This window comes from Streptomyces misionensis (assembly GCF_900104815.1).
Taxonomy (GTDB): domain Bacteria; phylum Actinomycetota; class Actinomycetes; order Streptomycetales; family Streptomycetaceae; genus Streptomyces; species Streptomyces misionensis.
In genome coordinates this window covers 7025480-7256165 of sequence record NZ_FNTD01000004.1, presented here as the reverse complement: position 1 = coordinate 7256165, position 230686 = coordinate 7025480, and the positions used below count along the sequence as shown (strand labels likewise).

Sequence of the window (230686 nt, the reverse complement as noted above, 5' to 3'; positions counted from 1 at the left end):
AGCCCGAGGTGAACATGACGTACGCCAGCCGGTCCGGCTGCACGGCCACGTCGGGCGCCGTGGGCTCCTGCCGGGCCAGACGCGGGTCGCTGTCCACGGCCACGGTCCGCCAGGCCTGCCCCGGGCGTGCCGGCCAGCCGGCGGCCCGCGCCGCGTCGGTGAGCAGCACGGTGGCGCCCGCGAGTTCGAGGACGGTCCGCTGCCGCTGCTCGGGGTGGGCGGGGTCCAGCGGCACGTACACCGCGCCGGCCTTCAGCACGGCCAGGAAGGCCACGGCCAGTTCGAAGGACCGGTCGAAGTACAGGCCCACCCGGTCCTCGGGGCGCACCCCGAGGCCGAGCAGCAGCCGGGCCAGCCGGTTGGCCCGTTCGTCCAGTTCCCGCCAGGTCAGCCGCTCGTCCCCGAGGCGCAGTGCCACGGCGTCCGGGGTGCGGGCGGCGAGGTCCGCGATCCGGCCGTGCACCGTGCCCCGGACCGGCGCGCCGTCCGGGAAGGCGGCGGGCAGCGCCGTCCGCGGCCCGGCGTCCGCCGGTCGCCGGGCCGGGGCCACGCGGGCCAGCGGCCGGTCCGGGTCGGCGACGACCGACTCCAGGGTGTGGATCAGGCGTTCGAGCAGTTCGGGGCCGAGCGGGCCGCCGAGCCGGTCGGGCTGGTGGTCGAGGCGCAGGCGCAGTCCCCGGTCGCGCAGCGACGCGACGAGGACCAGCGGGTAGTGCGCCGCGTCCCGGCCGTGCACCGCCGTGGCCCGCAGCCGGGAGCCGGAGTCCCCGGTCTGCTCGGGCAGCGGGTAGTTCTCGTACACGAAGGCCGTGTCGAACAGCGTGCGGTGGCCGGCGATCCGCTGGAGGTCCGCCAGGCCCAGGTGCTGGTGGCCCTGGAGGGCGGCCTGTTCGTCCTGGACCCGGGCGAGGGCGGCGCGCCAGCCCTGCGCGGGGTCGAGCCGCACCCGCACCGGCAGGGTGTTGATGAACAGGCCGATCATGTGCTCCGCGCCCGGCAGCTCCGGGGGCCGCCCGGAGACGGTGGTCCCGAACAGGACGTCGTCGCGGCCGAGGTGCCGGCCCAGCACCAGTGCCCAGGCGGTCTGGAGCACCGTGTTCAGGGTGACGCCGGCGCGTCCCGCGTGCCGCCGCAGCGCCGTGGTGAGGCCGGGCGGCAGCTCCCGCACGGTCTGTTCCGGCAGGGCCGGTGCGGCCGGCGCCCGGCCCGGGGCCAGCAGGGTGGGTTCCGTCACCCCGGCGAGCGCCTCCCGCCAGACCGTCTCGCTCGCCTCGCGGTCCTGCTCGGCCAGCCAGGAGACGTAGGAGCGGAACGGGGCGGGGGCGGGCAGCGCCGAGGTGTCGCCGCCGTTCTCGTACAGGGTCACCAGTTCGCGCAGGAAGAGCGGCATGGACCAGCCGTCGAGCAGGATGTGGTGCTGGGTGACGACGAGCCGGTGCCGCTGCCCGCCCAGGCGCAGCAGCAGGAACCGGACCAGCGGGGGCCGGTCCAGGTCGAAGCGCCGCAGCCGGGCCGCCTCGGTGAGCGCGGTCAGACGCTCCTGCCGGGCGCCGTCGGGCAGCGCGGACAGGTCGGCCTCCTCCCACGGCAGCCGTACGGCGCGCGGGACGATCTGGACCGGCTGTCCGGCGCCCCGGTGGTGGAAGCCCGCCCGCAGGTTGGGGTGGCGCTCCAGCAGGGCCTGGCCGGCGCCGCGCAGGGCCTCGGCGTCCAGCGGGCCCGCCAGGTCGAGGACGGTCTGGACGGTGTACACGTCGGTGCCGGCGTCGGCCTGCAGCGCGTGGAAGAACAGCCCTTCCTGGAGCGGGGTCAGCGCGTACGCGTCCTCCAGGCCCTGCTCGCTCGCCGCCAGTTCGTCGATCTCGGGCTGGGTCAGCCCCGACGACGGCAGGTCGCCCGGGGTGAGCGCGGTGCCCGGACCGTCGTCGCCGGGGTCGGCCAGGGCGCGCAGCGCCTCGAACCACAGGTCCGCGAGTTCCCGCACGGCGCCGCGGTCGAGGAGGCCGCCGGGCCAGGAGTACGTCACGTGCAGGCGTGGTCCGTCGGCCTCTTCCCGGGTGACCGCGTTCATCTCCAGGCTGTGCCCGAAGGGCATGCCGGGGTCGGTGGGCAGCAGCGGGACCCGCAGCCCCGCGGCGCTCGACCAGCCCGAACCGGTGTCGCCGGCGCCGAGTTCACCGGCGCCCGCGCCCACCCGGCCCAGGTAGTTGAAGCAGATCTGCGGGGTGGCCCGGCCGGCCAGCGCGGCGGCCGTGTCGGCGTTGAGGTGGCGCAGCAGGCCGTAGCCGAGGCCGTTGTCGGGCAGGGCGCGCAGCTGCTCCTTGATCCGGCCGAGGGCGACGGCGGTCGCGGCACCCCCGCCGAACGCGTCGTCCAGGTCGACCGGTCCGGGGTCGAGCCGTACCGGGAAGCGGGTGGTGAACCAGCCGACGGTCCGGGACAGGTCGACGGTCGGGTCGAACTCCTCCCGGCCGTGCCCCTCCAGTTCGACCAGGAGCGCCCCCGGGCCGTCCTGGGCCCGGCGCTCGCGCCACCGGGCGGCGGCCAGAGCCAGGCCGGTGAGCAGCACGTCGTTGATCCCCGCTCGGTGGCGGGCGGGGACGGCGGTGAGCAGGGCGGTGGTCAGGTCCGCCGGGAGCGTCGCGGTCAGGTGCTCCGCGGTCGCCCAGGTGTCGGCCTCGGGGTCGAGCGGGCGGGCGCCGAGCGGCGGGTCGGCCTGCTCGGTCTGGGCGCGCCAGAGCGGCAGTTCGGCGATGCGGGCGGGGTTCTGCGCCTCCATGACGAGGGCCTGGGCCCAGCGGCGGAAGGAGGTGCCGACCGGCGCGGGGGCCGGCTCGCGGCCCGCGCGCAGCGCCTGCCAGGCACCGACCAGGTCGGGCAGCAGGATCCGCCAGGACACGCCGTCCACCACGAGGTGGTGGCAGACGACCAGCAGGAGTCCCTGCTGCTCCGGTCCGGCGTCGAACCAGACGACCTGGAGCATCACGCCGCCTCGCGGGTCGAGGCGGCGCCTGGCCGCCTCGCCGTGCTCGGCGACGAACTCCCGGACCGTGTCCTCGGACCCCTCCACGAGCCGGACGCGGGTGACGCGGTCGGCCGCGGCCACGCTGCCGCGCGGGCCGGTCTCCAGGTTCCAGGGCAGCCCCAGGTCGGCGCCGGTCAGCCGGGAGCGCAGCACGTCGTGGTGGTCCAGTACGGACTGGACGGCACCGGTCAGGGTCTCCAGGCCGAGGCCGCCGGGCACGCGCAGCAGCACCGACTGGTTGAACCCCTCGTAGGGGCCGCCCAGTTGGTGCAGCCAGCGCAGCACCGGGGTGCCGGGGACGGCTCCCACGCCGTCCTCCGGCACGGCCGCGGGCGCGGGCTCCTGCGGCCGGATCGCCGATGCCAGCTCCGCGACCGTCTGGTGGCGGAAGATGTCGCGGGGGGTGAGCGGCAGACCGGCCTGGCGGGCGCGGCTGGACACCTGGATGGCGTTGATGCTGTCGCCGCCCAGGTCGAAGAAGTTGGCGTCGGCGGCGACCTCGGCCGCGCCGAGCCCGAGCACCTCGGCCACGATCCGGCACAGCGTCGCCTCGGCCGTCCGGTCCCGCTCCTCGGCCGGCCGTGGCGCGGGTGCGCTCCGCTCGCCGGGCACGGGCGGCTCGCCGGCCACGGGCTCCGGCCGCGCGCGGCCGCCGGTGTCCGGGACGTCCAGTTCCCCGATCCGCCGGTCCGGGTCGGCGATCATGGCCCGCAGCACCGCGACGAACCCGCCGGCCATCGACTCGACGGTCTCCCGGTCGAACAGCTCGGTGGCGTAGGCCGCCGTCGCGGTGATCCCGGCCGGGGTGCCGTCCGGGGCGAACCGTTCGGCGAGCAGCAGCGAGAGGTCGTACTTGGCGTGGCCGGCGCCCTCCGCGGCGGGCTCGGTCACCTCGGCGCCGGACAGGCCGGGCAGCCGTACGTCGGCCCGGGTGACGTTGTCGAGGGACAGCATCACCTGGAACAGCGGGTGGTGGTCGGCCGAGCGGTGCCGGCTGACCGCGTCCACGACGCGCTCGAAGGGGACGTCCTGGTGGGCGTAGGCGTCGAGGTCGGTCTCCCGGACGCGCTCCAGCAGTTCGCGGACGGTGGGGTCGCCGGAGGTGTCGGTGCGCAGCACGAGCATGTTGACGAAGAAGCCCACCAGGTCGTCCAGGGCCTCGTCGCGGCGCCCGGCGACCGGGGTGCCGACCGGGATGTCGGTGCCGGCGCCCAGCCGGGTCAGCAGGGCGGCCAGGGCCGCGTGCAGCACCATGAAGACGGTGGTGCCGCCGGCGCGGGCCAGGGCGAGCAGACCGCGGTGCGTCTCGGTGTCCAGCGTGAACGGCACCCGGCCGCCCCGCTGTCCGGTCTCCGGCGCCCGCGGGCGGTCCGTGGGCAGGGCGAGCCGGTCGGGCAGGCCGGCCAGGGTGGTGCGCCAGTGGTCGAGTTGCCGGGAGAGGGTGCTGTCCGGGTCGGACTCGTCGCCGAGCACCTCGCGCTGCCAGAGGGTGTAGTCGGCGTACTGGACGGGCAGCGGGGTCCACTGCGGGGCCGTGCCCGCGCCGCGGGCGGTGTAGGCCGTCGACAGGTCCCGCACGAGGGGCCGCATCGACCAGGCGTCGCCCGCGATGTGGTGCAGCACCAGGACGAGCACGTGGTCTTCGGGAGCGATCGTCAGCAGCCGTGCGTGCAGCGGCGGTTCGGTGTCCAGCGCGAAGCCGGTGCGGGTGGCCTCGGCCACGGCCCGCTCGATCCCGTCCTCGGCGCACGGGGTGACGTGCAGGCGGATCCGCGCGTCGGCCGGGTCGAGGACCGACTGGCGGGGGCGGCCGTCCGTGGCGGGGAAGACGGTGCGCAGGCTCTCGTGGCGGGCCACGAGGTCCTGGAGCGCGGCCTGGAGCGCGCGCACGTCGAGGGCGCCGCGGAGCCTGCCGACCAGCGGGATGTTGTACGTCCCCGCCGCCACTCCCAGCTGGTCCAGGGCCCACAGCCGGCGTTGCGCGAAGGACAGCGGGATCTCGGCCGGCCGTTCCCGGGCGGTCAGCGCCACCGGGGCGGGCGTGTGCCCGCCGTCGAGGCGCGCGGCCAGCTGGGCGACGGTCGGGGTCTCGAACAGCGCCCGGAGCGGGAGTTCCGCGCCCAGGGCGGCGCGCACCCGGGAGACCAGCCGGGTGGCCAGCAGCGAGTGCCCGCCGAGTTCGAAGAAGCTGTCGTCGGGCCCGGCCGCGTCCACTCCGAGGACCTCGGCGAACAGCCGGCACAGCACGGCTTCCCGTGCCGTGCGCGGCTCGCGGCGCACGCGCGGGGCGAGGCCGGGGGCGGGCAGCGCCTTGCGGTCGGTCTTGCCGCTGGGGGTCAGGGGCAGGGCGTCCAGGACGACCACCGCGGAGGGCACCATGTAGTCGGGCAGCGCCTCGGCCAGCCGGCGGCGCACCGCCCGGGGGTCCACGGTCTCGCCCGGCACCGGGACGACGTAGCCGACCAGCCGGTGGTGGCCGGGGGTGTCCTCCCGTACGGTCGCCACCGCGCGGGCGACATCGGGCGCCTGGGCCAGCGCCGCCTCGACCTCGCCCAGTTCGATGCGGAAGCCGCGCAGCTTCACCTGGTCGTCGGCCCGGCCCAGGTACTCCAGCTCGCCCGCGCCGTTCCAGCGCGCCAGGTCGCCGGTGCGGTACATGCGGCTGCCCGCGGGACCGTACGGGTCGGCGACGAAGCGGGCGGCGGTGAGGGGCGCGCGTCCCAGGTAGCCGGTGGCCAGCTGGACGCCGGAGAGGTACAGCTCGCCGGCGACGCCGGCCGGGCAGGGCCGCAGCCCGGCGTCCAGGACGTGGGCGCGGGTGTTCCACACGGGCCTGCCGATGGGGACGGGACCGGTCGCGTCCGGTGCACAGGCGTGGTGGGTGACGTCGACGGCGGCCTCGGTCGGCCCGTACAGGTTGTGCAGCGCGGCGCCGGGCAGGGCGCGGTGGAACCGGCCGGCGGTCTCCCGGGACAGCGCCTCCCCGCTGCAGAAGACGTACTTCAGGGTGGTCGGCCGGTCCGTCGCGGGCGACTCGGTGAGGAAGATGTCCAGCATCGACGGCACGAAGTGGCAGACGGTGACGCGCGCCTCGTGGATCAGCCGGGCCAGGTAGACCGGGTCCCGGTGGCCGCCGGGCTCGGCCAGCACCAGCGTGGCACCCTCCCGCAGCGTCCAGAAGAACTCCCAGACGGAGACGTCGAAGCTGAACGGGGTCTTCTGCAGCACCCGGTCGCCGGGGCCGATCGGGTAGGTGTGCTGCATCCAGCGCAGCCGGTTGTCGATCGCCTCGTGGGGGACGACGACGCCCTTGGGCAGGCCGGTCGAGCCGGAGGTGTAGATGATGTAGGCGGTGTCGCGCGCGGTCGCCGAGCGGGGCGGGTCGAGCGGGGACCAGGGGGTCAGGTCCAGGGTGCCGAGTTCGACGGTGGGCGCGTCGGTGTCCGCCGGCCGGCCGTGGTCGGTGAGCACGCAGCCGGGTGCCGCGTCCCGCAGCATGTGGGCGAGCCGGTTCGCCGGGTAGTCCGAGTCGAGCGGCAGGTAGGCCCCGCCGGCCTTGAGGACGGCGAGCAGGGCGACCACCAGGTCCGGCGAGCGGGGCAGCGCGACCGCGACGACGGTGCCCGGGCCCACTCCCCGGTCGATGAGGTGGTGGGCGAGCCGGTTGGCGCGGGCGTTCAGCTGCGCGTACGTCATCTCCTGGTCGCCGAGGACGAGCGCGGTGGCCCCCGGGGTACGTGCGGCCTGCTCCTCGAAGGGCTGGACCAGTGTGGTCACCGGGACCGGGACGGCCGTGGCGTTCCACTCGCGCAGGAGGGTGTCCCGCTCGGCGGCGGCCAGGATCTCGAAGGCGCCGATCCGCCGGTCGGGTTCGGCGACCGCCTGTCGCAGCAGCCGCTCCAGGCGGGCGACGATCGCCTCCACGGTCCGGTGGTCGAAGAGGTCGGCGGCGTACTCGGCGATGCCTTCGAGGCCCTCGCCGTCCTGCCGCTCCCCCAGTGCCAGGGAGAGGTCGAACTTCGCCCAGCCGGCCTCGCTCTCCTCGGCCCGCACCGACAGACCGGGCAGCTCGAACGGGGCGGCGGCGGTGTTCTGCACGGTCAGGGCCACCTGGAAGAGCGGATGGCGGGTCAGCGACCGCTCCGGGTTGAGCGCCTCGACCAGCCGCTCGAACGGCAGCTCCTGGTTGGCGTAGGCCGCGAGGTCGGTCTCCCGTGCCCGCGCCAGCAGTTCCCGGAACGTGGGATCGCCCGAGGTGTCGGTGCGCAGCACCAGGGTGTTGAGGAAGAAGCCGACCATGTCGTCCAGGGCGTCGTCGGTGCGGCCCGCGATGGGGGCGCCGATCGGGATGTCGGTGCCGGCGCCGAGCCGGGTGAGGACGGCTGCGAGACCGGCCTGGACCACCATGAACAGGCTGCTGCCGGTGGCGGTGGCCAGGTCCAGCAGCCGGCGGTGCAGGTCCGCGTCGAAGGAGAAGCGGTGCTTCGCCCCGCGCTGGGCGCCGGTCAGCGGCCTCGGCCGGTCGGCGGGCAGCGCCAGCTCCTCGGGCAGCCCGGCCAACGCCTCGGTCCAGTGGGCGAGTTGGCGGGACATCTCACTGTCCGGGTCGTTCTCGTCGCCCAGCAGCTCGCGCTGCCACAGCGCGTAGTCGGCGTACTGCACCGGCAGCGGCGCCCACTGCGGCGCTCCGCCCGCGCGGCGCGCGGTGTAGGCCGCCGCGAGGTCCGCGGCCAGCGGGCGCAGGGACCAGGCGTCACCCGCGATGTGGTGCAGCACGAGGACCAGCACGTGCTCGTCGTCTCCGGTCGCCAGGAGCGCGGCCCGCAGCGGGATCTCCTCGGTCAGGTCGAAGCCGCGGCCGGTGAACTCGGCGATCCACGCCCGGGCCCCTGCCTCGTCCGCCGCGGTGGCCCGGGTCAGGGTGACCGGCTGGGGTGCGCGCACGGCCTGGCGGGGCTCGCCGTCGCTGGCGGGGAAGACGGTGCGCAGGCTTTCGTGGCGGGACACCACGTCACCGAGCGCCTCCTCAAGCGCGGCCACGTCCAGCTCGCCGCGCAGCCTCAGCACCATGGGGATGTTGTAGAGCGGGCTGGCCGCGTCCAGTTGGTTGACGAACCACAGGCGGCGCTGCGCGAAGGACAGCGGGACCGCCTCGGGCCGGACGGCGGGGGCCGGTGCCCGGCGGGCGGTCCCGGCCCGGCCGAGGCGCTCGGCTAGTCCGGCGACGGTGGGGTTCTCGAACAGGGCGCGGATGCCGAGTTCGGCGGAGAGTACCGAGCGGACCCGGCTGAGCAGCCGGGTGGCGAGCAGCGAGTGGCCGCCCAGCTCGAAGAAGTTGTCGTCGATCCCGACCCGGGAAACGCCGAGCACCTGCGCGAACAGGGCGCACAGGACGGCCTCCTGCGGGGTGCGGGGTTCGCGGCCGCGCGGGGGCGCGGTGTACCGCGGTGCGGGCAGGGCCGCGCGGTCGGTCTTCCCGTTCGGCGTGAGCGGCACCGACTCCAGCACCACGACGGCCGACGGCACCATGTACTCCGGCAGCACCTGCGCCACCCGCGCCCGGACCGCCTTCACATCCAGCGCCACACCCGCGTCCGCCACCACATAACCGACCAGCCGACGATCCCCCGCACCCTCCTCACGCACCGCCGCCACCGCACGCACCACACCCGGCACGCCGGCCAACGCCGACTCCACCTCACCCAACTCGATCCGGTACCCCCGCACCTTCACCTGGTCATCCACACGCCCCACGAACTCCAGCACACCCGCATCCGACCAGCGCACCAGATCACCCGTGCGATACATCCGCCCACCAGCCACACCGAACGGATCCGCCACGAACCGCCGCGCCGTCAGACCCGACCGGCCCAGATAACCCCGCGCCAGCCCCTCACCCGCGATGTACAACTCACCCGCCACACCCGGCGGCACCAACCGCAACCGGCCGTCCAGCACATACACCCGCGTGTTGCGCAGCGGCCGGCCGATGGGGACGGCTCCGTGCGGCAGGTCCTCGCCGGGTCCGACACGGTGCTGGACGGCGCTCACCGTGGTCTCGGTGGGGCCGTAGACGTTGAACAGGGTGGTGTCCGGGCGGCGCCAGGGCGTGACGGCGGACGAGGTGAGGGCCTCGCCGGCCACGAGCAGTTCCCCGGCCGTGGTGCCGTCCGCCGGCATGCCGAGGTGGCTGGGCGTCACCTTGAGCAGGTCGAAGCGCCGGCCGGCGTCGTTCGGCGGGAAATCGGTCAGCCGCAGGTGGCCGCCCACGGTGAGCGGCACGTGCAGCGAGGTCACGGTGGTGTCGAAGGAGACCGAGGAGTGCAGCGGGACCTCGCCGCGCACGCCCTGGTAGTCCTCGGCGGCGCCCGCGACGTAGTCGGCGAGGCCGGCGTGCCGTACGACGACGCCCTTCGGGGTGCCGGTGGATCCCGAGGTGTGGATCACATAGGCGGGGTGCTCGGGAAGCAGCGCGGCGGTGCGGTCGCAGTCGGCCGGGTCGGTGTGGTCGTGCCGGTCGAGTTCCGCCACCGTGGCGGCGTCGTCCAGGGCGAGCACGGGGTGCCCGAGGTCCTGCGGCAGGGCGCTCCCGGCGGTGACGAGCACCAGGGCCGGCGCGGCGTCGGCCAGCATGTGGGCGATGCGGTCGGCGGGGTACGCGGTGTCGACGGGCAGATACGCCGCGCCGGACTTCAGCGCCGCGAGGACCGCGACGACCAGCTCCGGGGAGCGCGGCACGGCGACGGCCACGATCGTCTCGGGGCCGATGCGCCGGGCGGCCAGCAGCCGGGCCAGCCGGTTGGCGCGCTCGTTCAGTTCCCGGTACGACAGCGTCGCATCGCCGTCGGACACGGCGGGCGCGTTTGGGGTGCTTCTCACCTGCGCCTCGATCATCGCCGGCACCAGCAGTGCCGGAAGCTCACGCGCCGGGCCGTGCCAGGCGGACAGCATCCGCTCGCGCTCGGCCGGGGTGAGGATCTCCAGGTCGGCCACCCGGCGGTCGGCGTCCGCCGTCACGGTCCGCAGCACCGTGACGAACCGGTCCACCATGGACTGGACGGTCGTCCTCTCGAAGAGGTCCGTGGCGAACTCGGCCAGCGCGTCCAGGCCGGCCGGTGAACCGTCGGCGGCGAGGCGCTCGTTGAGGCCGAGGGAGAGGTCGAACCGGGACACTCCGGCGCCGCCGGGCTCGGCCCGGGCCGTCAGTCCGGGCAGGTCCAGGACGGGCCGCGGGGTGTTCTGGAGCGACAGCATGACCTGGAAGAGCGGGTGGCGGCCGAGCGAGCGGGGCGGGTTGACGGCCTCCACGATGCGCTCGAACGGCACGTCCTGGTGGGCGTAGGCGGCCAGGTCGGTCTCCCGGACCCGGCCCAGCAGTTCCCGGAAGGTGGGATTGCCCGAGGTGTCGGTGCGCAGCACCAGATCGTTGACGAAGAAGCCGACCAGTTCCTCCATCGCGTCGTCGGTGCGGCCCGCGACGGGGGTACCGATCGGGATGTCGGTGCCCGCGCCCAGCCGGGTCAGCAGGGTGGCCAGCGCCGCCTGGAGGACCATGAACAGGCTGGTGCCGGACTCCCGGGCGACGGCGAGCAGCCGCCGGTGCAGTCCGGCGTCGATCTCGAAGCGGATGCGCTCGCCCCGGTGCGAGGCGGCGTCCGGGCGCGGCCGGTCGGCGGGCAGCGCCAGCTCCTCGGGCAGCCCGGCCAACGCCTCGGTCCAGTGGGCGAGTTGGCGGGACATCTCGCTGTCCGGGTCGTTCTCGTCGCCCAGCAGTTCGCGCTGCCACAGCGCGTAGTCGGCGTACTGCACCGGCAGCGGCGCCCACTGCGGCGCCCCGCCCGCGCGGCGCGCGGTGTAGGCCGCCGCGAGGTCCGCGGCCAGCGGCCGCAGGGACCAGGCGTCACCCGCGATGTGGTGCAGCACCAGCACCAGCACGTGTTCCCGCTCCCCCACGGTGAGCAGGGCCGCGCGCAGCGGGATCTCCTCGGTCAGGTCGAAGCCGCGGCGCACGGTGCCGGCGATCCAGTCGGCGACGTCGGTCCCGTCCGTCGCGGTGGCCAGGGCGAGGGCGACCGGCTGGGGTGCGCGCACGGCCTGGCGGGGCTCGCCGTCGCCGGCGGGGAAGACGGTGCGCAGGCTTTCGTGGCGGGACACCACGTCACCGAGCGCCTCCTCAAGCGCGGCCACGTCCAGCTCGCCGTCCAGCCGCAGGGCCAGGGAGATGTTGTAGAGCGGGCTCGTCGTGTCGAGCTGGTTGACGAACCACTGGCGCCGCTGCGCGAAGGACAACGGCACGGTCTCCGGGCGTGGTCGCGGCACCAGCGCGGTGCGCGCGGCGGCGCCGCCGTCCAGACGGCGGCCCAGGCCCGCCACGGTCGGCGTCTCGAACAGCGCGCGGATCGGCAGCTCCACGCCGAGCACGGAGCGCACCCGCGAGACCAGCCGGGTGGCGAGCAGCGAGTGGCCGCCCAGCTCGAAGAACCCGTCGTCGATCCCGACCCGGGAAACGCCCAGCACCTCGGCGAACAGGGCGCACAGGAGGTCCTCCTGCGCCGTCCGCGGCGCGCGCCGCTCGCTCTCCACGGCGACCGGTGCGGGCAGGGCCGCGCGGTCGGTCTTCCCGTTCGGCGTCAGCGGCACCGACTCCAGCACCACGACGGCCGACGGCACCATGTACTCCGGCAGCACCTGCGCCACCCGCGCCCGGACCGCCTTCACATCCAGCGCCACACCCGCGTCCGCCACCACATAACCGACCAGCCGACGATCCCCCGCACCCTCCTCACGCACCGCCGCCACCGCACGCACCACACCCGGCACGCCGGCCAACGCCGACTCCACCTCACCCAACTCGATCCGGTACCCCCGCACCTTCACCTGGTCATCCACACGCCCCACGAACTCCAGCACACCCGCATCCGACCAGCGCACCAGATCACCCGTGCGATACATCCGCCCACCAGCCACACCGAACGGATCCGCCACGAACCGCCGCGCCGTCAGACCCGACCGGCCCAGATAACCCCGCGCCAGCCCCTCACCCGCGATGTACAACTCACCCGCCACACCCGGCGGCACCAACCGCAACCGGCCGTCCAGCACATACACCCGCGTGTTGGCGATCGGGGCGCCGATCGGGGCGCGTCCGTCGCCCGCCAGCAGGGCGCTGGTGGACCAGATGGTGGTCTCCGTCGGGCCGTACATGTTCCACACCGCCGCGCCCGCGCCGGCCAGCGCGGACGCGAGGGCGCCGTCCAGCGCCTCGCCGCCGACGAGGATCCGCAGGCCCTCGGCCGCGGCCGGGTCGGCCTCCAGAAGCGCGCGCCACAGTCCGGGCGTGGCCTGGAGGACCGAGACGCCCTGCGCGCGGATCAGCCGGCCCAGCCGGGCCGGGTCGCGCACCGCGTCACGGTCGGCGACGACCACCGTGGCCCCCGACACCAGCGGCAGGAACACCTCCAGCAGGGAGATGTCGAACCCGAACGTCGTCACGGCCAGCCACCGGTCGCCCTCGGTCAGGGCGATCTGCGAGCCCATCGACCACAGGAAGTTGCGCAGCGCGCCGTGCGGCACCATCACGCCCTTGGGGCGGCCCGTGGAGCCGGAGGTGTACAGGACGTAGGCGAGGTCGTCGGGCGTCACCTCGCGCACGGCCGACAGTCCGGCGGCCGGTCCCATGTCGTCGAGGAGGGCCACCGGCGCGGCGAGGTCCGAAGGGAGCGCGTCGGCGCCCGCGCGCGTCGCCAGCACGACCGCCGGGGCCGCGTCGGACAGGATGTGCGCGATCCGGTCGGCCGGGAAGTCGAGGTCCAGCGGCAGGAAGGCGCCGCCCGCGAGCGTCACGCCGAGCATGGCCACCACGGCGTCCGCCGAGCGCGGCACCGCCAGCGCGACCACCGAGCCGCGGTCCACGCCGCGCCCGGTCAGCTCGTTCGCCACCCCGGCCGCGCGCGCCCAGAGCCGCGCGTAGGACAGCGACTCGTCCCCGCAGACCACGGCCGTGGCGTCGGGGGTCGTCGCCGCCCGCTGCGCGAACCAGGCCGGCAGCGGGCTCGCCGGTACCTCGGCGCCGGTCGCGTTCCATCCGCCGAGCAGCCGCTCGCGCTCGGCGTCCTCCAGTACGTCGATGGCGCCCACCGGCCGGTCCGGGTCGAGGACGGCGGTGGCCAGCACCCGCTCCCAGCGGCTCAGGACGCGTTCCGCCGCCGCGCGGTCGAACAGGTCCGGGCGGTAGTCGAGGCGCGCGTGCACACCGGCCGCCGTGCGGGAGACGACCAGGGTCAGCGGGTAGTGGGTGGCGTCCCGTCCCCTGGCGCCGGTCAGGCGCAGCCCGGAGGCGGAGCGGGCACCGGCGGCGGACGGGTCCACCGGGTAGTTCTCCACGAGGACGGTGGTGTCGAAGAGTTCGCCGAGGCCCGCGGCCGACTGGATCTCCGCGAGACCGAGGTGCTGGTGCGGGCCCAGGTCGGACTGCTCGTTCTGCACCCGGGCGAGCGCCTTGGACCAGGGCTCCTCGGCGTCGAGGACGACGCGCACGGGCACGGTGTTGATGAACAGGCCGACCATGGTCTCGATCCCGGGCACCTCGGCCGGGCGGCCGGAGACGGTCGTGCCGAAGACCACGTCGTCGCGCCCGGTCAGCCGGCCGAGGACGACCGCCCAGGCGAGCTGGGTGACCGTGTTCAGGGTCACCGATCCGGCCGCGGCCAGCTCGGCGAGGCCGTCGCCCAGCTCGGCCGGGAGCAGCAGCTCGATCCGCTCCGGCAGCAGGGCCGCGGGCCGCGCGTCGGCCGGGGCGAGCCGGGTGGCCTCCGTTACGCCGGACAGCGCGCGCCGCCAGGCGTCCCGGGAGGCGTCGCGGTCCTGCGCGGCCAGCCACCGGAGGTAGTCGCGGTACGGCATGACCGGCGCGAGCGCGCCCTCGCCGTGCTCGTACGCGGTGAACAGTTCGCGCAGCAGGACCGGCATGGACCAGCCGTCGAGCAGGATGTGGTGGTTGGTGACGACCAGCCGGTGCAGGTCCGGTTCGCGGCGGATCAGCAGGCCCCGGATCAGCGGCGGCTGGGCCGGGTCGAAGCGTTCGGCGCGCTCCCGGTCGGCGAGCCGGGCCAGTTCGGCCTCGCGGTCGGCGGGGGCGAGGGCCGTCAGGTCGGCCTCGCGCCAGGGCAGCGTGGTGTGCCGGGGGAGGAACTGCACCGGCTTGCCGGAGCGCACGGACCGGAAACCGGCCCGGAGGTTGGCGTGCCGCCGCAGCAGGCCGGCCATGGCCTCCTTGAGGCGTTCGGCGTCGAGCGGTCCTTCGAGGTCGACGGCGAGCTGCACGGCGTAGACGTCGGGGCCTTCCCCGTCGTCGAGGAGGGAGTGGAAGAACAGGCCTTCCTGCAAGGGGGACAGGGGCAGGACGCCCTCGAGTCCGGACGGCTTCGGCGCCGGTCGCCCGTTTCGTGTCACGTCAGGTCCTCCAGGTCGGCTTCGAGCTCGTCGATCTCGTCCTGGCCGAGGTCCACCAGGAAGAGGTCGGATGTCGTTCGGTCCTCGGCGCCGCCCGGGGCGGCGCGGTGCGCGGCGGCGTACCGCGCGAGGGCGTCCAGGGCCTCGAACCACAGGCCGGTCAGCGCCCCGATGTCCGGCTCCTCGAAGAGGCCTCCGGGCCAGGTCCAGGTCACGCTCAGCTCCGGTCCGCCGGGCCGGTCGTGGGTGACCGCGTTGACCTCCAGGCAGTGCGCGAACGGCAGCCGGGGGTCGGCCGGGGCGATCCGGACGTCCTCGGGTGCGGCGCCCCAGTCGGCGGGGTCGCCGGTCCCGGCGCGGACGCGGCCCAGGTAGTTGAAGCCGATCTGCGGCTGCGCCCCGGCGGCGAGGATGCCGGAGGTGGCGGGGTTGAGGTGGCGCAGCAGGCCGTAGCCGACGCCCTTGCCGGGAATCGCGCGCAGCTGGTCCTGGACGCGGCGCAGCGCGGTGCCGGCGGCCGGTGCGCCGTCGCGGATCTCGTGCCACTTGACGCCCGGGTCCAGGCGCAGCGGGTGCATGGCGGTGAACCAGCCGACCGTGCGGGAGAGTTCGGCGTCGCCGCCGTCGCCGCGGCCGTGGCCCTCCAGGTTCAGCAGGACCGGTCCGCCGCCGCCCGCGCCGCGCCCGCGGGTGCGCCGCCACTCGGCGACGGCGAGCGCGAACGCGGTGAGCAGGATCTCGTCGGGTCCGGCCCCGGTGGCGGCGGGCACGGTGGTCAGCAGTTCGTCCGTGCGCCCGGCCGGCAGGGTGGCGGTGTGCCGCCGGACGGTGGCCCGGGTGTCCACGGCGGGGTCGAGCGGCCGGCTGGCGAGCGGCGCGTCGGCCTCGGCGGTCATCCGCTCCCACAGCGGGAGTTCGGCCTCGGTGGCGGCGGTGACCGCCTGGGCGGCCAGCCGGTCGGCCCAGGTGCGGAAGGAGGTGCGGACCGGTTCGAGGGTGACCGGGCGGCCCGCCTCGGCGGCGGCCCAGCCGTTCATCAGGTCGGGCACCAGGACCCGCCAGGACACGCCGTCGACCACGAGGTGGTGCGCGAGGATCAGCAGCCGGCCCGGGCGGTCGGCGCCCGCGTCGCACCACACCAGCCGGAGCATCACCCCGTCGTCCGGGGCCAGTTCGCGCCGGGCCGTCTCGGCCTGCTCGGTCAGCAGGTCCGTGAGGGCGCCGTCCGGTACGTCGGTGATGTCGACCCGGCGTACGGCGTCGGCGGCGACGGCCTTGCCGGCCGGCGGGACGTGCAGCCGCCACGCGCCGGGGCCGGTCCGGTCGAGGCGGGCCCGCAGCAGGTCGTGACCGTCGAGGACCGCCTGCACGGCGGTGAGCAGCGCCGCCTCGCCCAGGCCCGGCGGGGTGCGCAGGGCGACGGACTGGTTGAAGCCCTCGACGGGGCCGCCGAGTCCGCGCAGCCACTCCATGATCGGGGTGGCCGTGACGGTGCCGGTGCCGTCGTCCGGGGCGGTGTCGCCGTCCGCGTCGGCGGCGCTCGCCACGACGGCGAGGGCCTCGACGGTCTGGCACTGGAAGACGTCGCGGGGGGTCAGTTGCAGACCCGCCTGGCGGGCCCGGCTGACCAGCTGGATGGAGACGATGCTGTCGCCGCCCATGGCGAAGAAGTTGTCGTCGATGGCGACGTCGGTCACCCCGAGCAGATCGGCGAAGAGCGCGCAGAGCAGCTGTTCCCGCTCGTTGCGCGGGGCGCGGCCGCCGCCGCCCGCGTAGTCGGGCGCGGGCAGCGCCCGGCGGTCCAGCTTCCCGGTGCCGGTCAGCGGCAGCGCGTCGAGCGGGACGAAGGCGGCGGGGACCATGTAGTCCGGCAGGCGTTCGGCGACGTGGGCGCGCAGCGCCTCGGGGTCGGCCCCGGCGCCGGGCACGGGCACGACGTAGGCGACCAGGCGGCGGTCCCCCGGCCGGTCCTCGCGCACCACGACCACGGTCTGGGCGGTGTCCGGGTGGGCCGCGACCGCGGACTCGACCTCGCCCAGCTCGATCCGGAAGCCGCGCACCTTCACCTGGGTGTCGGCGCGCCCGGCGAACTCCAGCGTGCCGTCCGCGCGCCACCGGGCCCGGTCGCCGGTGCGGTACATCCGGGAGGCCGCGGGTCCGAAGGGGTCGGCGACGAAGCGTTCCGCGGTCGTCGCGGGCCGGCCGTGGTAGCCGCGGGCCAGGCCCTCGCCCGCGATGTACAGCTCGCCGGTGACCCCGTCCGGGACCGGCCGCATGCGCTCGTCCAGGACGTAGACGCGGGTGTTGTCCATCGGGCGGCCGATCGGGAAGGAGTTGCGGGCGACGTCGCCCGCGCCGATGGCGTGGTGGACCGCGCACAGCGTCGTCTCGGTGGGGCCGTAGCTGTTGGTCAGCCGCAGGCCGGGGGCCTGCTCCAGGACCTTGCGGACCGCGGCCGCCGAGGCGGTGTCGCCGCCGACGTAGACGTCCCGCAGGTCGCGGAAGGCCTCCGGGTGGTTCTCGGCGAGCAGCCGGAAGACGCCCTCGCTGAACAGGCCGACGGTGACCCGGTGCCGGGTCATGGTGGCGGCCAGGGCGGCGATGTCGGTGGCGTCGGCGTTCGAGGCGACGATCCGCGCGCCCGCGAGCAGCGGGCCCCACAGCTCGTACGTCGAGGCGTCGAAGGAGGGCGGCGAGTGCATCAGCACCCGGTCGTCCGGGCCGTGGCCCCAGTAGCCGTCGCGGACCAGGCCGACGACGCCGCGGTGGGTGACCGCGACCCCCTTGGGCTCGCCCGTGGAGCCGGAGGTGTACATGATGTACGCCAGCTGGTCGGGGTGCGGGAGCGTCCAGGTGTGGTCCGGCCGCTCGGCGGGCCCGGCCCATTCCCCGTCCACGAGGACGACGGCGGCCGGTCCCTGCGGCACCCGCTCGGCGGTGGTGCGGTCGGCGAGGACGACGACCGTGCCGGTGTCCTCCAGGACGCGCCGCGTGCGGGCCTCGGGGCTGCGGGTGTCCAGCGGTACGTAGACGGCTCCGGCCTTGGCGACGGCGAGGGTCGCCGGCACGTGGTGGGCGCGGTCGGCGAGCAGCAGGGCCACCCGGTCCTCGGGGCGTACGCCCCGGTCGAGCAGGGCCAGCGCGAGCCGGTCGGAGCGCTCGTCCAGTTCGGCGTAGGTCAGTTCCACCGCGCCGCTCACCAGGGCGACGGCGTCGGGGGTGCGGGCCGCCCGGTGCCGGAACAGTTCGGGCAGCGATGCCTCCGGGCGCGCCACGGCCGTGTCGTTGCGGGTCACCAGGAGTTCGTCCAGTTCGGTGCCGGACAGCACGGGGAGCCGGCTGATCGGGAAGTCCGCGTCGGTCGCGGCGGCCGTCAGCAGGCGTTCCAGGCGGGCCGCGACGGCCTCGGCGGTGGACCGGTCGAACAGGTCGACGGCGTACTCCAGTTGTCCGAGTATCCCGTCCGCCTCGCCGGCCTCGGTGTGCCGCTCCCACAGGCTGACGGAGAGGTCGAACTTGGCGACGGGGGCGTCCGCGCCCTCGGCACTCGCCCGCAGTCCGGGCAGCTCGATCTCGGGGCGGTCGGTGTTGTGCAGGATGAGCATGATCTGGAAGAGCGGGTGCCGGGCGAGCGAGCGCACCGGGTTCAGCTCCTCCACCAGCCGCTCGAAGGGCAGCTCCTGGTGGGTGTAGGCGGCCAGGTCCGTCTCCCGCACCCGGGCGAGCAGTTCCCGGAAGGTGGGGTCGCCCGAGGTGTCGGTGCGCAGCACCAGGGTGTTGACGAAGAACCCGACGAGGTCGTCCAGGGCGGCGTCGGTGCGGCCCGCGATGGGGGTGCCGATCGGGACGTCGGTGCCGGCGCCGAGCCGGGTCAGCAGGGCGGCGAGTCCGGCCTGCAGCACCATGAAGACGCTGACGCCGTTGGCCCTGGCCAGCGCGGCGAGACCGGCGTGCGCCCGCGCGCTCAGCTCCAGCGGCACACGGTCGCCGCGGTAGGTGGCCACCTCGGGCCGCGGCCGGTCGGCGGGCAGGTCCAGTTCCTCGGGCAGCCCGTCCAGGGCCGCCTTCCAGTGGTCGAGCTGCTCGGTCAGCCGGCTGTCCGGGTCGTTCTCGTCGCCCATGACCGTGCGCTGCCACAGGGTGTAGTCGGCGTACTGGACGGGCAGCGGCCGCCAGTCGGGCGCGGCGGCGCCGCGGCGGGCCGTGTACGCCTCGGACAGGTCGCGCAGCAGCGGGCCGAGCGACCAGCCGTCGGCGGCGATGTGGTGCATCACCAGGACCAGAACGGCCTCGTCGGTGGTGCCGGCCGGGGTGAGCAGCCGGGCCCGCAGCGGGGGCTGGCAGGTCAGGTCGAAGCCGCGCAGCACGGTCTCGCTGACGGCGGCCTCCAGGGCGTCGGCGGCGACCTCGCTCTCCTCCAGGGCGGGGGCGCCCTCGACCGGGCCGAGGACGTGCTGGCCGGCCACGCCGCCGGTCTCGGGGAAGACCGTGCGCAGGCTCTCGTGGCGGTCCGCGACGTCGCGCATCGCGGCGCGCAGTGCGGCCCGGTCGAGGTCGCCGGTCAGGCGCAGCACGAGCGGGATGTTATAGGTGGCGTTGGGGCCTTCGAGCCGGTTGAGGAACCACAGCCGGGTCTGGGCGTAGGACAGCGGGACGCGCTCGCCGCGCTCGGCCGGGACCAGCGCGGGGCGGTCGTCGCCGGCGGTGGCGAGCCGGGCGGCGACGCCGGCGACCGTCGGGGCGTCGAAGAGCGCCTTGACGCCCACCCGGGCGCCCAGGGTGCCGGCGATCCGGCTGAGCAGGCGCATCGCGAGCAGCGAGTGGCCGCCCAGCTCGAAGAAGTCGTCGTCCACGCCCACGCGTTCGACGCCGAGCACATCGGCGAACAGCCCGCAGAGGATCTCCTCCTCCGGGGTGCGGGCGGCCCGGGCCGGCGCGGCGCTCGCGGGGGTTTCCGGGGCGGGCAGGGCGGCACGGTCGACCTTGCCGTTGGCCGTCAGCGGGAGTTCGTCCAGGACGACCACGGCGGTGGGGGTCAGGTACTCCGGCAGCGTCCGCGCCACATGGGCGCGCACCTCGTCGGCCGCGACGCTCTCGCCGGGGGCGGGGACGACGTAGGCCGTGAGCCGCTTGTCGTCGCGCCGGTCCTCGCGGACCACGGCCAGCGCCTGGCGCACGCCCGGCGCGGTCAGCAGGGCGGCCTCCACCTCGCCGAGTTCGATCCGGAAGCCGCGCACCTTGACCTGGTGGTCGACGCGGCCCACGTACTCCAGGACCCCGGCGGAGTTCCAGCGGACGCGGTCGCCGGTGCGGTACATCCGGGTGCCGGGCGGCCCGTAGGGGTCGGCCACGAAGCGCTCGGCGGTTCCGCCGGGCCGTCCGAGGTAGCCGCGGGCGAGGCCGGTGCCGGCGAGGTACAGCTCGCCCACGACGCCGTCGGGCACCGGCTGGAGGGCCGCGTCCAGGACGTACACCCGGGTGTTCCACATGGGGCGGCCGAGCGGGACGGGTCCGGCCGCCGGCGTGGTGCCGGCCGCGACCCGGTGGTCGAGGACGCCGACGGTGGCCTCGGTGGGGCCGTAGTGGTTGACCACGGTGGCTCGCGGGTGCCGGGCGCGCCAGGCGGTGAGCTGTTCGGCGTGCAGGGCCTCGCCGCCGGTCATCAGCTCGGCGTCCGGCGCGCAGGCGTCGGGCAGGGTGTCCAGGAGGGGCAGGTGGCTGGGGGTGACCTTGAGGAAGGTCAGTCCGCCGGGCACGTCCAGGTGTTCGTCCAGGTCGGCGACGTACAGGCAGCCGCCGGCCAGCAGGGTGCCGTAGAGGGTGGTCAGGCCGAGGTCGAAGGAGAGCGGCGAGTGCAGCAGGGTGCGTCCGGCGAGGCCGGGGTACTCGGCGGCGCAGCGCACCACGTAGTCCACGAGGGCGCGTTGGTCCACGACGACGCCCTTGGGGGTGCCGGTGGAGCCGGAGGTGTAGACGACGTAGGCGGCGTCGCCCGGCCCGACGGGCGCGCCGCGGTCGGTGTCGCCGGGGTCGGTGTCCGGGCGGGCGGCCAGTTCGGCGGTCACCTCGGGGTCGTCGAGGACCAGCAGCCGGGCCGGCTGGTCGGCCAGATGCGGGGCCCCGCGCAGGGTTTCGGCGGTGGTCAGCAGCAGGCCGGGGCGGGCGTCGGCCAGGAGCTGGGTGACGCGTTCGCCGGGGTGCTCGGGGTCCAGCGGGAGGTAGGCCGCGCCGGACTTGCCGACGGCGAGCATCGCCTCGACGGCCGTCGCGGACCGGGGCAGGGCGAGCGCGATCAGGGTGGTGGGGTCGGCGCCGCGCGCCAGCAGCAGGTGGGCGAGCCGGTTGGCGCGGGCGTTGAGCTGCGCGTAGTCGAGCTCGACCGGGCCGTGGACGAGGGCCGGGGCGTGGGGGGTGCGGGCGGCCTGGGCCTCGAAGAGCTGGGCGAGGGTGGCGTCGGGGGTGGCGTGCCCGGTGTCGTTGCGGGTGACCAGCAGGTCGTGGCGTTCGGTGCCGTCCAGCACGGCGAGGCGGCTGACCGGCCGGTCGGGGTGGGCGAGGGCGGATTCGAGGAGCCGGACGAACCGGGTGGCGAGGGCCTCCACGGTGGAGCGGTCGAACAGGTCGGCCGAGTAGCCGGCTGCCGCCTCGACGCCCTGGGGGCGGCCCTGCTCGTCGTAGCGTTCGGCGACGCTGAACAGCAGGTCGAACTTGGCCATGTCCGGGTCGAGTCGGGCGACCTCGGCGCGCAGCCCGGGGAAGTCGAGCAGCGGGCGGTCCAGGTTCTGCAGGACCAGCTTGATCTGGAACAGCGGGTGGCGGCCCAGCGAGCGGCGCGGGTTGACCGCCTCCACCAGTCGTTCGAACGGCAGGTCCTGGTGGGCGAAGGCGGCGATGTCGGTGGCGCGGGTGCGGGCCAGGAGTTCGCCGAAGGTCGGGTCGCCGCCGGTGTCGGTGCGCAGGACGAGCGAGTTGACGAAGAACCCGACCAGGTCGTCCAGGGATTCGTCGGTGCGGCCCACCACGGAGCCGCCGATGGGGAGGTCGGTGCCGGCGCCGAGCCGGGTCAGCAGGGCCGCGAGGGCGGCGTGCAGCACCATGAAGGTGGTCGCCCCGTGGGCGCGGGCCAGGCGCAGCAGCGCGTCGTGGGTCTCGGGGCCGAGGGCGAAGGGGACGAGTCCGCCCCGGCCGCTGGGCAGCGCGGGCCGCGGCCGGTCCGCGGGCAGCGCCAGCTCCTCGGGGAGATCGGCCAATGTCCGCTTCCAATAGGCGACCTGACGTGCTATCAGGCTGGCCGGGTCGGTCTCCTCGCCGAGCCGTTCGCGCTGCCACAGGGCGTGGTCGGCGTACTGCACCGGCAGCGGTGTCCAGTCGGGTGCCCGGCCGTCGAGGGCCGCGGCGTACGCCTGGCTGAGGTCGCGGGCCAGCGGCGCGGTGGACCAGCCGTCGCCGGCGATGTGGTGGACGACGACGACCAGGACGTGGGTCCGCGGGTCGAGCACCAGCAGCCGGGCGCGCAGCGGCGTCTGGCGGGTGAGGTCGAAGCCGCGCCCGGCCGCCTCGGCGATCAGCGCGTCCGTGTCCCGGCCGGCGGCGTCCACCACGTCCAGTGCGGGGCGGGCCGCGCCGGGGTCGCGGACGACCTGCCGGGGCACGCCGTCGGCCTCGGGGAAGACGGTGCGCAGGATCTCGTGCCGCTCCGCCACCCGGGCCAGCGCCGTCTCGAGCGCGGGGATGTCGAGGGGGCCGGAGAGCCGCAGCACCAGCGGGATGTTGTAGGTGCCGTCGGCCGGGTCCATCCGGTTGAGGAACCACAGGCCGCGCTGGGCGTACGACAGCGGCAGCACCTCGGGCCGCTCCCGGCGTGCGGTCAGGCCCCGGGCCGGCCCCGCGGCGGTGAGCCGGGCGGCCAGGCCCGCGACGGTGGGCGTCTCGAACAGGGCGGCCACGTCCAGGTCCACGGCGAGGACGGCGCGGACGCGGGCCACGACCCGGGTGGCCAGCAGGGAGTGGCCGCCCAGCATGAAGAAGTCGTCGTCGGCGCCGACCCGGTCGAGGCCCAGCAGCTCCGCGAAGATGCCGCAGAGCAGTTCCTCCTCGGGGGTGCGGGGCGCGCGGCTGTCCGTGGGCGCGAAGTCCGGGACGGGCAGGGCCTTGCGGTCGATCTTGCCGTTCGGGGTGAGCGGCAGCGCGGGCAGCGGCACGAGCACGGCGGGGACCAGGTGTTCGGGCAGCGCGGCGGCCAGCGCCTCCCGGACGCCGCGGACGTCCTCGGTGCCGACGAGGTAGCCGACGAGCTGGTGGTGTCCGCCGGGCCCGGGGACCACGGCGGCCACGGCGTCGCTCACCCCGGGCCGGGCGCGCAGATGGGCCTCGACCTCGCCCAGTTCGATGCGCTGGCCGCGGATCTTCACCTGGGCGTCGCGGCGCCCGATGAACTCCAGCTGTCCGTCCGGGCGGTGGCGGACCCGGTCCCCGGTGCGGTACATGAGGCCGCCGTCGGCGGCGAACGGGTCGGGCACGAACGCGGCCGCCGTGCGGCCGGGGTCGCCCAGGTAGCCGCGGCCGACGCCGACGCCCGCCACGTACAGGTCGCCGGCGGTGCCGGGCGGGACCGGCGCGAGTTCGTCACCGAGGACGTACAGCCGGGTGTTCCGGATGGGCCGGCCGATCGGGGCGGTGATCCGGTCCTCGTCCAGGTCGTCCGGTGTGATGACGGCGTGGGTGACGTCGTCGGAGCACTCGGTGGGGCCGTACGCGTTCATCATGGCGATGCCGGGGAAGCGCGCGAACCAGCGCCGGCACAGTTCCGTCGGCAGTTCCTCGCCGGTGACGACCAGCCAGCGCAGGGCGGGCAGCTCGGGCACCTCGGCGCCCTCGTCCCAGGTGTCCAGCGCCGCGCGCAGCAGGGACGGCACGACCTCCAGGACGCCGACCCGCTCGTGGGCGACCAGCCGGAACAGGCCCTCGGGGTCGGCGGCGAGCAGCTGTCCCACGGCGCGGACGCGGCCGCCGGTGAGCAGCGGGGCGATCATCTGCCAGACCGAGACGTCGAAGGTCAGGGGGCGTTCAGGACGACCGTGTCGGCGGCGGTCAGACCGAGGTCGGCGACCTTGGCGAGCAGGTGGTTGTTCATGCCCCGGTGGTGCACCATCGCGCCCTTGGGGCGGCCGGTGGAGCCGGAGGTGAAGATGACGTAGGCGAGCCGGGCCGCGTCCGGGGTGCGGGGCGCGGCGGGCGCGGCGGGGTCGTCGGGGTCGTGCACGGGCAGCGCCTCGGCGTGCGCGCCGCCCGCGGCGGCGATCCGGTCCGCCGCCGCTTCCTGGCCGGGGCCGGCCAGCAGCCAGCCGGCGTGCGCGTCGGCGAGCAGGGCGGCCGAGCGCTCCACGGGGGCCCGGGTGTCGAGCGGGAGGTAGGCGGCGCCGGCCGCCTGGATGCCGAGGAAGCCGGTGACGGCGGCGGCGCCGCGCTCGGCGAGTACGGCGACCACCGCGTCCGGTCCGGCGCCGCGGGCGCGCAGCCGGGCGGCCAGCCGGTCGACGCGGTCCACCAGGTCCCGGTAGGTGAGGTCCCCGTGGTCGTCGGTGACGGCCACCGCGTCGGGGCGTTCGGCGGCGACCTCGCGGACGCGGGCCACGACGTCGGTCAGGGACTCGGGAGCGGCGGTGTCGTTCCACTCGACCAGCAGCCGGTGCGTCTCGTCGGCGGCGAGCAGCGGGGCGCTGCCGATCCGGGTGCCGGGGGCGTTCGCGGCGGTCTCGGCGAGCCGGGCGAAGCGGTCCAGGAACGCCTGCGCGGTGCCGCGCTCGAACAGGTCGGTGCGGTACTCCAGGGCGACGAGGACGCCGTTCTCGTCGCCGGCCGGGGTGCGGTGCTCGCGGATGTTGAAGGACAGGTCGAACTTGGCGGTCCCGGTGGGCACGTCGAGCAGGCCGAGGGTGAGGCCGTCGGCGGCGGGCAGGGCGCGCTGCGAGCTGTCCATGGCGATCATGACCTGGAACAGCGGGTGCCGGGACGTCGAGCGGGCCGGGTTGAGCACCTCGACCAGCCGCTCGAAGGGCAGCTCCTGGTGGGCGTAGGCGCCGAGGTTGCCCGCACGGACGCGGGCGAGCAGCTCGCGGAAGGTGGGGTCGCCCGAGGTGTCGGTGCGCAGCACCAGGGTGTTGGTGAAGAAGCCGACGAGGTCGTCCAGGGCGTCGTCGGGGCGGCCGGTGACGGGGGTGCCGAGGGGGATGTCGGTGCCGGCGCCGAGCCGGGTCAGCAGGGCCGCCACCACGGTCTGGACGACCATGAAGGTGCTGGTGCCGCCGGCGCGGGCCAGCTCGCCGAGCCGGCGGTGGGTGGCCGCGTCGAGGTCGAGGGTGACGAGGTCCGCGGCGGGTGCCGAGTGGGCCGTGCGGGTGCGGTCGGCGGGCAGTTCCAGGTGGTCGGGCAGGCCGGCCAGCCGCTCGGTCCAGAAGGCGATCTGGCGGGCGGCCTGGCTGTCCGGGTCGTTCTCGTCGCCCAGCGCCCGGCGCTGCCAGGCGGCGTAGTCGGCGTACTGCACCGCGAGCGGGGGCAGTTGGGGCGCCGTTCCGGCGCGGCGGGCGTCGTAGGCGGCCGTGAGGTCGCGCAGCAGCGGGCCGAGCGAGCCGGCGTCGGCGGCGATGTGGTGCAGCAGGAGCAGCAGGACGTGGCGCTCGGGGGCGAGGGCGAACAGGGTGGCGCGCAGCGGGGCTTCGGCGGCGAGGTCGAAGGGGCGGGCGATGGCGGCGGACAGCTCGCCGGGGAGGGTGGCGTCGGTCACCGCCCGCACGGGGGCGGGCACGGTGCCGGTGGCGGGCAGGATGTGCTGGGCGGCCACGCCGTCGCGCTGGCGGTAGACGGTGCGCAGGATCTCGTGCCGTGCGGTGAGGTCGCCGAGGGCGGACTCCAGGGCCTGCCGGTCGAGTCGGCCGTCGAGGGTGAGGACGAGCGGGATGTGGTAGGCGGCGCTGGGTCCTTCGAGCTGGTCCAGGAACCACAACCGCTGCTGGGCGTGGGAGAGTTCGAGGTCGCCGGTGCGCGGGACGGGGGCCGGCGCGGGCCGGCCGGCCGCGGGGGCGCCCAGGCGGTCGGCGAGCCGGCGGACCGACGGGGCGGCGAAGACGGCCTCCACGCCGCAGTCGACGCCGAGTTCGGCGCTGATCCGCCGGGCCAGCCGGGCGGCCATCAGGGAGTGGCCGCCGAGCATGAAGAAGTCGTCGTCCGTGCCCACGTCCGCGAGGCCGAGCGCGTCCGCGAACAGCGCGCACAGCGCCTGCTCGCGCGGGGTGGCCGGGGCCCTGCGGGTGCGGGCCCCGGGGGCGCCCGGGTCGGGCAGCGCCCGGTGGTCGACCTTGCCGTTGGGCGTGAGCGGGATCGCGGCGAGGACGGTCAGGGTGGCGGGCACCAGGTAGCCGGGCAGCGCCTCGGCCAGGGCGTCGCGTACGGCGTCGACGTCCAGGCCGTCGCCGGGCTCGGCGGGGACGACGTAGCCGGCCAGGGCGGGCGCCCCGGTGGCGTCGCGGCGCACCGTCACCGCGGCCTGGCCGACGGCCGGCAGCCGCAGCAGGGCGGCCTCCGTCTCGCCGGGCTCGACGCGGTAGCCGCGGATCTTGACCTGGTCGTCGGCGCGGCCGACGAACTCCAGGGTGCGGTCGGGGAGCCGGCGGACCAGGTCGCCGGTGCGGTACATGCGCTCGCCAGGCCGCCCGAAGGGGTTGGCGACGAACCGCTCGCCGGTCAGCGCGGCACGGCCCAGATAGCCGCGGGCGAGGCTCGGCCCGGCGACGTACAGCTCGCCGGTGACGCCGGGCGGCACGGGCAGCAGGGCGCTGTCGAGCACATAGACCCGGGTCTCGGCGAAGGGGTCGCCGATGGGGGGTGTGCGGGTGCCGTCGAGCGCCTCGCTCATCGTGGCGCACACGGTGGTCTCGGTGGGTCCGTAGCCGTTGACCAGGACCCGGCCCGGCGCCCAGCGGGCCACCAGTTCCTCGGAGCTGGCCTCGCCGGCCACCAGGATGGTCATGCCGGGCGGCAGGTCGCCCTCGGGGTTCAGCACGGCGAGCGAGGACGGCGGCAGGATGGCGTGGGTGATGCCGGCCTCACGGGTGAACGCGGCCAGCGGGTCGCCGGGCAGCAGCCGCTCCCGCGGTGCCAGGACGAAGGTGGCGCCGGCGAGCAGGCCCATGCACAGCTCGGGCACCATCGCGTCGAAGCCCATCGACGCGAACTGGAGCACCCTGCTGCCGGGGCGCACGCCCAGGCGTTCGATGAACGTCTGGGCGAGGGCGGGGATGCCGGTGTGGGTGACGAGGACGCCCTTGGGGCGGCCCGTGGAGCCCGAGGTGTAGATGACGTAGGCGGGGTGCCCGGCGGTCAGCGCGGCGGTGCGGTCCTCGTCGGCCGGGTCGGTGTCCGCGGCGGCGGCCAGTTCGGCCAGGACGGCCGGGTCGTCCAGCGCGAGGGTGGCCGAACCCGCCTCACGGGCCGCGGCGGCGGTGGTGGCGTCGGTGAGCACGCACACGGGGTGCGCGTCGCCGAGGATGTGGGCGATCCGGGCCGCGGGGTAGTCCGGGTCGACGGGGACGTAGGCGGCGCCCGCCTTGACCACGGCCAGCAGCGCGACGACGAACTCGGCCGAGCGGGGCAGCAGCAGGGCGACCCGGTCCTCGGGGCCGACGCCGCGGGCGATGAGGAGCCGGGCGAGCCGGTTGGCGCGCCGGTTCAGCTCGGCGTAGTCGAGGACCGTGTCCTCGTACCGGACGGCGGGGGCGTCGGGCGTCCTGCGGACCTGCCGCTCGAAGAGACCGGCCAGGGTGGGGGCGGGCCCGGCCGCCGCGGGGGCGGGCGGGGCGAGGACGTCCGCGAGTTCGTCCGCGCCGAGCAGGCCGAGCCTGCCGAGGGGGGTGCCGGGTTCGGCGAGCGCCTCGGCCAGCCGGCCGATGAAGGCCACGTAGCGGTCCTGGTGGGCCGCGAGTTCGGCGGTGCCGTACAGCTCGGGGTGGATGTCGAAGTCGACCCGGACGGGGGTGCCGTTGCCGCGGTCGTAGACCGAGATGGCCAGGTCCTCGATGAGCCGCAGCGACATGTTGTGGGCGTCCGCCCGGCTGCCCGCGAAGCGCAGGTCGTAGTCGAAGGGCACGACGTTGATCAGCGGCCCGAAGAACCGGCGGTGGTCGTTGGGCAGGCCCAGGTCGCGGCGCAGGTCCTCGCCGCGGTAGCGCTGGTGGGCCGAGACGCCGCGCAGGGCGACGCGGGTGCGCTCCAGCAGTTCGGCGACGGTGGTGGCGTCGTCCACGGCCACGCGCAGCGGCACCACGTTGGCGGCCATGCCCGGGGCGCGGCGCGAGTGCGGGCCCGGCCGCGCGGTCACCGGCAGTCCGAGCACCACGTCGGTGCAGCCGGTCATGCGGTGCAGATAGGCGACGGTGGCCGCGATGACGATCCGGGAGCGCGCGGTGCCGGCCCGCTCCGCCGCCCGCACCAGCGCGTCCTGGACGTCCGCGGGAAGGTGCGCGCTGCGGCGCACGAAGTCCGCGGAGGGCACGAGGGGGCGGGCCGACAGGGCGATCGGTTCCGGCTGGTCGGCGAACCGCCCCTGCCAGAAGGCGCGGTCGGCGGTGAACTCCTCGGAGGCGCGGTAGGCGGCGTCCTCGGCGAGCAGGGTGCGCACGGAGGCGAACGGGCCGGGCTCGGGCTCGGTGCCGGCGACGAGCGCGGAATAGAGGTCCGCGACCCGGCGGACCAGCAGGGCGGCGCCCACCCCGTCCAGCAGGATGTGGTGGTAGGCGTGGTACCAGAACCAGCGGTCCCGGGCGACGCGGAACAGCGCGTAGGTGAACAGTTCGGTGCCGGTCAGGTCGATGCGCCGGCGCAGGTCGCGCCGCATCCACTCCTCGGCCGCGCGCCGCGGGTCGGACTCGCCGGACACGTCCACGATCCGCAGCCGCCAGTCCGGTTCGGCGCCGATGCGCTGGCGCGGGCCGTCCTCGGTGTCCACGAAGGTGATGTGCAGGGCGTCGGCCTCGGCGGTCATCCGGCGCAGTGCCCGCTCGAACAGCTCGGGGTCCACGGGGCCGTGGATCTCCAGGTACTCGGCCGCCCGGAAGATCGGGCTGTCGGGCTCGACGGCCTGTGCGAACCACACCCCTGCCTGTGCGCCCGTCAGCGGAAGCAACTGCTCGCCGTCGGTAAAGGACAGAGACAGATCCATAATTCCTCGCCATTCACCTACGGTTGCGCGGGAGGGGAATTCCTGCTCGCACAAGACACGGAAAAGAATGCGGTTCCCGGCGGACGGGGTCCGCGCGCTCCGAGGAGGTTAGCCCGACCCCGGCACACCGGCCTGGACAGTGGCTATACGTCAAGCTGCCCCTTTCCAGGGCGGCTTGGGTGTGCGAGAAAGGGCAGGTTGAGGTCGGCCCGGCAACAGGAGATCAACCATGTCCACAGCCCTTCCGACGAGCCGTCGAATCACCGGTGACACGGCCCGCGACACCCTCGATTTCCTCTTGGCCCGAGTGGAGCGGCGCATTCAGGAATTCCTCGCCGAAGAGCGCCGCGTCTGGGCGGAGCGCAACCCGGATTCCACGGAACTGATCGACTGCGTGGCCCGCATGGTGGGCAGCGGCGGCAAGCGATTGCGCCCGGCCTTCTGCGTCGCCGGATATCTGGCGGGCGGCGGCGATCCGGGCGACGACGCCGTCGTGGACGTGGCGGCGGCCCTGGAGCTGCTGCACACCTTCGCGCTGCTGCACGACGACGTCATGGACGACTCGGGGCTGCGCCGGGGCGAGCCAACCGCGCACCGGGCGCACTCCGCGCTGCACCGGGAGCGCGGCTGGCGGGGCGAGGCCCGCCGGTACGGCGAGGGCGTCGCCGTCCTCGCCGGCGACCTCGCCCTGGTCTACGCGGAACGACTGCTCGCCGACTGCCCGCCCCGGGCCCGCCGGGTCTGGGGCGAGCTGTGCACGGAGCTGATGGTCGGTCAGTTCCTGGACGTGCGGGCCGCCGCCCGGTTCGTGCCCGATCCGGAACTCGCCCGCTGGATCGCGCTGTTCAAGTCGGGCCGCTACACCGTCTACCGTCCGCTGGCGATGGGCGCCGAACTCGCCGGGGCCGGCGAGCTGCTGGGCCCGTTCGAGGAGTACGGGCTGGCCGTCGGCGAGGCGTTCCAGCTGCGCGACGACCTGCTGGACGCCTTCGGCAGCCCCGAACTGACCGGCAAGCCGGCCCAACTCGACTTCCGGCAGCACAAGATGACGCTGCTGATGTCGTACGCGCTGCGCGACGACGCGGAGATCGCCGCCCTGGTCGGCGACGACCCGGCGGGCGCCGACCCGGACCGCCTGCACGACCTGCTGCTGGCGAACGGCTTCCGGGACACCGTCGAGTCGGCCATCGCCGAGCGGCTGCGCAGTGCCGAGGAGGTCGCCCGGCGGGCCCTCGCCCCCGACTGGTCGGCGCAGCTGTGCGCCATGGCCCGGCAGGCCGTCCACCGGACCGGCTGAGCGGCCGGCGTCCGCTCCCCCGCGCCACCCGTATGCCCCCCACCCCGCCCCCCACAGTCACATCCCCACCCCCGCATCGGAGGAAGAACCGTCATGCGCATCCTGTGCACCGTCACCGGCAAGCCCTCGCACGCGCGCGCCATGCTTCCGCTGGCCCGGGCCTGCGCGGAGGCCGGCCACGAAGTGCTCGTCGTCGTACCGCCGGAGCTGACCCATGTGTTCGCGCACGAGCCGGTCTCGGTCCTCGGCGCCCTGCCCGCCCCCGGCTCCTCGTCCCGGGTCGGCCCCAAGCTCGCCGACACCTTCCGGGCGCTGCTCCCGGTCGCCCGTGACTTCGGACCCGCGCTGATCCTGCGCGACGGCACGGAGTTCGCGGCGTCGTTCGTCGGCGAGGAGCTGGGCGTGCCGCACCTGCCGGTGCCCTCCGGCAGCGGCAACGTGTTCGACCCGGCCCTCGTCCTGGCGCCGCTGAACGAACGGCGCGCGGAGGTGGGGCTGCCCCCCACCGACGACCCGCACGCGATCTTCCGCTACGGCCGGCTGGACTGCATGCCCCCCGACCACAGCTTCATCGCCAACCCGACCCCGCACACCTTCGCCTACCGGCAGCCCGCCACGGTCGACCGGGCCGAGCGCCTGCCCGGGTGGGTGGCCCAGCTGCCCACGGACAAGCCGCTGGTGGTGGCCGCGATCGGCACCGCGCTCCCGCAGTTCAAGGACCTGCGCCCGCAGGACCACAACATCCCGCTGGACCGGTGGGCGAAGTACAACCCGACCACGCTGCTGAACGCCATGGTCGCCGGCCTGTCGCGGGTCGACTGCGTCGCGGTGGTCGCGACCGGCGGCGTCCCGGTGGAGCAGGAGCGCGTCGCCGGCAACGTCCACCTGGTCGAGTCGTTCGCCCAGCCACTGTTGTTGCAGTGCGCGCAGCTGATGCTCACGCACGGCGGGTACAACAGCATCCGCGAGTGCGTCGGGGCCGGAGTGCCGATGGCGGTGCTGCCCGTCTTCGGCGACCAGCCGCAGAACGCGGACCGGGTGGAGGAGCTGGGCCTGGGCACCCGGATCCGGGACGTCGACGCCGCCGAGATCGCCAAGGGCTGCGAACAGGTGCTCCAGGACCCGGAGTTCACCCGGCGGGCGCGGAGTGCGCAGCGCCGGATGCTGGCCCTGCCGAGCGTCGCGGACGCGGTGGCGGAGCTGGAGCGGGTGGCGGCGGAGCGCTCGCCGCTGCGCGGCGCGTAGCTCGCCCCGGCCGCATGACGAAGCCCGCCGGTCGCACCGACCGGCGGGCTTCCTCGAGTGGTGCGCCGCGGCTACGACATGGCCACCAGGATCCGGCGCGCCCCGGTGAACGCCCGGCGGCCGTGCGCCACCGCGACGTTGTCCACGAGCAGCAGATCGCCGGCCTCCCAGGGCACGTCCACCGCCGTGCGCATGCCGGTCTCCTGGATGTGCGTGATGTACGCGGCCGGAATGGGGCTCCCGTCCGCGAAGGAGGCGTTCTGCGGCAGCTCCTCCTCGGGCATGATCGCGGCGAGCGCGGCCGCGTCCTCGCCGAGGCCCGCGATGTGCCACTGGTCGGCCTGGTTGAACCACACCTCGGTGCCGGTGACCGGGTGTTCCAGGGTCGCCCGGCGCAGCTGGGTCACCCGCAGCGTGCCGTCCGGCTGCCAGCTCCACTCGGCCCCGGCTCCCGCCAGGAAGGCCTCGACCGCGGCGCGGTCCTCGGTCTCGAAGGTGGCCTGCCAGCTCTTGCCGAAGCCCACGCCGTCGTGCAGGTTCTGGGTGTAGCGGACACCGCCGGCGAAGGCCTCGCGCACCTCGGGGTCGAGGGAGTCGAGCCAGAGCCGGCCGTCGACCAGGGGGGTGGACCCTCCGGTCTCGGGCGCCACCTCGCAGTAGAAGAGGATCCTGGCGGGCCATGCGTGGGCGTACGACATCTCGTTGTGCATGGAGATGTCGTACTCGGCCGGGTACTCGGTCGACGTGTAGAGGTTGCGGCCGACCTTGGTGCGCGGCGAGTTGCCGTGGACGTACGCCAGCCGCTCGGGCAGCAGCAGGTCGGCCACCGCGTCGTAGCTGTCGGTGCCGATGCCGAACCCGCGGAAGAAGACGGCGCGTTCGGCCGTCAGGAGTCCGGCGATGTCGGCGCCGGCCAGGAACTCCCGCAGTCCTTCGGGGCTCGCGGCCACGCCGAGGTCGGCCGGGCGGACGATCCGGGGCCGCCAGGTGCCGGTGGCGGCGGTGGCGGGTGGGGTGTCGAGTCGGGTCATGGTGCGTCCTTCCGTTGCAGCGGTGCCCGGTTGCCCGCTGGGTTGGCGTGGTCCTGCGCCGCGGGAGCGCCGTCGAAGCGGGGCGGCCGGCGCGAGCGGAACGCCGCCACGGCCTCGCGGACGTCCGGCGAGCGGGCGGCGACCACCTGTGCGGGCGCCTCCCGTTCCAGGGCGACCGCCAGCGAGGGGGCGTCGGTGTTGCTCTGCAGCACCTGCTTGGTGAGGCAGAGCGAGACCGGGCTGTTGACCGCGATCTCCGCGGCCAGGTCCAGGGCTGCCCGCCGTACTCCGCCGGGCTCGGTGACCCGGTTGGCCAGCCCCCGTTCGACGGCCTCGGGCGCCTCGACCCAGCGGCCGGTCAGCATCATCTCGGAGGCGAAGCCCAGGCCGGTGATCCTCGGCAGCAGCCAGGAGGCGCCCATGTCGCCGCCGGACAGGCCCATCTTCACGAAGGCGGCCCGGAACCGGGCCGCCGGGTCCGCCAGCCGGATGTCGGCGGCGAGCGCGAGCGAGAGCCCGGCGCCGACCGCGGTGCCGTCGACCGCGGCGATCACCGTCTGCGGCAGTTCGCGCAGCCCGGTGACCGCCGCCGCCTGGCGGTGCAGCAGGGCGAGCAGTTCCAGGGGCGGCAGGCCGGCGATCCGGTCCACCTCGCCGATGTCGTACCCGGCGCAGAACGTGCCGCCCGCCCCGGCCAGCACGAGGACGCGCGCCGTCGGGTCCGCGCGCAGGTCGGCGCAGAGCGCGGTCAGCCGGGCGAACAGGTCCTCGTCGAGGGCGTTGCGGCGGGCCGGCCGGTTCAGCGTGGCGACCACGATCCCGGGGTCCGGCCGGTCCACCAGCAGGGTGGCCGGTGATTCAGTCGCGGCCATGCCCGACGGCGCCCCTTTCGTCATTCCGCACCGGCAAGACTCCTCTGACACAATTCACCAGACTCCTCGGGCGATGGTCCGGACACCGTCCGTCCGGAAGAAATGACTCAGCGCACGGCGGCGAGCCGTCCGGCGATATCCGCGACGACCTCCGCCTCCCGGTCCACGAGATAGAAGTGCCCGCCGGGAAAGACCCGGACGTCGAATTCGGTGGCCGCCAGGTCGGCCCACGCGGCGGCGTCCGCGACGGGTACGTCGGGGTCCGCGTCGCCGACGCAGGCCGTCACCGGGGCCCGTACCGGCGCCGTCAGCCGCGGCCGGTAGGTCTCGATCAGCCGCAGGTCGGCGCGGAAGGAGGGCAGCAGCAGGGGCAGCAGCTCCGGGTCGGCGAGCACCGCCTCGTCCATGCCGCCCAGTTCCCGCAGGCCGGCCAGCAGCGCGTCGTCGTCCCCGAGGTGGAGATCACGGTCGCGCCGCGGGCGGGTCGGCGAGGTCTGGCCCGAGACGAACAGCCGGCTCGGCACGGCCCGGTGGAGGGTCTCCAGCCGCAGCGTGACCTCGTAGGCGAGGGCCGCGCCCATGCTGTGCCCGAACAGCGCGACCGGCGTGTCGAACAGTGGCAGCAGGGCGCCCGCGAGGGTGTCGGCCAGCTCGCCCATGTCCCGCGGGCAGGGCTCGGCGAACCGGTCCTGCCGGCCCGGGTACTGCACCGCGACCAGCTCCACGTCGTCGGGCAGCGTCGCCGCCCAGCCGTGGAAGGCACCCGCGGTGCCGCCCGCGTGCGGCAGGCAGACCAGCCGCAGCCGGGGGCCGGCCACCGGACGGAACCGGCGCAGCCAGCGCTCGGCGGGGGGCACGGCGCGTACGGAGGGTGCGGGCGTCACGGGTGGCCATCTCCCGGGTCTTTTCGGCGTCACGACATTTCGAGCACCGCACTTTAATCACTTTTCCCCGGCCCGTCACCACCCTTTATGGGAGGCAGTTTTCCCGTACAGAATTCATCAAGCCGGCCCGGCGGAACCGTCCCTAGAGTGGACCGCAATCACTTCCGGAATTCCCCCCATGGTCATGCCGCCGAAAGGGACTTTCACACCATGAGTTCACTGCCCCTGCGGTCGGTCTATCTCGGTGGCCGGTGGACCGCGCCGCGCGCCACCGGGACCATCGCCGTCGAGAACCCGGCGACCGGCGAGACCGTCGGCGAGGTGCCCGACTGCGGGAACGAGGACGTCCGGCACGCGGTCGACGCGGCCCGCTCCGCCCTGCCCGGCTGGTCCACGACCGGCCCGGCGGAACGGATCGCGGCGCTGTCCTCGCTGCGCGACGCCCTGACCAAGCACCACGAGGAGCTGGCCCGCACGGTCACCCGCGAGATGGGGTCGCCGATCGCCTTCTCCCGGCGCGTCCAGGCCGGGCTGCCCCCGAAGGTGCTCGACGGGTTCATCGACGCGCTGGGCGCCGCGCACGCCGAGGAGCGGATCGGGCACTCCCTCGTGGTGCGGGAGCCGGTCGGGGTGGTCGCCGCCATCACGCCCTGGAACTACCCGCTGCACCAGGCCGTCGCCAAGATCGGTGCGGCGCTCGCGGCCGGCTGCACCCTGGTGTTCAAACCGAGCGAACTCGCCCCTCTCTCCGCCTACCTGCTGACCGAACTGATCGACGGCATCGGCCTGCCGCCCGGCGTCTTCAACCTCGTGCCCGGCCGGGGCGCGTCGGCGGGCGCGGCGCTGGCCGCCGACGACGGTGTCGACCTGGTGTCCTTCACCGGCTCGCTCGCGGCGGGCCGGGCGATCGGCGCGGCCGCGGCCGGCACCGTCAAGCGGACCTGCCTGGAGCTGGGCGGCAAGTCCGCCACCCTCGTGCTGTCCGACGCCGACCTCGCGGTCGCGGTCGAGGACGGCGTGCACAGCGCCCTGCACAACGCCGGCCAGACCTGCTCCGCCCGCACCCGGCTGCTCGTCCCGCGCCACCGGCTGGACGAGGCGCTCGACGTGGCCCGCTCGGTCGTCGCCGACTACGTGCCGGGCGATCCGCAGGACCCGGCCTGCCGGCTGGGGCCGCTGGTCTCCGCCGGGCAGCGCGAGCGCGTCCTCGGGCACCTGGCCCGCGCCGCCGCCGACGGCGCGCGCCGGGTGACCGAGCCCGACCCGGCGATCCGCCCGTCACCCGCCGGGCACTTCGTGGCCCCGAGCGTGTGGACCGAGGTGTCCCCCTCCTCCGCCCTGGCCCGGGAGGAGATCTTCGGCCCGGTCCTCGCCGTCCTGCCGTACGACGACGACGCGGACGGCGTCGAGCTGGCCAACCGGTCCGCGTACGGCCTCGCGGCGACCGTCTGGTCCGCCGACGTCGAGCGGGCCGTCTCCGTGGCCCGCCGCCTCCAGGCCGGCCAGGTCGACGTCAACGGGGCCAGGTTCAACGCCGCAGCGCCGTTCGGCGGCTACAAGCAGTCCGGGCACGGCCGGGAGCTGGGACGCCACGGCATCCAGGAGTTCCAGGAGGTCAAGTCCCTCCAGCTGCCCGCGTGACGCCCCCTTCCCAGCCTCCCCCCATCCCCCACCACCAACCTTCCGCCACCGACGACGGGTGACAACGTGCCCCTGCGCATGCCCCACATCCATGTGGAATTCCCTGCCGAACTCAGCCCGTACGCCGACGACGCCGAAGCGGGCACCCGCGCCTTCGTGGCCCGCTACGGCCTGGTGCCCGACGAGGCGGCGCGCCGCCACCACGAACGCTCCCTGCTCGGCACGCTGATGGGCCGCGCCTATCCGCACGCCGGGGCCTTCGAACTCCAGCTGGTCACCGACTGGATCAGCACCATGCTGGTGCTGGACGACCAGTTCGACGAGACCTCGCTCGGCACCGACCCGGAGCGGCTGCGCGAGGTGTGCGCGGAGGTGCTGGGCTGGTTCACCGCCGACGGCTCCGTGGACGAGTCCGTCACCCCCGCCCACTCGATCACCAAGGTGTTCCGGCCGGCCTACGCGGACCTGTGGCGCCGTACCGTCCCCCTCACCTCCCCGGCCTGGCGCACCCGGCTCGCGGGTCATGTCGCGGACTTCTTCGAGACCTGCGCCTGGGAGTCGGAGAACCGGCTCACCGGACGGGTGCCGGAGCTGGACGAGTACATCGCCAGGCGCGGCCGGGCCCTGATGCCCTATCTGGACCTCATCGAGGTCACCACGCACGCCGAGGTGCCCGAGGAGATCTACCGGCTCCCGGAGTTCGCCGAGATGAACGCGGCCCTGTCCGACGCCGACCTGTGGACCAACGACCTCTTCTCCTGCGAGAAGGAGGCACTGCTGGGCGACCCGCACAATCTCGTCCTGGTCCACCAGCACGCGCACGGCACCGATCTGCAGACCTCCGCCGACGCGGTGGGCGCGATGATCCAGGGCCGCTTCGACCGGTTCACCGAGCTGAGCGAGCACTTCGTGGACGGACTCACGCCCGGGCAGCGTGCCCTGTTCCCGGCGGACCGGCTGGCGCGGCACGTCGCCGGGCTGCGCAGCTGGCTCACCGGCCAGCTCAAGTGGCGTTTCGAGACGCTGCGCTTCGACCCCTCCCGGCCCGAGGTGGCCGGCGCCACCGGGTCCACACCGCTGTAGCCGCCCTCCCACCGTGAACGGGGTACGGATGCGAGACCGCTTCGCGACACTCAGACACCTGGAAACCCTCGATCCGAAGGCGGACCACGAGGAGATCCACCGCATATCCTCCGACCGCGAGTTCCCCTGGGACTACGGCCGGGGCCTCGAAGTCGCCATCTGGCGCACCTGCTGCGTGCCCGCCATCTCCGAAGTCCTGGACGGCTCGGGCGAGTTCGCGCTGCGGGCGCAGAAGCGCTACGACGACACCCGCATCCTCCTCGGCGAGCTGGTCCGCGGCGGATACGACTCCGCGCGCGGCCGCCAGGCGCTGCGGCAGATCAACAACGCGCACCGCAGGTTCGACATCGAGAACGAGGACATGCTCTACGTCCTGTCCACGTTCGTGTTCGAACCGGTGCGCTGGATCGACCGCTGGGCCTGGCGCCCGACCAGCGAGACGGAGCGGCTGGCCGCGTTCTACTTCTTCGCCAACGTGGGCAAGCGGATGAACATCCGGGACATCCCCACCGACTATCCGACGTTCGAGGCGTTCAACCGGGAGTACGAGCGGGCGCGCTTCGACCGGGCCCCGAGCAACCACCGCGTGGGCACGGCCATCATCGGCCTCTACGCCTCCTGGTACCGGCGCCCGGTCCGGGACCTGGTCTGCGCCACCCTGCCGTGCCGGCTGGACGACCCCGCGCTCGACGCCCTCGGCCTGGCCCGCCCGCCGCGCTGGGCCCGCGCCCTGCACCACGCCGGGCTGCGCGGCCACGCCCGTGCCGAGCGGCTCGCCCCGCGGCTGATGACCCGGCTGATGACCCGCCCCACCGCCCGCACGTACCCCGGCTACCCGTCGGGCTACGACCTCGCCGACATCGGCCCGCACCGCACCGCCCCACCCGTACGGCAGCGGCCGGCGGCCCGTACCCAGAACACCGAGGACTGAGCATCCATGACGGAACCCACCGCGCTCGCGGTGCCCGCCGGCTCGGTCGGCATCGGCAACACCCCGCTGCGGCCCGTGCGCATCGCGCTCGGCGACCGTACCGTCCGCGTCTGGCTCAAACTGGAGTCGGAGAATCGATTCGGCTCCATCAAGGCCCGCACGGCCGAGGCCCTGCTGGCCGCGCTGGAGGCGTCCGGGACGCTGCGGCCCGGCATGCGCGTGGTCGAGTCGACCTCCGGCAATCTCGGGGTGGCGCTCGCCGGCCTGTGCGCGGAACGCGGCTACCGCTGCACGCTGGTGGTGGAGCCCACCACGCCCCGCGGCAGCGTCGAGCGGATGGCCGCGTTCGGGGCGGACCTGGTGACCGTGCGCGAGGTGCCGGGCGGCCGGACGCTGGGCGCCCGGCTGGCCGCCGTGCGCGAGATCCTGGCGACGGACCCGGACGCCGTGTGGAGCAACCAGTACGCCTCGCCGGCCAACCCCGGCGTGCACGAGTGGCAGACCGGCCCCGAGCTGGTCAAGGGGGCGCCGGACGGGCACTTCGACGCCGTCGCCGTGGCCGTCTCGACCGGCGGCACGCTGGCCGGACTCGCCCGGCACTTCCGGGGCAACGCGCCCCGGACCCGGATCATCGCGGTGGACGCCGTGGGCTCCTCCGCGCTCGGCGGGGTCCCCGCCGAACGGCCCCACAAGTTCATGGGGTTCGGGTCCGGGCAGGTCTCCGGGTTCATCGAGCCGGGCCATGTCGACCACGTCGTCCGGATCGGGGACACGGCGGCCGCGGCGGCCTGCTTGCTGGTGCGGCGGCACACCGGGATCTCGCTCGGCGGCAGCGGCGGCGCCGCGGTGCTCGGCGCGGTCGTCCGGGCCCGGCTGGACCCGGCGCTGCGGGAGATCGCGTGCGTCTGCCCGGACAGCGGGGAGAAGTACCCCCAGCTGCACGGGGCGGCGGGCTCCCGCGCGCCCGAGTCCGACGAGGAGATCCGCGCGGCGCTGGCCGTGCTGAACCACATCCACCCCGAAGAGAAGACGGACCGATGACCGGACACCCGGACGACACCCTCACCTATCTCGACGGCGCCGACGTACGACGGCTCACCGCGGACCTGCCGGTCGTCGACCTCGCCCACCGCACCCTGCTGGCCTACGCCCGCAAGGAGGCGGGGCTCGCCCCCGAGGCCGCGCTGCGCTGGACCACCGGCTCCGGCGCCGCCGCCCGCAGCCTCATCCTGCCGGGCTGGTCCGGGGACAGCTACGGCTGCAAGATCATCAACGCCTCGCTGGGCAACCACCTGCTCGGCCTGCCGCGCGCCGCGGGCCTGATCGTGCTGTACGACCCCGAGACCGCGCGGCCGGTCTGCATCATGGAGGGCGGCCGGATCAGCGCGCTGCGCACCGCCGGGGTCTCGATCGCCGCCGTCCGGGCCGTGCGGGACACGGCCGGGATCAGGCGGGTGGCCTTCCTCGGCTGCGGCCGGCAGGCCGAGGTGCACCGTGAACTGCTCGCCGGCGCCTGCCCGGGCGTCGAGGAGCTGTACCTGTACGACCAGGACCCGGCGCGGGCCGGTGAGGTGGCCGCCGCCTGGCGCGCGGCCGGCCCCGCGGTCACCGTGACCGTGGTGGCCGAGCCCCGCGACGCGGTCGAGCGGGCCGAGCTGACCATCGCGGTGACCACCACCACCGAGCCCTACGTCGAACTCGACTGGGTGCCGGCCGGCGGGACGTTCGTCAACGTGTCGCTGGACGACGCGGCCGAGAGTCTGCTGCTCGGCTGCGATCACCTGTTCGTCGACGACTGGGACCTCGTCGTGGACGACGACCACCGCCTGCTCGGCGTCCTCGCCCGCGCGGGCCGGGTCACCGGCCCCGGGGCGTCCGCGCCGCACGACGGCCGCGCGGTGGACGCCGCCCTGCCCACCCTCCTCTCGGGCGGTTACCACCGCCGCGTCGGGGACCGGGAGCGGGTGGTGATCAACCCCTTCGGCATGGGCGTGCAGGACATCGCGGTGGCCGCCGCGGTGTTCGAGCGCGCGCGGGCCCTGGGCGTCGGGGTGCCGCTCGCCCGCTGACCCCCGCCCGCACGACGACGAGGCCCCGCGGATCGCGGGGCCTCGTCGCGCTGGAGACCGGTGGATCAGTAGGACTTGGGCAGCCCGAGCGTGTGGTGGGAGACGAAGTTGAGGATCATCTCCCGGCTGACCGGGGCGATCCGCGCCACCCGGGAGAGACCCAGCAGCGAGGCGAGCCCGTACTCGGCGGTGAGCCCGTTGCCGCCCAGGGTGTGGATCGCCCGGTCGACGGCGCGGGCGCCCGCCTCGGCGGCGGCGTACTTCGCCATGTTCGCGGCTTCGCCCGCGGCCAGGTCGTCGCCGCCGTCGTAGAGTTCGGCCGCCTTGCGGGTCATCAGCCGGGCGAGTTCCAGTTCGATGTGGACCTCGGCCAGCGGGTGCGCCACCGCCTGGTGCGCGCCGATCGGCGCCGACCACACCTGGCGGGTACGGGCGTAGTCGACCGCCTTGGCCAGGGCGTACCGGCCCATGCCCACCGCGAACGCGGCCATCATGATCCGCTCGGGGTTCAGGCCCGCGAACAGCTGCTCGAGGCCCGCTTCCTCGTCGCCGACGAGCGCGTCGGCCGGCAGCCGCACCTCGTCCAGGAACAGCTGGAACTGCCGTTCAGGCGCGCTGAGTTCCATCTCGATCTCCCGGAACTCGAAGCCCGGGGCCGTGCGCGGGACGACGAACAGGCACGGCTTGAGCCGGCCGGTGCGCTCGTCCGCGCGCCGGGCGACGACCAGGGTCGCGTCGGCCTCGTCCACGCCGGAGACGAACACCTTGCGGCCGGTCAGCAGCCAGTCCGTGCCGTCGCGGCGGGCCGTGGTGGTCAGCCGGTGGGAGTTCGAGCCCGCGTCCGGCTCGGTGATGCCGAACGCCATCCGGGCGGTCCCGGCGGCGAGCCCCGGCAGCAGCCGGCGCTTCTGCCGCTCGGTGCCGAAGCGGCTGATGACCGTTCCGCAGATGGCGGGCGAGACCACCAGCATGAGCAACGGGCTGCCCGCGGCGCCCAGTTCCTCCAGGACGATGGACAGCTCGGTGATGCCCTGTCCCCCGCCGCCGTACTCCTCGGGCAGATTGACCCCGAGGTAGCCCAACTTCCCCGCCTCGTCCCACAGTTGCTCGGAGTCGCGCGGGGCCGCGGCACCGGCGCCCCGGCCCCGGGCGAAGGCGGCGACGGCCTCGCGCAGCGCCCGCCGCTCCGTGGTCTCGGCGAAGCCGCTCGCGGCCCGGTCGCGGACGTCGCTCATCGCTTCGGCTCCTGTTCGCGTTCGCGTTCGCGTTGTTGGTCCAGTTCGCCGAGGATCTCGGCGGTGTGCTCGCCGTGCGCCGGGGCGGCGCGGCGCAGCGAGTCGAGGCCGGCGCCGAAGCGCACCGGGAACCGCACCTGCCGGCGCGGCTCCGCGTGCGGCGAGCCCGGCAGGACGCCCACCAGGTCGCGGGCCACGACGTGCTCGTCCGCGAGGAACTCCCCGGGCGTCTCGTACACCGGCGCCCACGGAAGGTCCAGCGGGGCCAGCCGGGCGCACCACCAGGCGAGGTCCCGGCGGGCGAACACGTCCCGCAGGAGTTCCGCGACCCGGGTGCGGTCCCGGGTGCGGTCGGCGCGGCGGTCGTACCGGTCGTCGTCGAGCTCGGGGAACTCGCCGGCGAACGCCTCGCGGAACACCAGCCAGAACTTGTCCTCGAAGGTCGCCAGGGCGATCCGCCCGCCGTCGGCCACGGTGAACAGGTCGTTGTCACCGGTGACCAACGGGCTGTCGGCGGGGTCGGCCAGCCCCAGCAGGGGCAGGGCGAGCGGTCCCGCCCAGCCGGCCGCCGCCTCGTGCAGCGACACGTCCAGGTGCTGGCCCTCGCCGGACTCCCGGGCCGCGGCGACCGCCACCGTGAGCGACAGCGCCGCGTACATCGCGCCCGCGAGGTCGGCCACCCGCACCCCGACCCGGTCGACGGACCGCCCCGGGCGGTGGGGGACGGCGAAGAAACCGGAAAGCGCCAGGAAGTTGAGGTCGTGGCCGGGCCGGCCGGCGTAGGGGCCGGTCTGCCCGAAGCCGGTGATCGAACAGAGCACCACCCGCGGGTTCGCCGCCCGCAGCCGCTCGTAGCCGAGCCCCATGCCCGACAGCACACCGGGCCGGTGGCTCTCCACGACCGCGTCGCAGCGCTCCACCAGCCGCAGCAGCGTCTCGCGCCCGGCCTCGTCCCGCAGATCGAGGACGACCGACCGCTTGTTGCGGTTCAGCGCCGCGAACGTCTCGGGATCGACCAGCCGCCCGTAGTCACCGCCGTCGGGACTCTCCACCTTGATCACATCGGCGCCGAGGTCGGCCATCAGCACCGTGGCGAACCCGCCCGGCAGCAGCCTCGAAAGATCGAGGATCCGCAGCCCGGCCATCGCGGGCCCCCGGTCCGCCGTCGCGTCCCCGCCCATCGCACCTCCCCTTCGCCGCGCGCCCACCGAGGGCGCACGCGGTGGTGCACGCTACCGGCGCGCCGCGGCCGGTCCCTGGACGGGAACTGGACGTGAACTGGACGCGAGCTGCCTCCGCCCACCGGCTCCCTCCCGGGAGGGAGCCGCTTCCAGCCGCCGGGGGATCCGCTCCCGGCGCACTCCGGCTTGGCTCGGTACGGCACCGACAAGCGCCGTCCACACCCGTCGAGGAGAGCCCCGCCCATGCGCACCATCACCGCACCACCGGCCGACCGCGCGCTCCTCGAGTCGCTCCGGCCGGCGGACACCACCGTCCCGCTCTCCTCCCACACCGTCGGCTCCCTGCTGCGCGAGGTGGCCGCCGAGCGGCCGGACCGCATCGCCCTGGAGTCGGTCCCGCAGGGCGGCGGGACACCTCGCCGCTGGACCTACGCCCAGCTGCTCGCCGAGGCCGAGGGCGTCGCCGCCGGACTGCGCGAACGCGTCGGTCTCGGCGCCCGGGTGGCCCTGTGGGCGCCGAACGTGCCGGAGTGGCCGGTGATCGAGTACGCGGCCGCGCTGGCCGGAGTGACCCTGGTGACCCTCAACCCCGCCCTGCGCGCGGAGGAGTTGGACCACGCCCTGCGCACCTCCGAGGCGCAGCTGCTGCTGCACGCGGACCGCAGCCGCGACTACGACATGGCCGAGGTGGCCCGCACCGTCGCGGCCGGTCTGCCCGGGCTGCGGCACGTCCTGTCGCTGAGCGAGCCGGGAGCGCTGCGCGGGAGCGCGCCGCTGCCCTCCCGGGAGGAAATCGTCGCGGCCGGCGTGCCCGCGCAGATCCAGTTCACCTCGGGTACCACCGGTGCTCCGAAGGCCGTCCTGCTGTCCCACCGGTCGGTGGTGAACGTCGCCCGGCTGACCTTCGAGGGCCTCGGTGTCCGAGACGGCGCGACGGTGGTCTCGCCGCTGCCGATGTTCCACACCGCCGGAGCGGTCATCTCCTGCCTGGGCCCGCTGTGGTGCGGGGGCACCTTCACCCTGCTGGAGCGGTTCGAGCCCGCGGTCCTCCTGGAGGTGCTGCGCCGCTCCCCCGGCGCGGTGCTGACCAGCGTGCCGACCATCCTCACCGCGCTGGGCAACGCCGCGCGGGCCGCCGCCGGCGCACCCGTCCGGCTGTCGGCGGTCCTCACCGGCGCCGCCCCGGTGCGCGCCCAGCTCATCAGGGAGACCGAGGAGCTGTTCTCCACCACCGTCTTCAACCTCTACGGGCAGACGGAGCTCGCCTCCGTGCTCACCCTGACCCGGCCCGGCGACACCGCCGAGGAGAAGACCAGCACCGTCGGTCGGCCGCTGCCGCACGCCTCCTGCAAGATCGTCGACCCGGACACCGGACGCGTCCAGCCGCTCGGCGTCGTGGGCGAGATCTGCGCCCGCGGCTACCAGCAACTCCTTGCCTACTACGGCGATCCCGCAGCCACCGCGCGCAAGGTGGACGCGGACGGCTGGGTGCGCACCGGCGACCTCGGCTCGATGGACGCCACCGGTGCCCTGCGCATCGAGGGCCGGCTCGGCGACCTCGTGATCCGCGGCGGCGAGAACATCGCCCCCGGTCCCGTCGAGACCTTCCTCAGCACGCTGCCCGGGGTGCGCGACGCCGTCGTCGTGGGCGTGCCGGACGACCTGTGGGGCGAGGTCGTCGCCGCCGTGCTGCTGCCCTCGCCGGGCGAACAGGCGCTGCCCGACCCGGATTTCCTCGTCGAACGCTGCCGGGAACGGCTGTCGCCGCACACGGTCCCCACCCAGTGGTTCACCGCGGACGCGCTGCCGCTGACCGCCTCCGGGAAGGTCCGGAAGTTCCGGGTGCGCGAGCTGATCGCCCAGGGCGCCCTGACCCGCCTGGACACCCCGGCCCCCCGCACCCGCTGACCCGCGCCCCTCCTTCCGATCGGAGTCCCTCCCGTGAAGATCTCCATGCAGCTCAAGTACGACGGCGACATCGTGGGCGCCGCGGCGCAGGTCGCCGAACTCGAACGGGCGGGGCTCGATCTCGTCTGGGTGCCCGAGGCGTACGGCTACGACGCGCCCAGCTTCATGGGTTTCCTCGCCGCCCGCACGGAGCGGCTGGAGATCGGCTCCGGCATCCTGTCGGTGTACAGCCGCACCCCGGCGCTGCTGGCCATGACCGCCGCCGGTGTCGACGCGCTTTCGGGCGGCCGCTGCCACCTCGGGCTCGGCTCCTCCGGCCCGCAGGTCGTCGAGGGCCTGCACGGGGTGCCGTTCACCGCCCCGGTCACCCGCACCCGCGAGACGATCGAGGTCATGCGGGCGTTCTGGAAGCGGGACAAGCCCGTGAGCTACGAGGGCGCGTCCGTGCGGCTGCCGCTGCCCGAGGGGCAGGGCAGCGGCCTCGGCATCCCGATGCGGCTGCTCACGCCGCCGGTACGTCCGTCGGTCCCGGTGTGGGTCGCCGCGCTCGGCCCGAAGAACGTCCGGATGGTGGCCGAGACCGCGGACGGCTGGCTGCCGATGTTCTTCGTGCCCGAGTGGTGCGACCAGGTGTGGGGGCCGGCACTCCGGGCCGGCGCGGCCGCCCGCGACCCGCGGCTCGGCCCGCTGCGGGTCTCGGCCGGCGGACTGCTCGCCATCGGCCCGGACGCCGCCCGCGCGCGGGAGCTGGCCCGCGGCCAACTCGCCCTGTTCATAGGGGGCATGGGCGCCCCCGGCCACAACTACTACCACGACCTGGTCGCCCGCTACGGCTACGCGAAGGAGGCGCAGGCCATCCAGCGGCTGTTCCGGGCGGGCGACCGGACGGGGGCCGCGGCCGCCGTCCCGGACGCGCTCCTGGAGGCCACCACGATCTGCGGCCCGGAAGGCTATGTACGGGACCGGCTGGCCGCGTACCGCGAGGCGGGCGTGACCCACCTCCAGATCGTGCCGGTGCCGCAGGACGGCGAGAGCGAGGCGTCCGTGGTGGCCCGGCTGAAGGAGATCACCGGCTGACCGGCCGCTCACCGCGGTTCGATGAACCCGGACTCGTAGGCGATCACCACCGCCTGGGTGCGGTCGCGCGCGCCCAGCTTGGCCAGGGTGCTGCTGACATGGGTCTTCACGGTCTGCACCCCCAGGAACAGTTCCTCCGCGATCTCCGTGTTGGACATGCCCCGCGCCATCAGCCGCAGCACCTGTGCCTCCCGCGCGGTGAGCTGGGCACGGGCCAGGGCGTCGCCGGAGCCGGGCCTGCGGCGCCCGGAGACCAGGGTGCGCAGGGCGGCGGGGAAGAGCACCGAGTCCCCGGTGGCCACGGTGCGCACGGCCTGGACGATCTCGGCCGGCCGGGAGCGTTTGAGCAGGAAACCCGACGCTCCCTCCTTGAGGGCCTCGTAGACGTAGTCGTCGTGCTCGAACGTGGTGATCACCAGGACCCGGGGCGGTTCCGGGACGGCGGCCAGCAGATCGCGGGTCGCCGTGATGCCGTCGACCCGGGGCATCCGGACGTCCATCACGACCACGTCCGGGCGCAGCCGGCGCACCAGGCCGATCACCTCGGAGCCGTCGGAAGCCTCGCCGGCCACGGTGATGTCGGGGCTGTTGCCGAGGATCGCGGCCATGCCGGCCCGGACCAGTTCCTCGTCGTCGACCAGCAGGACGGAGATGGGCATCGTGGTCATGACTCCAGCCGCAGGGGAAGGCGCGCGCTGACGATCCAGCGCCCGGACTCGGACCGTGCCGCGGCCCGGCCGCCCAGCAGCGCGGCGCGCTCCCGCAGGCTGCGCAGCCCCTTGCCGGTGCCGTGCGCCCGCCGGGTGCCGGGCACGAGCGTGTTGGCCACACAGAGGTCGAGGTGCTCGTCGGTCAGGTCGAGGACGACGTCCACGGGCGCGCCGGGCGCGTGCTTCATCGCGTTGGTGAGCGCCTCCTGGAGGATGCGGTAGGCCTCCCGGGAGACGACCCCGGGCACGGCGGTGACGTCCTCGGCGGTACGGGACCGCACGGTCGCCCCGGCCGCCCGGCTGGCCTCCAGCAGCTGGCCGATGTCCGCGAGGGTGGGCCGGGCCGTGCGGGCCGCGGGCCGCTCCGCCTCCTTCAGATGGCCGAGGGTGCGTTCGAGGTCGTCCATGGCGCGGCGCCCGGTCTCCTCGATGGAGGTCAGCGCGCGGACCGCGAAGTCCCGGTTCACGTCGATGAGTTCGCGGGCGGCACCGGCCTGGAGGACGGTCGCCGTCAGGGCGTGCCCGATCGAGTCGTGCAGTTCCGCGGCGAGCCAGTTGCGCGCGAGCAGCTCGTCGGCCAGCCGCTCGGCGTCGGCCAGCCGCTCGGCCGTGGAGGGGCCCAACAGCCTTTTGGCGACGGCGAGCTGGACCTGTCCCGCGCCGATGACGACACCGGCGATCAGCAGCAGGGCCGGCGGTACGAGGGCCAGCACCCAGGTGCGCTCCGGACCGCCCTCGATCCGCACGCCGAGCACGGTGCTGGTGCGTTCGAGGGCGGGCACGGTGGCCAACGTACCGGTGATGGACAGCAGTTGGGCGAGAACGCTGGCGACCAGCAGCCCCCACGAGGCGCGTACGACCAGCCAGACACCGGTGCGCCAGCCCGCCGCCGGCCCCCTGGCCGGGGCGAGCCCGATCTGCCCCTCGCTGGCGGGGACCAGCATCATCCGGGCCTGGAGCCCCTCGGCGTGCCGCACCGCCGGGACCAGGCCGAGGAGGAGCAGCAGGGGCACCGGCACCACGGCGGCCGCGGCCAGGGTCCTCGGCAGCGAGGGGGAGAAGCCCGGGTAGACGAGGACGCACACCGGTCCCACGGCCGCGCCGATGAGCACGTGCAGGGCGCGGGAGTAGGTGGCGCCCCTGGTCAGGGCGGCGTAGAGCTTCAGATGCACGATGCCGTCCCCCGCCGTCTCCCTCTCAGGGGGGACGCCGTTCCCGCCGCGGGGGGATCCGGTGGCGGCGGCGTGCTGGTTCGCTCGGTGGCATGAGCAGCGACAGCACTTCCCCGGCCGGTGCCCAGGACCCACCCGCGATCGACGTCCAGGGCCTGGTCAAGGCGTATGGCGAGCGCACCGTGGTGCGCGGGCTCAGCTTCCAGGTGCGCTCCGGCCTGGTGACCGGCTTCCTCGGTCCGAACGGGGCCGGCAAGTCGACCACCATGCGGATGATCCTCGGTCTCGACCGCCCGCAGGAGGGCCGGGTCCGCGTCCTCGGACACGCCTATCCCGAACTGAAGGAGCCGCTGCGCCACGTCGGCGCCCTCCTGGACGCCGGTGCCGTGCACCCCGCCCGCACCGCCCGCGACCATCTGCTGTGCGTGGCCCGCGCCAACCGCATCGCGGACCACCGCGCGAACGAGGTGCTGGAGCAGGTCGGTCTCGCCCCGGCGGCCAAGCGGCGTGTCGGAGGCTTCTCGCTCGGCATGCGGCAGCGGCTGGGCATCGCCGCGGCCCTCCTCGGCGACCCCCGGGTGCTGATCCTCGACGAGCCGGTCAACGGCCTGGACCCGGAGGGCATCCGCTGGCTGCGGACGTTCCTGAAGGACCTCGCCGCCCAGGGCCGGGCCGTGTTCGTCTCCAGCCATCTGATGGCGGAGACGGCGCTGCTCGCCGACCGCCTCGTCGTCATCGGCAGGGGCCGGCTGCTGGCCGATGTGTCCATGCCCGAGTTCGCCGAGGAGCACGGCCGCGGCCGGGTGCGGGTCCGCACCGCCGACCCCGCACGGCTGCGTCAGGCCCTCGGCCGCAAGGGGCTCCGGGTGGAGGGCACCGCGGGCGACGGCTTCGAGGTGTACGGCGCGAGCACCGACGAGATCGGGCTGATCGCCGCTCACGAGGGCGCCCCCGTACTGGAGTTGACCCGGATCGAGGACTCTCTGGAAGACGCTTTCATGCGCATGACCTCCGACGCGATGGAATACGTGGCCCGACCCCTGGGAGAGGTGGCCTGAGGATGTCGGTCAACGCCGTTCTCCACTCGGAGTGGACGAAGATCCGCTCGGTCCGCTCGACCGTCTGGACACTGCCGCTCGCCGCCCTGCTGCTGATCGGCATCGGCGCGGGCGTGTGCGGCTCGGTCAGCGCCGACGACGCCGGGGCGAGGACCTTCGACCCGGTCCAACTCGGTTACTACGGCATCTTCTTCGCCCATGTCATGGTAATCGCCTTCGCGGTGCTCGTGGTCGGCAACGAGTACAGCACCGCGACCATCCGCACCTCCCTGGCCGTCGTGCCCCGGCGCGGTTTGTTCTACGGCGCCAAGCTGGCCACGGGGGCGGCCCTGTCGCTGGTGGCCGGGGTGGTGGCCTCCGCCGGTACGTTCCTCGTCTCGCAGCGGCTGCTCGCCGGCCACGGCGCGCACCTCGGGGACGCGGGCACCGTGCGCGCCGTCGTGGCGGGCGCGCTGTACTTCCCGGTGCTGGCCGTGATGTGCATGGGCATCACCGCGATGCTGCGCAGCCTGACGCTCGCCATGGGCGTGCTGGTTCCGTTCCTGTTCCTGGTCTCCCCCGTCCTCGCCGAGATCCCGGGGCTGCGCGACCTGGCCTGGTACCTGCCGGACCGGGCGGGCCAGTACCCGCTGCGGCTGCACCTGGACGCGGCGGCGCCCTACGGTCCGGTGACCGGCTTCCTGGTGATGGTCGTCTGGGCCGTGCTGGCCGCGACCGGCGGCTGGCTCGTGCTGCGGCGCCGGGACGCGTGAACGGGCGCCGGACGCGTGCCGGTCGTCAGCGCCCGGCTTCCTCCCGGAGCACGGCCATCTGCGCGCCGCGCAGTTCGTCGCCGGGAGCGATGCCGCTCAGCTCGCGCAGCCGCCGGTCGACGCGGACGTACAGCTCCAGCGCCTCCGCCCGGCGGCCCGACCCGGCCAGCGCGGCGATCAGGCGGGCGTGCAGCCCCTCGTGCAGCGGCTCCTCGCGGGCGATCGGTTCGAGCCGGGCCAGCACCTCCTCGTACTGCCCCCGCGCGAGGGCGAGGTCGGTGAGCCGCAGCGCGGAGGTGACCCGCCGCCGGGACCGCTCGACGGCGACCGGGTGCCGCTGGAGCGCCGAAGGCATCCCCTCCAGCAGCCGTCCGCGCCACAGCCGCAGCGAGTCGCCGAGCAGGGCGAGTTCGGCGGCCGGGTCGGCGGCGGCCCGCGCGGACTCGGCCGCACACGTGAGGCGGTCGAACTCCAGGACGTCGAGGGTGGCGGGGTCGTCGGCCTGGAGTTCGTAACCGGTTCCGCGCCGCACGACCGACATGCGGCCGGCGCCCGGCACATGGTGCGTCTCCAGCAGTCTGCGGATGCGCGAGACGTAGGTGTGGATCAGCTGGCCGAAGGAGTCCGGCAGCCGGTCGCCCCACAGGACGTCGATGATCTCGTCGCGGCCGACGGCCCGGTTGGGCTGAAGGGCCATCAGGCCGAGCAGCAGCTGCTGCTTGGGCGTCCCGGTGGCCAGCTCCCCGCCGCCGTGGGAGGCCGAGAGCCGGCCCAGTATCCGCAGGACCAGCGGCTCGTTCGCGCAGGTGCGGGCGCGGGGACCGTCCTGCGCCTCGCCCACCCGGGCGAGCAGTTCCGGCTCCTGGAGGGCGCGCGCGATACCGCGCAGCGACCCGGTGCGCGGGTCCCGTACCCGCCCGCGCTCGATCTCTCTCAGGGTCCGCAGACCGATCCCCGATCTCCTCGCGAGGTCCTGCTGGCTCACCCCGCGGCTCGTCCGCGCGCTGCGTACGATCTCGGCCACCGCCGGCTGGGCCAGCGCTGTGGAACTGCTGCTCTTCATGATCTCCCCGTTGTGTCCGTCACCGTCGCGCCGGGCCGTCGGAATCCCCCTCCGGCGGTCCACCAGGGCCCCGTCAGCCCCTGCTGTTCCACTCGTCGGGGACCGACGCCTCGGGCTGGTCGGCGCCGTCGGCCCGCACGCTCAGGGAGGATCCGGCGGCCGGCCCGGCGTGCTGGACACCGGCCGTGAGGAGCAGCGCCGACATGGCGGCCGCGGCGGCGAAGGTGGTGCGCACGGCGAAGGAATGGCTGGAAGGCATCGTCACGTCTGCTTTCGCTCGGCTTGCTTGCTCGTGACCGGAACTCTGCCAACCGGTGATCTACACCGGATATGCGCCGGATATAGCCTCGATCCCCACCGCGGCACCGGCATCTACGCGACGTCTATGCGGACGTCTATACGGATCTCTGGACGGATCTCATACGGACCTCTTGCGGGCCTCTTGCGAAGCTCTGTACGCGGCTTGTACAGAACTCCGCGGGGCCCGTCCGGAAGGGCGCGGAGCCGTCGCTCACTCCGGGGTGGAGAGGGACGCCACGAGGTCCGCCGCGTCCTCGGCGTCGGGCAGCCCCAGCCGGGTGAGCACGGACGCCGCCTGCCGGGCACGGGCCAGTGCCTCCTCCCGTTCACCGAGATCGGCCAGCGTGCACCCGAGGACGAGCAGGGCGAGGCCCCGGTCCCGGTCGGCGCCGCGCTGCTCGCTCAGGGTCAGGGCCCGACCGGCCTCCCACAACGCCTCGTCGCCCCGGCCCATGACCCGCAGGGTCTCCGCGAGCCGGAAGCGGGCCTGCGACTCCTGCCCGCGGATCTGCCAGGTGCCGCAGATGTCCAGGCACTCCGTGTGGCTCGCGACCGCGTCGGCGTACCGTCCCAGCTCGTGCAGGGCCATGCCCCGGACGTACAGCGCGTAGGCGATGCCGTAGTGGTCCGCCACCTCGCGCAGCGCCGTCAGCGTCTCGTCGCAGACCCGCAGCGCCTCCTCGGCCCGGCCGCTGCGCAGTGCCGCCTGCGCCGCGTTCAGCGTGGTCACCAGTTCCCCCGAGCGGTGGCCGAGTTCCCGTGCCAGCTCGATCGCCTGCTCGTAGCACCGCTCCGCCTCCGCGTAGCGGTGCTGGAACTGCGCGATGAGTCCCCGGTCGTTCAGCGTCTGGCGCAGGATGACCACGTCGTCGGCGCGCTGGCAGGACTCGGTGGCGAGCCGGGTCATCAGTTCCGCCTGTTCCAGCCGGGCGTTCTGGAGCGCCGCGTTGCCGCAGACGAACCGGGCGCGCCCGGCCGCGTAGTCGTCACCGCGCCGAGCCGCCGTCTCGGCCAACTGCTCGGCGGCCGAGGCGAGTTCGCCGTAGGCGATGTCCTTGCCGAACGGGCTCAGGGCGACCAGGAGGTCCGCGGCCAGCCGCAGCGTCCGGTGCTCCGCGCCCACCGGGCCGTGCGCGGCCAGGGTCACCGCGTTGGTCACGCACTCGAACTCGGTGCTCACCCAGTCCAGTGCGTCGGCCATGTCGGCGAAGGGCGGTGCGGGTTCGGACGCCGCCGTGCGGAAGATGTCGGCGGGGTCGCCCGGCACCATGCACTGGAAGGCCGCGCACGCGCGGCCCACCAGGTGCTCCAGGAGCGGGGCGAGGACCGGGACGCCCGCCTCCGGGCAGCCGTCGGCCGGGGACGTCCCGAGCTGGAGCGCGTAGGCGCGCACCAGGTCGTGGTAGCGGTAGCGGCCGGGCTGGGGGGCCTCCAGCATGGCGGCGTCCACCAGCGACTCCAGGCTCTCCTCCGCGTCGTGCTCGTCCAGCCCGAGGGCCGCGGCCGCCGCCTCCAGTCCGATGCTCGTGCGGGCCACGGGGGCGAGCAGCCGGAAGGCGCACGCCTGGTCCTCGGGCAGCTGGCGGTAGCCGAGTTCGAAGGCCACGGCCACCGCGAGGTCGCCTGCTCGTAATTCGCCGAGCCTGCGCTGCTCGTTGGCCAGCCGGCGGGTCATGGTCGCCAGCTGCCAGCGGGGCCGGCCCGCGAGCCGGGAGGCGACGATGCGCACCGCGAGCGGCAGATTGCCGCACGCCTTCACCAGTTCAGCCGCCGCGTCGGGCTCGGCGGTGACGCGTTCGGGGCCGGCGATCGCGGCGAGCAGCCCGACCGCCTCCTCGGTGTCGAAGACGTCGAGGGCCACGGCGGCGACCGTGGAGATCCCGACGAGCCGGGTGCGGCTGGTGACGAGGACACCGCAGTCGGCGGAGCCCGGCAGCAGCGGCGCGACCTGCGCGGCGTCCCGGGCGTTGTCCAGCAGGAGCAGCACCCGCCGCCCGTCGAGCAGGGTGCGGAAGAGCCGCGCGCGGTCCTCCGTCATGGCCGGCAGGGTGTGGGCGGGCACGCCCAGCGTGGCGAGCAGGCTGCCGAGGACGGCACCCGGGTCGGCCGGCTCCAGCCCGCTGCCGCGCAGGTCGGCGTAGAGCTGTCCGTCGGGGTACTCCTCCTTGACCCGGTGGGCCACCCGCAGCGCCAGCGTCGTCTTGCCCAGCCCGCCCATGCCGCTGACCACCGCGACCGCGAGCGAGGACCGCCCGGCCGCGGTGAGGACCCGGCACAGGTGCTCCACGTGTCCGGCCCGGCCGGTGAAGTCGGATGTGTCGGCGGGCAGTTGGGCGGGGCGCGGAGGAACCTGCGCCGGTGCCGCCCCCACCGCCTGGTCCGCCTCCTCGGCGCCGGCCGCCCGGATCGTCTCGGGTTCGTGTGCCGGGGTGTGCAGCGAGGGGTCTCCGAGCAGCACCTGTTCGTGCAGCGCGGTGAGTTCGGGGCCGGGGTCGACGCCCAGTTGCTCGGCCAGCACGGCACGGGCCCGGGTGTACACGGCGAGCGCGTCGGCCTGGCGTCCGGCGGCGTACAGCGCGCGCATCAGGAAGGCGTACGGCCGTTCCTTCAAGGGGTGTTCCCGGATGAAGGCCGTCAGATCGGGGATGAGCGAGCCGTGCCGGCCGGCGCGCAGCTCGCACTCGAAGAGTTCCTCCTGCAACCCCAGCCGCAGCTCGGTCAGCCGCGACCGCTGCTGCTCGGCGAACGGCCCCGGCACGCCGCTCAGCGGGGAGCCCTGCCAGAGGTCCAGGGCCTCGGTGAGCAGCCGGCCGCAGGCCTCGTCGTCCCCGGCGGCCCGCGCCCGCTGCGCGTGCCCCGCCAGGTGTTCCGCGCGGTCGGCGTCCAGCGCCAGCGGCGGGACGACCAGACGGTAGCCGTCGTGCTGGGAGACGAGGAGTTCGGGCGTGGCCGCGTCCTTCTCCAGGGCCCGTCTCAGCCGCCAGGCGTAGGTGCGCACGCTCGCGAGCGCGGAACTCGGGGCCTCCTCGCCCCAGACGGACGCGAGGAGTTCCTCGGAGGACGTCGCTCTGCCCGAGCGCAGCAACAGGGCGACGAGCAGCGCCTGTTGCTGTGGTGATCCGATGTCCAGTGCCCGCCCGTCCCGGTGCACACGCACCGTTCCGAGCACGGCGAACCCAATGGCTTCCGCCACGAACCGGCCTTCCTATTCACCGGACGCGCCCCCGTAACGCACCGCCACCAGACGACGTCCGAGTATCCGGTGAACAGGCTTACGAATATGCCATGAAGTGACGGGAAGAAGCCAGGCCCTCACACGTCCGCCAAGATCACCTGCACCACGTACGGGAGCACGACCGCGGCCTGCGGATCGTGGTCCAGCAGCACCGCCACCGGCGTCCTGCCCTGGGCGCGCAAGGCCTCGGCGAACCGCGGCCGCCCGGCCGTCCCCCTGGGTTTCGGGAAGAATTCCGCGGGCCGTTCCTGTTCCGGTGTGATCGCCGGTACGGCCCCGGCGGGCAGCCGCTGGGCGAGCAGGGCGCGCTCGGCCGCGGTCCGCATGGCCTCGACCCGGGTGGCGCCGACCGCGAGGGCCGTCCGGGAGCCGAGCCGGACCCCGCAGGCCGGCACGGACAGCAGGGCGGAGAGGTCGTGGGCGACCGGCTCGCCCAGCGCGCGCAGCAGGGACAGCGGATGGGCGGTACCGGGTGCCTCGTCCGCCGGCAGCGGCAGCCGGGGCACGCGCGTCGCGCGGTCGGCGAGCCGTCGCGACAGCAACTCCTCGCAGTGCTGGGCGAGTCCGGCCTCCACGGCGTGCGCCCAGGTCAGACCGGCCGCCGCGCCGACGGGCGGCCGGTACGGCACCTCGCCGTCCGGGGCGGGATGGGCGTCCCGGACGGGGACCCTGCGCAGTGCGCCGGTCACCAGGTCCAGACCCCAGGCGTCGGCGCCGTCGTCCCGCGCACGGGCGGCGCGGCATCCGTAGGCGACGAGCGTTCCGTAGGCGGCGAGCGCGGTGAGCAACGTTTGCACTCGCGCCGTCTCACGGTCCCCGCCATGGCCGGTCACCACGGCGTCGGGCGTTCCGGCGGGCCGGGCCCCGAGGGGGTCGGCGACGGCCGTCCGGCACTCCCAGCGGGAGCCCGCCCCCAGCGTGATCTCCTCGCACCGCGTCGTGCCCAGCAGTCCGGTGCGCGGGTCCGTCACCGCGTCGGCGCGCGCGCACAGCTCGCCGGCGTCGACGGCCTCGCCGCCCTGCCTGCCCAGGAACGCCGCCCGGGCCCGGACCTCGGTGACCCTCGGCGCCGCGGGCAGCGGCAGGATCCGGTGCGGGACGGTGGTGCCGTGCGGCAGCTCCGTGCGCAGCAGGTACGGGGCGCCCGCCGGCCGCGCGGTGCCGGTCGCCCACGCGAACCAGGCGCGCAGCAGCTGTCCGGCGGCGATCTCGGCGGGCCGGCCGCCGTCCGCCACCGGTGTGCGGCGGGGAACGCCGCGCAGCCGCCGCCACGCCGACGCCACGGCGGTTCGCGCGGCGGGGCCCAGCGGTCCGGTCCACAGTTCGTCGTCGCCGATCAGGGCCTGCCCGAGAAACACCCCGGTGGCGGCGCACCGTTCGGCCGTCGCCGCGAGTTCGCGCAGCGAGCCGGACAGGTGCAGGACGACGTCCGCGGCACCCGGCGTCTCCAGATCGAGGTCCGGTCTCGGCCGGACGCGCTGGGCGCCGTCGCGCCGGGCCCGCTCGACCAGCGCGGTGAGGCCGGGGTCGGAGGGGTCGGCGCCCACGACCCCGATGTCCCGGCAGCCGGCCCGCAGGGCGCCGGACAGCAGCGCGGCCGACAGCGGACCCGCCGCTCCGACGAGCAGCAGCCGCCCGTCGCGGTAGCGGCGAAAGCGCGGCTCGGGTGAGCCGGCCGGACCGAGGGAGCCGATCTCGGTCGCGTACTCCCGCAGCTCCTGCGCGGTGAGCGGCGCCCCGCCCCACGACGGCGCGCTCCCCCCGTCCGGCCACGCCTCATCGCTCACCCACGGTTCCATATCCACAGGTAACAGGGATGCGGTAAATGTCGGATCTACATCCGTTATGAAGTTCGCTCTACGTCACCCCTCAAGTGCGGGAGTGCCCCGGCGCACCGGCTCAGAGGAAGATGAAGAAGAGGACCAGGATCACCACCACCGCCACGACGAACCAGATCAGCACGTGCCGGTGCCCGGTGCTCGGCCGGTCCTCCGGACCGCCGCCACGGGGCCGGTCCTCCGCCATCCGGGGATGTTCGGGCCGGTCCTTGGAGTAGAAGTCGTCGCCGCCTGCCATGGGCTCGCCCTCCTTCCGTCGCCGGCGCCCGAGTACCCGTGCGTCTCTGACCTCATGCGACACACGCCGGGCCGGGCGGCCGCCGGGCCCGGGGGCCGCGCCGCCCGCGCGCACGCGCCGCGGGGCGGCCACGACCGTGCGTGGCCGCCCCGCCGGTAGATCCTTTTCCTGTGCCGACCGGGACGCTCGCGTCAGTCCTTGCTCAGCGCGTCCTTCGTCCGGTCGACCATGGCGGCGAAGGGGCCGGTCAGCCACTGGGCCGCGGTGGACCCGGCCACCTTGGGATGGGGGTGGGTGGGCGCCATGCGCTCCACCGACTGCAACCGGCTGCCCATCTTCCGCAGCTGGTCCTCCGGGCACCCGGCGCGCACGGCGGGGAACTCCTGCTGCTCCTCGTTCTCGGCGTGTTCCAGGACCGACCTCTCGAACTCCGCCAGCCGGCTGATGAACTCGGCGCTGTCCACGTCCATCTTCTCCAGCTCGGACAGGACCTTGTTCGCCTCGGCCTCCTCCGCGTTGCGGGCGTCGGCCTCGGCCTTCCCGGCCTTGTCGGCGGAGACCGGCCGCAGGATCATCTGCTCGGCGGTCTCGTGGACGGCGAGCAGGGCGCGCAGCTCGTCGAAGGTCTTCTGCTTCCGCTCACCGCTGGACTGCTTCACCTTGCCGAACAGCTCCCTGATGCGGGCGTGCTGCTCCAGCAGGATCGCCACGACATCGCCCTCCGGCAGCCGCGCGGCCTGGTCGCGGTCCTTCTGTGCGTCACCCATGATCGTTTGCTCCTCGTCGGTCTCGTGTCGGCGTACGTCGTGGATCTGCGGCCGGTCCCCGGTCCGGGCCTCTGGCCAGGTCGTACGAGAGCGCTCACGGCCGCCCCGGACACCGGGGCGGCCGTCCCCCTGAGTACCCGCCTCCGCCGTTCCGATCGCGGTGATTCACCCCGGTGGCGGATCGCGGCCCCGAGGGCGGGGCATGATGACGGGCAGGCGTCGCCCGAGGGAGGGACCGTGAGCACCGTGCCGCACGACGAGACCGGCCCGCGGGAGGAGCCGGTGATCCGGCTCGACCGCTGGAACGCCACCTGGCCGGCCGACGATCCGCACGCCAACTTCAAGTCGGACGTCGTCCTGTACGGCCGGCTCGATCCGCTGGCCACCCTGCGCGGCATGTCGGAGAACCTGGGCATCCCCGTGGGCGCCCTCGCCCGCTATGTGCTGGCGCGGTGGGCCACCGGCGGCAGCGGCGGGCTGCTGGAGATCGGGCCGGTGATGGTTCACCGGCTGTGGGAGCCGATCGCGGAGGCGGAACAGCGGGACAGCGACGGCGAGCGGCTGCGCGCCTACCACCGGCTGCGGGAGATGATCTCCTGGCTCAAGCTGCCGCTGGACGATCCGTCCGTGTATCCGGCCCAGTACGAGGACGACGCCGAGTGACCGGTGGACCGGCGCGGCCGGCGCCCCGCCGGACGGCACGTCGAGGCACGGCATCCGACATAGTGGCCCGCGGGCAGCAGCCCGTCCCCGTCCCTCCCCCGCACCCGTCTCCCCCAGGAGTCCCCCCGTGTCCGTACCCGGCGTCACCCCCGTCTCCAGCCGCAACCGCTCCCCCAAGCCGCCCGTCCCGCACGCCGCCGTCGGTGTGGGGGTGATCGTCCTCGGCGACGAGGGGCTGCTGCTCGGCCGGCACCGGCGCGGCACGCTCGAACTGCCGGGCGGCACCGTGGAGGCCGGGGAGTCGCTGGAGCGGACCGCGGTCCGTGAACTCGCCGAGGAGACCGGGCTCGTCGCACGGACCGAGGACGTCCGGCTGCTGGGCACGCTGGTCGACCACGTCGAGGACGTCGTACGGGTGACGGTCGGCGCCGTCGTCACCGCGTGGCGCGGCCGACCGGCGACGCAGCCGGACGAGCGGGTCGGCGACTGGGCCTGGTACCCCCTGGACCGGCTGCCCGACGGCCTGTTCGTGTGCAGCGCCCAGATCCTCACCGCCTGGCGCCCCGGACTCCCCATCGACCACGCGCCGGCGCACTTCACGCCGTACGCCTAGGGCCCGTTCTGCGTTGACGTCACGTGTCAGGAAAAGGCCTGGGCGGGCTGATGATCAGTCTGGTAGCTTTCAGTTGCCCGTGACGTCGCCCGAGGAGGTGAGACCCATGAACGCTGTATCTCTGTGGGTGCTCCCCCTTCCCGTCACGGTCGGGCGATTGACGTAGGTCTCGCCGGGAGCGCCTCGACAACAAGGCACTCCCGAAAGGCAACACCTATGCACTCTCTGCGGTTCACCGCCGAATCTTCGTCGAACGGCGTGATCGAGCGCGACTTCACCGTGGACGATGTCCCCGGAGTCCTCTGGTCACCGGCCTCTGGCGCCACCGATCGAGCGCCCCTGGTCCTGATGGGACACGGCGGCGGCAACCACAAGAAGCACCCGGCGATGGCGGGCCGCGCCCGCCTCCTGGTGACCGGCTGCGGCTTCCACGTCGCCGTCGTCGACGCGCCCGGTCACGGCGACCGGCCGCGCACGGCGCACGACGAAGCGGAGATCGCCGAGTTGTTCCGGGCGAGGGCGGCGGGCGAGCCGGAAGGCCCGATCGTCGTCCGCTACAACGACCACCTGGCGGAGCTCGCCGTGCCCGAGTACCAGGCGCTCCTGGACGCTCTCCAGGAGCTTCCGGAGATCGGCAGCGACGGGCCGGTCGGCTACTGGGGCATCAACATGGGCACCGCGATCGGCGTGCCGTTCGTGGCCGCCGAACCCCGGATCACGGCCGCCGTCTTCGGCCAGCACTGGCCCGACGTCCTGGCCGAGAAGGCGAAGCAGATCACCATCCCGATCGAGTTCGATCTGCAGTGGGACGACGAGCACATCTCTCGCGAGGAGGGTCTCGCGCTGTTCGACGCCTTCGCCTCGAAGGAGAAGTCGTTGCACGTGAACTCGGGCCGGCACAAGGAGCTGCCCCGGTTCGAGGCCGACAGCGCGGTCCGGTTCTTCGCCCGCCACCTCGGCGGAGCGGTCACCGCGTCGGCCTGACGTGCGCGGTTGCGGCGTCCGGCTTGCCGGCCGGACGCCGCAACCGCGGCCCCGGGTCGAGGCTGCGTCACCAGAGGATGGATCCACTCAGGTGGAGCCCGGCGGCATAGCTCTCGTCAGGAGAACAGGCCCTGGTACGCCTGGACGCTCCCGGGCGGCGCGCCGTCCGACCGGTCGCGGCGCCCGGGGCTCCGGTGTTACAGCGCCCGTTCCAGCCGCTCCGCCATCAGCTTGACGAAGCGGGCCGGTTCCTTCGGCTGGCCGCCCTCGGCGAGGACCGCCAGGCAGTGCAGCAGCTCGGCGGTCTCCGCCAGTTCGGGGGCCTCTCCGCGCTCGGTGTACGCCTGGTTGAGGCCCTTCACCAGCGCGTGGCCGGGGTTCAGCTCCAGGATGCGCTTGGCGGTGGGCACTTCCTGGCCCATGGCCCGGTACATGTTCTCCAGGGCCGGCGTGAGGTCGCCCGCGTCGGAGACGACACAGGCCGGGGAGACAGTGAGCCGGGAGGACAGGCGCACCTCCTTGATGTCGTCCGCCAGGTGCTTGCCCATCCACTCGAGCAGCCCGGCGTACTCCTCGCTCTGCTTCTCCCGCTCGCCGCTCGCGGCCTCCGCGTCCTCGCCGTCGAGGTCGATCTCGCCCTTGGCGACGGACCGCAGTTTCTTGCCCTCGAACTCGCCGACGGCGTCGACCCACACCTCGTCCACCGGGTCGGTCAGCAGCAGCACCTCGATGCCCCGCGCGCGGAACGCCTCCATGTGCGGGGAGTTCTCGATGCTCTGCCGGGACTCGCCGGTCAGGTAGTAGATGTCGTCCTGGCCGTCCTTCATCCGCTCCACGTACTGCTTGAGCGTGGTCGGCTCGGTGTCGTGGTGGGTGCTGGCGAACGAGGAGACGGCGAGGAGGGCGTCGCGGTTCTCCGCGTCGGTGACCAGGCCCTCCTTCAGGACGGTGCCGAACTCCCGCCAGAACGTGGCGTACCGGTCCGACTCCTCGGCCATCAGGTCCTTGACGGTGGACAGGACCTTCTTGGTCAGCCGGCGCCGCATCATCTCGATGTGGCGGTCCTGCTGGAGGATCTCGCGGGACACGTTCAGCGAGAGGTCCGCCGCGTCGACGACGCCCTTGACGAAGCGCAGGTACGGCGGCAGCAGCGCCTCGCAGTCGTCCATGATGAACACGCGCTTGACGTACAGCTGTACGCCGCGCCGGAAGTCCCGGGTGAACAGGTCGTGCGGGGCGTGCGCGGGCAGGAAGAGCAGCGCCTGGTACTCGAAGGTGCCCTCCGCCTGGAGACGGATGGTCTCCAGCGGGTCGCGCCAGTCGTGGCCGATGTGCTTGTACAGCTCGTGGTACTCGTCGTCGGACACCTGGTCGCGCGGCCGGGCCCACAGCGCCTTCATGGAGTTGAGGGTCTCGGGCTCGGGCTCGCCCTCGTCGGTCGCGGCGCCCTCGGGGGTCATCCGGATCGGCCAGGTGATGAAGTCGGAGTACCGCTTGACGATCTCCCTGACCTTCCAGGAAGAGGTGTAGTCGTGGAGCTGGTTCTCCGGGTCGGCCGGCTTGAGGTGGAGGGTGACCGAGGTGCCCTGCGGCGCGTCCTCGACCGTCGTCAGGGTGTACGTGCCCTCGCCGCGCGAGGTCCAGCGGGTGCCCTGCTTCTCGCCCGCGCGCCGGGTCACCAGGGTGACCTCGTCGGCCACCATGAAGCCGGAGTAGAACCCGACGCCGAACTGGCCGATGAGCCCCTCCTCGCCGGCCGCGTCCTTGGACTCGCGCAGCTCCTCGAGGAACGCGGCGGTGCCGGAGTTGGCGATGGTGCCGATGAGCCGGCCGACCTCGTCGTACGACATCCCGATGCCGTTGTCCCGCACGGTGAGGGTGCGGGCGTCCTTGTCGATGTCCAGCTCGATGTGCAGGTCGGACACGTCGGCGTCGAGCGAGTCGTCCTTCAGCTTCTCCAGGCGCAGCTTGTCGAGCGCGTCGGACGCGTTCGAGACGAGCTCGCGCAGAAAGACATCCTTGTTCGAGTACACCGAGTGGATCATCAGCTGGAGCAGCTGACGTGCCTCCACCTGAAACTCAAACGTCTCGGTCGGCATGTTCGCGGATACCTCACAGGTCCTGTCGTCGGAACTGGCGCCAGCCACTGTAAAACACCTCGTCAGAGCGGGGGGCCGGATCAGGTCCAGAGGGCCTGGGCGAGGACGGCGCCGGTGAAGGCCGCGCCGAGTCCGGCGACGACGCTCGCCACCACGTTGGCGGCGGCGAGGAAGCGGGCGCCGTCCTCGGCGAGCCGCAGCGTCTCGTAGGAGAACGTGGAGTACGTGGTCAGCGCCCCGCACAATCCGGTGCCGATCAGCAGCTGTGCGTCGGAGGACATCCCGCCGACCACGACCGCCCCGGTGACCAGGCCGAGGACGAGGCTGCCGACGACGTTCACGGTGAAGGTGCCCCAGGGGAAGACGGTGTCGTGCCGCGACTGCACGGCACGGTCGGTGAGGTAGCGCAGCGGTGCGCCCACGGCGGCCCCGGCGACGACGAGCAGCCAGTTCACGAACTCTCCTTGTCCCGATGGCCGTTGCGGCACACGGTCTCGCGGTGGTCGGCGGCCACCGGGCCCTCGCCGACCGGTTCGGCCGGTCGGGGCGAAAAGGCACGGTGAGCCGTACGGCGGGGGCGGGTCCGGGCCGTCATGAGGCCCTCCACCGGATGACGCGGCGAGTGAGGTGCGCCGTCGTCCACACGGCGGCGAGGGCGCCGAGCAGGGTGGCGGCGAGGTCCAGCAGGCCGGTGGTGGCCCGGCCGGCGCCGGTCAGGCGCTCGATGTCCACGACGTAGGCGGAGAAGGTGGTGAACCCGCCGAGCACTCCGGTGCCGAGGAAGGGCCTGACCAGGCGGTGCCCCACCCGGAGATCGGTGATGACCGCCATGAGGACGCCCATGACGGCGCAGCCGGTCACATTGACCCAGAAGGTGGTCCAGGGGAACGCCGTGGCCCCGGTCGGCCACAGCAGGGCGGCACCGTAGCGGGCGCACGCCCCGAGGGCACCGCCCACGGCCACGGCCGCGAGGACCGGCGGCTGTCCGCGCCACGGCGCGGGCGGCCGGGCGGACACGGGTGCCTCGGTGCCGGCTTCGGCGGCCTCCTCGATCCGGACCTCTCCCACATGGACCTCCTCGGTACCGGCGCCAGGGCATGCCGCGGCGCGCTTCGTCGTCAGGAGGGACCATCGGCGGCGACACTGCCGCGGTTGGGTACGGCGGGACCCACCGCCGTGCGGGGACCGGGGTCGCACCGCCCGTCAAGGATAGCGCGGGCGCGGAACGGCCCGACGACGGGGCGGCGGGGACCCGGGCGGCCGGTGGAGAAGTCGATTGCCGGGGCCCGGCCGTCCGCCCATCATGTCGGGATGCGCTTCTCCGTGAACGTGCCGAACTTCGGTGACTTCGCCGACCCCCGTGCCGTCGCCACCCTGGCCACGGCCGCCGAACAGGCGGGCTGGGACGGGTTGTTCGTCTGGGACCACGTGCTGCACCGGCGGCACCACGGACGCCCCTTCGCCGACCCCTGGATCCTGCTGACCGCCGCCGCGCTCGCGACCTCGCGGATCCGCCTGGGCACGCTGCTGACTCCGGTCCCCCGGTACCGCCCGGAGCAACTGGCCCGCCAGGTCGCCACGTTGGACCGGCTGAGCGGCGGCCGGGTGGTCTTCGCGGCGGGCCTCGGCGGCCCGGTCGAGGACGAGTACGGCAGCTTCGGCGACACCGCCGGGCCACGCGAGCTGGCCGGCCGGCTGGACGAGGGCCTGGAGCTGGTGACCCGTTTCTGGTCCGGTGAACCGGTGGACCACCAGGGCCGGCACTACACGGCCCGGGACGTGACGCTGCTGCCCGCCACCGCGCAGCGGCCGCGCCCGCCGGTCTGGATCGGCGGCTTCTGGCCGCACCGCCGGCCCATGCGCCGCGCGGCCCGCTGGGACGGCGCGGTGCCGCTCTTCGAGACCGCGCGCCACGGGCAGGTCCCGGACCTGGCGCAGGTGCGGGAGCTGGTCGGCTTCGTGCGCGAGCAGCGGGCGGGCGAGGAGGAGCGCCCCTTCGAGTTCGTCCTCGGCGGGGTCACGGATCCCGCCACTGCCCCGGACGTGATCGGCCCGCTGCGCGACGCGGGCGCCACCTGGTGGGACGAACGGCAACTCCAGGGCGGTCCCGACCTGGACCGGCTGGCCCCGGTGCTGCGCCGCGTGGAGGCGGGACCACCGGCCCTCTGACTCGTCCTCCGCCCCTCGGCCCCCACCGGCGGAAGCGGCGCAGCCGCCCCTCGTCGAGGCCGCGCGGCTGCCGGCCGCCGCCGGACGCCCCCCGGAGCTCGCGGCCGTCCCCGCCGACGGCTCCCTGGTCCCGACGGACGAGTGCCTGCACAGCACCGTCCACTGCGATCCGGATTCAGTCACCCGGCGAACGGCCCGTGAGCCCGCGGGTCACCGGCGCCCTTGCGGGCGAGCCGCCGCGGTGCTCGGCGCCGTGCGGCCACACCACCTCGACGTCGACGCCGTGGCTGCGGGCGTAGGCCACCAAGTGGGCGGTCGCGTCCCGGCCGTTGGAGGGTGAGCCGTCCCAGACCGCCAGCAGCCCGCCGCACGAGCGCACCAGGGCCTCGTCGGCGGTGATGCAGGAGGCGCGGTCGGCGGGGTCGTACTCCAGCAGGCGCACCATCTGCGACAGCAGCAGCAGTTCGCCGGCCGCCTTGCGGTCCGGCTCGGCGACGTGGGCGGGCATGCCCCGGCGGGCCGGCAGCACCGTCACCAGGGCCAGACCGGCCGCCCGGGCGGCCCGTCCGAACGCCACGGGCAGGCCCCTGCCGGCCCGGACCAGTCCGGCACGGCCCGCGCGGGCGCGGTCCACGAGCCGCGAGCGCAGTTCCTCCTCCAGCAGGGCCAGCGTCGGCGGGGTGAGATCGTGATGTCCGACGACGGCGATCACTCCTGGCCTTCCCTTCTCCGCATGCGCCGATCATCGTCATCCGCGGCGGGCGGGCACAGGGGCCCGTCGGTCGGGTCTTCAGGGCCGACCGGCCCCTGCGCCGGGGGTGCGCGGTGTGCTTCGGGAGGCCGCTGCGGGGATGCGGCGGGGCCGGCCGGACTGGCCGGCGGCGGTTGCCGGGGCGCTTCCTGCGGCGGCCGCGGGTGGCCGCGGCCTGTCACCGCTGCGGCTCGATCAGGATCTTCCCGGGCCGTCCGGCCGCGGGATTCCGGAGGTGGCCGACGAGGCCGCCGAGGCCCACGCGGGCCGCGACGGCCGTGTGCAGACGGCCGCGGCGCAGGTGCTCGAAGACCGGGGCGAACAGCTCGGGCAGGTGCCGCCCGGCGTCCTGGTGGACGGTGTCGCGCAGCCGGAACAGCTCCACGCGGGCGCCCCCGTGTCCGGTGCGGGACTCCGCCGGGAGCGGGCGTCCCGACAGCAGGCCGTAGTGGACGAACACGCCGCCGTGGGCGGTCAGCGCGCACACGTCACCACCCACGGCGCCACCGACGCAGTCGAAGGCCACCTCGATGCCGTGGGGGCCGGTCACCGCCCGCAGCCGTTCGCGCCAGCCGGGCTCGTCCGTGCGGATCACGGCCCGCCACCGGGCCGGATCGGCGACCGTCCGCCCGGGCGTCCCCCGTACGACCCCGATCGGCGCGACACCGCGCTCGCTCAGGAGTTCCGCGAGGTGCCGGCCGATGGCCGACGTCGCCGCGGTGACCACCACGTGACGCACGCCGGGCCGGCAGAACCGCTCGACCATCGTCACGGCCGTCAGGGGGTTGACGTAGGCGAAGCAGGCGACGTCGTCGGGGATGTCGTCCGGAACGGGGACGCACCAGGAGTGGGCGAGTCGCTTGTACTGCTGCCAGGCCCCGGCGGAGCCCAGCGGCAGCACCCGCCGGCCGAGCACGGCGGCGGGCACCCCGGGACCGACGGCGTCGATCACCCCGACGCCCTCGAAGCCGGGGACCATGGGGAACGACGTCCGGGTCCGGTAGGCGCCCGAGACGGTGACCGCGTCGGAGGGGTTGACGGTCGAGGCGAGCATGCGCACCACGACCTCGCCCGCACCGGGGGCCGGTGGCGGGGGCACTTCGCGTACGGTCAGCACGTCGGCGAGCGGACCGGGCGCGTCGACCACGGCGGCCAGCATCGGCGGCCTCCCTCCCGTACGCGATCAGAACGGTTCATCCTACGAACGGCGGGGATCACGGCCGCGGCCGGCGCCGGCCGCGGCGACGTCTCCCCCGCCGCCCGGCCCTCACGCACCCGTGGTCGACCCCGGGCGGACGATCATCAGGACCGTGACCGTGGCCCACAGCAGGTTGAACAGGCCGGTGAGCATGGCCAGCCGGGCGGGCGCCCGGAGCGCGGGGCCCGGGGTCGCGTCCTTCAGGGCGTCGAGTTCGCCGCTCTGCGCGGGCAGCACCAGGAGGGCCAGGACGGCGGCGGCCGCGGCGGTCAGGACGATGGAGGCGATCAGCCAGGCGCTGCCCATGACACCCATCGTGCCGGCCGTGGCGAACCCGAGGACCGGGACGGCCGCGCCGACGGCGGCGTAGACGCGGCAGATGCGGTGCAGCAGCCGCAGGGTGGCGAGCGCGTCCGGGTCGCCGGGTGCGTGGTGGGCGCGGCGCAGGGCCGGCGGGAACATGCTGGCGGCGACGGTGACCGGGCCGACGGCCACGACGGCGGCCAGGACGTGCAGGCAGAGGAAGAGCTTCGTCATGGTCAGTGCTCCGCGCCCGCCCGTGCGGCACGGCGTACGCCGGTGACCTGGGAGGCCGGGAGGCGGCCTGCCCTGGAGGTGCCGCTGAGGGTGTCGCCGGTGACGGTCACGGCGAAGGTCAGGTTCAGGCGCAGCGGCTTGGTGACGGACTGCCGCCAGGTGAGCCGGTCGCCGTCCGACACGAGATCGGTGAGCGGTACGTCCTGGCCCGCGCCGTGGGCGGTTCCGGAGAGGACACCGTCGTCGTACCGAAACCGTGCGACGGCCTCGATCCTCCCGACGGGGGTGGCGATGGTCAGGTCCCAGGTGCCTTCGGGGGACATGCTGGTGTTCCTTCTGTCGTGGGGTGGGGCGGGTCAGAAGTGGGCGGGCCGCGGGCCCCGGGCGCGCCAGACCGTGCCCCGGCGCTCGTGGGCGAACAGTTCCTCCACGGCGTGTGCGATGCGCGGGCCCACCTCGCGTTCCAGCAGGTACAGACCCAGGTCGAGCCCGGAGGTGACGCCCGCGCCGGTGACCAGGTCGCCGTCGTCGACGACGCGGGCGGTCACCGCGTGCGCGCCGGTCGCGTCGAGCAGGTCGAGGCCGAGGTGGTGGGTCGTGGCGTGGCGGCCCTCCAGCAGGCCGGCCATGGCCAGGACGAGGGAGCCGCCGCACACGGCGCTCACGGTCACCTCGGGGTTCTCCATCGCGGCCGCCAGCAGCGCGGGCAGCTCGGTCTCCAGGGTGCGGCGGAGCAGGACGGGGATGAACTCGTCCTGCCGCCGCCCGTCTCCCCTGTCGTCGGCGGGGACCTCGGCGGGTTCGCCCACGCGGCCGGAGGCGCCGGGGACCAGGACCAGGCCGGGGCGCGCCGGGTCGAGGGCGGCGGTGGCACGCAGCGTCAGACCGCCGGTGCCGCCGACCACCTCGCGCGGCCCCTCGGCGCTGACCAATTCCACGCCGACCGCGCCGGGCGCGGCGATGCCTCCGGCGTGCAGCACCTCGAAGGGGGCGACGACGTCGAGCGGGTCGAAGCCGTCGAACAGGACGATCTGGGCATGCATGAACGGTCCTTCACCAGGGGGGTCCAGGGGACGCCCGGCGAGCACCGGGCCGGCCTCGAACGTAACGGGCCGCCGCCGGACCTCCCAGTGGCAGGAGTGACAGTATTCAACGGAAAAGTGACAAGCCTCCGAGTTGGCCGTTGAACTGCTGCTCCAAGAGACAGGAACGGGATTTTCTCTCCGGCGAGCGGGTATGGTCGCGCCATGCTCACCGTCGCCGTTCTCGCGCTGGACCGGGTGATCCCGTTCGACCTGGGCACCCCGATCGAGGTCTTCAGCCGGACCCGGCTCCCGGACGGCCGCCCCGGCTACCAGGTCCGGGTGTGCGCGCCGCGACCGGAGGTGGACGCCGGGGCCTTCGTACTGCGCGCGCCGTGGGGCCTGGACGGGCTCGCCGGCGCGGACACCGTCGTCGTACCCGGTACGACCGCCCCGGAGGTGCCGCCCGGCCGGGACGTGTGCGACGCGCTGCGCGCCGCCGCCGCGGATGGCACGCGCATCGCGTCCATCTGCACGGGCACCTTCCCGCTGGCCGCCACCGGTCTGCTGGACGGGCTGCGGGCCACCACCCACTGGGCCGCCGCCGGCCTGCTGGCCGCCGCCCACCCCGAGATCGACGTCGACCCGGACGTCCTGTACGTCGACAACGGGCAGTTCCTCACCTCGGCCGGCGCGGCAGCGGGCCTGGACCTGTGTCTGCACATGGTCCGCCGCGACTACGGCTCGGCCGTCGCCGCCGACGCCGCCCGGCTGTCCGTCATGCCGCTGGAACGCGAGGGCGGCCAGGCCCAGTTCATCGCGCACGACCACGCGCCCGCCCCGGGCGGCTCCGCCCTCGAACCGCTGCTCACCTGGCTCCAGGACAACCTCGGCCGCGACCTCGCCCTCGCGGACATCGCCGCCCACGCCGGGACCAGCACCCGGACCCTGATCCGCCGCTTCCGCGAGCAGACCGGCAGCACCCCGCTCCAGTGGCTGCACCGGGCCCGCGTCCGCCAGGCCCAGCACCTGCTGGAGACCACCGAGCACTCCGTGGAGCGCATCGCCGCCCAGGTCGGCTTCGGTTCGCCGACCGCCTTCCGCGACCGTTTCAAGCGCACCACCGGCGTCAGCCCCCACACCTACCGCCGCACCTTCAGCTGACACCGGGAGGGCCGGGCGCCCGGTGCGGCGCGGGGTCCGCCGGCGTCCCGGGCGGGGTGCCGATCGCTCGCTTAAGCTGCCGTTGACCGGGGTGCCGTACGGCCTGCACGGCGTGCGGACGGGTACCGGTGGGTGTGACGGTGGTGCGCGCTGCCGAAGGAGGCACACGGATGCGGGACATCGCGCAGGGCCTCTCCTCCTGGAGTGCGTCGGGCAGACGGTTCGCGGTGGCGACGGTCGTGCGGACCTGGAAGTCGGCGCCGCGCCAGGCCGGCTCGTCGCTGGCGGTCGCCGAGGACGGAGAGGTGATCGGGAGCGTCTCCGGCGGCTGTGTCGAGGGGGCGGTGTACGAGCTGGCGAGCGAGGTCCTGCGAACCGGCGAGCCCGCGCTCGTCACCTACGGGGTGAGTGATGACGACGCGCTGGCGGTCGGCCTGACCTGCGGCGGGATCATCGAGATCCTGGTCCGCCCGGCGGGTGCGGGACGCTTCCCCCGACTGCCCGGCGTGCTGGAGGCGATCGGCGCGGGCCGGCCCGTGGCGGTGGTGTCCCCGCTGCCCGCGCAGGGGGGTGGCGCGGAGCCCGACCCCACGGCCGCCCCGGCCGGGCAGATGATCGTCACCTCCTCCGGCAAGGAGGGCACGCTCGGGGACGCCCGGCTGGACTCGGCGGTGACCGAACGGGCGCAGGGGCTGCTGGCGCAGGGCAGCACCGGTGTGGTGCGTCTGGGGCGGTCGGGTGAGGAGCGGCGCGACGACCTCGCGGTGTTCGTGGAGTCCTTCGCGCCGCCGCCGCGGATGCTGGTGTTCGGCGCCATCGACTTCGCCTCCGCGGTGGCCCGGATCGGCAAGTTCCTCGGCTACCACGTCACCGTGTGCGACGCCCGCCCGGTCTTCGCCACGCGCCGGCGCTTCCCGGACGCGGACGAGCTGGTGGTCGACTGGCCGCACCGGTACCTGGAGTCGGCGGAGGTGGACGAGAACACGGTGATCTGCGTCCTCACCCACGATCCGAAGTTCGACGTGCCCCTGCTCCGGCGGGCGCTGCGCACCCGGGCCCGTTACATCGGCGCGATGGGCAGCCGCCGTACGCACGAGGACCGGCTGCGGCGGCTGCGCGAGGAGGGCATGAGCGAGGCGGAACTCTCCCGGCTGTCCTCGCCCATCGGCCTCGACCTGGGCGCCCGCACCCCGGAGGAGACGGCGGTCGCCATCATGGCGGAGATCATCGCGCTGCGGTGGGGCGGGACGGGGCGCCGGCTGACCGAGACGACGCCGCTGCCCATCCACCGCTGACGCCCGCCACCGGCGGGCGGTCTCCCCGAAAGGCCGCCCGCGGGTGGGACGCGGCTCAGCCGGGGAAGACCATCTCGTCACGGCCGAGGCCCGCGAAGACGCCCGAGACCCGGCGTGCGATGTCCGCCGCCGTCAGGCCGACGCGGGCCAGCACCCGGTCACGCCCCGCGTGGTCGAGGAACTCGACCGGGATGCCGAAGTCCCGTACGGGGACGTCCACTTCGGCGTCCCGCAGGGCCTGTGCGACGGCGGCGCCGACGCCTCCGGCACGCACTCCGTCCTCGACGGTCACCACGAGCCGGTGCCGGGCGGCGATGCCGGGCAGCGCCGCGTTCACCGGCTTGATCCAGCGCGGGTCCAGCACGGTGGCACCGATGCCCTGCTCGGCGAGCCGGTCGGCGACCTCCAGGCACATCGGGGCGAGCGCGCCGACGGAGACGACCAGCACGTCGGAGCCGTCCTCGGCGAAGCCGCGCAGCACGTCCATGCCGGCCACGGAGCCGACGGCGGCCACTTCGGGGCCGACCGTGCCCTTGGAGTAGCGGACCACCGTGGGCCCGTCCGCGACCTCGACGGCCTCGCGCATCTGGGCGCGCAGCTGCCCGGCGTCGCGCGGCGCGGCGATGCGCAGGCCGGGGACCACCTGGAGGACGGCCATGTCCCACATGCCGTTGTGCGCGGCGCCGTCGTCACCGGTGATGCCGGCCCGGTCGAGCATGAAGGTCACCGGGCAGCGGTGCAGGGCCACGTCCATCAGCAGCTGGTCGAAGCACCGGTTGAGGAAGGTCGCGTACACCGCGACCACGGGGTGCAGCCCGGCCGTGGCGAGGCCGGCCGCGGCGGCCGCCGCGTGCTGCTCGGCGATGCCGACGTCGAAGAACCGGTCGGGGAACCGCTCGGCGAAGGGCCCGAGGCCGGTGGAGCGCTGCATGGCCGCCGTGATCGCCACGATGTCGTCGCGCTCGGCGCCGAGCCGGACCATCTCCTCGCCGAAGACGGTGGTCCAGTCCTTGCCGGAGACGGAGACCGGCTTGCCGGTGTCGGGGTCGATCACCTTGACCTGGTGGAAGCGCTCCTCGGACTCCTCGGCGAAGCTGTAGCCGCGGCCCTTCTCGGTGATGCAGTGCACGATCACCGGCCCGCCGAACCGCTTGGCGCGGGCCAGCGCCGACTCCAGGGCCTCGGTGTCGTGGCCGTCGATCGGGCCGACGTACTTCAGGCCCAGGTCCTCGAACATGCCCTGCGGGGCGATGAAGTCCTTCAGGCCCTTCTTCGCGCCGTGCAGCGCGTCGTAGACCGAGCGGCCGACGATCGGGGTGCGGTCGAGGACGGCCTTGGTGCGCTCCAGGAACTGCTCGTAGCCGTCGGTCGTGCGCAGGGCGGCCAGATGGGTGGCGAGTCCGCCGATGGTGGGGTTGTACGAGTGGCCGTTGTCGTTGACCACGATGACCAGCGGGAGCGTCTTGTCGGCGGCGATGTTGTTCAGCGCCTCCCAGGTCATCCCGCCGGTGAGGGCCCCATCGCCGACCACCGCGACGACCGAGCGGTCCCGGCGGCCGGCCAGCCGGTCGGCCTTGGCGATGCCGTCGGCCCAGCTCAGGGCGGCGGAGGCGTGCTGGTTCTCCACGATGTCGTGGGGCGACTCGGCGCGGCTCGGGTAGCCGGAGAGGCCGCCCTCCTTGCGGAGCCGGGAGAAGTCCTGGCGGCCGGTCAGCAGCTTGTGCACATAGGTCTGGTGGCCGACGTCGAAGACGATGCGGTCCCTGGGCGAGTCGAAGACCCGGTGCAGCGCGATGGTCAGTTCCACCACGCCCAGGTTCGGCCCCAGGTGACCGCCGGTGCGGGAGACGGCGTCGACGAGGAACGCGCGGATCTCCTCGGCCAGCGTCCCCAGCTCGCCGGCATCGAGCTTCCTGAGGTCCTGCGGGCCGTGGATCGTCTCCAGAATGCCCATGCGTCATTCTCCTTCGGCGCTGCTGGTAGCGGGATCGCACCACCCTGTCACGACCGGGGCCGGCAGGCTGTCAATTCGGCCGAATTCGGGCGGTGGGCGACGACCGGAGAGGTAGTGGAATATTGAACTACCTGGCTCGGTTGTGAGCGGCGAAGGAGGTCACCAGTGGACACCAAGTACTACGACCACGGCACGCCGGCCGAGCGCTGGGAGCGAGCGCAGGCGTTCTTCGACGCGAAGGACTACGCGGGAGCGGCGCGGGTGCTGGCCGGGCTGGTCGAGGAGGTGCCGGAGCAGACCGCGCCCCGGCTGCTGCTGGCGCGCGCCTACTACCACTCGGCCCAGCTGCGCCGCGCGGAGGCCGAGCTGCGGACCATCGTGGACCGCGACCCGGTGGAGCACTACGCCCGGCTGATGCTGGGCCGCACGCTCGAAAGGCAGTCCCGGCACGAGGAGGCGCGGCAGCACCTGCGGATCGCCTCGGCGCTCGCCGGCGACTTCGCGGAGCGCTGAGCCGGGCGCCTCGTGCGCCCCGGGCCGCCGTGGCATCCTGGCGCGATGGCACCCGACCGTGATCACGCGCCGCTCGCCGAACGGGTCGAGGCACTCCTCGCCGCCGGCGGCCCCCTGCCCCTCGTCGCCGCCGGCCGGCCGGTGCTGCGCCGGGTCACCGAGCCGTACGACGGCCAGCTCGGCCCCGCCCTGCTGGCCCGCTTCGTCGAGGCCCTGCGCCTGACCATGCACGCCGCGCCGGGCGTGGGCCTCGCCGCGCCGCAGGTCGGCGTGGAGCTGCGGATCGCGGTCCTGGAGGACCCGGCGCCGGTGCCGGAGGAGATCGCCGCGGCCCGGGGCCGCCGCCCGCAGCCCTTCCGGGTGCTGGTCAACCCCTCCTACGAGCCGGTCGGCACCGCGCGGGCCGCGTTCTTCGAGGGCTGCCTCAGCGTGCCGGGCTGGCAGGCGGTGGTCGCGCGGCACGCCGAGGTACGGCTGCGTGCCGAGGACGAACACGGCAACCCGCTGGACGAGGTCTTCACCGGCTGGCCCGCCCGGATCGTCCAGCACGAGACGGACCACCTCGACGGGGTCCTCTACGTCGACCGCGCCGACCTGCGCTCGCTGTCCACCAACGAGGCGGTCGCGGCCCTGTGGTCCCAGCCGTCCCCGGAAGCGGCCGCCGAGGCCCTCGGTTTCCGGCTGCCGTGACCGCCCGCCGCCCGCACCCCGGGGAGCGGACGCGCCGCCGCGCTCAGTCCGCGTAGGCGCGGGCCTGGAGGGCCCAGAGGCGGGCGTAGGCACCGCCGGCGGCGATCAGTTCCTCGTGGGTGCCGTGTTCGGCCACGCGCCCCGCGTCGAGGACGACGATGCGGTCGGCGAGCCGGACCGTGGACATGCGGTGGGTGACGAAGAGGGTGACGCCGCCGACGGTCGCGGCGACCTCCTTCGCCGTTGCCTGGTAGGCGTCCGTGAGCCGCTGCTCGGCGAGGGCGTCGAGGGCCGACGCGGGTTCGTCCAGGACGAGCAGCAGCGGATCGGGCCGCATCAGCGCGCGGGCGAAGCCGACGGTCTGCCACTGGCCGCCGGACAGGTCCCGGCCGTCCGCGTAGCCGAGGCCGAGGATGCCGTCGAGGCCGACGCTCTCGGCCAGGGCCCGGGCACCGGCGCGGTCGACGGCCCTGCCGACCGCCGCCGCGTCCGCCACGTCCGCGAGCCGGCCGATGCCGACGCTGTGCCGCAGGGACAGTTCGACCCGGGCGAAGTCCTGGTACAGCGCGGCCGTGCGCTCGCGCCACGCCTCGGGCGACACCCGCGCGAGGTCGGCGCCGCCGGACCGGACGCGTCCGCCGGTCGGACGGTACAGACCGGTGAGGACCTTGATCAGGGTGCTCTTGCCCGCGCCGTTCTCGCCGACGAGCGCGACCGAGGAGCCGCTCGGCAGGTCGAGGTCGATGCCGCACAGGACGTCCGTGCGGGCGTCGGGATAGCGGAAGCGCACGCCTTCCAGGCGCAGCCCGCCGCGCGCGTCGGCGGGCAGCGGGGCGTCCGGGACCGAGGCGCCGTGGTCGTCCTGCTCGGCGCGGTAGGCGGTGAAGCGGCGCAGTCCGGCGGCGGCCCGGTGGACCGTGCCGAGGAGTTGCACGCCCGTGGCCATCTGGGTGCTGAGCTGGGTGGCGAGGACGATGGTGAGGACGATGTCGCCGACGCCCGTCCGGCCCTGGCGGACGAGTTCGAAGGTCCACAGCACGGCGGCGACGTACCCGAGGGCGAAGGTCAGCTGGCCGAGGCCGCGCAGCAGTGCGTGCCTAAGGTCGGCCCGGGCCAGGGCCCCGTGGTAGCGGTCCAGCAGGGCCCGCTGGCGGTCGAGCAGGTGGTCGCCCCCGCCGCAGAGGCGGATCTCCTTCTGCGAGGCCGGGCTCGTGGCCAGGCGGCGCAGATGGCGGATGCCGCGGGTGGTGGGGGCCTGCTGCTCCACGACCTTCTGCAGGCCGGCCTCGGCGCGCCTGCCGACGGCGACGGGGACGGCGGCGGCCGCCACGAGCGCCAGCAGCCAGGGGGAGACGGTGGCGAGGACGGCTCCGGTGCAGACGGTCTGGACGGCGGTGGCGCCGAGCTGGAGGCCGAGCTGCGTGGTCTCGCGCATCCGCATGACGTCCTGGCGCAGCAGATCGACGCGGTCGGCGTGCGCGGGGTCGTCGGTCCGGTCGAGGTAGGGGCCGCCGTTGACGAGGTGGAGGAGGTCGCGGTTGAACCGCTCCTCGACCAGCTCCGCGACCTCGAAGTAGTAGAGGAACGCGAAGTGGCCGAGCATGAGTTCGGCGCCGAGGGCGGCGGCGCCCGCGGCGGCCCACCCGACGGCGTCGTCCCGGTGGGAGGCGGCGAGGCCCTCGACGAGACCGCTCGCGCAGAGGCCGACGAGGGGCGTGGCGACCGCGCCGAGCAGCAGGAGGCCCGCGCCGATGCCCAGGCGGCGCCGGTCCAGGCGCCAGGCGAGGGCGAACAGGCGCCCGAGGCAGAAGAACACGTCTCTCACGGGGACACCTCCCGGGTGTGCCGCGCGGGGTCCTGCCCGGCGAGGCCGAAGCGGCGTGCCTGCACCTCGAACATCCGCCGGTACCGCCCGTCGCGCCGGACGAGTTCGTCGTGGGTCCCGGCCTCGGTGACCCGGCCGCCGTCGAGGACGACGATCTGGTCCGCCTTGCGGACGCTGGAGAAGCGGTGCGAGATGACGAGGCTGGTGACACCGCGGGTGAGGTCGAGGAAGGTGTCGTAGAACTCCGCCTCGCCGCGCGCGTCGAGCTGGGCGGTCGGTTCGTCCAGGACCAGGACGCGGGCACCGTGCCGCACCGCGAACAGGGCCCGGGCGAGGGCGATGCGCTGCCACTGCCCGCCGGACAGCTCCCGCCCGCCGGGCAGGGAGCGGGTCAGCGGGGTGTCGAGTCCGCCGGGCAGGGCGTCGAGCAGGTCGCCGAGGCCGACCCGCCGCAGTTCGTGGGTGATCCCCTCGTCGTCGCCGCGGTGGGCGACGGCGCCCATGGCCACGTTGTCGCGCAGCGACAGCTCGTAGCGCAGGAAGTCCTGGAAGGTGACGGCGAACCCGCGCTGCCAGGAGTCCGGGTCCAGCTCGCGCAGGTCCGTGCCGTCGACGCGGACGGCGCCGGTGTCCGGTGTGTAGATGCCGGCGAGGAGTTTGACGAGCGTCGTCTTGCCGGCCCCGTTGACGCCGATCAGGGCCGTGGAGGTGCCCACGGGCAGCGTCAGGTCGAGGCCGTCCAGGACCGGGGCGCCGGGCCGGTAGCCGAAGCCGACCCCCTCGAAGGTGATGGCGTCGGCGGGGGCGGGCGCCGGCCGGCGCTCCCCGGTCGCGGGACCCGCCGTCTCCCGCACGATCCGTTCGAAACCGCCGAGCGCCTCCCAGGCGCCGCGGCCGAAGACCAGCTTGATGTCCGACTCGGGGAACATCACCCCGAACCGGCCGCACAGCACCACGGCCTGCACCGCCATGCCGGCCTCCGCGGGCCGCCAGCCGTGGCCGGCCGAGCCGGTGCCGCCGGCGTGGGCGATCACGAGCAGCGCCACCGCCAGCCCGGCGAGGGCCACCGCCGTGTACGCGAGGAACGGGGGGCCGTAGATGCGCCGGCGCCGGGCCCACAGGGGGTCCAGGTAGGCGCGGGTCTCGGCGTGGAACCGCGCGTCGAGCCACCCGAGCAGGCCCAGCGAACGGATCTCCTTGGCCGCCCGGGTGCCGGTCGCCAGGTCGCGGATGTACGCCACCCGCCGCCGCATGGGCTGGGTGGCGTGGAACGCGGCGCCGAAGTGGTGGAAGGCCTCGGCGTGCCCGGTCCGCGCGACGAGCGCCACCAGCGCCCCCGCCACCGCCGCCCAGGGGCCCATGGCCCAGGCCAGGACCCCGGTGGCGCCGACGAGTTGGGTGTAGCGGGCCGTCAGCGCGAGTCCGCCCTCCACGGCCGCTCCCGGTGTCAGCACCCACTGCTCGAACGCCTCGTCCACCTCGTTGAGCCGGTCCGCCACCTCCGGGCGCTCCAGGCCCGCGAGCGTCGCGTCGTGCAACGCGAACCGGGTCAGCCGGGTGACGCAGGCCGCGTCGATCCGGCGGGCGACCTCGCGCGACAACACCAACTGCACCGGCGCCAGCGCCTGTTGGAGCAGGAAGGCGCCCGCGGCGAGCCACAGCCCCCATGACGCCCGCCCGGCCACCGCCTCCGGCAGGGCCGTGCCGCTGCCGACCACGAAGGTGACCGGAGCCGCACCCGCGAGGACGTGCGCGAGGACCGTCCCGAGGATCAGCGGCGCCCCGGCGTACGGCATCAGCGCGAAGAGCTGTGCCGCGGAGCGCCGACGGCGGCGCAGTCGTTCGGCCACGGCGTCCGCCGGGCCCCTCCGGGCCGGCGCGGTCGCCGCGTCCGCCGTTTCCTCCCCTTCCGCGGCCGGGCCGGCGAGGGCTGTCATGGCCGCGGCTCGCCCGCGGGGCGCAGCGGCCGGACGCTCACCGGCACGGTGAGCACCCGGTCGGCTCCCACGACGCGCTCCGGGCCGTCGAGCCGGAAGGACCCGCGCAGCGGCAGGTCGGCACTGGACGGACCGGCCTCCACGTGGATCACCCCGGGTTCCACGACGCGCCGCAGGTCCCGTCCGGTGAAGGAGACGCGGTCGGCGTGGACGGTGAACTCGACGCGGGCGGCGCGGCCCGGTTCGAGCCGCACCTTGGCCCAGCCGGCGAGCCAGCGGGACGGACGCACGACCGAGGCCACCAAGTCGGAGAGGTAGAGCTGGACCAGCTCGGTCCCGGCCCGGCGCCCGGTGTTGCGGACGGTGACGCCGATCCGCACGGTGCCGTCGGTCGCGATCACGTCGTGGTCCGTGGCGAGGTCCGTGTAGGCGAAGGTGGTCCAGGTGAGCCCGTGCCCGAACGGGTACAGGGGCGTGGGGTCGACCGAGCTGACCCGGGAAGGGCCGCCCATCGCCGGGTGCAGATAGGTTCCGAGCTGGCCGCCCGCGTGGCGGGGCATGCTCACCGGCAGCCGTCCGGACGGCTCGACCCGGCCGGACAGGATTCCGGCGATCGCGCCCGCCCCTTCCTCGCCGGGGAAGAACGCCTGGACGACGGCGGCGGCCCGCTCGGCGAGGCCGCCCAGGGCGTAGGGGCGGCCGGAGATCAGCACGAGGACCGTGGGGGTCCCGGTGTCCAGGACCGCCCGCGCGAGTTCGGCCTGCCGGCCGGGCAGGGCCACCGTCTCCGCGTCGCTGCCCTCTCCGGAGGTCCGTCCGCCGGTGCCGAAGAGACCGGAGCGGTCGCCGAGCGTCAGCACGCACACATCGGCGTCGCGTGCCGCGGCCACGGCGGCGGCGATGTCCGCGTCCCGGCTCATCGCGGTGTCGTCCGCGGCCGTCACCCGGATCTTCGCGTCCGGCAGCTCCGCGGCCAGAGCGGCGCCCAGGGACGGGATCTCCACCCCCGGCTCCATGCCCACACGCGCGGCCATCTCCTCCAGGAAGTCGAGGGAGTTGTGGTTGGCGAACGCGTAGCAGCCCAGCAGGGCCGACGGATCGTCCGCCAGCGGGCCGACCAGTGCGACGGCGCCGTCGCGCAGCGGCAGCGTGCCGTCGTTGGCCAGCAGGACCACCGACGCCTCGGCGAGCCTGCGGGCCAGGGCCCGGTGTCCGGGCGGGTCCAGGTCCCCGGGCTCAAGGGCGGGGAGGGCGGCCAGGTCGGCCTTCCACGTCTCGTCCAGCATGCCCAGCTCGCACTTGAGCGTGAGCACCCGGGCGGCCGCCCGGTCCACCAGTTCCTCGGCGACGGCGCCCTGCCGCACCGTCTCGGCCAGCGGCGCCCCGAAGCAGTGCGTGGTGGGCAGCTCCATGTCGACGCCGGCCCGCAGCGCCAGCGCGGCGGCCTCCTCGCGCGAGGTGGCCATGCCGTGGATGTGCTTGAGGTTCCAGATCCCGAAGTAGTCGCCCAGGACGACGCCGTCGAAGCCCAGCTCGCCGCGCAGCACGTCGGTGAGCAGGTGCGGGTCGCCGGTGGCCGGTATGCCGTCGACGTCGTTCTGGGAGACCATCACGGCACGCGCCCCGCCCAGCCGCAGGCCGGCGACGAACGGCTCCAGCAGGACGTCGGCGAACTCGCGGGGGCCGCACGCCACCGGCGCCATGTTCCGCCCGGCGGCGGACGCCGAGTACCCGGCGAAGTGCTTGAGGGTGGCGACGATGCCGGAGCGCTCCAGACCGCGGACGTAGGCGGCGCCGACGGTCGCGACGAGGTGGGGGTCGTCGCCGATCGTCTCCTCCGTGCAGCCCCAGCGGTAGTCCCGCGTCACGTCGAGCACGGGCGCCAGGCCCACCTGGACGCCCAGCTCGCGCAGGCTGCCCCCGATGGCCGTGGCCATCTCCTCCACCAGCGCGGGGTCGAACGCCGCGCCCCAGGCGAGCGGCGTGGGGAACACGGTGGCGGTCCAGGACAGCACGCCGGTGAGGCATTCCTCGTGCACGAGCGCGGGTATCCCGAACCGGTTCGCCGACATCACCGTGTCCTGGAGGAACCGGAGCCGTTCCTGGCCCGCCGCGGGGAGCACGGGTTCGGTGCCGTAGACCCGGGTGAGCTGGCCGAGGCCGACGGCCGCCGCCTCCCCGAGGGGCGGGGGCAGCGGGTCGGTGGCCCCCTCCGGCACCGCGAGCACGGGCTCACCGGGACGCAGGGGCGCCACCCAGTAGGCGCCGAGCTGCCCGACCTTCTCCTCGAGGGTCATCCGGCTCAGCAGGTCGGCCACCCGGTCGCGCACCGGCAACGAGGCGTCCCGCCACGGCTGCCGGTCCGCATCGGGTGCCGCCGTGTCCTCGCGTGGTTCGGGCATCGGGTCTCTCGTCCTCTCGCTCGGCGGAACACGGTGGGGTCGTTGTCTCGGGGTGGGGCCGCCCCGCGGCGGCATGGCGGACCTCGCCCGGTGCGCGGCGGTCCGGACGGGAGGCCCGGGGAGGTGCGCGTGCTCCCCCGGCGTCACGACGCGGACACGTCGGCGGGATCAGGCGTCAAGTCCGTGAGGTGTACGGGGTGTTCAGGCGTCGGGCCAGGAGCGCGTACGCGAGGTGTCCGGGCGTCGGAGCCAGGGGCACGTACGCGAGGTGTGCGGGCGTCGGGTCCGGCACGGGTTGTCCGGGTGTCGGGACGCGGGCGGGTACGCGAGGTGTTCGGGCACCGGGCCCGGACGGGCGGGCGTCAGGCCCGGGTCGGGTCCGTGAGCGAGCCCAGGAACGCGCGGCTGTCCGCGAGCGCCGCGAAGAGGTCCTCGTCGGACGTCTGGAGTTCCACGATGCGCAGGGCGCCGGCCGGAGCCGCGGCCAGGATCCGCTCGGTCGGCATCTCGCCGCGCCCGAGCGCGGTGTGCGGGACGCCCTTGGCGATCGGCCCGTCCTTCAGGTGCAGGGCCAGTACCCGGTCGCCGAGCCGGGTCAGGACGTCCGGTACGTCGGCGCCGCCCAGGGCGGCCCAGTAGGTGTCGATCTCGAAGAAGACCTCGGGGGCGAGGAGTTCGGCGAGGGACTCGAGGGCGGGCCGGCCGCCGACCTCGGACTCGAACTCCCACCAGTAGTTGTGGTAGCCGAGCCTGATGCCGTGTCCGGCCGCCTGCTCGGCGAGGCCGTTGATCGTGTCGGCGGTGCGTTTCAGCGCGTCGTGACCGGCGAAGGCGTCCTCGGCGAGGCCGGAGGGCAGGACCAGCAGGTCGGTGCCCAGCGTGGCCACCGCCTCGAAGATCGGGCCGGGTTCGCTGTCCAGGAGTCGGTGCGAGTGGGCGCTGCACACGGTGAGGCCGAGGTCGTCCGTGATCGCCCGGAGGCCGGCCGGGTCCTCGGTGGCCTCGAAGGGCTCGACGGCGCCGTAGCCGAGGCCGGCCAGGCGGCGCAGCGTGGCGCGCCGGTCGGCGGCCAGGTGGTCGCGCAGGGTCCACAGCTGGACCGCGGGGGACGTCGACATCGTCTCTGCCTTTCACGGATCGAACGCTTCGGGCGTCCCGGGCGCCGTCGGGGCCCCGGACCGGTCGCCGGGGACGGCGGGTGCCGTCCCCTCGTGCCCTCCCGGTCCGGGAAGCCCCCGGCCCGGCCGGAGGTCAGCGGCTGCCGAGCATGTGCTCGACCGCCAGCTGGTTGAGACGGGAGTAGTGGTAGCCGCGGTCGCGGGCGGCCTCGGCGTCGAACTCCTCGGCGCGCAGGTCCTCGTGGCTCTCGCCCGCCGCGATGGTGGGCACGGCCAGCTCCTCGATCCGGCAGGCCCGCATGGCCTCCTGGACCTCGGGGTCGGCGCGGAACGCCTTGGCGCGCTCCTTGAGGATCAGGTAGGTGCGCATGTTGGCCTCGGCCGAGACCCACACGTCCTCGGCGTCCTCGGTGCGGCCGGGCTTGTAGTCGAAGTGCCGCGGGCCTTCCCAGCCGCTGCTCTCCAGCAGGTCGACGAGGAAGAACGCGCTCTTGGTGTCACCGTGGCCGAACACCAGGTCCTGGTCGTAGCGCGGGCCGTGCTGGCCGTTGAGGTCGATGTGGAAGAGCTTGTCCTGCCACAGGGCCTGCGCGATGCCGTGGACGAAGTTGAGCCCGGCCATCTGCTCGTGCCCCACCTCGGGGTTGAGGCCGACCATCTCGTGGTGCTCCAGGGTGGAGATGAAGCCGAGGGCGTGGCCGATGGTCGGCAGCAGGATGTCGCCGCGGGGCTCGTTCGGCTTGGGCTCCAGGGCGAAGCGCATGCCGTAGTTCTGCTCCTTGACGTATCCGGCGAGGTAGTCGATCGCCTCGCGGAAGCGATCGAGCGCCACGCGCACGTCCTTGGCCGCGTCGCTCTCCGCGCCCTCCCGGCCGCCCCAGAACACATAGGTCTTGGCGCCGAGTTCGGCCGCCAGGTCCAGGTTGCGCATCACCTTGCGGATCGCGTGACGGCGTACGTCGCGGTCGTTGGAGGTGAAGGCGCCGTCCTTGAACACCGGGTGCTTGAACAGGTCCGTGGTGGCGGCGGGCACCACCAGGCCGGTCTCGTCGAGGGCCTTGCGGAACGCGGCGATCGCGGCGTCCCGGTTCGGCTCGACGGCCAGCAGGTCGTCGTCGTGGAAGGTCACGCCCCAGGCGCCGAGCTCGGCCAGCTTGTGCACCGTGCGCACCGGGTCCAGCGGCGCGCGGGTGGCCTCGCCGAACTGGTCGCGCTCCTGCCAGCCGACGGTCCACAGCCCGAAGCAGAACCGGTCTTCGGGGGTGGGCTGGAAGCTCGTCATGCTCGCTCCTGATCAATTCGTCAACGATGTGGACCAAAGCTAAGCACTGCCGGGCCCGGCTGCCAAGACCCCTGCACGCGATGACACTCGAAGGGCGTCACCACGGGCACGGCCGGGACGGGAGCAGCGCCGTAGACGCCCCCTCGAAGGCCGGGACCAGCGCGCATATAACGGGACGACACGACCCGCCGAGACCCGACCACGATCCCGCTCCGCACGCCCATTGCATATTTAGAAAACCACGTGGATTAATGTCCGCCATGTCCATGACCCCCGACCCGATCGGGTCGTCCACCACCGCTCACACCAGGGGAACCGCCAGGGTCGCGGTCATCGGCGCCGGCCCGGTGGGCGTGGGCCTGGTCGAACGACTGCTGGCCAACGCCCCGCTCCTGACACCGGGCCGGCCGGTCGAGATCGTCCTGGTGGACCCGTACCCCGCCGGCCCCGGGCGGATCTGGCGCGAAGGGCAGTCGCCGCTGATGCGCATGAACTCCTTCGCCAAGGACGTCACCCTCTTCCCCGGCGAAGCCGTGCGCTGCGACGGCCCGGCGCACCCCGGACCGTCGCTGGCCGCCTGGGCGGCGGCCACGGCCACCGGGCTCCTCCCGCCCGTCGATCCCCGCCTCCGGGCAGACGTGCGCGAGACCGGGCCCGACTCGTTCGCCACCAGGCGCCTCCAGGGCGCCTATCTGTCCTGGTTCCTCGGCGAGGTGACCCGCGCGGCACCGCCCGAGGTACGGGTGACCGTGCGCGAGGGGCGGGCCGTGGCACTCACCGGCGGCCCACACGGCGTCCAACGGGTGCGCCTGGCCGACGGATCGTCGCTCGACGCCCACACCGTGGTGCTCGCGCTCGGCCACCTCGACGCGAGGCCGCGCGGCGAGGAGGCGGCCGCCGCCGAGTTCGCGGCGGAGCACGGCCTGACCTATCTGCCGCCGGGCTTCGTCGCCGAGACCGACCTGTCGGCGGTACCGCCCGGCGCCGATGTGCTGGTGCGGGGCATGGGGCTGGCCTTCTTCGATCTGATGGCCCTGCTCACACAGGGCCGTGGCGGCCGCTTCACCCGCGACGGCGGCGGCGACCTGCGCTACGTGCCCTCGGGCCGCGAGCCCCGGCTGCTCGTCGGCTCCCGCCGGGGGCTGCCCTACCGGTGCAAGCCGACCCACCGGCTGGCGCTGGAGCCCGAGCCGAAGCTGCGCTACTTCACCGAAGCGGCCGCGGAGTTGCTCGCGGGGCCCGAGACGCTCGACTTCCAGCGGGACGTCTGGCCGATCATCCGCAAGGACCTGAGCCACGCCTACTACCGCGAGCTGTTCGCGGCCGATCCGCACAACACCACCGTCTCGTGGCGGGAGTTCGAGGAACGCCATGCCGTCGCGACCCCGGAGGAGGTGGACCGGCTCGTCGCGGCGGCCGTCCCCGACCCGGCCCGGCGGTTCGATCTCGACGCCCTCCGCGCCCCGTTGCGGCACGCCGTCTTCCCTTCCGCGGACGCCTTCCGCGCGCACTTCTCCGCGCTGCTGGAACACGAACTCCGGCGCTGCGCCGATCCGGCCCGGTCCGCCGACACCGCCGTCTACCGTGCGCTGCTGCTCTTCTTCGAGCAACTCCCCCGGCTCCGCGCCCGTCTCGACGCCCGGTCCCGGGCCGAGGAACTCGACGGCGCCTGGCTCTCCCTGTTCAACCTGGTCGCGAGCGGTCCGCCCGCGTTCCGCGTGGAGGAACTGCTGGCGCTGTGCCGCGCGGGCGTGGTCCGGCCGCTCGGCTCCGGAATGCGCGTGCGGCTCGACCGTACGGCGGGGCGGTACCGGGCCGGCGGCGCCAACCACCCGGGCGAGGCCGCGGCCGCGGTGCTCATCGACGCCCGGGTGCCCGATCCGACCGTCACGGGCACCGCCGATCCGCTCCTGGCCTCGCTGCACGCCACCGGGGCCGCGACGGAGGAGACCCTGAGCGATCCCGCCACCGGATACCGGACCTCCACCGGACGGATCGCGGTCGACGGGCTCGGGCGCCTGGTCGGCGCCGACGGCAGGGCGCACCCGGCGCTCTTCGCACTGGGCTGGAACACCTCGCTGCGCGGCGCCCGGGCGTTCGCCATACCCGGCACGAACGCGGCCGCCTTCCGGCACGGCGACCTGGTGGCGCGGGCCGTGCTGACGGGACTGCCCGCGAACTGAGCGGCAATTCGCCGGGCCAAACAAGTCCGAATCGTTGACACGCCCATGACCGCGTGCTGTATTAATCCACCATCTGGATCAATCCTTCTCGACTGACCCAGCGCGCGGCTTCACGCAGAGCACGACGATCCCCTCGGCTTCGACCGGAATCCCTCCTGCCCTGCTCCGTTCCTTCCGCAGGACCCGCCATGCCGACCGGGGCGTCCGCCATCTGTCGCGATCTCCGCGGGCCCTGACGCCCGTTCTTCCACCACCCGCTGAACTCATGAGGTGCCCTGATGCGTGACCTCGAACTTGCGCGGCTGTTGCACCGCGAGGACCGGCACTACCTGGAGAGCATCGACCTCATCGCCGCGTCCAACGCGCCGATCGCGGCGGTGCGCGACAACCACACCTGGGGAGTGGCCCAGTTCCGCTCCGCCGAGGGGCACGTCGGGCGCAAGCCCTACGCCGGCACCTCGATCTTCGACGAGGTCGAAAGGATCACGGCGCAACGCGCACGCGCCGTGTTCGGCGGCGAGCACGCCAATGTGCAGCCCGCCTCCGGCTCCCTGGCGAACCTCGCCGCCTACCGCGCCTTGCTGCGGCCCGGCGACACCCTGCTGTCCATGGCCGTGACCTCCGGGGGCCACCTCTCGCACGGCCACCCCAAGCACATCGTCTCGGAGCTCTACCGGGTCGTCCCGTACTCGGTGGACCCCGAGACCGGTCTGCTGCCCTACGACGACATCCGGGAGATCGCCGAGCGGGAACGCCCGCGCGTCATCGTCGCCGGGTACTCCGCCTATCCCAGGGCGGTCGACTTCGCGCTGTTCGGCGAGGTGGCGCGCGACGTCGGGGCGACCCTCGTCGCGGACATCTCGCACATCGCCGGCCTGGTCGCCGCCGGGCTGCACGCCAACCCGTGCGCCCAGCCGGAGACCGTGGTGACCACCTCCGTGGAGAAGACGCTGCGCGGCACGCGCGGCGGAATCGTCCTGTGCCCCGAATCCCTGCGCACGCGCATCGACTCGGCGATCTTCCCCGGGCTCCAGTCCTCCGTCGGGATGGCCGGCCTCGTCTCGCTCGCGGCCACCCTCCAGGACGCGGCGACCCCCGCCTTCCGCGTCTACCAGGAACGCGTGGTCGCCAACGCGCGGCTGCTCGCCGGCCTGCTGCTCGACGGCGGACTCGACCTGGTGACCGGCGGCACCGACACCCACCTGCTGGTCGTCGACCTCACCCGTACCGCGCTGACCGGCCGCGAGGCCGAGGGCCGCCTCCAGGACCTGGGAATCCTGTCCAACCGCAACATGCTGCCCGCCGACCCGAGGCCCCCCTTCGTCGCCAGCGGGCTGCGCCTGGGCACTCCGACGATCACCTCCCGCGGCTTCGACGAGGACGACGTGCGCGAACTCGCCGACATCGTGCTGGTGGCACTGCGCGCCCGGGACTGGGACGCACCGCAGATCACCCTGCTGCGCAAGCGCGCGGACGCGCTGCGCACCCGGCCGCGCCCCGACGACGCGCTCGGCGATCTGGCCGCGAGCACCGCGGCCGCGGGCGATGAACTCTGAGCCGGGGCCGGAACCGACAGCAGCGAAAGGCGGCACTCTCATGGGACATGCCCTGGTCACCGGCTTCCACCGCTTCCACAGCTACGCCGGCCACCCCGGCAAGGACGGCGCGAACTTCGCCTACACGGAGATCGGCCGGCTGCTGGACGAAAGCTCCGAGGTGCGGGCCAGACCCCACGACATGGTCGAACTCTTCCGCAGCGACGAGGCCGCGCGCGAGGCCCTGACGGGCTGCGACGTCGTCGTCGCGACGGTGGGACCGCACGCCTACCTGTACTTCCATCTGCGCGAACGGCTCGGGCTCGACTTCAGGATCGTCCGGGACGCGCGCACCGCGCTGTGGAACGGCTACCTCCAGCAAGAAGCCCTCTCGGCGCCCTACGTGCGTCCGGGCGACGTGCTCTACCACTCGTCGCGCTACTCGCTCGCCCTGTACAGCCTGCTGTTCCCCGGCCTCGCGGCCTCCACGCAGGCCGTCTGCTACCCCCTGACCCGCTGGTTCCCCGGGGAGCTGGCCGGGTCCTGGACCGGCTCGGGAGGCAAGGGCCCCACCCGTGTCGGCTTCGTCGGACGGCTCACCGACGACAAGAACCACGCGCAGGCGGTCAGCCTCCAGCGCGAACTGCACCGGCGCGCTCCGGGGGCCTTCGAGCTGGTGGCGATCGGCGAGGGCCCACGGCGCGCGGGGCGGGCCCAGGCGGAACCCCCGGTCCCCGGCTACACCTGGCTCCCGCCGGTGGACCGGGCCCGGCTGTGGCGGGAGTACCGGGAGATGGACGTGCTGTTCTTCCCCAGCACCTCCTCCCTGGAGACCTTCGGACGGGTGCTGGTGGAGGCCTCGTTCATCGGCACACCGGTCATGGCGTCCACCCACGCGGCCACCTCCGAGCTGCTGCCGGCCGAGTCGCTGCTGCCCACCGCCCTGCGCACGGACACCGAATTCACCACCCACCTCGCGGCGCGCCTCGGTGACGTCGACGTCGCCCACGCGGCCGACCTGCTCGTCGCCAAGGCGGTACCGCCCGCCGGGCGCGGCCACCGGTACTACGCCGACCACGACGACCTGCTGCTGTCGCTGATCCGTGGAGAGGCCAAGGAACGGTCGGCCTTCGACCTCGAACCGACCCCCGTCCAGCGGGCGTTCCTCGGGCGGCTCGGGATGCGCGGCCTGGACATCCCCGACCGGGACGGCGCGGACCGGATGATCGACGCGCTGCGCCGGTCCTTCACCGCACTGCACCAGCGGGGCACCCCCCGCCACCTGGCCACGCTCGCCCTCCTGCTGGCCCGCTCCGGGTACCGGCGCAAGACCGCCGAGTTCATCCGCAAGAACGTCTTCCACGGCGAGGACTTCAGCAACATCGGCGGCGTCGACCTGCAGCTGAGTCACCTCATCGGCTTCGAGCCCCGCTTCACGATCGCTCCCGTCGCCCCGGGGGAGGACGCATGCTCGGCAAACTGATCGTCCCGTACGACACCCGGCGGTTCGACTTCGCCGGCGCGACGCGCGCGGCCACCGGCGTGCCGGACCTGGCCCGGTGGCACCGGCGGTACGCGCCCGAGGGCGAGGAGCAGCCGGGCTTCGGGGACCAGTCCTCCGCGATGCACCGCCGGCTCTACGACGTCGAGCCGTTCGCCGCGCTGTACCGGGAGTTCGTCCGGACGGTGATCACCGAACTGGTCGGCGAGGACGTCCGCTACCAGCACGTGCCGAACTGGCGCATCCAGTTGCCGGGCCGTCATGGCGTCGGCAGTTACCACCGCGACCGCAGCGGCGGCCACAACCCGTGCGAGATCACCTGCTGGGTGCCGCTCACGCGGACGACCCCCGAGAACAGCCTGTGGATCGAGTCGAGCGAGGGCGCCGAGGACTTCCGGCCGCACCCCATGCGCTACGGGCAGATGCTCGTGTTCGACAGCGCGAACCTCATGCACGGCAACCAGCGCAACGCCTCCGAGCGGACCCGGGTCAGTTTCGACTTCCGGGTGATCCCCGAATCCCTCTTCCACGAAGGGCTCGCGACGCCGCACCACACCGGCATCGACGGCCCGATCCGCTGGCTGCGCGCACGCGAGGACGGCGCGGCATGACCGCGCGTACCGGTGACCGCGTCCGCGGCCGACACGCGACCGCCACAGACCCGACGCACGCGGCGACGCGCTGCCCGACACCGACTGGAGCGGCACGACGGTGAACGACATCGAGACGGAACAGGCGGGCCCGGCGTACGACGCCATCGTGGTCGGTTCCGGGTTCGCGGGCTCCTGGGCCGCGAAGGAGCTGACCGAGGCCGGGTTCGACGCCCTGATGCTGGAGGCCGGCCCCGCGCGCGAGCCCGCCCAGATCCCGGACCGGGCCGCGTCGTACACCGCGCCCGACCGCGAGGACGCCGACGCCTGGCCGCGGCAGCCGGTCCAGCGCAGCCACTTCAACTTCGCGCCCCGGGGCCCGCACCTCTTCGTGGACGACCTGGAACACCCCTACGAGACCCCGCCCGCGCTGCCCTACACCTGGATCCGGGGCATGCAGGTCGGCGGCCGCTCGCTGATCTGGGGCGGATCGGCGCTGCGGCTGTCGCCGTTCGAGACGCAGGCGGCCGACCTGGACGGCCACTCGCTGCGCTGGCCGATCGGTTACGAGGATCTCGCCGACGCCTACGAGGCCGTCGAGGGACTCCTCGGTCTGCGGGGAACCGCCGAGGATCTCGCGCAGCTCCCCCATGGCCGCTTCCGGGGCGAGCCGCCCGCGCTCACTCCCGCCGAGGCGGACTTCCGGCGGGCCTACCGGCGCCCGGGCACACGCCCGGTCCCGGTGCGCTTCGTACCGGCCGACGCGGGCGCCGGCGGCTGGCCGGGGTTCACGGTGCAGGCCACCGCCCTCACCGCGGCCGAACGCACCGGGCGGCTGACGCTGCGGCCGGGCGCCCGCGTCACCTCGGTGACCACCGACCCGGTGAACGGCCGGGCGACCGGGGTCGATTACGTGGACGTCACCACCGGGCGGCGGCACCACGCCCGGGCCCGCGTCGTCTTCCTGTGCGGCGGCACCATCGAGACCGCCCGGCTGATGCTGAACTCGCACAGTCCACGCCACCCACGGGGTCTCGGCAACAGCAGCGGCTGGCTGGGCCGCGGCCTCATGGACCATCCGCTGGTGACGTCCTCGGGTGTCCTCCCCGGATACTCGGCCGGCTCGGTGCTCCCGGCGGCCGGACGCCAGTGCGGGCTGCTCGTACCCCCCGCCCAGCCGGGAAAGGGCGACGTCCGTCCCTTCGCCCTGTGGGTGACCCTGCAACGGGGCACCGGCGACGGCGCGGTGCTGGGCGGCATCGACGCACAGGGGGAGATGCTGCCGTACTGGCACAACCGGGTGAAGCTCGGCGACAAGCGCGACCGCTGGGGCGTCCCCGTCCCCGTCATCGACTGCGGCTACGGACCGCACGAGGAGCGGCTCTACGGCGCCATGCGGCAGGAGGTGGAACTGGCGGCCTCGATCGCCGGTCTGAAAGACCTTTCGGTCGCGCAGGCGCTCACCGCCCCCGGCCGCAACGTCCACGACCTCGGGACCGCCCGCATGGGCGACTCCCCGGCCGACTCGGTCCTGGACCGTGACAACCGCTGCTGGGACGCGCCGAACGTCTTCGTCGCCGACGGCGCCTGCTTCCCCTCCGGCGGCTGGCAGAACCCGACCCTCACCATCATGGCGCTGGCGGCCAGGGCGGGCCGGTGCGCGGCGAGGCTGCTGCGGGACGGGGAGTGCTGAGCCCCGCCCGCCGGGAGCCGCGCCACCGTGGCCCGAGCGGCTTCGCAGCAGGCCGGCGCGGCCGGCGCGCACCCACCGACTAGCCTTGCCCCATGCCATCCGAAATCCGCGAGCCCATCCGCCATGCCTCGATGCGGGAGCGGAACCTGGCCGTACTGCTCGGGGTGATCGCCGAGCACCAGCCGGTCACCCGGGCCCGGCTCGCCGTGCTCACCGGCTTCACCAAGACGACCGTCTCGAACCTCATCGCGGTGCTCGCGGAGGCCGGTCTCGTGCACGACGGGGACATGCTGCACGAAGGGGACCGGGGCCGCCCGGGCATAGGCGTGGCCGTCAACGGCGCGGGCGCGGCGGGGCTCGGGCTCGAAGTGAACGTCGACTACCTGGCCGCGGCCGTGCTCGACCTGGGCCGGCGGGTGCGCTACCGGCTCCTGGTGGCGGCGGACAACCGCAACCGCAAGCCCGGCGAGATCGCCGCCGCGCTGGCCCGGCTGGCCCAGCAGGCGGTGGACTCCGCGAACGAGCAAGGCCTGCCGGTGATCGGGGCGAACGTCGCGCTGCCCGGCCTGGTGGACCGCGCCGGAATGCTCCGCGCCCCCAACTTCGCCTGGCGCGACGTCCCGGCGGCGGACTTCACCGACCTGGGTCTGTCCGGGCTGAAGCTGCCGACCGGTGCGGAGAACGAGGCGAACCTGGCGGCGCTCGGTGAACTGTGGTTCGGCGCGGGGCACGCCGTCCTGGGCGACTTCGTGCACGTGTCCGGGGAGATCGGCATCGGCGCGGGCGTGGTGCTCGACGGCCGGGTGTTCCAGGGGGCGCACGGCTACGCGGGGGAACTGGGCCATCTCCAGGTGGATCCGGCCGGCGAGCCGTGTGCCTGCGGCGCGCGCGGCTGTCTGGAGCGTGTCGCCGGGCGGGACGCGATTCTGCGGGCCGCAGGGCTCGGGGACTCGGCGGCCGCCGTGGGCCCGTTGGAGCCGCTGTCGGCGCTGACCACGCTGCTCGACGCCGGCGACCGGGACGCGACCGAGGCGGTGCTGCGGGCCGGCGACGCGCTGGGACGGGCGCTGACCGCCGTGGTCAAGGTGCTCGATCCGGACTCGATCGTGCTCGGCGGCATCTTCTCCGCGCTCGCCGCGTGGACCACCCCCGCGGTGGAGGCGGCGCTGCGCGCCGGCGGGCTCTACGGGCAGGTGCCGACCGTCGCGGTCTCCTCACTCGGCAAGAACGCGGCGGTACTCGGCGCCGCGGGCCAGGTCGTCGAGCACGTGTACGCCGATCCTGCCCTGCTGCTGCGCTGACCGCGCGCGCCCGGAGCGTGAGCCCGCACGGAGCCGCCCCGGACCGGTGACGACGGCCGGCGCGGCGCGTCCTCGGCGCACGGCCTGGGCCATGCCGGTGTGCGTGCCCGCGTCGTGGCGGCTGCCGGCCGCGGTGCCGGCACCGCGGCCGCCGAGGTCCGCCAACGCCGGCCCGCCCGGTGCGTGTCTCCGCGTCACGGCGACTCGTCGGCCGGCGCCCGCACCGTGCCCCGTGTGCGTCCCCTCGCCTGGTCCGCGAGCAGGACCGCCACCGCCGCCGCGGCCAGCAGACCGCCCAGCAGCGCGGTGCCGCGGACGCCGATGTCCGACAGCACCAGTCCCCCGGAGGCCGCGCCCGCGGCCGTGCCCGCGTTGAACACGGCGTTTCCCCCGGCGGAGGCGATGTACAGGTCGCCGGGGGCGACGGACAGCAGTTCGTTCGTCAGCGTCGTGATCATCACGAGGACCGCGAGGCCCGAGGTGGCCATCAGCACGGCGACGAGGACCGGTGTGGTCCCCGCGAGGTACATGCCGATCAGCGACACGGACAGCAGGGCCACCGGTGCCGTCGTCGCCAGCCTCGGGTGCCGGTCCGCGAGGTTGCCCGCGACGGAGACCGAGGCGACACCGGCCGCGCCGCGCAGCAGCAGGAGCGGGGCGACCGCCGCCGTGGAGAAGCCCGTCACCTTCGTCAGGAACGGCACCGTGTAGGTGAACGCCATCGACAGGCCCGCGAGCGCCAGGACGATGGTCACGAGCAGCACGACGTAGCGCGAGGTGTCGGGGACCGCGGTGTCGTCGTCGCGCGTCCGGGAGACGGCCGTGGCGGGCAGGAAGACGGCCACGACGGCCAGCGCGACCAGCCCGATGCCGCTCAGGGCCAGGAACGCCACACGCCACCCCGCGTGCTGGCCGATCCAGCTTCCGGCCGGGACGCCCACGATCGTCGCCAGCGAGGTGGCCCCGTACACCAGGGCGAGGATCCGGCCCCGCACCGCCGGGGAGAACAGCGCCGTGGCGGTGACCGTGACCACCGCCCAGAACACGGCGTGCACCAGGGCCGTCACGGCGCGCGAGGCCAGCAGCAGGGCGTAGTTCGGCGCGGCCGCCGAGCCCAGGCCGGCCAGCACGAACAGCGTCATCAGCCCCAGCAGCAGCGGCCGGCGCGGAATCCGCCGGGTGAGGTAGGTCAGCGGCACGGTGAGCAGCATCACGGTGAGGGCGTAGCCCGTGACCAGCTGTCCCGCGACCGACAGCGACACCCCGAGCCCGGACGAGATCTGCGGCAGCAGACCGGCGGGCAGGTGCTCCGTGGTCACGACGCAGAACGTCGCGGCCATCAGCGCGCACAGCGCCCACACCGCGGCCGGTTCGGCCTCCGCGTCCGGCCCGGCGAGCCATTTGCGCACCGTTCACCTCCACTTGCCGACGGGGGATGTCCTTGACCGAGGTTCCGCTCGCCGGGTCCTCATCCCGGGCACAGGTCCTCGGGCCGCGCGTCGGCGGGCACCGGTTCGGGGCGGGTGAAGCCGCTGTCCACCCGGCGGCTGCCGCCCGACTCCGCGGCGGCGAGCAGCGATTCCATGAGGTCGAGCACGTGATAGGCCAGTTCGGCACTCGCCCGGTGCGGCGTGCCCGTGGCGATGGCGTGCGCCATGTCCGCGACGCCGATGCCGCGGGCCACGCCGCGGTAGCCGCCGAGCACCGGCGCCGTCCGCCATTCCCGGTCCCCGGCGTGGCAGACGCGGACGTCGCCGGTGAAGCTGTTCGGATCGGGTACCGCCAGGGTGCCTTCGGTGCCGTACACCTCGATCCGGGGCAGCGTGCTCTGCCAGACGTCGAAGCTCAGCATGAGGGTGGAAAGCGCCCCGCCCTCGTGTTCCAGCACCCCGGTGACATGGGTGGCCACCTCCACGGGGAAGGTCGTGCCCGCCCGGGGGCCGCTGCCGATCGTGCGGGTACGGCGTGGGGCGCAGGACAGTCCGGTGACGCGGCGCACGGGTCCGAGCATCAGCACCAGCGCGGTCAGGTAGTACGGGCCCATGTCCAGCAGCGGCCCGCCGCCCGGCCGGTAGTAGAACTCCGGGTCGGGGTGCCAGCGTTCGTGCCCCGGCGTGGTCATGAAGGCGGTCGCCGCGACCGGGGTGCCGATCTCGCCCTTCTCCACGCACACCCGCGCGGTCTGGATGCCGGTGCCGAGGACCGTGTCCGGCGCGCAGCCGACCCGCACCCCGGCGGTGGAGGCAGCGGTGAGGATGGAGCGGGCCTCCCCGGTGGTCATGGCGAGCGGTTTCTCGCCGTACAGGTGCTTGCCCGCCTCGATCGCGGCCCGGGACACCTCCAGGTGCGCCGCGGGCGTCGTGAGATCGAGTACGAGGTCCACCTCGTCCGAGGCGTACAGTTCCGGCAGGCTCGTCGCCCGCGTCCCCGGGAACCGCGCGACGACGGCCCGCGCGCGTTCGGGGTCGCGCGTCGCCACCTGTACGGGCCGCACGTTCGGCAGCGCGGACAGCGTCTCCAGGTATTCGCCGCTGATGTTGCCGGCGCCCACCACGCCGATCCGCAACGGGTCAGCCATGTCGTCTCCTTCGCTGAATGGTGCCTCCGGCGCCGCGGGGCGCCGCTGTGTCCCGGGGCCCGCCCGCGCGGCCCCGGTTCACCGGGCCGCCGTACCGGCGCCCGCGGGCGCCACCGCGAGCTTCTTGTCGTCGCCGGCGCGCACCGGGACGTCCTCCATGACGCCTCGCCCCTCGGAGAGCCGGAGGCTGACGTCGAGCACGTGCAGGGAGAAGTCGGCGCTCAGGAAGGGCTGCTCCCCCTTGATGATTGCCATGGCCATGTCAGCCACACCCGCGCCGACCGTGAGGTCGTGGGTGTCGTCGTAGCGGTGCCGGGCGGGCGGAATCACGAAGGGCAGCTGTTCCGGTTCGCCGAGGTAGGCGTTGGTCTTGCCGCTCGTCCTGGCGTTGCGCCGCAGCATGACCGGGGCCGACGCCTGCCATACGTCGCCCACCGAGAGGGTCCCCTGGTCGCCGATGACGGTGAGGGACAGATCGGCCGGCGCGACCCAGCCGATGCTGAGTCTGCACACGGTGCCGTCGGCGAACTCCAGGAAGCCGAGGGAGATGTCGGGTGCCACCTCGGTGTGCTCGGGCCACTGTCCGCCGAGCTGGAGCGAGGTGTGGGCCGCCATCCGCACCACCGGCCCGAACATGGCCACCAGCCAGCTGAGTTGGTAGCCCGCGTGTTCCATGACGCAGCCGTTGGCGATCTCGTCCCGATAGGGCCAGGGCACACCCCGCCGGCTGCGCCACTGCGTGTACGGCATGAAGGCCAGGGCGCCCATGTCGAGCGAGGCGTGCACCAGACGCGGCTTGCCGATCAGTCCGTCGCCGACGGCGCGCAGCAGCGTCTGCGCGGACTGGCTGAAGACGGTCGACGGGGCACTCGACAGCAGCAGCCCCCTCTCCCTGGCCAGTTCGACGAGTTCCGTCGCCTCCGGGAGCGTGGAGGCGAGCGGCTTCTCCGAGTAGACGTGCTTGCCCGCCAGCAGGGCCGCCTTGGTCACGGTGTAGTGCTGGGACACGGGGGTCAGGTTCACCACGAGGGAGACGTCCGGATCGGCCAGCACCTCCCGGAGGTCGCCGAAGACGCGTCCGCCGTACTCACCGGCGAACGAGGCGGCGCGTTCGCTTTCCACGTCGAAGGCGCCCTTGACCTCGATGTGGGGGTAATTGGGCAGGGTGGCGCCGTAGAAGTCCGCGGCGTATCCACAGCCGACGAAGACCGCTCCGACCGTTTCGCCGGCCGCCTCCGGACCACGCTCGACGTGCTCGTTCTTGGTGCTGGTCATGTCCCCTCCAGAGAAGTTCTCGCATGGGTGCCGGAAGACGGCGGCGTGCCGTTCGCCGTCGGGGCACTGATCGGCTGTGTTTCGTCGAAGGAGAAGCGCCGATTTCCGCGTGTTCCCGATGTCACCGCGGGCGGCGAGGGCCGCTTGCCGACTGCCGGGATTCATGAACCCGGGAAAATGCACGGGAACCGCGATCACCGGGTTCCGAATTATCGGGAACCCGCGGCGGATGAATGAGTGACTGGACATTAGCAGGGCGTCCGGCCGTGATCCAGACCCGTGCGCGGAATACGCGGCCCCTTTTCCTCGCCGTGAATTCCCGGCGGAGGAACCCGGTGTCACCCGGGCAGCGGTGGGGCCAGTCGTTCCTCGGCGGCGTCGGCCAGGACGGCCAGGGGATCGGCCAGCAACGCGGAGAAACCCAGTTCGGCGGCGCCCACGAGGACGGTGTCCTCGCCGAGCCGGCTGACCCGCAGACAGAGCTTCTCGCGGGAGGCGGCGAGGGTGCTGATGTTGATACGGCTGCGGATCTGCGCGGCCGCGCCGAGGAACAGGTCGCGGAGCATGCCGCCGAAGATGACGACGCTGGGGTTGAAGAGGTTGACCAGATTGGCGACACCGACGCCGAGCCAGTCGCCGACCTGGTGCAGCGCGGCCCGCGCCACCACGTCTCCCCGGTCGGCGGCGGAGACGACCGCCCGCACCACGTCCTGGCCGGTCTCCTGCGGGTCGCGGCCGGCGGCGGCGAGCAGGGCACGTTCGCCGGCCTCGGCTTCGAGGCAGCCGCGGGCGCCGCAGCCGCAGGGGCTGCCGTCGCGCGGGTTGACGATCATGTGGCCGACCTCGCCGCCGTACCCGTCCGTGCCGCGCAGCAGCCGGCCGCCGGTGACCAGGCCGCCGCCGATGCCGATGTCCCCGTGCAGATAGACGATGTTGTCGCTGCCCACCCCGGCGCCCCGCAGATGTTCGGCGAGGGCACCGAGGTTCGCCTCGTTGTCCACCTCGACGGGGACGCCGAGGTCGAGCCGGCGGGCGAGTTCGGTGCGGAAGTCCTGATCGGTCCAGCCCATGTTGGGGGCGCGCCGCACCAGGCCGTCGGGGTGCCGGACGATGCCCCGCACGGCCACTCCGACGCCGACGCAGCGGCTGCCGGGCTCCGCGATCGCCAGCATCTGCCGGGCGAACCCGGCGAGGGCGTCGGCGACCTCCGCGGGATCGTTCGGTTCGTCCAGCGGCCAGGAGCGTTCGCGCCGGTCGAGGAAGACACCGCCGAGTCCGATGCGGGCGGCCGCGAGACGGTCCACCCCGACGTCGTACGCGAGCACGTACACACGGGCCGACTCAGGCCGTACGACCAGCGAGGGCCGGCCCGCCCGGCCGGTGTCGCGCGGGAGCTCCTCGAGGACGAGCCCGGCCGTGGTCAGGTCGGTGACCAGTCCCAGGATGGTGCTGCGGTTGAGCCCCATGCGGTCGGCGAGGGCGGCCCGGGAGACGGGTCCGCCGATGTGGACGTGGTGCAGCAGGGTGCTGAGGTTGTGCCGTCGGATCTCCTCCTGGGAATGGCCGACTTTCATGGCACGGGGACCTCGTTGTCACGGGAGCGTGGGGCATTCATCGCTGTACGGCTCGGTGCCGGGACAGCGCGTCCACACCCGCGGCCACCAGCAGCACCGAACCCGTGACAGCGTACTTGACCCCCGAGCTGTACCCCATGAGACCCATCCCGTTCTGGATGACGGCCACCAGCATCCCGCCCAGCACGGCGTCGACGACCCGGCCCCGCCCGCCGAAGAGACTGGTGCCGCCGATGACGGCGGCCCCGACGGCGAGCAGCAGGACGTTGCTGCCCCCGGTGTTGGGGTCCACGGAGTTGCCCCGGGAAGCCGCGATGATGCCGCCGACCGCCGCCATGGCCGAGCAGATGACGAAGGCGGTGATGCGGATGAACGCCACGTTGATGCCGGCCCGCCGGGCCGCCTCGGCGTTGCCGCCGACGGAGTAGATGTGCAGACCGAACGGGGTGCGCTGGAGGACGAACGTGCCCAGCACGAGCAGGACGCCGATGAGCGGCACCACGATGGGCACGCCCTTCAGCGAGACCACCACCGCGTTGCGGCTGCGCTCCTGGTTGAGCACGTACACGGCCAGGGCGCCGAGCACCGTCGGCAGGCCGAGGCGGACGGCGACCAGCACCGGCGGGGTGGTCGCCAGCCCCCGGCGGCGGCGGTTGTGGTCACGGCGCAGCAGGATCGCCGCGTACACCGCGACACCGCACACCAGCAGCAGCCATCCGGCCAGGGGCGAGAGGTTGTTGTTGGCGATGGCCAGCAGGGTCTTGTCCTCGATGGAGATGTTCGTGCCCTCCTTCAGCAGGATCAGCACGATGCCCTGGAAGCCCAGGAACGCGGCCAGCGTGACCACGAACGAGGGGATGCCCACCTTCGCGACCAGCGTGCCCAGGAGCAGGCCGATGACGACGCCGGTCAGCATGGCGGCGGCGACGGCGCCGTACCACGGCCATCCGTGGTTGGTGAGGAGGATGGCCAGCACCGCGGCGCAGACACCGCTGGCGTATCCGGCGGACAGGTCGATCTCCCCGAGGAGGAGGACGAAGACCAGCCCCATGGCGATCGCGATGCTGCCCGCCCCCTGGGTGAGCAGGTTGGCGAAGTTGAGGTCGGAGAAGAAGACGGGGCTCAGGATTCCGAAGAAGACGCAGAGCGCCACCAGGCCGAGGACCGCGGGCAGGGCCCCGAGTTCGCCGCCGCGCAGCCGGTCGCGGTAGCCGGTGACCAGCGCGCGCAGACCGGGGACGGCGGCGTCGGACTGCGCGCCGGACGCGCCGGGGTTCTCCGGCCGTTCGGGCTTCTCGGGGGCGACGGCGGTGGTCATGCGGCTGCTCCATTGGTGTCGGTGAGGCCCAGGTTTCCGCTGCGGCCCGAGGTGATCAGTTCGACGAGCTGGGCGTGTGTCACGTCCGAGGTCCTGACCTGGGCGGCCGTCCGGCCCAGGTAGAGGGCGGCGATCTGGTCGGACACCGCGAAGACGTCGTTCATGTTGTGCGAGATGAGCACCACGGCCAGGCCGTTGTCGGCCAGCCGCCGCACCAGTTCCAGGACCTGGGCGGTCTGGGCGACGCCCAGTGCGGCGGTCGGCTCGTCGAGGATGACGAGCTTGCTGTTCCACAGCACCGCCTTGGCGATGGCGACGGTCTGGCGCTGGCCGCCGGAGAGGCTGGAGACCCGCTGCCGCAGGGACTTGACGGTCTTGACCGAGAGTCCGGCGAGGGTCTTGGCGGCCAGTTCCTCCATGGTCGCGTCGTCGAGGAGCAGGCCCCTGCGCTTCTCCCGGCCGAGGAACATGTTCTGGACGATGTCCAGGTTGTCGCACAGGGCGAGGTCCTGGTACACGATCTCCACGCCGAGCGCGGCGGCGTCCCGGGGGCTGTGCATCTGCACCTGCTCGCCGTCGAACCAGTACTCGCCGGCGTCGATGGAGTGGATCCCCCCGATGCATTTGACCAGGGTGGACTTGCCGGCGCCGTTGTCGCCCACGAGGGCGGTCACTTCGCCGGGGCAGGCGCTGAAGGCCACGTCGTGCAGCACCTGCACCGGGCCGAAACTCTTGTTGACGCCGCGCAGTTGGAGGATGGGGGTCGCTGTCATGGAGGACGGCTCCTGAAGTCGTGGGGCCGCGGGTTCCGGCAGGCGGTCAGGGCGCCTTGGAACCCGCGGCCGGCCTGTGGGCCCGGCTGGAGTGGGTTACTGGATGCCGGCCTTGGCGCACAGGGCGGCGTACCGGCCGGTGCACAGCTGGGCCTTGGTCACGTATCCGTCGTTCACGACGTCCTTGACGTTGTCCTTGTAGACGGCGACCGGGGTGAGCAGCACGGAGGGCACCGTACGCCCGCCCTGGGGGTCCTTGACGCTCCCGTTGGTCTGCCCCTTCTTGCCCTTGGCCAGGGCGACGGCGAGCCGGGCGGTCGCGTCGGCCTCCTTCTTGACCGCCTTGTAGACGGTCATGCACTGGTCGCCGGCCAGGATGTTCTGCAGGCCCTGCACGGTGGCGTCCTGCCCGGTCACCGGCACCTGGCCGTTGCGGTGGTTCTTGCGCAGCACCGCGATGGCCGCGTTGCCGAGGCCGTCGTTGGCGGCCAGCACGCCGCCGATCCGGGGCTCGCTGGTGAGCATCTGCTCGAAGATGGTCCCGGCCTGGGCGTTGTCCCAGTCGGGCACGGACTGGTTGGGGCCCTTGACGTACTCGCCGGAGCTGTACTTGGGGTCGAGGACGCTGTTGTAACCCTGGGCGAAGAGCGTGGCGTTGTTGTCGGTGGGCGAGCCGTTCAGCTCGGCGACGACCGGCTTCTTCGCCTTCATGTCCGACAGGCACTTGCTCAGGCCCTCGCCCTGCAACTTGCCGACCACCGTGTTGTCGAAGCTCACGTAGTACTGGGCGGAGCCGCCGAGCGTCAGCCGGTCGTAGTCGATGGTGGCCACTCCCTGGGCCTTGGCCTTGTCCAGGACGGCCTTGCCGGTGCCGCTGTCGAGGTTGACGATCACCAGGACGTTCACGCCGCTGCTGATCATCTGGTCCGCGATCGTCTGGAACGCCTGCTTGTCGCCCTGGGCGTTCTGGATGTCGTAGTCGACGCCCGCCGCCTTGAACGCCTTGGCGAGGTAGGGGCGGTCGGCCGTCTCCCAGCGGGCGGACGACTTGCTGTCCGGGAGGATCACGCCGATCTTCGGCTTCTTGCCGCCGGAGCCCGACGAGTCGCCGCCCGACGAGGAGTTCCCGCAGGCGGTGAGGGTCGTCAGCAGCGCCACGGAGGCTGTGGTGAGGAGGAGCCCCTTGCGCATGGGCAGGGTCCTTTCTGGGGCGTGGCCGGGTGCGCATCCGCCCACGGATGTGCTCGAAGGGATGTGGGACACGGAAGCGCACGCGTGACCGGCTTCGGTGGGTATCGACGTCCACCGCGCTGAATGTTGTCGGCCAGAACATACGGCTACCGCCGCCGTCTCGGCCACCCCCGCGCAACCTCGAAATCGACCGGAGCCGGTAACGAATCGGCCACGTCGCCGAAACCCCGACGTCCGGCCCGGTGCCCGTGACCGGTTCGACGGGCTCAGGAGTGCGGGGGCCAGGGGCGGTCGGCATATCGTCGGAGCCCGCGCCGAAGAGCACCGACCCGGCTCGCCGCCCGGCCACCCGGCAGGCCGGGGACGCCGCTTGCCCCCGTCCAGAAGGAACCACGCCATGACCGCCCCGCAGTCCTTACCGCTGGAACCCGCCCCGCTCCACGTGCCCGACGAGGTCCTCGACGACCTGCGCGCCCGGCTCGCGTCCACCCGGCCGCCGGTGGACGAGGGCAACGAGGACTGGTCCTACGGTGTGCCCGCCGGCTATCTCGGCGAACTGATCGCCTACTGGCGGGACGGCTACGACTGGCGCGCGGCCGAGGCCGCCATCAACCGGCACGAGCACTACCAGGTGAGCGTCGCCGGTGTTCCGGTGCACTTCCTGCGCGAACCCGGCCGCGGCCCCCGGCCGATCCCGTTGATCCTCACCCACGGCTGGCCCTGGACGTTCTGGCACTGGTCGAAGGTGATCGGCCCGCTCGCCGACCCGGCCGCGTTCGGCGGTGACCCCGCGGACGCCTTCGACGTCATCGTGCCGTCCCTGCCCGGCTTCGGCTTCCCCGGACCGCTCACCGGCTTCCCGGACGTCAACTTCTGGAAGGTCGCCGACCTCTGGCACACCCTGATGACCGAGACGCTGGGGTACGAGAAGTACGCCGCCGGTGGCTGCGACATCGGCGGGATCGTCACGAGCCAGCTCGGTCACAAGTACGCCGGCGAGCTGTACGGCATCCACATCGGCTCGGGGCTGCCGCTCGACTTCTTCAACGGCCCCCGTGCCTGGGACTTCGCCCGGAACCGGCCGCTCACCGACGACCAGCCCGCCGACGTGCGCGCCCGCCTCGTCGAGATGGACCGCCGCTCGGCCTCCCACCTCGCCGTGCACATGCTCGACGGCGCGACCCTGGCCCACGCGCTGAGCGATTCGCCCGCCGGGCTGCTCGCCTGGCTGCTGGAGCGCTGGAACGCCTGGAGCGACAACGGCGGCGACGTCGAGTCCGTGTTCAGCAGGGACGACATGCTCACCCACGCCACGATCTACTGGGTGAACAACTCGATCGCCACGTCGATGCGTTACTACGCCAACGCCAACCGCCACCCCTGGGCACCCGCCCACGACCGCACCCCGGTCGTGCAGGCACCGGTCGGCCTCACCTTCGTCCGTTACGAGAACCCGCCCGGCGTGCACACCACCGAGGAGCGCGTGCGGGCGTTCCGGAGCGGCCCGCAGGCCGGCTGGTTCAACCACGTCAACGTCAACGCCCACGACCGCGGCGGCCACTTCATCCCGTGGGAGAACCCCGGCGCCTGGGTGGGCGACCTGCGCCGCACCTTCCGCGGCCGCAGGCCCTGAACGCCATCGCGTCCGGCCGGCGGGTGGGCCGGCCGGACGCGATGCCGCCGCGTTCGCGGCTCAGTTGTCCCGGTACGCCTCCAGCAGCCGCAGCCACACCTCGCTGAGGGTCGGGTACGACGGCACCACGTGCCACAGCCGGCTGACCGGGACGTGCCCGGCGACGGCGACGGTGGCGGAGTGGATGAGTTCCCCGACGCCCGGGCCGACGAAGGTGACGCCCCGCAGGATCTCGTCCTCCAGGTCGACGACCATGCGGGCGCGGCCCTTGTAGCCGTCGCCGTACAGGGACGCGCCGGCGACGGAGGAGAACTCCACGTCCACGGCGCGGACCCGGTGGCCGGCCTGCTCCGCCTCGGCGAGCGAGAGGCCGACGGCGGCGGCCTCGGGGTCGGTGAAGACGACCTGGGGCACGGCCTCGTGGTCGGCGGTCGCCGCGTGCGCGCCCCAGGGACCGTCGAGCAGCGGGGTGCCGGCCGCGCGGGCGCCGATGGCGGCACCGGCGACCCGGGCCTGGTACTTGCCCTGGTGGGTGAGGAGCGCGCGGTGGTTGACGTCGCCGACGGCGTACAGCCAGTCGGTGCCGGTGACGCGCAGGGTGTCGTCCACGTCGAGCCAGGCACCGGGTTCCAGGCCGACGGTGTCGAGCCCGATGTCGTCGGTCTGCGGGACGCGGCCGGTGGCGAAGAGGATCTCGTCGGCCTCGAACCGCTCACCCGAACGGGTGCGGGCGACCACGGTGCCGTTCTCCCGGGTGACGGACTCCACGGACGCGCCGACGCGCACGTCGACGCCCGCCTCGCCGAGCGACTCGGCGACCAGTTCCCCGGCGAACGGCTCCATCCGGCTGAGCAGCCCCTTGCCCCGCACCAGCAGGGTGACCCGGGAGCCGAGGGCCTGCCAGGCGGTGGCCATCTCGGTGGCGACGACACCACCGCCGACGACGATCAGCCGGCCGGGCACCGACTCCGCGCTGGTGGCCTCCCGGCTGGTCCAGGGCCGTACGTCGGCGAGGCCGGGCAGATCGGGCAGCTGGGCGCGGGTGCCCGTGCAGACCGCGACCGCGTGCCGGGCGGTGAGGGTGGTGACCGTGCCGTCCGACACGGTGACGGTCACCGTCCGGGGCCCGGCGAGGCGGCCGTGGCCCCGGTAGAGGTCGGCGCCGATGCCCTCGACCCAGTCGACTTGGCCGTCGTCCTGCCAGTGGGAGGTGAAGTCGTCGCGCCGGGCGAGCACGGCGGGGGCGTCGAGGGGGCCTTGGACCGCCTGGGCGAGACCGGGCAGCCGGCGGGCGTCGGCCTGGGCGATGACCGGCCTGAGCAGCGCCTTGCTGGGCATACAGGCCCAGTACGAGCACTCGCCGCCGACCAGTTCGCTCTCCACGACCGCGGTGGTGAGACCGGCCGCGCGGGTGCGGTCGGCGACGTTCTCCCCCACGGGCCCGGCCCCGAGCACCACGACGTCGTACGCGATGGTTTCCGTTTCCGTCATGGGGTCAGTCTGCTGGGTGGTGTGCGCGTCGGCCACATGGGTACGTGCGCGGCACGCGGGCGTCCGGTGCGCGGGGCATCCGGGTGCGCGCGGACAGTGTGCGGAATAGGCCGCTCGGCGGCCGTGTTTCCGCCGTCGGCACACCCCCACACCAGGAAGAGGGAACCAGGCCATGAGCAGCACCGTGGAACTGACCAAGGAGAACTTCGACGACACGGTCACCGAGAACGACTTCGTTCTCATCGACTTCTGGGCGTCCTGGTGCGGGCCGTGCCGGCAGTTCGCGCCGGTGTACGAGAAGGCCGCCGAGGAGAATCCGGACCTGGTGTTCGGCAAGGTGGACACCGAGGCGCAGCCGGAGCTGGCCCAGGCGTTCGGCATCCAGTCGATTCCGACGCTGATGATCGTGCGCGACCGGGTGGCCGTGTTCGCCCAGCCGGGCGCGCTGCCCGAGGCGGCCCTCACGGACGTCATCGGCCAGGCCCGCAAGCTGGACATGGACGAGGTCCGCAAGAGCATCGCCGCGCAGGAGGGTCAGGGCGAGTAGCCCGTCCGGCCGTTTCCGGGCGGCGGGCCGGGCTCAGGTGGAGTCGCGGTGTACGACCGAGACGTCCAGCACCCTGTGCACCTCCGGCTCGCCGCCCGTCTCGCGCACCACGCGGTCGACCAGCGCGGCGAGGTAGCGGCCCGAGGGCAGTTCGATGCGGACGGTGCTGAGCCGGGGCCGCAGCAGCCGGCCGAGCATCAGGTCGTCGGCGCCGATCACGGCCACGTCGTCGGGGATGCGCAGGCCCTCGTCCTGGAGGGCGCGCATCAGCAGCATGGCGTACTCGTCGTTGTAGGCGAAGACGGCGTCCAGGCCGGGCCAGTGGGCGGCGAGCCGGGCGGCGGACTGCTCGGTGTAGGCGAGCGGCACCTCGGCGACGGTCGCGCCGGTGCCGCGCAGAGCCTGACGGGCGCCCGCGAGCCGGGGCCGCGAACAGGGCTGGAGGCCGGGTTCGGCGGGGACGACGACGCCGATCCGGCGCCTGCCCCGCTGGTACAGATGGCCGGCCGCGCACCGGCCCACGGCCTCGTGGTCCATCAGCAGGGCGTGCGCGCCCTCGACGCGTTCGGGGCCGAGGGTGACCACCGCGCGGGCGCCCGAGCGCTTGAGGATCGCCACGCCCCGCGGCCCGCACCCGGAGCCGGGCACCAGTACCGCCACGGGCCGCAACTCGGCCCAGGCGCGGGCGGCTTCGTCGCCCTCCAGGCCGACGGAGCCGTACTGGACGACGGTGTAGTCGAGCCGTCCCAGCGCTCCTTGCACCTCGCTCAGGAACGCGCTGTAGAGGGGCCCGGCCGGGATCGCCGGGGCGGGCATGAGGACCGTACGGCTGTGTCCGGCGCGCAGGCTGCGGGCGGCGGCGTGCGGCACGTACCCCAGCTCCCGCGCGGCCTCGTGGACGCGGCGGCGGGTGGGCTCGCTGATCCGTACGGAGTGGGTGTTGTTCAGGACGTAGGACACGGTCGCGCGCGAGACGCCGGCCAGGCGGGCCACATCGGCACTCGTGGGCGTGTTCGGTTTCTGCACCATGACAGACCGCATCTTGGCAGAGCGGTCCGGCACCGCGGCGGGCGGGGCATCGTGGTTCGCGGTTGGACCAAGTGCCGTATCGTGTACGGCCGTTGACTCCGGGAGGTCAGGTGGGCGGGTCCGTGCGGGTCACCCGGGCGACCAGGTCGACCCAGGCCGCCTCCAGGCGCTCCATGGGCATTCCGAGCTGCCGGGTCAGATGGTGGATCAGCGCGGGGTCGAGCGAGGCGAGCAGGGTATGGGAAAGCAGCTCGCAGTCGGCGTCCGGCACGATCTGCCGCAGCAGCATGGTGACATGGGTGCGCAGCGCCTGGACCGCGGGGTGGGAGAAGCGGCGGCAGGCCTCGGGCTGTGCGGCCAGCTGGAGTTCCAGCTGTTCGGCCGAACGGTAGAGCACCGCGATGCCGAACGCGCGCAGCCGCTCCAGGGGCGGGGCGCCGGGCCCCAGCGGCGGGGGTCCGCCCAGGAAGTCGGCCTGGAGCCGCCGGCCGGAGTGGTCCAGCAGGGCCATCAGCAGTCCCGTGCGGTCGCCGAAGCGCCTGAAGACGGTGCCCTTGCCCACCTTGGCCGCCGCCGCGACGGCCTCCATGGTGACCCCGGCCACGCCGTGCTCCGCGATCAGCCGGGCGGCGGCCTCCAGGAGCCGGGCGCGGTTGCGGGCCGCGTCGGCGCGCAGACCGGGCTCTTCGGGAGCCGTACCCAGCTCCAGCAAGGTCGGCTCCTGCGGCGTCGGCAGGGGGTGCGGCAGGCTGGACATGAACACAGCGTAAAGCACGGGAACAGAACTGGACCAGGGTCCGGTTAGGGTGGTAGAAAGTTAAACGGACCTTGGTCCGGATCGTAACGGCGATGTTTCAGCCCCTGGAGATTTCCCATGTCTGTTCGTATCCTCGCGCTCGTCGGCAGCCTCCGCGCCGGTTCGCACAACCGTCAGCTGGCCGAGGCGGCCGCCAAGCTCGCCCCGGAAGGTGCGGAGGTCGTGATCTTCGAGGGCCTGGCCGACGTGCCCTTCTACAACGAGGACATCGACGTCGAGGGCAGCGTCCCGGCCGCCGCCGCGAAGCTGCGTGAGGCCGCCCAGGCCGCCGACGCCTTCCTGCTGTTCTCGCCCGAGTACAACGGCACCATGCCGGCCGTGCTCAAGAACGCCATCGACTGGCTGTCCCGCCCGTACGGCGCCGGCGCCTTCGGCGGCAAGCCCGCCGCCGTCATCGGCACCGCCTTCGGCCAGTACGGCGGCGTGTGGGCGCAGGACGACACCCGCAAGTCCGTGGGCATCGCCGGCGGCAAGGTGATCGAGGACATCAAGCTGTCCATCCCCGGCTCCATGACCCGCTTCGCCGAGACCCACCCGGTCGACGACACCGAGGTCGCCGGCCAGCTGAGCGAGGTCGTGACGCGCCTGCACGGCGTCGCCGCGGAGATCACCGCCGCCTGAGCCTCGGCACCGCACGCGCCCGAAGGGGCCGGAACCCGCTGGTTCCGGCCCCTTCGGGCGTTCGGGACGCTACGGCACCCGGGTCACACCGCGCGCCGCGGCCGACTCCCGGCGCCGCCGGGGGGTATGCGGACGGTGGCCGTACCGCCGTGCCGTGAGCCGTCCGAGGAGGAAGCCGTGCCCCTGGTCCCGCCCCCGTTCGACCCGGAACTCGCCGCGTGCCTGGAGTCGCTGGGGGACGCGGCGGTGCCCGGGTTCAGCCTGGCGGACCTCGACGCGGCCCGGCGCGGCGCGGGGGTCGGCGCGGGGCTGGCGGACCTCACCCTGGGCGGCGCCTTCGAGGTGACGGAGTGCGCGGTGCCGGGACCGCCGGACGCCCCCGGGATCTGCCTGGTGGTCTGCCGCCCGGTGTCGGCCACGGGTCCGCTGCCGGTGCTCTACCACGTGCACGGCGGCGGCATGATGGCCGGCACCGGCCGCGCCGGGGTGGACGTACCGCTGGACTGGGCACGGGAGTTGGGCGCGGTGGTGGTGTCGGTCGAGTACCGGCTCGCGCCCGAGCACCCGCATCCGGCGCCGGTCGAGGACGTGTACGCGGGCCTGCGGTGGACGGCCGGGCACGCGCGGGAGATCGGCGGCGACCCGGAGCGGATCGTGGTGGCCGGCGCCAGCGCGGGCGGCGGGCTGACGGCCGCCGTCACCCTGCTCGCCCGGGACCGGCGGGGGCCGCGCCCGTTGGGCCAGCTGCTGATGAGCCCGATGCTGGACGACCGCAACGACACCGTCTCCAGCCATCAGATGACCGGCGTCGGCCTCTGGGACCGCACCGCCAACGAGACCGCCTGGACGGCGCTGCTCGGTGCGCGCCGGGGCGGACCGGACGTCTCCCCCTACGCGGCCCCGGCCCGCGCCACGGACCTGTCCGGACTGCCGCCGGCCTACCTCGACACCGGCTCGGCGGAGACCTTCCGGGACGAGACGGTCGACTACGCGTCCCGCCTGTGGCGGGCCGGCGGCGAGGCCGAACTCCACGTCTGGCCCGGCGGGTTCCACGGCTTCGACACCCTGGCCCCGCAGGCGGCCCTGTCCCGGGCGGCGCGGACCGCCCGGCTCGGCTGGCTGCGACGGCTGCTGGGCGGCTGAGGCGCGGGACCCTTTCACCGCGCCCTTGTCGACGTCACCGTTCGGCAGACCTCGGGAGCCGCGCCGGCACGAACGGTGGCCCGCGGTGCGCGAACCGGCGCCGTGGCCGAGGGCGTCAGACCGTGAGCAGTCCGATGCCGAGGGCCAGCAGGGCGGCCACCTTGAGGAGTTCCAGGGCCACGTACCACAGGTGGCCGCGGGAACGGGGCAGGTCTTCGCCCGCGAGGACCCGGTCGGACCTGCGGTTGAGAGAAGGGCGGACGGCGGCCAGCTGGGCCAGCAGGAAGACCGCGACGGCGGCGGTGAGCCCGATGATCCAGGCGGGGGCGCCGGGTACCGCGACCGCCGCGATCACCACGACCGCGAACACCGCCTCGACCGCGTTCAGCGCCCGGAACACCAGCCGGCCGATGCCGAGCCCGATGGGGATGGTCACGCCCGGTGCGCGGAACTTCAGCGGCGCCTCCAGGAAGGAGATCGCCAGCACCATCCCGAGCCAGACGAAGGTGACCGCGGTGGCGACGGCGGACGTGGCGTTCATCGAGGTGCCGCCTTTCTCACGTCCCGTGCGGGGGTGCCCGTCTCGCTCAGGTGGGCGAGGCAGAGGTCGGGTCGGGCGAACGGCTCCAGACGGGTGGCCGTCAGCGGCGCGTCGAGCCGCGCCAACGCGCCCTGGATCAGGCCGAGATGGAGCGGGCAGACCAACTCCCCGTGCTCCTCGGCGAGTTCGAGGAAGGGGCAGTGCCGCAGCCCGATCCGCCGCGGGGGCCGCGCCCCGCTGTGCTCGGCCTCCGGCTCGAACCCCAGGTCGTCCAGCAGGGCGAGGAGACGGGTGACCGACCCCTCGGCCGAAGGCCGCTCGAAGGGGGGCGGCGGGTCGGCCAGGAAGCGGCCCCACGCGCGGCCCGTCTCCAGGGCCTCCTCGCGCGCCTCGACCGGATCGGCGAGGGCCAGACGACTGAGCAGCATCCGCGCCAGCAGCAGGTAACCGCGCGCACCGCCGCGGTCCATGCCGGGGTGGACGGTGTACACGGTGCGCGGCCGGCCCGGGCCGCTCGGCGCCTCGGCCCGGCGCTCGACCAGACCGTCGGCCACCAGGGCGTCCAGGTGGAAGCGGACGGTGTTGGGGTGGACGCCGAGGCGCTCGGCGGTCTCCGTGACGCCGAGCGGCCCGGACGCGGCCCGCAGCACGTCCAGCACCGCGCGCCGACGGGGACTCTCCGCCACGTCCCACCTCTCACCTGCGTATATTTTTCACAAATCCAACGTGTAGTAATTGTACGTCGAGCTTCGGAGACGACAGACAGCGAGGGGTGCAGATGACGTCATCGTCCGCCGCCGGCGACGGACCGGCGCAGCAGGCGGAACCGGTTCCGCGGGTCCTGTGCGACGCCCGGGCACTGGCGTCGCAGCCGCCACTGCCGTCCGGCGTGCTGTGGAAACTCGCCGAAGGCGGGCGCCAGTTGGACGCCAACGTGGTGCGGCTCGCCCCCGGCGGACGGATCGCGGCGCACACGGAGGCGCGACTGGACGTCCTGCTCCTGGTCGTCGCCGGGTCCGGCGTCCTCGGCGCGGGCCCCGCCGGGTCGCCGTGCCCGGTCGCCGAGGGCGCCCTGGTGTGGCTGCCCCACGGCTCCGCCCGCGGCATCACCGCCGGCGACGAGGGTCTGACGTACCTCACCGTCCACACCCGCCGCCCCGGCCTCGGCATCACGGCCCGGCCGGACGACGGTCCGGCCCGACCCGCCCCCGCGCCCGAAGGGCCCGACGCCGTTCCCACCGCCCGGAATGATCCCGTCCGCTCGGAAGTTGACCCGTGACATGAAGGCCATCGCACTCGACACGTACGGATCCCCCGACGATCTGCGGCTCGTGGAGCTGCCCGAACCCAAGGTGGCGCCCGGCGAGGTGCTGATCCGGGTGAAGGCGGCCGGGGTCAACCCGGTCGACTGGAAGCTCGGCGCCGGCATGCTGGACGCCGTGATGGAGGCCCGTTTCCCGCTGATCTCCGGCTGGGACGTCGCGGGCGTGGTGGAGCGGGTCGGCTTCGACGCCACGGAGTTCGCCGTGGGCGACGAGGTCTACGGCTACATCCGCAAGGACTGGGCGCAGAACGGCGCGTACGCCGAACTCGTCTCGGCGCCCGTGCGCACCCTCGCGAAGAAGCCCGCGTCGCTGAGCTGGGAGGAGGCGGCGGGTGTCCCGCTCGCCGGGCTCACCGCGTACCAGTCGATCGAGCGGCTGGGCGTCGACCGGGGCGACGTGGTGCTCGTGCACGCCGCGGCCGGCGGGGTCGGCTCGCTCGGGGTGCAGATCGCCGTCGCCCGCGGCGCGCGCGTCATCGGCACGGCGAGCGAGCGCAACCACGCGTTCCTGCGCTCGCTCGGCGCGGAGCCGGTCACCTACGGCGAGGGGCTCGTCGACCGCGTGCGGGAGCTCGCTCCCGGGGGCGTCGACGCGGTGCTCGACTTCGTCGGGGACGGCGCGGTCCGGCAGTCGCTGCCGCTGCTGCGGCGTCCGGGCCGCGTCGCGTCGATCGCCGACGGCGAGGCCGCGCTCGCCGCGGGCGGCCAGTACGTGTGGGTCCGCCCGTCGTCCGCCGACCTGACGACCCTGGCCCAGCTCGCGGACGCGGGCAAGCTCACGGTGCACGTGGAGAAGGCCCTGCCGCTGGCGGAGGCGGCCGAGGCCTGGCGGCTGAGCCAGTCCGGACGCACCCGCGGCAAGATCGTCCTCACGGTCTGAGCCCGGAGGGCTCCGCGCCCGGGAGTCCCGCCCTGGGTGGGGTCGCCCCCACCCAGGGCTCCGTGCTCAGGAGATCGTCCGGCAGACCGTTCCGTTGAGGGTGAAGGCCGTCGGAGCGGGGTTGGCGCCGTCGTTGGCGCCCACGAAGCCGAACTCGGCGGAGTTTCCGCCGTTCGGCGCGAGCCGGGCGTTGCTGTCGGTGCTGGTCACGTGGACGTGCTGCCCGTCGCTGGTGACGTCGGCGTTCCACCACGAGGAGACGGACTGCCCGGCCGACGGCCAGTCGAAGGTCAGCGTCCAGCCGTCGATGTCGGCCGGGCCGACGTTGCTCACCACCACGTCGGAGACGAAGCCGTTGCCCCAGCCGGAGGTCACCTGGTACGAGACGGTGCAGGTGCTGTCGTCCGGCGTACCGGTGGTGAAGGTCAGCGGCACGGAGGGCCGGGAGAGGTGTCCCGCCTTGTCCCGGGCCAGCACGTTGACCGTGTGCCGGGAGCCGGCCGGCAGGTTGCGGATCGTGGCGGAGGTGCCGGTGGACGAACCGAGCAGCTGGAGGCCGGTGCCGAGCTGCTCGTAGACCTCGTACCGGTCCACCGCTCCGTCGGCGGCCGGCCAGCTCAGGGTGGCGCTGTCGGCGCCGACCGAGGTGGTCTGCGGTGTGCCGGGGGCGCCGACGGTGGCGGCGGAGGATCCGGTGCCGCTCTTCGGATGCGTCGTCAGCACGGTGATGGAGGAGGGCGCCAGGGTGACCGAGCCGGCCGTGGCGGTGCCGGTCGCGTCGACCAGACCGTCGTCGCCGGGTGCCCAGCGCTGCACCTGCGGGGCGGCGGAGCCGGCGGTGAAGCCCAGGTAGCGCAGGTCCACGGTGTGCTCGGTGGTGGTGCTCTGGTTCAGCAGCAGCACGCTGAGGTCGCCGTCGGCCCGGAGCACCGCGTGCGAGGAGACCTCGGAACCGGAGGTGCCGGAGGCCACCATGGTGTCGCCGGGGTCGCTGAGAGCGCCGAGCGTCTTGATGCCGTAGTACGGCGCGAACGGGGTGTTCACCGCCGGCTCGCAGACGCTGCCGGTGCAACTGCCGTTGGACAGCATGCCCATGTCGCCGTAGTCGGTCTCACCGCCCACGGTGGTGATGCCGCCCGCGCCGTTGTGGGTGTCCCACCAGTCCACGGTGAAGACGCCGTTCTCCATCGCCGTCATCATGGCCTCCGCGGCGAAGAGGCCGTTGGGCCTGCTGGTGAAGGCGCCGCCGCCGGAGTTGGAGTTCACCTCGGTCATCGCGATGCCGATCCGCGCGGAGTCGGCGCCCGCGTACCGGTTCACCAGGTTGCGCACCTCGCGCAGCTCACCGGGCAACTGCCGTACGGCGGCCAGCGACTGCTCGCCGCTGGTGTTGGGGTACCAGTGCACGCTCACGAAGTCGATGTCGTGGGCGACCGCGGCGAGCACGGTGTGGTTCCAGTCGCCGGTGTCCCCGGTGGCCACCGAACCGTCGGGCCAGTTGCCGGGCATGGTGAGCACCGCGCCGATCTTGACGGTCGGGTCGACCGCCTTCATGGCCTTGGCGTACGCCTCGACCTCCCGGGCGTACTGGTCGGGGGTCTTGTCGGCGTGGGTGTCGTTCTCCCAGCCGCTGCCGTAGACGCCGTTGCCGTAGATCTCGTTGCCGATCTCCCAGTACTTGGCCCCGTAGCCCTTGGTGACGTTGGCGTACCGGACCCAGTCCGCGGCCTCCTTGGCCGTCCCGGAGCCGTAGTTGGCGATCAGGATCGGCTGGGCGCCGGTGGCCTTGACGGTGCCCATGAAGGCGTCGAAGTCGGTGCCCGGGGCGACGTAACCGCCGGGCGCGGTGTTGTCGGCCCAGTGGTAGATGTCGGCGTAGGAGCCGCCCGGGTAGCGCAGCGCGCCGATCCCCGCGGACCGGTACAGGGAGGCCACCTCCGGGTCGTTCATGTTCGCGTCCCAGATGGCGGTGTTGGCGCCGAGCGCGGTCGGGCTGACGGTGCCCAGGCCCGCGCTCGCGTTGACCGTGACCGTGATGTCGGCCGGGTCGGCCGCGGCGGCGGGCGTGGCGAGCGGCAGCACCGCGGCCGCCACGGCCAGGGCTGCCGAGGCCGCGACGGCGAGCGGGCGACGCGGCCCGTCTGGTCGTCTCCTGCGGAACAGCATGGGGGTGTTCCTCCCGGGTGAGCGCCGGCCCGGGGCCACGCCGCGGAGCCGGACGATGAACGGGGAACGTGCGGCGTGCAGCGACCGCGCCGACCGTCGGCGAGGCGACGGCGAGCGGGGCTTGGGAGCGCTCCCATGATGGGAGCGTGTCCCAGTCATGTCAATCTTCCGGACCGTTCCGACCGTCGAGGCGGGCCAACCAGGGGCCGCGACAGGGAATTTGACGGCCAGCTAGGGTGCCCCCGTGAGCACGTACACCCACACCGATGAGAACGTCCCCGGCCGTCACGGCCCGCACGCCACCGCCGAGGCCGACCCGCGCGAGGTCGGCCGGGTGCGGACCGAGTACTCCCCTGCCTGCGACGGCGATCCGGACCCCGGCGAGATCGTCTGGACCTGGGTGCCGTTCGAGGAGAACGACGGGCGGGGCAAGGACCGGCCGGTGCTGGTCGTCGCCCGGGAGGCGGCGGGCACCCTGCTGGCCGTCCAGCTCTCCAGCAAGCGGCACGACGGCGACCGGGAGTGGGTGGCGATCGGCAGCGGGCCGTGGGACCGCTCGGGGCGCGACTCCTGGGTGGACGTGGACCGGGTGCTGCGGCTGCACGAGGACGGGATGCGCCGGGAGGCGTGCGCGCTGGACCGGATGCGGTTCAACCTCGTCCGGCAGCGGCTGCACGAGCGGTACGGCTGGACCTGAGCACGGCGCCGGACCTCGGCGCACAGCCGCCCGCGCGCGGGGACATCCGCACGACGGCCGAGGCGGCGCCCGGCCGCCCTCGTACCGGAACCCGCACGGGAACATCCGCACGAAGGCCGAGGCCCGCTACCCCAGGCTCAGCCGCCGGCGTGCGGGAAGGCCCGCGCGAAGGCCTCCCGCACCGTGGCCCCCGGTGACCGGTCGAGCACGCCGAAGACCACGTGCTCGAAGGTCCCCGCGAACCGGCCCCCGGACCCGAGCAGCGCGCGGAAGGCCTCCGCGACCTGGGCCGGGTCGTTCCGGAAGACGCCGCAGCCCCAGGCGCCGAGGACCAGGCGCCGGTAGCCGTGGGCGGCGGCGGTCTCCAGGACCCGTTCGGCCCGCGTGGCGAGGGCGGCCGGGATCTCGGCGGCGCGCTCGGGGCTCCGGCGCCGCAGCACACCCGCGTTGGGGGCGGCGGCGGTCAGGAAGCCCACGAGGTGGGGCTCGGCCAGCAGCCGCCCCCGGTCGTCGCGGAAGACGGGCACCGCCGGGCTGTGGATCACCCGGTCGGAGTAGAGCGGGTCACGGTCGGCGCGGTGGTGCTCGTAGAACTCCCGGGCCTCCAGCAGGCAGGTGTACAGCGCGGAGGCGCGGCACAGGGCCTCCTCCTGGGCCTGGGCGCCGTTGAGGTAGCCGCCGCCGGGGTTCCGCGCGGAGGCGAAGTTCAGTACGGCCACCGGGGCGCCGGCCAGTCTGCGGGCCGCCTCCGTGCTGCTCTCGCCGGTGACCTCGACGAACTGTTCGGTGCCGGGTGCGGGCGGCACCGGGACCGGCCCGGGGCCGTACATCCGGGTGCCGGCCCTGGCGGCCTCGACGGCCGCCGCGAGCGGTACCTCCCGGCCGTCCGGGGCCCGGTAGCGACCCGCCGCCACGATCTCTTCCGTCTGCGCGGCGATCCCGCGCAGGCGCGCGCTCATGGCGCCACCCCCGTGGGCGCCGTGACCGCGGCCCGCGCGGTCTCCCCCGTCGTGCTCATGCGGTCATCCTGGGTGATGCTGGTATGCGGTGCAACGGAGTTTCCCGCTCACGGAGCCCGCCGTAACCACGGACGGTCACGGAGACGAACGGTCGAAGAACGCCCGGAACGGCGGTCTTGTGCGAACCGGCACAAGGGTCTTGGGTGGGACGAGTGCCGGCCCGGCTCATCGAACACCGGACCGGCGGCATGGTGGAATCTCAGGAGGATCCCGACATGTCCGATGCGATCACCGACGGTGGTGACTGTACGGAGGACCGTACCGCCGTCACCGAGGCCGAGGTGGACGCCCTGGTCCAGGGCATCTGCTTCAAGACCGGGCCGCCCCGCACCCTCGGTGTGGAGCTGGAATGGCTCGTCCACGAGCGGGGTTCGCCACAGCGCCCCGTGACACCCGAACGGCTTGCCGCGGCCTACGCCGCGCTGCGGGCCGTGCCCCTCGGTTCGGCGCTCACCGTGGAGCCCGGCGGTCAGCTGGAGCTCAGCTCGCCGCCCGCCGCCTCCCTGATGGAGTGCGTCCGGACCGTCCGCGCCGACCTGGCCGCCGTGCGCACCGTCCTCGCCGGGGACGGGCTCGACCTCGTCGGCATCGGCCACGACCCCTTCCGTCTGCCGCGCCGGTTCCTGCGCGAGCCGCGCTACGACGCGATGGAGGCGTGTCTGGACCGCACCGGCCCGGCCGGCCGCCACATGATGCGGGCCTCCGCCTCCGTCCAGGTCTGCGTCGACGCGGGCTACGAGGAGCCGGGCCCGCTGGGGCACGGGCGGCGCTGGTGGCTGGCGCACCAGCTGGGCGCGGTCCTGGTGGCCGCCTTCGCCAACTCCCCGCTGATCGGCGGGCTGCCGACGGGCTGGCTGTCCACCCGGCAGCTGATGTGGATGGAGATCGGCGCGGGCCGCGCGGGAGCGCCCCCGCTGGACGAGGAGCCGCGGGCCGCGTGGGCCCGGCACGTGCTGGACTCCCCGGTGATGTGCGTGCGCCGGGACAGCGGACCGTGGGAGGTACCCGAGCGGCTGACCTTCCGGGAGTGGACGCGCTCGCGACGGCCCCGGCCGCCCACCCGGGCGGATCTGGACTACCACCTCACCACCCTCTTCCCGCCGGTCAGGCCGCGCGGTCACCTGGAGCTGCGGATGATCGACGCGCAGCCCGGCGAGGACGGCTGGATCGTGCCGCTCGCGGTGACGGCGGCGCTCTTCGACGACCCGATGGCCGCCGAGACCGCCTACCGGAGCGTGAAGACGCTGGCGGAGCGGGCCCATAACCTGCCCGCACCGCACAACCCGCTGTGGACCGACGCGGCCCGGCGGGGGCTCGCCGACCCGGAGCTGCGCGAGGTGGCCGCCGTGTGTTTCGCGGCGGCGCTGGACGCCCTGCCCCGGCTCGGCGCCACCGCCGAGCTGACGGACGCCGTCGCCGGGTACCTGGAGCGCCATGTGGCCCGGGGCCGCTGCCCGGCCGACGACCTGCTGGACGCGCTGCCCGGCACGCGCATCTCCCCGGCCGCGGGCGGCCGAACCGCCCACGGCAGGAAGGACATCCCGACATGACCGCCCCCGAGACCGACACCACGACTGCTCAGTGGGACGCCGAGGCCCTGCGCGAGCGCGCGCTGGCCTCGCTGACCAGGGCCCGGGACCGCACCACCTTGCTGACCACGTGCGTCGACGGACCCGAACTGACCGCGCAGCACTCGCCGTTGATGTCCCCGCTGGTGTGGGACCTCGCGCACATCGGCAACCAGGAGGAGCTGTGGCTGCTGCGGAACGTCGGCGGCCGGGAGGCGATGCGCCCGGAGATCGACAGCCTCTACGACGCCTTCGAGCATCCGCGTGCCGAGCGGCCCTCGCTGCCGCTGCTGCCGCCCGCGGAGGCCCGGCGCTACGCGGCCGAGGTCCGCGGCCGGGCGCTGGACCTGCTGGCGGGCGCCGACTTCCACGGCACCCGGCTGACCGAGGCCGGGTTCGCCTTCGGAATGATCGCTCAGCACGAACAGCAGCACGACGAGACGATGCTGATCACCCATCAGCTGCGTACCGGTCCGGCGGTGCTCACGGCGCCGGACCCGGAGCCGGGCCCGCCGTTCACCGGTCCGGCCGAGGTCCTGATACCCGGCGGCCCGTTCACCATGGGCACCTCCGGTGAGCCGTGGGCACTGGACAACGAACGCCCGGCGCACGTCCGGGAGGTGGCGTCCTTCCGGATCGACACCACGCCGGTGACGAACGGCGCGTACCAGGCGTTCATCGAGGACGGCGGCTACGACACCGAGCGCTGGTGGGCCCCGGAGGGCTGGGCGCACATCCGGCGGCACGGCATCACCGCCCCGCTGTTCTGGCGGCGCGACGGCGACCGCTGGCTGCGCCGCCGCTTCGGCACCACCGAGGCGGTGCCGCCGGACGAGCCGGTGCTGCACGTGTGCTGGTACGAGGCCGACGCCTACGCCCGCTGGGCCGGGCGCCGGCTGCCCACCGAGGCGGAGTGGGAGAAGGCCGCCCGGCACGACCCGGCCACCGGCCGCACCCGGCGCTACCCCTGGGGCGACGCCGACCCGGCACCGCACCACGCCAACCTGGGTCAGCGACACCTGGGGCCCGCCCCGGCCGGCAGCTACCCGGCGGGTGAGTCGCCGCACGGCGTACGGCAGTTGATCGGCGACGTGTGGGAGTGGACCGCGAGCGACTTCCTGCCGTATCCGGGGTTCCGGGCGTTCCCGTACAAGGAGTACTCGGAGGTGTTCTTCGGCCCGGAGTACAAGGTGCTGCGCGGAGGTTCGTTCGCCGTGGACCCGGTGGCCTGCCGGGGGACGTTCCGCAACTGGGACTACCCGATCCGGCGGCAGATCTTCTCCGGCTTCCGCACCGCCCGCTCGGAGGACGTCTGATGTGCCGTCATCTCGCCTATGTAGGCGCCGAGTTGGCCCTGAAAGACCTGTTGGTGGCGCCCGCGCACAGCCTGCTGCGGCAGTCGTGGGCGCCGCGCCGGCAGCGGTACGGCACCGTCAACGCCGACGGGTTCGGGGTCGGCTGGTACGCCCCCGGGGACCCCGCGCCCGCCCGCTACCGGCGGGCCGGGCCGATCTGGGCCGACCTGTCCTTCGCCGACCTGGCCCGGGTGGTGCGCTCGACCGCGGTGCTCGCCGCCGTCCGGGACGCCACCCTGGCAGGCGCGGACGCGGAGGCCGCGGCGGCGCCGTTCGCCTCCGGGCGCTGGCTGTTCAGCCACAACGGGGCGGTCCCGGGCTGGCCCGACGCGGCGGCGCCGCTGGTGCCCACGCTGCCGCCGGTCGACCTGCTGTCGCTGCCGGCGCGCACCGACTCGGCGTTCGTGTGGGCCCTGGTGCGGCACCGGCTGCGCGCCGGGGACGACCCGGAACGGGCCCTGTGCGGGGCGGTCCGCGAGGTCGCTCGGGCCGCCCCGGCCTCCCGGCTGAACCTGCTGCTGACGGACGGCACCACCATCGCCGCCACCGCCTGGGGCGACAGCCTCTGGTACCGCACGGAGCCCGGCCGGGGCACGGTCGTCGCCTCCGAGCCGTACGACGACGACCCGCTGTGGCGGGAGGTCCCCGACCGCACCGTGCTCACCGCGGACAGCACCGGCGTGCTGCTCGCCCCGGCGGACGATCCGGCCGCCGTACCATCGAAGGAGCCCTGCACGTGAGCCCCCTGCATGTCACCCGCACCCTCCCCGAGGACGCCACGGACGCGGCGCTGCGCGCCGATGTACGCCGTGGGCTGACCGCCGATCCCAAGTGGCTGCCGCCGAAGTGGTTCTACGACGCCCGGGGCAGCGAACTCTTCGACGAGATCACGGGGTTGCCCGAGTACTACCCCACCCGGGCCGAGCGGGAGATCCTGGCCGCCCGCTCCGGGGAGATCGCCGCCGCGAGCGGCGCCCGGACCCTGGTCGAGCTGGGCTCGGGCTCCTCGGAGAAGACGCGCCATCTGCTCGGCGCGCTCACCTCGCTCGCGGCGTACGTCCCGGTCGACGTCAGCGAGAGCGCCCTCGTCCAGGCCGGCGAGGCGATCATCACCGAGCACCCGGGCCTCGACGTGCACGCGCTGATCGCCGACTTCACCGCCCCGCTCGACCTGCCCCGCACGCCGGGGCCCCGGCTGGTGGCGTTCCTCGGCGGCACGATCGGCAATCTGCTGCCCGCCGAACGCGCCGCGTTCCTCGCCTCGGTGCGGGCCCTGCTCGCCCCCGGCGACGGGCTGCTGCTCGGCACCGACCTGGTCAAGGACGAGCGGGTCCTCGTCCGGGCGTACGACGACTCGGCCGGGGTGACGGCCGCGTTCGACAAGAACGTGCTGAACGTCGTCAACCGCGAACTCGGCGCCGACTTCGACCCGGACGCCTTCGACCACGTGGCGCTGTGGGACGCCCGCAACGAGTGGATCGAGATGCGGCTGCGCTCGCGTACCGCGCAGACCGTGAAGGTGCCCGCGCTGGACCTCGCCGTGGAGTTCGCCGCGGGCGAGGAGCTGCGCACCGAGGTGTCGGCCAAGTTCCGCAAGGAAGGCGTGGTCCGGGAACTCGCCGACGCCGGGATGGAGTTGACGCACTGGTGGACCGACGGCCAGGAGCGGTTCGCGCTGTCGCTGAGCGTGGTCCGGTGAGGGCTCACAGATCCGGGGTGAGCTCCTCGGTGATCTTCCGTGAGGCCCGGCGGGCCTCCGTCGCCGGATCGGCCCCGTTCAGCACTCGGCTCATGTACTGCTTGATCGGGTTGTCGGCCTCGACGTCCGCCCACTGAGGGGTGTTGGGGGTCGCCCGGCCGTGCGCCGCGCCGACGGCCATGGCGGCGACCCCCTCCTCGCCCGAGACGGCTTCGGCCAGTGTGGTCTTGTTGGGCACGTAGTTCATGGTGCGGGCGAGTTCGGTGTCCCACTTGGCGCCGGTCAGCGCCCCGACCACGGCGGTCGCGGCGAACTGGTCCTTGGTGTGCTGCGGGACGACGAGGTCGGAGCCGCCGGTGAACACGGCGCCGGGCCGGGCGGCGGTCGGGCCGGGCACCGGGAAGAAGCCCAGCTTGCCCTTCAGGCCGGGGTTCTGCTCCAGGATCGCCTGGGCGAGCCCGGGTACGGCGACGATCTGCGCGACCTTGCCGCCGGCGAACACCCCGGCCTGGGGCGGGTGTTCCTCGTCGGCGTCCTTCGGTCCGTCGCCGAGCGACTGGAGCCGGCGGTAGAAGTCCATGCCGCGCAGCGCCTGCGGAGTGTCCAGGGCGCCCTTCCACTGGTAGTCGTCGACCTTCCGGGCGAGGTCGCCGCCCTCGTCCCAGATGAAGCCGGAGAGGGTGTACCAGTCCTGACCGGCCAGGTAGATGCCCTGGGTGTCGCCGGAGTTCAGCTTCTCGGTGTCGGCGAGCCATTCCTCCCGGGTGCGCGGCGGGCGGGCGATGCCGGCCTGCTCGAACAGGTCCTTGCGGTAGATGACCACCCGGTTGGCCGCGTACCAGGGGATGCCGTACTGCTGGTTGCCCTCCTTGCCGGGCTCGGCCAGGCCCGGCAGCCACTTGTCCTTGCCCCAGTCGCGCATCGACTCCAGGGTCAGGTCGGCGAGCCGGCCCCCGTCCGCGTACAGCGGCACCTGGGTGTTGCCGACCTCGATGACGTCGGGGGCGTCGCCGGAGGTGTCCGCGAGCGCCTTGCGGACCTTCGCCACGATGCCGGTCCAGTCCTGGGTGCGGACGTCCAGGCGCAGGTCCTTGTGGGTGCTTTCGAAGTCCGCGGTGAAACGCTTGATGAAGTCCGCCGAGGCGCTGCCCTTCATCAGCCACACGGTCACGGTCTCGCGCGGTTGCGTGCCGGGAAGCGTCCCGCAGGCGCTCACGAGCGTACCGGTGACACAGACGAGGGGGAGCAGACGACGTCTCACGAGGGGTCCTGTTCTGTCTGGCATGGCGCGTTGCACAGGGGTGGGGGCCCGACGTGGGGGGACGAGCGGGAACGCTCGTGCGGGTGTGGGTGGATTTTGGTATGGACCAATGCGGAGGTCAAGGGCTACCGATGGTTACGAAGGCGACGCCGTGCGGAGCGGGCCGGGATGCGGCACGGTGGAGTACGGCGTTTCCACGGCGTGTCCCCCCGGCCCAAGGAGCCCCCATGACGAACCACACCTACCGGGTCACCGAGATCGTCGGCACCTCGCACGAGGGCGTCGACCAGGCCATCCGCAACGGCATCGACCGCGCCGGCCAGACCCTGCGCAACCTCGACTGGTTCGAGGTGACACAGGTCCGCGGCCAGCTGGAGAACGGGCGGATCGAGCACTACCAGGTGGGCCTGAAGGTGGGCTTCCGCATCGAGGACGGCGACTGAAGACGCCCGTCAGGTACGCCCCTCGCGCTCCTGGGCCTCCCGCAGCGCCTGGGACTGTTCGGCCCAACGGGCCCGCACCACGGGGAATCCGGCGCGCTCGGCGTCGTCGCACACCAGCTCGTCGTCGTCCACGAGGAAGCGCACCGCACGGCCCCGGCCGAGCCGGCGCAGCGTGGCCAGCTTGGTGAACCGGGCGGGCCTGCGGTCGGTGTCGCCCCGCATGTGCAGGTCCCCTTCGGGCAGTCCGTGCGCGGCGAGCCAGTCCAGGGTGTCCTGGCGGTACCGCTCCGGGCGGCCGGTGAGATAGACGACCTCGCAGTCCCGGGCGCTGCGCACGGCCAGGGCGACGCCCTCGGCGAGCGGCGGGTCCGCGGGCGCGGCCGCGAAGAACCCGTCCCAGTCCTTGGGCCGGGTCCGCAGGAAGTGCTGCCGGTGGGCGGTGTCCGCCAGGGTGTTGTCGAGGTCGAACACGGCGATCGGCCGCGCGCTGCTTTCGGTCACGACACGACCCTAGCCAGCGACGGCGGCGCGCGGGCCGGGAACCGGCCGACCGGGAATCCGCGGACCGCCAGGACGTTGAACCGTTCGTGAGCAGTTCAGTGATCGCCCGTACCCGGTTCTCCGTCCTCGACCGTTCCCGCACCCGCCAGGGCCGGCCGCCCGGCGAGGCGCTGCGGGACACCGTGGCGCTGGCGCGGGAGGCGGAGGCGCTCGGCTACCACCGGTTCTGGGTCTCCGAGCACCACGGGGTGCCCGGTGTCGCCGGTTCCGCGCCGACCGTGCTGGCCGCCGCCGTGGCCGCCGCCACCACGGCCATCCGGGTCGGCACCGGCGGGGTGATGCTGCCCAACCACCGGCCGCTGGTGGTCGCCGAGCAGTTCGGGGTGCTGGAGTCGCTGTTCCCGGGCCGGATCGACATGGGCCTGGGGCGCTCGGTGGGCTTCACGGACGGGGTACGCCGGGCCCTCGGCCGGGACAAGGGCGACGCGGAGGACTTCGCGGGCCAGCTCGCCGAGCTGCTCGACTGGTTCACCGGGTCCTCGCCGACCGGGGTGCACGCCCGTCCCGCGGAGGGCCTGACGGTGCCGCCGTTCGTGCTGGCCGTCGGCGAGGGCGCGGCGATCGCGGCCGCCGCGGGGCTGCCCCTGGTCATCGGGGACCTGCGCGACCGGGCGAAGCTGCTGCGCGGCGTCGAGCGGTACCGCGCCGCGTTCCGCCCCTCGCGCTGGGCGGCCGAGCCGTACGTGGTGATCTCCGGGACGGTCGCGGTCGCCGGCACCCGGGAGGCGGCACGGCGGCTGCTGCTCCCGGAGGCCTGGTCGATGGCCTACGCCCGCACCCACGGCACCTTCCCGCCGCTCGCCCCGGCCGCGGAGATCGAGTCCCGGGTGATGACCGCGCGGGAGCGGGAGGTGTACGAGTCCCAGCTGGCCGGGCAGCTCGCGGGCACCGCGGACGAGGTGGCCCACGAGCTGGAGACGGTGGTGAAGGAGACCGGCGCCGCGGAGGTCCTGGTCACCACCAGCGGCCACGACCGTGCGGCGCTGCTGGACTCCTACCGCCGGCTGGCCGCGCTGTTCGCCCCGAGATGCGAGGCGGGCCCGCTCCGGTGACCCTGGGAGGGCAAGTCCCAAGCGACGAGGAGGACTGCCATGTCCTTCATGGACAAGATCAAGGGCATGCTCAAGGGCCACGAGGGCATGGCCGACAAGGGCATCGACAAGGGCGGCGACTACGTCGACCAGCGCACCGGGAACAAGTACCAGAAGCAGGTCGACACCGCCCAGGACAGGGCGCGGGACGAGTTCGGCACCCGGCCGCAGGATCCGGGCAACCCTCCGCAGACCTAGCAGTCGGGGGGCGGATAGGGTGTGTTTTCCATGCACCAAAGCCCCCATGATCCCTACGTCCGCGTCCGCGGCGCCCGCGAGCACAACCTCAAGGGCGTCGACGTGGACGTCCCGCGCGACGTACTGGCCGTCTTCACCGGTGTGTCCGGCTCGGGGAAGTCGTCCCTGGCGTTCGGCACGATCTACGCCGAGGCCCAGCGCCGCTACTTCGAGTCGGTCGCGCCGTATGCGCGCCGGCTGATCCACCAGGTCGGAGCGCCCAAGGTCGGTGAGATCACCGGGCTGCCCCCCGCGGTCTCGCTCCAGCAGCGGCGCGCGGCGCCCACCTCGCGTTCCTCGGTGGGCACGGTCACCAATCTCTCCAACTCCCTGCGCATGCTGTTCTCGCGCGCCGGGGAGTACCCGCCGGGCGCCGAGCGGCTGGACTCCGACGCGTTCTCGCCGAACACGGCGGCCGGCGCCTGTCCGCGCTGCCATGGTCTGGGGCAGGTGCACGACACCAGCGAGGAGCTGCTGGTGCCCGATCCGTCGCTGTCGGTGCGCGAGGGTGCCATCGCGGCCTGGCCGGGCGCCTGGCAGGGCAAGAACCTGCGGGACATCCTGGACGCGCTCGGCTACGACGTGGACCGGCCCTGGCGCGAGCTGCCCGCCGAGCAGCGGCAGTGGATCCTGTTCACCGACGAGCAGCCGGTCGTCACGGTGCATCCGGTGCGGGACGCGGACCGCATCCAACGTCCGTACCAGGGCACGTACACGAGCGCCCGCCGGTATGTGCTCAAGACGTTCTCCGACACCAAGTCGCCGACCCTGCGCAAAAAGGCGGAGCGCTTCCTGGCGAGCGCGCCCTGCCCGGACTGCGGGGGCAGCCGGCTGCGGCCGGAGGCGCTCGCGGTGACCTTCGGCGGGCGCACCATCGCCGAGCTGGCGTCGCTGCCGCTGACCGACCTGGCCGAACTGCTCGACGGCGGTTCGGAGACCGCCCGGGTGCTCACCGGCGATCTGAAGTCCCGGATCACCCCGGTGGTGGAACTCGGCCTCGGCTACCTCAGCCTGGACCGTTCCACCCCGACCCTCTCGGCGGGCGAGCTGCAACGGCTGCGGCTGGCCACGCAGTTGCGGTCCGGCCTGTTCGGCGTGGTCTACGTGCTGGACGAGCCGTCCGCGGGGCTGCACCCGGCGGACACCGAGGCGCTGCTGACCGTACTGGAGCGGCTGAAGGCGGCGGGCAACTCGGTGTTCGTGGTGGAGCACCATCTGGAGGTGGTGCGCGGCGCCGACTGGCTGGTGGACGTCGGCCCGGGCGCGGGCGAGCACGGCGGGCGCGTGCTGTACAGCGGACCGCCGGCCGAGCTGGCCTCGGTCGAGGAGTCGGCGACGGCCGCGTTCCTCTTCGACGAGGCGCCCGGCCCGGCGCGTGAAGTCCGCGAGCCGCGCGGCTGGTTGAAGGTCGGCCCGGTCGGCCGGCACAACCTGCGCGAGGTGACGGCCGAGTTCCCGCTGGGCGCGTTCACCGCCGTCACCGGGGTCTCCGGCTCCGGGAAGTCCACGCTGATCGGCGAGCTGACGGAGGAACTGGAGGGCGTGGACCGGCTGGTACGGGTCGACCAGCGGCCGATCGGCCGCACCCCGCGCTCCAATCTCGCCACGTACACCGGTCTGTTCGACGTCGTGCGGAAGGTGTTCGCGGCGACGGACGCGGCGCGCGAACACGGGTACGGCGTCGGGCGGTTCTCCTTCAATGTCGCCGGGGGGCGCTGCGAGACGTGTCAGGGCGAGGGGTTCGTCAGCGTGGAGCTGCTGTTCCTGCCGAGCACGTACGCGCCCTGCCCGGACTGCGGCGGTGCCCGCTACAACCCCGAGACGCTGCGGGTGGCCTACCGGGGGCGGAACATCGCCGAGGTGCTGGACCTCACGGTGGAGGCGGCGGCGGAGTTCTTCGCGGACGTCCCGGCCGCCGCGCGCAGCCTGGGCACGCTGCTCGACGTGGGCCTCGGCTACCTCCGGCTCGGCCAGCCGGCGACCGAGCTGTCCGGTGGCGAGGCCCAACGGATCAAGCTGGCCAGCGAGTTGCAGCGCGGACGGCGCGGGCACACCCTCTATCTGCTGGACGAGCCGACCACCGGACTGCACCCGGCCGACGTCGAGGTCCTGATGGACCGGCTGCACGGACTGGTGGACGCCGGGCACACGGTCGTCGTGGTCGAGCACGACATGACGGTGGTCGCGGGCGCCGACTGGGTGATCGACCTGGGTCCGGGCGGCGGCGACCAGGGCGGCCGGATCGTCGCCGCGGGCCCGCCGCAGCGGGTCGCCCGTGCGCGGGACAGCGCGACGGCGCCGTATCTGGCGCGGGTCCTGCCGTAGTCCGCGACCGCGGCCCGGCCCGCGCCCGGAAGCGGAACCGGACGCGACCGGGCGTCGGTCATCCCGCCCGGGTCATCCCCCGCCGGTCGCCCGTCCGGCCGGCCGTGAGGGGGTGTGCGAGGGTGCGGTGGCCGGCGACCAGGGCGGCGTGGGTCCACAGCGGGGCCGGGGCGATCGGCTGGGCCGCCGTGGCCAGGGCGCGGCGGTCGGCGTGGGTGCCGGGCGCGATCGCCTGGTGCACCTCGACCTCGGCCACCAGTCCCCTGGTCCGGGCCACCCGCCACAGGGAGGCGAGCAGGGTGTCCTCGCCGACGAAGGCGGCCGGGGTGCCGGTGCCGCCGTCCGCGAGCCGGTAGCGCAGGCCGACCGGCTGCACGGGGACGCCCGCGTCCAGCGCGGCCTGGAAGACGGCCCGGTGGAAGCGGCCGTGGGCGCGCCCGCACCAGGTGCTCCCCTCCGGGAAGGCGGCGACGGCCGAGCCCGTGCGCAGGGCGTCGGCGATCACGGAGACCGTGGCGGGCAGGGCGCGCAGCCGGTCCCGTTCGATGAACAGGGTGCCGGCCCGCGCGGCCAGCGGGCCCGCCACCGGCCAGTGGCGGATCTCGGTCTTGCCGAGCATCCTGGCCGGCCGTACGGCGGTGAGCAGCGGGATGTCCAGCCAGGAGACGTGGTTGGCGACGAGCAGCAGCCCGCCGCGCGGCGCGGCGGCGCCGGTGATCCGCGTGCGCACCCCGATGGCCCGTACGACGGCCCGGCACCACCGGCTGACCCACTCGTCGGGGATCCGCGCCCGCGAGCGGGACGCCCCCCGGCCGAGCGGGGCCAGGACGATCGCGGTGAGCACCAGGGCGGCGACGGCGGCCAGCCGCAGCACGGCGCGGGGCACGGCCACGGCGGCGGGCGCCGGTTCCACGCAGGCGGCGGGGGTGCAGGGCGCGCTGGGCAGCCAGCCGCTCATCAGGACGGCACGAGGGAGAGGAAGTGCCGCAGATAGCGCGGGTTGACCCGGCGCATCGACAGCAGCACGTACAGGTCGGCGACCCCGAAGTCCGGGTCGTGGGCGGGCTCGCCGCACACCCAGGCGCCGAGGCGCAGATAGCCGCGCAGCAGGGCGGGGAGTTCGCCGCGCGCGGCGGGTGTCCCGGCCTTCGGCGTCCAGGGCAGCAGCGGCCGTACCCGGTACTCCTCGGGTGCGAGGTGTCCCGCGCGCACCCGGTCCCAGGCGGCGCCGGCGAGGGTGCCGCCGTCGGCGAGCGGGATCGAGCAGCAGCCGGCCAGCCACTCGTGGCCCCGGTCGGTCATGTAGCGGGCGATGCCGGCCCAGATCAGGCCGATGACCGCGCCGTCGCGGTGGTCGGGGTGCACGCAGGAGCGGCCGACCTCGACCAGTCCGGGCCGTATCGCGTCGAGCGCGCCGATTTCGAACTCGCCCTCGGAGTACAGCCGTCCGGCGATCGCGGCGCGCTCGGGCGGCAGCAGCCGGTAGGTGCCGACGACCTGTCCGGTGCCGGTGTCGCGGACCAGCAGGTGGTCGCAGTGGGCGTCGAACGCGTCGATGTCGAGGCCCGGCTCGGGGCTGGTGAGGAGGGCGCCCAGCTCCCCGGCGAAGACGTCGTGCCGCAGCCGTTGCGCGGCCCGCACGTCGTCCTCGTCGCGGGCGAGGGCGACGGTGTAGCGGGCGGGGGCCGCGGGCTGCGGCGGACGGTCGAGGGTGGAAACGCCGGTCATGGCACTCTCCTGGTCACGGGGCCGGTTCGGCGACGGCGGCGGGCCGTGGCGTACGGCCCGCCGCTCCTGTTCTTCCGACGCCGGCTGGCCGGCGCGTGACAGGTGCCCGGAGAGAGGATGTGCGGTTGCTGAACGGTGGGGGCGTCACAACCCCCGCTGACCGCGGGTCAGTTGTTCGCGACGAAGTCCACGACCAACCGGTTGAACTCGTCGGCGTGCTCGATCATGGCCCAGTGGCCGCAGTGGTTGAGCACGACCAGCCGGCTGTTCGGGATGTTCGCCAGCAGGAACAGCGAGTTCTCGTAGGAGACGACGCGGTCGTCCCGGCCGTGGATGAGCAGGGTCGGCACCTGGATGGCCGGCAGCAGCTCGGGCTTGACCCACTTCGGCAGCGGCGCGCCCTTCGGCAGGCCGTCCACGTAGTTGCGCAGGTGCTCGGGCCGGGCGAGCGCGGCGTCGGAGCGGGCGTTGCACAGCTCGGGGGTGGCGAAGCGGGCCTTGTCGTAGACCATGATCTCGACGAGGCGGCGCATGTTCTCGGGGCTCGCGTCCCGGTAGGCCTCGATCAGCACCTTGAGTCCCTCGGAGGGGCCGTCGCCGGCGCCGAAGAGGGTGGGCATCCGGCCGACCGGCGGGCCCATGGTCACCAGGTGCGAGATGCGCTCGGGGTGCTCGGTGGCGAGCCGCAGCGAGGTCTGGCCGCCCATCGAGTTGCCGACGAACGCGGCCTTGTCGATGCCGAGGGCGTCCAGGAACTGGATCGCCGCCGTGACGTGGTCGAGCTGGTCGACGGTGGCCGCCGACGACTCGCCCCAGCCGGGCATGTCGACGGCGTACACGTGGAAGTGCTCGGCCAGTGCCTCGATGTTGCCGGCGAAGTTGCTCCAGCCGGTCGCGCCCGGCCCGCTGCCGTGCAGCAGCACGAGGGGGTGGCCGGAGCCGGCCTCGTGGTAGCGCAGCGTCCAGTCGGGGGTCTCGACGGTGCGGGCGATGGCGTTCGGGTCCAGGGTCATCAGTGGGCCTCTCCGTGCGGTGCGGGTGCGGCGGCGAGCAGGTCGGCGACGACACCCGGCGGGCGGTGGCCCCAGCTGTGCAGCTTGTCGAGCGTCCTCACCTCCCAGGTCTCGTCATCGATGATCAGCCCGCCCCAGCCGTACTCGACGCTGAAGCCCGAGGGGGTGAAGACGTAGAAGCTGAACATCTGGTCGTTGGGGTGCATGCCGAGGGTCATCTCGAACGGCTGCTTGGCGTCCATGCACCGGTCGTAGGCGAGGCCGACGTCGCGGATGTCGTCGACTTCGACCATGAAGTGGTGGGTCTTCTTCGGCGAGGGCATGTCGCCGAAGGCCACGGTGTGGTGGCGGCCGTTGCAGTGCAGGAAGATCAGGTCGGCCACGACGCCCGGGGCCAGTTCCTCGACGATGATGTCGCTGATCTTGAAGCCGAGCAGGTCGATGTAGAAGCCGAGGTAGGTCTCGCGGGAGACGCCGTGGGCGAGCAGGACCTGGTGTCCGGCGCCGCCTGCGCCGGTGACGAAGCCGCCGAGCAGCTTCGCGGACTCGAACGGGGTGGCGGCGTCGGCGAGGCCGGTGACCAGTTCGACGCGGTTGCCCATCGGGTCGGCGGTGACGAAGATCCGCTCGACCTTGCGGGCGGCGGCCAGGGCCTCGCCGCCCTCGGCGACCTCGGTCCCGGCGGCGCGCAGCCGGGCGACGAGCGCGTCGAGCGCGGCCGCGTCCGAGACCTCGTAGCCGGTGGCGACGAGGTCGTCGGCGGGCCCCTCGGTGACGACCCAGCGGTGGGCCTTCTCGTCGGTGCGCAGCGTGAATCCGTCGTCGGTCCTCTCGCCGTACTGCATGCCGAGCAGTTCGACGCCGAAGTGCTCCCAGTCGGTGAGGCTGCTGACCTCGTAGACGACGTATCCGAGTTCCGTGACTCCGGACATGTCCGTTCTCCTTCTTTCGGGCTCTCGGGCTCTCGGGCTCGTCAGAGCGTGGGGACGGCGAGGCCGCTGACGTCGGCCGCGGCCACGAACCGGTCGGGGCGCACGGCCACGGCGCGGGCGCCGTAGCGGCGCAGCCACGGGAGCAGCGACTCGTCGAGGTCGACCAGTTCACAAGGGCCCTGTGTGTACGTCGTCTTGGGCCGGACGGCGAGGTAGCGGGCGCCGAGCGCGTCCCAGCCGGCCTTCTCCTCGGGCGTCAGCAGGGTCGCGGGGTCGACGTCGTCGCCGAGCAGGACGAAGCCGTCGCCGAGCAGGTCGTCGAGCCGGGCCATCCGGCCGGCGGTGTCGCCCATGACGGGCTGGGGCACCATCCGGCCGACGACGGAGGCGTCGCCCAGCGGGCCCCGCAGCCAGCCGCCCTCCAGCACCGGCGGGGCGGTCAGCGGCGGCTCGTAGGGGGTGACCGTGTTCTCGGGCACCGCGTTCATCGCCGCCTGCTCCTCCTCGGTGGCCTCCCGCTTGATGACCCGGCCGAGGCCGACCGCGAGCGCGGTGTAGAAGGCGGCGTTCGGGCGCCGCTCGGCCTCGTAGGTGTCCAGCCAGGTCTCCGGCAGCTCGCCCTTGACGACGCGGGCGAGTTTCCAGCCCAGGTTGTGGGCGTCGCGCATCCCGGTCTGCATCCCGGCCCCGGCCCACGGCGGCATCAGGTGGGCCGCGTCGCCGGCCAGGAACACCCGGCCCTTGCGCCAGGTGTCGGCCATGCGCACGTGGTGCCGGTAGAAGGCGTGCTGGTGGATCTCGACGTCGTCCTCGGTCACCCCGAGCGCCTTGAGCAGCGGCCACACCTCGGCGCTGGTCGGGTAGTCCTCGGGGGTCTCGTCGGGCTTGAGGGGGATCTCCCAGCGGTGGTTGCCCGCGGACAGGGCGATGTCGACGACCGGGCGCTCGGCGTCGGACCAGAAGGTCAGGAAGTCGCGGTCGGGCCACCAGCGCTTGACCCGGCAGTCGACGACCACCCAGGTGACGTGGCTGGTGTCGCCGTCGAGCCGGCAGCCGATGCGTCCGCGGGTGGCGCTGGAACCACCGTCGGCGCCGATCGCGTACCGGGCGCGGACGGTGCGCGTCTCCCCGGTACCGGTGTCCGTGGTGGTGAGGGTGACCCCGTCGGCGTCCTGGTCGATGCCGGTGACCTCGGCGCCGTAGCGGACGGTGACGAGGTCGGCCGCCTCCTCGGCCGCCGCGCGCAGCTCGGCCTCCATCGTGGGCTGGTAGATGTTGTAGAAGCGCGGGGTGCGCCCGAGCGTGGACGGCGGGTGCTCGATCCGCATGAGCTCGTCGCCGCCGTAGGTCATCCAGCGCAGGGCCCGCTGCGGATCGATCTTCTTCTCGATCCGCTCGTCGACGCCGAGGTCCTGGAAGATCCGCATCGTCCAGTCGTTGACGGTGACGGCACGGGCACGGGGGTAGAGGTCCTTGTCCCGTTCCAGGGCGATGGCACTGACGCCGTGGCGGGCGAGGGTGAGGGCGGCGATCACACCGGTCGGGCCGTACCCGACGATCGCGACATCCGCGTCGTGGCTCTGGGGCATGCGCAGACTCCGTTGTCCTGTCCGCACGTCCGGCGTGCGGAAGTTTTGGACCGATCGGTCGGTCCATTTGCCGGGAGGTTAACAACCCGTGACGGCGATATGTCAAGGGTTGTCAGGTGATCAACTGATAGATACAGAAGGCCTGATCACCGCGCGGATCATGGTCCGCGCGGCGCGGCCTACACTTCGGCGAGTGGAAACGCCCGCGCCGAAAGCGCACACCAGCAACCGCCGGGGCCGGCGATCACGGCAGGAGATCCTCGACGCGGCCGCACGGGTCATGTCCGTGCGCGGGTACGCCGGCACGTCGATGTCGACGCTCGTCAAGGAGACGGGCCTGCCGAAGAGCGCCTTCTACCACCACTTCGAGTCCAAGGCAGGGCTGCTGTCGGCGGTGATGGCACAGGGTGCGCAGGGCTTCTTCGACGCCATGCGCGACGCGCACCGCGATCCGCCGCGGGGCGGCACACCGCGCGAGCGGATGCGCTGGTACCTGCTGCGGACCGGCGAGGTGATCGAGAACCGCGAGGAGTTCCTGCGGCTCCTGATGGTCCTGGTGATGAGCCACGAGGCCGCCGAGGCTCCGGAGGCGCTGCGGACCGTGCGGACCGTCCGCGACGAGGGCCGCACCTACATGCGGCACATGATCCGTTCCGCCTTCGCGGGCGAGGGCGAGGCGGCCGCCGACGCGGTCGGTGACACCCTGGCCCCCTTCGGCATGGCGGGCTTCGACGGCGCCTTCGTCTCCTTCCAGTCGGCGGACGGCATTCCGATCGCGCGGTTCATGACGGAACTCGCCGACGGCCTGGTGTCGCTCGGCGAGGCCCTCCTGCCCCCGCGCTGAGCCGCCGCCGCTCCGCTCAGGCCGCCTGCTCCGCGCGTTCGGCGACCAGCGTGAGCGCCACGTCGACGATCATGTCCTCCTGGCCGCCCACGAGACGGCGCCGGCCGCACTCCACGAGGATGTCGCGGACATCGAGGCCGTAGCGCCCGGCGGCGGCCTCCGCGTGCCGCAGGAACGACGAGTAGACACCCGCGTAGCCCAGGGTGAGCGTCTCGCGGTCGACGCGCACCGGGCGGTCCTGGAGCGGCCGGACGATGTCGTCGGCGGCGTCCTGGAGCCGGAACAGGTCGCAGCCGTGCTCGAAGTCCGAGATGTTCGCGACCGCGATGAACGCCTCCAGCGGGCAGTTGCCCGCGCCCGCGCCGTGCCCGGCGAGCGACGCGTCGACGCGGCGCACCCCGTTCTCCACGGCGACGACCGAGTTGGCGACCGCCAGCGAGAGGTTCTCGTGGGCGTGGATACCGATCTCGGTGCCGGCGTCCAGCACGTCGCGGTAGGCCCGGACCCGGGCTGTCACGTCGTTCATGGTGAGCCGGCCGCCGGAGTCGGTGACGTAGACGCACTGCGCACCGTAGGACTCCATCAGCTTGGCCTGCCGGGCCAGTTCCTCCGGCGGGGCCATGTGGGACAGCATCAGGAAGCCGGACACGTCCATGCCCAGTTCCCGCGCGGCGGCGATGTGCTGGGCCGAGATGTCGGCCTCGGTGCAGTGCGTGGCGACGCGGACCGAGCGGACGCCCAGTTCGTGGGCGCGCCTCAGCTCGTGGATGGTGCCGACGCCGGGCAGCAGCAGGGTGGTGAGGCGGGCGCGCTCCAGCACGGAGGCCGCCGCCTCGATCCACTCCCAGTCCGTGTGGGAGCCGGGGCCGTAGTTGACCGAGCCGCCCGCGAGGCCGTCGCCGTGCGCGACCTCGATGGCGTCGACGCCGGCCCGGTCGAGCGCGGCGACGATGCGTTTGACGTCCTCCGGGGTGATCCGGTGCCGTACGGCGTGCATGCCGTCGCGCAGGGTCACGTCCTGGACGAAGATCGGGGTGCCCATCAGCGGCCCGCCTTCCGTGCTGCGATGCGTTCCGCGACCTGGAGGCCGGCGGAGGTCATGATGTCGAGGTTGCCGGCGTAGGCCGGGAGGTAGTGCGCGGCGCCCTCGACCTCGAGGAAGACCGACACCTGATGGGTGGGCAGGGCGGTGCCGTCGGCCAGGAGCGTGCCCACCGGCTGGTCGGCGGGTAGCTCGGCGATCTGCACCTGCTGCTTGAGCCGGTAGCCCGGGACGTACGCGGCGACGTCCGCGACCATCTTCTCCACCGACCGGCGGATCTCGTCGTGGGTCGCCGGGTCCGGCGCCGTCACCAGGCAGAAGACCGTGTCCCGCATCATCAGCGGCGGCTCGGCGGGGTTCAGGACGATGATCGCCTTGCCGCGGCGGGCACCGCCGACCCGCTCGATGGCGGCCGAGGTGGTCTCGGTGAACTCGTCGATGTTGGCCCGGGTGCCCGGACCGGCCGACCTCGACGCGATGGAGGCGACGATCTCGGCGTACGCCACCGGCACGACACGGCCGACCGCGGCGACGACCGGGATGGTGGCCTGGCCGCCGCAGGTGACCATGTTGACGTCGGGCGCGTCCAGGTGCTCTTCGAGGTTGACGGCGGGGACGACGTACGGGCCGATGGCGGCCGGCGTCAGGTCGATCAGCCGCTTGCCGAGGGGCAGCAGCCTGGCGGCGTTCGCCTCGTGGGCCTTGGCGGAGGTGGCGTCGAAGACGATCTCGATCTCGTCGAAGCCCGGCAGCGCGATCAGCCCGTCGACGCCCTCGTGGGTGACCGGCACGCCGAGCCGGGCGGCGCGGGCCAGTCCGTCCGAGGCCGGGTCGATGCCGGCCAGCGCGCCCATCTCCAGGTGCCGCGACCCTCGCAGCACCTTGATCATCAGGTCGGTGCCGATGTTGCCCGAGCCGATGACCGCGACCTTCGTCCTGTTCATGCTGCTCCCTCGCTGAAGCGGACCGTCACGGCGCCGAGGCCGGACAGGGTGGCGGTGACGGTGTCACCGGCGGCGACCGGGCGCATCGGGCCGAGGGCGCCGGAGAGGACGACCTGGCCGGCCCGCAGCGGCTCGCCGAGTTCGCGGGCGGTGCGGGCGAGCCAGACGACCGCCTCGACCGGGTCGCCGAGGCAGTCCGCGCCGGACCCGGTGGAGACCTCCTCGCCGTTGACGGTCATCGTCATGGCGACGGCCACCGGGTCGAACGCGTCGAGTGCGAGGCGCTGTTCGCCGAGCACGTACGCCCCCGCGGAGGCGTTGTCGGCGACGGTGTCGCCGAAGCTGATGTCCCACCCGGCGATCCGGCTGCCGCAGATCTCCAGCGCGGGCACGCCGTAAGCGAGGGCCGCGGCGACCTGCTCGCGGGTGAGCGGGCCGTCGGCCAGATCGGCGCCCAGCACGAAAGCGATCTCCGCCTCGGCCCTCGGCTGGAGGACCTCGCCGAACGGGACGGTGTCGCCGTCGGCGTACGCCATGTCGTCGAACAGGAACCCGAAGTCGGGCCGGTCGACGCCGAGCTGCCGCTGCACGGCCTCGGAGGTGAGACCGATCTTGCGGCCGACGACCGTCGCCCCGGCGGCGAGCCGCCGCTCGGTGAGCCGGTCCTGCACGGCGTACGCGGCGGTCAGGTCGTCCCGGCCGATCAGGTCGCGCACCGGCGCGCACGGCACGCCGGAGGCGAGGGCCTCGGCGATGCGCTCGGCCGCGGCCGCGATGTCGGAGGGGCTCGCGGTGGCGAGCCGATTGCTTTCGTTCACGTCTTCACTGTGCGGTCGGGCGAAGCCCCCGAACCAGCACTTCGTCTCGCTCAGCGATACGCTGGCGGACATGACCGAGACGGCCGACCTGAACACGGTGCTGGGCAAGGCGGTGACGATTCTGCGCGCCTTCCGGGCCGACGACCAGGCCGTGGGCCTCGCGGAACTGGTGCAGCGCACCGGCCTGCACAAGGCGACGGTGCACCGGCTCTGCGGTGAGCTGGTCGCCAACCGGCTGCTGGAGCGGACCGACGGCGGGTACCGGCTCAGCGGCGGCCTCTTCGAACTCGGCATGCTCGCGTCGCTGGAGCGCAGCCTCCTCGAAGTGGCGATGCCCTTCCTCCAGGACCTCTACGAGCGCACCCACGAGACCGTGCACCTCGGGCTGCGCGAGGGCCATGACGTGGTGTACGTCGCCAAGATCGGCGGACACCGCCAGGCCAGGGTGCCCTCGCGCACCGGCGGGCGGATGCCGCTGCACTGCACCGCGATCGGCAAGGCGCTGCTCGCGCACGCGGACGCGGACCTGCGGCGCGCGGTGCTCACCGGGCCGCTGGAGCGCCGTACCCCGCACACCGTGGTGGCGCCGGGCATCCTGCGCCGTCAGTTGCAGCGGGTGACGGAGACGGGGGTGGCGTTCGAGCGGGAGGAGTCCGCCGTGGGGCTGGTGTGCGTGGCCGCGCCCGTCCTCGGCCGCCGGGACGAGCCGCTGGCCGCGATCAGCGTGGCCGGGCCGGGCAGCCGGTTCCGCCCCGAGGCCCAGGCGACGGCGGTGCGCGCGGCGGCCGCGGCACTGGGCAGCACCCTGATCCGGCGCGACTTCCTGCGCTGAAGCACCGCCGGGCCCGCCGTGCCGGGACCGCCGCGGACATGCGAGACGGGGCCGGGGAGCACCGTCCCGGCCCCGCCCGTCCGCACGAAGCGCGAACGTCTGTGAGGTACTGCCGACCGCTTCCGCGGTGTGGCTAGCGCTTCCCGGCCTTGCGGGTCGCCCGCAGCCACTCCTTGTTCATGCCCGTGATGGACATCAGCGGGATGCCCTTGGGGCAGGCGGTCGCGCACTCCCCCGTCAGCGTGCAGCCGCCGAAGCCCTCCGCGTCCATCTGCGCCACCATGTCGAGCACCCGCGTCTCCCGCTCGGGCGCGCCCTGCGGCAGCACGTTGAGGTGGTTGATCTTCGCGGAGGTGAACAGCATCGCCGCGCCGTTGGGGCAGGCGGCCACACACGCCCCGCAGCCGATGCACTCGGCGTGCTCGAAGGCGAAGTCGGCGTCCGCCTTGGGCACCGGCGTGGCGTGGGCCTCCGGCGCGGAACCTGTGGGCGCGGTGATGTAGCCGCCGGCCTGGATGATCCGGTCGAAGGCGGAGCGGTCCACCACGAGGTCCTTGATCACCGGGAACGCGGCGGCCCGCCACGGCTCGATGTCGATGGTGTCGCCGTCCTTGAAGGACCGCATGTGCAGCTGGCAGGTGGTGGTCCGCTCGGGGCCGTGGGCGTCGCCGTTGATCACGAGGGAGCAGGCGCCGCAGATGCCCTCGCGGCAGTCGTGGTCGAAGGCGACCGGGTCCTCGCCGGAGAGGATGAGCTGTTCGTTGAGGACGTCCAGCATCTCCAGGAAGGACATGTCGGGCGAGATGCCGTCCACCTCGTAGGTGGACATCGTGCCGTCGGCGTCGGCGTTCTTCTGCCGCCAGACGCGCAGGGTGAGCTTCATGCGTAGCTCCGCTGAGTGGGGTGGACGTACTCGAAGACCAGGTCTTCCTTGTGCAGGACGGGAGCGGAGCCCGTACCGGCGAACTCCCAGGCGGCCGCGTACGCGAACTCGTCGTCCTTGCGGGCGGCTTCGCCGTCCGGGGTCTGGGACTCCTCGCGGAAGTGGCCGCCGCAGGACTCGGCGCGGTGCAGCGCGTCGAGGCACATCAGCTCGGCGAGTTCGAGGTAGTCGACGATGCGGTTGGCCTTCTCCAGCGACTGGTTGAACTCCTCGCCGGTGCCGGGGACCTTGATCCGCCGCCAGAACTCCTCGCGGATCTGCGGGATCCGCTCCAGGGCCTTGCGCAGCCCCTCCTCGGTGCGGGCCATGCCGCAGAACTCCCACATGAGTTCGCCGAGTTCGCGGTGGAAGGAGTCGGGGGTGCGGTCGCCGTCGACGGCCAGCAGCAGGTTCAGCCGGTCCTCGGTCTCCGCCAGCACCTCCTGCACCGCCGGGTGTTCGGTGGTGACCGGGTCCTGGTGCGGGTTGCGCGCCAGGTAGTCGTTGATGGTGGCCGGCAGCACGAAGTAGCCGTCGGCCAGGCCCTGCATCAGCGCGGAGGCACCGAGCCGGTTGGCGCCGTGGTCGGAGAAGTTGGCCTCGCCGACCGCGAACAGGCCCGGGATGGTGGTCTGGAGGTCGTAGTCGACCCACAGTCCGCCCATCGTGTAGTGCACGGCCGGGTAGATCCGCATCGGCACCTCGTACGGATCCTCGTCGGTGATCCGCTGGTACATGTCGAAGAGGTTGCCGTACTTGGCCTCCACGGCCTTGCGGCCCATGCGCTTGATCGCGTCGGCGAAGTCCAGGTAGACGCCCTGGCCGCCGGGTCCCACGCCCCTGCCCTCGTCGCAGACGTTCTTCGCGGCGCGGGAGGCGATGTCACGCGGCACCAGGTTGCCGAAGGAGGGGTAGATGCGCTCCAGGTAGTAGTCGCGCTCGTCCTCGGGGATCTGGTTCGGCGGGCGGTCGTCGCCCTTGGCCTTGGGCACCCAGATCCGGCCGTCGTTGCGCAGCGATTCGCTCATCAGGGTGAGCTTGGACTGGTGGTCGCCGGTGCGCGGGATGCACGTCGGGTGGATCTGGGTGAAGCAGGGGTTGGCGAAGTAGGCGCCGCGCCGGTGCGCCCGCCAGATCGCGGTCGCGTTGGAGTTCATCGCGTTGGTCGACAGGTAGAAGACGTTGCCGTAGCCGCCGGAGGCGAGGACGACCGCGTCCGCGAAGTAGGTGTCGATCCGGCCCGTGATCAGGTCCCGGGCCACGATGCCGCGGGCCCGTCCGTCCACGACGATCAGGTCCAGCATCTCGGTGCGCGGGTGCAGTTCCACGTTTCCCGCGGCGATCTGCCGGGACAGCGCCTGGTAGGCGCCGAGCAGCAGTTGCTGGCCCGTCTGGCCGCGGGCGTAGAAGGTGCGGGAGACCTGGACGCCGCCGAAGGAGCGGGTGTCGAGCAGGCCGCCGTACTCGCGGGCGAAGGGCACGCCCTGCGCCACGCACTGGTCGATGATCTCGACGGAGATCTGCGCGAGGCGGGCGACGTTGGACTCGCGGGCACGGAAGTCGCCGCCCTTGACGGTGTCGTAGAACAGCCGGTGGATCGAGTCGCCGTCGTTGCGGTAGTTCTTCGCCGCGTTGATGCCGCCCTGCGCCGCGATGGAGTGGGCACGGCGCGGGGAGTCCTGGTAGCAGAACTGGACGACGTGGTAGCCCTGTTCGGCCAGGGTGGCGCCCGCGGACCCGCCGGCGAGGCCGGTGCCGACCACGATGACGGTGTGCTTGCGCCGGTTGGCGGGGTTGACCAGCTTGGCCTGGAAGCGGCGGGTGTCCCAGCGCTCGTGGATCGGGCCGTCCGGGGCCTTGGTGTCGGCGATCGGTTCGCCGGTCCGGTAGTTCACGTAGTCGGTCATGTCAGCTCACCACTCCGGTCATCACGCCCACGGGCACGGCGATGAAGCCGACCGTGAGCAGCAGCGCGAGAACGTTGGCGACGGTCTTCAAGGCGCGGTCGCGGGCGCGGCTGCCGACGCCGAGGGTCTGCGCGGCGCTCCAGAAGCCGTGCCGGACGTGCAGGCCGAGCGCGAGCATCGCGACGATGTAGATCACGTTGCCGTACCAGGTGGAGAAGGTGTCCACGACGTTCTGGTACGGGTGGCCCGGCTGGAAGCCGCCGGAGTGCACGGTGCCGGTGGTCAGGTCGAGGATGTGCCACACGATGAACAGGCCGAGGATGATCCCGCCCCAGCGCATGGTGCGGGTGGCGTAGCTCGCCCGGGGCCTCGGGTGCACGTACTTGCTGGGCCGCGCCTTGATGTCGCGGCGGCTGAGCTGGTACGCGGAGGTGGCGTGGGCGACCACGGCGACGACGAGGACGACCCGGATGATCCAGAGCGTCCACTCGTAGTGCATGAAGGGTTCGCCGATGGTGCGCAGCCAGTGGGCGTAGTGGTTGAACTCGCCCGCCCCGAAGTAGATCTTCAGGTTTCCGATCATGTGCACCACCAGGTAGAGCAGCATGATCAGACCGCTGACGGCCATCACCGTCTTCTTGCCGACGGAGGAGTCCCACATCGTGCGTGCCATGGACGGCCGTCGGTCCGTCCGCGTTGCCAGAGCCATGGAACAGCACGCTAGGGCCGAAGGTCCCGATCGGTCCAAGACATGGTGCAGCTTGTTTCCATAGGACGGGGCTATCGTTGCTGTATGCAGCTCCAGCAGCTCCAGTATTTCGTGGCCGTCGCCGAGTCCCGGCACTTCACCCGCGCCGCCGAGCTGGTGCACGTGGCCCAGCCGTCGCTCTCCCAGCAGATCAAGGCCCTGGAGCGGGAACTGGGGGCGGATCTGTTCCTGCGCGCCCGGGGCAACATCACGCTCACCGACGCGGGCGAGGCGCTGCTGCCGCTGGCCCGGCGGATCCTGGCGGACGCGGACACCGCCCGGCACGAGGTGCAGGAACTGGTGCAGCTGCGGCGCGGGCGGGTGCGGCTCGGGGCGACGCCGAGCCTGTGCACGGGCCTGCTGCCGGATGTGCTGCGCGCCTTCCACGACCGCTACCCGGGCATCCGGCTGCTGATCGAGGAGGGCGGCTCGCACGACCTGGTGCGCGAGCTGGCCCGGGGCGCGCTCGACCTGGCGCTGATCGTGCTGCCGCTGCCGCCGTCCTCGCCCGCGCTGACCACCGAGGAGGTGCTGCGCGAGGACCTGGTGGTGGTCTCCTCGCCGGAGGCGCCGGCGCCCGGGCACGGCGGGCGGGTGGTGCGCATCGCCGATCTGGCGAGCGAGCGCCTGGTGATGTTCCGGCACGGCTACGACCTGCGGGAGCTGACCGTGGCGGCCTGCCGCGCCGAGGGCTTCGAGCCGGACTTCGCGGTGGAGGGCGGCGAGATGGACGCGGTGCTGGGGTTCGTCCGCGCGGGGCTCGGGGTGGCGGTCGTACCGCGGATGGTCGCGACCCGGGCGGGCCTGAGCCTGCGGGTCACCCCGCTGGCCCGCCCCGGCCTGCACCGGACCATCGCCCTGGCCCACCGCACGGACGTCGCCCCACCGCGGGCGGCGAGGGAGCTTCAGCGGATGCTCAGGCAGCGGTGAGGGCGCTCGGGCCCGGCGCCGGTGGGACCGGCCCGGCGCCGGCCACCGCCGCGCCGGCCGGCCCGGAACCGCTTTGCCCGGCGCCCGCGCTCCCTCACCCCGTGGCGTCCGCCAGGGCCAGGTCGTGCAGCCGTTCCGGCGGGCCCGGGCGGGCGTAGTACCAGCCCTGGGCGGTGTCGCAGCCCAGCACCCGCAGCTGTTCGGCCTGGGCCCCGGTCTCCACTCCCTCCACGGTGACCGCGAGGTCCAGGCTGTGGGCGAGGGTGACGATCCCCTCGACGATCTTCAGGTCCACGGGGTCGGCGGGGAACTGCTGCATGCCCTGGGTGAAGGAGCGGTCCAGTTTGAGGACGCTCACCGGGAGGCGGCGCAGGTTGGCCAGGTTCGAGTAGCCGGTGCCGAAGTCGTCCAGGGCGATGTCCACGCCCATCTCGGCGAGCCTGCGCAGCGGCTTGAGCAGGTCGTCGTCGGCGCCGATGAGCGCGGACTCGGTGACCTCCAGGCACAGGGCGTCGGGGGTGACGCCGGCGCGTTCGAGGATGTCCACCGTGTCCTGGACCAGCCCCGGGTGGCTGAGCTGGCACGGGGAAAGGTTGACGTTGATCCGCAGCGGCCCGGCGTCCTGGCAGCCGTGCCGCTCCTGCCAGGCGCGGGCCTGCCGGATCGACTCCTCCAGGACCCAGCGGCCGAGCGGCACGATCAGCCCGGTGTGCTCGGCGAGCGGGATGAACCGGTCCGGGCCGAGCACCCCGTGCTGCGGGTGCAGCCAGCGCACCAGTGCCTCGGCGCCGCGCACGCTGCCGTCGCCGAGGTGCACCAGCGGCTGGTACTCGATGAAGAACTCGCCGCGCTCCAGAGCGGTGGGCAGGGCCGTGGTCAGACCGTGCCGGGTGATGGCGCGGGCGTCGGCCTCCGGGTCGGCCAGCTCCGAGCGGTTGCCGCCCGCCGACTTGGCCCGGTACATGGTGATGTCCGCGCTGCGCAGCACCTCGGCGGCCGTGCGCTCGCCCGCCGGGCCCTCCACGATGCCCAGGCTGCCGCGCACCAGCAGGTCCCGGCCGTCGATGCTGATCGGGGTGACCAGCGCGTTCATGATGCGCTCTGCCAGTTCGTCCACGGTGCGTTCGGTGCCGGGGCCGGTGGTCAGCGCCACGAACTCGTCGCCGCCGAGCCGCGCGACCATCTCCCCGGGCGCGGTCGCGCAGGACTGCAACCGGTCGGCGACCTCCACCAGCAGCCGGTCGCCGGCCGCGTGCCCGAGGCTGTCGTTGATGGTCTTGAAGCCGTCCAGGTCGAGGTAGCACAGGCCGAAACGCTGGTCCTGGCCGGCCGCGAGGGCCTTCTCCAGCCGCTCGAAGAAGAGCGTGCGGTTGGGCAGGCCGGTGAGCGCGTCGTGCGTGGCCTCGTAGCGCAGCCGCAGGTTGAGCAGCCGGCGCTCGGTGGTGTCCTCCATGAGCGCGAGCTGGTACTGCGGCCTGCCGTCGGCGTCGCGCAGCAGGGAGACCGTCAGATTGGTCCACAGCACCGTGCCGTCGGGCCGGTTGAAGGCCTTCTCCAGGTGGTAGTGCTCGCGTTCGCCGCGGACCAGTTCGTCGTAGAGCCGCCAGGTCTGCGGGGCGTCGTCGGGGTGCGTCCAGTCCTGCACCCGGCGGCCGCACAGCGACTGCTGGGTGAGTCCGAACATGCGCAGCAGCGCCTCGTTGACCTGGAGGATGTGGCCGTCGAGGTCGGCGATGCCGATCCCTATGGCGGCGCCCTCGAAGACCGCGCGGAACCGGGCCTCGCTGGCGTGCAGCGCCTGTGCCACCACGCCCTGGGCGCGCAACGCGGCCTGGGCGATGGACTCTTGCTCGGCGAGGGTGCGGCGGCGCAGCGCGTGCGCGTAACCGGCGGCCATCGCGTGCTGCAACCGCGAGGAACGCATGCGCAGTTCGTCCTGGGGGCCGTCGCCGCCGCAGTAGAGCACCAGATAGGCGTCCACGCAGTCGAGGGTGCGCGAGAGTGCCTCGGGGTCGGTGCAGTGCGCCTCGACCAGGGCGGCGCCGACCGCCCTGGCGGCCTCCGCGTCGAAGCTGCGGGCGCGCAGCAGCTCGCTCAACCGGCGTGCGAGCGGCAGGAGTTGTCCCTCGAACTCGGCGCGGGTGAGCGACGTGGAGGTGACGGGGTACAGCGCCCGGCTCCAGATCGTCGTCAGCCTGCGCAGTCTGTCCTCCGGCCCGTCCGGCTCCGCGCTCACGCCGTACGCCCCACGCCGGCGTATCCGGAGAAGGCGAACGGGTCCTCGTCCTCCGGCGCCGATTCCGGGCGCCACAGCGGCAGCGTCACCAGTCCGGGTTCCACCATGTCGTACCCCTCGAAGAACCGCGCGATCTCGTCGCGCGAGCGCATGATCAGCGGGTTGCGAATGTCCTTGTATACGTCCACCGCACCCTCGGCCCGCTCCGCGGACACGGGGATTCCCTCGTACGAGGCATGGGTGAGGATCAGCATGCTGCCGGGCGCGAGCGCGTCGCGCAGCTCGGCCACCGCACCGTAGGGGTCGTCCGCGTCTTCCACGAAGTGCAGTATGGCAACGAGGAGGAGGGCCACTGGCCGGTTCAGGTCGATCAGCCGCCGCACCTCGGGGCTGTCGAGGATCTCCTGCGGCTTGCGCAGGTCGGCGGCGGCCACCCCCGCGTCGTCGTTGCCCGCGAGCACGGCCTCGCTGTGCGCGACGGCCACCGGGTCGTGGTCGACGTAGACGACCCGGGCGCCGGGGACGGCGGACTGGGCTATCTCGTGGACGTTGCCGTACGTCGGTATGCCGGAGCCGATGTCGAGGAACTGGGTGATGCCCTCCTGGGCGGCGAACCGCACGGCCCGGCGCAGGAAGGCCCGGTTGGCCTGCATGGTCTTCGGCAGGCCGGGCATGAACTCCATGGCCCTGCGGGCGGCCTCCCGGTCGACCTCGAAGTTGTGCGAACCGCCCAGGTAGTAGTCGTAGATGCGCGAGACGCTCGGCACCGAGATGTCGATGCTGCGTGGGGCCCAGGCGGGACGCTCCATTATCTCTCCAAGGCGGGACGAAGGCGTAGGCGATCCGGTGTTCGAGCTGAGGCTACTGATCGCCCGCCAAAGGAGCGACCCGAACCGGAAATTGACCATCCGTTCCCGGTCACTGCCTGCGGCAAGTGCCTGGGCGACCCCGCTGAGTGATGTTCCAGCCAAGGCTCCGGTCACCCCTCGTCCACCGCACACCATCGGGACGGGTGACGCCCTCCGGCTCCTTCCGCTTGACGCACCGACGCCGGCCGCGTGCGAACGAACGCTCGTCCCGGGGATGCGAATTCGGCCATATCGGACTGATCCGATCGTCAAACCACTGATCGTGTTTATCCCTCCTTCGGGCTAATACCGCCGCACTCCCGGATACGGCCGCTCCCCAGCCCCCATGATCTTGGCGTGCATGGACTGAACGTGACCCGACGCGCGTCCGCCTCAAGGGCGTTGGCCCTGCTGGCGCTGACCTGCGCCCTGACGGGCTGCCCGGTCGGCAGCGCGTCGGCCGATGTCTGCGCGTACACCTCCACGGGCCCGGGCGGCACGGTGGCGGTGGCCACCGCGGGCGATGTCTCCGCGTCCTTCGCGAACGGCACCGCCACGGTCTCCGCGGGCGGCACCTCGGTGACCTCGGCGAACGGCGCTCCGGCGGGCCCCGCGAGCGGCGGCCCGGCGATGCCGTCGGGCGGCGCCTCGGTGGCGTCGGCGGGCGGTGGGCCGGCGGTCTTCGTGGGCGGCGGTCACCCCTGGCCACCGCCGTGGCACCACCATCCCTGGCCGCCGCCCTGGCACTGCCCACCGCCGCCCCCGCCGCCGTGCCCGCCGACGCCGACGCCGACTCCGACACCCACCCCGACGCCGACACCCACCCCCACTCCACCGAAGCCGACCCCGACACCCACGCCCCGGCCCAAGCCGAAGCCCCGGCCGTCCGCCCCGGCACCCCGGCCGAAGCCCACCCCCACTCCCCCGCCCGCCCCGGCGGCGCCCAGGCCCGCACCGGCCCCGAAGCCGTCGCCGACCCCCACCCCACGCCCGACGGTGACCCCGGTGAGCTACCCGGCGTACCACCCACATCCGGCCAGCCGGCCCGCGGCGGGCCACACCCGGCCCGTCACCTACGTCCTGCTCATCGCTCTGCCCGCGATCGTCGCCGTCGCGGCCCTCCGCCCGCGCTGACCTGCCGGGCCGCTCACCTCTGGAGGTATCCCTTGTCGGATTGGCTTGTTCTCGTCCTCGGGATGCTGGGGGCCTGTGCCGTGGTGGTCGCCGTGACGCTCGTACGGCACAAGCGGGCACCCCAGGACGAGGACCCCAACGAGACGCCGGACGTCATCGAGTACATGACCATGTGGATCGGTGTCGTCTACGCGATCGTCCTGGGCCTGGCCATCGCGGGCGTGTGGGAGGCCCGCAGCTCCGCCCAGGACTACGCGCAGTCCGAGGCACAGGCCCTGCACGAGATCTCGGAGCGGGTCCGCGTCTATCCCCCGGCCGTGCGTGACCACATCCGGGCCGATGTCAACACCTATGTCAGCTATGTCGTGCACACCGAGTGGTCGACGATGACCCGCCACGAGCGCGTCACCGACCGCGGTGCCACGCTGCTGCAGAAGGTCCGTCAGGACGTCACCGACTACCGGCCCGCGAACGACTTCGAGGCGCAGGCCTACCAGCCGCTGCTGGACCAGATGACCGCCGCCGACCAGGCGCGCAACGAGCGGGCCGACTCCACCGGGGCCACCATGCCGGCCGTGGTGTGGTGGGGGCTGCTCACCGGGGCGGTGATCACCGTCGGCATGGTGTTCGCGCTCCAGATCCGGCGTACCAAAAGGGAGTTGGTGCTGGCCGGGCTGTTCTCCGCGACCATCGCCTTCATGCTCTTCCTCATCTGGGACCTCGACGCCCCCTACAGCCGGGGCATCGCCGTGACCGCCGAACCGTTCCTGAACCTGTTCCCCGGCATCAAGGGCTGACCGGCCCGACGGGGAGGAACCCGGACCGGCGGCCCGCGCACGGTGGCCGCCGGTCCGGGAGTTCTCGGGAGTGCGTCAGGCGCGCCGCTCGCCCCTGCGGCGCAGCCAGTAGACGCCACCGCCGACCACGGCCACGCCGACCAGCGCGCCGCCGATGGCCATGTCGGCGGTCGTCGCACCGCTGGTCCGGCTGCCGCCGAGGCCGCCGTTGACGCCGCCGATCACGGTGAAGGCCCGAGGACGGGTCTGGGTGTGGCGCTCGCAGCGGACGGTGATGTCGTACCGGCCGGGGCGGGCGTCGCGGTTGACGTAGACGACACCCCGTGAGGTGTCGTCGCGGAACGGTGTCAGCGGGGCGGTGCGGAAGGCCCGGGAGGCCATCTGACCGCCCCGGCAGCCGTGCACGGTGACGGTGAGCCGGCCGCCGGCGGCGACCACACCGGGGGTGACGACGATGTCGCGCAGGCCGTTGTCGCCGCCGGGACGGTTGCCGAAGTCGCCGCCGAGGCCGTTGTCGCCGGGACCGCCGAACTCGTCGCCCCGCCCGTTCCCGCGACCCCGCTCGCCGTTGCCGAACTCGTCGCCCCTGCCGTTGCTGCTGATCCGGCCGTTGCCGCTGATGGTGCCGTTGAAGTGACCCTCGAAGCGGCCGTTGCCGCTGAAGCCGCCGTTTCCGTTGAAGTTGCCGTTGCCTCCGCCCGGAAAGTTGCCGCCCCCGCCGCCACCGCCGAAGTTCCCGTTGCCGTTCCCGAAGTTGCCCCCGCCGCCACCGCCCCCGCCGCCTCCACCGATGCCCCCACCGCCGCCTCCGCCGATACCGCCACCCCCGCCGCCGACGCCTCCGCCACCCCCGCCGATGCCCCCGCCGCCTCCGCCACCACCTCCGCCTCCGAAGTTCCCTCCCCCGCCCACGATGTTGCCGCCCCCGCCCACGACGTTCCCGTTCCCGAAGTTGCCGACGCCGGTGCCCGGGCCGACGATGGTCCCCGTGCCCGTGCCTCCCGTGGTGCCGCCCCCGTTGCCCATGCCGTCCGCGACGGCCACGGGGGCGGCGAGCCCGAGCACGGCGGCAGCGGTGCACGCGGCCGCCAGGGCGCGTTGGTTTCGCATGTGATCCTCCGCGGAAGGCACCCCGGGGCCCGTCCCCGGTCGATCGGCGAGAAAGCGCCTCCCGCATAGACCCTCGGGCGCGCGGAACACGCCCGCATGTCGAGAATGGTCCGTCCTGGTGATCCGACACACCGCACGACAAGCTGACAATCGGATATAGCCGCAGGTCACGGACCGTCAGAAAATTCCTGGGAACGGCAACTCGGATGGCGCACCACGAGGCACAGGTGCCACCCGTTCGCCACTCGGCCCGTCGCGGGCCGCGTGCGCGGCACTTAGCTTTTTCCCATGCGCATCGCACGGGACCAGCGACGGTCGGAGAGGGAATGGCACGGGCCCGCGCCCCGGCCGTCCCCGCCCGCCCGGTACGCCGAGGAGGAAGAGGAGGAGGAACGCCGTCGGCGGCGCGCCCCCTGGGGCGTGATGGCGCTGCTGCTGCTCTCCGGTCTGGCGCTCCTGCGCAACGGTTCGGGCGAGTTCGACGTGGGCCCGCCGCAGCCCGCCTCCGCGGCGGCCCCGGACACCCGCGCCCCGGGGACCCCGGCGCCCACCGGTCTCGTCCCGCTGGGGTTCTCCGCGGTCGACCGGGTGCGGATCCCGGCGATCAACGTGGACGCGCCGGTCACCCCCGTCGGCCTGGACGCGAGCGGCGCGGTGAGCGCACCGCCGCCCGACGACCCGGACCTCGCGGGCTGGTTCACCGGCGCGGTCTCCCCCGGCGAGAAGGGCACCGCGGTCGTCGTCGGCCACGTCGACAACAAGCAGGGCCCCGCCGTCTTCTACGGCCTGGGCGCCCTGCGCAAGGGGAACCGCGTCGACGTCCTGCGCAAGGACGGACGGACCGCGGTGTTCGAGGTCTACGGCGTCGAGGTGTTCTCCAAGAGCAACTTCCCCGGCGACCGGGTGTACGGCTCGAAGGGCGCCCCGGAGCTGCGCGTCATCACCTGCGGCGGCGACTTCTCCAAGCAGGACGGCTACGAGGGCAATGTCGTCGTCTTCGCCCGCCTGGTCGCGGTCGCCTGAACCACCGCGGCCCGGCGGGCGTCGGCCCTTCGGCCAATCCTTCTGCGCGCGCCGGGAGTTGGTCACAGGCGTCTGTGGGGCACCGTGAGGTGGTACCCCTGGTCGAGCAGATAGGGCAGCCACTCCTGGATGGCCTCGACGGTCTGCGAGCGGTCGCCCCCGGCGTCGTGCGAGAGGATGACCACGCCGGGCGCGGCGCCGCCCTCCACCCGCTCGATGATGGTGTCGGTGCCGGGCGTGTCCCAGTCGGTGGTGTCGACGGTCCAGGCCATCGGTTCCATGCCCATCTCGGCGCCGAGCTGGAACGCGGCCCGGTTCCAGGCGCCGTAGGGGGCGCGGAACCACTGCGGGCGCTCGCCGTAGGCGTCCTCGATGATGTCGCTGGTGCGCGCCATCTCCGACTCGATCTCCGCGCGGTCGAGGGTGGTCAGCAGCGGATGGGTCCAGGTGTGGTTGCCGACGACATGGCCCTCCTCGGCCATCCGGGCCACCAGGTGCTTGTTGTCCTCGACGCACTCGCCGCACACGAAGAACATCGCCCGCACGTCGTGCTTGGCGAGGATGTCCAGGATGTGCGGGGTGTAGTCGGGGTTGGGGCCGTCGTCGAAGGTCAGCATCATCTGCCGGCCGCGTGCGGAGATCTCGAAGATGGGCTCCGTGCGCACCTTCAGCTTGCGCGGCGCGGAGCGCGGCGGGCCGTCGCCGGTCAGCGGCCGGAGGCGGAAGGCCGAGGACTTCAGGGGTGCCTGACGGGCCTGGGGGCCGGGGACGGGCGCGGGGGCCGCGGTCCGGACGGCCTCCTCGTCGCCCGCCACGACGAGTCCCGCGGTGCCGGCCGCGCCGAGGGCGGCGGCGGAGGCGAGGAGCAAGCGGCGGCGTGTGAACAGCTGATCCTTCTGCATGACTCATCAGTCGCCCCCGGAGCGGTCGCCGCACCGCAACGGCACGGTGTGCGGGCGGTATTCCACCCGGTCGGACCAGCACCGGTACCCCGGTGGCACCCGTCGGGGCCTTCCGCCGTCCCTCCGCCGGCTGGGACTACGGCAACCGACAGGGAAACGAACGGAGTTGACGCCCGCGGTGATCACGCGGCGGTGGGGCCGACCGGACCGGCCCCGCACGCCGGGCCGCCGAGCGTGTGCTTCGTGGTCGTCGCCGCTCGGCGTGTCGCGGTACCGGGCATCGTCACGGCCGTACTCGGGAGCGGTCCGCCGCCGTGACCGGCTCGGCCGCCTACGGGTGCGTCCCGGCACACGGCGTCCATGACCGTTTCCGGCCGGGCCTGGCGCTGCCGGGCCCGGTCCCGGGGACTCAGCGGCGGCGCACCAGCGGGAACGGCAGGGTCTCCCGGATCGTCAGGCCGGTGAGGCACATGACGAGCCGGTCGACACCGAGGCCGAGGCCGCCGGTCGGGGGCATCGCGTAGTCGAGCGCCTGGAGGAAGTCCTCGTCCAGTTCCATGGCCTCGGCATCCCCGCCGGCCGCCCGCAGCGACTGCTCGGCGAGCCGTCGGCGCTGCTCCACGGGATCGGTCAACTCAGAGTAGGCGGTGGCGAGTTCGACTCCGAAGGCGACGAGGTCCCAGCGTTCGGCGAGCCGGGGGTCGGTGCGGTGCTGCCGGGTGAGCGGGGAGACGGCGACGGGGAAGTCCTTGTAGAAGGTGGGCAGTCGGGTGTGCTCCTCGACCAGCCGCTCGTACATCTCCAGGACGATGTCGGCGGGTTGGTCGTCGGCGGTGTACGGCACCCCGGTGCGGTCGCACAGCCGGTGCAGCCGCAGCAGCTCGGTGCCGGGACCCATCTCCTCGCCGAGGACCTCGGAGAGGGCGCCGTACACGGTCTTCACCGGCCACCGCCCGGACAGGTCGTGCTCCTCGCCGTCCCTGCGGGCCACCGGGGCGCCGAAGGCGGCGGTCGCCGCGCCCTGCACCAGTTCGCGGACGAGGTCGAGCATCACGTCGTAGTCGGCGTACGCCTGGTAGGCCTCCAGCATCGTGAACTCGGGGTTGTGCTTGGGCGAGACGCCCTCGTTGCGGAAGGTGCGGCCCAGTTCGAAGACCTTCTCCAGACCGCCGACGCACAGCCGCTTGAGGTACAGCTCGGGGGCGATGCGCAGATACAGGTCGAGGTCGTAGGCGTTGCTGTGGGTGGTGAAGGGCCGGGCGTTGGCGCCGCCGTGGATCTGTTGCAGCACCGGGGTCTCGACCTCGGTGAAGCCCCGCTCCAGCAGGCCCTGGCGCAGGGCGCCCACGGCGGCGGAGCGGGCGCGCAGCACGGCACGGGCGTCGGGCCTGGTGATCAGGTCGAGGTGGCGCCGGCGGACCCTGGCCTCGGGGTCGGTCAGGCCCCGGTGTTTGCCGGGCAGCGGGCGCAGGCACTTGCCGGTGAGCTGCCAGGAGGTGGCGAAGACGGTGGGCTCGCCCCGGTCGCTGAGGCCGCTGTGCCCGGTGACGCTGATGTGGTCGCCGATGTCGGTGTCGGCGGTGAAGCGGTCGAGGGCGGCGCCGGACCGGTCGCGGGTGAGGGCGATCTGGTGATCGCCGGACCAGTCGCGCAGCACGGCGAAGACGATGCCGCCGAAGTCGCGGACCAGCATGACGCGGCCGGCGACGGTGACCTGCGGGCCGGGTTCGCCGGGGCGGCCGGGCGGGACGTCGGCGAGGGCGTGGGTGGGGGCGCGGACGCCGACGGGGTAGGGGTCGGTGCCGGCCTTGCGCAGCCGGTCCAGTGTGCGGCGCCGGACGCGGATCTGGTCGGGCAGGCCCGCGCCCGGGGCGGCAGGCCCGGCCGCTCCCTGCCTCTCGGTGCCGGACGCCGCGGCGGGCCGGGGGCGTTGGGGAGCGGGGCGTGGCCCGGTGCCGCGGTGCCCCCTTCCCCACAGGGTGCGCAGCGACGGTACGGGGACGAAGCCCTCGGCGATCCCGGAGGCCAGGCCGATGCGGGCGAGGGAGGCGGTCTCGCCGTAGCAGATGAACCGCGGGTACCACTCGGGGCGGTACTTGGCGTTGGAGCGGTACAGCGCCTCCAGCTGCCACCAGCGGGAGAAGAAGAGCAGCAGCCGACGCCAGAGCCGCAGGACGGGCCCGGCGCCGATGCGGGCGCCCTCCTCGAACACGGAGCGGAAGACGGCGAAGTTCAGCGAGATCCGGCGGATGCCCGCCTTGGGCGCGGCGGCGCACAGTTCGCTGACCATGAACTCCATCACGCCGTTGGGTGCGGTCCGGTCGCGGCGCATCACGTCCAGGGAGACGCCGTCCGCTCCCCAGGGCACGAAGGAGAGCAGGGCGAGCAGCCGGCCGTCCTCGCCGCATGCCTCCACCAGCAGGCAGTCGCCGTCGGCGGGGTCGCCGAGCCGGTCCAGGGCCATGGAGAAGCCGCGCTCGGTCTCGGTGTCGCGCCAGGCGTCGGCCTTGTCGACGATCTCCTCCATCTCCCGTTCGCCGAGCTGGGCGTGGCGGCGGATGCGGCAGGTCACGCCGGTGCGGCGGACCCGGTGCACGGCCTGCCGGGTGACGCGCATGTCCCGGCCGCCGAGGTCGAAGCCGGCCACGTGCACGATCGCCTCGTCGCCGAGCTGGAGGGCGCCGAGCCCGGCGCGGGCGAAGGCGCGGGCGCCGTCCTCGGAGGCGCCCATCACGGCGGGGGCCCAGGCGTAGCGGCGGGCCAGGTCCAGCCAGGCGGCGATGGCGTGCGGCCAGGCCTCCGGGTCGCCGACCGGGTCGCCGCTGGCGAGGCACACACCGGCCTCGACGCGGTACGTGACGGCGGCCTTGCCGCTGGGCGAGAAGACGACGGCCTTGTCGCGGCGGGTGGCGAAGTAGCCGAGGGAGTCGCGTTCGCCGTACGCCTTGAGCAGGGCGCGGATGCGGGCCTCCTCGTCGCCGTGCAGGGCGGCCTCCAGGCGCTGGGAACGGAACAGCGTGGCGGCGGCGTTGAGCAGCGCGAGCGCGCCGAGCAGGCCGAGCACGAAGGTGACCTCGCGGGGCGGGCGCCCGGCGAAGGAGCTGCTGGAGACCAGACCGCCGCAGACCCGGTCGGCGGCCCACGCCAGGTGCTGGCCGGCCGGCAGGGTGCCCGGGAACAGCAGGACGAGCCCCCAGCCGAGCAGGATGGCCACCGCGAGGCCGCCGAGCAGCACGCCGAGCGCCCGCCACACCGCGCCGCGCCGGGAGGCGGCGTAGAACTCGCTTCTGGCCGCGATCAGCAGGAGCAGCAGCAGGCCGCACAGGACGAGGGAGGGCAGTGACTGGGCGTACAGGCCGAGCGCGACGCCGAGCGCGTCGGTGAGCACGACCAGGCCGAGATAGACGACGACCAGCCACCAGGCGACCTTCTTGCGGGCGGCGGTGGCGCCGGCCAGCAGGAACAGGAAGACGGCGTAGGCGAGGTTGGCGCTGATCGGCACCAGCAGCAGGTCGATGCCCCGGACGAGCGGGCGCAGCAGCAGCCGCAGCGGTTCGATCAGCGCGATCGCCGCGCACAGCGCGCCGAGCCCGGCGAACAGGCCGGCGAAGGCCTTCGGTACCCGGCCGAGGCGTCCCCCGCCGGGCGAGCGCGTCGGCGCCGCACCGGTCCTGCGCGCGGCGGGCTCCGCGGTGGCGGTCATGCCTCCGACTGTAGGAAGGGGGCGGGGGACGCGCGCGCTGGGCGGGCCGGTGCGTGCGGTGGGCGCCGTCCGGGGTGGTGGCTGCGGTGGGTGGCGAAGGCCCGCCGCCCCGCGAGGCAGTGGGAAGTAAAGGTTCCGATAATCTCAAGATGTGACGGAGCAGCACGAGCAGCATGCGCACCAGTTCGAGCGGGGCACGGACGGCCCGAAGGTCGTCCTCGTCGGGGTGGACGGTTCCGACTCGTCCATGCGTGCCGCGGCGTACGCCGGCGGTCTCGCCCGGCGCCAGCACGCGCTGCTGGCCGTGGTGTACGTGCAGCCGGTGCTGGCGGCCGGGGCGGCCCTCGGTGCCCCGGTGCTGGAGACCGCCAACGAGATCGCCGAGGACCTGGTGACGCAGATCCGGGAGGCGGCCGAGCGGGTCCGGGGGATATTCGAGGTGCGCTGGGAGTTCCACACCTACCGCGGCGACCCCTACACCGGCCTGGTGGCGGCGGCCGAGGAGCTGAAGGCGGACGCGGTGGTGGTGGGCGCCTCCGAGCAGGCCGGGCACCGGATCATCGGGTCGGTGGCGGTGCGGCTGGTGAAGGCGGGACGGTGGCCGGTGACGGTCGTTCCGTGACCGCCGCCACGCGGCGCCCCGGCACCAGCGGCCACAGCAGCAGCGGGGTGGCGAGCATCAGCACCCCGGCGAGACCCAGCGCGGTGCGCGCCCCGACGACGGCGGCCACCAGCCCCCACAGCGCGGTGATCGCGGCGGTGCAGGCCTTGCCGGTGACGGACCAGGCGGCCAGCATGCGGGCCACCCGGTCGTTCGGGGTCAGCTCCAGGCGCTCGGTGACGACGAGCGGGTTGAAGATGCCGCAGCACAGGATCAGCCCGGCCTCCACGACCATCACCACGAGCAGCCCGGCCGCGCCGGGCCCGACGAACGCGAGCCCGATGGGCCAGCAGGCGCGCAGCACACCGGAGGCGAGCAGCACCCGGCGCCTGCCGTACCGGGTGGCCAGCGGGCGGGCCACCCGCGAGCCGAGCAGTCCGCCGAGGCAGGGCACGGCGAAGGCGAGCCCGTACTGCCAGGGGGCGAAGCCGAGGTGGCCCAGCATGAGCACCGACAGGACCGGCGAGCCGGCCATGATCAGGGCGTTGCCCAGGAGCACGTTGAAGAACAACGGGCGCAGGGCGCGGCTGGTGAGCAGGTGCCGCCAGCCGTCGAGGAGTTCGCCGGCGCGGGGCGCGGCGGTGCGCTCGGGCACGGTCTCGCCGCGGCCGATGGCGCGGATGCCGAGGGCGGACAGCAGATAGCTGACGGCGTCCGCGGCCACGGTGGTCACCGGTCCCAGCAGACCGGCGAGGGCGCCGCCGAGCGGGGGACCGAGCACGCTGGCGGTCCAGGTGGTGGACTCGAACCGGCCGGCCGCGGTGAGCAGGCCGTCGGACGGCACCAGCGCCTTGAGGTGGGCGCCGGAGGCGGCAGTGAAGGTGATGTCGGCCGCCGCGACGATCACGGAGACCACCAGGAGCTGCCCGAAGCCGAGCACGCCGAACGCGTAGGCGGCGGGCAGGGTGAGCAGCGCGGCCCCGCGCACCAGGTCGGCCGTGATCATCACGGGCCGCTTGCGCCGGAACTCGATCCAGGGGCCGAGCGGTACGGCGGCCACCGCGCCGACGGCCACCCCGGCCGAGGCGAGCAGCGACACCTGGGCGGAACCCGCGTGCAGCACGAGAACCGCGATCAACGCGAACGCGTCGAACGCGAGCCAGGTGCCGAAGGTACTGACCGAATACGCCGCCCACAGCCACCCGAACTGCCGACCCAGCCTCATCCACAACCTCCCGTTGACCCGGCATATGAAAGCCAGCAGGTGGCCTGCGGTTCAAACAACCGGCACGACGACGGCCACAACCGTTGGTTGTACATCAGCACCCGGTGGCTACGATGGCCGGGTGGACCTCAAGGCCGTGCGCACCTTCGTCACCGTGGTGGACAGCGGACAGTTCCAGGAGGCGTCCGCCGTCCTCGGCATCACCCAGCAGGCCGTCTCCAAGCGGATCGCGGCGCTGGAGAAGGAGCTGGGGGTGCGGCTGTTCCGCCGGACCGCGCGCGGGGCGGAGCCGACCATCGACGGGCAGGCGTTCCTGCCGCACGCCCGTGAGCTGCTGCTGGCCGAGGAGCGGGCCGCCGCCTCGGTACGGCCGGGCCGGCGGGCGCTGCGCGTGGACGTGGTCGGGGCCCGGCTCGGCCCGGCGGGCCTGCTGCGCGACTTCCACCGGACGCACCCGGAGACGGCCCTGGACGTGGTGACCCTGTTCGACGCGGACACGGCCGTCGCCGCCGTGCGCGCGGGCACCATCGACGCGACGTTCCGCGCCGTCGGCCCCCGGCTGCCCGAGGGCCTGCGGGCGGCGCGCGTCTACGACGAGGCCGTGCAGCTGCTGACCGGTCCCGCGCATCCCCTCGCCGGGGCCCGCTCGGTGCGGCCGGCGGAGCTGGCCGGGCACCGGATCTGGATGCCGGGCCTGGTGGCCGGCACCGAGTGGGCCGCCTACTACGAGGCGCTGGCCGCCGAGTTCGGGCTGACCATCGACTCGGTGGGCCCCGACTTCGGCTCGGAGGCGCTGCTCGACACGGTCGCGGACTCCGCCACGCTCGCCACCCTCGTCGCCGAGGGCATCCGGCTGGTCTGGCCCGCCGGGCACGATCTGCGGCGGATCCCGCTCACCGATCCCACCCCGGTCTACCCGCACTCCCTGGTGTGGAGCGCGGCCAACGCGCACCCGGGCCTGGCCGTGCTGCGCGCCCACCTCGCCGCCCGGCCCGCGAGCCGCCCGCCCTCGCGCCCGTGGACCCCCGCCTGGGCCGTGCGTGGCTCCTTCCCTGCGGCGCGCCCCTGAGCCATCATGAACCCGCGTCAGCCGTTTGCCGTCGGCGAAGAGGTGAGGCGCATGGCCAAGCTCCGGGCGGGTGAGGGGATTCTCCGCCGCAAACCCATCGAGCACATCGAGGAGACCGAGGCCGGCCAGGGGCCCCGGCTGGAACGGTCGCTCGGGCTGTGGCAGCTCACGGCGATCGGCGTCGGCGGCATCATCGGTGCCGGTATCTTCACGCTCGCCGGCACGGTGGCCAACGGCACGGCCGGTCCCGCGGTGCTGGTGTCCTTCCTGATCGCGGGCGCGGCGAGCGCGTGCGCGGCGCTGTCCTACGCCGAGTTCGCGGGGCTGATCCCGAAGGCGGGCTCGGCCTACACCTACGGCTACGCGGTGCTCGGCGAGTTCGCGGGCTGGTTCATCGGCTGGGACCTGCTGCTGGAGTACACGGCGATCGTCGCGGTCGTCGCGATCGGCATCTCGGGTTACTTCGGCTTCCTCGTCGAACAGATGGGGGCGAAGCTGCCGCACTGGATGATGGGCGCGCCCGGCACCGGCTCCGGACACCGGGTGGACCTGTTCGCGGTGGTGCTCTGCCTGCTGATCGCCTGGCTGCTCAACCTCGGCATCCGCAGCGCGGCTCGCTTCGAGACGCTGGTGGTCGCGGTGAAGGTGCTGGTGGTGCTGCTGGTGATCGGGGTGGGCTTCTTCCACATCGACACGGCGAACTACCACCCGTTCTTCCCCTACGGCGTCGGCGGCGCCTTCACGGGCGCGGCGACGGTGTTCTTCGCGGTGTTCGGGTACGACGCCATGTCGACGGCGGCCGAGGAGTCCAAGGACGCGCAGCGGCACATGCCGAAGGCGATCATCTACTCGCTGGTGATCGCGATGGTGCTGTACGTGGCGGCCTGCCTGGTGCTGACGGGCATGCAGGACTACCGGCACATCGACAAGGAGAGCGGGTTCTCCACGGCGTTCAAGTCGGTGGGCCTGAACGGGCTCGCGGACGTGATCGCGGTGGGCGCCATCATCGGCATCCTCACGGTGATGTTCACCTTCATGCTGGGGGTGACCCGGGTGTGGTTCTCCATGTCCCGGGACGGTCTGCTGCCCAAGTGGTTCGCCAAGACGCACCCGACGCGGCACGTGCCGACCCGGGTGACCTGGATCGTCGGGGCGGCCTCGGCGCTGATCGCCGGGTTCCTGCCGATCGGCGAGGCGGCCGAGCTGACCAACATCGGCATCCTGCTGGCGTTCGTGGTGGTCTGCACGGCGGTGATCGTGCTGCGCTACCGGCGGCCCGACCTGCCCCGCACCTTCCGCACCCCGGCGGTGCCGTTCGTGCCCGCGCTGGGCGTGCTCTTCTCGCTCTGGCTGATCACGTTCCTCCAGTGGCAGACGTGGGTGCGGTTCGCGGTGTGGTTCCTGATCGGCTGCGCGGTCTACTTCGGCTACTCGTACAAGCGTTCCGCGCTGGCCGAGCGGCGGCCCGAGTGATCACTCCCCCATCACCAGGCCGTCCTTGGCGGCGCCCCGGCTGAGCACCACCTCCCGGATGCGGTCGCGCACCCCGGCGAGGTCGGCGCCACCCTCGACGGCCCGGCCGACGTCGACCACGCGGCCGGCGTCGAGGTCGTACAGCTGGGGGACGAACTCGGCCCGCGTGACCTGCCAGCGGCCGCCCGGCCGGGCGGGCGGGGCGAAGGTGAAGCGGGCGAGGGTGGACTCGTCGGCGCGCGGGTCGCGGGCGCCGTGGGCGTCGTCCGGTCGCCCGGAGATCTGGTCGCCCAGACCGTAGACCACCCAGGTGCCGTTGACCTTCTCGTACGGCTGCGGGACGTGGGTGTGGCTGCCGAGGATCAGGTCGATGTCGGGGCGGCCGCCGTCCGCCGAGGCGGTGAGCCGGCGGGCGAGGTCGGTCTGCGCCGCGGTCGGGGCGTCGTCGCGGTCGGTGCCCCAGTGCAGGGAGAGGACGACCACGTCGGCGCCGGCCCGGCGGGCGGCGCGGGCGTCGGCGGTGATCCGGCCGACGTCGATCGGCCGGAGCGCCCAGGGCTGCCCGTCGGGCAGCGGCCGCTCGGTGTCGAAGGTGTACGACAGCTGCGCGACCTCGGCGGATCCGGCCCGGTGGAGCGACACATAGCGGGCCTCGTCCGCGCTGCGGGCGGTGCCCGCGTGGTCCAGGCCCGCCTCGTCCAGGGCGCCCAGGGTGCGCCGGACACCCTCGGCGCCGTCGTCCAGGGCGTGCTCGGAGGCGGTGGCGCAGCCGTCGTACCCGGTCTGGGCGAGGTCCCGGGCGAGCTGCGGCGGGGACAGCGGGGCGGCGTCGCCGTAGCCGTTCTCCAGGTGACACAGTGCCAGGTCGGCGCCGCTGACCAGGGGTTCGACGTCGGCGAACATGGGCCGGAAGTCGTAGCCGCCGGAGCCCGCGCCGGCGGATGCCTCGGCGTCGTAGGAGGCGCGGTCCAGGACGGCTGCGTCCGTCAGGACGTCACCGGTGGCGACCAGGGTGAAGCCGCGGGCGGCGGCGGGCGGCCCGGGCGCGCCCTCGCGGGCGGCGGAATCATGGCGGACGTGGTCGGCACAGGCGGCCGCGGTCGCGAGGACGGCGGTCAGGGCCAGCGCAACCTGGTGTCTGCGTCCGATCATCAGCTCACACCTCGGGATCTACGTCAGTACGTCAGCACGTCGATATGTCAGTGCGCATGTCGTATTTACCGACATTGCCGTGACGGGCCCGTGGGGAGGAAGCCGACTCTCCGTCCGAACGGTACGGGTCCTCTCATTGACCCATCCGGTGGGACTGTGAAGACACTCACGCCGCACCACCGTGACGTCCTTGCCCTCGTGTACTCCCCCGGGGCCGGTGGGACGCGAGCGGCGCGCACGCCCGGCGCCGCACCCGGTACGGTGAAGCACCGGACGTGCGCCGAAACCGGGAGCCGGGTCAAGCCTCGGCAAAGCGCCTTGCTGTGGCCCCCCTTGGGGCAATGGGCTGTCCTCATCCGCGTTCCGGGCGGGGCGCGTCCCCGGGGACCGGGCGACGCGCACGCACCGGAGGAAGGGCAGGAAGGGAATGCCGCACAGAGGACACGAGAACAGCGACGGCACGGACGGCACCGGCGGCGGTGAACTGGACGTCCCCATGGCGTGGCTGTACGCCGAGTACATCGCCGACGAACTGCTGCGCACCGGCGATCTGATGCCGCCGACGTCCTTCGAGTTCCGGGCCGGCCGGGACGCGCTCGCGCTGACCGTCTTCCTGTCCGACACCGACGGGGAGCTCTCCGGCATCCGGGTCGTCTCCCAGCTGGACAACTGGCTGTCGCTGACGGCCTGCGACCATCCGTGGCCGCAGTGGGTGCGCGCCCGGATGGCCGAGCTGACCGAGCGGGCGGCCGGGGCACCCTCGGCCGATCTGACGCTCGCCCAGGACGCCTGGCGCTGGCTGGAGGAGACCGAACTGCTGGCGCCCGACCTGGACGCGGTGCCGGGCGGCGGCGCCCCGGCCGGCGAGGACGGCGGGCCCCAGGTGTGGACGCCCGCCTGGCAGCTGGGCCTGCCGCTCGGGCACCTGGCGATCCACCTCTTCTGACGTTCCGACGGCGGCGGGCGCCCCTACTTCAGCAGCCGGGAGAGTCGACGGTCGGCGAGCGGCTTGCCGCCCGTCTGACAGGTGGGGCAGTACTGGAGCGAGGAGTCGCTGAAGGAGACCTCGCGGATGGTGTCCCCGCACACCGGGCAGGGCTCGCCGGTGCGGCCGTGCACCCGAAGGCCGCTCTTCTTCTCGGATTTGAGCCGACCGGCGGCCACGCCCCGGGAGCGCTCGACCGCCTCGGCGAGGGTGTCGCGCAACGCCTCGTACAGCCGGCGGGTCTCCTGCGGGGTGAGGGAGGCGGCGAGCTTGAACGGGGACATCTTCGCCGCGTGCAGGATCTCGTCGCTGTAGGCGTTGCCGATCCCGGCGATCAGGGACTGGTCCCGCAGGGCGCCCTTGAGCTGTCGTCGCTCCGCCTTCAGCAGGGCGGCGAGGCGGTCCTCCCCGAAGTCCGCGGCGAGCGGGTCCGGGCCGAGGCGGGCGATGCCCGGCACCTGCGCCGGATCGCGCACCACGTACACCGCGAGTCGCTTTTGCGTGCCGGCCTCGGTGAGGTCGAAGCCCTCGCCGGTCTCCAGCGCCACGCGCAGCGCGAGCGGGCCCTTGCCCGGCTTGGGCGGCCCGTCCGGCAGCCGGTCCTTCCACTGCAACCAGCCCGCGCGGGCCAGGTGGACCACCAGGTGCAGCCCGCTGTCGGCCGCCAGGTCGAGGAACTTGCCGTGCCGGCGCACCCCGGTGATCAGGGCGCCCTGAAGGGCGGTGACGGGCGGGTCGTACGTCTTCAGCACGCTGACGGCGACCGGCAGCACCCGCGCCACCCGGTGGCCGACCAGGTGCTCGGAGAGGAAGTCCGTCAGCGCTTCGACCTCGGGCAGTTCCGGCATACGTCCAGAGTGCCACCCGGCACCGACAACGCCTCCCGGCTCACCCGTCCGGCCCGCCGCGGTCCGCGCCCGCCCGGAACTCGCACCACACCGCCTTGCCGCGGCCGCGCGCCTCCACACCCCAGGCGTCCGCGAGCCGGTCCACGAGCAGCAGGCCGCGCCCCGAGACGCCGTCCTCCCCGGCGTCCCGGCGCCGGGGCAGGGCGCTGGAGGAGTCCTCCACCTCGATCCGCAGCCTGCGCTCTCCCCCGACGGGGGACCGCAGGGTGACGGTCGCGGCGCCCTCGGTGTGCACCAGGACGTTGGTGATCAGCTCGTCCGCGGCCAGCTCCACCTCGTCGGCGCGCTCCTCCTCGCCCCAGGCGCGGACCGCGGCCCGGATCATGTGCCGGGCCTGGGTGAGCGCCTCCGGATCACCGGGCGCCACATGCTGCTGGAGCCGGCCGCGGGGCCGCGCCTCCTCCGGGACCCGGCGGTGCAGCAGGAGCAGGGCCACGTCGTCGTCGCCGCCGCGCTTCTCGGCCAGCCGGATCAGCAGGTCGGCGAGGTCGGACACCTCCTCCGGCCCGGTGCGCACCCGCTCCGTAAGGTTCCGGATGCCGTCGTCCAGGTCGCAGCCCGGCTGCTCGACCAGCCCGTCGGTGCACAGCAGCAGGGTGGCACCCGGGTCCAGTTCGAGGGTGGCGACGGGATAGTCCAGCCCGCCGAACTCGGCGGACAGCCCGAGCGGCAGCCCGCCCTCGACCGGTACGCGCCGGCAGCCGTCGGCGTCGCGCACCAGCGGGTCGATGTGCCCGGCGCGGACCACCTGGACCACCCCGGTCGCCAGGTCCGCGTCGGCGTACAGACAGGTGGCGAAGCGACCGGTGTCCAGCTCGCGCAGGAACTCGGAGGCGCGGGCCATCACGGTGGCCGGGGCGTGCCCCTCCGCGGCGTAGGCGCGCAGCACGATCCGCAGTTGGCCCATCACGGCCGCGGCGTGGGTGTCGTGGCCCTGGACGTCGCCGATGACCGCGCCGACCCGGCCGCCGGGCAGCGGGATCACGTCGTACCAGTCGCCGCCGATGTCCCGGCCCAGGGCGGCCGCCCGGTAGCGCACGGCGACGTCGGCGCCCGGCACCTGCGGGATGGTGCGCGGCAGCATGGCCTGCTGGAGGCCCTGGGCGAGGTCCTTCTGCTGCTCGTAGAGCATGGCCCGTTGCAGGCTCTGCGCGATGCTGCTGCCGAGGGCCACGAGAACGGCGCGCTCCTCCTCGGAGAAGCCCCGCCGGAGGCTGTAGAGCAGGCCCATCGCGCCGATCGGGCGGCCCTGGGCGATCAGCGGCAGATAGGCGGCCGAGGCGATCCGCAGATGGGTGATCTGCGACCACAGCAGGGGGTACTGCTCCGCGAACTCCTCCGGGCTCTCGACGAACCGCGGGCTCAGCGTCCGCACCACCTCGCTCATGGGGTACGGCTCGTCGATGCGGTTGACCTGGGTGGCGGGAACGAAGCTGCCGGCCGGCGCCTCGGCGACGAGCCGGATCCGCCCGGCCTCCACCAGGCCCATCACGAAGCTGGCCGCGCCCAGCCGGTGGATGCCGTGGGTGTCCTTGAGGACCTCGATGACGTCCTGCACGGTGCGGGCGTGGGCGAGGGCCGCGGAGACGATCTGGACGATGCTGGTCTGCTGGCGGAAGGCCTCGTCCTGGGCGGCGCGCAGACTGCGGGCCTCGCCCTCGGCCAGCTCCCCGGTGGCGTCGCGGACGATGCCGACGACGCGGCGGGGACGGCCGGACTCGTCCCGGCGGATGTAGCCCTGGGTGTGGGTCCAGCGGGGGGTGCCGTCGCGGCGGCGGATGCGGAAGTAGGCGCCGTAGTTCTCGGCGCCCTCCTTGACGGCCCGGGCGACCAGCGCGTCCAGCCGGGCCGCCTCGGGCTGCGGCACCCGCGCGGTCAGTGACTCGAAGCGCCCGTCGAACTCCTCGGGGAGCAGGTCGAACACCTGGTGCGCCTGGGCGTCCATGTGGATCACGCCCTTGTCCAGGTCCCAGTCGAAGGTGCCCATGTGGTTGAGCGCCAGGATCGGGTCCGGTCGGGCGGGCCAGTCATCCGGAAGTGACAGGGCACTCGCTGCCCGATCAGCCATGGAGCCACCTTGCCAGGATTCGCCGGATTCTTCGACCCGTCCCGGCGGCCCGGCCGGTGCGCCGTTCACCTGCCGGGCACGTCGACCGGGGCGCTGGGGGCCGCGTCCGGGGCGGCGCCGGTCCCTGTCGTGTCCTCGGGGGCCTGCGCGGCGCCGCCGCCCGGGCCGGACATGCCGGTGCCTCCGGGAGGTGCGATCTCGTCCAGGTCCCGCGGGACGTTCAGGGCACCGGTCCGTGGCGTGTCGTAGAGGGACAGGCCCGGCGGGTGGGCGAAGGGGTCGAGAAGGGGCTGGGTGGGGGTGGGCGCCGGGGCCGAGGGGGGTTGCGGGTCGGCGGAAGAGGGCGTGGAGGAGGAGGGCTGGGCCGGGGCGGAGGGGGCGGTCGACGGTGCCGGCGGGAGGGCCCTGGTGGGTGGCGGCGGGGTGCGGCGCGCCGAAGAGGCGCTCGGGGCGTCGGTGGGCGTGGAAGCGCCGGTCGGCGCGGGGGCACTGCCGGTCGACGGCGCGGCGGCCGGCGTCGGGGCGCCGGTCGGGTCGGGCGCGGGGACGGCCCGGTCGACGGCCGTGGGGGTGCCGCGGGGTGCGGGGTCGCGGGTCCCGCGCTCCCCCGCCGCCGCGGCGCCCCGGCCGTCGGCGGCGGGAGTGGCAGCGCCGTGGTGCTCGGCGACACCGGGCGTCGCGGCGGAGTTCGCGGCACCGGAGTGCGCGGCACCCCGGTCCCCGGCGGTACGGTCCCCGGCACCGGAGTCCCCGGCACCGGAGTCCCCGCCATGACGGTCCACGGCCTCTGTCCCCCGGGCACCGCGATCCCCGGCGTCGCGGTCCCCGCCCCGGCGGTCCGCCGCGTCGGCCTCCCCGCCGCGGCGGCCGGCGTCCCGGTCCCCGGCACGGCGGTCCTCGGCGGCGCGCTGCCCCGTACGCACCCCCCGGCCCCCGTCCCGCACTCCCGTGTGGTCGGGTTCGTCCGTACGGGTGTCCGTCGCGGGCGCGCGGTCCGCCGCCTCGCGCCCCGCGCCGATCACCGCGCCCCCGACCTGCCCCGCTGCCGTACCGGGCCGGCTCTGCCGGGCCCGGGGTGTGCCGGTGTCCGGCCTGCTGGGATGGGGGAAGCCGGTGAGCCCGGGATCGGGGGGCGCGGTGTTGGCCAGGATCGGCGGTGCCACGAGCTGGTCGTGGGCGACGTCGGGACCGAGCCGGCGTTCGATCCAGCTGTTCGTGCGGGCGTCGAGCAGCGTCAGGCTGCCGACCGCCTGGGGCGCCGGGGTCACCACGATCACCTGGTTGGGCCGGTAGCCGGACCAGGCGGTGCCGCGGGCGCCCACGCCACCGCGCGCCTCCTCGGGTGGTCGCAGCGGATTGCCGCAGGCGCACCGCACCCGGGGCAGGCCCCGGTCGTCTACCAGGACGGCGGTGCCGGCCTGGAGCACGGCCTGGTATCCGGCCGCCTGTCCGTCGCGGTAGCCGTGGTTGGTGACGCGGGTGTCGGCGCGCAGCAGCACCGGGGTGAGGGCGCGCAGGTAGCCGGGCAGGGCGGAGCGGGAGACGCCGGCCGCCCGGGCGAAGGCCTCGCCGCGCGCCGGGTCCGCGGTCAGCCGGCCGATCTGCCGTTCGACGTCGCAGACGGTGACGCGGACGCTGCCGCTGTAGAGCCCGGGGGTGCCGCCGGACAGGGCGTGTGCCGCCGCCAGCGGGGCGACGGCGAGTCCGGCGGGCGGGGCGCTGACATCGGCCGTGCGGCCGGTGCCGGCCGCCCGGGGGACGCCGCTGCCGGTGGGGCCGGTCGCCGTGGACTCGGTGAAGGGGTTGGGCCCCTGTTCCACGGCGGGCTGGAGGAAGACCTCCTCGCCCAGTTGGGCCTCTTTGACGGCGGCGCCCGCACACCCGGTGAGGAGCAGCGCCACCGACAGCAGCACGCAGGCCATGGCCAAGGATCCGGTGGGTATGCGCACCGTGCACTCCGCATCACTGTGGGTGAATTACCCCTATTGTTTGCATTGCATCCTTTTGGCTGGCAACTCGGGGGGATCGGCGCGAGGGAGACGAGGTGGCCGTGGACTGGTTCACCGCACCCGACTACTGGCTGAGCCGACTGGTCCTGCAACGGGCCCTGGCCACCGTGTACCTCGTGGCGTTCCTGACGGCCGCCCTCCAGTTCCGGGCGCTGCTGGGCGAGCGGGGCATGCTGCCGGTCCCCCGTTACGTGGCGCGGATTCCCTTCCGGCGGGCGCCGAGCCTGTTCCAGCTGCACTACTCCGACCGGTTCTTCGCGGCCGTGGCGTGGGCGGGCTGCGCGGTGTCGGCGGCGCTGCTCGCGGGGGCGGACTCGCTGCTGCCGCTGTGGGCGGGCATCGTGCTGTGGCTGGTGCCGTGGGCGCTGTACCTGTCGATCGTGAACGTGGGGCAGACCTGGTACGCGTTCGGCTGGGAGTCGCTGCTGCTCGAAACCGGCTTCCTGGCCGCGTTCCTCGGCAACGACGAGGTGGCGCCGCCGGTGGTGGTGCTGTTCCTGCTGCGCTGGATCCTGTTCCGGGTCGAGTTCGGCGCCGGACTGATCAAGCTGCGCGGCGACGCGTGCTGGCGCAAGCTGACCTGCCTGTACTACCACCACGAGACTCAGCCGATGCCGGGCCCGCTGAGCTGGTTCTTCCACCATCTGCCCAAACCGTTGCACCGGGTGGAGGTGGCCGCCAACCACGTCACCCAACTCGTGGTGCCCTTCCTCCTGTTCACCCCCCAGCCGATCGCCTCGGCCGCCGCCGCGCTGATGATCGTCACCCAGCTGTGGCTGGTCCTGTCGGGCAACTTCTCCTGGCTGAACTGGATCACCGTCGTGCTCGCGGTGTCCGCGCTGCGGCTCCCGGCGACGGCGCCCCCGGTGCCCGCGGCGCCCCTGTGGTACGAGGTCGTGGTGCTCGCGCTCGCCGCGCTGCTGCTGTTCCTCAGCTACCGCCCGGTGGGGAACATGGTCTCCCGGCGCCAGGTGATGAACCGCTCCTTCGACCCGCTCCACCTGGTCAACACCTACGGCGCGTTCGGCAGCGTCAGCCGGGTGCGCTACGAGGTGGTGGTCGAGGGCACGCTGGACGAGGTGGCGCGGGCGGACTCGGACTGGCGGGAGTACGAGTTCAAGGGCAAGCCGGGCCGGCTGCGGCACTGGCCGCGCCAGTTCGCCCCGTACCATCTGCGCCTGGACTGGCTGATGTGGTTCGCGGCGCTGTCGCCGGCGTACGCGGGCGACTGGTTCGGCGGCCTGGTGGAGCGGCTCCTCGAGAACGACCGGGCCACGCTGCGGCTGCTGCGCCGCTCCCCCTTCCCGCCCGGTACCCCGCCCCGCTTCGTCCGCGCCCGGCTCTTCCGCTACCGCTACACCACCTGGCGGGAGTTGCGGGAGACGGGCGCGTGCTGGGAGCGGACGTATGTGCGCGAGTACCTGCCGCCGACCCGGCTGGCCGGGGCGGAGCAGGGGTCTTAGTCACCCGCCGACGCGCCTGCGCAGCCGCAGGGTCATCAGCTCGAAGGGGCGCAGCCGTACGGTGATCCGCTCGCCCTCGCGGTCCGGTCGCGGCGCGTCGGCGAGCGGGCGTTCCAGCAGGTCGGTGACGGTGAGGGCGGTGAACGCGAAGCCCGTCTCCAGGGTGGCCCGGGCGCGTGCGCCGTGGGCCTCGTGGAAGCGGACCACCACATCGCCGCTGCCGTCGTCGGCGAGCTTGACCGCCGTGATCACGACCGCGTCCCGGTCCACGGTGACCAGCGGGGCGATGTCACGGGCGCCGGTCGTGCGTCGCTCGGGCAGGTTGATCCGCCAGCCCTCGCGCACCGCGTCGCCGATGTCCGCGCTCGGCACCAGCGCGTGCCGGAAGCGGTGGACGCCCTGGTCGGTCTCGGGGTCGGGGAAGCGCGGGGCGCGCAGCAGCGACGCCCGGACCGTCGTGGTGGTGCCGCGGTCGCCGTCGGTGCGGACGGTGCGGGTCACGTCGTGGCCGTACGTCGAGTCGTTGACGATCGCCACGCCCCAGCCGGGCTCCGCCAGGTGGACGAAGCGGTGGTTGCACGCCTCGAACTTGGCCGCCTCCCAGGAGGTGTTGGTGTGGGTGGGCCGGAAGACGTGCCCGAACTGGGTCTCCGACGCGTACCGTTCGGCGTGCACGTCCAGCGGGAACGCCAGTTTCAGGATCTTCTCCGTCTCGTGCCAGTCGACCTCGGTGTCCACGACCAGCCGCCGCTCCCCCGGCGGCAGCGAGAGCACCTGGGTGACGCGGGAGGAACCGAAGGACCGGACGATCCGCACCGACGCGCCGTCCTCGCCGGGCGTGACCGACTCGGCGTCGGTGAGGTCGGTGACGGTGTTGCGGTAGAACTCGTCCACGTCCCAGGCGTCCCACATGTTCGGGAGGTCCTGGTGGAGTTGGAGGAGGTTCGCCACCTCGCCGGGGGCGACGGTCTCCCGGTCGGCGGCGAGGTCGCGGGCGGAGACGACGAGGCCGCGGGCGTCGGTCTCGACGCGGAGCAGCCCGTTGTCGAGGACGTACCCGCCCGCGGCCCCGGGCGACAGCGTCGTGCCCGCCACCGGGGTCCGCGGCGCGCCCGCGCCTCCGGCCGGCACCCCGGCGCGTTCGTGCGGCGCGGAGTTGAAGACCAGTTGCCGGTCCCCCTCCCCCGCCAGCGCACGCTGGGCGGCCTCGATGATCCCGTTCAGTTCCCCGGCGACGCGCCGGTAGGTCGCCCGTGCCTCGCGGTGCACCCAGGCGATGGACGAGCCGGGCAGGATGTCGTGGAACTGGTGCAGCAGCACCGTCTTCCACAGCCGGTCCAACTCCTCGTAGGGGTAGGGGAAACCGGTGCGCACGGCCGCCGTCGCCGCCCACAGCTCCGCCTCGCGCAGCAGGTGTTCGCTGCGCCGGTTGCCCTGCTTGGTCTGGGCCTGGCTGGTGAGGGTGGCGCGGTGCAGCTCCAGGTACAACTCCCCGACCCAGACGGGCGGCTCGGGGTACTCGGCCTCGGCCTTCTCGAAGAAGGCCCGCGGGGTCTCCCAGACGACGGTGGGCGAACCCTCCAGGTCGCGCAGCCGGGCGGCCTTGGCGACCATCTCACGGGTGGTGCCGCCGCCCCCGTCGCCCCAGCCGGTCGGCGCCAGCGAGTGCCGGGCGCGCCCCTTATCCCTGAAGTTGCGTGCCGCGTGCGCGAGTTCGGCTCCCCGCATGGAGCAGTTGTAGGTGTCGACCGGCGGGAAGTGGGTGAAGATCCGGGTGCCGTCGATGCCCTCCCAACGGAAGGTGTGGTGCGGGAACGCGTTCGTCCTCGACCAGGAGATCTTCTGCGTCAGCAGCCACTTGGCGCCGGCGGCCCGGATGATCTGCGGCAGGCCCGCGGCGAAGCCGAAGGTGTCGGGCAGCCACACCTCCTCGTTCTCGACACCGAACTCGTCGAGGAAGAACCGCTTTCCGTGCACGAACTGCCGGGCCATCGCCTCCGAGCCCGGCATGTTGGTGTCCGACTCCACCCACATCCCCCCGGCCGGCACGAACCGCCCCCTGGCCGCCGCCTCGCGCACCCGCGCCCACACCTCGGGCCGGTGCTCCTTGATCCACGCCCACTGCTGCGCCTGGGACATGGCGAACACGAACTCGGGCTCGTCCTCGATCAGTGCCGTCATGTTGGACGCCGTCCGGGCCACCTTGCGCACCGTCTCGCGCAGCGGCCACAGCCACGCCGAGTCGATGTGCGCGTGCCCGACGGCGCTGATCCGGTGCGCGGAGGGCGCGGCGGGGGAAGCGAGGACACCGGTCAGCCGCTCGCGGGCGCCGGCCGCCGTGCCGTTGACGTCCTGGAGGTCGAGGGCATCCAGGGCGCGCTCGACGGCGCGCAGGATGTCGTACCGGCGCGCGGAGTCGGCGGGCAGCTCGGCCATCAGTTCGCCGAGCACCTCCAGGTCGATCACCAGCTGCCACACGGTCTCGTCGAAGACCGCGAGATCCATGCGGGTCAGGGTGTACTGGGGCTCGCCGCCCGCGGTCTCCCTGTCGCCCAGGGCGGTGGGACCGAAGCCGACGAGGACCGGGTTGGAGGCGGCCTCGATGTGCAGCCGCACCTCCTCGCCGCCGGTGACGGGCGCGCCGACGCGCACCCACTGGTTGCGCGGGTTGAGGCCCTTCACCGGGGTGCCGTCGGGCCGGTACACCAGCCCCTCGCACTGGAAGCCCGGCAGGCGCTCGTCGAAGCCGAGGTCGAGCAGCGCCTCCACGGTCCGCCCGGCCCACTCCTTCGGCACGGTCCCGGTCACCCGGAACCAGCTGGTGCCCCACGGAGCACCCCACCGGGCGCCCACCTCGATCGGCTCCGGCTCGGCGGCCAGCCCCTCGGCGACCGGCACGGGCTCGCCGGGCGCGTGCCACACCGCGACCTGGAGCGGGACGGACTCGGGGTACACGGCGGGGCGGACGCGCTCGTCCAGGACGCGGCGGAGGCGGTCCTCCACCAGAGTGCGGTCGTCATGCATGCGGGATGCTCCCTGCTGGGTTCCGGGCGGCACGGGTCGGACTCGCTGAGGAACGCATTCCCTCGTGAGGGCCGCCGGACCCTCGACGTACCGGCTTCGACGGGGCACAGTTCTCCCTGCGTCCTGTCGCGTACCGGCGAGTAGCCGAAGACTGAACGAGGAGTGCCGTGGGGAACTGGGCCGGGCGGAGCGCCGCCGAGATCGCCGCCGCCGTGCGGGAGAAGCGGGTGACGCCCCGAGAAGTGGTGGCGGAGCATCTGGCGCGGATCGAGCGGCACGACGGGCGGATCGGGGCGTTCCGTACGGTGCGCGGGGCGGCGGCGCTCGCCGACGCGGACGAGGTGGCGTCCCGCGCCGACCTGGCCGGACTGCCGCTCGCGGGCGTGCCGGTCGCGGTGAAGGACAACCTGGCGGTGCGCGGCGAGTCCCACCGCGACGGCTCGGCCGCGACCCCGGACGTCCCGGCGGACGAGGACCATGTCACGGTGGCCCGGCTGCGGGCGGCGGGCGCGGTGGTCGTGGGCCTCACCAACGTCCCCGAGCTGTGCGTCTTCGGCACGACGGAGGGCCTGTTCGGCACCTCGCGCAACCCCTGGGACACCACGCGCAGCGCGGGCGGCTCCTCCGGGGGCAGCGCCGCCGCCGTGGCCGCCGGGTTCGTGCCGATCGCGCTCGGCAACGACGGCATGGGGTCGCTGCGCATCCCGGCGGCGAACTGCGGGCTGGTGACGCTGAAGCCGGGGCTCGGGGTGGTGCCCGCGGGGATCGGCAACGGGGACTGGTTCGGCATGTCGGAGAACGGCCCGCTGGCCACCACGGTCGAGGATCTGCGGCTGATGCTGGGCGTGCTCGCGGGCACGGAGTTCCCCGCCGCGGCGCGGCCGGCGCGGCGGACGATCGCCGTGTCCCTGCGCAACCCGCTTCGCGGCCCGGGGCCGAGCCGCCCCTACGCGGACGCGGTACGCCAGGCGGCCGGGGCGCTGGCGCGGGCCGGCCACCGGGTGCGCCGGGCGGAGCCGCCGTACCCCGTGACGATGGGCCTGACCGCGCTGCGGCACTGGACGGCGGGCACGGCGGTGGACGCGGAGGGCCTGGACCCGGCCCGGCTCGCCCGGCGCACCCGGGCGCACGCGGCAGTGGGGAGGCGCTTCGTCCGCTCGGTGCGCACGGGCAGCGAACGCGAGCGCCTGCGCGCCCGGCTGCTGCCCTTCCTCACCGAACACGACGTGCTGCTCACCCCGGCCCTGGCCCGCCGCTCCCCCGCCGCCGGCCCTTGGCACGAACGGGGCTGGCTGCGCAACATCGTCGTGAACAGCGCCTACTCCCCGTTCACCCCGCCCTGGAACCTCACCGGCTGGCCGGCCATGTCCGTTCCCCTCTCCGCCCTCCCCTCGGGCGCCCCCTCCGCCCTCCCCTCGGGCGCCCCCTGCGCCGTCCAGCTCGTGGGCCGCCCCGGCACGGAGGCCGCCTTGCTGGAGCTGGCGCGGGAACTGGAGTCGTCGCTGCCCTGGCGGCGCACGGCGCCGCTGGGCGACTGAGAGGGCTCGGCCCCAGGCGGTCGAGCACTCAGACGAGCGACTTGTGCAAGACGTGCAGGCCGACCAGGCCGTGCCGGGGGTGGTCGAAGGCCCGCGGGATCGTCCCGACGACGGTGAAGCCGAGGGAGGTCCACAGGGAGACCGCGGGGTTGGTCTCGACGACCGCGTTGAACACCATGGCCCGGTAGCCGTGGGAGCGGGCCTCGCCGAGGACGTGGACCGCGAGGGCGCGGCCGATGCCCCGGCCGGTGTGGTCGGGGTCGACCATGAAGCCGGCGTTGGCGACGTGGGCGGCCGGGCCGCCGTAGTTCGCGGTGAGGTAGGCGGAGCCGGTCACGGTCCCCGCCGGGTCCTCGGCGACGTAGACCCGTTTGGCCGGGCCCATCCACAGGGCCCGGGCCGCCGGCTCGTCGGTGCCGGGGTCCCAGGCGTAGGTCTCGGCGGCGGCCACGATCCGGTGCCAGAAGGGCCAGATCCGCGGCCAGTCCTCGGGCACGGCGTCTCTGATCTGCATGGGCGTGAGTCTCGCACGTCACGCCCGTGCGCCGCGGCGATCGGAGCGGGTCAGTCCACGCTGGGCAGGATATGCGGCTCGGCGAGGTCGTCCTCGTAACCTGCGAGACGGATGGGGGCGGACCGGGCCCACACGTCGAGGCTGCCGAGTTCTCCGGGCCGCCGGCCCGGGCGCTCCGCTTCTTCGGGGCGCTGCTCGCGATTCGTCTTCTCCGGTGTCACCGCGCACTCCTTGTGTGTCGGGTCCCCTCGGGGCGTACCGGACCGCTGTGTTCCGGTGCTCACCGCCCGCTCGGGTCTGGATGAAAGGCCAGTTCGGGCGCGGTGGCGCCGGGTACCTCTGGTCGGAGCAGGCCGATGTGCTCCGGCTCGCCCCCAGGACGGACGTGGGTGTGGGTGGGACCCTTTTTGCTGCCCGTCCACTCCAGATTAACCAAATGAGCGGGCCTCCGCTCGATAGGGAGTGCAAACAAGGGGTAACTATCGAGCCTCAATGCGTGACGAATACCCCTCAATATGCAGCTATTCATAACAAATCGCCTCGCCGAATCGGGGCCGAACTTCACCCGTTCGGCCCAGTCGGCGTCGTTCAAGTGTCGTTGGCCCGGCCGCAAGCTCACCATGGTCTGCTGGCGCCCGAACGGCTGTCTCGCGGAAGGACTGACGCATGGAGCTGCGCAGCGTCGAGGAGCTGATGGACCTGCTGTACGCGGGCCGGTACCAGCACGCGCTGCGGACCGCCGCGCTGCTGCGCCGCAGCCGACCCGCCGACAAGGAACTCCAGGTCGCGGGGCTGGTCCAGGGAATCGGCCCGGTCCTGTCCCCGGGCGACGAGGCGGGCCGGGCCCGCAGCGCAGCGGCGGCGGTGCGGCCGCTGCTCGGGGAGCGGGTGTTCCGGCTGGTGCGCGGGGACGGCGCCCTCGCCGACGACGTCCTGCGGCTGCGGCAGGCCGCCGAGGAGGGCCGCGCCGGGGGCTTCGACGCGGGGGTGCTGGAGGACTGGCGCACGGTGCTGGAGCTGGTCGCGGCCCGCAACCGCCGTCTCGACCCCGTCGAAGGGCCGCCCGGGGCCCCCGGGGCTCAGTGACCCGTCACCACTTGCCGGGCGCGTAGTCCTTCAGGAAGACGCCGTACACGTCCTCGCCCTCCTCGCCGCGCACGATCGGGTCGTAGACGCGGGCCGCGCCGTCGACCAGGTCGAGGGGCGCGTGGAAGCCGGCCTCGGCCAGGCGCAGCTTGTCGTAGTGCGGGCGCTCGTCGGTGATCCAGCCGGTGTCGACGGACGTCATCAGGATGCCGTCGGTGTCGAACATCTCCTGCGCGCTGGTCCGCGTGACCATGTTCATGGCCGCCTTCGCGGCGTTGGTGTTCGGATGCCCCGCGCCCTTGTAGCCGCGGCTGAACACGCCCTCCATCGCGGAGACGTTGACGACGTACGACCGTCCCCGCGCCGCCTTCCGGGCGGCCTCGGCCATGGCCGGGCGCAGCTTGCTGATCAGGATGAAGGGCGCCGTGTAGTTGCACAGCTGGGTCTCCAGCAGCTCCACCGGGGAGATCTGCTCGATGCTCTGCACCCAGGTGTTGGTGTCCACGACGTCCGGCACCAGGCCGCCCGCGTCGATGGCCGTGCCGTCCAGGTGCCGGGCGACGCTGGCGTTGCCCGCGACGAGCGCCAGGTCGGCGACCTGCTGCGCGTCCAGGCCGCTGGTGCCGACGGGCAGCGCGGCGATGCCGTCCACGGCTCCCGAGTTGAAGGCGCCGATGACGTGGTGCGCGGGGAGTTCCCCCGCGGGCAGCGGGGCGCTCTCGCCGTCGACCAGGGCGGCGTACGCCGAGGGCAGGCGGCGCACGGTCTGCGTCGCGTTGTTGATCAGGATGTCCAGCGGGCCCGCCCCGGCGACCTGCTCGGCCAGGGCGACCGCCTGCGCCGGGTCGCGCAGGTCGATGCCGACGACCTCCAGGCGGTGCAGCCAGTCCGCGGAGTCCTCCATCGCCTTGAACCGGCGGATGGCGTCCTTGGGGAACCGGGTGGTGATCGTCGTGTGCGCGCCGTCGCGCAGCAGCCGCAGCGCGATGTACATGCCGATCTTGGCCCGGCCGCCGGTGAGCAGGGCGCGCTTGCCGGTGAGGTCGGCGCGGGCGTCCCGCTTGGTCCGGTTCAGCTCGGCGCACTTCGGACAGAGCTGGTGGTAGAAGTAGTCGACCTCGACGTAGCGGGTCTTGCAGGTGTAGCAGGAGCGCGGGCGCTGGAGTATCCCCGCGATCCGGCCGGGCTCGACCTTCGAGGAGGGCAGGATGCCCTCGGTCTCGTCGTCGATGCGCTCGGCGGAGCCGGTGGCCGTGGCCTCGGTGACGGCGCGGTCGTGGGCGGTCTTGGCGGCCCGGCGCTCCTGCCGGCGGCGCTGCTTGACCGTGCGGTAGATGTGCGAGGTGGCCCGGCGCACGAGGATCGCGTCGGGGTGGTCCACGTCGAGCCGGTCCAGCTCCTCCAGCACGCCGAGGCAGACGGCCAGGCGCTCCGGGTCGATGCCCGGGCCGTGGACGACCTCGTCCGTGGCCATGGAGTCCGTGGCCATGGAGCCGTCTTCTGTCACCGTCATCGCGCTGCCGTCTCCCTGATCCGCGCAGCGCTCCGACTCGCGCCCGCATTCGAACGACGAAATTTTACGGAGCGCAGGGCCCGGAACCAAAACCGGTGCGGATCACGCACGGATTCCGCCCCGCGCGCTCAGCCGGCGGGGGACGGTTCGGCGGCGGCTTCGCGGGTGGCGGCCCAGGAGGCGAGCAGGCGCAGGCCCTCCTCGGAGGGCGAGCCGGGTTCGGCGGTGTAGACGGTGAGGGTGAGGCCGGGCTCGGCGGCCATCTCGAGGCCCTCGTAGGCGAGGGTGAGGTCGCCGACCGCCCGGTGGTGGAAGCGTTTGGTCCCGGTGCCGTGGTGGCGGACGTCGTGGGCGCCCCAGCGGGTGCGGAACTCGTCGCTGCGGGTGGAGAGCTCCCCGACGAGGTCGTGCAGCTCCCTGTCGTGCGGGTCGCGGCCCGCCTCGGTGCGCAGGATGGCGACGGCGATGTCGGCGGCGAGGTCCCAGTCGGGGTAGAAGCGGCGCGAGGCGGGATCGAGGAAGTTGAAGCGGGCGAGGTTCGTGCGGTTGCCGGGGGTGGCGTACACGTCGTCGTAGAAGGCGCGGGCGAGCTGGTTGGCGGCGAGGATGTCCATGCGGCCGTTGCGCACGAAGGCGGGCCCGGCGGTGATCGCGTCCAGCGTCCACCGCAGGCTGCGGTGCGGCTTCCACTGCCGGGCGGCGCGGCGCCGGGGGCGGGTGCGCACGTCGGAGCCGTCGGCGGCCCGGGCCAGGTTCAGCAGGTGGGCCCGCTCGGCGTCGTCGAGCCGCAGGGCGCGCGCGACGGCCTCGAGGACGGCCGGGGAGACACCGGCGAGGCTGCCCCGCTCCAGCTTGGCGTAGTACTCGACGCTCATGTCCGCGAGCGCCGCGACCTCGCTGCGGCGCAGGCCGGGCACGCGCCGCCGGCTGCCCGAGGGCAGCCCCGCCTGCTCCGGGGTGATCTTCGCGCGCCGCGAGGTGAGGAACTCGCGGACCTCTTCACGGTTGTCCACCCCTCGACCGTACGTCCCGCGCGCGCCCGCGGGGATGCACTGCCGGTACACCCCTCGGCGGTGACTCGCTGCGGGCGCCGGGAGCCGGTTACCTGGAAGACGTGGCGCCGTACCGGTCCGGGACGCGGCCGGTACGCGCCCCGGCACATGGCCCCAGCACGCAAAGGAACCCCCCTCATGCGCGGAGCAGTGATCCATGCCCCCGGCGACGTCCGGTTCGAGACCCTGGACGACCCGCGGATCCTCCACCCGACCGACGCGGTCATCCGCACGGCCGCCACCTGTGTGTGCGGCTCCGACCTGTGGCCCTACCGGGGCCTGGAACCGATCGGCGACCCGCATCCGATGGGCCACGAGTACGTCGGCTTCGTGGAGGAGGTCGGATCCGAGGTCACGTCGGTGAAGCCGGGCCAGTTCGTCGTCGGCTCGTTCGCCACCTCGGACAACACCTGCGCGAACTGCCGAAACGGCTTCCAGTCCAACTGCCTGCACCGCGAGTTCATGAGCACCTGCCAGGCCGACCTCGTCCGCATCCCGCAGGCGCAGGGCACCCTCGTCGCCGTGGACGAGGTCCCCGACGAGGCGTTCTGGCCCGGTCTGCTGGCGGTCTCCGACGTCATGGGCACCGGCTGGTGGGCCGCCGACGCCGCCGAGGTCGTCCCCGGCTCCACGGCCGTGGTCGTCGGGGACGGCGCGGTCGGCCTGTGCGCGGTCATCGCGGCCCGGGAGCGGGGCGCGGAGCGGATCATCGCGATGAGCCGGCACGAGCCCCGGCAGCGGCTCGCCCGGGAGTTCGGCGCCACCGACATCGTCACCGAGCGCGGCGACGAGGGTGTCGCCCGGATCAAGGAGCTGACCGGCGGCATCGGCGCGGACAGCGTGCTGGAGTGCGTGGGCACGGCGCAGGCCATGCGGCAGGCGCTCCGGTCGGCCCGGCCGGGCGGCACCGTCGGCTTCGTCGGTGTCCCCCACGAGGTCGCCGTCGACGGCCAGGAGCTGTTCTTCTCCCACGTCGGCCTGCGCGGCGGCCCCGCCCCGGTGCGCCGCTACCTGCCCGACCTCATCGACCGCGTCCTGACCGGCCGGATCGAGCCGGGCAAGGTCTTCGACCTCGCCCTGCCCCTGGACCAGGTCGCCGAGGGCTACCGGGCCATGGACGAACGCCGCGCCGTCAAGGCCCTGCTCAGGCCCTGACCGGACGGACCCGCCCCCTCTCCCCCTCCGCGCATGGCACGCGCGGCCGGAACCGCCCCGGTCGCGCGGCCCCCGTGGACACGCCCCGACCCCGCCAAGGACACCTTCATGCAGCACGTCACCGACACCGTCACCGTCAAGGCCCCCGCCGAACGCTTCACCGGCGACGTCTACCTCGACCCGGTCGAGACGCCCGCCGAACCGGCCCGCCTCGCCTCCGCCCTGGTCCGCTTCACCCCCGGCGCCCGCACCAACTGGCACTCCCACCTCAACGGCCAGACCCTCTACGTCACCGAGGGCGTGGGACTGGTCGGTACGCGCGACGGCAAGGTCGTACGCGTCCGCGCCGGGCAGGTCGTCAGGTGCCCGGCCGGTGAGGAGCACTGGCACGGGGCCACCGGCACCACGCTCATGGCCCACGTCGCCATGGTCGTCGGCGCCGACGGCACGGACGGCACCACCTGGCTGGAACCGGTCACCGACGAGCAGTACTCCGCCGCCGGGGACGGCGAGGGCTGACCCGGCGCACGGACCGACACCACGTACGGGCCCCGGGGTCCGGCCCGAAGGCCGGGGCCCGGGGCTCCGTCAGCGGTCGCACACCGCCAGCAGCGCCGCCACCTCGGCCGTCACCGCGTGCGCGACCCGGTCGAGGTCCGGCACGGCCTGCGCGTCGGCGACCAGCCCGTAGTGCACTCGCCCGCGGTACGTCGAGACGGCGACCGCCAGCGACTGGCCGGGCGCGAGCGGGGCCAGCGGGTAGACCTCGGTCAGCTCCTGCCCGCCCAGCCGCAGCCCCACCCCGGGCAGCGGCACGCTCGTCACCAGGATGTCGAACCACAGCCGCGCGGCCTGCCCGACCAGCGGACCGCCGAGCCGGTGGCCGAGGGCGGGCACGTGGTCGGCGAGCAGCGCGACGGCGCCGGCCCCCCGGTCGGGGCCCGCGTCCTTGTTGCGGACCATCGCGGTGCGCACCGCGGCGAGCCGGCCGAGCGGGTCCGGCTCGTCCACGGGAAGCCGTATCAGATAGCCGGAGAGCCGGTTGCCGGGTGGCTGCGCGCTGCGCGGGCGGCGCCGGGAGACCGGGATCAGGGCACGCGGCGCGACGCCCGCGCAGTCGTCGCCGCGTTCGTCGAGCCAGCGGCGCAGCGCACCGGCGACGACCGCGATCAGAACGTCGTTGACGGTGCCGCCGGCCGTCTTGCGCACCCGGTGCACCTCGTCGATGTCGAGGACGACCCCGGCGGTACGGCGAGTGCCGCTGGCCGGTGCGGCGAGCGCGGAGGCGGGGCGCATGCGCAGGGTGGACAGGGCGAGGGAGGCGCCGATGTCCACGGCCCGGCCCATGTCCGACAGGGCGCCCCGGACCAGGCCCGGGAGCATGCCGGGCAGTCTGCGCACATCCGGCAGCGGCCCGCGCGGCGCGGGCTCGGCCGCGCGGGGTGCCCGTTCGGGCACGTCCACGGGGTCGAGGACGCCGGCGGCGAGCCGCAGCGCGCGCAGCCCGTCGGCGAGGGCGTGGTGGAACTTGAAGAGCACGGCGAAGGAGACCCCGTCCTCGCCGGGCAGCACGTGTGCCTCCCAGGGCGGCCGGCCGCGCTCCAGCGGACGCTCCATCAGCCGTCCGGCGGCCGCGTGGAAGTCGGCGGCCGGGGCGTGCAGCCGTACGTGGTCGAGCGGGTCGAAGTCCGGGGCGGGTTCGCGGGTGGCGCCGCCGAAGGAGAGCGGCTGCCACACGTCCCGGATGCGCAGCCGGAGCCCGGGGACGGCGGCGGCACGGGTGGCGAGCAGGTCGGCGGCGTGGGCGCCCGCGGTCGGCGAGTGCGCGGCGAAGACACCGAGGGCGCCCAGGTGCATCGGGTGCCGGTCGGACTCGATGTTCCAGAAGGCGAGGTCGAGGGGGGCGAGCAGATCGGAAGTCACGGGCGTGCTCCGCGCGTCGACGAAGGAGGGGACAGCAGTCAATCCCCGACAACCGATTACGGTCAAGTACGATCAGGCTACGCACAGTTAACAACAGATAAAGTCCCGCCCCCGGAAGGAGGCGGGACTCGGGAGACGCTGAGGTCACTTCAGTACCGGTGGTGCCGCCCCGGGTGACGTACCCCACTCCGACGGGCGCGGGCCGACCGTGAACGCCAGCGAGCGCAGGGAACGCAGCGCACGCGTCGTCAGATACGTCCGCCCGTGCGCCGCGCCGTCGGCGCGCACGCCCTGGACGTAGCGGTCGGCCGCCGAGGTGCCGGGCGCGGTGACGGTGAGGGCGCCGCTCGGCCAGTAGCGGCGGTCCAGGGCGAGGTCGACGCGGTCGAAGACCGGGGTGGACAGGCCCCAGGTGTCGTACCCGGGCTGGATCGGGAAGAGCCCGATGGAGGACAGCACGTTCCAGGCGGACATGGTGCCGAGGTCGTCGTTGCCGGTCATGCCGGTGGGCCCGTCGGTGAACAGGGTCAGGGCCGCGTGCACGACGTCGGTGGTCTTCCAGGGCTGGCCGGTGGCGAGGTAGGTGTAGGGCGCGATGAGGTCGGGTTCGTTCATCGGGTTGTAGACGGTGGCGTTGTAGTAGGCGTACGCGTCGCCGTGCACCCACACCTCGCGGGCCGTCTTCTCCGGGTCGGCGCGCAGCCGGTCGTAGGCGAAGAAGGCGTCGAGCCGGTCGTTGGCCGCGCGCTCGCCGCCGATCAGGCGGACCATGCCGGGCAGGTCCTGTGGGACCAGCCACTGGTACTGCCAGGCGGTGCCCTCGTGGAAGCCGGTGCCGAGCGCCGGGTCGGGCGAGCCGGTGAAGGCGCCGGAGGCGTCGCGGGCGCGGAAGAAACCGGTGCCGGGGTCGAAGATGGTGCGGTAGTTGCGGGACCGGGCCGCGTAGCGGGCCGCGTCCGCGTCATGACCGAGGCCGCGGGCCATCTGGGCGAGCATGGCGTCGGCGAGGGCGTACTCCAGGGTGACGGAGGCGCCGTGGTGGTAGTCCGAGTCGCCCATCTTGGCCAGCGGCCGGTCCTTGACGAACGGGGCGAAACCGTGCGCGATGTACTCGGCGTTGGCCTCCCGGCCGATGCCCGGGTTGGCGGCGGGCGGCACCCCGTCCGCGTTCTTCCGCAGCGCGCGGTAGGCCCGTTCCTCGAACCCCTTCAGCAGGCCCGTCTGGTAGGCGGTGGTCAGGAACGGGGTGACCGGGTCGCCGCTCATCACGTTCGTCTCGACCGGGCCGTAGCCCCACTTGGGCAGCCAGCCGCCGTCCTCGTCGACCGCGACCACCGAGCGGGCCATGTCCCGTGCCTCGCGCGGCGCGAGCAGCGCGAGCAGCTGGGCCTGGGTGCGGTAGGTGTCCCACAGCGACCAGTTCTGGTAGTACGTGAACCCGTTCGCCCGGTGGACGCGCCGGTCCCAGCCGAAGTAGCGGCCGTCGGTGTCACCGCCGACGTTGGGCGCGAGGTACGAGCGGTACAGCGAGGAGTAGAACGTACGGCGCAGCGCCTTGCCACCGCCGTGGACGCGCACGGCGCCGAGCCGCGCCTCCCACTGCGCGCGGGCCCGTTCCCGCACGGTGTCGAAGGACCGGCCGCCCTCGGCCCGCAGATTGCGCTCCGCGCCCGTGGCGTCGACGTAGGACAGCGCGGTGGTCGCCTCGACCGTACGGTTCCTGGTGGTGTCGAAGCGGACGTAGGCGCCGCCGTGGCCGGTGTGCGAGCCGGCGGTGACGGTGGCGCCGTCCCAGGTGCCGTACGCGGTGAAGGGCCGGCTGAAGCGGGTGACGGTGTGGACCGTGTAGGGGCCGGTGTCCCGGCAGAAGCCGTGGCCGGTGATCTCGGTGCGTACGGTGCGGTCGTCCAGGATCTCGACCTTGGCGGCGCTCGTCTTGTGCAGCGCCTGGGCCGCGTTCAGCAGGACGTTGGCCTTGCCGGTCGCGGGGAAGGTGTAGCGCTGCACCCCGGTGCGGGCGGTGGCGGTCAGCTCGGCGCGGATGCCGGAGGCGAGGCCGACCCGGTAGTAGCCGGGGCTCGCCGTCTCGTCGTCGTGCGAGAACGCGGCGGCGTACTTCGCGTCGTCGGTCTGTGTGACGTCCCCGGTGGTGGGCAGCACGGGCAGGTCGCCGCCGATGCGGCAGCCGACGCCCGAGAGGTGGACCAGCGAGAAGCCGCGGATACGGCCCTGTGTGTAGTCGTAGCCGGTCATGTGACCGGTGTCCGGCGAGAGCTGCACCATGCCGAAGGGCACGGCGGCGCCGGGGAAGGTGTTGCCCTCGTTCTGGCTCCCGATGAAGGGGTTCACCAGGTCGGTGAGGCGGCCGTCGGTCCGCTCGGCGGCTCCCGCGGCGGGGGCGGCGATCAGTGCGGACACCGCCATCGCCCAGGCCAGGCACAGCCGTGTGCGCCGGGTCCCTCTCATGTCGGATGACCTCCGGAGGTTCGACATCGTTGCCTGCATCGTGGCGGGCGAACGGCATGAATCCGGGCATTGCGCGGAGGAAGAGAGGAACGCGTCGTTTTCGACGGTCTTTTGTCGGGCCGTGAGCGGACGTGGCCGTGCGATGCCGTTGCCCCTGGGGGGCGTTCGGCGGGCCGCAAGCGGGGGTCGGTGTCTCCTTACCCCTAGGGGGCGTTCGGGGGCCGGGTGAAGCAGCAGTCGCCGCAGACTCCGCCACCGGGGACGCGGTAGTACAGGCAGCAGCTGCGGCGGCGGAAGGCGGTGGCGGTGCGGGTGCCGGTGGGACGCAGCAGGGGGTGGTCGAAGAGTTCGGCGGTGAGCGCGCGGGTGCGGGTCGGCACGTCGGTACGGCCCTGGGCGCGCGCCCAGCGCTCCAGTTCCCGGGCGGCCCCGGCGAGCGCGGAGCCCGCGTTGCCCCGCAGCAGGCCGGCCGCGACGCCGTAACGGTCCCTCAGGGCCTTTTCCAGGGGCCCCAGATGCCCGTGCAGCACGGCGTCGGCGAGCGCGGCGGCGTCCCCGGGCCCCTCCTCGCGGACCTCGGTGAGCCACAGGTCGTCCGGCGCGGCGGCGGCGGTGTCCCAACGCAGCAGGCCCGGGCGCAGATCGGGCAGCCGGCCGTACAGGGCGGCGCAGCCGAGCGCCACCGACCAGAGGCGCGCCGCCAGCCCCTGCTGGCCGATCGAGGCGGCCACCCGCGCCTCGGCGGTGCGCAGCCGCTCCCCGACGGCCCGGACGCGGACCGCGAGCGGGTCCGGGCCCGGTGCGTCCGGTGCGTACGCCTCCTCCAGGGTCGGCAGTCGCGCGGGGTCGCTGTTCCCCTTGGTGCGGGGGGTCGTACGCAGGGCGAAGAATCCGCCCAGGGGGCGGAGCGCGGCGAGTTCGGGGTCGAGGTCCACGACAGACACTCGTACCAGGCCCGTTCGCGGCCCGGTCGCGCGGGCTCCCCCTGGGTGAACCCACCCAGGGGATGATCACCGCGCCCTCGTACTCCATCGGCAGTAGGACGCACTGCGTGCTCAGGGACGACGACAGGGAGAACCCGGGCGGGCAGAGTGTGGACCATGGAAGCCGACCGTACTCAGCGCCGGGCACAGGACCCCCGCCGCACGCAGCCACCGACGAGCGGGGGCGGCCGATGAGCGCCCTCGCGCTGTCCGTGCTGCTGTCGCTCGTGTCCGCCCTCGGCTACGCGGGCGGCGCGATCGTGCAGGAACGGGTCGCGGTCACCTCCTCCGGCAGCACCTACCTGCCGCTGCGCCGCCCCGGCTGGTGGGGCGCGCTGGCGTTCAACGGCCTCGGCGGGCTGCTGCACGTGGTGGCGCTGGCCTTCGGCCCGCTGAGCATCGTCCAGCCGCTCGGCGCGCTGACCATCGTCTTCGCCCTGCCGCTGGCCACCCTCTGCGTGGGCCGCCGGGCCGGCGCGACCGCCTGGCGCGGCGCCGTGATGACCACGGTCGGGCTCGCCGGCCTGCTCTCGCTGGTCGGTTCCTCCGACGACCAGGCCCTGGACGCCGCCCAGCGGATGGCGGCCGGGGCGGTCACCGGCGGCGCCGTGGTGGCGCTGATGTGCGCGGGCCGGGCCACCCACCGGCACCCGGCGGTGCGCAGCGTGCTGCTCGCCACGGCGTCCGGCACAGCGTTCGGCATGTCCTCGGTGTTCACCAAGTCGGTCGCCGTCGGCTGGGACGACGGGTTCGGCCCCGGCGCCGTGTTCCTGCTGGTGCTGATCGGCGTGTTCTCCGTCGCCGGTGTGCTGCTGTCCCAGGCCTCCTACGACGGCGGCGGCCTGGCCGCCCCGCTGGCCACGCTGACCGTCGTCAACCCGGTGCTGGCCGCCGTGGTCGGCATCCTCATGTTCGGCGAGACCTTCCGTCACGGCACCACGGGCACCCTGCTCGCGCTGGGCTGCGGGGTGCTGGCCGCGGGCGGGCTGATCATGCTGACGACGGAGCGGATGGAACGGACCCCGACGCCGCCCGAGGAGCCGGTCGCGGAGCGGGCGCCGCGCTCGGTGCCGCGCCAGCGGGCCGACGGGCAGGACCTACGGGTCGCCGGGCGGGACGAGGGGGACGCGCGCGAGCCCGCGCGGGGTGCCGGGCCGCTCACGGAGCCCGGGCTGCGTGAGCTGCTCGTCCCGGTGGCGCCCGACCTCGCGGTGCCGGACGCGGGTGAGGTCCTGCCGCCCGGGGACCGCGCCCTGCCGCGGTCGCACCCGTCGCGGTCGGTGCCCGGCAGGCGGCGGCCGCGGGTCAGATCCTGACGCCGTGGGCCCGGAGGTAGGCGAGCGGGTCGACGTCCGTGCCGAAGCCGGGTCCGGTGCGCACCTCGAAGTGCAGGTGCGGTCCGGTGACGTTGCCGGTGGCGCCCGAGCGGCCGACGCGCTGTCCCGCGGTGACGTGCTGCCCGATCCGTACGGCGATGGCCGACAGATGGCCGTACTGGGTGTAGTGCCCGTCGGCGTGCCGGATCACCACCTGGTACCCGTAGGAGCCGCCCCAGCCGGCCGCCACCACCCGCCCGGCCGCGGCCGCGTGCACGGCGGTGCCGGTCGGCACCAGGAAGTCGACGCCGGTGTGGTAGCCCTTCGACCAGTGCGACCCCGCGGCGCGGTACCCGGTGCCGATGGAGGCGTGCACCGGGGCGACGAGCGCGTGGCTCGGCGCGGGGGTCTGCGACCGGGCCTTCGGGTGGGCCTTCGGCCGGGCGGGAGGTGAAGTCTCCTTCTTCGCGCGGGCCTTGGCGGTCTTCTCGGGCGCCTTGCGGTGTTCCTCCGGTGCCGTGGCGGGTGACTCGGGCTCCTTGGTGTGCCTCTGCGCCGCCTTGGCGAGCGCGTTCGCGGGCCGCAGGGTGAGCCGCTGGCCCGGCAGGATCAGGTCGGGGTCGGCCCCGACGGTGGCGCGGTTCCCGGCGTACAGCGGACGCCAGCCGCCCGGCACGTGCTGGTCCTCGGCGATGCCGGAGAGGGTGTCGCCGCGCACCACCGTGTACATCTCGGTGCGGCCCGCGCGGGACTGCGGGGTGTGCTGCGGCCGTACGTCGTGCGCCGAGGCGTCCAGTGCCTTCCCGGCGACGGCGCCGTGCTCGTCTTCGGCCGGCGAGGCGTGCGGCGCGCCCCGGCCGCCGTGGGCGGCCGTACCGGCGACGGCGTCCGCTCCGGCGGTGGTCGGCGTTCCGGCGGTCTGCGTTCCGGCGGCTGTTCCGGCGGCGATCAGCGGGAGGGCGAGGCCCGCGCCGCCCGCCGTCACCGTGAGCGAGGCGCGGTTGATCCTGTTCGGCTGGTACCGGCGGTGCCGGCCGGGTATGGCCATGTCCGCAGTCCCTTCGGCATGCGTCAGGAGGGGCAAAAGTATGCGCATGAAACACGCCGTGACAAGACACCGAACCGGCCGTATCCCGGCGCCAAGTGGCCTATTCCGTAGGGGCGTTGGCCGGATCACCGGATGACCGGCGGAGACGGCGGGCGCACCCGGGGCGCGGGGGCGGCGGGCCTGATGTGCGCGGACCCGGGGGGCACGTCAGGATGGGCGGGGACCCCTACCGGCACGGCCGCGGGCACGCGGCGAACAGGGAGCAGGCGGTATGAGCACTTCAGCGCAGATCGGCGTCACCGGCCTCGCGGTCATGGGCCGCAACCTCGCCCGGAACTTCGCGCGCAACGGCTACACGGTCGCGGTGCACAACCGCACCGTGGCGCGGACACGGGAACTGGTGGAGCGGTTCGGGGACGAGGGGGACTTCGTCGCCGCCGAGACCGCCGAGGATTTCGTGGCGGCGCTGGAACGCCCGCGCCGACTGGTGATCATGGTCAAGGCCGGTGATCCCACGGACGCGGTGATCAAGGAGTTCGCGCCGCTCCTGGAACCTGGCGACATGATCATCGACGGGGGCAACGCGCACTTCGCGGACACCCGGCGCCGGGAGCGGGAGCTGCGCGAACGGGGCATCCACTTCGTCGGCACCGGCATCTCCGGCGGCGAGGAGGGCGCGCTGCACGGGCCGAGCATCATGCCGGGCGGTTCGAAGGAGTCGTACGAGTCGCTGGGCCCGATGCTGGAGAAGATCGCGGCGAAGGCCGAGGACGGCGCGCCCTGTGTGACGCACGTGGGTCCGGACGGCGCCGGACACTTCGTGAAGATGGTGCACAACGGCATCGAGTACGCCGACATGCAGCTGATCGGCGAGGCGTACCAGTTGCTGCGGGACGTGGCGGGGTACTCCCCCGCACAGATCGCGGACATCTTCCGTACGTGGAACACCGGCCGGCTGGACTCGTATCTGATCGAGATCACCGCCGAGGTGCTGTCCCACGTGGACGCGGCGACCGGCGAGCCGTTCGTGGACGTGGTGACGGACCAGGCGGAGCAGAAGGGCACCGGCCGCTGGACCGTACAGATCGCGCTCGACCTCGGTGTCCCGGTCTCGGGCATCGCGGAGGCCGTCTTCGCCCGCTCCCTGTCCGGCCACGCCGCGCTGCGGGAGGCCTCCCGGCATCTGGCCGGGCCCCGGCCGAACACGCTGGGCGAGCAGGAGGCGGCGGCCTTCGCCGACCGGGTGGAGCAGGCGCTGTACGCCTCCAAGATCGTCTCGTACACCCAGGGCTTCCACGAGATCGCGGCGGGCAGCGAGGAGTACGGCTGGGACATCGACCAGGGTGCCGTGTCCGCGATCTGGCGGGCCGGCTGCATCATCCGCGCGGCGTTCCTCGACCGCATCCGCGCGGCCTACGACGGCCGCCCCGACCTGCCGAGCCTGCTCTCCGACGAGACGTTCGCCCGGGAGATCGCGGCGGCCCAGGACGACTGGCGCGAGGTGCTGGCCGCGGCCGTGCGGCAGGGGGTGCCGACGCCCGGGTTCGCCGCGGCCCTCTCCTACTACGACGGCCTGCGCGCCCCTCGGTTGCCCGCGGCCCTCACACAGGGCCAGCGGGACTTCTTCGGGGCGCACACGTACCGGCGGGTGGACCGGGAGGGCACGTTCCACACGCTGTGGGGCGGGGACCGGAGCGAGGTCCAGGCGTAACGGGCGGTTGCCCTGCACCTGGGGGCCGGGGCATCTGGTTCTCCGCACCCTCTCGGGGTGCCCCCTGAGGGTGCGCGAGCGCCTGGCTCCCCGCGCCCTCTCAGGGATGCGTCAGGTGAGGGGCGGGCCCGGCTCGGGGCTCGGCACGGGCTCCGGCCCGGGCGGGATCGGGGACGGTGAGGGTTCGGGCGGGGATGGCGGCGTGGGCTGCGGGCCCGGACCGGGCGGCGGTACCGGCGGCTGAGGGCCCGGTCCGGGGGGCGGCGGTGTGGGCTGGGGGCCCGGGCCAGGCGCGGGCGGCGTCGGCTGGGGGCCTGGGCCCGGCTCCGGGGGCGGGACCGGGGTGGGGTACGGATCCGGGGCCGGACCCGGCTCAGGAGTCGGGGTCGGGGTCGGCGGGTTGGGGTCGGGGTGCGGGGTTGTCATCATGTCCTCCGCGCAGTCGCTGCTGTCACTGGACGTCGCCTCTGGACTACTCCCCCGCCTACCCGATCACCGCCCGGCCACTCACCCGAGCGCGCGAGCCCCGCGGGCTCGGCCCCCTGGGCCCGGACCGACCGGCCCCGGAAACCGACACGGACCGGACCACCCGGGCCTGCACCGACCGGGCTCAGGCGGAGACGGCCCCGGTCTCCTGGGCCACCGACCGCGGGGCGCGCAACTGGTCGGAGCCGGGCACCGGCTCGGACGCGTCGGCGCCGAGCGCCACGATCCGGTTGTCACCGTCGACGTGCACGACCCGGGGCTTGAACTCCCGCGCCTCGGCATCGGTGACCTGCGCATAGCTGATGATGATCACCAGATCGCCGGGGTGTACGAGATGGGCGGCCGCCCCGTTGATCCCGATGACACCCGACCCACGCTCACCCTCGATGACGTAGGTCTCCAGCCGGGCGCCGTTGGTGATGTCGACGATGTGCACCAGCTCACCGGGCAGCAGATCCGCCGCGTCGAGCAACTCCGCGTCGATGGTCACCGATCCCACGTAGTGCAGGTCGGCCTGGGTGACGGTGGCGCGGTGGATCTTGGACTTGAACAGAGTACGCAGCACTTTGGACTCCTGTAAGACGGCTCCCTGCCTGCTTTGTGCAGGTCAAGGGCGGCCTTCACTGTACCGCCGGCACGCGCCGGCACCGGACTCGGTCGTTGTGAGGAACATCGCTCGACGCGCAGGACTCGTGCCGCCGAAACGCCGACTCGGCTGACGGGACGTCAGGGAATCGGCCCGCGTGAACACCGCCCGCGGACGCAGCCCGTGGTCTGCCCGGCTGGTGCCGAGTGCACAGGGCGACGCGAACCCGGGTGCGGTGTGTCGTACCCGGAGACGATCCGGATCGCGACAGTGGAGCACCACCGTCGACCGAGAAGGACAACGAGATGCCGGAGTTGACGACCGCTCGGCGACGAGCGCGCGGAGCCGTCGCCGTAGGTGTGGGTGCAGTCGCCACGGTCATGATCCGACGCAGCGTCCAGAGGCGCGGCGAGGCGCTTGGCCGTCGCGCGCGACTCGCCGGCGAGAACGGGAACGCACGCGTAGCCGCGACGACGACCGCGCCGCAGGTCGAGCAGCACACGACGAGCCGGTGGTCGGTCTTCCTCGCCTACGGGCTCCTGGCGGCCGCGACGCAGGCGCTCTTCGTGAACTACGCGCCCGTGACGCAGGACGCCGCGCGGCACTTCGGGGTTTCCATCGGTGCGATCGGCTGGCTGTCCCAGGTCTTCCCGCTGGTCTACGTCCTCCTCGCCGTCCCCGCCGGCATCGCGCTCGACCGGTTTCTCCGCCCGGCCCTCGTGGTCGGCGCGGTGCTCACCGCGTCAGGGGCGTTCCTGAGACTCGTCGCCGACGACTTCACCTGGGCATTCACCGGACAGGTCGTCGCCGCCGCGGGACAGCCCTTCATCCTGAACGCCATACCGGGCCTTGCCGTGGGCTACCTCGCCGAAAAGCACCGCGCCACCGGAATCGCCGCGGCGTCCTCCGCCACGTTCGCCGGCATGGTCCTGGGCTACCTGCTCGGCGCGTCCCTGCCCGGTGAGAGCCACATCCACACCCTCACCCTCGTCACCGCACTGATCGCCATGGACGCCGGGCTGTGCGTCGTCGCCGCGCTTCGCCTCCCGGCGCGGACGAGCCCCGAGTCCGCCTCCGTGACCAGTGGACTCAGGGCCTTTCGCGCGGCGTTCGGCAATCGCCGCGTCCGGCGTCTGTGCGGGGTCGTCGCCATCCCGATGGGCACGTTCATCGCACTCGCGACGTTCGTGCAACCGCTGTTGGCGCCGGCGGGAGTCCCTGAATCCACCGCCGGCCTCATCCTCGCGCTGACCATGATCGCCGGCGTGATCGGCTGCGCCGTCGTGCCCGTCTGGGCGGACCGGCGTGGCCGCGAGGTCCAGGTCATGGGCGCCGCGATCGCTTTCACCGCCGGGGCCTGCCTGCATCTCGCCCTGGTCCCGAGCACGGCCATGGCCTTCCTCACGCTCCTCGGGACAGGCTTCGTGCTGCTCCCGGCTCTTCCCATCGTGCTTTCGCTGAGCGAGCGGCACGCGCCCGAAGCCGAGAGCACGGCGGCCGGACTCGTCTGGATGGCGGGCAATCTGGGAGGCGTACTGCTGACGACGGCGGTCGGGCTCTTCGTCAGCCGCCCCGCGATCGCGTTCGGGGTCCTCGCCGCCGCCACCCTGCTCGCCCTCCCGGCACTTCGCTGGTTCAGGAAGCTCGAACACCCCGACACCCTGGGGTGAGTTCAACTCGGTCCGCTCCCCACGATGCCAGGCGCGATGTCCAACACCAGGAGGGCCGCCGCCACATGGGTCGGGTTGTCTTCGACCTTGACGGCCGAGAGTTCGTTGGCGCGCGAGACCCGCCGCTCGACGGTGTTCCGGTGCGCGTAGAGGCCGGCGGCCGCCCGGGTGGTGTTGAAGCCGCACTGCACGTAGGTGAGGAGTGCCTGGCGTAGTGCCACGTCGGCTTCGGCCAACGGACCGAGGGTGTTGACGACGAACCGACGTGCGCCGGCACGGTCCTTCGTGAGCGCGTCGATCAGCTCGACGTCGGCGTAGGCGGTGAAGCGCCGGTCGGACCCGAGCCGGGTGACCAGCGCCTGCGCCGCGAGGGCGTCCTGGTGGCTGGACCTGAACCCTTCGAGTCCGTGTCCGGGCCTTCCCACCGCCGCACGAACGTCGTGGGCCGTCGCCAGGACCTCCTCCACATGGTGGAGATCCTGGGCGTCCGGTCCTGAGAGCCAGATCCATCGCGACGTGGCACTGGCACGTGCCACCAGGATGCTCCGGCCCGCGGCAGCGGCGCGCAGCGCCGGGATCACTCCGTCCAGAGCGTCGACCTGCTCGGGAGCATCGACCCACAGCACGAGACCGGCGTGCCACCGCGCGAGCCGGTAGCGCAGGCGCCCCTCGGCGAGGTCCTCCGCCATCGGCGCCCCGCTGGCGATCAGCTGGATCAGTGCGATCGCCTCGGCACCCGCATTGCCCATCGCGGCGGCGAGGCCGGCCTCACGCAGGGCCGCGACCGAGTCGAGAGCGTACTGCGCCAGCGACTTCGCCGACACGTCCAAGACCCCCACGAGGAGGCCGGGTTCGGCGTAGTGCGCCACGCATTCCTCCAGCCACCGCCGCCAGCCGATGCCCAGTGCCACGCGCCAGGCGTCGGCGAAGTCGGGCGCGATGCCGCGGGAGACGAGATCGTTGATGTACGCCGTGGTCCGCGGGCCGACGTAGGGCTCCACCCGCCGTCCCGGATGCTGGATGTTCGCGGTCAGCCATTGGACGAGATCGGAGCGGTTGAGCTCACGATCCTCCTCGGTCAGCGATGCGTCCGCGAGGAGGGCGGGATCGTTCTGGGCCACGAGAGCGGGCCCCGCGAAGGCGTCGACCAAGGCTTCCGTCTCCGTCAGCAGGCGCTGACACAGTGACCTGATCGCGTCAGCGACCTCACGGGACGGCGGGGGCCACAGCTCTTCCATGTCTTCAAGTCTCCCTCTGGTCCCGAGGAGCCGGCGCTCCCGACTTGCCCCGTCACGGACGGGGGAAGGGCCGAGCGATGGCAGGCCGTCGGCGAAGGCGTGCCATTCCACCGGCCGACGGCGGCGAGAGGTGTCGGGCCGCTGCCACCGTGCGACAGCGGCCGAGTGTGCTGTTTGGTAGTGGTAAACGGCGGAAGGTCTACCACCCCGTCGGTTGCGCTGCAAGGGCGCGACGTTGCCGCGGCTCTGCGATGTGCTGCGGATCGGGGTCGGCGAGCTGTTCGCCCACCCGCAGGAGCAGGTGCTGGACGGCGGAAGCCGGATCGACATGGCGGGGACAGGGTCACCGAGTACCTGCTCACGCCTGCCGGCACCACGGCGTTCCAGGTCTTCCGTTCGGTGGTCGAGCCGGGCGGGGGCACGGGCGGACCGTACCGGCTCGACACCGCCACGATCTTCGCGCTGGGACTGAGCGGCTCGACCCGCCTGATCGTCGGGGGCGAGACCCGGATGCTGTCGGCCGGTGTGTCCACCTCGTTCTCCGGCCGGACGCTTCACCAGTTCGACAATCCGGGTACGACGGCGAGCGAGGTCCTGTGGGTCCTGTCGCCTCCGCTCCTCCGTGGGGTGCGAGAACCGTCCCAGGTGTGCGGCACCTGGCCGGGGCGTTGGTGACACGAGGCCGGCGCCGTGCCGCGGGTCAGCCGCGGTGCCTTTGCGCGGCAGTGGCGACGCCCGCCGGCTCACCCGTATGAACTCCCGTGCCCGCTTGGCCCGTTCAGGAGCCGGCGAGACCTCGGCCCAGGCGCCGCCCGGCTGTCGGGAACCGCCTGAGGGCCGCGCCGCCGGGCCGGCTTGTGCAACGTGCACCGGGCCCGGTGCGCAGCCGGTGCACGCTGTCGTTCCCGCCCGTGGCCGTGGCTGGCGACAGTGAGATCACCACCCCGGGAACAGCGAGGAAACACCATGACAACTGAGGTGCTTGACGCCGTCGAGGAGTTCGACGTGGTCGTCGTCGGAGCGGGGATCTCCGGAATCGGCGCGGCCAGCTATTTCAGCCGGGAGCTCCCCGACAAGTCCCTGCTCGTGCTCGAGGGCCGCGACAACATCGGTGGCACGTGGGATCTCTTCCGCTACCCGGGCATCCGCTCGGACTCGGACCTCCACACGTTCGGCTACGAGTTCAAACCGTGGCGTCACGAAGCCGCGATCGCCGATGCGCCGCTGATCCGGGACTACCTCCGCGAGACGGTCGAGGAGAACCGCCTGGAGCCCCTCATCAGGCTGCGCCACCGGGTCGTGAGGGCCGAATGGTCCTCGGACGACGCCCGGTGGACCCTCACCGTCGAGGCAGCCGACGCCACCGGCACGGGGACCGTGACCAAGACGGTCCGTGCCGGATGGGTGTTCGCCGCCACCGGCTACTACCGGTACGACGAGGGGTTCTCCCCCCGGTTCCCGGGACGCGACGACTTCCAAGGCACGGTCGTCCATCCGCAGCACTGGCCCGAGACGCTCGACCACAGCGGCAAGAAGGTCGTCGTCATCGGCAGCGGCGCGACCGCGATCACACTCGTGCCGGCCATGGCCACCGGGCCCGGCGCCGCCCGGCACGTGACGATGCTGCAACGGACCCCGACGTACGTCATGGCACTGCCGCGCGTCGACAAGGTGGCCCTGGCACTCACGAAGGTGCTCGGGGAGGAGCGCGGGTACGCCGTCACGCGGTTCAAGAACATCTGGTTGGACCGCGCCGTCGTCAAGGGGCTGCGGACGTTCCCGAAGGCCGGGCGCCGGTTGATCAGGCGCGAGAACATCAAGCGGCTTCCCAAGGGATTCGACGTCGACAAGCACTTCAACCCGCCGTACGACCCGTGGGACCAACGGCTCTGTCTGGCGCCGGACGGCGACTTCTTCGACGCGATCAAGAAGGGTTCCGCGACCGTCGTCACCGACACGATCACGCGGTTCAGCGAACGCGGCGTCGTGCTGGGCTCGGGCGAGGAGCTGGAAGCGGACATCATCGTCACCGCGACCGGGCTGAACCTGCGGCTCTTCGACGGCATGCCCATCGTCGTCGACAGCCGCGAGGTCGATGTCGCCGACGCGGTCTGCTACCGCGGGATGCTGCTGAGCGGGATCCCGAACTGGGCGATGGCGATCGGCTACACCACGTCGTCCTGGACGCTCAAGGTGAGCCTGATGTGCCGTTACTTCATCGACCTGGTCAGGCACATGGACGCCCACGGATACGACAGGGTGGTCCCGGTCGCGCAGCCCGGGATGGAGCGCAGGCCCGTCATGGACCTCAAGGCCGGCTACGCCCGGCGCGGCGAGAAGGTCCTGCCCAAGCAGGGCCTTGAGAAGCCCTGGCGGATGGCCATGTCCTACCCCGAGGACGCCAGGGCCCTGCGCGGTCCGGTGGCCGACGAGCACCTCGAGTTCGGTGCCGGCCGACCCGCCGCGCACCTGCCCGGTGGGAGGCGAGCGACCCATGCCTGAGACGAGCGGCGCGGAGGGCACCGACCAGTACGCGGCCCTGCCGAACGGGATGAGGATCTGCTACAGGGACTTCGGCGACAGGGCCGGTCCCGCCATCCTGCTCATCGCCGGACTGGGCGAGGACCTCACCTTCTGGACCGACTCGTTCTTCGGCTCGCTCGTCGCCCGCGGCTTCCGGGTCGTCGCGATCGACAACCGTGACGTCGGCCGGTCGACGTTCGTCGCCGCGCCCCCTCCCTCGCTCTGGCGTCAGATCGCCGCGCGCCCGCGCGGCGACGGGTATGCGCTGGCCGACATGGCCCAGGACGCCGTCGGCGTACTCGACTGCCTCGGGATCTCGCGAGTGCACCTGGTGGGGCGGTCGATGGGCGGGATGATCGCGCAGACGATCGCGGCAGCGGCGCCGGAACGCGTGCTGTCGCTGACCTCCCTCTACTCGACCACCGGGGCGAAGAAGGTGGGCCGGCCGGCGCTGTCGACGATCCGGCTCCTCGCCGCCCCGCCGGCGCGGACCAGAACCGCGGCGGTCCGGGCCCACCTGCGGCTCACCAGGCACATCGCGGGAACGGGCTATCCCATCGACGACGCCGCGGAGGCGGCCATCGCGGCTCGCGGCTGGGATCGCAGCGCCGGTGACCCGGCGGCCGGCACGGCGCGCCAGATCCAGGCGATCCAGCGTTCCGGCGACCGGACGGCCCAGCTGGGCGACATCACGGCCCCGACGCTGGTGATCAACGGCGACCGGGACCTGCTGGTCGACCCGAGCGGCGGCGAAGCGACGGTGAAGGCGATCCGCTCCGCCCGGCACGTGGTCGTTCCCGGCATGGGCCACCACATCCCCGAGGCCCTCGTCGGCCCCATCACCCAGTACATCTCCCAGCACGCGGACCGCGTGGGCGAAGGAGGAAACCATGCCGGGATCTCGTGAGTCCGGCTCCCGGGACGGCACGGTCGACGTCGTGGTCGTCGGTGCCGGCTTCGCCGGTCTGAGCGCTGCCGAGCGGCTGGCGGGCAACGGGCGGTCCGTCCTGGTCGTGGAAGGCCGCGACCGGGTCGGAGGACGGTCGCTCTCCGGCGAGGTGGCCGGCGTGCGGGTCGACCTCGGGGCGACGTGGGTGGCACGCCGTCACACGGCCGTCCGGGACCTCGCGAGCCGAATGGGGTGTACCACGACCGGCCAGTTCGACCAGGGTCGCAACGTGCTGTGGATGGCAGGCCGGCGCCGCACCTACAGCGGCACCATTCCCAAGGTCTCCCCCGCGGCCCTAATGGACATGGCCCGCGTGCAGTCGGCGGTGAACAAGCTGGTCGCGACCGTCGACGTGGACGCCGCGTGGGAGTCGCCCGAGGCCGGCCGGCTCGACGCGGTCTCGTTCGGCGAGTGGCTCGACCGGAAGAACGCGCTGCCCGGCACTCGTGCGCTGATGACCGTCGTCAGCAAGGTGCAGTGGGGCTGCACCCCGTCGGACGTCTCCCTGCTGCACGCGCTGCGCTACATCCGTGCGGCGGGCGGAATCGATCACATGCTGGACGTCGAGGGCGGCCAGCAGCAGGACCGGCTCGTCGAGACCACCCAGGAGATCGCCAAGCGGGTGGCGGAGAAGCTGGGCGACCGCGTGCGCCTGGGGACACCGGTGCGCCGCGTCACGCAGGACGACAATGGCGTCACCGTCCACACCGACTCCGGCCAGGTCCACGCCAGGTACGGGATCGTCACGGCCGCGCCGGCGCACCGCGCCGCCATCGAGTTCGATCCCGCGCTGCCCGAGCAGGCCCAGGGGCTCACGCGGACCTGGCGCATGGGCGCGCTGAGCAAGGCCTTCGCGGCCTACGACGTGCCGTTCTGGCGGGCCGCCGGGCTCTCCGGTGAGGCGGTGACCGACACCGGAACCGTGTTCATCACCTTCGACGTGTCACCCGCCCCCAGCGGGCCGGGCGTGCTGATGGCCTTCTGCGACCCGCGCGTCTTCGACGGTTTCAGCCCCGAGGCCCGCCGCGACCGGGTCGTCCGGCAGCTCGTCGACCTCTACGGTCCGCAGGCCCGCAACCCCATCGACTACGTGGACCACTGCTGGGGCTTGGAACCGTTCGCGCCGGGCGGCCCGAACCCTGCCGTCGCTCCCTACGCGACCACGAGCTACGGCAAGGCGCTGACCGAGCCCCACGGGCGCATCCACTGGGCCGGTACCGAGGCCGCCGGCGAATGGGCCGGCACGATGAACGGCGCGGTCCTGACGGGCCAGCGCGCCGCCGAGCGTGTCATCTCCCTCCTGTCCCACGACGTGCGAGAGGGGGTGCCGCGGTGAAGGAGACGCTGTTCCTGCTGGCCGACCTGTGGATGATCTTCGCCGGGTACTTCTACGGATGGACGTTCATCCGCCGGTACGGCAACTACCTCCTCGGTCTGGAGTGGATGGTCGTCGCGACGTCGGGCAGCAACTTCCTGCTCTGGTCGCTGCTCGGAGCCGACAGCGGCAGCGTCCTGTACGACGTGGCGTACTTCTTCGACGCGTTCTCCAGGTCGGTCGGCATCACGGTCATCCTGGTCATGGGCTTGATGAAGGTCACCCATCGCTACAAGCCGAGCCTCGCAGTCGACGTCGGCGTCTTCGCGGTCGCGGTCGTGGCCGGCCTGTTCCTCCGGCACTTCCACGGCGCGGACCTCCACACCGACCGCGCCGCGTACTCGGTCGCCGTGTTCTACGTCGTCGTCAATCTCCTCACGGCGGTGTTCGTCGGGTACTTCGTCAAGCGGCTCTGGGAGGCGGGCGCGAGGTGGCCGGGGATCTGGACGGCACTGGTCACGGCCGCCGGCACCACCATCGCGATCATCTACGACTTCTTCCCCCTGCCGTTCGACGACGCGAACCGCACGGTCTTCTACACCGCCGCGCTGGCCACCTGGGGCACCCAGGGATTCGTCTACTTCCGTGCCTACCGCGCGCTGCACCACCACAACGCGGCCTTGGACGCCAGGCCTGCCGAGGCAACGGGGGCCATCGCGTGAACCACAGTGCGGACAGAAGGAAGCCTTCATGACCATCGAATTCGACGCCGCTGTCTTCAGGACGGCGAACGAACCGCTGACCATCGAGAAAGTGACCCTCCCCTCGACGCCTCCGCCCGGCGAGGTGCTCGTGCGGCTCAAGGCAAGCGGGGTGTGCCACAGCGACCTTCACGTGCTCGCAGGCGAATGGGAGGTGCCTTCGCCGATGATCCTCGGCCATGAGGGGGCCGGGATCGTCGAGAGTGTCGGCGAAGGCGTCACGACGCTGAAGCAGGGCGATCACGTCGTGCTGTCCTGGACGCCCTCGTGCCGCCGCTGCCGCTATTGCGTCGGTGGCAGGCCGGTCTTGTGTGACATGGTCAGCCGGCACTCGGCGAATCACCTGTCGTTCGACGGCCGGCCTCGGATCACGTCCGTGGGCGAGGGCGACGTCTACAGCTTCGCGGGCCTCGGAACGTTCGGCCAGTACACCCTTGTGCCCGAATCGGGCGCGATCGCCATCCGGCGCGACGCCCCGTTCGAACAGTCGGCTCTGGTCGGTTGCGCCGTCACGACCGGCGTCGGCGCGGCCGTCAACACCGCCAAGGTGCGTCCGAGCGACACCGTGCTGGTCCTCGGCTGCGGCGGCGTCGGCCTGAACGCGGTTCAGGGCGCCCGGCTCGCCGGCGCGCGGAAGATCATCGCCGCGGACATCTCCGACGAGAAGCTCCGGCAGGCACGCGTCTTCGGTGCGACGGAGCTGATCAACAACGGCCGCGAGGATCTCGCCGGCAGGGTGCACCAGCTCACCGGCGGACGCGGGGTGGAGATCGCCATCGAGGCCATCGGGCTGCCACGCACCATCGAGTCGGCCTACGGAGTCCTGGCCCGGGGCGGCACGGCGGTGGTCGCCGGGCAGGTGGCGGACGGCATGCGGATCTCCATCGACCCCTTCGTCATGTCCGACCAGGAGCTGTCCCTCATCGGCTCGAACTACGGCTCCAGCAAGCCGGATTGCGACTTCCCCCTGCTGATCGACCACTACATGGACAACCGCATCGACCTCGACTCCCTCGTGACGCGCGTGATCGATCTGAAGGACGTCAACGAGGCGTTCGACCAGATGCGGCGCGGCATCGGCATCCGCTCGGTGATCACGTACTGAAAGGCAGTGGCAAGCGCATGGCCCTGGAATCATCACGCTTGGCGTTCGAGCGAACCGGGCGCAGCGTCGGCGGCGGTGTGGGGTCGGGCCTGCGCGCCGCGATGCCTCCCCACCCGCTCTTCGTACAGGAGGCACGGGGCGCGTACGTCTGGGACCTGGACGGCGACCGGTACATCGACTACGTGATGGCCTGGGGCCCGCTCGTCCTCGGTCACGGTGATGCGCGCGTGCTGTCCGCGGTGTCCGAGGTCGCGAAGAAGATGCAGGTCGTCGGCACGGGCCACCCGCTCGAATATCTCGCGGCGGAAGCGGTCCTCGAAGCCGTGCCGCACGGCGAGCGACTGCTGTGGAGCAACACGGGGACCGAGGCGGTGCAGGTCGCGCTGCGCCTCGCGCGAGCCGCCACCGGGCGCCGCCGTGTCCTCAAGTTCGCCAGGAGCTACCACGGCTGGCACGACACCGTGTACGCCGGGATGTCCGAGGACGACTGCGACCGCCCCGCGGCCCCCGGCGGACGAGGGCAGTCGACCAGCGTGCTGGACGACCTGGTCGTGGCGCGCTTCAACGACGTACAGCTGGCCGAGCGCCTGCTGAGCGAGTCCGTGGAGCGTGACATCGCGGCCGTGCTCGTCGACCCGGTCATGAGCAACGCCGGCGTCGAGGCACCCGCACCGCGATTCCTGTCGACGCTGCGCACCCTCTGCGACCGGCACGGTGTCGTCCTCGTCTTCGACGAGGTGATCGCCGGGTTCCGGATCGCCCGGGGCGGGGCGGCCGAGAAGTACGGCGTGCTGCCCGACCTGTCCGTCTTCGGGAAGGCGATGGCCGGCGGTTTCACCCAGAGCGCCGTCGTCGGCCGGGCGGAGCTGGTCGACCAGGTGACGGCCGGTGTCGTCCACGCCGGAACCTTCAACGCCAACCCGATCGCACTGGCCGCCGTCGCGGCGACGATGCGCGCCCTGGCCGATCCCGCGGTCTACGAGCTGCTCGAACAGACCTCGTGCGAGTTCGAGGCCCTCGTCGGTGGCGCTCTCGGTCCCTCTGCTGACTTCGGTCGCTTCAACCGCGTCGGCTCGCTCCTCCAGTACGTCCCTCCCGGCGGGGCCACCAGGCTCCACGGAACCGGCGGGCTCTGGACCGTGATCCTCGAAGGGATGCTGCGTCAGGGCTTCCTGTTCATGCCGTCCGGCAAGGTCTTCGTCAGCACCGCACACACCACCGCCGACATCGAGGCGACGGCCGAGGCCCTCGACCGGCTGCTGCGGAGGTGGTGACGCCCGGATCGGGCCCCTCCGTTCGCCCCACCCGCCCCGGGCCGGGCCGTGTGTCACAAGTTCCGCGGCCCGGCCCGGTCCACCCTCCCGGAAGACACCATGCTGAACCTCTCCGTCCTGCTCGAGGACTCCGCTCGTACGTACCCGGACCGGGACGCGGTGGTCCTCGGCCCGGCGCGCCTCACCTACGCCCAGGTCGACGCGGCCGCCAACCGGGTCGCCAACCTCCTGGCCGACCGCGGCGTCCGGCCCGGCGACAAGGTCGCGCTCAGTTGTCCGAACCTGCCCTGGTTCCCGATCGTCTACTACGGGATCCTCAAGGCCGGCGCCGTCGTCGTACCGCTCAACATCCTGCTCAAGGGCCGGGAGATCGCCTACCACCTGGCCGACTCGGGGGCGAAGGCGTACTTCTGCTTCGAGGGAGACGCGGGTCTGCCGATGGGCGCGCAGGGACACGCCGGGTTCACCGAGGCCGCGGGCTGCGAGCACTTCTTCCTCATCACCGCCGATCCCGGCGCGGACAGCCCGATCGGGGGCGTCGAGACCCTGGGCGCCGCGCTGCGCGGCACGGCGACGACGTTCGACACCATCGGGACCACGGGGGACGACCCGGCCGTGCTGCTCTACACGAGTGGTACGACAGGACAGGCGAAGGGCGCCGAACTCAGCCACGCCAACCTCGTTCTCAACGCCCTCGCCTGCAACCGGCTGTTGGACAACCAGCCCGCCTCGGACACCCACCTGCTCGTGCTGCCGCTGTTCCACTCCTTCGGCGCGACCGTGCAGATGAACGCCGGCTTCTCGACGGCGAGCACACTGGTGCTGATGCCACGCTTCGACGCCCGGCAGGCGGTGTCCCTGATGCAGCGGGAGGACATCACCTTCTTCGCCGGCGTCCCCACCATGTGGTGGGGCCTGTTGCGGGCGCTCACCGACGAGGTCGACGTCGAGCGGATCGCACGGAACCTGCGCGTGGGCGTCTCCGGCGGGGCCTCGCTCCCCGCCGAGATCATCAAGCAGGTCAGGGAGCGGCTGGGCGTCCGGGTCCTGGAGGGCTACGGGCTCTCCGAGACCTCGCCGGTGGTGACCTTCAGCGATCCGGCGCAAAAGCCCCGGCCCGGTTCCATCGGCCTGCCGGTCTGGGGCGTGGAGCTCAAGCTCGTCGACTCGGACTGGTCCGAGGTCGAGGACGACGGCACGGGAAGCGCCATCGGGGAGATCGCGGTCAGGGGCCACAACGTGATGAAGGGCTACCACGGCCGCCCCGAGGCCACCGCCGAAGCGATCAGGGACGGCTGGTTCCGCACCGGCGACCTCGCCCGCAGGGACAAGGACGGCTTCTACTACATCGTCGACCGGGCGAAGGACCTGATCATCCGCGGCGGCTTCAACGTGTACCCGCGCGAGATCGAGGAGGTCCTGATGACGCACCCGGCGATCAGCCTGGCGGCGGTCGTCGGCGTGCCGCACGAGAGCCACGGCGAGGAGATCAAGGCGTTCGTCATCCTCGACCGCGGCGCCGACGTCAGTCCCGACGAGCTGATCGCCTGGGGCAAGGAGCAGATGGCCGGGCACAAATACCCGCGCATCGTGGAAATCGTCGAGACGCTGCCGATGACGTCCACCGGAAAGATCCTCAAGCGCGAACTCGTGTGACCGGCATGACAAGCGCGGTGACACGGGTGGGAAGGACGGCGGATGGCTGTGGACGAGGGCCGGCGGAGGGACACGTTCCCCGATGGGGCCGGCTCGGGGACGGATGCGGTTCCCGGCTCGCTGGTGGCCGCCTGGAAGGCACGCGTGGCGAAGAACCCGGAGGGGACGGCGCTCCGCTACTTCGACGGCGCCCTGTCCGCGCGGGAGGTGGACGCGGCGTCGGACGCCCTGGCCGCCGCGTTCGAGGCCCGCGGGACCGGGCGGGGTGATCGCGTCGGCGTGTACCTGCAGAACATCCCGCAGTACGCGCTGGTGCTGCTGGCCCTGTGGAAGCTGGGGGCCACGGCACTGGGGCTCAATCCGATGTACCGGCGCCGGGAGCTGCGCCGGATCATCGACGACTCCGGCGCGGTCGGGGTCGTCTGCGCGGACGCGGACGTCCACGAGACGCTCGGCACGCTGGCGGGGAGCACGGTCCGGTGGCTGATCAGCACGTCACCGCTGGACTACCAATCCCGCGACGATCCGCGGGTCTTCGCGACGACGCGACGCCACGCCCCGGCACCGGACGGCGATCTGGTGGCGCTGATCGGTGAGTTCACGGGCCGCGGCCCCTCGCCCGTACAGCCGACCTGCGACGACGTCGCGTTCCTGACCTACACCTCCGGCACGACGGGGCCGCCGAAGGGCGCCATGAACACCCACGGCAACGTGCTGAGCGTGGTGTCGGCCTACGCGTCCTGGACCGGTCTGAGCGACGGGGACGTCGTACTCGCCATCGCCCCGCTGTTCCACATCACCGGCGCGGTGGTCAACGCGACGGTCTCCCTGCTCACCGACACCACGCTCGTCCTCACGGGCCGGTTCCACCCCGAGGTCGTGCTGGAGGCCTTCGCCGAGCACGGCGTGACCTGCACCATCGGCTCCATCACGGCGTACAACGCGATCTGCGAACTGCCGCAGGCCGGTCCGCGGCACTTCGCGTCGGTGAAGGCGTTGTACTCCGGAGGCGCGCCGATCCCGCCGGCCGCCGTCGAGCGGTTCCTGGAGCGGTTCGGCGTCTACCTCCACAACGGCTACGGGATGACCGAGACGACGTCCGCCGTCATCGCCGTGCCTCCGGGGGACCGGGCGCCCGTCCATCCGCCGAGCGGGACGCTGTCCATCGGCAAACCCCTGCCGCACCTCACCGCGCGCGTCGTCGACCCGGACGGCAACCCGCTGCCGAGCGGGGCGCAGGGCGAACTCGAGCTGAGCGGACCGCAGGTGGTGCCCGGGTACTGGGGCAAGCCCGAGGCCACCCGCCGGACGATGCCGGAGGGCCGGCTTCGTACCGGCGACGTCGCCGTCATCGACGAGCAGGGCTGGGTCTACCTGGTGGACCGGCTCAAGGACCAGATCAACGTGTCCGGTTACAAGGTATGGCCGCGCGAGGTGGAGGACGCGCTGTACGAGCATCCGTCCGTGCTGGAGGCCGCGGTCGTCGGGCAGCCGGACGCGTACCGCGGCGAGACCGTCGTCGCCTACGTCTCGCTCAAGGCGGGCCGGACCGCCACGGCGGAGGAGCTGATCGCCTTCTCCCGTGAGCGGCTGGCCGCCTACAAGTGCCCCCGCCTGGTCCGTTTCCTCGCCGACCTGCCCAAGACGCAGAGCGGCAAGATCCGGCGCGCCGAACTCCGCGGCGGCATCGACGGCACCGGGCCGCACTCGCCCGGGGACGGGACGCGGTGAACCACCCGGTCGCCGGTTCCGGTGCCGGAGCGGGCCGGGCGACACGCCGGCCTGACGGCGGCCACTCACCGCTGCCCGGTACCGGGCTCCTGTGCATCGTGCACCGGACCCGGGCGAAGCAGGTGCTCGCTGTCGTTCTCGCCGGCGGTCGTGGCTGACGAGAGTGACGCCACACACCACAGGAACAGCGGGGAGACGACGCGCGGTCGACCGCGAGAGCCGGCACTCCGGCGGTCGGTCGGGTGAGCGGTGACCCGGAGTTCACGTTGAGGGAGAGAATCCGCATGACAGCACAGCAGCAGCCCCAGACCCTGTCGTCGGTGACGGCTGACACGCCGACGGAAGAGGTCCTCGAACTCCTCAGCCGCGACGGAGGCGTCATCGTCAGGAACTTCCTGACGGCGGATCAGATGAACCGCTTCAACACCGAGATCGAGCCGCCGCTGAGGGCGCTTCGCCCGGGCTCGACCCACGAGGACGAAATGGTGGCCGCCTTCCACGGCAGCAACACCAAGCGACTCACGAACCTGGTCACGCACAGCGCCACGTTCCGCAACGAGATCCTCGAACACCCGCTGGTCCACGAGATCTGCGACCGGATCTTCCTCCCGGAGTCGGGCACGTACTGGATGACCACCGCCCAGGTGATCGAGATCGGCCCCCACAGCCAGGCGCAGATGCTGCACCGGGACCTGGAGAACTGGTTCCCGTTCATCGGCATGGGGCCCGACGGTCCGGAGGTCACCCTCAACTTCCTCATCGCCCTGACCGACTTCACGGAGGAGAACGGCGCCACCCGAGTCATCCCCGGGAGCAACCACTGGAGCGACTTCGAGGACCGCGGGACTCCCGAGCAGACCGTCCCCGCGGTCATGAACGCCGGAGACGCCCTGCTGTTCAGCGGCAAGACCGCGCACGGTGGTGGCGCCAACCGGACCGGCGACGAGTACCGGCGGGCCGTGGCCTTCGCCCTCAACCCGGGCTACCTCACCGGTGAGGAGGCGTACCCCTTCCTGGTGGACATGGAGGTCGCCAGGACGCTCTCGCCGCGCGTCCAGCGCATGCTCGGGTTCCGCTCCCAGTACCCGACCGGCTCTCCTGGCCTGTGGCAGGTCGACTACGCCGACCTGGGCGACTACCTCGGCCTCTGAGCGCCGGCCCGATCAGCTCACGCGCCCCGGCCGGCGCCGTGTGCCGGTCAAAGGGACGGTCCGGCGGTGAGGTACGGCCTCGCCCGGCGCCGTGTGCTCGGCACGACCGCACGCGAGGGCGAGCAGTCGCCGCCAGTCGACCGGAGGCGCCGCCGGCGGTACGCCGGGGCGGTCGCGTGGCAGCAGCACCCGTAGCGCGCGGGGCCGTACCGAGCACACGACCGGTGTGCGCAGCCATAGCGCCTCCCCGTCCACCGCCACCGGGATCCGCTCCTCCTCGCCGCCCGCCGCCACCGGGATCCGCTCCTCCTCCCCGCCCGCCGTCGCCGGGAGCCGCGGTTCCCCGGCCGTCACCTCGACCCGCCGCGCGGTCGTCACGGTGAGCCCCGGCGCCTGTGCGCCCCGCAGCGCCAGCTCCGCCGCCTGCGCCGCGTTCTCCACCCTGATCCCGATCACACCCAGCTCACCGTCGTCGAGCACGGGCCGGCGCCCGCCGCCGCCCAGCTCGTCGGGCGAGACGTACGGGTTGTTGCTGATCAACAACGCCTGCTGGTCCGCGACCCGGGTGTCGTCCACCCGCGCGTCGAGCCGTCGCGCCCCCTCGCGGGCCAGGAGGTCCGGCATCAGCCTCAGGGCGGTGCCCGTCTTGTCGTCGCGGTACTCGGGGCTCTGGACGATGTCCGCGTACACGCCGAAGGACACCGTGTTGACGAAGGGACGGCCGCAGACGTCGCCGAGGTCGACCCGGATCTCCTCGCCGTCGGCCAGGGCGTCGAGACAGCGGGACGGGTCGGTGCGGTCGAGGCCGAGGTCCATGGCGAAGTGGTTGCGGGTGCCCGCGGAGATCACGAGGAACGGCAGTCCGTGTTCGGCGGCGACGGCCGCGACCAGGGCCTGAGTACCGTCACCGCCGGCGACACCGAGCAGGTCGGCACCGTCTTCCACGGCGTCACGGGCCAGTTCGCCCACGTCGGCCGGGGCCGACGGGTCCAGGAGGATCACCCGCGCGCCCAGTCGCCGCGCCCGCTCCACGAGGCCGAAGCGGGCGACCTTGCCACCGCCCGACTTCGGGTTCATGATCAGCACCGCCCGCTTCGGCCGACGTGCGCGGACGGGCCGCTGCGACCGAGGCGGCCGCGCCCGGTGCAGCGCCGCCCGGCCGCAGGTCACCGCCGCCGCCCAGCACAGGCTGGAGATCAACGCGATCAGCCACAGACCGCTTCGGGCGTAGAACACCAGCACGCCGACCGGCGCCGCGACGGCCACGAAGGCGCCCAGCAGCCGCATCAGGCCGCGCCGGGCCACGAACCACCAGAGGCCGGCCGCGCAGACCACCAGCCCGAGGATTCCGGCCGCGACCACGAGCAGTCCGCCCCCGCCCAGCGCGAGCAGCAGCACCACCACGGCGGCGGTCGCCGCCACCACGGCGCACCGTGCGAGCAGCCGGGCGGCCGGCCCGGTCCGCGACGCTGCTCCTCGTGTCCTGTCTATGACCGTCTCCTGAAGGGGTGTTGTTCCCGTCCTGCCTCACCAGCCTGGCGCAGCGCCCCTGGCCGCATGCGCCGCAAACGCCCGTACGGGTGAGCCGGCCGGTCGAGCGCGTCGGTTCCCGGACCCCGGCGGTCCGCCGGGGAAGCCCCCGCGGCGCGGTCGAGCGGGATACCGCCACGAACGACTTGGTCCATTGACTAAGTCGGTATAGTCGAACGTATGGCTCATGTCTCCGCGGCCGAGCGCCGACCCCAGCTGATCAAGGCGGCCATCGCCCTCATGACGAGGGAGGGCGTGACCGCGGGCAGTACGCGTGCCATCGCCGCGGAGCTGGGTGTCGCCCAGGCGACGGTCCACTACACGTTCGGCACCAAGGAGGATCTCTACCGGGCGGTCATGGAACAGCTCACCGGGGACCTGATCGCGCGGGTCACGCGGGCCGCTCCGCAGGACGCGGGCTTCGAGGAGACGATCGCCGCGATGGCCGGCGCCCTGTGGCGCACGGGCGAGGAGGAGTCGAGCGGATACCGGCTGCTGACGGAGCTGGCCATGCTGGCCCTGCGCACCCCTGGTCTCGTCGAAGCCCGTACGGCCCACTACCAGCAGGTCAACGAGGTCACGGAGCGCATCTTCGCCGAGACCGCGGCCCGCACCGGTTACGTCCTCGCCCAGCCCGCGGGCCTGATCGCCCGGTTCTTCCTCTCCGGCTTCGACGGCCTGACGATGCAGCGTCTCTACACCCCGGGAGAGCCCGCGGACGACACCGGCCTGCGGGCCTTGATCGCCGCGACCGTCGCACTGGCCGGTGGCAGGCTCGAACTCGCGGACGTCCGGACCGGCTGACGGCCACGGGCGTCCGCGCGTCCGTGGCCGTGGCTCCCCGAGGATCTGGTCAGCCGGCCCAGACGTCCTCCACATAGCGACCGGACTCGACGAGGCCGATCAGCCAGCCCGCCGCCGCCCCCGCGTCCGCGCCCGTCCGCTCGCGGTAGATCGCCATGAACGCCTCGCGCACCGCGGGCGCCATCCGCCGCCCGTCGCCGCAGATGTAGACCTTGCCGCCGGCCTCCAACACGGCCCAGACCTCGTCGGCTTCCCGGGCGATGCGCTCCTGGACGAAGCGGGCACCGTCGACGGGCGCGTGCATGAAGGTGGGACGCATGCTGACGGCTCCGGCCGCCTCGGCCAGCTCGAACTCCTCGCGGTGGAGGTAGTCGACGGCGGGGTGGTCGCAGCCGAAGTAGCAGAGCAGGGTGCCGGTGGACCCGGTGTGGTGCCGGTCGAGGACCGCGCCGCGGAAGGGCGCGAGGCCGGTGCCCGCGCTGACCAGGATCACCGGGACGGACGGGTCCTCGGGGAGGCGGAAGGAGTCGCTGCACGGCAGCACCCTGGCCTGGACGACGTCGCCGGCCTGCACGGTCTGGACGTAGTGCGAGGCGATGCCGCGGAAGGTGCCCTCGCCGCAGCGGTGGGGCGCCGCGAGGAGCGACACCATCAGGTCCACCTCGCCGGGCGACGCCTGGGCGGAGGAGGAGATGGAGTAGTGACGGGGCCGGAGGACCGGCAGCAGTTCCAGGAACTGTTCGAAGGGCAGCTCGCAGGCACGGTACTGCTCCAGGAGGTCCAGGAGGCTGCGCCCCCGTGAGGTCACCTGCTCGCGGAAGTCCTCGGGCTCGGCGGCGGCGAGGGCGGCCAGGGGCTGCTTCTCGGGCGGGCAGGCGGTGTACTCGGCGAGTACGGCCACCTGCTCGGGGGTGGCGGCGTCCTGGAGCTCCACGAAGTCGCCGAGGAGGCGGCGCAGGGTCAGCGGCCGGTCGACGGGCAGGGCACTCCGGCTGCGGCGGCGGGCGCGCAGGCGGACCGTGCGGTCCAGGTCGAGTCCGAAGCGGGCGGCGACCCGCTGGACGAGTGCCTCCGGGTTGCTCGGCAGGATCGCGAGGTGGTCGGCCGTGCGGTAGGTGACGCCCTCGGGCAGGCGAAGACGCAGGAAGCGCTTGGAGCGGCCGAGTTCGTGGTCCGTGTCGACGAGTTCGCGGGCGTCGAGGACCTCCATGGGCTGGAGACCGTGTCGGGCGGCGAGGCCGCCGATGACCGAGTCGGTGGCGTCCTCCAGTTCGTAGAGGCCCTGGCCCTCCTCGGGCTCCGCGGCCACGGTGGCGTCGGCCGTGGCGTCGCCGTACCGCTCCAGGAGAGCGGTCCACAGGTCGGCGGTCCAGCGGTCGACCGCGCCGGCGAAGTCACCGGAGGCGTCCGCCGCGCCGCGGGCGAGGAGGGGTACGGCTCCGGCCGCCGTGAGGCGTTCGTCGATCAGAGTGGGGATCCGCTGGTAGGTGGCGGCCCAGTTGCGGTCGCCGACGCCGAGCACGGCGTACGGGAGGCCGGTGAGCGAGCCGGGCTCGAGATCTTCCAGCCAGGCGACGAATTCGGCGGCGTCGTCGGTGGGCCGGCCGTTGTAGGAGGCAGCCACGATCACCAGTGGGCCGGCGGAGGGGTCCAGCTTCCCGGTGGCGTGGTCGAGGGGGGCCACGGAAGGGGCGAACCCGTGTTCCTCGCCTGCGTCCGACACGTCGCGGGCGATGCCGGCGCAGGTGCCGAGGTTGGAGCCGTGCAGCAGGGTGAGCGCCGTGCCGGATGCCCGCCGGACCGTGCCCGCGCTCGGTGCCGCTGTCGTCCCGCCCGCCGTCACGGCGGCCCGGCGGCGGTCCTGGGTGGTGCGCCGGGCGAGCTTGAGCGTGAAGTCGTCGGGCTTGAGGGTGAGTGTCTGCTTGATCGACAGCTGGTAGTCGGTGTGGTCGATCAGCCGGTAGCGGTGGACGAGGAGACCCAGCAGGAGCGTGGCCTCGTGCAGGGCGAACTGGCGTCCGATGCAAGCACGTTCGCCGTTGCCGAACGGCTTGAACAGGTGGACGGAACGCTTCTCCTCCTGCTCCTGGGTGAAGCGCTCGGGGTCGAACAGCTCGACGTTCTCGCCCCAGGCGGGGTCGCGGTGCAGAGCCGGGGTGAGGACCATCAGCGTCTCGCCCTTGCGGACGCCGTACTTGCCGCCGATGACCGTGTCCTGAAGGGGCTCCACCGCGAAGGCGGGGGCGGTCGGCCACAGCCGGAGGCTCTCGTTGAGCACCTGCCGTATGTAGGTGAGCTTGCCGATGTCACCGTAGTCCGGGTCGGGCGCCTCCGCGTCGCCCCACAGGGCGTCGACCTCGGCCTGCGCCCGCGCGAGGACTTCCGGGTGCTTGGTCAGGTAGTACAGGGCGAAGGACAGGGCACCGCTGGTCGTCTCGTGCCCGGCGATGAGGAACGTGATGACCTGGTTGCGGATGTTGACGTCGTCCAGCGGCCGGCCCGTGCGCGCGTCCGGGGTGTGCAGCATCCTGCCGAGCAGATCCCGGGTGCCGGTGTCGCCGGACTGCCTGCGCTGCCGGATGACCTCGTCGACGAGGTTCGTCATGAGCTTGACGTCCTGGCGGAACTGCTCGGACCGCTTGGGCCGGAACAGCTCCGAGCCGGGGATGGACTCCCCCTTCGCCTGGGTGAACGCCAGGGCTCGCGTCATGGCCTCCACGAACGGGTGGGGGTCGTCCTGGCGGAACGACTCGAAGTCGTAGTCGAAGCCGCACAGACCGATGGTGTCGAAGGTCAGCCGGGTCATGTCCCCGGGGACGTCCACGGCACGCCGGCCCGCAGCCTGGTCCCATTTGCCGATCAGGGAGCGGGCGACCCGCAGCATCGTCGCGTGGTAGTCGCGCATCGCGCCCAGTGAGAACGCCGGCATGAGGATGTCATGTGCCTTCCGCCAGTTCGCCTCGTGGTTGAAGGCGGTGAACAGGCCGTCCCCGGCGAACTGGCGGATGTCGACCAGCTCGGGGTGCACGTTCTTGCGGAAGCGGGACTCGTCGGCCAGTTCCGTCACGAGGTCCAGGCCGCCCACGATCACCAACTCGGTCCCGAAGGCGCGAACCCGGTAGACCGGCCCGAGTTCCTTGACCTCTTTCATCATGTGGACGGTCGCGGCGAAGCCCTTCGGCAGCGAGAGGGCATGGCCGACCAAGGGCAGGGCCGGGCGCTCGGGCACCGGCTGGGCCGTGAGGACGGACGGCTGGGTCATGAGCGTGCCTTTCGTTTCCGCATCAATCGGTGCCACCAACGTACAAGTGACTTTGTCACTCGACAAAATCGTCTGATTGTGTTGAATGACACGGTCGTCTGACAGAACTGAAAGGGGCCCTCGAACGTCTCGCCCCGACTCGCTTGACGGCGAGTTGATCGAACGACAAGGTGGGGCGACAAGGTCGGTCGACAATCTTGACCGCCCCTTCCCACACGAATCGAGGTTCACGTCATGAGCACGAGCACGATGCTCGCCGGACGGCTTCACCTGGACACCCTCACCTTCGCGGTCGAAGAGGTCCCGATACCGGTCCCCGGCCCCGGAGAGGTCCTGGTCGAGGTACGCGCCGCCGGGGTCTGCCTGTCCGACGTACACCTGATCGACGGCAGCATCAGCCCGTTCTTCCCCGTCGACGTCGTACGGGAGAGCGGCGCCGTCACCCTCGGCCACGAGGTCGCCGGCGTCGTCCACACCCTCGGCCCCGACGTCCGAGGCGCCTGGACACCCGGTCAGCCGGTCGTCCTCCAGGCCGGGCAGGCGTGCGGGGAGTGCGAGGACTGCGTACGGCGCCGCAGCACCTGCCGGCGACCGCTGACCCGCGGCGTCGACTACGACGGCGGCTGGGCCCAGTACACCCTCGCCCGCGAGGACACCCTCGTCCCGCTCCCGGACCACCTGCCCTTCGACCAGGCCGCGATCATCCCCGACGCCGTCTCCACCCCCTACGCCGCCATCGTCGAGGCGGGCGCCGTCCGACCGGCCCAGGCGGTCGGCATCTGGGGCGCCGGCGGCCTCGGCGCCCACGGCGTCCGGCTCGCACGCCTGGCCGGCGCGGCTCCGGTCATCGCGGTCGACCCGCTGCCCACCGCACGCGAACGCGCCCTCGCCTTCGGCGCCGACCTCGCACTCGACCCGGCGGCACCCGACTTCGCCCAGGCCATCGCGGAGGCCACCGCCGGGCAGGGCATCCACGCCGCGTTCGACTTCGCCGGCGTCGCCGCCGCCCGCGCCCAGGCCACCGCCTCACTCGGCCCCGGAGGCGTCCTCGTCCTCGTCGGCCTCACCCCCGAGCCCCTCACCGTGACCGACAGCCTGGACCTCTGCTTCCAGACCCAGCAGATTCTCGGCCACTACGGCTCCGGCGACGACCACGTGGAACAGCTCATCCGTCTGGCATCCGCCGGGCGCCTCGACCTGACGCCCTCCGTCACCGCCCACATCCCCTTGTCCGAGGCGGCCGACGCCGTCGCCCGCCTGGAGCAGAAGATCGGCGACCCGATCCGGCTGGTCCTCACCCCCTGAGGCCCCGCCGCCCACGTCGCGTGATTCCCCCTCCGAACGACGATGCGGTCAGGCCGCTTGCGCGGTCGACCGCATCGTGCGGTCGCAACCATTTTGAACGGAGCGCTCCGCTCCGATAGGTTGCCCGCAGAACTCACCGTTCTGCATTCGGAGGACTCATGAACACGACGAGCAAGCCGACCGCCCTGGTCACCGGTGGCAGCCGGGGCATCGGCGCGGCCACCTCACGTGAGCTGGCGGCCCGTGGCTACCGCGTGGCCGTCAACTACGTCTCGAACCGCGACGCCGCCGAGCGGGTGGTCGAGCAGATCCGGGGCAACGGCGGCGAGGCCTTCGCCGTGCGGGCCGATGTGCACGACCCCCGCGAGGCCGCGGAACTGCTGGAACGTTCCTTGGCCGACGGACGTCTGGACGTCCTCGTCTGCAACGCCGGTGCCCGCTTCGTCCCGACCCCGCTCCCCGACCTCTCCTGGGAGGACTTCCAGGCGAAGGTGACGAACGAACTCGCCTCCGTCTACACCCTCACCCAGCGGGCGCTCGCCGTCATGGGCGCGCAGGGCGGGGGCCGGATCGTGTACGTCTCCAGCGCCGTGGCCGACGGCCCGCCCACCGTGGGCATGGCCGCGCACGGCACCGCCAAGGCCGCGCTGAACACCTTCGCCCGCTTCGTCGCCTACGAGGCCGGCCCGCTCGGCGTCAACGTCAACGTCGTCGCACCCGGCTTCGTGCGCACCGAGGCCAGCGCCGGGCAGCCGCTGGAGTTCCAGCGGCGCCTGGCCGAGCACACCCCGCTCGGGCGAGTCGCGGAACCCGAGGACGTCGCCAGGGCGATCGCCGCACTCGCCGGAGCGGACGCGGGCTTCGTCACCGGGGCCGTGGTCACCGTCGACGGCGGTCACGGAGTGGGACGCCGCTGAGGGAGAATGGCGCGCCATGGGTGACATGTACGCAGGCCGACCCCGGGGCCGACAGCGGGAGGCGGACCGCAACGACGCCCGCCTCTTCCAGGCCGCGCGCGAGGTCTTCGCCGAGCGCGGCTGGGACGCCCCCGTCTCCGAGATCGCACGCCGCGCCGGCATCGGGATGGGCAGCCTGTACCGGCGTTACCCCAGCAAGGAACTGCTGGCCCAGCGCATGCGGATCGCGGGGATGGAACAACTCGTCACGCAGGCGCGCACGGCGCTCGCAAAGGAGCGCGACCCGTGGGCCGCCCTCGTCCGCTTCTTCCGCGACGCGTTGACCGACCAGGACACGGGCGGCCCTCTCCTGCCCCTGGTCGGTGGCCGGCTGCCGGCCACCGACGAGGTGCTGGCCGCCGCCGAACGGCTGCGCGCCGCCCTCGACGACCTCGTGGACGGCGCCCACCGGGCGGGGGTGCTGCGCGCCGACTTCACATCCGCCGACATCCCGTTGCTGCTCGAACACCTCTCCCCGCGGATCCCCGTCGCCGCCGAGCGCGCCACCGCGCTGCACCTGCGCTACCTCGACCTGGTCCTCGCCGGCCTGCGCGCCCCGGACCCCGGCGCGCCCGCGGGCCTGCACGGTCCCGGACCCCGGTGGGCGGAGCTGCGGGACCTGTGGAACGCGCCGGAAGGCTGAATCCGTAGCGGCGGGGATCGGACGGAATGCCGGCCCCGCACCTGGCCCTGTCGCCCGAGACGCTCCGTGTGCCGGGGAGCCGGCCGAGGGTACCCGGAGGTGCGGAGGTGCAGCGGAAGAAGGCGATGGCAGTGAACGTCGAATACGGAAAGATCCTTTACCTGGCGGCCGGGGTGCAAGACCTCTTCCCCTGGTTCGCGGTGATGTTCGGGATTCTGGCCGTGACCCTCGTGGCCATGCTGCTGAAGACCAGGCACCACTGACCCACAGCCGCCCTGGCCTCATCGCCGTACGCAGCGGGCGACCGCCGGTTCCTGCTCCGGGCCCATGCCGCCGGTGGCGCGGTGGTGGCAGTGGCCCCGGAGCAGCGCCGAGCCGTCGAGCTTCGGCGGCTCGATGCCGAAGGTGCCGGCCGCAGCACACCAGCACGACGCAGGTCGATGCCCGCCACGAGCTTGACGACCTGGGCGAGGCAGATCCCCGGAGCGCCCCGGGCCCGTCGGACACTCGACGTCAGCAAGCTGGAGCGGGCCGTCCCCGGCGCCGCCAACCTCGCCACCCATACACCGGGCGGGTGGGTCTTGGCCGGGGTCTCACGGGTCGCCCGGCGGGGTGGCTTCGCCATCGGTGTCGACTTCCCTTCGCCGGCTCGGTCAGGTGGGCCGGCGTCCGTAGACGCGGTAGCGCTCGGCGTCGGGCCACTTGATCTCCAGGCCGAGGCCGGGCCGCGAGGTGTCCGGGCGCAGGGCACCGCCGTCGGGCGACAGCGTGCCGTCGAACAGCAGGCCCTCGCACCGCACGTGGTCGTGGAAGTACTCCAGGTGCCGCAGCCGGCGTACGGCGCAGAAGGCGTGGGCCGAGACGGCGGGGGCGCAGTGGGCGGACAGGTCCAGGTGGTGGGCCGCCGCGAGGCCGGCCGTCTCCAGTACGCCGGTGATGCCTCCGCACCGGGTGACGTCGGCCTGGAGGCAGTCCACGGCCGGGCCCTCGACGAGGTTGACGAAGTCCTGCGTGGTGTAGGCGTACTCCCCGGCCGCGATCTCCAGCAGGTCCGGGCCCCGCTCGCACAGCAGGCGCAGTCCCTCCAGGTCCGCGGAGCTGACCGGCTCCTCGAACCACCGCACGTCCCACTCCTCGTGGAACCTGCGCGCCCAGTACGACGCCTGCTTGCGGCCCAGCGCCCCGTTGGCGTCGGTGAGGATCTCCGGGTCGTCGCCGATGGCCTTGCGGACCGCAGCCAGGCGCCGCGGGTCTTCTCCGGGGTGCCGGGAGGTCTTCAGCTTCACGCGCGGGATGCCCTGCTCCACCCATCGGGTGAGCTGGTCGGCGAGGCGGTCCAGGGGGTAGTTCGTGAAGCCGCCGCTGCCGTACACCGGGACCCGGTCGTGGTACGCCGGGAGCAACCGGACCAGCGGCAGGCCGAGGAGCCGGGCCTTGAGGTCCCACAGCGCCACGTCCACCGCGGACAGGGCCATGGCGCCGACACCGGGGCGGCCGGCGTTGCGGATCCGCCGCCCCATCAGCTGCCACAGGGCCGGGGGTGCCGTGGCGGGCTGTCCGTTGATCACCGGCGCGAGTAGGGAGTCGACGAACGAGGCGACCGAGACGTCCCCGTAGGTGTAGCCGAGGCCCGTTCGGCCGCCGGCGTGCACCCGGACCAGGACCATGGTGGTGGAGTCCCATTCCAGCGTGCCGTCCTGTTCCTTGCCGTCCGGGCCGTCGGTCGGCACCTCGAAGGCGTGCACGTCCACCGCTTCGATGCGGCATGCCGGCCGATCCGGCCCGGCACCGGTCTCCGCGCCGCTCACGAGTGCCGTCCCGGCAGGTGCCCGGCGGCCTCGGTGAGCTTCTGGCGTACGCCCTTGGCGGCGATGCACGCCCGCTCCGGGTCGCGAACGGCCGCCTTGGCGGCCTCGTCGATCCGCGGGGACGTGAGCGCGCCGTCGGTCTCGGGCCGCCCCGGCGGGCGGAGGGTGGTCGGGGCGATCATGTGAGCCTCTGCGCTGGCGGGCTTGCTGGGGTGCGGCATGGGTATCCCGATTCCTCGGATTCACGCGAAGTCCACCCGCTCGGCGCGGATTCGGGGTGAACCCCCGGGTGGAATGGGTAGTCCGGGTTTCGCGGGTACCGCCGTACCGTCCGGCCGGAGGGAGTCCGCCGTGGAACTCGTCGCGCACTCGCCCCGCGCACGGAAGCCGACGACGGCCGCCACGACCGCGGTCCGCGTCGCCTGGGGCGCCGTCCTCACCGCGTGTCCGGCCGCCGTGCTGCGGCGCTGCCCGCGCACACCGGCGAGTACGGCCGCGGACACCGTCGTCCGGCTGCTGGGGGCCCGCCATGTGGTGCAGGGGCTCGCCACGGCCGCGGGAGTCGTGCCGGCCGCGTGGACCGTCGTGCCCGATGGCCTGCACGCGGCCACGATGGCCGGGCTGGCGCTGGGCAGCGAGCGCTGGCGCACGGCGGCCTGCGTGGACCTCGCGGTCGCCACTGCCTTCGCGGCGGCCGGGCTGCGCGCCACCCGGACGGCCCCGGCCGCCGGCCGCCCCCGGCACCGGCGCTGACGCCCCCCTCCGACGCACGCTTCGTTTCCCGACGGGGCAGCCGGGAAACCCCTGTGCCATGAACGAGCGAGTCGGCGCACAGGCAGAGGTCGGGGGCGGGGGCTGCCCGCCCTGGGTGCTGCGGGAGTACGGGGTGCTCGCCGACGGCGAACGCGGCGCCGTGGTGGACCCCGAGGGACGGATCGTCTGGCTGTGCGCGCCCCGCTGGCACAGCGACGCCGTCTTCTCCGCCCTGATCGGGGGCCCCGGGTACTTCAGCGTCGAACCGGTGGACCGCTGGCACGTGTGGGGTGGCTACTACGAGGACGGCACCCTGATCCGGGTCAGCCGGTGGGTGAGCTCCGACGCGGTGATCGAGTGCCGCGACGCGCTGGCGATGCCGAGCTCGGTGGACCGGCTCGTGCTGCTGCGCAGGATGCGCGTCGAACACGGTGCGGCACGGCTGCGGCTGACCCTCGATCCGCGGCCCGGCTTCGGCGCGGGCCGGGTGCGCGACCCGCGGCCGGCGGACGGCGTGTGGACCGCGGACGCCGACGGTCTGCGGCTGCGGCTCGCCGGCGCCCAGGACGCCCGGTGGCACCCGGAGGCCGGGCTGTGCGGGGAGTTCCGGCTGGGCAAGGACGAGCACCACGACCTCGTCCTGGAACTGTCGGAGCACGAGAGCACCGAGCGCCTGGAGCCGGACCGGCTGTGGGAGGCGACGCAGGACGCCTGGCGGCGGGCGGTGCCGGACTGCTCCGAGCTGGCCGCACCGCGCGACGCCCGGCACGCCTACGCCGTGCTGCGCGGCCTGACGAGCTCCTCCGGGGGCATGGTCGCCGCCGCCACCACCTCGCTGCCGGAGCGCGCCGACACCGGCCGCAACTACGACTACCGTTTCGCCTGGATCCGCGACCAGAGCTACGCGGGCCTCGCGGTCGCCGCCCACGGCCCGCACGAGCTGCTCGACTCGGCGGTGCGCTTCACCACCGAACGCATCCTGGCCGACGGCGAGGGCTTGCGCCCCGCGTACGACGTCGGCGGCGGACGGGTCCCGCGGGAGCGCGGGCTGCCCTTCCCCGGCTACCCGGGGGGCCAGGACCGGATCGGGAACCACGCGGCCGAGCAGTTCCAGCTCGACGCGTTCGGGGAGGCGCTCCAGCTGTTCGCCGCCGCGGCGCACCACGACCGGCTCACCCCCGACGGGGAGCGGGCGGCCGTCGTCGCGGTCGAGGCGGTGGAGCGCAACTGGAAACAGCCCGACGCGGGGCTGTGGGAACTGGACGAACGGTGGTGGACCCAGTCCCGGCTGAGCGTGGTCTGCGGTCTGCGCCGGATCGCCGCGGTGCTTCCGGCGCCGCTGGGGCGGCGCGGCGCCGACCTCGCCGAGGCCGTGTTCGCCGAGACCCGGCGCCGCTGCCTGCGCGCCGACGGCCGCTGGCGCCGGGCCGCCGACGACGACGGTCCGGAGGCCGCGCTGCTGACGCCGCTCGCCCGGGGCTGCCCGTCCGCCGACGACCCGAGCAGCGCGGTCACCCGCCGCTTCGTCGAGGACGAGCTGGCCGAGGACGGCTACCTGTACCGCTTCCGTCGCCCCGGTGTCCCGCTGGGCGAGGCCGAGGGGGCGTTCCTGCTCTGCGGTTTCACCATGGCGCTGGCCACCGACCGCCTCGGCGACCGGACCGGCGCGCTGCGCTGGTTCGAACGGACCCGGGCGGCGTGCGGGCCGTCCGGGCTGTTCGCGGAGGAGTACGACGTGCGTCAGCGCCAGCTGCGCGGCAATCTGCCCCAGGCGTTCGTGCACGCCCTCCTGCTGGAGTGCGCCGTGCGGCTCAACGACGCGTCGACGCTGCCCGGGTGACCCGCCGGGGCAGCCGGGCCGTGACCCGCCGGCGCCCCGCCGGTGACCTGCCCCGGAGCACCGCGCCGGACGGCGCCGCGCATGAACGGCAGGGGTTGCTACGCCCGGGGTGTGCCGTCCCAGCGCCATGTGGTGAGACGAGGGTGTCCGGGCAGTTCGGCCCGCCCGGTGGCCCACAGAAGGGTGGTCCAGGGGTCCGTGGCGGACGGCGCGTTCGGGAACAGCCTGGCGAGCACCCGCGCGCACACACCGGCAGGCGGGTTCCACGCGAGATCGAGCCCTTGCACCAGGTCGTGCGTGTGCACGAGGGTCTCCACGATGCCCATCGCGGCGAAACCTTCGGGATCCGAGATGCCGAAGACATGGTGGGCACGCGCCCGCGGAGGCGTCGTGCGCACCATGGCGACCAGCAGCGCGCCGCTCGCCTCCAGGACCTGGAGCAGACCGGCGGGCCCCGCTTCGCGGTTCGCGTGAATGGCGTTCGCCGGGCCGCCCGGCCGCCGGCTCTCCCACACGAAGGGCACCTCGCCGTCCAACGGTGGTGTCCGGGGACCCAGTTGCGCAGCATAGGCGAAGAGATCGTCGCTGAGGTGCTCGACGGTTTCCCAGCGGTCCCATTCCAGCGAACCGGCCTTGCCTTCCCAGGCGTCCGGGGGTGCCTCGCGGAGGACCGACACGGCGAGCCGCACGGCGAGGCCGAGGTCGTCCGCGGTGACACGGGGCCGGGAGAGCGCGGTATCGGCTGATCGGGACATGGCAGGACCGTACCGCGCCCGGAGCGAACGGCCGCTCCCTTTTCCGGGACCGCCGGTCCTGGCCGACGGCTGCCCGGCGGGCCTCGACAGGGTTCGTACAGCCACCCGGCGTACCGCCTGCATACGCCGTCCCATCAGGGATATGCGCATGGATGTACGTGGGAGCCCCGCACCGGGGGTGACACAGCGGAACGGAAGGAAGACCTCGTGGGCATCATCGCCTGGATCCTGATCGGCCTCATCGCGGGCGCCATCGCGAAGGCACTGACCCCCGGCAAGGACCCGGGCGGTTGCCTGGTGACGATGGTGATCGGCATCGTGGGCGGGCTGCTCGGCGGCTGGCTGGGGAAGGTGATCTTCGGCGTCCACTCCATCAACGGCTTCTTCCACCTCTCCACGTGGATCGCCGCGATCGTGGGTTCCGTGATCGTGCTGCTGATCTACCGCCTGGTGACCGGACGATCGCGCTGACCGTGGCCACGGAAGAGGGCGGCTCTCGCGGGAGCCGCCCTCTTCGTGTGCACGGCGAGCCGCGTCAGCTCGTCGTCAGCCTCGGGTCAGCGGGCCCCGGCACAGTGGTTGTCGTGAACGGAACGGGCCCCGAGGGCCCGGCCGGGAGCAGGGAGAGGTGCCCGGAGCGGTTCAACGGGGACCGGCGAGCATGGCTCGGAGGTCGGGTCCGCGAGGACCCACGCAGGTTCGAATCCTGCCCTCTCCGCAGACGGACGGCGCGCGTCGCCCGCACGGCGACGGCGTTCCCCGACCGGTCGCGGTTCGCGTCACCCGATGTGCTTCAGCAGCGCGGCGACCGCGGGGGGCGCCTCGCCCGGGGGCCGGACCACCATGATCTTCCAGTTCGGTGCGTGCCGCTGGAACGGGTGCTGGCGCAGGTCGCCGAAGCGGTCCGCGATCGATCGGGGCATGATGCACACGCCCAGGTCGTTGCGGACCAGCTCGGCCGCGGCGACGATGTCGTTGACCTCGAACGTCGTGCTGCGTTCGACGCCGGCGGCGCGGAAGGCCCGGTCGACCGCGTAGCGGATGGCCCAGCCCGGCGAGAAGTCGACCAGGGGCAACTGGGCGAGGTCGGCGAGGTCGACCTCGTGTGCCGGATTCGTACCCGGGAGTTCCCGGTGGGCCGACGCCACGAGCACCATGTCCTCACGGGACAGCAGGCGCGTGGTCAGTCCGCGTTGCTGCTGCCGGTCGAGGGCGACGACCGCCAGGTCCACGGTGCCGTCGCGCAGTGCCTGGCGGATGTCGGCGACCGCGGCCTGCCGCAGCTGCACCACCACGCCCGGATGCTCGGTGCGCAGCGCCGCCAGGGCATGGTGCAGCCCCGCCCATACGCCTTGCATGGTGCCGACCGTGACCCGTCCGCGCAGCTGTCCCTTGACGGCGTCGACCGCTTCCCGGGTCAGTTCGGCGGCGCGGAGGGTGGCCCGGGCGGCGGGGACGAAGGCCTCGCCCGCGGGGGTCAGGGCGACGCGGTGCGTGGTGCGGTCGAAGAGGGGGGTGCCCAACTCGCGTTCCAGGGACCGGACCGTGCCGGACACCGCGGACTGGACCACGTGCAGGCGCCGTGCCGCCGCCGTGAAACCGCCCGTGTCGGCCACCGCGACGATGACTTCCATCTGTCGCAGATCCATCATCAGCTCCCGCTCGCCGGCGCTTCGCCCGGTGCGAAGACGGCCGTCACCGCTGCATCGTATGCGGGCACGGGCAAGGGATCACGTGGGGGACAAGGTGCAGACGGCCGGGGCGGCCCGGTCGAGCGCCCGGTGCCGCGGGCGGGAAGCTCAGCGGCCGTCGAGCAGTCTGCCGACGAGGACGTCCCAGTCGATCCACTGGTTCTCCTCGCCGGGCGGAACCGCCACCCAGGTGCGCACCAGCCATTCGCGCAGCGGCTGACTGGGAACGTCCAGCAGGACCGAGCCGGTGCGGTCCCGCAGGAAGAGCCGCGCGTCCGGCCTGTCGTTGCAGCGGCACGGCGGCCAGATGCGCACGTCGCCCTCTCCGGACGCCCGGTGCAGCCCCGACTGGAGGAGGTCCCGGGCGAAGGACCAGCGGGCGCTGCCCGAACCGTCGGGCCTGGGCAGTTCCAGGAGCATGGTGAACGGCTCCAGCCGGTCGTAGGAGAACCGCACGGTGACCGGCACCGTCCGGGTCCGGCCCATCACCATGTGGGCGGTGACGCTCAGGGCGATCGCACCACTCGGTTCCCGTACGCCCTCCTCCGGCAGCGGGTGCTGGTTCACCATGGTTCTACCTTGATCTCTTTCGGCGATGTGTGCGTCGGGGCGATCGGACTCACGGGGGTCGGCGACGGCCGCCCGGCTCGGCCGGAAGCGCATTTTCTCTTCATTACCGTAGGGCCCGGCCGCCCGGGGACTTGCCGGGAAACGCACGGGGGATTGCCCGGGGAGGTACTTCCGGCCGCTGCGCCTGCCCGGCGGCGGGCCACCGGATTACGCTGCGTCCGGCGTCATCTGCGATCAAGATGACTGACTTCACGAACCATCGCGCCGGGAGCGGAAGAGCAGAGCCCGGCCAGACGCTTACGCCTGCGTGTCGGCAGCGAAGGAGCCGCCGGCCCACCGCAGGACCCCGTTCCGAACCCGATCTCCCGGTTCGCCCGTCGAAGAAGGTGCACATGTCTTCCGCGTCAACCGATGCCCACAGCCGCCGGCCCGCGACCGCCGAAGCCCCTCATGGCGTGCCGGGCTGGCTGGTCGCCCTTCTGGCGGTCGCCTCCGGCATGACGGTCGCCAACCTCTACTACGCCCAGCCCCTGCTGTCCACGCTGAGCGACGTGTTCCACACCGGAACGGCCGCGGCCGGCACCTTGATCACCCTCACCCAGGTCGGCTACGTGATCGGCATGCTCTTCCTCGTACCGCTCGGCGACCGGCTGGAGAAGCGCAACCTGGTCGCCGTGATGCTGGCGGTCACCACCCTCTCCCTGCTGGCGGCGGGCCTGGCCGTCAACTTCCCCATGCTGCTGATCGCGTCGCTGGTCAGCGGCGCCACCTCGGTCGTCGCGCAGATACTGGTGCCCTTCGCCGCGAGTCTCGCGCCCGACCACGCCCGGGGCCGCATCGTCGGCCGGGTGATGAGCGGCCTGCTCACCGGCATCCTGCTCTCCCGCACGCTGAGCAGTCTGGTCTCCGACCTCGCGGGCTGGCGCGTCGTCTTCCTCGGGTCCGCCGTCCTGATGGCGGTGCTCGGCGTGGCCCTGCGCGCGGCCCTGCCGCGGCACGCGCCCACCACCACCCTCCCGTACCACGAGGTGCTGCGCTCCACCTTCCGGATGGTGCGCACGCACCCGGCGCTGGTGCGCCGCGGTCTCTACCAGGCGGCCATGTTCGGCGCGTTCAGCGCGTTCTGGACCACGGTCTCCTTCGTCCTGACCGGCCCCCGCTTCCACTACTCGTCGATCGGCGTGGGTGTCTTCGCGCTCGTCGGCGCGGCCGGCGCGGCCGTCGCCCCGTTCGCAGGGCACTGGGCCGACCGAGGGCTCGTCCGCCCGGTGACCGGCATCGCCTTCGTGGTGGCCGCCCTGGCGTTCGCGCTCGCCGGGTTCGGCGGGCACAGCATCGTCCTGCTCGCCCTGGCCGCGATCCTCGTCGACATGGCCGTCCAGACCAGCCTCATCCTCGGCCAGCACACCGTGTACCAGCTGGACCCCGCCGCCCGCGCCCGTCTCAACAGCGCCTTCATCGCCATGTTCTTCGCCGGGGGCGCCGCCGGTTCCCAGCTCGGCTCCGCCGTCTACCACGCGGGGGGCTGGACGGCCCTGACCGTCCTCGGCGCCGCCCTCGCGCTCGCGGCGCTCCTCTACTGGAGCACCGAGCGACGGGGTGGCGCGGCAGCGACCCGGTGACGCCGTCACCGTGAGTGCCGTACGGGCGAGGCGGGCGCCCGTACACACGACTGACAAGAAGCTGTCACACACGATCCGGAATGCCGCCCCGAAGGGCGTCCGTTCTGACTGTCATGACTGTTGGAGTAGCACTCGACGCGTCCCAGGCGCAGAACCAGGTCGACGCCGCCGTGCGGCTGGCCCAGGAGGCCGCGGCCGCCGGTCTGCGGTCGGCCTGGTTCGGCCAGACCTTCGGCGCGGACTCGCCCCAGCTCGCCGCGCTCGTCGGGCGCGCGGTACCCGGACTGCACGTGGGCACCTCCGCGATCCCCGTCTTCGGCCGGCACCCGCTGCTGGTCTCCAGCCAGGCCCAGACCGCCCAGGCCGCGACACACGGCCGCTACCACCTCGGGCTGGCCCTGGGCACCAAACTGCTGACGGAGTCCGGCTTCGGCCTCCCCTTCGAGCGCCCCATCGCCCGCCTCCGCGAATTCCTCGTCGCGCTCAGGCAGTTGACCGAGACGGGAACGGCCGACTTCCACGGTGAGCTGCTCACCGCCGCCACCCCGGTGCCGGCGCGTGTACCGGGCGCCGAGGGCGGGGTCCCCCTGCTGGTCGCCGCGATGGGGCCGCAGGCGCTGCGGGTCAGCGGCGAGCTGGCGGACGGGATCCTGCCGTACCTGGCGGGCCCGCGTGCCCTGGCGGAGCACATCGTCCCCGCCCTGACCGCAGCGGCGCAGGCCGCCGGCCGTCCCGCGCCCCGGATCGTGGCCCTGGTGCCCGGCGTGGTCACGGACGACGTCGACGCGGTGCGGGCGAAGGCCACCGAAACCCTCTCGTTCTACGAACAGATCCCGTCCTACGCGCGGGTCATCGAACTCTCCGGTGGCCGCCGGGCCGCCGACCTGGCCGTGATCGGCGACGAGAAGGCCGTCGAGGCCGAGGTGCGGCGCTACCGCGACGCCGGGGCCACCGAGGTCGTGTTCACCGGGACCGAGATCGCCGGGGACGCGGACCGCCGCCGCACCTGGGCGCTCCTCGGCGAACTGGCCGGATGAGCCGGCCCAGCGGCACCGGCCCGACCGGCTGCCCCGTCCCCCCGTGCGAGGCCGGGCCTCGCGTGACGAAGGAGAACCGATGACCACCGAGGCCACCGCGACGGACCTCCAGGAGTTCACCGAGAACTGGCGGGAGTGGTACCGCGCCCAGGAGGCCAGGATCGCCGACCCGCACGGGTTCCTGGCCATCACCGACCTGCACTGGCTCGACGAGACGTCGCGGCGTTTCCCCGACGCGCCCGGCGCGTGGCACACCGGTCCCGACGGGGTGGTGGTGCGCCTCGACGACGGGGAGGAACTCGTCGTCGGCGGAACGCCGGTACGGGGTGAACACCGCTTCGGCGTGCTCGCCGAGCGCGGTGGCGTCGACGCGGTGTGGGGGGACGCGGTCATCGAGGTCGCCAGGCGGGGCGGCCATGACATCGTGCGCCCCCGGCACCCGGACGCGCCGCTGCGTACGGCCTTCACCGGGACGCCCGCCTACGCCCCCGACCCGCGCTGGGCCGTGACGGGCCGCTACGTCCCCTTCGACGAGCCGCGGCCGACCACCGTGGGCGCGGCCGTCGAGGGCCTCGAACACGTCTACGACGCCCCGGGCAGGATCGAGTTCGACCTGCTCGGGCAACGGCTCTCCCTGACCGCGTTCCCCGGTCCCGGCGCCGGCCGGCTGATGGTGCTGTTCACCGACGCGACCTCCGGGGTCACCACCTACGCCGCCAACCGGGTACTGACCGTCGGGCCACCCGCCGCCGACGGCACGGTCGTCCTGGACTTCAACCGCGCCGCGAACCTGCCGTGCGCCTACACGGACCTGGCCACCTGCCCGCTGCCACCGGCCGAGAACCGGCTGCCGGTGGCGATCGAGGCGGGTCTGCGGATCCCCCGCGAGCGCGGCGGGTCCTGAGCGGCTGCGCCGGCCGCGGCGGACGCTCCTCGCAGCGGGCCGGGCGGGGGGGACGGCGGCGGGCGGCCGCCGTCCCCCCGCCCGGGGCGGTCACTTCTCCCAGCCGACCGTCTCCGGGAGCGGGTTGTAGAAGATGGTCGCGCCGACGTTGGCGAGGCCCTTCTTCACCCCGTAGGTCGAGGGCCGCTGAACAGCGGGAGGAAGGCGTACTCCCGGAGCGCCTTCCGCTCGACCTCGTTGGCCGCGGCGGCCTGCTTGCCGAGGTCGGCGATCTCGCCGGTGGCGCGGATCTCCCGGTCCAGCGCGGGCGAGCCCGCACCGGTGATGTTGGAGTCGCGGTCGGAGCAGTAGAAGTCGCACAGGTAGCGGGCGCCGAACGGGTCCATCGAGCGGTTGCCCGACAGGAACAGGTCGAACTTGCGGTCGCTGAGGATCTTGGAGAAGTCCGCCTCGTCGGCCTTTCTGACGTCGAGGTGGATGCCCACCGGCTTCAGCATCGCCGCGAGGGCGCCGGCGGTCGCCTTGTCCAGCGGGTCGTCGCCGAGGAGCGTGTAGCCGACTTCGAGCTTCTTGCCGTTCTTGACGCGTACGCCGTCGCTCCCGGGCTTCCAGCCCGCCGCGTCCAGTTCCTTCCCGGCCTCCTGCGGCGCGTACTTCAGCACGGCGGAGACGTTGTCCTGGTAGCCCTTCTGGAAGCTGTAGAGGATGGCGGAACCGGGCAGCGGCTCCTTGTAGTCCAGGCCCTGGAACCGGATCTTCGCGATCTGCGTGCGGTCGACGCTCTCCTCGATGGCCTTGCGCACGGCCTTGTCGGCGATGACGGAGGACTTGGTGTTGAAGTAGAGCGAGTACTCGAAGGGGCTTCCGCCGCTGCGGATCTCCGTGCCCTGAAGTCCCTTGATCTGGTTCAGGCTTTCGGCGTCGGTCGCGGAGACGTAGTCGATCTGCCCGTTCTTGAAGGCGTTGATCGCGGCGGTCGATTCCAGGTTGACGTAGACCCGCTTGTCGAGCTTGCCCTTGCGGCCCCACCACTTCGGGTTGCGGACGAACGTGATGTCGCCGGAGTGGGTGTCCCACTTGCCGACGGTGTACGGCCCCGCGCCCCACTCGGGGTGGGCCTTCTTGACGTAGGCGTCGTTGAAGTTCGCGACCGTCGCGGCCTTGGGGTGCAGGAAGGTGGTGAACAGGCTCGACCAGGACGGGTTCACTCCGCGGAAGGTGATCACGGCCTGCTTGGCGTTCTCGCCCTTCGTCACCGAGGTGATCTGGTCGTAGCCGTCCGTCGAGGAGGCGGCGTACGCCTTGTCGGAACCGTTGTTGGCCTTCCAGGTGGCCCTGATCGCGGTCCAGTCGATGGGTGTGCCGTCGTTGAAGACGGCCTTGGGGTTGATGGTCAGCGTGACCCTCTGGTTCCCGCCCACCACGGCGACCTTGACGTCGCTGAAGTAGTCCGGGTTGTACTGCACGTCGCCGGTCGGCGAGTAGGTGATCGCGTCGGCGTTGTACCAGGCCCAGACGCGGGACGCGGTCAGCGTGGAGTTGACGTTGAACGGGTTGCCCTGGTCGTCGAAGGTCCCGACCGTGGTGTAGGTGCCCCCGTCCTTGACCCGGTCGTAGGGCGTGGGGTTGTAGTCGGCGGCGGACGGCGCGGCCGCGGGGGCGTTCTTCGCGTCCGACCGCGCGGAGTCCTTCCCCGAGGAGGACTGGCACGCGGTGGCGGCGACGGAGATGGCGGCGATCAGGGCGACGGGCAGGGCCAGTCTCGTGCGCATGGCGGGGGGTTCCTTAGAGGTCGGTGAGGGACAACGTCGCCGGGCCGGGGTCCGGGGCCGTGGCGGGCGTACCGGCGGCCGGGGCGGTCAGACGCCGTGGCAGGCGTACTGGTGGCCGGGGTGTCCGGCCGCGGGGGTCGGCACGGGTGGCTGGGTGCGGCAGCGGTGGCGCAGTTCGTCGTCGGCAGCGCGGTACAGCGGGCAGCGGTCGGCGAAGACACAACCGGCGGGCAGCCGCGTGGCGTTCGGTTGTTCCCCCTCCAGCACGACGCGTTCACGGGTGCGTTCGCGCTCCGGGTCGGGTATCGGGATCGCCGACAGCAGTGCACGGGTGTAGGGGTGCCTGGGGTCGGAGAAGATCGCCTCGGTGTCCCCGGTCTCGACGATGTGCCCCAGGTACATCACCGCGATGCGGTCGGAGATGTACCGGATCACGGCCAGGTCGTGGGCCACCACGAGGTAGGCGAGCCCGAGTTCCCGCTTGAGCCGGGCCAGCAGGTTGATCACCCCGGCCTGCACCGACACGTCCAGGGCGGAGAGCGGCTCGTCCAGCGCGAGCAGCCTGGGCTCCGTCGCCAACGCACGTGCGATGCCGACCCGTTGGCGCTGGCCGCCGGAGAGCTGGGCCGGGAAGCGGTCGCCGACCGAGTCGTCCAGCCCTACCAGGGCCAGCAGTTCGCGGACCCGGGCGCGGATCGACTCGCGGTCGCGTCCGGCCGCCCGCAGGGGTTCGGCCAGCGAGTGGAAGACGGGCATCCGGGGGTCCAGCGCCCCCAACGGGTCCTGCATGACGATCTGTACGTCCTGCCGCAGCTCCCGGGCGCGCGGGCCGGACGCGACCGTGCCGACGTCGGTGCCGGAGATCTCGATCCGGCCGCCCTCGGGCCGGCGCAGCCGCAGGATCTCCAGCAGGGTCGTCGTCTTGCCGCTGCCGGACTCCCCCACCAGACCGAGCGTCTCCCCGGCGCGCAGTTCGAAGCCGACCCGGTTGACGGCGTGCAGCGTACCAATCCGGCGCTTGAGGAGGGCTCCCTTGGTCACCGGGAACGTCTTCACGAGGTCCTCGACGCGGAGCACCACCTCGCCGGCCTCGGCCCGCCCCGAGGGTGCCGGCTGCTCGGCGGGCGCGGCATCGCCCGTCGGGTCCAGCGATCCGTCGGCGATCTCGGCTGCGCGCAGGCAGGCCACGTCCCCGTGTCCGGTGACGTGGCGCAACTCCGGTTCGCCGGAGCGGCACGCGTCGAGGGCGACGGCGCAGCGGGGCGCGAAGGGGCACCCGTCCGGGAGGCCCACCAGGGCGGGCGGCTCCCCGCCGATCGGGACCAGCGGTCGGCGGACGCCGCTGTCCACGGTCGGCACGGCGGCCAGCAGCCGCGCGGTGTACGGCATCGTCGGGCGGCGGAAGAGTTCGACGGCGCCCGCCCGTTCCACGAACCGGCCCGCGTACATGACGGCGACGTCGTCCGCGTGGCCCGCGACGAGCCCGAGGTCGTGCGTGATCAGCAGGAGGGCGGCGCCGGTCTCCCGCTGCGCCAGCCGCAGCACGTCCAGGATCTGGGCCTGCACGGTGACGTCGAGCGCGGTGGTGGGTTCGTCGGCGACGAGCACGGACGGCCGGTTGGCGATGGCCATGGCGATGACCACCCGCTGGCGCATCCCGCCGGAGAACTCGTGCGGGAAGGATGCGGCCCGGCCGCGCGGGTCGGGGATGCCGACGAGGTCGAGCAGTTGCACGGCCTGCTCCCAGGCCGCCCGCTTGGTGAGGTCCTGGTGGACCCGCAGGGCGTCGGCAAGCTGTCTGCCCACGGAGAAGATCGGGGTGAGGGCGGACAGGGGGTCCTGGAAGACCATGCCGATGGAGTTGCCGCGGATCTTCGACAGCGCCCGGTCGTCGAGGCCGATGAGGTCCTCGCCGTCGAGCAGCACCTGGCCGCGCACGTCGGCGGTCGGGGGCAGCAGGCCCATGATGCCCATCGCGGTGGCCGACTTGCCCGAGCCGGACTCGCCGACGACGCAGAGGGTACGGCCGGGCAGCAGGTCGAAGCCGACGCCGCGCACCGCCTCGACGGTGCCCGCCTCGGAGGGGAAGGAGATCCGCAGGTCCCGCACGGAGAGGACGGGGTCCGTGCCGGTGGACGGCGCCGGGGCGGGCAGCGGGGTCGCGAGGGTCATCGTCGGCCTCCTGCCGAGCCGGTCACCGACGTGGGGTCGAGGGCGTCGCGCAGGCCGTCGCCGATGAAGGTCATCGACACGGTGAGCAGCACGACCAGCCCCGCGGGGAAGGCGAAGAGCCAGGGGGCGCTGGTGATGGTGCCCGCGCCGTCCGCGAGCATGGTGCCGAGGGAGACGTCCGGGGTCTGGACGCCGAACCCCAGGAAGGACAGGGCGGTTTCGCTGAGCACGGTCGCGACGACGCCGAGGGTCAGGTTGACGATCAGCAGGGAGCCGAGGTTGGGGATGATGTGGCGCAGGGTGATGCGCAGCGGGCCGACGCCCATGAACTCGGCCGCCCGCACGTAGTCCCGTTCGCGCAGTGAGGTCGACACCGACCAGATCACCCGGGCCGTGGACATCCAGCCGAACACGGTCAGCACGACGATCAGCACGCGCCAGTCGCCGGCCAGCCGGTGGGAGACCAGGGCGAGGATGAGGAACGAGGGGACGACCAGGAGGAAGTGGATGACGGCGAGGGTCATCCGCTCGACCCGGCCCCCGAAGTACGCGGCGCCGGAGCCGATGATCGCGGCCAGCACGATCGTCAGCACGGACACGCTCACGGCGATCACCAGGGAGCGCTGGAGCCCGTGCACGGCGCAGGCGTAGATGTCGTTGCCCCCCTGGTTGGTGCCGAACCAGTGGAGGCCGCTCGGCGGCTGGGTGAGCGCGGTGAAGTCGGCGTCGGTGTACGCGTAGGAGGTGAACCGGCCGCCGAACGCTCCGAAGAGCACCAGCAGTAGGAAGATCACCACTCCGACGACGGCGAGGCGGTTGCGCAGGAAGCGCCGCAGATAGAGCCGGCCGAGGCCGAGGTGCGCGCGCTGGGGCGGGGTGGTTGCCGCTTCGGGGGCCTGCTCCCCGGCGGGGCGGGGGGAGGGGGTGGTCGTGGCGTCGGCGGTCACGTCAGCTCACCCGCACCCTCGGGTCGAGGAAGACGGTGGCGATGTCCGCGAGGATCGCGCCGATCGCGGTGAGTGCCGCGGCGAAGGCGGCCGTCGCGACGACGCCGTGCACGTCGTTCTTGCTGATGGTCTGGACGAAGTAGCGGCCCATGCCGTTCCAGCCGAAGATCGTCTCCGTGATGACGGCGCCGGTGAAGACGGCCGGGACGCTGAACGCCACGGAAGCCGCCGTGGGGATGAGCGCGGCCCTCAGGGCGTGCCTGCGGATGGCCTGGCCCCGGGTGAGCCCGGTGGCGCGGGCGGTGCGCACGAAGTCGGCGTGGAGCGTGTCGAGCAGCAGTGAACGCTGCGTCAGGTGGTAGCCGACGTAGCCCATCAGTGTGAGCGCCACGGTCGGCAGCGCCAGGTGCCGCAGCCGGTCCCCGATCGTGGGGAGCAGCCCTTCGACGCCGGGTGAGTTCTCCCCGGCGACGTAGAAGAAGTGCATCCCGGTGTGCTGGTTCAGCCAGATGGCGGTGAAGACCACGGCGAGGGCGGCGACGGAGGCGGGGATGTTGAACACCACGATGGACACGGCCTGGGCCACCCGGTCGGCCCAGCCGTACTGCCGTGCGGCGGTGTAGACGCCGAGCGCGACGCCGATCACGACGGACAGCACGGTCGCGATGACGACCAACTCGGCGCTGACCAGGGCCCGGTAGCCCACCTCGCCGTTGACGGAGACGCCGGTCGGGGACTTCCCCCAGTCGAAGCGCAGGATCACCGAGGTCAGCCAGTCCCACCAGCGGTGCACCAGCGGCACCCGGGGGTCCAGGTTGTACGGCGCGAGGGCCCGGTCGATCTGCGCCTCGCTGCGGACGGGCCGCAGCTCCTTGAAGTTCGACCGCGGGTCCAGGAACCAACTCGCCAGGAAATAGGTGGCGTTCGTCGCGACGACGATCATCAGGAGCCAGCCGGCCGCCTTGCGTGTCACATAGCGCACCACGCGCGGCACCTCCTCCCCACACACGTGACGTGCGCCTCGGGAGCACCGGGGAGACAGGTGGGATGCATGCGCGGTGAAGCTTTCTGGGGGTACGGAAGGTGACATGGGGATGTACACGTCAACCTGGTCCGCACCTCGCCGGAACACCAGGTTCTGCCCGGCGCCGCCATGAGGTCGACATGTTGCCGTAGCACACGGCCTGGAAAACGGCGCAATTCGGATGATCTTGAGGGGGGCGGCGTTACGAGCCCCACCCATTGACCAGGTTCCGTATCGGCGTGATCGCGCACTGCCGGCCCGGCACGCCATAAGCGCCCAGGGGGCCTGTCGCCATGTGACCGCTGCCGAGCCGGGCAACCTGGGACGCCAACGCGCCACCGTGTTCGGCTAGAACGCGCTCTTATGCGGCAGGCTCGCAGGGTAGTCCTCTCCGGTGGTACTTCGGATTGCCGGGCTCACGAGGGGGCGATGGAGCTGTGACGTCGGTACTGAAGGAGTACCGTCCGCCGGGGAATCTGACGGAGTACCTCCCCGATCCATGTGAACCGATCGACCGGTGGTTTCAGGCCAGAAACGCATCAAATGTTCGCACGACCGTCCGCATAGTTCGGGATCTCTGCCCGGACGCCGACCTGTTCGTGGATCCCCTCGCCGGCGGCGGAAGTTCGGCTTGCGCGGCACGCCTGCTCGGCTTGCCCTTCTTCGGTATCGAGCTGGATCCCCTGCTGGCCTGTGTGTGTCTCGCCAAGTCGGTGGCCGGTCCCGAAGACGCAAGCACCTTGCCCTCTCGGGTGGATCCCGACCAACCAGTGGCCTCGTGTCTTTCAGTGGCCCGTCGTCTGAGTGCAAGCACCGAACGTCCTGTCTCCGACGGTGAGATGCTGGCCGATCTGGAGGGCGGCCCGAACGCGTCTGCCGGGTCGCACGTCCTCTGGGGCGACGCGACCCAGGCGGCGGTGTGGGACGAACTCCATGAGGAAACACGGCGAGCCGTGCTCTACACCTCTCCACCGTTCGGCTTCTCCTCACCACGGCCCGAGCCTCATGCATGGCTTCGGACGGAGGCCGAACTTGCCCTGACAGCGGCGAAGGCTGCTCGGTCCGGCACCGGACCCGGCACTTTCCCCTCGTACGACCAGATCGCATCCGCCGTCGTCTTCCGCGCGGCACAGAGGTTTCGGCGGCTCACCGTGATCCTTGAGCACGAACCGGCCGACGACGGCTCCGATTCCCGTGTGCCCACGATCCGTCGCCTGACCGAGTCGCTGGGCAGCCGCATACGGGACGTCCGAGTCCTGGAGTGCGGCGTTTATTCGCCACGTGGTTTGTTCTCCCTGATCGTCTTCGAGGTGACTCAGTGAAAGCAGACTCATCCACTTACTCACTCACCGAACACGAGTGGCCCGCGCTCGCCGCCGACACCATCAACCTGGCCGACGCGCACGCCCGCCACGCCCTGTCCCCCAGCTCCGTCCGGCGTATATCCGAGGTGACGCAGGATCTTTTGGCCGATGTCGGGCCCGACTATTTCGAGGCGGAAACGTGGTTCCGCCAGGCTCTTGCACGGCACACCGGCCAGCGCTATCCGGTTCACTCCTCCTACCTGACGTACTCCGCTTCGATCGCCCTGGATGTGATCGCCAAGTACCTGCGGACAGTGCACGGGCCGATCGGCATGATCACGCCGACTTTCGACAGCGTGCCGGCCCTCTTCGCCAGGAGCGGCCTGCAGATGGTGCCCGTACCGGAGAGTCGCATCCTGCCGAGTTGTGACACCGGCTTCCTCGACTCACTGGGCCTCGGCGCGCTTGTCGTCGTGGCGCCGAACAATCCGACCGGCGCAGTACTCGCGCCCGGCCAGGCACTGGCACTTGTCGAGTGGGCGGCGAGAAACCGAACGCTCCTCGTTCTTGACGCCTCGTTCCGAATGTTCGATCCGGGACTGAAGCTGGACATCGTTGAATTGGCGAACGGCATCGGAGCCGACGTCATGACCGTCGACGACACCGGCAAGACGATTCCCCTGCACGACACCAAGGTCGGAGTACTCACGGCCACCCGTACCCTTGCCCCCGACCTCGGCTCCATTTGCACCGATGTACTCCTCAACGTCTCGGAACTCAATATCAGGATGCTCGCGGCACTGCTGGAAGACGACGGACAGCACGGAGAGGCCGCCCGCGCGCGAGCTGTCGCCGCCACCAATCAAAGAAGCCTGGAACAGCGCTTCGGTCTCACGCTCGATCCCACGGATGAGCGAACGTTCCAACGGACCGTGGCATGGTTGCACTTGGGTCGGCGCCGGGACGCTGTCGTCGATGCCTGCCGAACGCGGTCCGTGACCGTACTGCCCGGCGACCGCTTCTACTGGGACCGTGACCGGGGCGACACAGGCAATCCGGGATCGCAGTGGATACGCGTGCCGCTCCTGCGCGACGAGGACTTGTTCGGCCTGGGCCTGGACGCCCTGGACAGCGCCTGGCGCTCCGTGGACGCCCTCGGGGAGACGGTGTGATCGCCGACGGCAGAATCGTGCTGGTGACCGGCACCTCGCTGGTCGTACCGTCGGCGCTCCAGGAGGTCGAAGCCCGCGGGTACACCCTGCGCAGGCTCGAGAAGGACGAGATCACAGGAGCCGAGCTGCGCCGGGCGCTGCTGGGTGCATCGGGATACATCATCGGCGGTTACGAGGAACCGGAGGCCGAACACTTCGAGGAAGCCGCTCTCCTGGAGGCGGTTGCCTTCGTGGGATCCGACTACCGCGGCTTTGTGCCGGGTTGGCGGCGTGCCATGGAACTGGGTATCGCCTTCTCCGCGACGCCAGGCGCCAACGCCGACTCAGTGGCCGAGTTCACGCTCCTGCTGATGCTGGCCATGGCGCGACCGATTCTCGGATCGGTCGCACGTTCAGGAGCCGACGGGCTCACTACGCCCGACACGATGGGACCCGCGGCGCTGGAACTGCGTGGCCTCACCCTTGGTGTCATCGGCCCGGGCCGTATCGGCACACGCGTGGCCACGATCGCCTCGGCCGGACTTGGCATGCGTGTCGTCTACGCCGGCCCACACCGCAAGCCGAAGTTCGAGTCCGCCACTTCGGCGCGCTACCTCGAAAAGGCGGAGCTGTTGGCGCTATCGGACGTAGTGAGCCTGCACCGCCCCGGCCCCGCGCGCGGAGAGCGGCCCGAGATCGGTCAGAACGAACTGGAGCAGATGAAGGACGGCGCGCTGCTGATCAACAGCGGACACCCGGATCTCATCGATCCGACCGCCCTGTATCAGGCACTCTCGAAGGGCCGGATACGGGCGGCCAGCGACGGATTGCGCCGCTCGCCCGCCTGGCAGAGCCTGGTGTCCTTGGGTTCCGAGCGTTTTCTCTGCCTGCCGCAGACGGGCTTTCACACCACGGCGGCGGACCTGCGTGCCTCGTCGCTCGCCGTGCAGACGGTCTGCGACGTCCTGGCGGGCGCGGACGCGGAGTGCAAGCTCATCGAGAACCCGTCCTACCGCGAGGTCAGGCAGACGATCGGCCGAGTGATCACACGCCGCGCTTGAGCTCTGCGTGGAAGCGTTCACAGAACCCGGCTCGCCAGTCTCGCGATCGCCGTTCCGTCCTGGGTACGCAGCAGTTGTCTGAGCCCTCGGACCGCAGGCTCAAGGGGAGGCTGGTCGAGGCCCAGCAGTTCCAGCCCCGCTGTCCACGCCGCGTCGTCCTCGGCGGCCGCCGCGAGCACGCCCAACCCCCGGCCACCGTCCACCCGCCGGTGCAGCCGACGCTGCAGCGCGGGCCACCGCACGACGATCTCGGCCACGTACACCAGAAGACAGGCGCGTTCCACCGCCGCCTCGGACCGGGCCAGCGGCTCGTCCACCATCAGTGCTCGCTCATACAGCTGCCAGACATTCAGCATCCTCTTGGCCTCACGGATCGACGGCTCCTCCAGCGCGGCAATCCGTTCCTTGAGGAGTTGCTGGATCCTGGGGTGCTGTTCAAGGGTGCGTACGGCGAGTACTGCGGTGGGAGCGGGCCTGCGCGTGCTTCCCGCGACGGAGCCGCCCGCGGTTCCCGTGTCCGGCGCTGCAGCGGGCGCGCTTGGCTCACCCGGCAAGGCGCGTGCGGGGCTCCGCCGAGAGGGAACGCTCACCGACGCGGATGTCTGCTGAGCGGACGGCAGACGGGTCACGGTTTCGACGAAGCCGGCTACTCCCTGGTCCGAGACCTGAGGCAGCACGACGGGCAGTTGTACAAGCTTGCGCAGGAAAGCCCAGCCCGGGCTCGGGTCCTGTGCGTAGACACCCGGGTCCGTTCCGGTCGCGCCGGTGTAGGCGTCCAGGTGGCCGGCGACCACCGAAGGGTCGAGGCCGATGACGAAACGAGCTCGTAGGCCGTGCCCGGTGGCGATGCCGTTCAGGAAGAGATTGACGGCTTCGAACACTTCGGCGGCGGTATCGCTGCGACAACGGTCCAGGTCGTCGATGAACACCACGAGTTCGTTGCCCGTGTCAGCCAGATCCCCGAGCAACTGCCCGATGTCGTGCTGCAGCAGGTACAGCGACCCGGCCGACGCGCGTAAAAGCGGGTCCGCACCCTGCTCCAGACCGTCCTGAACGCCGGGTTCCCCGCCTTCGTGTACCGGCAGGCGCAGCATCGTACCGGGGATGAAGCGGGATACGCGAGAGAAGCCGTACCGGACCAGGGAATGGATCAGGGCCACGAGCAGGAACACGACGGCGACGACGAACGAGACGTCGACTGCCGTCCAACCGGCACCGAGAACTTCCAAGGACCTGTCCAATGCGGCAAGGCCGAGGAGGAAAGGCAGCAGTACGGTGACCATGCCGATGCCCAGCAGTGGCGAGACGGTGCGGCGGAGCAGTAGCCGCCGCAGCGCAAATCGGTCGACACGCTCCAGATTGCGGGTGAACCAGTAGCGTTCGCGTTCGCTCTCGCTGGGGTACAGCACGGGCGCCACGGCCTCGATGATCTCCCCCGCCAGCCCCGCCCAGACCTGTTGTCCGGACTGGTAGAACCAAGGGTTGAACCAGGCCGTGACGATGCCGCCTCGATCGGGGCCGGCTTGTGGTGCGGACTGACGACGACCGTATCTGCCGATCTCCCGTACGGCCTCACGCACGGTCATGGGGCGCTCGCGGGGCTGGTGCGGGCTGGAGCGGGTCGGGCTCGGTGCCAGATCGCGCACCAGCGTCATCAGGGTGCTTTTCCCGCTGCCCCAGGGTCCCTCGACACTGATCACACTCGGGCCGCCCTCGCCCTTCGACGGGTCGATGGGCCGGAATGCCTGGTGTGCCAGGGCACGGGCGAGAGCGCTGCGGCCGAGCAGGTCCGTTCGGGCCGGGGCGTCCGACATGCCCCACAACGTGACCGGCCCGGTTTCGATCGTCCGGACCGCCTCGCCCGTCTGCGGGTTCCACAGCCGTACGGTGCCGTCATACCCGGCCGACGCGATCCGCGGGTCGCCCGAAGGTGTGGTCCAGCTCGTCAAGGCCCAAACGCCCGATGTGTGACCCACCAGAGGGTCGCCTGCCGAGTCCTGTGCAAGCGGGTCCCACAGCCGGACGGTGTCGTCGTCGCTGCCTGAGGCCAGGCGGATTGCGCCGTCGGTGTCCTGCCAGTTTGTCAGCGCCCCGATACGTGCGGTGTGCCCTGTGAGCGGGCTGCCCACCGCGGCCCCCGTCTCCGGATCCCAGGTTCGGACAACGGCGTCGAAACCAGCCGAGGCGAGTGCGGGCATGCCTTGTTCAGTGGTCCATACGGCCAGTGCCCGCGCCCATGCCGTATGGCCGGCCATCTCCGCACCCACCGCAGTGCCGGTCTCCGGGTCCCAGACCCGTATGTGGCCGTCGTCCCCGGCCGAAGCAAGTCGTCGCGATCCGTCGGCATTCGTCCACGCCGCCAGAGCCAGTACCCATGGCGAGCCGGAGGCCCATTCCCGGACCAGTGCTCCTGTCTCCGGATCCCACACGCGGACGACTCCGTCGGTTCCGCCCGAGGCCAGGCGCCATTCATGGTTGGTGCCCGGCCACGAGGCGAGGGCCGGTAACCAGGCCGCCTGTCCCGGCAGCGGTTCGTGCAGCGCGTCTCCCGTGTCGGGATCCCAGATCCGGACGGTGCCGTCGTCGCCTGCCGAGGCGAGCCGGGCTCGTCCGTCCGCGCTCGTCCAACTCGTGAGTGCCCAGATTCCGGCCGTGTGCCCTGTCAGAGGCGGTCCGGCAGGTGTTCCCGACTCGGGATCCCAAAGACGGATGACCGCGTCGTCGCCGGCCGAGGCCAGTCGTACGGATCCATCCGCGCTCCTCCAACTGGTCAGCGCCCACTGACCGGCGACGTGGCCGATCAACGGCTCCATCACGTCGAGACCCGTCCGGGGGTCCCAGAGCCGGATCGTCCCTCCGTCTCCGGCGGTGACCAGGCGGGAGTTGCCACTGTCGTCGGCCCATGCGGCGACCGCGGGCATCCAACCGAGATGGCCGGACGAGGGATCTCCCACGGCGGTGCCGGTCTCGGCATTCCAGATGCGAACCGTGCCGTCCGCGGCAGCAGATGCGAGCAGTGTTTCTCCGTCGTCGCCGGTCCACACGGTGAAGGAGCGCACGGCGGCCGTGTGTCCGGTCATGGGCCCGCAGACGGAGTGTCCCTCGGCGTCTCGGACCTGTACGGTGCCATCCACTCCGCCAATCGCGAGCCTGGCAGCACCATCCGGCCCCTGCCAGGCCTTGAGCGCGTAGATGCCGGACGCGCTTGCCTGCGGGATGAGACCCGTGGGGTCGCCGGTCAAGGCGTCCCAGAAGTGAACGTCCCCTCCGTCACCACCGGCCGCCAACCGCACGGAACCATCGGGCAGGACGAGCGCCGCCACGGCCCACAGACCACCCGAACTCGCGAACAGCGGCTCCCCCAGCGGGTCTCCGGTGCGGGCGTCCCAGAGCCGCACTGTGTGGTCCGCACTGGCCGAGGCGATCCGGACGGAGCCGTCCGGCTCGGTCCAGTTCGTCAACCCCATGACCCACTCGGTGTGTCCGGTCAGAGGACCCACGACTGCCGTTCCCCGGGCCGGGTCCCAGATCCACACCGTATGATCCTCGCCCGACGACGCGAGACGCTGCTCCCCGACGTCTTCCGTCCAGTGGGTCAGGGCGCCGACGCAGGCGGTGTGGCCGATCAGCGGGGACCCCAGCGGCGCGCCCGATCGCAGGTCCCAGACACGTACCGTGCGGTCCGCGCCCGCCGAGGCCAGACGCGGCGCGCCGTTCGCCTCGCGCCAGGTCACCAACGCCCCGACGCCGCCGGGCTGGGGATCGAGCCACGGGATGCCGTCCTCGGAGGGCGCGACAACGGGGACGGTCATACCCGCGTGCGTACCGAGGTGATCCGGTGGTTTCGCGAAGGAGCCGCGGCGTCCGTCGGGCCAGCCCGAACGATCCGGAACCCGGCTCTGTGCCTCATGGTCGTTGCCCCCATGGACCTGAACGCGGAACCCACTTCGCCCCCCTGAGCCGGACTCGCCCTCTGGTGACGGATGCCTACCCGGCGGGAACACGTTCATTCTCCGGGCTCGGCTCCGCTGTGTCCCCAGCGAGCGTCAGCAGCCCGAATCCGCGACGACGAAGTAGCCGGGGGACGTCTCCTTCAGTGTGTGGGTGACGGCGAGGGTGTAGAGGCCCATGGGGTCGTCGGAGCCGTTGGCGTAGGTGTAGCCGAGGCTCTGGTGGGCGCGTCCGGCCTGGACCTGGTGGTAGTTGTCGGCGGTGTAGCACTTGGGCGCGGCGCCCGTGGTCGTCGCCGTCACCGGTGCCGATGACGCGCCGGCGGCTCCGGAGGAGTCCACGGCGGCGACGGTGTAGGTGTAGGAGGTGCCGGCGGACAGACCGGTGTCGGTGTAGGAGGTGCCCGTCACGGAACCGGTCTTGGTGCCGTTGCGGTAGACGGCGTAGGAGGCGGCGCCGCTGACGGGGTGCCAGGACAACGAGGCTCCCGTGTCGGTCGTGCCGGTCACGGTGAGGCCGGACGGGGCGGGCAGGGAACCGGTGCCGCCCTGGCCGCCGCTGCCGTCCAGGCCCCAGAACAGCGCGGTGTGGTAGCTGGAGCAGATGTAGTTCAGGTAGTAGGACCCCGTGCTGCCGCACTGGTC

173 protein-coding genes and 2 pseudogenes (2 of these 175 cut by a window edge) are annotated in these 230686 nt (G+C 73.3%); 84 read left to right on the top strand and 91 right to left on the bottom strand.

Annotated elements, in window-relative coordinates; translation table 11 throughout:
- The 3 genes in view from BLW85_RS34150 to BLW85_RS34140 are tightly spaced (at most 23 nt apart) and all read right to left on the bottom strand, a layout consistent with a single transcriptional unit that may run on beyond the window.
- Nucleotides 1–14476: the 5' portion of a non-ribosomal peptide synthetase gene (locus BLW85_RS34150; protein WP_074995096.1), read on the bottom strand. Its footprint begins 2087 nt before the window's first position; 14476 of the gene's 16563 nt are visible here — the first part of the coding sequence; its start codon is at nt 14474–14476; its stop codon lies beyond the left edge, outside the window.
- On the bottom strand, nt 14473–23508 hold the full coding sequence (locus BLW85_RS34145) for a non-ribosomal peptide synthetase (RefSeq protein WP_079172513.1): 9036 nt from the start codon (nt 23506–23508) through the stop codon (nt 14473–14475). The genes BLW85_RS34150 and BLW85_RS34145 overlap by 4 nt, the downstream gene beginning before the upstream one ends.
- A gap of 23 nt (nt 23509–23531) precedes the next feature.
- On the bottom strand, nt 23532–28688 hold the full coding sequence (locus tag BLW85_RS34140) for a non-ribosomal peptide synthetase (RefSeq protein ID WP_079172512.1): 5157 nt from the start codon (nt 28686–28688) through the stop codon (nt 23532–23534).
- Nucleotides 28689–28917: 229 nt separating this feature from the next.
- Here BLW85_RS34140 and BLW85_RS34135 point away from each other — a divergent pair, with 229 nt between their 5' ends.
- Together BLW85_RS34135 and BLW85_RS34130 are read left to right on the top strand one after the other, a co-directional pair.
- Nucleotides 28918–29985 carry a polyprenyl synthetase family protein gene (locus tag BLW85_RS34135; RefSeq protein WP_079172511.1) on the top strand — a complete coding sequence of 356 codons (1068 nt, stop codon included), beginning with the start codon at nt 28918–28920 and terminating at the stop codon, nt 29983–29985.
- A 93-nt stretch (nt 29986–30078) separates the two neighbouring features.
- Nucleotides 30079–31230, top strand: a complete 1152-nt coding sequence (locus tag BLW85_RS34130) for a glycosyltransferase (RefSeq protein ID WP_074995095.1) — start codon at nt 30079–30081, stop codon at nt 31228–31230.
- A gap of 71 nt (nt 31231–31301) precedes the next feature.
- Here BLW85_RS34130 and BLW85_RS34125 read toward each other — a convergent pair whose 3' ends face one another.
- From BLW85_RS34125 to BLW85_RS34115, 3 genes are all read right to left on the bottom strand, one after another.
- Nucleotides 31302–32261: a TauD/TfdA family dioxygenase gene (locus BLW85_RS34125; RefSeq protein WP_074995093.1), complete on the bottom strand. Its 960-nt coding sequence runs from the start codon at nt 32259–32261 to the stop codon at nt 31302–31304.
- The gene (locus BLW85_RS34120) at nt 32258–33133 is read right to left on the bottom strand and encodes an enoyl-CoA hydratase/isomerase family protein (protein WP_074995090.1); all 876 of its coding nucleotides are present in this window, start codon (nt 33131–33133) and stop codon (nt 32258–32260) included. The genes BLW85_RS34125 and BLW85_RS34120 overlap by 4 nt, the downstream gene beginning before the upstream one ends.
- A gap of 107 nt (nt 33134–33240) precedes the next feature.
- Complete coding sequence (locus tag BLW85_RS34115; RefSeq protein WP_074995088.1) at nt 33241–34017, bottom strand: thioesterase II family protein; 777 nt, start codon at nt 34015–34017, stop codon at nt 33241–33243.
- Nucleotides 34018–34227: 210 nt separating this feature from the next.
- Here BLW85_RS34115 and BLW85_RS34110 point away from each other — a divergent pair, with 210 nt between their 5' ends.
- The 5 genes from BLW85_RS34110 (at nt 34228) to BLW85_RS34090 (ending at nt 39741) form a co-directional block, all read left to right on the top strand.
- On the top strand, nt 34228–35658 hold the full coding sequence (locus BLW85_RS34110; protein ID WP_074995085.1) for an aldehyde dehydrogenase family protein: 1431 nt from the start codon (nt 34228–34230) through the stop codon (nt 35656–35658).
- Nucleotides 35659–35736: 78 nt separating this feature from the next.
- Nucleotides 35737–36741 (top strand): terpene synthase family protein, encoded by a 1005-nt coding sequence (locus BLW85_RS34105; protein WP_074995082.1) that lies wholly within the window; start codon nt 35737–35739, stop codon nt 36739–36741.
- 28 nt (nt 36742–36769) lie between these two features.
- Entirely contained in the window at nt 36770–37672 is a 903-nt protein-coding gene (locus BLW85_RS34100; RefSeq protein WP_070022529.1) for an oxygenase MpaB family protein, read from the top strand.
- A 6-nt stretch (nt 37673–37678) separates the two neighbouring features.
- On the top strand, nt 37679–38713 hold the full coding sequence (locus BLW85_RS34095) for a cysteine synthase family protein (protein WP_074995079.1): 1035 nt from the start codon (nt 37679–37681) through the stop codon (nt 38711–38713).
- Nucleotides 38710–39741 carry an ornithine cyclodeaminase gene (locus BLW85_RS34090; RefSeq protein ID WP_074995077.1) on the top strand — a complete coding sequence of 344 codons (1032 nt, stop codon included), beginning with the start codon at nt 38710–38712 and terminating at the stop codon, nt 39739–39741. Before BLW85_RS34095 ends, BLW85_RS34090 begins: the two co-directional genes overlap by 4 nt.
- A 65-nt stretch (nt 39742–39806) precedes the next feature.
- Here the strand turns inward: BLW85_RS34090 and BLW85_RS34085 are convergent, their stop codons facing one another.
- Both BLW85_RS34085 and BLW85_RS34080 read right to left on the bottom strand, forming a co-directional pair.
- Nucleotides 39807–40976, bottom strand: a complete 1170-nt coding sequence (locus tag BLW85_RS34085; RefSeq protein WP_074995075.1) for an acyl-CoA dehydrogenase family protein — start codon at nt 40974–40976, stop codon at nt 39807–39809.
- Complete coding sequence (locus BLW85_RS34080) at nt 40973–42157, bottom strand: CaiB/BaiF CoA transferase family protein (protein ID WP_074995072.1); 1185 nt, start codon at nt 42155–42157, stop codon at nt 40973–40975. Before BLW85_RS34080 ends, BLW85_RS34085 begins: the two co-directional genes overlap by 4 nt.
- Nucleotides 42158–42400: 243 nt before the next feature.
- Here BLW85_RS34080 and BLW85_RS34075 point away from each other — a divergent pair, with 243 nt between their 5' ends.
- Nucleotides 42401–44065: a class I adenylate-forming enzyme family protein gene (locus BLW85_RS34075; RefSeq protein ID WP_107409232.1), complete on the top strand. Its 1665-nt coding sequence runs from the start codon at nt 42401–42403 to the stop codon at nt 44063–44065.
- 33 nt (nt 44066–44098) lie between these two features.
- Complete coding sequence (locus tag BLW85_RS34070; RefSeq protein WP_070022534.1) at nt 44099–45142, top strand: LLM class F420-dependent oxidoreductase; 1044 nt, start codon at nt 44099–44101, stop codon at nt 45140–45142.
- A gap of 8 nt (nt 45143–45150) precedes the next feature.
- Here BLW85_RS34070 and BLW85_RS34065 read toward each other — a convergent pair whose 3' ends face one another.
- Both BLW85_RS34065 and BLW85_RS34060 read right to left on the bottom strand, forming a co-directional pair.
- Nucleotides 45151–45801, bottom strand: coding sequence for a response regulator (locus tag BLW85_RS34065; RefSeq protein ID WP_074996313.1), 651 nt, complete (start codon nt 45799–45801; stop codon nt 45151–45153).
- A gap of 5 nt (nt 45802–45806) precedes the next feature.
- Nucleotides 45807–47024 carry a sensor histidine kinase gene (locus BLW85_RS34060; protein ID WP_239697917.1) on the bottom strand — a complete coding sequence of 406 codons (1218 nt, stop codon included), beginning with the start codon at nt 47022–47024 and terminating at the stop codon, nt 45807–45809.
- 92 nt (nt 47025–47116) lie between these two features.
- On the opposite strand from BLW85_RS34060, the gene BLW85_RS34055 reads away from it, so the two are divergent.
- Nucleotides 47117–48082, top strand: coding sequence for an ABC transporter ATP-binding protein (locus BLW85_RS34055; protein ID WP_070022535.1), 966 nt, complete (start codon nt 47117–47119; stop codon nt 48080–48082).
- A 2-nt stretch (nt 48083–48084) separates the two neighbouring features.
- Nucleotides 48085–48834, top strand: coding sequence for an ABC transporter permease (locus BLW85_RS34050; protein WP_079172509.1), 750 nt, complete (start codon nt 48085–48087; stop codon nt 48832–48834).
- A 25-nt stretch (nt 48835–48859) separates the two neighbouring features.
- Here the strand turns inward: BLW85_RS34050 and BLW85_RS34045 are convergent, their stop codons facing one another.
- From BLW85_RS34045 to BLW85_RS34025, 6 genes are all read right to left on the bottom strand, one after another.
- Nucleotides 48860–49897, bottom strand: a complete 1038-nt coding sequence (locus BLW85_RS34045) for a BTAD domain-containing putative transcriptional regulator (protein WP_143060489.1) — start codon at nt 49895–49897, stop codon at nt 48860–48862.
- Between the two features lie 73 nt (nt 49898–49970).
- Entirely contained in the window at nt 49971–50156 is a 186-nt protein-coding gene (locus BLW85_RS34040) for a hypothetical protein (RefSeq protein WP_143060488.1), read from the bottom strand.
- Between the two features lie 252 nt (nt 50157–50408).
- Nucleotides 50409–53390 (bottom strand): AfsR/SARP family transcriptional regulator, encoded by a 2982-nt coding sequence (locus BLW85_RS34035; RefSeq protein ID WP_244174960.1) that lies wholly within the window; start codon nt 53388–53390, stop codon nt 50409–50411.
- A 119-nt stretch (nt 53391–53509) separates the two neighbouring features.
- Entirely contained in the window at nt 53510–55219 is a 1710-nt protein-coding gene (locus tag BLW85_RS34030; protein WP_143060487.1) for a hypothetical protein, read from the bottom strand.
- A gap of 112 nt (nt 55220–55331) precedes the next feature.
- Entirely contained in the window at nt 55332–55508 is a 177-nt protein-coding gene (locus tag BLW85_RS39615; protein ID WP_167381454.1) for a hypothetical protein, read from the bottom strand.
- A 191-nt stretch (nt 55509–55699) separates the two neighbouring features.
- Complete coding sequence (locus BLW85_RS34025; protein ID WP_070022539.1) at nt 55700–56275, bottom strand: hemerythrin domain-containing protein; 576 nt, start codon at nt 56273–56275, stop codon at nt 55700–55702.
- Nucleotides 56276–56512: 237 nt separating this feature from the next.
- On the opposite strand from BLW85_RS34025, the gene BLW85_RS34020 reads away from it, so the two are divergent.
- From BLW85_RS34020 to BLW85_RS34010, 3 genes and pseudogenes are all read left to right on the top strand, one after another.
- On the top strand, nt 56513–56938 hold the full coding sequence (locus BLW85_RS34020; protein WP_074995062.1) for a DUF6027 family protein: 426 nt from the start codon (nt 56513–56515) through the stop codon (nt 56936–56938).
- A gap of 151 nt (nt 56939–57089) precedes the next feature.
- Nucleotides 57090–57551 (top strand): annotated as a pseudogene (locus BLW85_RS34015) (NUDIX domain-containing protein); the annotation flags it as partial.
- 216 nt (nt 57552–57767) lie between these two features.
- Nucleotides 57768–58535 carry an alpha/beta hydrolase family protein gene (locus BLW85_RS34010; RefSeq protein ID WP_074995057.1) on the top strand — a complete coding sequence of 256 codons (768 nt, stop codon included), beginning with the start codon at nt 57768–57770 and terminating at the stop codon, nt 58533–58535.
- A 197-nt stretch (nt 58536–58732) separates the two neighbouring features.
- Here BLW85_RS34010 and htpG read toward each other — a convergent pair whose 3' ends face one another.
- The 3 genes from htpG to BLW85_RS33995 form a co-directional block, all read right to left on the bottom strand.
- Complete coding sequence (gene htpG / locus BLW85_RS34005; RefSeq protein WP_074995055.1) at nt 58733–60634, bottom strand: molecular chaperone HtpG; 1902 nt, start codon at nt 60632–60634, stop codon at nt 58733–58735.
- Nucleotides 60635–60714: 80 nt separating this feature from the next.
- A complete protein-coding gene (gene crcB, locus BLW85_RS34000) occupies nt 60715–61089 on the bottom strand; it encodes a fluoride efflux transporter CrcB (protein WP_074995053.1) in 375 nt (124 codons plus the stop codon).
- A 136-nt stretch (nt 61090–61225) separates the two neighbouring features.
- Nucleotides 61226–61687 (bottom strand): FluC/FEX family fluoride channel, encoded by a 462-nt coding sequence (locus tag BLW85_RS33995; protein WP_079172673.1) that lies wholly within the window; start codon nt 61685–61687, stop codon nt 61226–61228.
- A 258-nt stretch (nt 61688–61945) separates the two neighbouring features.
- Here BLW85_RS33995 and BLW85_RS33990 point away from each other — a divergent pair, with 258 nt between their 5' ends.
- Nucleotides 61946–62803: an LLM class flavin-dependent oxidoreductase gene (locus BLW85_RS33990; protein WP_074995051.1), complete on the top strand. Its 858-nt coding sequence runs from the start codon at nt 61946–61948 to the stop codon at nt 62801–62803.
- A 175-nt stretch (nt 62804–62978) separates the two neighbouring features.
- On the opposite strand, the gene BLW85_RS33985 is transcribed toward BLW85_RS33990, so the two are convergent.
- From BLW85_RS33985 to BLW85_RS33965, 5 genes are all read right to left on the bottom strand, one after another.
- Entirely contained in the window at nt 62979–63515 is a 537-nt protein-coding gene (locus tag BLW85_RS33985; RefSeq protein ID WP_074995049.1) for a hypothetical protein, read from the bottom strand.
- A 217-nt stretch (nt 63516–63732) separates the two neighbouring features.
- The gene (locus BLW85_RS33980) at nt 63733–64713 is read right to left on the bottom strand and encodes a zinc-dependent alcohol dehydrogenase family protein (RefSeq protein WP_074995047.1); all 981 of its coding nucleotides are present in this window, start codon (nt 64711–64713) and stop codon (nt 63733–63735) included.
- Nucleotides 64714–64821: 108 nt separating this feature from the next.
- A complete protein-coding gene (locus BLW85_RS33975; RefSeq protein WP_074995044.1) occupies nt 64822–65289 on the bottom strand; it encodes a hypothetical protein in 468 nt (155 codons plus the stop codon).
- Nucleotides 65290–65291: 2 nt separating this feature from the next.
- Nucleotides 65292–65612, bottom strand: a complete 321-nt coding sequence (locus BLW85_RS33970; RefSeq protein ID WP_074995042.1) for a hypothetical protein — start codon at nt 65610–65612, stop codon at nt 65292–65294.
- A 33-nt stretch (nt 65613–65645) separates the two neighbouring features.
- Complete coding sequence (locus BLW85_RS33965) at nt 65646–66332, bottom strand: DJ-1/PfpI family protein (RefSeq protein WP_074995040.1); 687 nt, start codon at nt 66330–66332, stop codon at nt 65646–65648.
- 204 nt (nt 66333–66536) lie between these two features.
- Between BLW85_RS33965 and BLW85_RS33960 the strand changes: the two genes are divergently transcribed.
- Nucleotides 66537–67475, top strand: a complete 939-nt coding sequence (locus BLW85_RS33960; protein ID WP_070022549.1) for a GlxA family transcriptional regulator — start codon at nt 66537–66539, stop codon at nt 67473–67475.
- A 170-nt stretch (nt 67476–67645) separates the two neighbouring features.
- Nucleotides 67646–68770 carry an XdhC family protein gene (locus BLW85_RS33955; protein ID WP_074995037.1) on the top strand — a complete coding sequence of 375 codons (1125 nt, stop codon included), beginning with the start codon at nt 67646–67648 and terminating at the stop codon, nt 68768–68770.
- A gap of 55 nt (nt 68771–68825) precedes the next feature.
- Here the strand turns inward: BLW85_RS33955 and dxs are convergent, their stop codons facing one another.
- Complete coding sequence (gene dxs / locus BLW85_RS33950; RefSeq protein ID WP_074995034.1) at nt 68826–70724, bottom strand: 1-deoxy-D-xylulose-5-phosphate synthase; 1899 nt, start codon at nt 70722–70724, stop codon at nt 68826–68828.
- Between the two features lie 165 nt (nt 70725–70889).
- Here dxs and BLW85_RS33945 point away from each other — a divergent pair, with 165 nt between their 5' ends.
- Entirely contained in the window at nt 70890–71237 is a 348-nt protein-coding gene (locus tag BLW85_RS33945) for a tetratricopeptide repeat protein (RefSeq protein ID WP_070022552.1), read from the top strand.
- A gap of 45 nt (nt 71238–71282) precedes the next feature.
- Nucleotides 71283–71927, top strand: coding sequence for a peptide deformylase (locus tag BLW85_RS33940; protein WP_070022553.1), 645 nt, complete (start codon nt 71283–71285; stop codon nt 71925–71927).
- Between the two features lie 43 nt (nt 71928–71970).
- On the opposite strand, the gene BLW85_RS33935 is transcribed toward BLW85_RS33940, so the two are convergent.
- From BLW85_RS33935 to xylA, 5 genes are all read right to left on the bottom strand, one after another.
- The gene (locus tag BLW85_RS33935; RefSeq protein ID WP_074995032.1) at nt 71971–73752 is read right to left on the bottom strand and encodes an ABC transporter ATP-binding protein; all 1782 of its coding nucleotides are present in this window, start codon (nt 73750–73752) and stop codon (nt 71971–71973) included.
- Nucleotides 73749–75689: an ABC transporter ATP-binding protein gene (locus tag BLW85_RS33930; protein ID WP_079172507.1), complete on the bottom strand. Its 1941-nt coding sequence runs from the start codon at nt 75687–75689 to the stop codon at nt 73749–73751. The genes BLW85_RS33935 and BLW85_RS33930 overlap by 4 nt, the downstream gene beginning before the upstream one ends.
- Nucleotides 75686–78091: a glycoside hydrolase family 3 N-terminal domain-containing protein gene (locus BLW85_RS33925; RefSeq protein ID WP_074995030.1), complete on the bottom strand. Its 2406-nt coding sequence runs from the start codon at nt 78089–78091 to the stop codon at nt 75686–75688. Before BLW85_RS33925 ends, BLW85_RS33930 begins: the two co-directional genes overlap by 4 nt.
- Before the next feature lie 362 nt (nt 78092–78453).
- Nucleotides 78454–79209 (bottom strand): sugar phosphate isomerase/epimerase family protein, encoded by a 756-nt coding sequence (locus BLW85_RS33920; protein WP_070022556.1) that lies wholly within the window; start codon nt 79207–79209, stop codon nt 78454–78456.
- A gap of 133 nt (nt 79210–79342) precedes the next feature.
- Nucleotides 79343–80491 carry a xylose isomerase gene (gene xylA, locus BLW85_RS33915; protein WP_074995027.1) on the bottom strand — a complete coding sequence of 383 codons (1149 nt, stop codon included), beginning with the start codon at nt 80489–80491 and terminating at the stop codon, nt 79343–79345.
- A gap of 260 nt (nt 80492–80751) precedes the next feature.
- Here xylA and BLW85_RS33910 point away from each other — a divergent pair, with 260 nt between their 5' ends.
- The 6 genes from BLW85_RS33910 (at nt 80752) to BLW85_RS33885 (ending at nt 89294) form a co-directional block, all read left to right on the top strand.
- Nucleotides 80752–82674, top strand: a complete 1923-nt coding sequence (locus tag BLW85_RS33910) for an FAD/NAD(P)-binding protein (protein ID WP_074996308.1) — start codon at nt 80752–80754, stop codon at nt 82672–82674.
- Nucleotides 82675–82952: 278 nt separating this feature from the next.
- On the top strand, nt 82953–84230 hold the full coding sequence (locus BLW85_RS33905) for a serine hydroxymethyltransferase (RefSeq protein ID WP_070022559.1): 1278 nt from the start codon (nt 82953–82955) through the stop codon (nt 84228–84230).
- 40 nt (nt 84231–84270) lie between these two features.
- Entirely contained in the window at nt 84271–85692 is a 1422-nt protein-coding gene (locus tag BLW85_RS33900; protein ID WP_074995025.1) for a glycosyltransferase, read from the top strand.
- Nucleotides 85677–86321, top strand: coding sequence for a phytanoyl-CoA dioxygenase family protein (locus BLW85_RS33895; RefSeq protein WP_070022561.1), 645 nt, complete (start codon nt 85677–85679; stop codon nt 86319–86321). The genes BLW85_RS33900 and BLW85_RS33895 overlap by 16 nt, the downstream gene beginning before the upstream one ends.
- A gap of 100 nt (nt 86322–86421) precedes the next feature.
- The gene (locus BLW85_RS33890) at nt 86422–87993 is read left to right on the top strand and encodes a GMC oxidoreductase (RefSeq protein WP_079172505.1); all 1572 of its coding nucleotides are present in this window, start codon (nt 86422–86424) and stop codon (nt 87991–87993) included.
- A 92-nt stretch (nt 87994–88085) separates the two neighbouring features.
- Nucleotides 88086–89294, top strand: coding sequence for an ROK family transcriptional regulator (locus tag BLW85_RS33885; RefSeq protein WP_205009866.1), 1209 nt, complete (start codon nt 88086–88088; stop codon nt 89292–89294).
- A gap of 194 nt (nt 89295–89488) precedes the next feature.
- Here BLW85_RS33885 and BLW85_RS33880 read toward each other — a convergent pair whose 3' ends face one another.
- The 3 genes from BLW85_RS33880 to BLW85_RS33870 form a co-directional block, all read right to left on the bottom strand.
- The gene (locus BLW85_RS33880) at nt 89489–90703 is read right to left on the bottom strand and encodes an MFS transporter (RefSeq protein WP_079172504.1); all 1215 of its coding nucleotides are present in this window, start codon (nt 90701–90703) and stop codon (nt 89489–89491) included.
- A 59-nt stretch (nt 90704–90762) separates the two neighbouring features.
- The gene (locus BLW85_RS33875; protein ID WP_070022562.1) at nt 90763–91872 is read right to left on the bottom strand and encodes a Gfo/Idh/MocA family protein; all 1110 of its coding nucleotides are present in this window, start codon (nt 91870–91872) and stop codon (nt 90763–90765) included.
- 78 nt (nt 91873–91950) lie between these two features.
- Nucleotides 91951–93147: a Gfo/Idh/MocA family protein gene (locus tag BLW85_RS33870; protein ID WP_074995022.1), complete on the bottom strand. Its 1197-nt coding sequence runs from the start codon at nt 93145–93147 to the stop codon at nt 91951–91953.
- A 27-nt stretch (nt 93148–93174) separates the two neighbouring features.
- Here BLW85_RS33870 and BLW85_RS39610 point away from each other — a divergent pair, with 27 nt between their 5' ends.
- The gene (locus BLW85_RS39610; protein ID WP_167381453.1) at nt 93175–93384 is read left to right on the top strand and encodes a hypothetical protein; all 210 of its coding nucleotides are present in this window, start codon (nt 93175–93177) and stop codon (nt 93382–93384) included.
- A 101-nt stretch (nt 93385–93485) separates the two neighbouring features.
- On the opposite strand, the gene BLW85_RS33865 is transcribed toward BLW85_RS39610, so the two are convergent.
- From BLW85_RS33865 to BLW85_RS33850, 4 genes are all read right to left on the bottom strand, one after another.
- Entirely contained in the window at nt 93486–94721 is a 1236-nt protein-coding gene (locus BLW85_RS33865; protein WP_074995019.1) for an ROK family transcriptional regulator, read from the bottom strand.
- 37 nt (nt 94722–94758) lie between these two features.
- Nucleotides 94759–96039, bottom strand: coding sequence for a sugar ABC transporter permease (locus tag BLW85_RS33860; protein WP_079172502.1), 1281 nt, complete (start codon nt 96037–96039; stop codon nt 94759–94761).
- Nucleotides 96036–96812: an ATP-binding cassette domain-containing protein gene (locus BLW85_RS33855; RefSeq protein WP_070022565.1), complete on the bottom strand. Its 777-nt coding sequence runs from the start codon at nt 96810–96812 to the stop codon at nt 96036–96038. The genes BLW85_RS33860 and BLW85_RS33855 overlap by 4 nt, the downstream gene beginning before the upstream one ends.
- Nucleotides 96813–96908: 96 nt before the next feature.
- The gene (locus BLW85_RS33850; protein ID WP_074995017.1) at nt 96909–98003 is read right to left on the bottom strand and encodes a sugar ABC transporter substrate-binding protein; all 1095 of its coding nucleotides are present in this window, start codon (nt 98001–98003) and stop codon (nt 96909–96911) included.
- Nucleotides 98004–98400: 397 nt separating this feature from the next.
- Between BLW85_RS33850 and BLW85_RS33845 the strand changes: the two genes are divergently transcribed.
- Nucleotides 98401–99636 (top strand): epoxide hydrolase family protein, encoded by a 1236-nt coding sequence (locus BLW85_RS33845; protein WP_074995014.1) that lies wholly within the window; start codon nt 98401–98403, stop codon nt 99634–99636.
- A 60-nt stretch (nt 99637–99696) separates the two neighbouring features.
- On the opposite strand, the gene BLW85_RS33840 is transcribed toward BLW85_RS33845, so the two are convergent.
- Entirely contained in the window at nt 99697–101127 is a 1431-nt protein-coding gene (locus BLW85_RS33840) for a dihydrolipoyl dehydrogenase family protein (RefSeq protein WP_070022615.1), read from the bottom strand.
- Nucleotides 101128–101299: 172 nt separating this feature from the next.
- Between BLW85_RS33840 and trxA the strand changes: the two genes are divergently transcribed.
- Nucleotides 101300–101674: a thioredoxin gene (gene trxA, locus BLW85_RS33835; protein WP_070022568.1), complete on the top strand. Its 375-nt coding sequence runs from the start codon at nt 101300–101302 to the stop codon at nt 101672–101674.
- 33 nt (nt 101675–101707) lie between these two features.
- On the opposite strand, the gene BLW85_RS33830 is transcribed toward trxA, so the two are convergent.
- Entirely contained in the window at nt 101708–102703 is a 996-nt protein-coding gene (locus BLW85_RS33830) for a LacI family DNA-binding transcriptional regulator (RefSeq protein WP_074995012.1), read from the bottom strand.
- Between the two features lie 106 nt (nt 102704–102809).
- Nucleotides 102810–103478: a TetR/AcrR family transcriptional regulator gene (locus BLW85_RS33825; RefSeq protein WP_177330137.1), complete on the bottom strand. Its 669-nt coding sequence runs from the start codon at nt 103476–103478 to the stop codon at nt 102810–102812.
- Between the two features lie 99 nt (nt 103479–103577).
- On the opposite strand from BLW85_RS33825, the gene BLW85_RS33820 reads away from it, so the two are divergent.
- Together BLW85_RS33820 and BLW85_RS33815 are read left to right on the top strand one after the other, a co-directional pair.
- Nucleotides 103578–104141 carry an NAD(P)H-dependent oxidoreductase gene (locus BLW85_RS33820; RefSeq protein WP_074995010.1) on the top strand — a complete coding sequence of 188 codons (564 nt, stop codon included), beginning with the start codon at nt 103578–103580 and terminating at the stop codon, nt 104139–104141.
- A 177-nt stretch (nt 104142–104318) separates the two neighbouring features.
- Nucleotides 104319–105284, top strand: coding sequence for an alpha/beta hydrolase (locus BLW85_RS33815; RefSeq protein WP_074995008.1), 966 nt, complete (start codon nt 104319–104321; stop codon nt 105282–105284).
- Between the two features lie 115 nt (nt 105285–105399).
- Here the strand turns inward: BLW85_RS33815 and BLW85_RS33810 are convergent, their stop codons facing one another.
- Nucleotides 105400–105825: a hypothetical protein gene (locus BLW85_RS33810; protein ID WP_074995005.1), complete on the bottom strand. Its 426-nt coding sequence runs from the start codon at nt 105823–105825 to the stop codon at nt 105400–105402.
- Nucleotides 105822–106511: a helix-turn-helix transcriptional regulator gene (locus BLW85_RS33805; RefSeq protein WP_074995003.1), complete on the bottom strand. Its 690-nt coding sequence runs from the start codon at nt 106509–106511 to the stop codon at nt 105822–105824. The genes BLW85_RS33810 and BLW85_RS33805 overlap by 4 nt, the downstream gene beginning before the upstream one ends.
- 92 nt (nt 106512–106603) lie before the next feature.
- Here BLW85_RS33805 and BLW85_RS33800 point away from each other — a divergent pair, with 92 nt between their 5' ends.
- Together BLW85_RS33800 and BLW85_RS33795 are read left to right on the top strand one after the other, a co-directional pair.
- Nucleotides 106604–107104, top strand: a complete 501-nt coding sequence (locus BLW85_RS33800; RefSeq protein ID WP_074995001.1) for a cupin domain-containing protein — start codon at nt 106604–106606, stop codon at nt 107102–107104.
- A 1-nt stretch (nt 107105) separates the two neighbouring features.
- A complete protein-coding gene (locus tag BLW85_RS33795) occupies nt 107106–108029 on the top strand; it encodes an NADP-dependent oxidoreductase (protein ID WP_074994998.1) in 924 nt (307 codons plus the stop codon).
- A gap of 66 nt (nt 108030–108095) precedes the next feature.
- Here BLW85_RS33795 and BLW85_RS33790 read toward each other — a convergent pair whose 3' ends face one another.
- Nucleotides 108096–110195, bottom strand: a complete 2100-nt coding sequence (locus tag BLW85_RS33790; protein WP_074994996.1) for a cellulose binding domain-containing protein — start codon at nt 110193–110195, stop codon at nt 108096–108098.
- 244 nt (nt 110196–110439) lie between these two features.
- Between BLW85_RS33790 and BLW85_RS33785 the strand changes: the two genes are divergently transcribed.
- Nucleotides 110440–110892: a type II toxin-antitoxin system PemK/MazF family toxin gene (locus BLW85_RS33785; RefSeq protein WP_070022576.1), complete on the top strand. Its 453-nt coding sequence runs from the start codon at nt 110440–110442 to the stop codon at nt 110890–110892.
- A 137-nt stretch (nt 110893–111029) separates the two neighbouring features.
- Here BLW85_RS33785 and BLW85_RS33780 read toward each other — a convergent pair whose 3' ends face one another.
- A complete protein-coding gene (locus tag BLW85_RS33780; protein ID WP_074994994.1) occupies nt 111030–111851 on the bottom strand; it encodes a TIGR02452 family protein in 822 nt (273 codons plus the stop codon).
- A 275-nt stretch (nt 111852–112126) separates the two neighbouring features.
- Here BLW85_RS33780 and egtA point away from each other — a divergent pair, with 275 nt between their 5' ends.
- The 4 genes from egtA to egtD are packed head-to-tail and all read left to right on the top strand — an operon-like array spanning nt 112127 to nt 116533.
- Nucleotides 112127–113461 (top strand): ergothioneine biosynthesis glutamate--cysteine ligase EgtA, encoded by a 1335-nt coding sequence (gene egtA, locus BLW85_RS33775; RefSeq protein WP_074996306.1) that lies wholly within the window; start codon nt 112127–112129, stop codon nt 113459–113461.
- Entirely contained in the window at nt 113458–114795 is a 1338-nt protein-coding gene (gene egtB, locus BLW85_RS33770; RefSeq protein WP_074994992.1) for an ergothioneine biosynthesis protein EgtB, read from the top strand. The genes egtA and egtB overlap by 4 nt, the downstream gene beginning before the upstream one ends.
- Nucleotides 114795–115574 (top strand): ergothioneine biosynthesis protein EgtC, encoded by a 780-nt coding sequence (gene egtC, locus BLW85_RS33765; RefSeq protein ID WP_074994989.1) that lies wholly within the window; start codon nt 114795–114797, stop codon nt 115572–115574. Before egtB ends, egtC begins: the two co-directional genes overlap by 1 nt.
- Nucleotides 115571–116533: an L-histidine N(alpha)-methyltransferase gene (gene egtD, locus BLW85_RS33760; protein WP_074994986.1), complete on the top strand. Its 963-nt coding sequence runs from the start codon at nt 115571–115573 to the stop codon at nt 116531–116533. The genes egtC and egtD overlap by 4 nt, the downstream gene beginning before the upstream one ends.
- A gap of 4 nt (nt 116534–116537) precedes the next feature.
- Here the strand turns inward: egtD and BLW85_RS33755 are convergent, their stop codons facing one another.
- On the bottom strand, nt 116538–117794 hold the full coding sequence (locus tag BLW85_RS33755) for an extracellular solute-binding protein (protein ID WP_070022581.1): 1257 nt from the start codon (nt 117792–117794) through the stop codon (nt 116538–116540).
- 227 nt (nt 117795–118021) lie between these two features.
- Here BLW85_RS33755 and BLW85_RS33750 point away from each other — a divergent pair, with 227 nt between their 5' ends.
- Nucleotides 118022–118237, top strand: coding sequence for a dodecin (locus tag BLW85_RS33750; RefSeq protein WP_070022582.1), 216 nt, complete (start codon nt 118022–118024; stop codon nt 118235–118237).
- A gap of 9 nt (nt 118238–118246) precedes the next feature.
- Here the strand turns inward: BLW85_RS33750 and BLW85_RS33745 are convergent, their stop codons facing one another.
- Nucleotides 118247–118738 carry a phosphatase domain-containing protein gene (locus tag BLW85_RS33745; protein WP_070022583.1) on the bottom strand — a complete coding sequence of 164 codons (492 nt, stop codon included), beginning with the start codon at nt 118736–118738 and terminating at the stop codon, nt 118247–118249.
- A gap of 86 nt (nt 118739–118824) precedes the next feature.
- Here BLW85_RS33745 and BLW85_RS33740 point away from each other — a divergent pair, with 86 nt between their 5' ends.
- From BLW85_RS33740 to BLW85_RS33730, 3 genes are read left to right on the top strand one after another with little or no spacing between them, the layout of a single operon-like run.
- Nucleotides 118825–119850 (top strand): MsnO8 family LLM class oxidoreductase, encoded by a 1026-nt coding sequence (locus BLW85_RS33740; RefSeq protein WP_070022584.1) that lies wholly within the window; start codon nt 118825–118827, stop codon nt 119848–119850.
- 39 nt (nt 119851–119889) lie between these two features.
- Nucleotides 119890–120087 (top strand): antitoxin, encoded by a 198-nt coding sequence (locus tag BLW85_RS33735; RefSeq protein WP_070022585.1) that lies wholly within the window; start codon nt 119890–119892, stop codon nt 120085–120087.
- A 30-nt stretch (nt 120088–120117) separates the two neighbouring features.
- Nucleotides 120118–122451 (top strand): ATP-binding cassette domain-containing protein, encoded by a 2334-nt coding sequence (locus tag BLW85_RS33730; RefSeq protein WP_074994984.1) that lies wholly within the window; start codon nt 120118–120120, stop codon nt 122449–122451.
- A 58-nt stretch (nt 122452–122509) separates the two neighbouring features.
- Here the strand turns inward: BLW85_RS33730 and BLW85_RS33725 are convergent, their stop codons facing one another.
- From BLW85_RS33725 to BLW85_RS33705, 5 genes are all read right to left on the bottom strand, one after another.
- Nucleotides 122510–123409, bottom strand: a complete 900-nt coding sequence (locus BLW85_RS33725) for a lysophospholipid acyltransferase family protein (RefSeq protein WP_079172501.1) — start codon at nt 123407–123409, stop codon at nt 122510–122512.
- Nucleotides 123409–124179, bottom strand: coding sequence for a GNAT family N-acetyltransferase (locus tag BLW85_RS33720; RefSeq protein ID WP_070022587.1), 771 nt, complete (start codon nt 124177–124179; stop codon nt 123409–123411). The genes BLW85_RS33725 and BLW85_RS33720 overlap by 1 nt, the downstream gene beginning before the upstream one ends.
- 167 nt (nt 124180–124346) lie before the next feature.
- Entirely contained in the window at nt 124347–125192 is an 846-nt protein-coding gene (locus BLW85_RS33715) for an alpha/beta fold hydrolase (RefSeq protein ID WP_074994981.1), read from the bottom strand.
- The gene (locus tag BLW85_RS33710) at nt 125192–126124 is read right to left on the bottom strand and encodes a VOC family protein (RefSeq protein ID WP_070022589.1); all 933 of its coding nucleotides are present in this window, start codon (nt 126122–126124) and stop codon (nt 125192–125194) included. The genes BLW85_RS33715 and BLW85_RS33710 overlap by 1 nt, the downstream gene beginning before the upstream one ends.
- Nucleotides 126125–126165: 41 nt before the next feature.
- Nucleotides 126166–127713: a bifunctional 3-(3-hydroxy-phenyl)propionate/3-hydroxycinnamic acid hydroxylase gene (locus BLW85_RS33705; RefSeq protein WP_074994979.1), complete on the bottom strand. Its 1548-nt coding sequence runs from the start codon at nt 127711–127713 to the stop codon at nt 126166–126168.
- Nucleotides 127714–127906: 193 nt separating this feature from the next.
- Between BLW85_RS33705 and BLW85_RS33700 the strand changes: the two genes are divergently transcribed.
- Nucleotides 127907–128557 (top strand): TetR/AcrR family transcriptional regulator, encoded by a 651-nt coding sequence (locus BLW85_RS33700; protein ID WP_239697886.1) that lies wholly within the window; start codon nt 127907–127909, stop codon nt 128555–128557.
- A 16-nt stretch (nt 128558–128573) separates the two neighbouring features.
- On the opposite strand, the gene dmpG is transcribed toward BLW85_RS33700, so the two are convergent.
- Genes dmpG through BLW85_RS33685 form a run of 3 tightly spaced genes read right to left on the bottom strand, consistent with a single transcriptional unit; the run spans nt 128574 to nt 131361 of the window.
- Entirely contained in the window at nt 128574–129599 is a 1026-nt protein-coding gene (gene dmpG / locus BLW85_RS33695; RefSeq protein WP_074994976.1) for a 4-hydroxy-2-oxovalerate aldolase, read from the bottom strand.
- Nucleotides 129599–130543 carry an acetaldehyde dehydrogenase (acetylating) gene (locus BLW85_RS33690; RefSeq protein ID WP_074994974.1) on the bottom strand — a complete coding sequence of 315 codons (945 nt, stop codon included), beginning with the start codon at nt 130541–130543 and terminating at the stop codon, nt 129599–129601. The genes dmpG and BLW85_RS33690 overlap by 1 nt, the downstream gene beginning before the upstream one ends.
- Nucleotides 130540–131361 carry a 2-keto-4-pentenoate hydratase gene (locus tag BLW85_RS33685; RefSeq protein WP_070022594.1) on the bottom strand — a complete coding sequence of 274 codons (822 nt, stop codon included), beginning with the start codon at nt 131359–131361 and terminating at the stop codon, nt 130540–130542. The genes BLW85_RS33690 and BLW85_RS33685 overlap by 4 nt, the downstream gene beginning before the upstream one ends.
- A gap of 70 nt (nt 131362–131431) precedes the next feature.
- Here BLW85_RS33685 and BLW85_RS33680 point away from each other — a divergent pair, with 70 nt between their 5' ends.
- Nucleotides 131432–132193 carry an IclR family transcriptional regulator gene (locus BLW85_RS33680; protein WP_070022595.1) on the top strand — a complete coding sequence of 254 codons (762 nt, stop codon included), beginning with the start codon at nt 131432–131434 and terminating at the stop codon, nt 132191–132193.
- A 133-nt stretch (nt 132194–132326) separates the two neighbouring features.
- On the opposite strand, the gene BLW85_RS33675 is transcribed toward BLW85_RS33680, so the two are convergent.
- From BLW85_RS33675 to BLW85_RS33665, 3 genes are read right to left on the bottom strand one after another with little or no spacing between them, the layout of a single operon-like run.
- Nucleotides 132327–133076, bottom strand: coding sequence for a succinate dehydrogenase/fumarate reductase iron-sulfur subunit (locus BLW85_RS33675; protein WP_070022596.1), 750 nt, complete (start codon nt 133074–133076; stop codon nt 132327–132329).
- On the bottom strand, nt 133073–135022 hold the full coding sequence (locus BLW85_RS33670) for a fumarate reductase/succinate dehydrogenase flavoprotein subunit (protein ID WP_070022597.1): 1950 nt from the start codon (nt 135020–135022) through the stop codon (nt 133073–133075). The genes BLW85_RS33675 and BLW85_RS33670 overlap by 4 nt, the downstream gene beginning before the upstream one ends.
- A gap of 1 nt (nt 135023) precedes the next feature.
- A complete protein-coding gene (locus BLW85_RS33665) occupies nt 135024–135695 on the bottom strand; it encodes a succinate dehydrogenase (RefSeq protein ID WP_070022598.1) in 672 nt (223 codons plus the stop codon).
- Nucleotides 135696–135815: 120 nt separating this feature from the next.
- Between BLW85_RS33665 and BLW85_RS33660 the strand changes: the two genes are divergently transcribed.
- A complete protein-coding gene (locus BLW85_RS33660) occupies nt 135816–136700 on the top strand; it encodes a LysR family transcriptional regulator (RefSeq protein WP_074994972.1) in 885 nt (294 codons plus the stop codon).
- Nucleotides 136701–136794: 94 nt separating this feature from the next.
- Here BLW85_RS33660 and BLW85_RS33655 read toward each other — a convergent pair whose 3' ends face one another.
- Both BLW85_RS33655 and BLW85_RS33650 read right to left on the bottom strand, forming a co-directional pair.
- The gene (locus tag BLW85_RS33655) at nt 136795–138936 is read right to left on the bottom strand and encodes a putative bifunctional diguanylate cyclase/phosphodiesterase (RefSeq protein WP_070022600.1); all 2142 of its coding nucleotides are present in this window, start codon (nt 138934–138936) and stop codon (nt 136795–136797) included.
- On the bottom strand, nt 138933–139745 hold the full coding sequence (locus tag BLW85_RS33650) for an SAM-dependent methyltransferase (RefSeq protein WP_070022601.1): 813 nt from the start codon (nt 139743–139745) through the stop codon (nt 138933–138935). The genes BLW85_RS33655 and BLW85_RS33650 overlap by 4 nt, the downstream gene beginning before the upstream one ends.
- 411 nt (nt 139746–140156) lie before the next feature.
- Here BLW85_RS33650 and BLW85_RS38585 point away from each other — a divergent pair, with 411 nt between their 5' ends.
- Nucleotides 140157–140918: a hypothetical protein gene (locus tag BLW85_RS38585; RefSeq protein WP_208624996.1), complete on the top strand. Its 762-nt coding sequence runs from the start codon at nt 140157–140159 to the stop codon at nt 140916–140918.
- Nucleotides 140919–140950: 32 nt separating this feature from the next.
- Nucleotides 140951–141715: a bestrophin-like domain gene (locus BLW85_RS33635; protein ID WP_071828866.1), complete on the top strand. Its 765-nt coding sequence runs from the start codon at nt 140951–140953 to the stop codon at nt 141713–141715.
- A 75-nt stretch (nt 141716–141790) separates the two neighbouring features.
- Here BLW85_RS33635 and BLW85_RS33630 read toward each other — a convergent pair whose 3' ends face one another.
- Nucleotides 141791–142825, bottom strand: coding sequence for a hypothetical protein (locus tag BLW85_RS33630; protein ID WP_074994966.1), 1035 nt, complete (start codon nt 142823–142825; stop codon nt 141791–141793).
- A gap of 288 nt (nt 142826–143113) precedes the next feature.
- Between BLW85_RS33630 and BLW85_RS33625 the strand changes: the two genes are divergently transcribed.
- A complete protein-coding gene (locus tag BLW85_RS33625; protein WP_079172499.1) occupies nt 143114–143848 on the top strand; it encodes a class F sortase in 735 nt (244 codons plus the stop codon).
- Between the two features lie 62 nt (nt 143849–143910).
- Here BLW85_RS33625 and BLW85_RS33620 read toward each other — a convergent pair whose 3' ends face one another.
- Together BLW85_RS33620 and lysX are read right to left on the bottom strand one after the other, a co-directional pair.
- Entirely contained in the window at nt 143911–144750 is an 840-nt protein-coding gene (locus tag BLW85_RS33620) for a polysaccharide deacetylase family protein (RefSeq protein ID WP_070028459.1), read from the bottom strand.
- Nucleotides 144751–145159: 409 nt separating this feature from the next.
- Nucleotides 145160–148453, bottom strand: coding sequence for a bifunctional lysylphosphatidylglycerol synthetase/lysine--tRNA ligase LysX (gene lysX / locus BLW85_RS33615; RefSeq protein WP_074994961.1), 3294 nt, complete (start codon nt 148451–148453; stop codon nt 145160–145162).
- A 151-nt stretch (nt 148454–148604) separates the two neighbouring features.
- On the opposite strand from lysX, the gene BLW85_RS33610 reads away from it, so the two are divergent.
- Nucleotides 148605–149075, top strand: a complete 471-nt coding sequence (locus BLW85_RS33610) for a universal stress protein (protein ID WP_070028457.1) — start codon at nt 148605–148607, stop codon at nt 149073–149075.
- On the opposite strand, the gene BLW85_RS33605 is transcribed toward BLW85_RS33610, so the two are convergent.
- Nucleotides 149011–150279, bottom strand: coding sequence for an MFS transporter (locus BLW85_RS33605; protein ID WP_079172498.1), 1269 nt, complete (start codon nt 150277–150279; stop codon nt 149011–149013). The genes BLW85_RS33610 and BLW85_RS33605 overlap by 65 nt on opposite strands.
- 121 nt (nt 150280–150400) lie before the next feature.
- On the opposite strand from BLW85_RS33605, the gene BLW85_RS33600 reads away from it, so the two are divergent.
- Both BLW85_RS33600 and BLW85_RS33595 read left to right on the top strand, forming a co-directional pair.
- On the top strand, nt 150401–151348 hold the full coding sequence (locus BLW85_RS33600; RefSeq protein ID WP_070028455.1) for a LysR family transcriptional regulator: 948 nt from the start codon (nt 150401–150403) through the stop codon (nt 151346–151348).
- Between the two features lie 51 nt (nt 151349–151399).
- Nucleotides 151400–152821 carry an amino acid permease gene (locus tag BLW85_RS33595; protein ID WP_070028453.1) on the top strand — a complete coding sequence of 474 codons (1422 nt, stop codon included), beginning with the start codon at nt 151400–151402 and terminating at the stop codon, nt 152819–152821.
- Here the strand turns inward: BLW85_RS33595 and BLW85_RS33590 are convergent, their stop codons facing one another.
- A complete protein-coding gene (locus BLW85_RS33590) occupies nt 152822–153973 on the bottom strand; it encodes a CapA family protein (RefSeq protein WP_074994958.1) in 1152 nt (383 codons plus the stop codon).
- Between the two features lie 427 nt (nt 153974–154400).
- On the opposite strand from BLW85_RS33590, the gene BLW85_RS33585 reads away from it, so the two are divergent.
- Nucleotides 154401–154919 carry a hypothetical protein gene (locus BLW85_RS33585; RefSeq protein ID WP_070028448.1) on the top strand — a complete coding sequence of 173 codons (519 nt, stop codon included), beginning with the start codon at nt 154401–154403 and terminating at the stop codon, nt 154917–154919.
- A 23-nt stretch (nt 154920–154942) separates the two neighbouring features.
- Here BLW85_RS33585 and BLW85_RS33580 read toward each other — a convergent pair whose 3' ends face one another.
- The 3 genes from BLW85_RS33580 to BLW85_RS39605 form a co-directional block, all read right to left on the bottom strand.
- Nucleotides 154943–155806 (bottom strand): Fpg/Nei family DNA glycosylase, encoded by an 864-nt coding sequence (locus BLW85_RS33580; protein WP_074994955.1) that lies wholly within the window; start codon nt 155804–155806, stop codon nt 154943–154945.
- A gap of 40 nt (nt 155807–155846) precedes the next feature.
- Complete coding sequence (locus tag BLW85_RS33575) at nt 155847–157934, bottom strand: SpoIIE family protein phosphatase (RefSeq protein WP_074994952.1); 2088 nt, start codon at nt 157932–157934, stop codon at nt 155847–155849.
- 65 nt (nt 157935–157999) lie between these two features.
- Nucleotides 158000–159883 carry a DUF6777 domain-containing protein gene (locus BLW85_RS39605; RefSeq protein WP_167381452.1) on the bottom strand — a complete coding sequence of 628 codons (1884 nt, stop codon included), beginning with the start codon at nt 159881–159883 and terminating at the stop codon, nt 158000–158002.
- A gap of 101 nt (nt 159884–159984) precedes the next feature.
- Between BLW85_RS39605 and BLW85_RS33565 the strand changes: the two genes are divergently transcribed.
- Nucleotides 159985–161406, top strand: coding sequence for a lipase maturation factor family protein (locus BLW85_RS33565; protein ID WP_074996305.1), 1422 nt, complete (start codon nt 159985–159987; stop codon nt 161404–161406).
- Here BLW85_RS33565 and BLW85_RS33560 read toward each other — a convergent pair whose 3' ends face one another.
- Nucleotides 161407–164430: an alpha-mannosidase gene (locus BLW85_RS33560; protein WP_074994947.1), complete on the bottom strand. Its 3024-nt coding sequence runs from the start codon at nt 164428–164430 to the stop codon at nt 161407–161409.
- A 167-nt stretch (nt 164431–164597) separates the two neighbouring features.
- Between BLW85_RS33560 and BLW85_RS33555 the strand changes: the two genes are divergently transcribed.
- Nucleotides 164598–165968, top strand: coding sequence for an amidase (locus tag BLW85_RS33555; protein WP_074994945.1), 1371 nt, complete (start codon nt 164598–164600; stop codon nt 165966–165968).
- Nucleotides 165969–165996: 28 nt separating this feature from the next.
- On the opposite strand, the gene BLW85_RS33550 is transcribed toward BLW85_RS33555, so the two are convergent.
- Both BLW85_RS33550 and BLW85_RS38575 read right to left on the bottom strand, forming a co-directional pair.
- The gene (locus tag BLW85_RS33550; protein ID WP_074994943.1) at nt 165997–166482 is read right to left on the bottom strand and encodes a GNAT family N-acetyltransferase; all 486 of its coding nucleotides are present in this window, start codon (nt 166480–166482) and stop codon (nt 165997–165999) included.
- Between the two features lie 50 nt (nt 166483–166532).
- Nucleotides 166533–166703 (bottom strand): hypothetical protein, encoded by a 171-nt coding sequence (locus BLW85_RS38575; protein WP_107409229.1) that lies wholly within the window; start codon nt 166701–166703, stop codon nt 166533–166535.
- A gap of 445 nt (nt 166704–167148) precedes the next feature.
- Here BLW85_RS38575 and BLW85_RS33545 point away from each other — a divergent pair, with 445 nt between their 5' ends.
- Nucleotides 167149–167568, top strand: coding sequence for a hypothetical protein (locus BLW85_RS33545; protein WP_070026114.1), 420 nt, complete (start codon nt 167149–167151; stop codon nt 167566–167568).
- Nucleotides 167569–167572: 4 nt separating this feature from the next.
- On the opposite strand, the gene BLW85_RS33540 is transcribed toward BLW85_RS33545, so the two are convergent.
- Together BLW85_RS33540 and BLW85_RS33535 are read right to left on the bottom strand one after the other, a co-directional pair.
- Nucleotides 167573–169081, bottom strand: a complete 1509-nt coding sequence (locus BLW85_RS33540) for an SDR family NAD(P)-dependent oxidoreductase (RefSeq protein ID WP_074994941.1) — start codon at nt 169079–169081, stop codon at nt 167573–167575.
- A 128-nt stretch (nt 169082–169209) separates the two neighbouring features.
- Entirely contained in the window at nt 169210–170094 is an 885-nt protein-coding gene (locus BLW85_RS33535) for a helix-turn-helix transcriptional regulator (protein WP_074994938.1), read from the bottom strand.
- Between the two features lie 177 nt (nt 170095–170271).
- Here BLW85_RS33535 and BLW85_RS33530 point away from each other — a divergent pair, with 177 nt between their 5' ends.
- Both BLW85_RS33530 and BLW85_RS33525 read left to right on the top strand, forming a co-directional pair.
- Nucleotides 170272–171288: a zinc-dependent alcohol dehydrogenase family protein gene (locus BLW85_RS33530; protein WP_074994936.1), complete on the top strand. Its 1017-nt coding sequence runs from the start codon at nt 170272–170274 to the stop codon at nt 171286–171288.
- 108 nt (nt 171289–171396) lie between these two features.
- Entirely contained in the window at nt 171397–171807 is a 411-nt protein-coding gene (locus BLW85_RS33525; RefSeq protein ID WP_070026132.1) for a (R)-mandelonitrile lyase, read from the top strand.
- Between the two features lie 69 nt (nt 171808–171876).
- On the opposite strand, the gene BLW85_RS33520 is transcribed toward BLW85_RS33525, so the two are convergent.
- From BLW85_RS33520 to BLW85_RS33505, 3 genes are all read right to left on the bottom strand, one after another.
- A complete protein-coding gene (locus BLW85_RS33520) occupies nt 171877–173211 on the bottom strand; it encodes a wax ester/triacylglycerol synthase family O-acyltransferase (protein WP_074994933.1) in 1335 nt (444 codons plus the stop codon).
- A 144-nt stretch (nt 173212–173355) separates the two neighbouring features.
- Complete coding sequence (locus tag BLW85_RS33510) at nt 173356–175677, bottom strand: GH92 family glycosyl hydrolase (RefSeq protein ID WP_074994930.1); 2322 nt, start codon at nt 175675–175677, stop codon at nt 173356–173358.
- Nucleotides 175678–175880: 203 nt separating this feature from the next.
- On the bottom strand, nt 175881–176612 hold the full coding sequence (locus BLW85_RS33505; RefSeq protein WP_074994927.1) for a (2Fe-2S)-binding protein: 732 nt from the start codon (nt 176610–176612) through the stop codon (nt 175881–175883).
- A gap of 239 nt (nt 176613–176851) precedes the next feature.
- Between BLW85_RS33505 and BLW85_RS33500 the strand changes: the two genes are divergently transcribed.
- Nucleotides 176852–177976: a DMT family transporter gene (locus BLW85_RS33500; protein ID WP_079172497.1), complete on the top strand. Its 1125-nt coding sequence runs from the start codon at nt 176852–176854 to the stop codon at nt 177974–177976.
- On the opposite strand, the gene BLW85_RS33495 is transcribed toward BLW85_RS33500, so the two are convergent.
- Nucleotides 177966–179024, bottom strand: a complete 1059-nt coding sequence (locus BLW85_RS33495) for a M23 family metallopeptidase (protein WP_074994924.1) — start codon at nt 179022–179024, stop codon at nt 177966–177968. The two genes, BLW85_RS33500 and BLW85_RS33495, sit on opposite strands and share 11 nt — an antisense overlap.
- Nucleotides 179025–179295: 271 nt before the next feature.
- On the opposite strand from BLW85_RS33495, the gene gndA reads away from it, so the two are divergent.
- Nucleotides 179296–180735, top strand: a complete 1440-nt coding sequence (gene gndA / locus BLW85_RS33490) for an NADP-dependent phosphogluconate dehydrogenase (protein WP_074994921.1) — start codon at nt 179296–179298, stop codon at nt 180733–180735.
- A 610-nt stretch (nt 180736–181345) separates the two neighbouring features.
- Here the strand turns inward: gndA and panD are convergent.
- Entirely contained in the window at nt 181346–181786 is a 441-nt protein-coding gene (gene panD, locus BLW85_RS33485; RefSeq protein WP_074994919.1) for an aspartate 1-decarboxylase, read from the bottom strand.
- Nucleotides 181787–182112: 326 nt separating this feature from the next.
- On the opposite strand from panD, the gene BLW85_RS33480 reads away from it, so the two are divergent.
- The gene (locus BLW85_RS33480) at nt 182113–183477 is read left to right on the top strand and encodes an MFS transporter (RefSeq protein WP_244174959.1); all 1365 of its coding nucleotides are present in this window, start codon (nt 182113–182115) and stop codon (nt 183475–183477) included.
- A 2-nt stretch (nt 183478–183479) separates the two neighbouring features.
- Here the strand turns inward: BLW85_RS33480 and BLW85_RS33475 are convergent, their stop codons facing one another.
- Entirely contained in the window at nt 183480–184715 is a 1236-nt protein-coding gene (locus BLW85_RS33475) for a PucR family transcriptional regulator (protein ID WP_070026104.1), read from the bottom strand.
- Nucleotides 184716–185114: 399 nt separating this feature from the next.
- On the opposite strand from BLW85_RS33475, the gene BLW85_RS39600 reads away from it, so the two are divergent.
- The 10 genes from BLW85_RS39600 (at nt 185115) to BLW85_RS33425 (ending at nt 197180) form a co-directional block, all read left to right on the top strand.
- Nucleotides 185115–185390, top strand: coding sequence for a cupin domain-containing protein (locus BLW85_RS39600; RefSeq protein WP_074994917.1), 276 nt, complete (start codon nt 185115–185117; stop codon nt 185388–185390).
- Between the two features lie 291 nt (nt 185391–185681).
- The gene (locus tag BLW85_RS33465) at nt 185682–187217 is read left to right on the top strand and encodes a flavin-containing monooxygenase (RefSeq protein WP_074994915.1); all 1536 of its coding nucleotides are present in this window, start codon (nt 185682–185684) and stop codon (nt 187215–187217) included.
- On the top strand, nt 187210–188145 hold the full coding sequence (locus tag BLW85_RS33460) for an alpha/beta fold hydrolase (protein WP_074996302.1): 936 nt from the start codon (nt 187210–187212) through the stop codon (nt 188143–188145). Before BLW85_RS33465 ends, BLW85_RS33460 begins: the two co-directional genes overlap by 8 nt.
- Entirely contained in the window at nt 188129–189523 is a 1395-nt protein-coding gene (locus BLW85_RS33455) for a flavin monoamine oxidase family protein (RefSeq protein WP_074994912.1), read from the top strand. The genes BLW85_RS33460 and BLW85_RS33455 overlap by 17 nt, the downstream gene beginning before the upstream one ends.
- Nucleotides 189520–190224, top strand: coding sequence for a transporter (locus tag BLW85_RS33450; protein WP_070026101.1), 705 nt, complete (start codon nt 189520–189522; stop codon nt 190222–190224). Before BLW85_RS33455 ends, BLW85_RS33450 begins: the two co-directional genes overlap by 4 nt.
- Nucleotides 190225–190252: 28 nt before the next feature.
- Nucleotides 190253–191368 (top strand): Zn-dependent alcohol dehydrogenase, encoded by a 1116-nt coding sequence (locus BLW85_RS33445; RefSeq protein WP_074994910.1) that lies wholly within the window; start codon nt 190253–190255, stop codon nt 191366–191368.
- Between the two features lie 38 nt (nt 191369–191406).
- Nucleotides 191407–192642 (top strand): aspartate aminotransferase family protein, encoded by a 1236-nt coding sequence (locus tag BLW85_RS33440; protein ID WP_244174958.1) that lies wholly within the window; start codon nt 191407–191409, stop codon nt 192640–192642.
- A gap of 99 nt (nt 192643–192741) precedes the next feature.
- Entirely contained in the window at nt 192742–194298 is a 1557-nt protein-coding gene (locus BLW85_RS33435) for a long-chain-fatty-acid--CoA ligase (RefSeq protein WP_074994905.1), read from the top strand.
- Between the two features lie 42 nt (nt 194299–194340).
- Nucleotides 194341–196029, top strand: a complete 1689-nt coding sequence (locus BLW85_RS33430; RefSeq protein ID WP_074994903.1) for a class I adenylate-forming enzyme family protein — start codon at nt 194341–194343, stop codon at nt 196027–196029.
- Between the two features lie 284 nt (nt 196030–196313).
- Complete coding sequence (locus BLW85_RS33425; RefSeq protein ID WP_074994900.1) at nt 196314–197180, top strand: phytanoyl-CoA dioxygenase family protein; 867 nt, start codon at nt 196314–196316, stop codon at nt 197178–197180.
- 12 nt (nt 197181–197192) lie between these two features.
- Here BLW85_RS33425 and BLW85_RS33420 read toward each other — a convergent pair whose 3' ends face one another.
- Nucleotides 197193–198602 carry a diacylglycerol/lipid kinase family protein gene (locus tag BLW85_RS33420; protein ID WP_425275355.1) on the bottom strand — a complete coding sequence of 470 codons (1410 nt, stop codon included), beginning with the start codon at nt 198600–198602 and terminating at the stop codon, nt 197193–197195.
- A gap of 288 nt (nt 198603–198890) precedes the next feature.
- On the opposite strand from BLW85_RS33420, the gene BLW85_RS33415 reads away from it, so the two are divergent.
- Entirely contained in the window at nt 198891–199514 is a 624-nt protein-coding gene (locus BLW85_RS33415; RefSeq protein ID WP_074994897.1) for a TetR/AcrR family transcriptional regulator, read from the top strand.
- 49 nt (nt 199515–199563) lie between these two features.
- Here BLW85_RS33415 and BLW85_RS33410 read toward each other — a convergent pair whose 3' ends face one another.
- Nucleotides 199564–202776 (bottom strand): bifunctional cytochrome P450/NADPH--P450 reductase, encoded by a 3213-nt coding sequence (locus tag BLW85_RS33410; protein WP_074994894.1) that lies wholly within the window; start codon nt 202774–202776, stop codon nt 199564–199566.
- 234 nt (nt 202777–203010) lie between these two features.
- Between BLW85_RS33410 and BLW85_RS33405 the strand changes: the two genes are divergently transcribed.
- The 4 genes from BLW85_RS33405 to BLW85_RS39595 all read left to right on the top strand — a co-directional run bounded on the left by BLW85_RS33405 (nt 203011) and on the right by BLW85_RS39595 (nt 205943).
- Entirely contained in the window at nt 203011–204081 is a 1071-nt protein-coding gene (locus BLW85_RS33405) for a zinc-binding dehydrogenase (RefSeq protein WP_074994891.1), read from the top strand.
- A 158-nt stretch (nt 204082–204239) separates the two neighbouring features.
- Nucleotides 204240–204998 (top strand): SDR family oxidoreductase, encoded by a 759-nt coding sequence (locus tag BLW85_RS33400; RefSeq protein ID WP_074994888.1) that lies wholly within the window; start codon nt 204240–204242, stop codon nt 204996–204998.
- Nucleotides 204999–205014: 16 nt separating this feature from the next.
- A complete protein-coding gene (locus tag BLW85_RS33395) occupies nt 205015–205680 on the top strand; it encodes a TetR/AcrR family transcriptional regulator (protein ID WP_074994885.1) in 666 nt (221 codons plus the stop codon).
- Between the two features lie 107 nt (nt 205681–205787).
- The gene (locus BLW85_RS39595) at nt 205788–205943 is read left to right on the top strand and encodes a hypothetical protein (protein ID WP_167381451.1); all 156 of its coding nucleotides are present in this window, start codon (nt 205788–205790) and stop codon (nt 205941–205943) included.
- Between the two features lie 390 nt (nt 205944–206333).
- Here BLW85_RS39595 and BLW85_RS33385 read toward each other — a convergent pair whose 3' ends face one another.
- A complete protein-coding gene (locus BLW85_RS33385; protein ID WP_074994881.1) occupies nt 206334–207488 on the bottom strand; it encodes an enolase C-terminal domain-like protein in 1155 nt (384 codons plus the stop codon).
- On the bottom strand, nt 207485–207670 hold the full coding sequence (locus BLW85_RS33380; protein WP_143060486.1) for a hypothetical protein: 186 nt from the start codon (nt 207668–207670) through the stop codon (nt 207485–207487). The genes BLW85_RS33385 and BLW85_RS33380 overlap by 4 nt, the downstream gene beginning before the upstream one ends.
- Before the next feature lie 169 nt (nt 207671–207839).
- On the opposite strand from BLW85_RS33380, the gene BLW85_RS33375 reads away from it, so the two are divergent.
- Both BLW85_RS33375 and BLW85_RS33370 read left to right on the top strand, forming a co-directional pair.
- Nucleotides 207840–208241 (top strand): hypothetical protein, encoded by a 402-nt coding sequence (locus BLW85_RS33375; RefSeq protein ID WP_074994877.1) that lies wholly within the window; start codon nt 207840–207842, stop codon nt 208239–208241.
- Nucleotides 208242–208299: 58 nt separating this feature from the next.
- Nucleotides 208300–210081, top strand: a complete 1782-nt coding sequence (locus BLW85_RS33370) for a glycoside hydrolase family 15 protein (protein WP_074994875.1) — start codon at nt 208300–208302, stop codon at nt 210079–210081.
- 98 nt (nt 210082–210179) lie between these two features.
- Here the strand turns inward: BLW85_RS33370 and BLW85_RS33365 are convergent, their stop codons facing one another.
- The gene (locus BLW85_RS33365) at nt 210180–210836 is read right to left on the bottom strand and encodes a hypothetical protein (RefSeq protein ID WP_074994872.1); all 657 of its coding nucleotides are present in this window, start codon (nt 210834–210836) and stop codon (nt 210180–210182) included.
- 207 nt (nt 210837–211043) lie between these two features.
- Here BLW85_RS33365 and BLW85_RS33360 point away from each other — a divergent pair, with 207 nt between their 5' ends.
- Nucleotides 211044–211307: a GlsB/YeaQ/YmgE family stress response membrane protein gene (locus BLW85_RS33360; protein WP_070026084.1), complete on the top strand. Its 264-nt coding sequence runs from the start codon at nt 211044–211046 to the stop codon at nt 211305–211307.
- 151 nt (nt 211308–211458) lie between these two features.
- Nucleotides 211459–211554: pseudogene (locus BLW85_RS39590) on the top strand.
- 61 nt (nt 211555–211615) lie between these two features.
- Here the strand turns inward: BLW85_RS39590 and BLW85_RS33355 are convergent.
- Entirely contained in the window at nt 211616–212470 is an 855-nt protein-coding gene (locus BLW85_RS33355; protein WP_244174957.1) for a LysR family transcriptional regulator, read from the bottom strand.
- A 165-nt stretch (nt 212471–212635) separates the two neighbouring features.
- On the bottom strand, nt 212636–213097 hold the full coding sequence (locus BLW85_RS33350) for an SsgA family sporulation/cell division regulator (RefSeq protein WP_070026083.1): 462 nt from the start codon (nt 213095–213097) through the stop codon (nt 212636–212638).
- A gap of 455 nt (nt 213098–213552) precedes the next feature.
- Between BLW85_RS33350 and BLW85_RS33345 the strand changes: the two genes are divergently transcribed.
- From BLW85_RS33345 to BLW85_RS33335, 3 genes are all read left to right on the top strand, one after another.
- Nucleotides 213553–214719, top strand: coding sequence for an MFS transporter (locus BLW85_RS33345; RefSeq protein ID WP_425275376.1), 1167 nt, complete (start codon nt 213553–213555; stop codon nt 214717–214719).
- 113 nt (nt 214720–214832) lie between these two features.
- Nucleotides 214833–215756, top strand: coding sequence for an LLM class F420-dependent oxidoreductase (locus tag BLW85_RS33340; RefSeq protein ID WP_074994867.1), 924 nt, complete (start codon nt 214833–214835; stop codon nt 215754–215756).
- A gap of 79 nt (nt 215757–215835) precedes the next feature.
- Nucleotides 215836–216660: a DUF1684 domain-containing protein gene (locus BLW85_RS33335; protein ID WP_074994865.1), complete on the top strand. Its 825-nt coding sequence runs from the start codon at nt 215836–215838 to the stop codon at nt 216658–216660.
- Between the two features lie 164 nt (nt 216661–216824).
- Here the strand turns inward: BLW85_RS33335 and BLW85_RS33330 are convergent, their stop codons facing one another.
- From BLW85_RS33330 to BLW85_RS33315, 4 genes are all read right to left on the bottom strand, one after another.
- Nucleotides 216825–218432 (bottom strand): ABC transporter family substrate-binding protein, encoded by a 1608-nt coding sequence (locus BLW85_RS33330; protein ID WP_244174956.1) that lies wholly within the window; start codon nt 218430–218432, stop codon nt 216825–216827.
- 87 nt (nt 218433–218519) lie between these two features.
- Complete coding sequence (locus tag BLW85_RS33325) at nt 218520–220604, bottom strand: dipeptide ABC transporter ATP-binding protein (protein WP_074994863.1); 2085 nt, start codon at nt 220602–220604, stop codon at nt 218520–218522.
- Nucleotides 220601–221551, bottom strand: a complete 951-nt coding sequence (locus BLW85_RS33320; protein WP_208624932.1) for an ABC transporter permease — start codon at nt 221549–221551, stop codon at nt 220601–220603. The genes BLW85_RS33325 and BLW85_RS33320 overlap by 4 nt, the downstream gene beginning before the upstream one ends.
- Before the next feature lies 1 nt (nt 221552).
- A complete protein-coding gene (locus tag BLW85_RS33315; protein WP_074994861.1) occupies nt 221553–222536 on the bottom strand; it encodes an ABC transporter permease in 984 nt (327 codons plus the stop codon).
- A 476-nt stretch (nt 222537–223012) separates the two neighbouring features.
- Here BLW85_RS33315 and BLW85_RS38945 point away from each other — a divergent pair, with 476 nt between their 5' ends.
- From BLW85_RS38945 to BLW85_RS33300, 3 genes are read left to right on the top strand one after another with little or no spacing between them, the layout of a single operon-like run.
- The gene (locus tag BLW85_RS38945; protein ID WP_143060485.1) at nt 223013–223897 is read left to right on the top strand and encodes a site-specific DNA-methyltransferase; all 885 of its coding nucleotides are present in this window, start codon (nt 223013–223015) and stop codon (nt 223895–223897) included.
- Nucleotides 223894–225051 (top strand): aminotransferase class I/II-fold pyridoxal phosphate-dependent enzyme, encoded by a 1158-nt coding sequence (locus BLW85_RS33305; protein ID WP_070026076.1) that lies wholly within the window; start codon nt 223894–223896, stop codon nt 225049–225051. The genes BLW85_RS38945 and BLW85_RS33305 overlap by 4 nt, the downstream gene beginning before the upstream one ends.
- Nucleotides 225048–226091 carry an NAD(P)-dependent oxidoreductase gene (locus BLW85_RS33300; protein ID WP_074994856.1) on the top strand — a complete coding sequence of 348 codons (1044 nt, stop codon included), beginning with the start codon at nt 225048–225050 and terminating at the stop codon, nt 226089–226091. Before BLW85_RS33305 ends, BLW85_RS33300 begins: the two co-directional genes overlap by 4 nt.
- 17 nt (nt 226092–226108) lie before the next feature.
- Here the strand turns inward: BLW85_RS33300 and BLW85_RS33295 are convergent, their stop codons facing one another.
- Together BLW85_RS33295 and BLW85_RS33290 are read right to left on the bottom strand one after the other, a co-directional pair.
- On the bottom strand, nt 226109–229903 hold the full coding sequence (locus BLW85_RS33295) for a P-loop NTPase fold protein (RefSeq protein WP_074994853.1): 3795 nt from the start codon (nt 229901–229903) through the stop codon (nt 226109–226111).
- A 234-nt stretch (nt 229904–230137) separates the two neighbouring features.
- A protein-coding gene (locus tag BLW85_RS33290) for an extracellular catalytic domain type 1 short-chain-length polyhydroxyalkanoate depolymerase (RefSeq protein ID WP_074994850.1) crosses the window boundary here: on the bottom strand, nt 230138–230686 show its 3' end. It continues 918 nt past the right edge of the window; only the last 549 of its 1467 coding nucleotides appear in the window; its start codon lies off the right edge, out of view — the gene reads right to left on this strand; it ends in the stop codon at nt 230138–230140.

Bases quoted from the DNA above. Each gene is read 5' to 3' on its own strand.
- BLW85_RS34145 (WP_079172513.1), bottom strand. From the start codon at position 23,508: ATGATCGCCCCGCTGCTCACCGGCGGCCGCGTCCGCGCCGTGGGACAG.
- BLW85_RS34140 (WP_079172512.1), bottom strand. From the start codon at position 28,688: ATGGATCTGTCTCTGTCCTTTACCGACGGCGAGCAGTTGCTTCCGCTG.
- BLW85_RS34135 (WP_079172511.1), top strand. From the start codon at position 28,918: ATGTCCACAGCCCTTCCGACGAGCCGTCGAATCACCGGTGACACGGCC.
- BLW85_RS34130 (WP_074995095.1), top strand. From the start codon at position 30,079: ATGCGCATCCTGTGCACCGTCACCGGCAAGCCCTCGCACGCGCGCGCC.
- BLW85_RS34125 (WP_074995093.1), bottom strand. From the start codon at position 32,261: ATGACCCGACTCGACACCCCACCCGCCACCGCCGCCACCGGCACCTGG.
- BLW85_RS34120 (WP_074995090.1), bottom strand. From the start codon at position 33,133: ATGGCCGCGACTGAATCACCGGCCACCCTGCTGGTGGACCGGCCGGAC.
- BLW85_RS34110 (WP_074995085.1), top strand. From the start codon at position 34,228: ATGAGTTCACTGCCCCTGCGGTCGGTCTATCTCGGTGGCCGGTGGACC.
- BLW85_RS34105 (WP_074995082.1), top strand. From the start codon at position 35,737: ATGCCCCACATCCATGTGGAATTCCCTGCCGAACTCAGCCCGTACGCC.
- BLW85_RS34100 (WP_070022529.1), top strand. From the start codon at position 36,770: ATGCGAGACCGCTTCGCGACACTCAGACACCTGGAAACCCTCGATCCG.
- BLW85_RS34095 (WP_074995079.1), top strand. From the start codon at position 37,679: ATGACGGAACCCACCGCGCTCGCGGTGCCCGCCGGCTCGGTCGGCATC.
- BLW85_RS34090 (WP_074995077.1), top strand. From the start codon at position 38,710: ATGACCGGACACCCGGACGACACCCTCACCTATCTCGACGGCGCCGAC.
- BLW85_RS34085 (WP_074995075.1), bottom strand. From the start codon at position 40,976: ATGAGCGACGTCCGCGACCGGGCCGCGAGCGGCTTCGCCGAGACCACG.
- BLW85_RS34080 (WP_074995072.1), bottom strand. From the start codon at position 42,157: ATGGGCGGGGACGCGACGGCGGACCGGGGGCCCGCGATGGCCGGGCTG.
- BLW85_RS34075 (WP_107409232.1), top strand. From the start codon at position 42,401: ATGCGCACCATCACCGCACCACCGGCCGACCGCGCGCTCCTCGAGTCG.
- BLW85_RS34065 (WP_074996313.1), bottom strand. From the start codon at position 45,801: ATGCCCATCTCCGTCCTGCTGGTCGACGACGAGGAACTGGTCCGGGCC.
- BLW85_RS34055 (WP_070022535.1), top strand. From the start codon at position 47,117: ATGAGCAGCGACAGCACTTCCCCGGCCGGTGCCCAGGACCCACCCGCG.
- BLW85_RS34050 (WP_079172509.1), top strand. From the start codon at position 48,085: ATGTCGGTCAACGCCGTTCTCCACTCGGAGTGGACGAAGATCCGCTCG.
- BLW85_RS34045 (WP_143060489.1), bottom strand. From the start codon at position 49,897: ATGAAGAGCAGCAGTTCCACAGCGCTGGCCCAGCCGGCGGTGGCCGAG.
- BLW85_RS34040 (WP_143060488.1), bottom strand. From the start codon at position 50,156: ATGCCTTCCAGCCATTCCTTCGCCGTGCGCACCACCTTCGCCGCCGCG.
- BLW85_RS39615 (WP_167381454.1), bottom strand. From the start codon at position 55,508: ATGGCAGGCGGCGACGACTTCTACTCCAAGGACCGGCCCGAACATCCC.
- BLW85_RS34025 (WP_070022539.1), bottom strand. From the start codon at position 56,275: ATGGGTGACGCACAGAAGGACCGCGACCAGGCCGCGCGGCTGCCGGAG.
- BLW85_RS34010 (WP_074995057.1), top strand. From the start codon at position 57,768: ATGCACTCTCTGCGGTTCACCGCCGAATCTTCGTCGAACGGCGTGATC.
- htpG (WP_074995055.1), bottom strand. From the start codon at position 60,634: ATGCCGACCGAGACGTTTGAGTTTCAGGTGGAGGCACGTCAGCTGCTC.
- BLW85_RS33990 (WP_074995051.1), top strand. From the start codon at position 61,946: ATGCGCTTCTCCGTGAACGTGCCGAACTTCGGTGACTTCGCCGACCCC.
- BLW85_RS33980 (WP_074995047.1), bottom strand. From the start codon at position 64,713: ATGCTGGCCGCCGTGGTCGACGCGCCCGGTCCGCTCGCCGACGTGCTG.
- BLW85_RS33975 (WP_074995044.1), bottom strand. From the start codon at position 65,289: ATGACGAAGCTCTTCCTCTGCCTGCACGTCCTGGCCGCCGTCGTGGCC.
- BLW85_RS33970 (WP_074995042.1), bottom strand. From the start codon at position 65,612: ATGTCCCCCGAAGGCACCTGGGACCTGACCATCGCCACCCCCGTCGGG.
- BLW85_RS33965 (WP_074995040.1), bottom strand. From the start codon at position 66,332: ATGCATGCCCAGATCGTCCTGTTCGACGGCTTCGACCCGCTCGACGTC.
- BLW85_RS33960 (WP_070022549.1), top strand. From the start codon at position 66,537: ATGCTCACCGTCGCCGTTCTCGCGCTGGACCGGGTGATCCCGTTCGAC.
- BLW85_RS33955 (WP_074995037.1), top strand. From the start codon at position 67,646: ATGCGGGACATCGCGCAGGGCCTCTCCTCCTGGAGTGCGTCGGGCAGA.
- dxs (WP_074995034.1), bottom strand. From the start codon at position 70,724: ATGGGCATTCTGGAGACGATCCACGGCCCGCAGGACCTCAGGAAGCTC.
- BLW85_RS33940 (WP_070022553.1), top strand. From the start codon at position 71,283: ATGGCACCCGACCGTGATCACGCGCCGCTCGCCGAACGGGTCGAGGCA.
- BLW85_RS33930 (WP_079172507.1), bottom strand. From the start codon at position 75,689: ATGACAGCCCTCGCCGGCCCGGCCGCGGAAGGGGAGGAAACGGCGGAC.
- BLW85_RS33925 (WP_074995030.1), bottom strand. From the start codon at position 78,091: ATGCCCGAACCACGCGAGGACACGGCGGCACCCGATGCGGACCGGCAG.
- BLW85_RS33920 (WP_070022556.1), bottom strand. From the start codon at position 79,209: ATGTCGACGTCCCCCGCGGTCCAGCTGTGGACCCTGCGCGACCACCTG.
- xylA (WP_074995027.1), bottom strand. From the start codon at position 80,491: ATGACGAGCTTCCAGCCCACCCCCGAAGACCGGTTCTGCTTCGGGCTG.
- BLW85_RS33910 (WP_074996308.1), top strand. From the start codon at position 80,752: ATGTCCATGACCCCCGACCCGATCGGGTCGTCCACCACCGCTCACACC.
- BLW85_RS33905 (WP_070022559.1), top strand. From the start codon at position 82,953: ATGCGTGACCTCGAACTTGCGCGGCTGTTGCACCGCGAGGACCGGCAC.
- BLW85_RS33900 (WP_074995025.1), top strand. From the start codon at position 84,271: ATGGGACATGCCCTGGTCACCGGCTTCCACCGCTTCCACAGCTACGCC.
- BLW85_RS33895 (WP_070022561.1), top strand. From the start codon at position 85,677: ATGCTCGGCAAACTGATCGTCCCGTACGACACCCGGCGGTTCGACTTC.
- BLW85_RS33885 (WP_205009866.1), top strand. From the start codon at position 88,086: ATGCCATCCGAAATCCGCGAGCCCATCCGCCATGCCTCGATGCGGGAG.
- BLW85_RS33875 (WP_070022562.1), bottom strand. From the start codon at position 91,872: ATGGCTGACCCGTTGCGGATCGGCGTGGTGGGCGCCGGCAACATCAGC.
- BLW85_RS33870 (WP_074995022.1), bottom strand. From the start codon at position 93,147: ATGACCAGCACCAAGAACGAGCACGTCGAGCGTGGTCCGGAGGCGGCC.
- BLW85_RS33865 (WP_074995019.1), bottom strand. From the start codon at position 94,721: ATGAAAGTCGGCCATTCCCAGGAGGAGATCCGACGGCACAACCTCAGC.
- BLW85_RS33860 (WP_079172502.1), bottom strand. From the start codon at position 96,039: ATGACCACCGCCGTCGCCCCCGAGAAGCCCGAACGGCCGGAGAACCCC.
- BLW85_RS33855 (WP_070022565.1), bottom strand. From the start codon at position 96,812: ATGACAGCGACCCCCATCCTCCAACTGCGCGGCGTCAACAAGAGTTTC.
- BLW85_RS33850 (WP_074995017.1), bottom strand. From the start codon at position 98,003: ATGCGCAAGGGGCTCCTCCTCACCACAGCCTCCGTGGCGCTGCTGACG.
- BLW85_RS33845 (WP_074995014.1), top strand. From the start codon at position 98,401: ATGACCGCCCCGCAGTCCTTACCGCTGGAACCCGCCCCGCTCCACGTG.
- BLW85_RS33840 (WP_070022615.1), bottom strand. From the start codon at position 101,127: ATGACGGAAACGGAAACCATCGCGTACGACGTCGTGGTGCTCGGGGCC.
- trxA (WP_070022568.1), top strand. From the start codon at position 101,300: ATGAGCAGCACCGTGGAACTGACCAAGGAGAACTTCGACGACACGGTC.
- BLW85_RS33830 (WP_074995012.1), bottom strand. From the start codon at position 102,703: ATGGTGCAGAAACCGAACACGCCCACGAGTGCCGATGTGGCCCGCCTG.
- BLW85_RS33820 (WP_074995010.1), top strand. From the start codon at position 103,578: ATGTCTGTTCGTATCCTCGCGCTCGTCGGCAGCCTCCGCGCCGGTTCG.
- BLW85_RS33810 (WP_074995005.1), bottom strand. From the start codon at position 105,825: ATGAACGCCACGTCCGCCGTCGCCACCGCGGTCACCTTCGTCTGGCTC.
- BLW85_RS33800 (WP_074995001.1), top strand. From the start codon at position 106,604: ATGACGTCATCGTCCGCCGCCGGCGACGGACCGGCGCAGCAGGCGGAA.
- BLW85_RS33795 (WP_074994998.1), top strand. From the start codon at position 107,106: ATGAAGGCCATCGCACTCGACACGTACGGATCCCCCGACGATCTGCGG.
- BLW85_RS33790 (WP_074994996.1), bottom strand. From the start codon at position 110,195: ATGCTGTTCCGCAGGAGACGACCAGACGGGCCGCGTCGCCCGCTCGCC.
- BLW85_RS33780 (WP_074994994.1), bottom strand. From the start codon at position 111,851: ATGAGCGCGCGCCTGCGCGGGATCGCCGCGCAGACGGAAGAGATCGTG.
- egtA (WP_074996306.1), top strand. From the start codon at position 112,127: ATGTCCGATGCGATCACCGACGGTGGTGACTGTACGGAGGACCGTACC.
- egtB (WP_074994992.1), top strand. From the start codon at position 113,458: ATGACCGCCCCCGAGACCGACACCACGACTGCTCAGTGGGACGCCGAG.
- egtC (WP_074994989.1), top strand. From the start codon at position 114,795: ATGTGCCGTCATCTCGCCTATGTAGGCGCCGAGTTGGCCCTGAAAGAC.
- BLW85_RS33750 (WP_070022582.1), top strand. From the start codon at position 118,022: ATGACGAACCACACCTACCGGGTCACCGAGATCGTCGGCACCTCGCAC.
- BLW85_RS33735 (WP_070022585.1), top strand. From the start codon at position 119,890: ATGTCCTTCATGGACAAGATCAAGGGCATGCTCAAGGGCCACGAGGGC.
- BLW85_RS33730 (WP_074994984.1), top strand. From the start codon at position 120,118: ATGCACCAAAGCCCCCATGATCCCTACGTCCGCGTCCGCGGCGCCCGC.
- BLW85_RS33725 (WP_079172501.1), bottom strand. From the start codon at position 123,409: ATGAGCGGCTGGCTGCCCAGCGCGCCCTGCACCCCCGCCGCCTGCGTG.
- BLW85_RS33720 (WP_070022587.1), bottom strand. From the start codon at position 124,179: ATGACCGGCGTTTCCACCCTCGACCGTCCGCCGCAGCCCGCGGCCCCC.
- BLW85_RS33715 (WP_074994981.1), bottom strand. From the start codon at position 125,192: ATGACCCTGGACCCGAACGCCATCGCCCGCACCGTCGAGACCCCCGAC.
- BLW85_RS33710 (WP_070022589.1), bottom strand. From the start codon at position 126,124: ATGTCCGGAGTCACGGAACTCGGATACGTCGTCTACGAGGTCAGCAGC.
- BLW85_RS33705 (WP_074994979.1), bottom strand. From the start codon at position 127,713: ATGCCCCAGAGCCACGACGCGGATGTCGCGATCGTCGGGTACGGCCCG.
- dmpG (WP_074994976.1), bottom strand. From the start codon at position 129,599: ATGGGCACCCCGATCTTCGTCCAGGACGTGACCCTGCGCGACGGCATG.
- BLW85_RS33690 (WP_074994974.1), bottom strand. From the start codon at position 130,543: ATGAACAGGACGAAGGTCGCGGTCATCGGCTCGGGCAACATCGGCACC.
- BLW85_RS33680 (WP_070022595.1), top strand. From the start codon at position 131,432: ATGACCGAGACGGCCGACCTGAACACGGTGCTGGGCAAGGCGGTGACG.
- BLW85_RS33675 (WP_070022596.1), bottom strand. From the start codon at position 133,076: ATGAAGCTCACCCTGCGCGTCTGGCGGCAGAAGAACGCCGACGCCGAC.
- BLW85_RS33670 (WP_070022597.1), bottom strand. From the start codon at position 135,022: ATGACCGACTACGTGAACTACCGGACCGGCGAACCGATCGCCGACACC.
- BLW85_RS33665 (WP_070022598.1), bottom strand. From the start codon at position 135,695: ATGGCACGCACGATGTGGGACTCCTCCGTCGGCAAGAAGACGGTGATG.
- BLW85_RS33660 (WP_074994972.1), top strand. From the start codon at position 135,816: ATGCAGCTCCAGCAGCTCCAGTATTTCGTGGCCGTCGCCGAGTCCCGG.
- BLW85_RS33650 (WP_070022601.1), bottom strand. From the start codon at position 139,745: ATGGAGCGTCCCGCCTGGGCCCCACGCAGCATCGACATCTCGGTGCCG.
- BLW85_RS33630 (WP_074994966.1), bottom strand. From the start codon at position 142,825: ATGCGAAACCAACGCGCCCTGGCGGCCGCGTGCACCGCTGCCGCCGTG.
- BLW85_RS33625 (WP_079172499.1), top strand. From the start codon at position 143,114: ATGCGCATCGCACGGGACCAGCGACGGTCGGAGAGGGAATGGCACGGG.
- BLW85_RS33620 (WP_070028459.1), bottom strand. From the start codon at position 144,750: ATGCAGAAGGATCAGCTGTTCACACGCCGCCGCTTGCTCCTCGCCTCC.
- lysX (WP_074994961.1), bottom strand. From the start codon at position 148,453: ATGACCGCCACCGCGGAGCCCGCCGCGCGCAGGACCGGTGCGGCGCCG.
- BLW85_RS33605 (WP_079172498.1), bottom strand. From the start codon at position 150,279: ATGAGGCTGGGTCGGCAGTTCGGGTGGCTGTGGGCGGCGTATTCGGTC.
- BLW85_RS33595 (WP_070028453.1), top strand. From the start codon at position 151,400: ATGGCCAAGCTCCGGGCGGGTGAGGGGATTCTCCGCCGCAAACCCATC.
- BLW85_RS33590 (WP_074994958.1), bottom strand. From the start codon at position 153,973: ATGATCGGACGCAGACACCAGGTTGCGCTGGCCCTGACCGCCGTCCTC.
- BLW85_RS33585 (WP_070028448.1), top strand. From the start codon at position 154,401: ATGCCGCACAGAGGACACGAGAACAGCGACGGCACGGACGGCACCGGC.
- BLW85_RS33580 (WP_074994955.1), bottom strand. From the start codon at position 155,806: ATGCCGGAACTGCCCGAGGTCGAAGCGCTGACGGACTTCCTCTCCGAG.
- BLW85_RS33575 (WP_074994952.1), bottom strand. From the start codon at position 157,934: ATGGCTGATCGGGCAGCGAGTGCCCTGTCACTTCCGGATGACTGGCCC.
- BLW85_RS33560 (WP_074994947.1), bottom strand. From the start codon at position 164,430: ATGCATGACGACCGCACTCTGGTGGAGGACCGCCTCCGCCGCGTCCTG.
- BLW85_RS33550 (WP_074994943.1), bottom strand. From the start codon at position 166,482: ATGCAGATCAGAGACGCCGTGCCCGAGGACTGGCCGCGGATCTGGCCC.
- BLW85_RS33545 (WP_070026114.1), top strand. From the start codon at position 167,149: ATGGAGCTGCGCAGCGTCGAGGAGCTGATGGACCTGCTGTACGCGGGC.
- BLW85_RS33540 (WP_074994941.1), bottom strand. From the start codon at position 169,081: ATGACGGTGACAGAAGACGGCTCCATGGCCACGGACTCCATGGCCACG.
- BLW85_RS33530 (WP_074994936.1), top strand. From the start codon at position 170,272: ATGCGCGGAGCAGTGATCCATGCCCCCGGCGACGTCCGGTTCGAGACC.
- BLW85_RS33525 (WP_070026132.1), top strand. From the start codon at position 171,397: ATGCAGCACGTCACCGACACCGTCACCGTCAAGGCCCCCGCCGAACGC.
- BLW85_RS33510 (WP_074994930.1), bottom strand. From the start codon at position 175,677: ATGAGAGGGACCCGGCGCACACGGCTGTGCCTGGCCTGGGCGATGGCG.
- BLW85_RS33500 (WP_079172497.1), top strand. From the start codon at position 176,852: ATGAGCGCCCTCGCGCTGTCCGTGCTGCTGTCGCTCGTGTCCGCCCTC.
- BLW85_RS33495 (WP_074994924.1), bottom strand. From the start codon at position 179,024: ATGGCCATACCCGGCCGGCACCGCCGGTACCAGCCGAACAGGATCAAC.
- gndA (WP_074994921.1), top strand. From the start codon at position 179,296: ATGAGCACTTCAGCGCAGATCGGCGTCACCGGCCTCGCGGTCATGGGC.
- BLW85_RS33480 (WP_244174959.1), top strand. From the start codon at position 182,113: ATGCCGGAGTTGACGACCGCTCGGCGACGAGCGCGCGGAGCCGTCGCC.
- BLW85_RS33475 (WP_070026104.1), bottom strand. From the start codon at position 184,715: ATGGAAGAGCTGTGGCCCCCGCCGTCCCGTGAGGTCGCTGACGCGATC.
- BLW85_RS33465 (WP_074994915.1), top strand. From the start codon at position 185,682: ATGACAACTGAGGTGCTTGACGCCGTCGAGGAGTTCGACGTGGTCGTC.
- BLW85_RS33460 (WP_074996302.1), top strand. From the start codon at position 187,210: ATGCCTGAGACGAGCGGCGCGGAGGGCACCGACCAGTACGCGGCCCTG.
- BLW85_RS33455 (WP_074994912.1), top strand. From the start codon at position 188,129: ATGCCGGGATCTCGTGAGTCCGGCTCCCGGGACGGCACGGTCGACGTC.
- BLW85_RS33445 (WP_074994910.1), top strand. From the start codon at position 190,253: ATGACCATCGAATTCGACGCCGCTGTCTTCAGGACGGCGAACGAACCG.
- BLW85_RS33435 (WP_074994905.1), top strand. From the start codon at position 192,742: ATGCTGAACCTCTCCGTCCTGCTCGAGGACTCCGCTCGTACGTACCCG.
- BLW85_RS33430 (WP_074994903.1), top strand. From the start codon at position 194,341: ATGGCTGTGGACGAGGGCCGGCGGAGGGACACGTTCCCCGATGGGGCC.
- BLW85_RS33425 (WP_074994900.1), top strand. From the start codon at position 196,314: ATGACAGCACAGCAGCAGCCCCAGACCCTGTCGTCGGTGACGGCTGAC.
- BLW85_RS33415 (WP_074994897.1), top strand. From the start codon at position 198,891: ATGGCTCATGTCTCCGCGGCCGAGCGCCGACCCCAGCTGATCAAGGCG.
- BLW85_RS33410 (WP_074994894.1), bottom strand. From the start codon at position 202,776: ATGACCCAGCCGTCCGTCCTCACGGCCCAGCCGGTGCCCGAGCGCCCG.
- BLW85_RS33405 (WP_074994891.1), top strand. From the start codon at position 203,011: ATGAGCACGAGCACGATGCTCGCCGGACGGCTTCACCTGGACACCCTC.
- BLW85_RS33400 (WP_074994888.1), top strand. From the start codon at position 204,240: ATGAACACGACGAGCAAGCCGACCGCCCTGGTCACCGGTGGCAGCCGG.
- BLW85_RS33395 (WP_074994885.1), top strand. From the start codon at position 205,015: ATGGGTGACATGTACGCAGGCCGACCCCGGGGCCGACAGCGGGAGGCG.
- BLW85_RS33380 (WP_143060486.1), bottom strand. From the start codon at position 207,670: ATGATCGCCCCGACCACCCTCCGCCCGCCGGGGCGGCCCGAGACCGAC.
- BLW85_RS33370 (WP_074994875.1), top strand. From the start codon at position 208,300: ATGAACGAGCGAGTCGGCGCACAGGCAGAGGTCGGGGGCGGGGGCTGC.
- BLW85_RS33365 (WP_074994872.1), bottom strand. From the start codon at position 210,836: ATGTCCCGATCAGCCGATACCGCGCTCTCCCGGCCCCGTGTCACCGCG.
- BLW85_RS33355 (WP_244174957.1), bottom strand. From the start codon at position 212,470: ATGGAAGTCATCGTCGCGGTGGCCGACACGGGCGGTTTCACGGCGGCG.
- BLW85_RS33350 (WP_070026083.1), bottom strand. From the start codon at position 213,097: ATGGTGAACCAGCACCCGCTGCCGGAGGAGGGCGTACGGGAACCGAGT.
- BLW85_RS33340 (WP_074994867.1), top strand. From the start codon at position 214,833: ATGACTGTTGGAGTAGCACTCGACGCGTCCCAGGCGCAGAACCAGGTC.
- BLW85_RS33335 (WP_074994865.1), top strand. From the start codon at position 215,836: ATGACCACCGAGGCCACCGCGACGGACCTCCAGGAGTTCACCGAGAAC.
- BLW85_RS33330 (WP_244174956.1), bottom strand. From the start codon at position 218,432: ATGCGCACGAGACTGGCCCTGCCCGTCGCCCTGATCGCCGCCATCTCC.
- BLW85_RS33325 (WP_074994863.1), bottom strand. From the start codon at position 220,604: ATGACCCTCGCGACCCCGCTGCCCGCCCCGGCGCCGTCCACCGGCACG.
- BLW85_RS33295 (WP_074994853.1), bottom strand. From the start codon at position 229,903: ATGACCGTCCCCGTTGTCGCGCCCTCCGAGGACGGCATCCCGTGGCTC.